Source organism: Acidovorax radicis N35 (assembly GCF_000204195.1).
GTDB lineage: Bacteria > Pseudomonadota > Gammaproteobacteria > Burkholderiales > Burkholderiaceae_C > Acidovorax > Acidovorax radicis.
Map to the genome: position 1 here is coordinate 450,785 of NZ_AFBG01000021.1, position 224,407 is coordinate 675,191.

Sequence of the window (224,407 nt, forward strand, 5' to 3'; positions counted from 1 at the left end):
CCTGCGCTTGTACCGCCACCCCTCATCGTGTTCCATGGCGATGCAGACCCTACCGTGCATGCACACAACGGGGAACAGCTGATCGAGGCTACGCTCTCGGCCCTCGCCACGGCCCCGGGCGGCGGGCAAACCACGGTGGAGACGGTGCACAAGGGCCGGTCCACCAGCGGGCAGGGCTACACACGCAAGGTGTATGCGCTGGCGGGCGGCCCCCCCGGAGCCAAAGCACTGCCCAGCCCGGTCGTGGCAGAACACTGGGTACTGCACGGCGCAGGGCACGCCTGGGCCGGTGGGCACGCGGGCGGCAGCCACACCGACCCCCGCGGCGTGGGCGCCACGCAGGAGATGCTGCGGTTTTTTCTGGAGCATCCCAGGGGCTGACACCACCGCGTCGGGACGACCCGAGCCCGGCACATCCACGCCCCACCATAATTCGCCCGGGAGCTGCGCCACCCCACACAGACCAACACCCAGGCGCAGCAGAAACAGCAGCTGCAATGCGGGAGGGAATTCACGTGGAGAACGTTTACATCACCGTCGCGGGCCTGGTGGCCATCGGGTTGATCTTCTACGCCGTGCGGCGTGCCAAGCGCCAGGACAATACGCAGACCAACCTGCGGATCACGGCAATCACCATTTCGCCGCCGCCGGGCAGCGTTCTGCAGGCCAACGCCCCCATCACCGTGACCATGGACTACCACTACAGCGCCCCCCGGGAGCCGCTGTACGCCTGGGTAAAGATCCTGGACACCACCTACGACTCCATCTACGAGGGCTCGCGCGACTGCCTGAGCCCCGGCACCGGGCGCGTCAGCCGCTCCGTGCACCTCACGCAGGCCGGAAACGTGCGCGAGCTGTTCATCGTGGTCAAGAACCAGGACTTCGTGGAGGTGTTCAACCAGGCCATTGCCGTGGACTTCACTTACGAAGAGGCCGTGTTGGACGAGGCGCAGAAGAATGACGGCACAGGGTCTGAGATCACCGGCATCCGGCTATCCATTCCATCCCCCGCCACAGTCAAGGCAGGCACCCGCATCGATGTCGACGTCGAGTACGACATCAACGCAGTGGAAGGCCTGGACATCTGGGTCATCCCTGAAACGCAGGCCAACATGACCTACGAAGGCACCACGGGTCGGCAGGTCGAAACGGGGGTCGTGCACAAGCACTTCACCATCATCGACCCCTGCACCGTCAACAACCTCAGGCTGTTGATGAAAAATGCCTCCAGCCAGACGGTGTACGAGCACCGCATGCCGGTGGACTACACCTTCACGGCGTAGGCTCTCCGAGAAGGCCGCGTGGCCTGAACACCCCCCCGGAATGAACGGGGACGCCGCTACGCCACCCACCCTTTCGCAGGGACCAGACCCTCCGCCCACCAAGTCCAGCCGCTTCATCGCTGGCAGGAGGACCGGCGGTCTCGCGAAAGACTTTTTCAGTAGGTGACGGTGATGCCGGCATCGCGGGCGCCGACCCTGACATGCTCGGATTCAAGATCCGTCTTGGGAACGGCCTTGGTCCCACCTGCGGAGACGGTGAACGGATTGCCATAGCCGGCCGACCCTTTGATCGCGCTGCTGTAGTTTCCGGAGCCCGCCGGCTTCTGATAGTCGACATGCACGCTGGCCTTGGCACCCGGAGCGGCAATGCTCATGCCGGTGGAATTGCCGAGGTCGATTTCGCGGGTGGCGTCTTGGGCGATGGTGACGGTGGTAGCCATGTGGATCTCCTCAAAGATGAAGCTCGACGATGTGCCGGGCCGGGAGAGTCAATGTAGGTAGGAGAAGGCTGGCTGACGATTACAGGCCATTACAGGGCGCCGGAAAAAGACTCTTCGCACAAGAGGGTTTCGCCACGATATGCGATGGCCTCGGCCCACCCCGCGACTCGCTCAGTCTTTAGCGCGTCAGGGCTGCTGCGCGAGATCGCGCACAACACCTTCCAGCCCCTGAACCACGCGGGCCAGCCGGTCGAAATCCACCTTGTCCGGGGTGTCCTGGCGGGTGTGATAGTGCGGATAGCGATAGGGGGCGGTGTCGGTCACCATCAACGCGGGATAGCCTTCGTCGAGGTAGGCAGCGTGGTCTGAATAATCCACCCCCGGGATGCGCCTGGGCGCCGCAATGCCCTCGGACGGAAACACAGCGTGGGACCGAAAGGACCGGACCACTTTGCGGACCAGCCCCAGGTCGCCAGGGGTGGCTACAAAGGCAATGAAGTCGCCCTGCGTGGGGTAGAACTGGTTCAGGGGCCAAGGGTACTTTTGGGACCCGGCAACGTCCGAAAAATAGCCCATGGTCTCCAACGAAAGCATCGCCGTCACGGGCACGCCCCGGGCCTTCAGCGCCTTGGCATGCACATGGCTGCCCATCAGCGAGGTTTTGAAATAGGGCGGCTCCTCGTTGGTGTAGAGCACCAACATCACATCCGACTGCGCCGTGGCACCCAGGGGCTTGATGCTTTTGGCCAGCGCCAGCACCGCTGCGGCGCCCGTGGCATTGTCGTTGGCGCCTGGCGTCTCGTGCCCCGAGTCGTAGTGGGCGCCCACCACAATCACGCGCTGGCCAGGCGTGCTTTGGCTAGGGACGGTCACCTCCAGATTGCGCACCTTCACGCCCAACGCCTGGAACTCCTGGCGCCGGACCTGGTAGCCGTAAGACGCCAGTTCCGACTCCAGATAGTTTGCAGCGGCTTCGAGGGCTGCCGGATGCCGGACGTTGTGCTCCTGCGCTGCAATGGTGTTGACATGCCGGCGCAACTCCTGCGCCAGCGTCTGCTGGTCCGCGCTGGCAGCCGGAAGCGCGCCACGGTATGAGCTGCCAGGCATGGTGGTGTGCACCAGGATGGCGGCCAAAAGCAGGCCGAACACGGCGGCGAGGGCCCCGGTGATGCGCAGGAGGCTCCGACCCAAACGCACGGCGAGCTGTGGAGTTTTCATGGCTGCTGTATTCGCCGGCACTGCGCGCCCATTGCGCATGCGCGGGGGCGCATCGCTCATTGCGGCGAGGCACTGCGCCCCGGGCGCGTCTTGCTCTTGCGATAGCGCTGGGTGGCCTCTGCCAGCATCGCGTCCTTGGGCAGAAGCTTGGAGCCGCCCACCCACAGTTCGGTCGGCACGCCGTGGGCATCGCGCACGCGGCGCACCGCCTGGCCCGGGCTGGCGTAGGCCGAGGCTTTCTGGACCACCCCGGTGTCGCGCCCGGTGATGGCCAGCTCGGTGGTTGCTGCGTTGAAGGGCACGAACATGGCAGGCACCACTTGGCACACCACCTTGCCCATGGGCACCAGATCAGTGGCGCCCCACAGGCTCCACCAGCGCCCCGCCCAGGCAGCCTCTTTTTTGGCAGGCGCGCCGTGCTGCTGGAACGCAAACAGGATGCTGGAAATGCCGTCCACCCACTCGGTGGACAAGCCATCCTGCGCGTTGGTCAGCACGGTCACCGTCAGGTCCAGCGCGGGGTAGCGCGCCGTGCGCGACAGAAACCCCTGCAGCCCGCCGGTGTGGCCCATCCATTCACGCGGGCCCGGCGCGCTGAGCATGGTGCCCAGCCCGTAGTGGGACTCGAACACGTTGCAGGGGTCGCGCCAGCGGCGCTGCGCCATCTCGCGGCGGCTGGCGGGCGAAAGGATGCTGTGCTTGCTGTCTGGCGCCAGCTGCGAAAAGAAGCGGGCCACATCCGACGCGGTGGACACAAACCCGGCCGCCGGGGCCATGGCGTCGCACACGTTGTCGCCAGGCACGATCAGGCGCTGGCCGAACGGAAACTCACTGCTGTGGCCCACCGCCATCGGGGCGCCCCGCGCAAGGCGCGGCATGTCGGGCACCGTTTCCTGCAAGCCTGCAGCATCAATCACATGGCGCACCATCCAGCTCGCGTACTCCGTGCCCGTGACCTGCTCCATCATCAGCCCGAGCAGGCCATAGCCGTGGTTGGAATATTTGAGCTGCACCCCCGCCTCCAGCGGTGGCTTGTCGCGCAGGTCCGCCAGCAGTTCTGCACGGGAGAGAAAGGCCCGCCGGTCCAGGAACTGGCCCGCATCGGGGCCGTCGCGCGTGACGCCCGCGGCGTGCGACAGCAGCTCGCCAATGCGCGCCCGGGCCAGGTCCTTGTGCAGGCCATCGACATAGCGGCCAATGGGGTCGTCCAGGCCGATTTTTCCTTGCTCGCGCAGCAGCATGACCCCAGTGGCCGTGAAGCTTTTGGAGTGCGACGCGATGCGCAGGCGGTGCCGGGGCGTGAGGGGTTTGCCAGTTCGCATATCGGCCACGCCCAGCGCCAGCTCTGCCAGGGTCTCGCCGCCGCGTGCGATGGCCACGGAACACCCGGGCTGGCGGAAGCGCTCCAGCTGGAGGCCCAGCCATTGCGGCACATAGTCCAGTGCCGCCTTGAGCCAGGCTGAATCGGTACCGTTCTTCTTCATGCGTTGCTCCGCTCGATCCGTCGAGAAAAAGGGATGGGCAGTGTAGGGCACGCGTTCCCGCAGGGCTGCCGCACACGGGCCAGGCCCACCGGGCATCGGCCGACGCCGAGATGCCCAACGCCGCGCGACCACAGACCGCAGGGAATCATGCGGGCCATCCCCAGGTGTTTCACCACAGATCCCAGGACATCCAGAGGGCCATCCCCCACATCGCCAGGGCAATGCTGGCATCCAACGCTCGGCATGCGCTGGAGGCCCCCATGAATCGCTGCGCTTTGCGTGCGCCCAAAACCCATACCGAAAACCACACCAGCGAGGCACTCACCGCGCCCGTGGCATAGCTCCAGTGGGTCTCTGCCGGCAGCGCTGCGCCCACTGCTCCGATGATCAGTACCGTGTCCAGCCAAGCCGCTGGATTGAGCAACGACACGAACAGAAGCTGGTGCAATCCGTGCGATCCGGAGGCCGCTGCGGCGACGTCATTCAATGACGCGGCAGGACAGGCACGCATGGCGTTGCGCACTGCCAACCCGCCGTGCAGGACCAAAAGCGCAATGCCAAGCACCTGCGCGGCCAACCGCAATGCAGGTTCCGCCTGGAGCGCAGCAGACAGCCCGAGAAGCCCCAGGGCAATCAGCACCGCATCGTTGCCGCAGCCCACAGCAATCAGCTGGGCCGGAGAGCGTCCACGCAGTGCTTCGCGAAGGATCAGGACATCCTTCGGGCCTGGGCAAATGAACACGCCCAAGCCAAGTACAAAGCCCTGCAACCAGGTAGAGAGGTCAATCATGTCGGCGCCTTACCGACAACCTCTCAAGCTGAACCGGACGATTTGAAGAGCGATGATCATAAGGCCCTCGCGGCAAGGGCCCCGAGCCTGTCCTGTATCTTGGAGCCCTGGTGCCGACGAGAGGCGGCCCGACCCACACCGCGGACAATATGTCCCCCAAAGCCACGCGCCCCACCCATGCCCCCCATCGCCGTCATCGACTTTGAAACCACCGGCATCTCGCCTGGCCAGGGCGCACGCGCGACCGAGGTGGCGATCGTGCTGCTGGAAGAAGGGCAGGTGGTGGACCGGTTTCAAAGCCTCCTGAAAACCGGGGTATGGATCCCGTCCTTCATCACCCAGCTCACCGGCATCACGAATGCCATGGTGAACGCGGCGCCCGATGCGGCAGGGGTGATGCAGGACGCAGCGCGTTTTGTGGGCGGTGCGCCCATGGTGGCGCACAACGCGTCGTTTGACAGCAAGTTCTGGCAGGCCGAACTGGCCCTGGCGGGGCTGCCCGCGCCGCAGCCGTTTGCGTGCACCGTGCTGCTGTCACGGCGCCTGTACCCGCAGGCGCCCAGCCACAAACTCGGCACGCTGGTGGACTACCACGGCCTGCCACGCACGGGGCAGGCCCACCGGGCGCTGGCCGATGCAGAGATGGCGGCGGCGCTGCTGGCACGCATGCAGCACGACCTGCGCACGCGCTGGCGGGTGGCGGAGCCCAGCTACGCGCTGCTGCAAACGCTGCAGCGATGCGCCAAGCCCAAGGTGGAGGCGCTGCTGGCGCAGCATGCGGTGGTGTGATGGAGGCCTGCCGTTGTCACGCAGGGCCAATCACTATCAAAATAATAGCTATCAGCGCTTGATGGACAAGCGCCACCGGCATTTTTTGCTATTATTTTTCCGAAAAATCCCTGCATACTGATGCACAGGCACTGCGACCACCTTGCCGGGCAGATGCCAACGCAATCCGAAATATTCGATCCTCGATGAAAGGCTTTGCCATGTGGTTTCTGGTGCTTGGGCTGGTGTTGTTTCTGGGCGTGCACTCGGTGCGCATCGTGGCCGACGGCTGGCGCACGCAAACGCTGGCGCGCCTGGGCGAGGGGCCGTGGAAAGGGCTGTATTCGCTGGCATCAGCCGTGGGCCTGGCGCTCATCGTCTGGGGCTATGGCCTGGCGCGGCAGCAGCCCGTGGTGCTGTGGGTGCCACCCCTGGGCATGCGGCACGCCGCAGCGTTGCTGACGCTGATGGCCTTCGTCTTGCTGGCCGCCACCTATGTGCCGCGCAATGCCTTCAAGGCCCGGCTGCACCACCCCATGGTGCTGGGCGTGAAGGTGTGGGCGCTGGCGCATCTGCTGTCCAACGGCAACCTGGCCGATGTGCTGTTGTTTGGCAGTTTTCTGCTGTGGGCCGTGCTGAGCTTTCGCGCCGCACGGCAGCGCGACCGGGCGCAGAACACCATCTACGCACCCGGCACTGCGGCGGGCACGGGCGTGGCTGTGGTGGTGGGGGCTTTGGCCTGGGCTGGCTTTGCGTTCTGGGCACATGCCTGGCTGATCGGCGTGGCCCCAATGGGGCGGTAGGCACCTGTTCAAGGGGCATTGCGAGCCGCTGCGGCCCCAAATCCCGGAGAATCCGCGCTTTCCGTTTTTTGTTTCCTTTCCTCTTGCCTTTTCACACAGAGCCTTCTGCATGACCGACGCCACCACCTCCACCACGCCACCACCCCTGCCCGACCATCTGTCGGTGGACCCCCGCAGCCCGCACCATGTGGCCGAGGTGTTCAAGCACGACATCGGCATCCGCTTCAACGGCAAGGACCGCAGCGATGTCGAGGAATACTGCGTCAGCGAAGGCTGGGTCAAGGTGCCTGCGGGCAAGACGGTGGACCGCAAGGGCCAGCCGCTGATGATCAAGCTCAAGGGCAAAGTAGAAGCGTTCTACAAATAAGCCGTGGCCGCTGAACCCGCCCACTGGGTGGTCCATTGCGACGGCAGTGCCGTGCCCAACCCGGGGCGTATGGGGCTGGGGGCGTTGCTGGTGGGGCCTGATGGGACCCCGCAGCACTGCATTTCCGAAGCCACCTCGTTCACCGGCTGCAACAACGAGGCCGAACTGCGCGCACTGCTGCGGGCGCTGCAGTGGTTGGAGCAACAGGTGGTTGCGGCTTCGACCACAGTGCAGGTAATCAGCGACAGCAGCGTGCTGGTAGAACAACTGGGCGCCCCAGGACAGCGGCGCGCCCAGGCCGTGGCACCCATCGAGCGGCTGGCGCCGCTGTTTGACGAGGCACGCAGAACACTGGGGCAGTTTGCGCAGGTGGACCTGCAATGGGTGCCGCGCCACCACAATGGAGCGGCCGATGCGCTGGCGCGTGCTGCGCTGGGGCTGGCGCCCAAAGTGGCCACCCCATCCGGGCAGCTGGTCAAAAAGCGCAAGCGACGCTAGGCCAACGTTCACCGGGAACCCGGTACGGCCCGCTCAGGCGGGGTCAAGCCCCATCGCCGTGCGGTACGCCGCAATGCGCGGCAGCAAGGTCTGCCGGCGCGCCAGGCTGGCCGCTGGCCACAGGGCTTCACGATCGTAGTACTCCGCCACGGCCGGCGTGCCGGGCGGCAGCACCACCCACGGCTGTTTGGAGGCCGTGAAGATGTGCACATCGGGGGGCAGATGGTCGGGCGCATCGAGCGTGCCCACGCGCACAAAGGCCACCAGCGGCCCCGCACCCGCGTAGTGGCTCCACACCGCCACCTGGCAATGGGGGCAGCGCGCGACCTTCTGGCCAAAACCGCTTTCTGAAGGGGTGTCGATGAGTTCCACCGCACCCACCGTCGGCGTCACCCGGTCGGCTTCGATCATGGCGTTCAGCGCAAAGGAGGCCCCGCTTTCACGCTGGCACCAGCGGCAGTGGCAGCAGTGCACAAACAGCGGCGCGGTCTCCATGCGGTAGCGCACATGGCGGCAGGCGCAGCCTCCTTCCAGCGGGAACGCAAGGGTGGGGTGTGGCATGGTCGAAACGGCGTGTCAGTGAGGACGGGGTTTCATTCTGGCGAAACTGCAGCCGATCGGGCCAGCAGCAGGGCCTTTTCCTGGGCATTGCGCGTCAGGCCGGCGGCCCTTCCGAACTCCCCCCGGGCCTCAGCCTGGCGCCCGAGCTTGGCCAGCAGATCGCCACGCACGCTTGGCAGCCAGTGGTAATGGCGCAGGCTGGGTTCTGCGGCCAGTTCATCCACCAAGGCCAGCGCAGCTTCTGGCCCCAGGGCCATGCCCACCGCCACGGCACGGTTGAGCGCCACCACCGGGGACGGCGCCACCTGCAGCAGCGCGTCATACAGTGCCACGATGTGGTGCCAGTCGGTGTCTTGTGCGCGGCGCGCGCGCGCATGGCAGGCGGCAATGGCGCCCTGCAGGGCATACGGCCCCCAGGCGTGGCCAGCGCGCGCCAGCTGCTCCGCCTTGTCCAGCGCCGCCAAGCCCCGGCGCACCAGCAGCGGGTCCCAGCGCGCGCGGTCCTGGTCCATCAGCAGCACAGGCTGGCCTTGTGCGTTGGTGCGCGCAGGCAGGCGCGACGCCTGGATTTCCAGCAGCGCCACCAGCCCCTGCACTTCGGGCTCGTCGGGCACCAGGCTGGCCAGCACACGCACCAGGCGCTGCGCCTCGCCGCACAGCGCGGGCCGCATCCAGTCGTCGCCCGCCGTGGCTGCATAGCCTTCGTTGAAGATGAGGTAGATGACTTCGAGCACCGAGGCCAGGCGCGGCGTGCGCTCGGCCGCGCATGGCACCTCAAACGGGACTTGGGCGGCCGACAGGCTGCGCTTGGCGCGCACGATGCGCTGCGCGATGGTGGGCTCGGGCACGAGGAATGCCCGCGCGATCTCGACCGTGGTGAGGCCGCCCAGCAGCCGCAGCGTAAGCGCCACGCGCGCCTCGGTGGGCAGCACGGGGTGGCAGGCGGTGAAGATCAGCCGCAGCAGGTCGTCGCCAATGTCGTCCTGCTGTGCGTGCATGAGGGTGTCCACCACGTCGGGCGCGTACTGCGCTTCAAGCGCATCCAGGTCGTGGCCCAGCGCCTCGTTCTCGCGCGTGTGCAGGGCGTGCTGGCGCAGGTGGTCGATGGCACGGCGCTTGGCCGTGGTCATGAGCCATGCCGCCGGGTTGGCAGGCAGGCCGGTAGTGGGCCAGTGCTCCAGCGCGGCCACCAGTGCGTCCTGCGCCAGCTCTTCGGCCCGGCCCACGTCCCGCGTCATGCGGGCCACGCTGGCGATGATGCGCGCCGCCTCGATGCGCCACACCGAATCGATGGTGCGGTGCAGGGCATCGGCGCTGGCATCGGCATCGGGACTGCAGGGGTTTTGCATTGGTGGCCTCGATGAACGCTCAGCCCAGCGCCTTGCTGGCATCCACCATGTGCACGAACTCCCAGCTGTGGCCATCGAGGTCGTCAAAACTGCGCGAGTACATGAAGCCCAGGTCCTGCACCGGGCGCGGCGAGGTGCCGCCCGCCGCTACGGCCTTGGCAACGAGGGCGTCGACTTCTTCGCGGCTGTCGCACGAGAAGCACACCAGCACCTCGGACGTGGTGCGTGCGTCGGCGATCGTCTTGCTGGTGAAGGTCTGGTAGAAGTCCTTGACCAGCAGCATCACGTACAGGTTCTCGCCCACGACCAGGCAGGCGCCTTGTTCGTTGGTGAAATCGGGGTTGAACTCATAGCCCAGCGCGCGGAAGAACGCCTGCGCGCGGGCCATGTTTTCGATGGGCAGGTTCACGAAGATTTGCTTGTGCATGGGAGGCTCCTGAAGGGGTGAGAAGGTAAAGGGAAACAAGAGGTTTGGCAAAGGTGCGCTGTTCAGGCCGCCGGTTTTTGCGCCACGGCCTGCAGGTTGGTCAGGCCGTCCTCGAAGTCCTGCCCCACCATGCGGTCCATGTTGAAGAACAGGTGCGCGATCTTGGCGAGGTAGGGCACAGGGCCCTGCATGGCCCAGGTGACGCGTGTGCCGCCCGCCCCTTCGGGCTTCAGCGTGAACTCGACCTGGTTGTGGGCTTCGAACGGGGCCACAAAGTCGAGCTTCATCGCAACCCGCGCAGGAGCCGTGGCGTCGACGATCTCCATGCTGCCGGTGCCTACCTTGTCGCCCTGCCACGCATAACGCGCGCCGGGGCCTGTGGTGGTGGCGCTGTACTGGCCCTTGGCCGCAGGGTCCTTGCGTTCATACGGGTTCCAGGTGTTGAACTGGCGCAGGTCCTGGATAAGCCCGTACACACGTTCTGGCGGCGCGGGGATCACGCGGCTGCGCTCCACGCGGAAGGTGTCAGGGCGGGTGGCGGCGTAGGCCAGCAGCAGCGCAATGGCGGCGAGCAGCACGAGGGCGATGGTCTTGATCATGGTGTGGTCCTTGAAGAGGTTCTGAATAAAACGGGGTGCGACATCAGCCGCGCAGGGCTTCCAGGTCGCGGAACTGCTCCACGCCGTCGATGCCCGCAAAGTCCTCCATCTCGAACAGCTGGCGCACTTCGATCTCGGTATCCAGCCCTTCGCCGCGTGGGTTGGGAAAACGGCGCGTCCATTCCAGTGCCTCATCGCGGCTGCGCACCTGGATCAGCGTGTAGCCCGCAATGAGTTCCTTGGTTTCGGTGAACGGCCCGTCGGTCACGGTGCGACTGCTGCCGCTGTAGCGCACGCGCCAGCCCTGTGCGCTGGGCTTGAGGCCGCTGCCGTCCAGCAACACGCCGGCATGGGCCAGTGCTTCGTGGTAGCGGGCCATCTCGGTCATGAGGGCCGCAGTGGGCATGCAGCCTTGTTCAGATTCCGTGGTGGCTTTGACGATGATCATGAATCGCATGGTGGTTCTCCTCGGGTTACCAGTGGCGGGCCATGGCGAAATCCGTGGCCTTCACCACCACGACGAGCGAACCTGCGGCAGATCGACATCTTGGGGACCGAATGAGGGTTTTTACTTAGAAAAAAGATGTCTGGCAGGCTGGAGAGGGTCGTCAAGGCCTCCGGTGAAGACCGCTGTGGCGTATCCGCCAAGCCGTGCAAATGGTTACCGGCCATCGCGATATGCCTCGGTAGGATGCCCCGCGAGGGACCCCGACCACACAATGACCAGCCACAACGACACCGAACCGACACCCCCCTGGCTGGCCAGCATCCCGCTCACGCCCAGCCACCAGACCCTGGCGCTGGTCATCGTCCATCCGGGCCGGGCCGTGGTGCCCCCCGAAGGACTGGCCGAGGTGCTGCGCTTCTGGGCTGACGGGCGTGGCGGCTGGATCGGCGCCGCCCGGGCCGCCAGCGGGCTGTGGGGCTACATCGATGGCGAAGGCCGGTGGCGTGTGCCGCCCACGCTGCAGAACGCGCGCAGTTTTTCCGAGGATGGGCTGGCGCGTTTTTGCGACGGCGGACGCTGGGGCTTCGTGGACCTGGCGGGAACGGTGGTCATTCCCCCCGCGTTCGACAACGCCCAGCCGTTTCGCAACGGTTTGTGTGCGGTGCAGATTGGCCAGGATGCCTGGCGCATCATTGACCGCGCGGGGCACACCACCGGTGACGAGGTGTTCCACGAGCTGAGCCCGTTTGGCGCCAACGGCCTGGCGCGCGCCACGCTGTGGAAGAAGGCGGGCAACCAGCGCACCCAGGGCTTCGTGGACCGCACGGGGCGCTGGGTGATCGAGCCACGCTTTCGCGAAGCGCGGCCCTTTGGCGAATCCAGCGCCACAGCCGCCTCGCTGGACGGCGACACTTACGGCCTCATCGACGCACAGGGCCGCTGGGTGCTGGAGCCCCGCTACCCGCGCATCGACGCCTTCAACGCCGAGGGCCTGGCCTTCTTCGACGAACCCAACGCCTGGGACAACGGCCACGGCTACCTCAACGCGCGCGGCAAGGCGGTTGTGAAGGGCGGGCGCCACCTCTCGCGGCGCATGGCCTGCGGCGTGGCCGCCAACAGCTATGACGGCACGGGCTTTCTCATGGCGGACGGCAAGCCCCTTGCGACGCCGCCCCTGAGCTACGGAACGGACTTCTCCGCGGAAAGCGGCTACGCCGTGGTGCGCACCGCCGCCGCCGTGCGCAAGGGTGCGGCCGATGCCACGGCAGCCGCCCCGGCGCACTGGGGGCTGCTGCACCCGGACGGCCGCTTCGTGCCCGCCCCCGACCACTTGCTGGAGCCGCTGACCGATGGCGAGGGCTGGCTGGTGGGACACCCGCCAGACACGCCGCTGGTGCCCTTTCTGACCCGCGACGGGCAGCTGGCTTTTATCGACGGCGAGGGCGCCGTCGCCTGGCGTGCGCACTACGACGGACAGCAGGTGGCCTTGCTAGACGCCGAGGGCACGCCCCTGTGGCGCAGCGGCGTGCGCGAGAACTGCTGGCCCCCGGTCCCGTTCTTCAACGCGCCGCTCACCGAGCACCTGGAAAACCTGGAATCACTCGACGGCATCGTGCCGCTGGCCATGGACCTGCTGGCCGATGCCGAAGCCCGGCTGCACCGCTTGGCCGCAGGCGACGAACTCGCGCCCGACGAACCCGCCGACGGCGAGGAGGATGACGACGACGAGGAGAAAGACCCCGACCAGATGCAGGCCGACCGCACCGTGGTCGTGCGGCGGGTCATGCGCGCTTACCTGAGCGAGTCGCACAACGGGCCCTACGAGTTTTTGTGCACCGACCTGAACCGCGCGGTGGACGAAGCCCGCTTGGCCATGGTGCAGCAGCTGACCGTGCGCTTTGGCGCTGCCGACCCCAACCCGGAGCACGCCGCACCTTGGCACCGACGGGGCGACTACACCCAGGCCTGGCCTGTGGCGCTGGCCAAGCCCCTGCCAGGCGACGGCGGAGCCCTGCACGAGGCGCGCGAGCAGTGGCTGACGCTGTACAAGCATTCGGATTCGGGCGACGGCGATGTGTGGTGGGAGCTGTGGCTCATGGCCGCGCCCAGCATCGACGCACTGCAACTGGCGCAGCGCACCCGCACGGCGGCCCCCGCCACGGCACCGCCCAGCGACGACGACGAGCCTGAAGGTCCCGACAGCGATGGCCCGGCATTGCACAGCCAACCGCCCGATGACGCATCGGCCACGCACCCACCCCAGACCCGTGACGGGTGGCTGCAGGCTGTGCGCAGCGACCGCTACGCCATCGCCCATGTGCCTGCGCAGTGGCTGGACGATGCCATGGTGGACACCGCCCTGGCAGCGAAAGTGGCAGCGCTGGAATATGTGCCTCCGGCCTGGCAGACCCCCGCGCGGCTCGAAGCACTGGTGCGCCGGGGCCTGCGCGAGGCTGCCGACATCCCGCCCGAATGCATGACCGCCGGAGCCCTGGCCCTGGCACGCAGCCTGTATGCCGGCCAGCCCGAATGGGACTGGCGCGACGAGCGCAACAGCCGCATTCCCACCACCTGGGACCACAACAGCCTGTGCGACGTATGGGGCTGCCTGCTCACGCCAGAGCTGGCGCTCAAGGCCGTGCGGGCGCAGGCGCCGCTCAAGGACCTTGCGCACTGGCTGCGCACCGATGCGGTGGAGCAGGCGGCACTGCAAGCAGACATCTACAACATCAGCTACATCGACCCGCACAAGATCACACCCGCGCTGGCCGAGCGCGCGGTGCGGCACGACTATGGTTGCCTGATCGAGCACATCCCGGCCGGGATGCTCACCCCCGCGCTGTGCCTGGCCTCGGCGCGCGCCAACGGCCTATCGCTGGACAAGATTCCACTGGCGCTGCGCAGCGTGGATGTGTGCGTGGCCGCACTGCACGACCGCTGGGACATGTTTCCCTCCGTGCCCGCTGCGCTGCGCGAGGAAGTCACCACCCGCCTCGTCGAGGACGACCTGGCCCAGGCCCACCGGGACGGCGAGCCCCGCGAGGGCAGCCACTGGCATGTGCAACGCGCCTGGGTGCGGCTGTGGGCGGGTGACCTTGAAGGCGCCATGGCCGACGCGCGCCTCAGCCTCGACCGCGTACGCCACGAAGAGCATCCGCGCTACATCCTGGCCAGCGTTTACCGAGCGCTGGGCCGTACCGAGGAGGCCGCACTCGAAGCCTCTACGGTGTTGTCGCTGCAGTCCCCGTACACCGCGCAATGGGAGGATGCCGAGGACACCCGCTGGCTGCAAAGCCTGGCACAAACCCAGGCCCATGCAGCCGACGACGCCACGCTGATTGCACAGCTGCAGTCGCACCCGCGCACGCTGGCCGATGTGCCGCGTGAACGCATTACCCACGCCATGGTGGACGCCGCGCTGGCCGCCGATGAAGACACCGTGCGCTTTGTGCCCAAGCGGCTCATGACACCCGCACGCTACGCCACCGCACTGCGGCAGGGTGTGAAAAGCTTTGCGCAAATACCGGCCCGGATGCTCAGCGAGGACGCCTGCATCGCCCACGTGCAGGACGGTGGCTGGCACCTGGAGCAGGTGCCCGAGACCTTGCGCACCGTCGCTGTCTGTGCGCACGCGCTGCGCCGCAGCCCCAGCGCGCTGGAACACGTGCCCGAATCCCTGCGTGCACAGGCGCGCGAAGCGATGGCCCAGCTCCCCCCGGATGCGCAGGAAGAAGACCGGCCACGCGCGGGTGGCGACCTGGGCGACTGGTTGTCGCGGCGCGTGGTGGGCTCGGCCCTGCAAGGCCAGGACACCACGGCACGCAGGCTCCAGCACAAGGGATTTCTGGCAGCGTTTGTGATGCAGGCCGCACTGACCGCCAAGTCAGACACGCCCCCCACCCTCCGGGGGCTAGCGGGGTGGTTCGAGCAACGGCCGGTGCTGGCACTGGTGGCCCACCTGCTGCTGGGCCTCGCAGCCTTGGTGGGCCATGCGTTCGTCTCGGTCGCGGCCTGGCGGGCCGAAGGCCCGTGGATAGGGCTGGGCACCTTTGCACTGATGGGCTTTTCGGAGCTGTACTGGGCGTGGCGTTTTGTGGCTTCCAGCCCCTGGAGCCCTTGGCTCGCCATCACCGCGGCCCTGGTGGTGGTGTACGTGTTCGGCTGGCGCCGCCTGTACCGCCGCGTGGGGCAGGCATTTGCAGCCCGTGAGGGCTCTGCAGCCGCAGAGTAGGCGCAGGCCACTGAAAGGGGCACGGCACCGGGCAGGCAGCGCCCATCTTTTACATCTTCCCTAGGGTCATCACTGATCCCTAGAGGGCCTGTGGAAGCCCGGCGATTGATACACTTTGTAAACATTTCGCCCCACCGATTCACGAACCTCCAGAACGCCAGGGCCCGCATGCGCGGGCCCCCACCACAGCGGGTGCACAGCCCATGAAAAGAGGATCGGACCCACGAACGACGCAGCGGGCACAGCGGGTGGCGCTGGCGCTGCTGTGCGGCTGGACATGCCATTCAGCTGCGCAGGAGGACATCGCCCAGCTTCCGCTCGAGCAGCTCATGCAAATGGAGGTCCGGACGGCCAGCCGGTATGCGCAAACCGCCCTGGAAGCACCCGCCGTGGTGAGCGTGGTGACCGCAGACGACATCCGGCTTTTTGGCTACCGCACGCTGGCCGAAGTGCTGGGCAGCATGCGCGGGCTGTATGTCTCGTACGACCGCTCCTACCACTACCTCGGCACACGCGGATTTGCCACGCCGGGCGACTACAACACCCGGGTGCTGCTGCTGGTCAACGGGGTGCGCTTCAACGACAACCTCTACGACCAGGCCACCATCGGCACGGATTTTCCGCTCGATCTGGACCTGGTGGACCGCGTGGAATTCGTGCCCGGACCTGGCTCGGCGGTATATGGGGCCAATGCGTTCTTTGGCGTGGTCAACGTCATCACGCGCAACGGCCGCCAGCTGGCCGGGCCGCAGCTCAGCGTGGAGGCTGGCAGCCAAGGGAGCGCCAAGGCCCGCTTCTCGCTGGGAACGGTGGACACCCAAGGCGGCGACTGGCTCGTCGCGGTGACACGCTCGAGCAGCCGGGGCGCCGACCAGTATTTTTCGGCGTTCGATGCGCCCGAAAGCAACCACGGCATCGCACAGCGCCTAGATTTTGACCGCAGCACCCAGCTGTTTGCGCGGATGCAGCGGGAAGGGCTGACGCTCACCCTGGCCCATGGCGAACGCACCAAGGGCACGCCCACAGCCTCGTTCTCCCAGGCATTCAACGACCCGCGCTCACGTTACATCGACACCACCACCCGCCTGGCGGCCGAAATGACGAGCCAGCTGTCGCCCTCGCTGGCATTCACCGGCCGCGTGCATGCGGGGCGCTACCGCTTCGTGGGCGACTACGCGTACGACTATCCGCCCCTTACGCTCAACCGCGACATCGGCACCGGGCAATGGTGGGGCACCGACGGGCAATGGGTCAGCACGGCAATTGCCCGCCACAAGCTCGCGTGGGGCATTGACTACCGGCGCGACACGCGCGTCCAGCAACTCAACATCGACCTGGACCCACCCGCGCAGTACCTCGACGCCAGCCGCACAGGCGATGCACTGGGCATCTACGTGCAGGATGAATTTGCACTGGCCCCCACGCTCACGTTGCACACCGGGCTGCGCTGGGGCAAGCAGTCCGGCAGCGCGGGCAGCTTCCATCCACGGCTGGGTCTGGTGTATTGGTGGAGCCCCTCCACCGCCCTCAAGCTGCTGCATGGCACGGCCTACCGGCCGCCCAATGCCTACGAGCGCGACTACCGCGTGGACCTGCCCGGCGGCATCATGAGCACCACCAACCTGCGGTCAGAAAAGGTGCGCACCACGGAGCTGGCCCTCGAACACGCCCCCACCGGCGCCACCCGCATGCTGCTGACGGCGTTCCGATCGCAGGTGACCGATCTGATCTCGCTGGGCGATGCCAGCGTGCCGGACAGGCTCACGTTCAGCAACACCGGCCGCGTGCGGGTTCAGGGCCTGGAAGCCGAGGTGGAGCAGCGCTGGCAAGGCGGCTCCCGCCTGCGCGTGGCCTATGGCTGGCAAAAGGCGCGTGACACCAGCACCCCGGAGCCACTGACCAATTCTCCCCGGCACCTGCTCAAGGCACAGTGGTCGGACACCCTGGCGCTGGGCGCGCAAGGCCCGGGCAAACCGGGTCAGTATGCGGTGGAGGCCATTGCCGTAGGCGCGCGCAGAACCCTCACGGGTTCGCGCCTGCCGGGCTCCATCGTCACCAATATCGTCTACACCAAGCGCTTTGCGGATGTGGACGTATCGATGGGCGTGTACAACCTGTTCAACCACCGCGCTGCGGACCCCGCCTCGTACGAGATCCGCGAAGCGTCGATCCGGCAGGATGGACGGACCTACCGGCTCAAGCTCACCTACGCGTTCTGAGCCATGCACAACGCCATCCGACTGCGCAAGATGCTGTGGATCGGCCTGTGTCTGCTGGGCGGGGTGGGTGGCCTCGCGCACGCCACCGATCCCGTGGAGGAACTCGACCTCAAGGCAGCCTACATCTTCAACTTCATCCAGTTCGTCGAATGGCCCGACAACGATATGGCCACGGGCAACGAGCTGTCCATCTGCGTATCTCCCTTCAGTCCACTGAAACGCCCGCTGACCGCGCTGGAAGGCAAACAAACCGCCAAAGGCCGCACCGTGCGGGTCAAACTCCTGGAGTTGGCGGGCATCCGCCACTGCCGGATGCTCATCCTCCAGAACGCAGACGTGGAGCAGGCATTGCGAATGCTGCGGACACTGCCCCCGTCCCACGGGGTCTTGACGATTGCGGATGAACTCACCTTCGTCAACCCGGAGATCGTCATCGCCCTGGCCCAGCAGGAAGGGCGTATCGTGTTTGGCATCAGTCCCGACGCCGCCGCCAAGGCCGGCCTCACGATCAGCTCCAGACTGCTGCGGCTGGCCAAGGTGAACCGATGAAAACCCAGGCCCCCGAATCTCAGGCCCCGATACCGGCACCACCGCTGCCGCCCGTGCTGCTGTCGTCCAGGCTGGTGGTGACAGGCATTCTGGCGGCAGGCTTGGCGCTTTTGACCGTGGTGCTGGCCCTCACCGGGCTGGACTACTGGAGCACGCGCCAGTCCATGCTGCAGGACAGCCGCGTGGAGGCCGCCATCGTGGCAGACAACATCGCGGCCGCTGTCATGTTCCGTGATGCGCACACCGCCACCGAGATGCTGGGGGCGTTGAAATCATCGCCCATGGTGCTGGGTGCCAGCGTGTATGACGTGCGGGGCCTGCCGCTGGCGCGGTACACACGCAGCCCGGACGAGAACTTCCCCGCCACGCTGGCGGCCGCAGGCATGGGGGGGATGGCCGAGCGTGCGGGGCTGCGCGTTCTGGAGATTGCCCGTCCAGTCGAAACGGCGGGCGTGGCGTCGGGAACCCTGTACTTTCGCAAGTCGATGAGCGCGGTGTACTCGCGCCTGGCCATCCGTTTTGTCAGCGCGTTGCTGATTGCCGGGTGTGTGATGGCCCTGGCGGCCGCCATGGTGCTGCGCAGCCGGGCGGCCGTGCGCAATGCCGAAAACCGCCTGCATGCGCTCGCCCATACCGATGCGGTCACAGGCACCGGCAACCGGCATGCCTTCAACGAACGCCTGGGCGCAGAGATCGAAGCGGCCCGGGGCCTGGGCACCCGCGTGGCCCTGGTGTACATCGATCTGGACAATTTCAAGACCCTCAATGACACCTTCGGGCATGCGGCCGGAGACGGTTTGCTGCGCCAGGTGGCACGGCGCCTGCAGTCCGTGGTGCGCAGCACCGACGCGATCTCGCGCCTGGGGGGCGACGAGTTCGCCGTGATCCTGCCGCTGGACATGGACGACGCGGCGCTCAATACCTATGGCCAGCGGATCGTCGGCACCTTCCTCCATTCGTTCACCGAAGTCGGCCAGCAAGTGACCGTGACCTGCAGTGCAGGCATCGCCACCTTCCCGGGCGACGCGGCCGACATGGACGGCCTGGTCAGCAATGCCGATACCGCCATGTACCGCGCCAAAGAGATGGGCAAAAACCGCTGTGTGCGGTTTGACGCATCGATGAACCAGGCGGTGGTCCGGCGCCAGGCCATCGAGCACGCGCTGCGCGCTGCGCTGCAGCGGGGCGAGGGCCTCGCGCTGCACTACCAGCCGCTTTTTGCCGCCACCGACCGTGCCCTGGTGGGCGCCGAGGCACTGCTGCGCTGGTCGCATGCGGAGCTGGGCAACGTCTCGCCGCTGGAGGCGGTGATGGTGGCCGAGGACTGCGGCCTCATCGTGCCGCTGGGCTACTGGGTGATGCGCACGGCCTGCCGCGACGCCGCCCGGTGGCAGGCCGGCGGGCCGCTGCGGGTGTCCGTCAACATCTCGGCCCGGCAACTGGGCGACCCGCAGTTCCTGGAGCGCGTGATGGACATCCTGCGCGAAGAGGGCCTGCCCGCCCACCTGCTCGAAATCGAACTCACCGAAACCGTGCTGATGGACAACATGGAGGCTGGCGCGCACACCCTGCACCGCCTGAGCCAGCTGGGCATTCACCTGGCCATTGATGACTTTGGCACCGGCTACTCGTCCCTGGGCTACCTGCGTCAATTGCCGATGCGCCGCCTCAAGATCGACCGCAGCTTTGTCAAGGACCTGCCCGGCCAGGAACACAGCCGCACCATCGTGACCGCCATCGTGGCGCTGGCCCACGGCCTGGGGCTGCAGATCACGGCCGAAGGGGTGGAAACGCCGGAACAGGCCGACTATCTGGTGCACCAGGGCTGTGACGTGCTGCAAGGCTACCTGCTTGCGCGGCCCATGCCGGTGGAGCAGTTTCAGGCCCTGCTGCAGGAACGCACGGCGCGCCGGGGGGCGTGAAAAGCGTCAGCGCAGCACGTCACGTCACGTTGCCCCGTGGTAACACGGTGCCACCTCGCGCACCTCAATGGTGGCCCATTCGGCGGCCGGGCATTCCCGGGCAATGGCCACCGCCTCGTCACGCGTGGCGCAGTCGAGCAGGTAGAAGCCGCCCACCATTTCTTTCGTCTCGGCGAACGGGCCATCCACCAGTCGGGTCTGCCCCTCGCGCACTTGCAAACGCACGGCCTGTTCGGTGGATGCCAGGGATTCGGTGGCGCGCAGCAGGCCCCGGGCCTGCAGGCCCTCGCCAAACCGCAGCATGCGGGCATAGGCCTCTTGCCCGCCCGCCAGCCCGCGCTCGGCCCGCTGGCCGTGGGGTTCCATGATGATCAGCATGTAGGGCATGGGAGGGTCTCCTGACGAAGCGAAGGCGAAGGGGGCAAAGCGAAAGGCGCCATCCTACCAGCAGCATTCACTACCATTTTGATAGCTATTAGCGCTTATCCATCAAGCGCTAGCGGCGATTTTTTATCAAAACCTTGCGCGCCGCAGCAAGCCTGTGCTATCTTCGAGCCCCTATGCAACGCAGCATGCTCCTACCCACCCTATCGCTAAGCCTACTAGTGCTTGGCCGGGGTCTGCCTGCGTTCGCCACCGTTGCCTGACTCGCTCAGCGCAACACCTGATCTCCCCCTGACCCCGGCCCGCGAACCAGCCTTTGCACACGCAAAGGGCTGCAGGGGATGTCACACGTTTTGTTTTTTCATTTCGTCTGACCCGTGCACCGCGCATTTCTTCCAGCGCACCGCACACACCGTTCGTGGAGCCTCTCATGATTGCCAAGCCCGCCACCAAGTACCAGCCCATCGCCCCGGTCGCATTGACCGATCGCCAGTGGCCCACCCGCAGCATCACCCGCGCACCCGTGTGGCTCTCCACCGATTTGCGCGACGGCAACCAGGCGCTGTTCGAGCCAATGAACGGCGAGCGCAAGATGAAGCTCTTCCATGAGCTGGTGCGCATCGGCTTCAAGGAGATCGAAGTCGGCTTTCCGGCCGCGTCGCAGACCGACTTCGACTTCGTGCGCCGCCTCATCGACGAGGACCTGATCCCCGACGACGTGACCATCATGGTCATGACCCAGTCGCGCGAGGACCTGATCGCGCGCACGGTGGAGGCCGTGCAGGGCGCGCCCCGCGCCATCGTGCACCTGTACAACGCCACAGCCCCCGCCTGGCGGCGCATCGTGTTCGGCATGAACGTGACGCAGGTGATGCAGCTCATCGCGCACCACGTGGGCTACCTGAAGCAGCTCACCGACGCGCAGCCCGCCACAGAGTGGACGCTGCAGTACTCGCCCGAGACCTTCAGCGCCACCGAGCTTGATGTGTCGCTCAAGGCCTGCCAGACCGCCATCGCGGCCTGGAACGCCGGGCCCGGCCGCCCCATCATCATCAACCTGCCCACCACAGTGGAGAACGCCACGCCCAACGTGTTCGCCGACCAGATCGAGTGGATGGACCGGCGCCTCGCCCCCCGCGAGCACATCACGCTCTCGGTGCACCCGCACAACGACCGCGGCACCGGCGTGGCCGCAGCAGAGCTGGCGATGATGGCCGGCGCCGACCGCGTGGAAGGCTGCCTCTTCGGCAACGGCGAGCGCTGCGGCAACGTGGACATCGTGACGCTGGCGCTCAACATGTACACGCAGGGCGTGCACCCGAACCTCGATTTTTCGGACATCACCTCGGTGGCGCGCATTGCCGAGGAATGCACCTCGCTGCCGGTGCACCCGCGCCACCCCTACGCGGGCGACCTGGTGTTCACCGCGTTCTCGGGCTCGCACCAGGATGCGATCAAGAAGGGCTTTGCCGCACAGGACCCGAACGCGCTGTGGGAGGTGCCGTACTTGCCCATCGACCCCGCGGACCTGGGCCGCACGTACGATAGCGTGATCCGCGTGAACAGCCAGTCGGGCAAGGGCGGCATCGCGTTCTTGCTCGAGCGCGAACACGGCGTGGTGATGCCGCGCCGCATGCAGGTCGAATTCAGCGCCGTGGTGCAGCGCCAGACGGACGCGAGCGAGGGCGAGATGAGCGGCGAGGCGCTGTGGGACCTGTTCCAGGCCACCTACCTGCGCGCCCCGGCCCAGGCAGCCATCGTGTGCCACAGCCACAAGCTCGATGAAGACGGGCAGGGCATCGAGCTCGACGTGACCATCGACGGCACGCGCCAGCATTTGCGCGGCCAGGGCAACGGGCCGATTGCCGCCACGGTGGATGCCCTCGGCCTGCCGCTGCGCGTGGACCACTACGAAGAGCGCGCCACCGGCACCGGCGCCAACGCCCAGGCGCTGGCCATCGTGGAAGCCGCGATGGAGGGCGTGGCAGGCTCCACCTTCGGCGCGGGTGCCAGCCACAACATCGTGACGGCGTCGGTGCTGGCCATCGTGAGCGTAGCCAACCGGCTGGTGGCGCGGCGCCCGACGCAGCAGCAGGCCACGAGCACCATCGCCTGAACGCGCACCACAACATCCCCTGATACGCATGGCCATGAAAATTCGACCAGCAACCTCAGGGGATGCGCCAGGAATCAGTGCGCTCATCCTGTCCGTAGCGCACTTCTTCACCCTGGACCCGGAGGGCCGGGGGGCAGAGGATTTCCTGAAGTCCCTGCAACCCGAGGCAGTTGTCGCGCGTCTGGCTACGGCGGCGTTCACCACCTGGGTTGCGGTGGTAGGCAGAAACGATCTGGCGGGCGTGATCGTGGTGCGCGATGGCAGCCATCTTTTTCATCTGTTCGTCGCTGAGCCTTTCCAGAGGCGGGGCTGGGCGCGGCAATTGTGGCTGCATGCGTTGTCGCAAACACGCCACGGCGCGCGCATTACGGTCCACGCCACGCCCTTCGCACAGGGCTTCTACGAACGCATGGGGTTCATTGCCACCGGGCCTTCGGTGCAGACCCGGGGTATCGCCTTCGTGCCGATGGTGCGCGAAGGCGATGGTGAAAACCGCACACCACCGAACGCCCCCGCCCAGCACTGAGGCCGCAAACACCGCAAAAACCGCTCGGTGACACGGGGAACCTCCTCGGACGCGCCACAACTCCATTACCCTTGCGTCCATGCGCGTTTTTCACAGTCTGGCTTTAGCAGCCTGCACCGCCGCCCTGCTCGCCCTGACCGGCTGCGGCACCTCACGGCCCCCATCGCCTTCATTCCCGTCTTCGTCCGCGCCCAGCCGCACGACCCCGCCGCTGACGGCGGACCAGGCACACGACATTGCGATCCACGCGCTGGGGCTGGTGGGCACGCCCTACCGCTACGGCGGCAACACGCCCGACTCAGGCTTCGACTGCAGCGGGCTGATCGGCTATGTGTACCGCAACCAGGTGGGCACGCCACCGCCCCGCACGGTGGCCCAGCTCAACAGCTGGGGCTACCCCATCGACGGCGGCGAGCTGCGCGCCGGGGACCTGGTGGTGTTCGGCACCGGCCGCCAGCCCAACCATGCGGGCATCTATGTGGGGGAAGGGCGTTTTGTACACGCGCCCTCCACCGGCGGCACGGTGCGGCTCGACCAGCTGCAGTCGCGCCACTGGTCGCGGCAGAATGCGGCGTTCCGCAGGCCGTAGTGGCTCCCCCTGAGTCGCCTTCGGCGCCTTCCCCCTGAGGGGGACGACGCACTCGCTGCGGGGCGGCCCTTGCTATGCGTCCCTCGCCTGGGGCGCGCCAGTCTCTACCGATGTCGCCCATGGGCAGAAAGGTGTTCGCCCGCATCTGCCAGCGATGGCTGCCCCGCGCCGCGCGACAATCGGGGCCACCATGACCCACGCACACCGCTCCGCCACCCCCATTTCCACCCACGACACCACGCGCATTGATGACACGCGCATCAAGGCCGTGCGCCCGCTCATCACGCCGGCTCTGCTGCAAGAGTGGCTGCCCACGCCCGATGCGGCACAGACGCTGGTGGAAACCAGCCGCGCCGCCATTTCGCGGGTGCTGCAAGGGCAGGATGATCGGCTCATCGTGGTGGTGGGGCCCTGCTCCATCCACGACCACAGCCAGGCCATGGAATACGCCCACCAGTTGAAGGCACAGGCCGATGCACTGCAGGCCGACCTGCTCATCGTGATGCGCGTGTATTTCGAGAAGCCGCGCACCACCGTGGGCTGGAAGGGCTACATCAACGACCCGCACCTCGATGGCAGCTTTGCCATCAACGAAGGGCTGGAGCTGGCGCGGCAGCTGCTGCTGGACGTGCTGGCCGTGGGCCTGCCGGTGGGCACGGAGTTCCTGGATTTGTTGAGCCCGCAGTTCATCAGCGACCTCGTGAGCTGGGGCGCCATTGGTGCGCGCACCACCGAGAGCCAGAGCCACCGCCAACTGGCCAGCGGCCTGTCGTGCCCCGTGGGCTTCAAGAACGGCACCGATGGCGGTGTGAAGGTGGCCAGCGACGCCATCCAGGCGGCGCAGGCATCGCACGCCTTCATGGGCATGACCAAGATGGGGCAGGCCGCCATCTTCGAGACACGCGGCAACCAGGACTGCCACGTGATTTTGCGCGGCGGCAAGCAGCCCAACTACAGCGCAACCGATGTGGATGCGGCCTGCGCCATGCTCCAGGCGGCGGGCCTGCGCGAGCAGGTGATGATCGACGTGAGCCACGCCAACAGCAGCAAGCAACACCAGCGCCAGATCTCCGTGGCCGACGACGTGGCCCAGCAGATTGCTGCGGGCGATGCACGCATCACCGGGCTGATGATTGAAAGCCACCTGCAGGAAGGTCGTCAGGACATCGTTCCCGGCCAGCCGCTGCAACACGGCGTGTCGGTGACCGACGCCTGCATCAGCATGGCGCAGACCATTCCGGTGCTGGAGGGGCTGGCGGCCGCCGTGCGGGCGCGGCGCGCACGGGCGTGAGCACCATGCGGGCGCCGCCTGCAGAACAGTACGGCTGACGACCTACCTCGCAGCGGCGAGATCGATGTTGCGGGCCGTGGCCAGGAGGGTGGCGCACAGGGTCTCGGTGCCCCCTGCATCCACCGCGAACACGTCGGACGCACACACGGTAAGCAGCCGCGCTGCATCGACCACACGCCCGCGCGCCCGAAGGCAGGTGCCTTTTGCGGGCGCCACAAGTTTGATGGTCGCATCCACCGTGGCATTGGTCCAGCCTGGCGGCAGCACGCTGCCCGCCGCAGCCACCGCGGCAAAGTCCCCCAGGGCAAACACGGCCGCAGCCTGCAGTTGGCCGGGGCGAAAGCAGAGTGCTTCGCCGATTGGCATCTCCATTTCAACCCGGCCCGCTTCGGCATGGACGAAGCGCAGCCCCAGCGTGCGGGCCATGGGCATGGCCAGAACCAATGTCTGCAACTGAGCGACGTGGGAGGTGGACGGTGGGGACGAAGTCATGGCGTTTTCCTGTGAGGTGCGGGCTGGGATGAGGACTTGGTGGGTGTTTTGGGCCGCACACGCGGCCAGTTGCCGGGTGCAGGGGGGCTCTTGGCGTCCTGCACCGCCGGGGGCGGCATCTGCCGCTTGCGCTGTTGCGCTTCGAGCCAGGCTTGGTGTTCCAGCACCACCTGCTTTTGGGCTTGCAACTGGCTGATCTGCTGCTCCAGCGCGGCCGCGCGTTCCCGCAGGGCGTGGACCATGTCGTCAATGCCCAGCGTGCCGGCGCGGTAGTCATCGAGCCGCCGGGCAATCTGCGGCAGGGCGAAGCCCAGCTGGCGCGACATGGCAATGAAAACCACCTCGCGCTTGATGCTGGCGGGATAGTCCCGGTATCCATTGGCCCGACGGTGCGGACGAATCAGCCCCAGCCGTTCGTAGTGGCGCAAGGCGTGGACGGACACCGAGGCCTGGTGGGCAAGTTCGGAGATCTGCATGCCACGAAGGCTAGCAAGCCTGGTGTTGCGCGAAGGTTGCCTTGGCGACTGATTGCGCATCCCTCGCAGTCAAGTCGTCGTTTTTTCATTTGGGACAAACCCGCATGGTGCGGTGCGTCAACGCGGGCCTGTGCGGTGTAGCATTGATGTTTTACCAGTGGTGGCCTCGGCGTTTGCGGATTCCTGCAGCGGCTGGGCCGTCCGGCATGTGCCGCTTTACCGCCCCACTCCCTTGTTGTTGACGCAGCTCCGGCCCCCCTACAACCCTCCCCAGGCGGCAAAACGCCCAGAGGTCGGATGCGTACCCATGGGCCTTGCCCCCGCGTGACCATGCCGCCTGCGCACGCACCCCAAGAGGCCGCGCGGCTCCACGCATTGCAGTCCTACGCCATTCTGGATACGCCCTCGGAAGATGCGTTTGACCAACTGGCCACGCTGGCCGCGCGCATCTGCGATTGCCCGATGGCCGTGGTCAATTTTGTCGACAGCGAGCGCCAATGGTTCAAGGCGGCGGTGGGGGTGCCGTTCGCGCAGACCGACCGCGCCATCGCCTTTTGTGACCACGCACTGGACGGCAACCGCGATGCCGTGGTGGTGCCTGACGCCAGCAAGCATCCAGCATTTTCGGGCAATCCGCTGGTGGTGGGCGAACCCCGCGTCCGGTTCTATGCCTGCGTGCCGCTCGTCACGCCGGAAGGTTTTGCGCTGGGGACGCTGGCCGTGCTGGACACCGTGCCCCGCACACTGGGGGCCGAGCAGCTCGACGGCCTGAAGATCCTCGCAGGGCAGGCCATGGTGCAGCTGGAGCTGCGCCGCCAGAAGCGCCTGCTGGCCCAGCTGGTGCAGGAGCGCGACCAGATGCACGCCGAGATGCTGGCCCAGAGCGACGCGCTGCGTGTGGCGGGGCAGATTGCGCGCATCGGGGGATGGACAGTGGAACTGCCCAGCCTGCAGCTGACCTGGTCGCAGGAGATCGCTGCCGCCTATGGGCTCCCCCACCGCGTGGGGAGCCTGGCCCAGGTGCTGCAGCTGTACACGCCGCCATACCGGGTGCCGATGCAAAAGGCGTTTGACGAGTGCATGCTCCATGGCACACCGTTCGACATGGAGGCCGAGGTGGCCATGCCCGGTGGCGGGCGATTCTGGGTGCGCACGGCCGGTCAGGCTGCGCGCGATGCCGGTGGCCAGATCATCCGCATCCAGGGGGCCTTCCAGGACATCTCGGTCCAGCACCAGGCCCGGCAGGCACGCCGCGAAAGTGAAGAGCGTTTTCACCTGGTGTCGCGTGCCACGGCCGATGCCGTGTGGGACTGGAACCTAAACACCGATGCCATGTGGTGGAACGAAGGCATGCAGAACCTGTTTGGCGTGCCGCTCGACCAGCTGCCGCCCGACAGCACCTCCTGGACACTGCGGCTGCACCCTGAGGACAGCCAGGAAATCCTCCACGGCATCCACGCAGCCATTGACGGCACGGACAACCACTGGTCGGCCGAATACCGCTTTCTGCGGCAAGATGGAACGTATGCCTGGGTGCTGGACCGTGGATTCCTGATTCGCGACTCGGCCGGCAAGGCCGTGCGCATGGTGGGCGGCATGACCGACATCAGCGCACAAAAGCTGACCGAACTCGACGCACAGCGCGATGCCCAGAACCATGCCGAGCTGCTGCACGTGCAGCAGCGCATCTCGTCGCTGGACCTGCCCCTTCCCGAAGTGCTGCAGCTGGTGGCCGACACGGTGCTGCGCCAGACCCTGGCCCGCGGTGCATTGGTGGAGCTGTTGCAGGGCCACCAGCTGGTGGCGCAGGCCTCGGCAGGCGACCACGTGCGGCCTGTGGGGCATCTGCTGGCCGTGGACCAGAGCCTGCTGTGGCCCGCACTGCGCGAAGGGCGCACGGTGGTGTGCAACGACACCGAGGCCGAGGGCTGGGACATGGCTTCGCTGCCCCACCGCCATGGCGTGCGCTCGGTCATGGCGGTGCCGCTGCGCACGGCGCAGGGGGTGGTGGGTTCACTCAAGGTGACGTCGGACAAGCCCAACGCGTTCTCGCGGCGCGATGTGGCGCACCTGGAGATCCTCACCGAATCCCTGGGGGCCATGGTGCAGCTGCGGCATGTGGCCGGGCAGCTCCGGGCGTCGGAGCAGCAGTACCGCATGCTGTTCAACGAACATCCCCATCCCATGTGGGTGTACGACAAGGAAACGCTGCGCCTGCAGGCTGTGAACCAGTCGATGGAAACGCACTACGGCTACACCGAGGCCGAGTTGCTGGCGATGGAAATGACGGACCTGTGGCCGGCCGAACGGCACGCCACCATTCGGGAAGCCCTTCAGGCGATTGCGATCGACCAGCGCAACAAACCAGTGATCAGCCGCCACGTCAAGAAGGACGGCACGTTCATGGATGTGGAGATCACGGCTGGCAGCATCAGCTTCAATGGCCGCCCGGCGCGGCAGGTGCTGGCCACCGATGTGACCGAGCGCCTGCGCACCGAACGCGAGCTGGCCCGCATGGGCCGTGCCCAGCGCCTGCTGAGCGCATGCAACGAGACCCTGGTGCGCGCCACGTCAGAAACCACGCTGCTGCAGGCCATCTGCCAGATTGCCGTGGACATCGGCGGCTACCGCATGGGCTGGGTGGGGTTTGCACTGGACGACGAACGCAAGTCCATCGAGCCAGTTGCCCATGCGGGGTACAACCAGAACTATCTCGAAAACCTGCAGCTTTCCTGGTCGGCCGACGACCCCTACGGCCGGGGACCGGCGGGCACGGCCGTGCGCTCGGGCAAACCCGTGATCGTGCAGGACATCCGCACCGAGGGTGACTTTGCCGACTGGACCGAGCGCATGCTGGACCACGGCTTTCATGGCGTGATCTGTCTGCCTTTGCAGGACCGTGATCGCAACCGCGACCGCACCTTTGGCCTGCTGTACCTTTACGCGCCCGACATCCTGCAGATCAGCCCCGAAGAAGCGGCCCTGCTGCAGGAGCTCTCCAACGACCTGGCCTTTGGCATCACCAGCCTGCGCGCGCACAAGGCGCAGCAGCGGCTGCAGGCCTCGGTGCTCAAGGTGGCGGCGGCAGTGTCGGCCAGCACAGGCACCGAGTTTTTTGTGCAGCTGGTGCGCAACATGGCCGACGCCCTGGGGGCCCAAGGCGGCTGCGTGGTGCGGCTGTTGCCCGACGTGCAGGGGCGACCGCCCCGGGTGGCCACGCTGGCTGCGGTGCTCGATGGCCAGATGTTGCCCAACGACGAATACAGCCTGGAGGGCACACCCAGCCTCATGCTGCTGTCGCAGCGCGCGCACGTGGTGACCGACAAGGTGCAGCAACTGCACCCCGATGCCCCGATGCTGCGCTATGTGGGCGCGCAGGGTTACGCAGGGCAGCAGCTGTGCAACGCCGATGGCGAAGTGGTGGGCATCGTGTTTGTGCTGTTCCGCCAGCCCATTGCAGAAACGGACTTCATCACATCCACGCTGCAGATCTTCGCCGCGCGCGCGTCGTCCGAGATCGACCGGCAGCAGGCCGATGCCCGCATCCGCCACCAGGCCTCGCTGCTGGACAAGGCCCAGGACGCCATCCTGGTGCGCGACCTGGAACACCGCATCATCTTCTGGAACAAAAGCGCCGAACGCCTGTACGGCTGGTCGCAGTTGCAGGCGCTGGGCCAGTCCATCGAGACGCTGCTCTACGACGACCCCGCCCATTTCCGCCATGCGACGCAGACGGTGCTGGAGCAGGGCGAGTGGACGGGCGAGATCGTGCACCGCCACCGTGACGGCAGCACCATCGAGGTCGAGGGCCGCTGGACCCTGGTGCGTGGCGACGACGGCCAGCCGCAATCCATTCTGGCCATCAACACCGACATCCGCCAGCGCAAGGCCAATGAGCGTGAAATACAGCGCCTGGCTTTCTACGACGCGCTCACGGGCCTGCCCAACCGCATGCTGCTGATGGACCGCATGGGCCATGCGCTGGCCAATGCCCAGCGCCGCCAGCAGGGCGGGGCGCTGCTGTTCATCGACCTCGACAACTTCAAGACCCTGAACGACACCCTGGGCCACGACCAGGGCGACCTGCTGCTGCAGCAGGTGGCGCAGCGCCTGAACACCTGCGTGCGCAGCGTGGACACGGTAGCCCGGCTGGGGGGCGACGAGTTTGTGGTGATGCTCGAAGAACTGAGCCCCAAGCCCCACGAGCTGGCTCTGCACGCGCGCGGGGTGGGCGAGAAGATTTTGGCCATGCTGGCCGTGCCCTATGCACTGGCGGGCTACCAGTACCGCAGCACTCCCAGCATCGGCGTCGCGCCGTTCACCGGCGAGCAGACCAGCGTGGGTGAGCTGCTCAAACAGGCAGACCTGGCCATGTACCAGGCCAAGACCGCAGGGCGCAACACACTGCGCTTTTTCGACCCCGACATGCAGGCCGTGGTGACGGCCCGCGCCGGGCTGGAGACCGACCTGCGCGCGGCACTGGCACAAGAGGAATTCTTACTGCACTTCCAGCCGCAGATGCACCAGTCTGGCCGCTGCGTGGGGGTGGAGGCGCTGGTGCGCTGGGCCAGCCCGCAGCGCGGCATGGTGCCCCCTTCCGTATTCATCCCGCTGGCCGAAGAAACCGGGCTCATCCTGCCGCTGGGCCGCTGGGTGCTGCACACGGCATGCAAGCTGCTGGCCACCTGGCAGGCCGACCCGCAGCTGGCGCACCTGACCATGGCGGTCAACGTGAGTTCGCGCCAGTTCCGCCATGCCAGTTTTGTGGACGATGTGGCCCGCGTGCTGGCCATCACCGGGGCGCCAGCCCATCTGCTCAAGCTGGAGCTGACCGAAAGCCTGCTGGTGGAAGACATGGAGACCACCATCGCCACCATGGCGGCGCTGCGCTCCCACGGCGTGGGGTTCTCGCTGGACGACTTCGGCACCGGCTATTCGTCCCTGAGCTACTTGAAGCGCATGCCACTCGATCAGCTCAAGATCGACCAGAGTTTTGTGCGCGACCTACTGACCGACCCGAACGACGCCGCCATTGTGGACACCATCATTGGCCTGTCGCGCAGCCTGGGCCTGGAAGTCATCGCCGAAGGCGTGGAGACTCCCGAGCAACGCGAGCTGCTGGCCCGCGCCGGTTGCCAGCTCTACCAGGGCTATCTCTTCAGCCGCCCCCTGTCTGCGGACCTCCTGGGGGCCTTCCTGCGCCCCTCCGCTGCATAGACGGCCCACGCGGCCCCGCTTTTTTCCCATTGTCCTGACGGCCCGCGCGCCGCCGTCGGCTGCGTTTTTTCGCTGCAACGCTGTCCCTTGCCTCCATTCGGCCACCTCAGACGCCCTCAAACCCCTTCTGAAGATGGGCACCACGACGCTCCGCTGCACCCCGAGTTGTCCCTCTGTCTTCTTCTTATGTTGTCTATAAATACATAGTCGTAGTAGTAGAAGGCGCCCCGAATTGTGGACAACCGCTTTTTCTTGAGGTGTGGCGGGCACTTGCACGCGCGCCAACCCTGTGCACCGAACCCTCTTGCCGTTGTCGTGGGAACGGGGACAAAACACGGTGCCCGCCTTTTTCTGTGGATAACCAGGTGGTTGTGCCAGAACTATCCCCAGTCTTACGCACTGGAATGGATTTGCACCGATTTTTTGCAAAAAATGGCACGCAGCGCTTATTGAATAAGCGGTTTTAGCTATCTTATTGATAGTAATTTGGATGATTGGGGCCCATCACACCCGGGATGCGATGGGCGCCAGAGCCTGGCCAGACAGGTCGCCAGGCCTTGGGGGGTCCCTAAGCGCCAGGTCTGCCGTCCCCGTTGCAGGCCATTGGCCTGGATTTGGTGGTGCGACGAGGCCTGTCTGAAGGGGTTCTGGTTATTCTTTTATGGTTCTATATATAAATAGCAGTAGTAGTAGAGCGACCCACTTTCTGTGGACAAGCCCATTTTTACCAATGCTGGCGCGGGCTTGCGTCGCTGCAAAGTCTGTGTGGCGGCCTGCACAAAAGCCGGGGCTCGCAGACAACAACTTCCAGCTATCCCCATTTGGTGTGGATAACCTGCAGGTTGTGCCAGAACTGTTCCCAGCGTTATCCACAATGGGTTTGGATGGACGCCTGCAGCGGCCCTAAAAAGTACAAAGCCCGGGGTCCGTCGAGGACTCCGGGCTTTGCAAAGGAAAGAAGGAAGGGGGCAACCGCCTAAGCGGTAGAACCCGAGACCTGGGCCAAAGGTTTACTTTGCGGGTGCGGCAGGCGGCTTGGGATGGTGGCCTTCGCCACCGCGCATGCCGTGGTGCCCGTGCCGGCCTTCTCCCTCGCCCTTCATGCCGCCCATGCGGTGGCCCCGGTGGGCCTGGGCGTCAAACGTCTTCTGTTGCTCGGGCGTCAGGGCCGCGTAGAAGGTCTTGGTGGCCTCGCCACGGCGGTCGGCCTCGGCAGCGTGCTGGGCGCGCAGGGCCCGCATGCGGTCGATGCGTTCAGGGGTGGTCAGCTTGTCCATGTCCTTGTGGTCCAGGCGGGCCGTGCGTTCGCCGGGTTGCATTGCGGCGGTGAACGCCGTCCAGGCGGGTTCTTGTGCGGCAGTCAACTTGAGCTGTCCCTTGAGGGCTGCCATGCGCTGGGCCATGTGGGCCTGGTGGCGTTCATGGCGGTCACCCGCCTTGTGGCGGCCTTCAGGGGCCGTGGCGCCTGCTGCAGGCGGGGCAGCGGGCGGTTGTTGCGCCAGCACCGGCAGGGCCAGGGCAGCAAGAACAGCGGTGGCGGCCAGGTGGTGTTGGAATTTGAAAACCATGGTGTGAGTCCTTTCACAGGGGTTGGGGGCTCGCCAGGACGACCGTTCCGGCGATTGAGGGCCAGTGTCCGCCCCGCATGTATCGCCGCCATACCCGTTGGGTGAGGCTGTGTAAAGTTGTGACAAGAAGCTGCTCGCCTTCCATCGAATAGATGTCAGGTGAAAATGGTATCTACCGCTTTATCTATAAGCTTTTTAAGCTATAAAAAAAGTAGCGTATACATGTGAGCTTTTCGTACCGAAGGCGGGGCTTGCAGGGGAGCTGGCAGCGACCGTCGACAATGGCGTGTTCGGCGTTTGCCGGTGGTTTGTTTAACGATTTCCCAACAAAAGGTTTTCCGTGTTCAAGAACATGATCGTGTACCGCATTGCGCCGCAATGGCAGGTCGAATTGACGCAAGTGGAAGAAGCCCTGGCGAAGGTGCCCTTCCTGGAATGTGGTGCCACGCAGGAAAAATCCCTGGGCTGGGTGCCGCCGCGCGGTGATGTGCACGGCCCGCTCGCCGAATCGGTCGGGGGCCAGTGGATCCTGCGCTTCATGGTCGAGTCCAAGGTATTGCCTGGTAGCGTGCTGGCCCGCCGCGTGAAGGAAAAGGCCGAGCGCATCGAGCAGGAAACCGGCCGCAAGCCTGGCAAGAAGGAAAGCAAGGAGCTGAAGGACGAGGCCAAACTCGACCTGCTGCCCATGGCCTTCACCAAGCAGGGATCGATGTGGGTATGGATTGACACCACATCGCGCCTGCTGGTGCTGGACACGTCCAGCCAGGGCCGGGCGGATGAAGTGGTCACCCTGCTGATCGAAGCGCTGCCCGGGTTGTCGGTGTTGCTCATCAACACCCAGACCAGCCCGCAGGCCGCCATGTCCCACTGGCTTAAGGAGCAGGAGCCGCCCGTGGGCTTCACGGTGGACCGCGAATGTGAACTCAAAAGCGCCACCGAAGAAAAAGCCGTGGTGCGCTATGCCCGCCACCCGCTCGACATCGAAGAGGTGCAAGCCCACATCGACGCCGGCAAACTGCCCACCAAGCTCGCGTTGACCTGGGACGACCGGGTCTCCTTCATGCTCACCGAAGGCCTGCAGATCAAGAAGGTGTCGTTTCTGGACACCGTGTTCGAAGGCACCAAGGCCGACGACGGCGGTTTTGACACCGACGTAGCGATTGCCACGGGAGAGCTGGTCAAGCTGATTCCGGATCTGATCGAGGCGCTGGGGGGGGAGGCGGAGAGTGGAGTGGCGAGTGCGGCGGCTGCAGTGGCTTCGGAGAGTGGCTCGATGCCGACTCCAACGCTCGCCGGCTCCTCGGTAGCCCCAGCCGCAGTGCCTGCACGAAAAAGTGGCACTGGCGGGGTCGTGACGGGGCCTGCGCACGAGCCGGTAGATACGGACCCGGAGTCAGCTCCGTTTTGATAGCCGCGTAGGGAAGTGCACCTTGGTGGGATGTTGGCGTGACGGGCGCAACAAGATAGCGCTCTTTTGCGGAAACTGCCAGAAGCTTCGTTTAGTGAGGGATTTTCGTGAGCTTGAATAATAATTTCAAATATAGACCTGACATTGATGGAATTCGAGCTATTGCTGTACTAATGGTGCTTGCGGTTCATGCATCTCCAGCTAGTTTACCCAACGGATTTGTCGGTGTTGACCTATTTTTCGTTATTTCGGGTTATCTAATAACCTCCATTTTGTGTCGTGAACTTTCGGAGGAACGATTTTCTATTCGAGATTTTTATGTGCGACGGATAAATCGAATTTTTCCTGCGTTGCTAGTGGTGCTGGCGTTTTGCCTGATCATAGGCCCCTGGGTGATGTATCCCTCCGAATATGCGCCCTTGAGTAAGTCAGCTTTTTTCAGTGCCATATTTGTCGCCAACGTGCATTTCTACTTGGAGTCTGGCTATTGGGATGTGGCGAGCAAACTCAAGCCGTTGCTGCACCTGTGGTCATTGGGGGTAGAAGAACAGTTTTATCTGTTGTGGCCGTTAATTTTGCTCGCGACCATCCGCACCAAGCGCTCTTTGGTGGCCGCGTGCCTTGCAGTAATTGTTCTGTCTCTCGCCGTCAATCTGGTACTGACTAGCAGGAACCAGCCTGCCGCGTTTTATCTGCCGTTCGGGCGATTCTGGGAGCTTTCGGCTGGCGGACTGCTGGCTTGTATCCAGTGGACTCGGAACTCTGTGTTCGGGGCCAGTCGCCCTGCGGTTGAAGTGGGCTGGCATCTGCGAAACAGTGCCGGATGGCTCGGTCTCGGCTTGCTGCTGGCGACGCAGTGCTTTCCCATCAATCCCGGAAAATTTCCAGGCTTCTATGCCATAGTGGTGGTATTGGGCGCAGTTCTGATTCTTCTGGCGGGGCCAGATGCCTGGATAAACCGCAAAGTCCTTTCAAACCCTGCAATGGTCTATGTGGGAAAGCTCAGTTATCCGCTGTACCTCTGGCACTGGCCTTTGCTGGTTTTCGGAAGGTTGCTGGGTGATGGGCATCTGTCTTCATCCCACCGGAACATTGCGGTGCTGGCCTCGGTGGTTCTAGCTGCGCTTACCTATCACGGTGTGGAGCGGCAGCTAATAAGCCATATATCGCGTAAGAGAGTGCTTGCTACCGTCTTGGGGGTGCTGATGACACTCACTGGCCTGTTGGCATATCTAGGTCAGAATGGTATATTGACGCCTTCAGCCGCTTCCCATATTAATTCACCGTTGGAAAATTACGAGAAGCCACAAATAATAAGTCGAGGTAAGATTCATTTATTGGGCGACAGCAACGCAGGGCATTTCCACTATGGCCTGTCTCTCTTGTATGGAGACCGAGTGGAGGTGACGGCTGTACCCGGATGGCCCTACCTTGAAGGAGTGAAGTACCGGGATGATTTCATACCTCATTACGAACACAAAGGTAGTCCTGATTTGACGGAAAGAGCGTTGCAGTACATTGAATCTGATGCCGAAACTCGTTTGGTCATTTTGTCGACCGCTTATCTAATGTACTTCCCTTCGGACAACCTGCGCAGTGTTGAAAGTGCTGTACCCGGGGAAACATCCGCGCAAGCCTATGAGAAGGGTTTGCGGAGAACCATAAAGAGATTATTGGCGAAGGATAAGAGGGTGCTATTGGTTAAATCAATTCCCACCTATCCAATGTTATCTACCGTCATGGCTTGCAGCAGTGAGGTTCGACCACCTTGGCGCTTACGGCCCGCAAACTGTGAGCGTTCCAGAGAACTAGTTGAATCGGAAAGACGCGAATACGATACTATGGTGGCCCGTGTAATCCATGGGTTGGAAGGTGTCACTGTGTTTGACACCTTGAATGATCTTTGCGATAGCCAAAGTTGTTATGTCAATCGCAATGGCGTACAGATGTATATTGACTCGGGCCATTTCACCACGGCAGGTAGTCAGATCATGGGGGCTGCCCTGGGTCGACTTGCGGAAGAAATTTTGACAAAATGAAAATTTGAGGACTAAATTATATTTCAGATTATTTTTGGATTTTTATTACAGGGGTAAATTTTTGTGTAAATATTAAATTTTATTCGCAAAATAACTGATGATAATGATATTCTAAGTAAAATTCCACAAATCGAGACTGATTTACACAAGGTTGACCAAGCGCCACGTCCAACCCATCCAACCCAAAATATTTTTCGAGGTGTTTGTATTGTTAATCATTGGATTTGAATTCGGTAAGGATGGTGCATTGGATGTGCTCACTCAATTTGAAGATTTTTTGATCGATAATATAGTGTGTACGTACGAAGGCGGACCATGCTTTGCACCTAGACGGCTGGATGCTGAAAGTTATACCAGACTTTTATCGATAAAATAATGGGTCGCATCATGCGGCCCATTAAGCCTCTAATGCCGAATGTCTTGCGATTTTATGGTGTGTAAGTGATGGTTAAAAATTGATGGGATATAAATCCTAAGCCTTCATCAACACCAACTAAAAGAGGCTTGTTCCCAATCGTTTCGTAATTGTCTCCCGAACTGATATTTGGATCAATGTTGAAAAAGCTCACATATTTATTTGCTGGCATACTGTAGCCATTTTGATTGATGAACTCAGGATATCTTGGCTGCCCGGCCGCAGTTTTGTCAAGGAAGGAGGGATTGGATAAATTATCAATCCAGGTAAATGTAGCGCGCTTGGGGTTGTTCGCGCAGGAGGCGGAGCCTAGTATGATCCATTTCCCGCTAGGGGAATGTTTGCGGACGTTGTGTGCAAACAATATGGTGCATGCGTTGGCGGTCTCTTTCCAGAAGATGTAGGGTTGCTGAGTGCTGCTCCCTCCTTGGTATGTACCGTGATTTACTGTAGTCCAGCTTGATCCATTCCAAAACTGCCACCCGGTCGCAGAAGCAAGATTCGATGTACGAATGATGCTAACGCCGCGCTCTTGGACGCCTCCTGGCTTGTAAGATATAGAAGTCACAAAGGAATAATAATAAATACCTTCCTTTACGATATTTGAAGGGTGCGCGAAACCATATTGTTGGGTGTAGGTGCTGTTGTATGGTTCGGGAACAATCACCAGCCTATCTGCATTGCTTGGCGCACTGTAATTAATGGGCTTCATCGCCCAACTCACCCCTCCATTGGTTGAGCTAATCCAGCCTATTCCCCATACCGGAACGCTATCGGCAACTATTTTGCCGCCAAACGGCGCTACTTCTGGGTACCATTCGTGGTGGGTCAGTCCATAAATAGTTGATCCCACTACATACGGCGCATATATCCAATGGGCCATGTTGTAGTGAGATTGATCTGTGTCTGTTACGGGGGGGCTGAGTGGAGCACCTTCCGGATATCCCGCAGTAAAACTGGCAGGCTCAAGAATCCAGGTTAGACGATTTCCCCAATTGTGGCTTGGCAATTTAAATCTAAAATTCTGAGAGTGGGGTACCTGAAAATATGTATTTCCATTATATTTATATGGATTGATTGGCCCGTCAAACCATGCACCATACGAGACGTTGCCAGTGCAGCCCGCATGATTTTCATTTTGGAGCTTATACCCGCATGTGGTTAGCTTTCCGTGGAATGAGCTATTCTGAATACCGTACAAGGGATCCATCGGACCATCTAGCTGGATAGTAAAAGACTCGGCGTGGCTTAAGGTGGCTATGCCCAAAGCAGAGACACCTACGACTATCGCTCTTGCAATTAAATGATTCATATTCATAAAATATTGGATTCAATATCCCACCATCACATAAACTGAAATGGCATGTGGGTACATTTGCATTGCAATATCTATTGCCTTGCGATATTTATCATACGGTACGCAATTTTAACTATAGTAAATAGTTGAAACGATGTGGCAAAAAATCCACAAGGTTAGCAGGCTGCTGAAATACTCCCCTGCCACCCGAGTTCGACGCCAAATGCTGTAAGCCGTTGATCTGCATAGAACGAGCCTTTCGGCCTGCCACTGCAGAAGGGTCATTTGAGCGTCGTAGACTGGCTTTTTATCTTGAGTGCGGCCAGCACTTCGGTCCGGCCGGAGGTGATGGTGGAAAGTACCCGCATCGGTTCGGCGTCATCAATTCGGACGGTGTGAACTTGCTTTGATTATCTGTATTCGGATGGCACGTTTTTGACTGCTGTGGCGGGATAATGCCCAAGTTCATCGAAGACTTCACATGTGCCAGATCAGTGAGTCTTTCGATGGCAGAAAAACTTATTCACGCCCCATCCGGAGGCGTCAAGTCAGCGGATGCTGCCGCAAAGCGGGTGTAGTGATGAATGAAGCTGCTGGATCAGCCCTTCATCACGCGTGCTGCAGCCGACACGTCGCAGTAGGTCAAGACTGCTGGTGTGGCCAGGGTGATGGGGGTGTAGGTCTGTGTGGGGTGCAGCGTCCATTCAAACGTGTAGTAGTTGCTGCCCATGTACTTTGCTTGGGTGGCGCGTGGCGGCGCTGTGGAGGTGGCGTGGGACAGTGTCCAGCTGTCCGGCAGGCGCAAGATGGTCTCGTCGGTACAGCGCAGCGACACGCGCAGCACCGTGGGGCCTTCCGTGCTCAACTCGATCATGATGCCTCGGTCGTGGCGGGCAGACCAAAATGTCATGTAGTCAATCTTCTCATCGGAAAAGACATTGCCACCTTCACGGCCGTTGATGCGCATTGGCAGTGGCGTCAATGCGTATACCGCAGCGGCGGGCAGCGTGGCCACGGGGACGAGGCCCTGCGTTAGTTCCCAGGGCCCTGTGGGGTGGGTGGGCTCGATCAGGTATTGCGTGGCGGGCGGGTGGACGGGGGCTTCGCGGCAGCGGGCGTCAAACTGGCGGTTGGTCATATCGCGTGCCAGCATCCAGTGCAGGCCGCGCAGCTGGTTTTGGCAGATGCCCTCGGCTTGCAAATAGGTTTGCATGGCGTGCAGGTACCGGTAGCTGAAGGAGGGGATGTGGCGCTCCACATCTTGTATGCGCGGAAAGAACGATGTGTTGGCCGCCACATCGAGCTTGCCGTGGGCCTCAAAATGCCGATACAGCTCTACCTGCCCGCCCAGGGCCAGGACCCCGGCAGCTGCGGTGCCCCACAGCCACGGCGCGTGGGGACAGCCCCATTGCTCACTGGCGCGTGTCCAGCCATAGGCCGCCATCACGGCCAGCCAGGGCTGGATCACATCCAGGTGCCAGAAGCCCCCGTACGACAGGAACGTCATTGCCAGCACCCACCACAGCACAAGCGCCAGCGCCACCCAGCGCATGGTCCGCGTGCGGGCGGCATACACCAGACCCAGCACCACACCCACGAGCATGAACCCCAGCAGCACTGCTGCGGCGGCGGTGACCACCGGGATTGCGGGGCTGATGCCCTCGATCATCCGGTAAGGCATGGCCAATGCGTCCCACCACTTGCCTACGTCCAGCAGTCTGGCGGGCAGGGCCGACCAGCCACCCGGGGCAGGCGGAGGCGGGGCGGACACGATGTGCGGGGCTTTCCAGGGTTGGGCCAGCGCTGCCCATAAGGCGGTGAGGGTCAACACGATGACAGTGGAGGCCAAGGTGGAGCGGTGCCTGAGCACAGCCGGATGAGCTAGTGCATAGAGGCCCAGTGCGACTCCGAGTGGTGCGGCAGAAGGGTGAACCTGTACCAGCACAAACATTACCAACACCAGCGCAAACCACCCTCGGCGGGGCTGGTGCAGGCTCTGAATCCACAATGCCAATACCAAGTTGGACAGGCCTATCACCAGCGCAGGGTTCCAGGCGCTGTGGGTATAGACGCTGCTAAAAATCGGCATGGCCAGCGCCAAGTAGGCGAGCGCCGTGCGTTCTCCCAGGTGCAGGCGCAGCGTGCGCCATGCGTAGGCGATACAAGCCACATAGAACAGGCCGAACGCGATGAAGATGCTAATTTCGCTGTCGACCACGAGTAGCGGCAGTGCCAGCAGATAGTAAAACCCCGGTGGAAGGTACAGGCGCCCATTAAACGGGGTGCTGTTGTGGGGCCATTGGCCCTGGTGCAGCCACAGGCGCACCGTGTCCATGTCCCGAATCTGATCCGGGCCATGAAAGGTCAAGTCACAGTAATACAGCTGAATGAAACCAAGCGCCAGCAGCACCAGTGCCGCCACCCAGGTGCTGGTGGAATGCGACGGGTGGGGCGAGGGGGAGGCATTCATAAATGGCGGTATTGGTAGAAGTGGATTCGAATGTGCCAAAGCTTCAGGCGGGAACTTTCCAGCTCGAACACCAGCACCTCGGTGTCTGCGTCGTTGCGAAGCTGCCCCGTTGCCCGTGTCAGGCCAGCAGCAGCGCGGCAATGAACAATGCGCCGCCGATCAGCACCAGCGTCCAGGAATATTGTTGCTTCACGAACACAAAACTGCTCGGGTCGCTGGGCATATAGGCGATCTCGACCGGGCGGTTGGCTTTGAATTCGGCCAGCACTTCTTCCGGGAAGCTGTGTTTGACAACTATCTGCTGGCCGTTGTCTGTCTTGAAGCGGAACTCGGCGGTGTACGTAGTGGAGCCGCTTTTCTTGAATTCCGTGTACTGCGTGATGGGCTCGACCACGGCGTGTTTGCCGATTTTGAGGGTCCTGGAAAGCTCGGACCGTTCCTGCATTCCAAAGACGATGAACACGATCCCGGCAAGGGCGCCGAGGATTTTGAACAGCAGTTTGCCTTGTTGAAGCGTTTTCTTCATACCCCACCTCCATCCTTTTTGGTGAAAGTGTAAGGGCTTTGGAGCGCCAGGGTAGGGCTGCTGGCGGCTACACAGCTACCCTTTTATCGGCCCACAAACTGCGGGCTTTGGCGTTGGTGAAAGGCCTCTACCCCCGCGCGGAAGTCCTCGGTGCCCGCGCAGTGCACAAAGGCGTCCTTTTCTGCAGCCAACTGCTCGGACAGGGGGCGGTCCATCGATTCGCGCATGAGGCGCTTCATGGCGCCGTAGGCCACGGTGGGCCCGGCGGCCAGGTGCTGGGCCAGGGTGGTGGTGGCCGTCTCCAGTTCGACGGCAGGCACGATGCGGTTGATGAGGCCCATGCGCAGTGCGTCGCCGGCCGTGAAGGCTTCACCCATCAGCGCGATTTCCAGCGCCTTGCGCACGCCCACCAGGCGCGGCAGCGCCCACGATGCGCCCACGTCGCAGCTGGCGCCCAGGTTGATGTAGGCAAGGTTCAGGCGTGTGCCTTCGGCGGCGATCACGTAGTCGGCCATGAGCAGCAGGCTCAGGCCCGCGCCGGCGGCCACACCGTGCACTTGCGCAATGACGGGCGCGTTCATCTGCGCCAGCAGGAGCAGTGCTGCGTTGAGCGGCGTGAGAATGTCGATGGCACCCTGCACCGGGTCGGCGCGCAGCGTGGCCAGGTCGCCACCGGCCATGAAACCCCGGCCGTTGCCACACAGCACCACGGCGCGCACGCCAGGGTCGGCGGCAACGGTCTGCACGGCGGCGAGGACGGCGTTGGCCATGGGCACGTCGATGGCGTTGAGCGCATCGGGCCGGTTGAAACGCAGCGTGGCGATGGCGCCGTTTCGTTCCAGCAGCAGGGGGGCGGTAGGGGCGGCGGCGGTGTTTTTCATGTCAAATTGGCTTCTGGCGCGTTATGGGTATGCGCTGATAGCTCCTGTTTTGATAGTAATCTGCACGGCGCGGGGTGAGCCCCGGGCTAGTGGTACAGCGCCTCGATCTCGGCCGCATAGGTCTTGTAGATGCTGGAGCGGCGCACCTTCATGGTGGCGGTCACCTCGCCGTCATCGTGGTCCAGCTCTTTGGTGAGCAGGTGGAACTTGCGGATCTGTGAGACCTGCGCCAGGCGCTGATTGCCCTGGTTGATTTCGGCGTCGATGAGGCTGCGCACCTCGGGGTGTTCCACCAGCGAGCGAAAGTGTGTGAACGGGATGCGCCGCGCCTCGGCCCATTTGCCCACAGTTTCGTAGTCGATCATCACCAGCGCACCCACAAACTTGCGCGCCTCGGCCACGATGATGCATTCCTTGATGAAGGGGCTGCCCTTCATGGTGTTCTCGATCTCGGAGGGCGTGAGGTTCTTGCCGCCCGCCGTGATCATGATGTCTTTCAGGCGGTCCACGATCTGGATCTGGCCGCGCTCCTCGCGCACCACGTCGCCCGTGTGCAGCCATCCGCCTACGATGCTGCTGGCCGTGGCCTCGGGGTTCTTGTAGTAGCCCGCAAACACCATCTCGCCTTTGATCTGAAGCTCTCCGTTGTCCGCAATGCGGTGCTCCACGCCCAGCGTGGGCACGCCCACGGTGCTTACCACCACATGGTCCAGCCGGTGGCCCGTGACCATGCCGGTGGATTCGGTCAGGCCATACACCTCGATGAGCGGCACGCCCAGCACGCGGAAGAAGCGCACCACATCGGGCGGAATGGGCGCGGCGCCGGTGAGCGCCACATGGGCATTGCGCAGCCCGATGAAGTTCTGCAGCGCGCGGAACACCAGCCAGTAGCTGGCGGCATAAGTGAGCTTGTCGCCAGCGCTCCAGGCACTGCGCGGCTTTTCGGCGAGCGGCTTGCACGCGCTGTAGGCCTTGTGGAACAGCGCGCGGCGCAGGCCGCCCGTTTCCTGCACCTTGATGCTGATAGCGGCGTGCAGCTTTTCCCAGATGCGCGGTACGCCGAGGAACATGGTGGGCGCGACTTCGCGCAGGTCTTCCTGCACGGTGCGGATGGATTCGCCGAAGTTCACCTGCGAGCCGATGTACACCGGCACAAAGCTGGTCAGCATCTGCTCGGCCACATGGCACAGGGGCAGGTACGACAGGTGGGTGGTCTCGCGCGACAGCTCCAGCCGGTCCATGATGCCCGGCACCACGCCCCGGATGTTGCGGTACGAAATCATCGCGCCCTTGGGCTTGCCGGTGGAGCCCGACGTGTAGATCATCAGGCCCACATCGTCGAGCCGCTGGCGTGCGAGGGCGTCGTCGATGATGGTTTGTTGGCCCGACGCTGCGCCCAACTGCTCGACCTCGTCAAAGGTGGTGATGAACTGCCGCACCTCGGGCGCAAAGCTGCGCAGGCCCTTGGTCTCCATGACCACGATCTTTTTCAGGCGCGGCAGCTCGGGCAGTGCGGCCAGCAGCTTGTCGGTCTGCTCCTGGTCTTCGCAGACCATGATCTCGATGTCGGCATGGCCCACCACATAGGCCACTTCGTTGGTGGGGCTGGTGGGGTACACGCCCACCGTCACGGCGCCCACCAGGCCTGCGCCCATCTGTGCCAGCACCCATTCGATGCGGTTCTCGGAGATCACGCCCACATGCCCGCCCGCAGGCAGGCCCAGTGCCCGCAGGCCCAGGCCGAAGTGGCTGGCGCGCTGGTGGTACTGCGCCCAGGTGAAGGGCTTCCAGATGCCGAAGTCCTTTTGCCGGATGGCGATGCGGTCCGCGTCGGTGCGTGCGCGCTCGCGCAGCATCTGGGGCAGGGTGAGGTCGGGAAGGGTCATGACAACCAGCGCTTTCTGCGCTTGTAGTGTTTGATGTCCTTGAAGCTCTTGGCCTCGCCACCACCGCCCATGCCCAGATAGAACTCGCGCACATCGGGGTCGTTGGCCAGGCGTTCGGCCGTGCCGTCGATCACGATCTTGCCGTTCTCCATGATGTAGCCCCGGTGCGCCACGGCCAGGGCCACGGTGGCGTTCTGCTCCACCAGCAGCATGCTGGTGCCCCGCTCGGCATTGATGCGCGCGATGATGGTGAAGATGTCTTCGACCAGCTTCGGCGACAGGCCCAACGAGGGCTCGTCGAGCAGGATGAGCTGGGGCTGTGCGATGAGCGCGCGGCCAATGGCCAGCATCTGCTGCTCGCCACCCGACAGATAACCGGCCAGGCCCTTGCGCCGCTCATGCAGACGTGGAAAGTAGCTGTAGACCAGGTCGAAATCCGGCGTCGCATCCTTGCGCCCCGTGAGCGCATAGGTGGCCGCCACCAGGTTCTCTTCGACCGTGAGGTCTTCAAAAACGCGGCGGCCTTCCATCACGTGGCTCAGGCCGTTGCGCACCAGTTGCTGCGGCGCCAAGGCCGCTGTGGGCAGGCCATTGAAGTGGATGCTGCCGCTCTCCACCGTGCCGTCTTCGAGCGCCAGCAGCCCCGACACCGCTTTGAGGGTGGTGCTTTTGCCTGCCCCGTTGCTGCCCAGCAGCGCCACGATCTGCCCACGTGGCACGGCCAGCGACAGGCCGCGCAGGGCCTGCACCACCTTGTTGTAGATGACCTCGATGTTGTTGACTTCGAGGACGTTGGCCGGGGTTGGCTGGGTCATGGCAAGGGCGAGGTCAGAGCTTGATCCAGTCAGATGCGGCCACCATTTTTTGCGCCTTCATGTCGGCGCGGTACACGCGTCCCACGGGGATGGAGTTGCCGCTGATGGTGATCGGCACGCCGATCAGCCCGCCGGTGTCGAAGTCCTTGATGCTGTTGAGCGCGGCCTTGAGGTTTTTGCCATCGAGTGGCTTGCCGGCATCCAGCGTGCGCTTGGCCGATTCGGTGAACAGCATGGCGGCCAGGAAGCCCTGGATGTAGGCCGTGCTCTGGTACTCGGGCCGCAGCGCGCGGATCTTCTCCAGCATCGGCGCCTTCTCGGTGTCGTAGTAGTAGCGGTAGGGCATCACGCCCATGAAGCCGTCGGCGGCCTCGCCCATCTTCATCACGGTGGAGCTGTCCATGGTCCAGAAGGTGCCCATCCATTTGCTGGTCATGCCCTGTTGTTTGCCCTGGGTGATGAACTCGGGGATGGGGGCCAGGATGTAGCCGTGGAAGATGGTGTAGTCGGGCGCTGCGCGGCGCAGCTTGATGACTTCGGTGGACACGTCCACGCTGCCTGCGGGCGTCATGATCTTGACGGGCACCGACAGGCCGAGCGCCTTGGCGGCAGCCTCGCTTTTCTCGATGGGGTCGCGGCCGAACTCGGAGTCGGAGTACACAAAGGCCACCTTGGCGCCGGGCTTCTCTTTGGCGATGTGCTTGAGCAGGATGCCGAACATCTCCGTGTAGTCAGGGCCCACGAGGAACTGGTTCGGGTACTTGGCAGGGTCGTTCAGCTCGGATGCGAACGAGGCCCCGGCCATCAGCGTGGTGCCTGCACGGTCCAGCTCGGGGTTGATGGTCTTGGAAAAGCCGGTGGAGTCGCCGTAGTACAGGTTCACCTTGTTCTGGCTGGTGATCTTCTTGTACGCGGCCACGGACACATCGACCTTGTAGCCCGTGTCCTCGGGCACGTACTTGAGCTTGCGGCCCTTGATGCCGCCTGCGTCGTTGACCATCTTCACGTAGTCGCCAATGCCTGCGTTGATGCCCACACCCGCAAACGCGAACACACCCGTGAGCGGGATAGAGCCGCCAATCACGATGTCTTCACCCGACTGCGCCAGCACCGACAGCGGGCTGGTGAGCGCGGCGGCGCCAGCGGCACCGAGCAGCAGGTGGCGGCGCTGGAAGGAAGTGTGTGGTGTGTCCATGTTGTCTCCTGAATGGTTTAGTTGCGGAAAGGCCAGAGATGGAAAAAACGGCGGATGCGCCGCCACACTTCGGCCAGGCCATGGGGCTCGAAGACGAGGAAACCGATGATGAGCAGGCCAAAAATGACGGTGCGTACAGGCGAGAGGAACACGGTGAGTTCCGCACCCCCGGGCAGCAGGCCCACCAGGAGCTTGAGCAGCTCAGGCACCATGGTCATGAACACCGCGCCCAGGATGCCGCCCAGGATGGAACCCATGCCGCCGACGATGATGGCCGCGAGGAAGAAGATGGACATGAGCAGCGGAAAACTCTCGGGCGTGACCACGCGAAAGAAGTAGGCCCACAGCCCCCCCGCCACGCCCGCGTAGAACGACGACAGGCCAAACGACAGCAGCTTGTAGCGCAGCAGCGGAATGCCCAGCACCTCGGCCGAGATGTCGCGGTCGCGAATCGCGATGAAGGCACGGCCCACGCGCGTGCGGAACAGGTTGGCCGCGCCCAGCAGCATGAGGAGGGTGACCGGCACGATGAGCCAGTACAGCCGGAACGAGGTGTCGAGCGCCATGCCAAACAGCTTGGCGGGCGGCACGCTCAGGCCACCGGTGCCGCCGGTGAACTTCCAGTTGGCAAAGATGAAGTGCGCAATGAACGATGCGGCAATGGTGGCAATCGCCAGGTACAGCCCCTTCACGCGCAGCGAAGGGATGCCCACCACGATGCCACCCAGCATCGCGACAAAGCCACCGGCCAGCAGGTTGAGCACAAAGGGCGTGCCCACCTTGGTTTCCAGCACGGCCACGGTGTAGGCGCCCAGGCCCATGAAGGCGGCCTGCCCCAGGCTGACCAGGCCTGTGTAGCCCGTGAGGATGTTGAGCCCCGTGGCGCTGGCCACGTTGATGCTGACCAGGCAGGCCAGGTACAGCCAGTAGTCGCTGGCCATGAACGGGAACAGCACCAGCAGCGCGGCGCCCACGGCCAGCCACACTTTTTGCGTGCGCGAGTCGAACAGCGCCGCGTCGGCGATGTAGGTTTCCTTGAGGGTTCCGATGCGCATCAGAGTCTCTCTATCTCGTGGGTGCCGAACAGGCCGTAGGGCCGCACCAGCAACACGGCGACCAGCACGATGAAGGTGGCCAGCAGCTTGTATTCACCGCCCAGGTAGGCCCCGGCCAGCGCTTCGATCAAACCGATGAGCACCCCCCCGATGAGTGCGCCCAGCACGCTGTCGAGCCCGCCCACGATGACCACCACCAGCACCGACAGACCGAACACGCCCATGCTGGACGAGATGCCGCCAATCGAGCCAACGATGATCCCGGAGACCGCCGCGATCATGGCCGACACCACCCAGGCCAGCGAGAACACACGCGGCACGTTGATGCCTACCGAATACGCGGCCGCTTGGTCGCTGGCCGTGGCGCGCAGGGCCACGCCACCGCGCCAGAAGCGGAACACCACCAGCACCGCCGCGATGAACACGATGGCAATCACCGCACCCCAAAACACCTTGGGCGCGAGGAACGCGTCGCCCACCATGATGGGCTGGCTGGGCATGAAGTCGGGCAGGCGGCGCTGGTCGGCGGTCCAGATCATCTCGACCAGGCCCACGAGCACCGAGGCCAGGCCCACTGTGACCATGAAAACGGAGATGGGTGGCTCGCCCAGCAGCGGGCGGATCATGGTGCGCTCGATCACGGCACCCAGCAGGCCTGTGCCCAGCACGGCCGCCGGAATGGCCAGCCACAGCGGCAGCGCAAACGTGGCGGCAAAGGTGAAGAACAGATAGGCACCGACCATGAGCAGCTCGCCAATGGCGATGTTCACGACGCGCGTGGCCTTGTAAACCATCACGAAGGCCAGCGCAGCGAGGGCGTACAGCCCGCCGCCCGTGACGCCGGTGAGGCTGATTTCAAACAGGTAGGCCCAGTCCATCATGCGGCTCCCTGCGGGGTGGTGGATTGGCTGCTGGCCCGCAGCTTGGCGCGCAGGTCGCCCACATCACCGGCACCCAGGTAAGCGCGGACGACTTCGGGATCAGCCTGCACGGCAGCGGGGGCGCCCTGGGCGATGACCTGGCCGAAGTTGAGCACCACCACGTGGTCCGACAGGTCCATCACCATGCCCATGTCGTGCTCCACCATGAGCACTGTCACGCCCCACTCTTCGCGCACGTCGAGGATGAAGCGCGCCATGTCTTCGGTCTCTTCGCGGTTCATGCCGGCCACGGGCTCGTCCAGCATCAGGATCTGCGGCTGCATCGCCAGCGCACGGGCCATCTCCACGCGTTTTTGCAAGCCGTAGGGTAGGGCCGACACGGGCGCATGGCGGATGTGGTCGATTTCGAGGAAGTCGATGATGCGCTCCTCGATGTCGCGGCGCAGCTCGGCCTCTTCGCGGCGCGCGCGGCCCAGGTAGAACAGCGCTTGGAGCACGTTGGTTTTGAGGTGCGCGTGGCGGCCCAGCTTGATGTTGTCGAGCACGGTCATGCCACGGAACAGCGCAATGTTCTGAAAGCTGCGGCCCAGGCCCAGCTTGGCGCGCTGCGGCGCCGGGATGCGCGTGATGTCCTGCCCCTGAAACCGGATGGAGCCCTGGCTGGGCCGGTAAAAGCCCGAGATGGTGTTGAACAGCGAGGTCTTGCCCGCGCCGTTGGGGCCGATGACGGCGGTGATGGAGCCCGGCTGCACATCAAACCCCACACCGGTCAGCGCCTTCACGCCGCCAAACGCCAGGGTCACGCCATCTACCTGGAGCAGGGGGGCGGCGGCAGGGGGGCCGAAAGGGGTTGTCTCCATTGGCTTTCTAATACGGGTTGACTGCAGCTTTTGACAGAAATTTCTCCCGGACCCAGCAGAAATTTCCTACTTGTGCGTAAACTGTTTACTCGTGAGTAGATTCTGGAAGCCGCCACCCCATTCAGCATCCGTACTTTCCCGAGGAATCGCCACCCATGCCCTCTGCCAAAGCGGCATCGTCCCCCCGCAGCGCCCCGCGAGCGGCGCCACGACCTTCGTCAGCAGCGCCGGAGTCTGACCCGGCCAGTGCTTCGCCCTGGGCCCCGGTGTCGCACCGTGAGCGCCAGCGCGAGGCCAAGCGCAACGCTGTGCTACAGGCTGCGGCGCAGCTGTTCAACGAGCGCGGCTTTCACGCCACTTCGCTCGACGACATTGCCGCGCGCCTGAACGTGACCAAGCCCACGCTGTACTACTACGTGAAGAACAAGGACGAGATCCTGTTGCAGTGCGTGAGCAAGGGGCTCACGATGATGCTCGAAGGCATCGACGCCTCGCGCGCGGCCGGCGGCAAGGCCATCGACCAGCTCATGACCTGCATGCAGGTGTATGCGCGCATCGTCACGCAGGACTTCGGCATGTGCCTGATCCGCGTGGGCGACGAGCAGCTGCCGCCCGAGAGCCGCAAGGAGCTGCGCCGCCTCAAGTCCGCCATCGACCAGGAGTTCCGCCGCCTGGTGGCCGAGGGTGTGGCAGAAGGCTCGCTGCAGCCCTGCGACCCGAAGATGACGGCGTTTGTGATTGCGGGGGCGTTGAGCTGGATCGGCCGCTGGTACCAGCCGGGTGGCGAATACACGCCCGAGCAGGTAGCGCAGCAGTGCATTGCGACGCTGTGTGACGGGGTGCTGCGGCGCTCCGCGGACGAAACTGCACTGGACGCCGCTGCTGTGCCTGTCCCCAAACGCAGTGCGGCGAGCGGCAAAGCCAAGACCCCTGTCCGGTCCAGCGGAGACTGATGCGCCGCGTTGGGCCGGAATTCAAGAAAAATTGACCTCTAGCGCTTGATGTACAAGCGCTAAATGCTATTTATTTGATAGCTTTAACGAGCGGCGCTGAGTCCTCAAGCGCTGGGCTTAGGCCGCTGCCTGTTGCAGCTCCAACCCCTGCAAGGCCCGAAACAGCTGTTCGACCTTGTTGCCGTCAAACACGCCGTCGGGCCCTTGGGCATGGATGTCGGTAAACGGTGACTCGTACAACCGTGCGGCAGGCATGGCGCCGTGCTCGGTCAGGTGCTGCACGATTTCTTCGATGAACTGCAGCTGGCTCGCGCTGGCGGAGCCTGCGGCAATCAGGGTGGTGAATGCTGCCATGGCCGCCTCGCGGTCTAGGCCGACCAGGGAACGCACAAACACTGGCAGGCTGGTGTGTAGTGTGCGGGCGCGCTGTATGTCGCTGTCTGTGCCGCCCGCCTCGTGCAGCAGGGCTTCCAGCTCTTGCAGGTCGGCCGCCGTGAGTGGTTGGTTGCGTCGCAGCTTGTGCAGTGCCAGTCGGTCTTCATGGGCGCGCAAGAACACCTTGGCCTTAGCGCGAAAACGCTCAAAGTCCACCGCACTGGCTACCAATGGCAAATCCACTTCGGCGGTTTCGTCGATGGCATCTTCAAAGTCGGTATAGACCACCTTGCGGCCGCTTTTCTCGATGAGCTTGATGAGGCTGCGCAGCTTGCGCCGCGCCTGCTCCAGCATCGTCAGGGTCAGGTCTTGCCACCACTCATCGCCCGCCACGGCCTCGATCAGCAGCAGGTGCTCGCGCACGCTGGGCACGTTGGCCAGCTCCAGCAGGCTGTTCGCCAGTTGCTGCACCTTGGTTTGCAGGCGGGCCAGCGCGGGTTCGGTGCGCAGCAGGGCCAGCTGGGTGTTCAGCAGCAGGGCGTCAAAGCGCTTGGCGTCCTCGTCATCATCGCGCACCGCCGTCGGCAGCCCTGATAAGTGAACGGCCACCTCGGCCAGTTGTTCCGATGTGGGGCACTTCCAGGCATCGGGCTGCGCCCAGGTCTCTACCCAGCGGCGCTGCGGGCGCACCACAAAGTTGTCGAGTGACATGCCCGCCACCACGCTGTGCAGAAGCGAGGCCGTGTCACGGCGAATAGCGGCCTCGGTCAGCACGGGCGATTGCAGCGCTTCTTCGGCGACGCCGTTCGCTTGTTGGCGCTGGTCCAGCAGACCAATCAACTCCAGCCGGGCATTGAACAACCGCTGCGACAGTGGCTGCGCCAGCGCGCCTTCGCTGCCTTCCAGCTCCTGGCTGAAAAACTCCAGGTTCTGGCAGAAGTCGAAGATGAAGAAGTCTTTCTTGTCCTGCCCCGGACCGTACAGGTCTTTGCACAGCCGCGTGCCGCGCCCCACCATCTGCCAGAACTTGGCTTTGGAGCGCACGATCTTGAAGAACACCAGATTCACCACCTCGGGCACGTCGATGCCGGTGTCCAGCATGTCCACCGAAATCGCAATGTGTGGCGCGCGGTCCTTCTGCCCAAAGGCATCGATGAGCGACTGCGCGTATTCGGTCTTGAAGGTGATGGTGCGCGCGAATTCGCCCCGGTATCCGGGGTAGTTGGCGTCAAAGCGCGCCTGGATGAACTCGGCGTGCCGCTGGTTCTTGGCAAAGATGATGGTCTTGCCCAGCCGGTCGCCGCCCGCCACCTTGTGGCCGCGCTCCATCAGCAGGGCCAGCATCTTGTCTACCGTGTCGGTGTTGAACAGCCACTGGTTTACCGCTTCGGCGCTTACCTCGTCGGGGGCTTCACCACCTTCCTCATCCCACTCCAGCGCGTCCCACTGGTCTTTTTCGTCCTCGCTCAGCTCGTTGTAGCGAATGCCTTCGCGCTGGAACTTCAGCGGCACCGAAATCGCCCGGGGTGGCGCCAGGTAGCCTTCGGCAATGGCATCGTCCAGCCCGTAGGCATCGGTGGGCACGCCGCTTTCCAGTCCAAACAGCCCGTAGGTGTTGCGGTCGACTTCGTCCTTAGGCGTGGCCGTCAGGCCCACCAGCAGGGCGTCGAAGTAGCTGAAGATGGTGCGGTACTTTTGGTAGATGGAGCGGTGCGCCTCGTCTACCACGATCAGGTCGAAGTGGCCCACGCCAAAGCGGCGCTGGCCACCACCGGCGCCCTCGTTGATGAGCCCCATCATCGTGGGGTAGGTGGACACGTACACCCGCCCCTCGGTAGCGCGGTCGGTCACCAGGTTCACCGGGGCAGCGTCGGGCAGATGGGCCTTGAAGGCGTTCACCGCCTGGTTTACCAGCGCCACGCGGTCGGCCAAGAACAGCACGCGCTTGGCCCAGCCCGCGCGCATGAGCAAATCCACCAGCGCAATCACCGTGCGCGTCTTGCCCGCGCCGGTGGCCATCACCACCAGCGCCTTGCGGTGCTGGTCACGTTCAAAGGTCTCGGCAATGCGGCGAATGGCGCGCTGCTGGTAGTGGCGCTCCACAATGCCCGCCGCAATCGGCAGGCTGGCCAGCGGCTTGCGCGAGGTACGGCGCTGGGCCATCAGTTCTAATTCATCCTTGGTGTGAAAGCCTTGCACCGGGCGCGGCGGGCTGGTGGTGTCGTCCCACATCCAGTGCTCGTAGCCGTTGGTGCCATAGATCACGGGGCGGTGGCCGGTGCTTTTTGCCAGGCAGTCGGCATACAGGCGGGCTTGCTGCTGGCCTTCTTGGGCGCTGCGGCGGGTGCGCTTGGCTTCCACAATGGCCAGGGGGATTTCGCCACTCCACAGCACATAGTCCACAAAGCCCTTGCCTTCGCCTACTGCATTGTTGGGCATGCCCTGCACTTCAAACTCGCGGTCGCGCGGCTGGTCCAGTGCCCAGCCCGCTTCTTTGAGCAGCAGGTCGATGAACAGGTCGCGCGTGGCGGCCTCGTTGTAGTCGTGGGCTGTGGCGGGCTGCGTCGCGTTGGCGGCCTTGGCGGCGGCAATCTCGGCGCGGTAGCGAGCCAGTTCTGCGTCCAGCTCGGCATTGCGGGCGGCTGTCTCGCGCAGGGCAGCGTCGCGCTCTGCAAGGGCTTGGGCTTGCTTGGCCAGTGCCTCTTGCGCGGCGGCCTGGGCTGCGCGGCTGGCTGCCTGTTCTTGCGCCACTGCTGTGCTTGCAGGGGGTGGCAACAGGTCTACGCGAAACTGCAGCCCCGCCGCAGGCCGGTCGCCCACGCGGCGCGCATAGTGCTGTGCCAGCCAGAAGGCCACATGAAACAGTTCACGCAAAGCGTTGAGCGCGTCTTGCGGCGGCACTGGGCGGGTGTGGTGCACGGCCTGGTTGCCCAGTCGGCGAATCACATCCATCTTGGCGTGCACCGCCGTGCCCACCAGTTGCTGAAAGCTGGGCTCAAACAAAAACGCCGACAGATCGGCCTTGTACGGCATGCGCAGGCAGCCACCCCGGCCCCCTTCAGCCTGGTACAGCCACGCCACGGCCAGCTCCAGCGTGCGGCGTGCATAAAAGCATGCAGTGCGCGGGTCGGCATGGGCAGCCGCCTCGGCACGGCGGGCTTCGGCCAGCAGGGCAGGCCAGTCGGACTGGAGGAAAGCAAAGTTTGACGGGCTGCTCAAGAGATATCCCTCCAGATCCTCAGAAATGTCGACCTATCACTTCATCTAAAGCTTTGGTATGTATCTATGCTTTAGATAAAACTTTATAACTTGTTGTTTTTCAATGAAAAATTGTCTAACGGACCAATCTCTAAAGTGTTTCTATTCATGTTCAATCTTTAGACGACCCACGTTGAGCCAGATGCCAGCGTGCCCAGCGGCGCTCGCCAACTAGCGCAAGTTGGCCCTCAGTACGCATTTCGCGCAGCAGATCCCGCACAGCACTTTCGGGTAAGGAGGGCAACACTTGCCGCAGTTCTGCCAGCGGGGCTCCTTGTCCCTCCTGTTTGCTTAAATGCTTGATCAGAAGCGCCTTGTTCGTCTCGCGGTCCAGGCCTCGCTGGCGTGTGTGCGTGCCCCTGGCTCCCAGGGTTGCGTACAACGCCTCAGAGAGGATATAGCGCGTGTTCTTGCCACGCCCTATCGATTCGACAGCGCCTGCCGCCACAAGTCCAGGCAGGCGCTCTTTGAGTGAGGGGGCTAGTTCTTTTTCTTGGTGTAACCGCTCCAGCGCCAGATAGTCCAGCGTCGAAAAGCTGCGCAGCGTCTCCTCCCCCAGCCTCTCCATGAACCGCACAAACGCAGGGTTGCGCACTCCACCCTCCAGCGTCAGCCGTACTTCATGCGCAGCCGTACCTGCAAAGCTGGGCAGCGGCTTGCCCTGGCGCACGGCGCTTTCCATCATCAGGTTCAGGCCCTGGCCGGATCGCTCGATCAGCCCGCAGCGCCCCAATGCCTCGGCCAAGCGGCGGTTGCGGGGGTATTGCTGGTCAATGATGTTCTCGGGCGTGATGCCGGGCGGCAGGCCGCCGGGGCTCACCACCTCCAGCCGCTTGGCAAATTGGCGCACAAAGATGGAGCCGCCCAGGCGGTAGTCGCGGTGGGCTACCGCGTTCAGTAAGGCCTCGCGTACGGGCACCTCGTCAAACGTGGGCAGGTCCATGCGAAAGAAATCGTCCTGGTAGCTCTGCCGGTCGTTGCGCAGGTTGATCTTTTTCCACAGTGCGTCCTGCCAGGCAAAGAAGCCTGCGCGGTATTCCTCGCGGTCTGCCGCCGGGCCTGCGGCTTCGGACGAGCGGTACTCAAACACCAGCTCGGCCTGCGCCAGCCACCGCGTGAGGCCTGCGCGCGTGCCAAACAGAATGAGCGCCGCATAGCTCACCTGATCGCCCTCTACCAGCAGCTCGGCATCGCGTAGCGTTTGCAGGTCGCTCAGCTCGTACCTGCGCGCGTCGCCGCTCTTTTTGGCCCAGCGTTCGCGGAACAGGGCGATGGACTCGGGCTCCAGGTCGGCCAGCGTGGCACCGGGGCAGGGCTGGGCCGAAAAATCGGGGCCACCTTCGGCAAAAATGGCGCGCAGTTCGTGGTCGGCCAGCGGGGCCAAGTCGTCGCCTGCGCGCTTGAAGTAGCTGCCATCCACATTCCACGCTGTACCCGGCAGGCGCGATGGCACGTGCACCACCAGAACGCGCCCCTCGGGCAAGCGCATCTCTTCCACCGGAATGCGGTGCCCCAGCCGCTGGTGCAGACCCGCCTCGGTGCGGCCCGGCTCTTCGAAAGCCTGGGTGCCCACAACACGCCGGGGCCGTTTGTCCGTCACGCCCAACACCATGGTGCCGCCGCCCTCGTTGGCCAGGGCCACGCAGTACTTGACCAGGGTTTCAAAGTGGTAGTTCTGCTTGGCCTCTTTGAATTCCAGGCGCTGGCCTTCGGGTTCAAGCAGCCATTGTTGAAGCTGGGTGAGGGAAGTGGGCATGGTGTGAGCGGGACTGTGGAGCTTAGAGATTCCAGTGGCGCTGACGGGCTTCAGGCGGCAACGTATCGATGATGTATTGCAGCGGGATCGCCTCGTTCTTGGGTGTGCGCTCGTAGGCGCTGTCGTGGGATGCCGTCTTGGTCTGCCCGAACTTCATGTCGCGGCAGTAGCGGATGCCCCATTCCAGACTTTCAATCACTGCCCGGCTGAGCTTGCTGAAATCCGCATCGCGCAGCGCGGTGAGCGTATCGCCTTTGCGGCGCAGTGCAGCGCGCACAGCGTCGTCATCAAAGCTGCTGAACATCAGCTTCCCGATGAGCACGTTCGTAGCGTCATACGCGGCCTGCGGCACCGGGCCATGGGTTAAGGCGCTGTAGGTCTCGTTGTAAATCTGGCGCCCGTGGTGCTCCAGATGGTGCCTGTCCGCAAAGTAGATCGCCTTGAGGGAGTTGTAGAGATCGCCATCGGGCATGCGCTTGGTAATAAAGATCAATGCCTCCTGGCCGATGGACGCTTCCAGTTGCTGCAATTGCGCAAGGCTTTGGGCTGAAGCGCGTCTAGCAGCCGGAGTCAACTCACCACTGAAGGCCCGCTGCTGTAGCGAGGCAAACAGCGCATCCAGCGCGGCCAGGGCGCGGCGGTGGGTGGCTTTGAGGGCTTCGATGGAGGCGATGCGGGTGGCGAAGGTTTGTTGGAGGGGGAGGGGAGGCAACGGGATGCTCAGTCCGCGCAATATCGCGAGATTGATGTTCTTCTGTGCTGACTCAGGTGCGGATTCTTCGAGGGCCTTCTGTAGAAAAGAAAGCCACACTCGGACGTATTCGACCGTAGCAGGGTCATCTGCTTGAAAGCCCACCACGCTGTCAGGGAAGCAGGCGTCAAAAGTCAAGATTCCTGTTTTTGCGATGTTGGCCGCAATCGTGATGCAAAGCGTTCCTGCTAGCCACATCTTGCTTTGACGTAGCCCTAAGTCTGAATAGGTACTCGTGTAACTGCGTATGTAGCCATCACAGTTAGCAACTTCCCCGGTCTGTACCAGTGGGTGTTTGCCACCGAGAAGCTCAGGAGCGTTGCGTGGGCGATGCTTTGAGATGCCGCGATCAAGCGTGCCAACTTCTCCAAACTTCGGCGTGGGCCACGCCTTCGGATTCGCCACCGGGTCCCCAAACATATCGAGAAAGAGGGACTGGGTGAGGCTGTCGAGCAGGGCCAGGGCGGTGCGGCGTTGGGTTCGGAGGGTTTCGGCTTGGTCGAGGATGGCGGCGATGCGGCGTTGTTCTTCCAGCGGGGGCGGCGGGAAAAGTGACTCAAAAATGATGCGATCAGAAACAGCGGGATAGCTTGCCCCAGTGGCTTTGCTCACCATATCGCCGACAAACGCAGCGGACTTGACCCAATGGAACAAGTAGCTGCCGCTGAGCTTTTCGGGATCAGGGCGCAGAACACAGAACCCGGTGGACGCGGTCGCACCGTTCAAATCATCGGGAACACGCGCCACACCATTCAGATTCGGCCTGACCGTTGAAACCAGAACATCACCAGCTCGCACCAGTTGGCGCGCTCTGCTGGGCGCTTCAGCACAAGCAATCTCGCGTGCTTCTGTAATGGACTTGGTGTCTTGGTCAACTGCACTGAGGTCGATGTAACGGAACTCATCATCTGGTTCTGCGCGCAGTGGGTTCCATGTTTCAACGCGAAGGACGCACGACCCAAGGGGTGTCGATGGATAGGCACTCACTTCAACATCCCCTCCAACACCCCTATCCCCCGCGCAATCTCGTCTTCCAACGCCCGCAGCTCTGCCAAGATCTCCCCCGGCGCCCGGTGCTGCACCTGTGCATGTACCACTTCCTTGTACCGGTTGATGCTCAGGTCATACCCATTGGCCTCAATGTCCGCCTTGGGCACGCAAAAGCTCTGGGCGGTGCGGGGGCGGTCGCGTTCGGTGCCGTTCCGCTGGCCCCAGCGCTCAAGCACGTCGGGCAAGTTGTTTTTGGCGCGCTCTGCTTCTAATAGCTGGTTGCGCCCGTCCACAAAGCCCTGCAGGCCTAAAAGGCTTGCATCCAGCAGGGGCTGGCGCTTGTCGTCCAGGCTCCAGCCGTCGGCTTGCATGTCGTAGAACCACACGCTGTCCGTGCCGCCGCTCATGGTTTTGGTGAAGAGCAGGATAGCGGTGCTGACGCCCGCGTAGGGCTTGAACACGCCGCTGGGCAGGCTGATAACGGCGTCGAGCTTTTGCTCTTCCACCAGCTTGCGGCGCAGTTCCTTGTGGGCTTTGCTGCTGCCAAACAGCACGCCGTCGGGCACGATCACCGCCGCCCGCCCGCCTGTCTTGAGCAGGCGCAGGAACAGTGCCATGAAGAGCAGTTCGGTCTTCTTGGTCTTGACGGTTTGCAGCAGGTCTTTGGCGGTGTTTTCGTAGTCCAGGCTGCCGGCAAAGGGCGGGTTGGCCAAGATGAGGCTGTAGGCCTCGGCGTCGCCCGCAGCGCCTTCGGCCAGCGAGTCGCGGTATGCGATGGCAGGGTGTTCCACGCCGTGCAGCACCATGTTCATGCTGCCAATGCGCAGCATGGTGTTGTCAAAGTCGTACCCGTGGAACATGCCGTGGTGGAAGTGCGCGTTTTGCGCGGGCACGCGCAGCATGTCGGGGTAGGTGCGGCGCAGGTATTCGCCTGCGGCCACTAAAAAGCCGCAGGTGCCTGAAGCGGGGTCGCAAATGGTGTCTTGCGGCGTGGGGGCCGTGAGCGCCACCATCAAGTCGATGAGGTGGCGCGGGGTGCGGAACTGGCCGTTTTGCCCGGCAGAGGCGATCTTGCCGAGCATGTATTCGTACAGGTCGCCCTTGGTGTCGCGCTCGTCCAGCGGAATGGTGTCGAGCAGGTCCACCACCTTGGCGAGCAGGCCGGGCGTGGGGATGGTGAAGCGGGCGCCCTGCATGTGGCGGGCAAAGGAGCTTTCAGCCGCCGGGCCGCCTGAGGTTTGCAGGCCGCGCAGGAAGGGGAAGACCTGGTTGCTGAGCACGTCAAACATCTCGGCCGGGGCCATATTTTTGAAGCGGGACCAGCGCATGTTGTCGTGCGGACGTTCTTGCACATCCACGCCTGCGGGGATAAGGCGCACGGGCTGAGTTTTGAGGCGCAGGGCTTTGTTGTCTTCGCGGGTCTGGTCGCTGTCGAGCGCGCGCAGAAAGAGCAGGTAGGTGATCTGCTCAATGACTTCAATGGGGTTGGCGATGCCGCCGGACCAGAAGGCATTCCAGACTTGATCGACTTTGTTGCGCAGGTCACCGGTGAGCATGGGGGCAGTCTGTGGGGGGCTGTGAGAGAGCCTGAGAGTCTGCCATGCGGAGCTGCGGGGGAGCTGTTGGGGGCCTGGTTTGTGGAATTTTCAAGGATTTTTGGCCCCTGGCGCTTGATAGATAAGCGCTGATAGCTATTTTTTTAATAGCGTTTTGTGGGGTGCCCTTGCGCCGCTGTGTTCCACCTGCCCCGCCGCCAGGTCATCCAATATCGGGCAGTCCGGCCGGTCGTTGCCCTTGCAGCACGACACCAGCGTTTGCAGGCTGCGCTGCATGGCCTGCATCGACGCAATGCGTTCGCTCAGGTCTTCGATGTGGGCCTGGGCGATGCGCTTGACTTGGCTGCTGGCGCGGCTGCGGTCGTGCCACAGGCCCAGCAGTTCGGCGATTTCTTCCATCGAGAAACCCAGGTCGCGGCTGCGGCGGATGAAGTGCAGGGCGTGTACGTCGGCCTCGGTGTACTGGCGGTAGCCGCTGTCGGTGCGTGCCACGCCGCTGATGAGGCCCAGCGATTCGTAGTGTCGCACCATGCGCGCCGAGATGCCCGCGCGCTGGGCAGCGACGCCGATGGGCACGGGCCAGGAGGTGGCGCGGGGCTTCGTAGTGGCCTTGGTGTCGGTGATGCCAGTGCTACCTTTGCTGCCGTTACTTCCGTTGGCGGCTTGGCCCGCCGTGGTCCGCGTGGAGTGGGGCGTGGTCATGGTGTGGCCCTCGCTGGGTGCATGGTGGCGTGGCACTCAGGCCGCGACGGTGTAGCCTTCTTCGGCAATGGCGGCGGCCAGGGCTTCGCGCGGGGCGGTGCTGTCCACGTCCACCTTGCCGCTGGCGCGGTCGATGCGGACCTGGGCGTCGGGGTCGATCTGCTGCACGGCCTGGGTGACGGCGCGTTCGCAGTGGCCGCAGGTCATGCCTTGAACTTGGAAAGTAGTGGTGGTTGTCATGGGGTGTCCTCGGGTTGGTTTTCAAGAGGGCCGTTGAAGCGACCGAAGCGACCGAAGCGAATGTTGAAGCTTGACATCGTGGCAGAGTCAAACCACGTTCAAGACACTCATGATGTGAGGGTTGATCAATATCAATGCTTGACCTTGCCATCACGTCAAGGATCACCATCCTCGCCATGAACACTCCAACTCTCGATTCCTCTGAGGCCGTCCATTCGCTGGACCTCGGCATCTCCGGCATGACCTGCGCAAGCTGTGTGGGCCGCGTGGAGCGTGCGCTGCGCAAGGTGCCGGGCGTGCAGGAGGCTTCGGTCAACCTGGCCACTGAGTCCGCGCGGATTGCCTTCGCCACCAGCGTGGGTGCCGATGCGGCTGCGGTGGAGGCGCTGCTGCGCCGCGCGGTGCGCAACGCGGGCTACGAGCCGCGTGCCGCAGGGCAAGACGATGTGCCCGAAGACCTGTCACCCTGGGCTGGTTTTATGCCCGTGGGCATCGGCCTGCTGCTGTCGGCGCCGTTGGTGCTACCGATGGTCGGTGACCTGTTCGGCCAGCACTGGATGCTGCCCGCCTGGGTGCAGTTCATGCTGGCCACGCCGGTGCAGTTCATCCTGGGTGCGCGCTTTTACAAGGCGGGCTGGCATGCGGCCAAGGCGCTGTCGGGCAACATGGATTTGCTGGTGGCGCTGGGCACGAGTGCGGGCTGGGGCTTGTCGATGTGGCTGTGGCTCACGGCCCATGCAGGACATGCACCGCATTTGTACTTTGAAGCGTCTGCCGTGGTGGTCACGCTGGTGCTGCTGGGCAAGTGGCTGGAGGCGCGCGCCAAGCGCCAGACCACGGCCGCCATCCGCGCGCTGCATGCGTTGCGGCCGGATGTGGTGCATTTGCTGTCCAAGCAGGGCGAGGTGGATGTGCCGGTGGCCGAGGTGCTGGTGGGCGACCGGCTGGTGGTGCGGCCGGGTGAACGCATCCCGGTGGATGGCACGGTGCATGAGGGCCACACGCAGGTGGACGAGTCCATGCTCACGGGCGAGCCCTTGCCGGTGGCCCGCGATGTGGGTGCAGCGCTCACGGGCGGTTCGATCAACGGCGACGGGCGCATCGTGATGGCCGTGACGGCCGTGGGGGCCGAGACGGTGCTGGCCCAGATCATCCGGCTGGTGGAAGACGCGCAGGTGGCCAAGGCGCCCATCCAGCGGCTGGTGGACCAGGTGTCTGCCGTGTTTGTGCCCGTGGTGCTGGTGGTGGCCTTGGCCACGCTGCTGGGGTGGCTGTGGATGGGTGTGGGCATGGAGGCCGCGTTGATCCACGCCGTGGCGGTGATGGTGATTGCCTGCCCGTGTGCGCTGGGCCTAGCCACGCCAGCGGCCATCATGGCGGGCACGGGGGTGGCGGCCAAGAACGGCATTTTGATCAAGGACGCGCAGGCGCTGGAGCTGGCGCACAAGGTGGATGTGGTGGCCTTTGACAAGACGGGCACGCTGACCGTGGGCCAGCCCCGGCTGACGGCGTTTGAGGTGGTGCCCGGCCTGGACGAGGCTGCCGTGATGGCGGCGGTGGCGGCCGTGCAAAGCGGCAGCGAACACCCGCTGGCGCGTGCCGTGGTGGCTGCTTCGGGCGAGCGGCAGATCCGCGTGGCGACAGCACAGGATGTGCGCGCCGTGCCTGGGCGCGGCACTGAGGGTGAGGTGGACGGCCAGAGCTATTTGGTGGGCAGCCTGCGCTGGATGCACGAGCTGGGTGTGGACATGGGGCCATTGGCTGCCAGGGCCGAGACGCTGCAACAGGAAGGCGCCACCGTGTCGGCCGTGGCGCAACGTGTCACGGAAGGGTTGAGCGGCGCCCGGCCGCCCGAAGCCGCGGACGCCCCCTTGGGGGGCAGCGAGGACACGAGAGCGCCGAGCTTGGGGGTGCACTATGTCTTGCGCGCCCTGATGGCCTTTGGCGACGAGCCCAAGCCCGGCGCGCGCGAGGCGCTGGCGGCGCTGAAGGTGCGTGGCATCCGCACCGTGATGATCTCGGGCGACAACCGGGGTGCGGCCGAGGCCATGGCCCGGCGCCTAGGGTTGGACCCCGGCGCGGGCGAGGTGATGGCCGAGGTGTTGCCGGGGGACAAGGCGGCCAAGGTGGCGGCGCTGCAACAGGGCAGCGACGGCAAGCGCCATCATGTCGCGATGGTGGGCGACGGCGTTAACGATGCCCCTGCGCTGGCCGCAGCGGATGTGGGCATGGCGATGGGTAACGGGACGGATGTGGCCATGCATGCGGCGGGCATCACGCTGATGCGCGGCGACCCGATGCTGGTGGCAGCCGCGCTGGACATCTCGCACCGTACGGTGATGAAAATCCGCCAGAACCTGTTCTGGGCGTTTGCGTACAACGTGGCCGGCATCCCGCTGGCGGCGCTGGGCTACCTGAGCCCGGTGGTGGCGGGGGCAGCGATGGCGCTGAGTTCGGTCAGCGTGATGGCGAATGCCCTCTTACTCAAGCGGTGGCGCATGTGATAAATAGGTACGGCGCGGTCATCGATGTCTGGCAAACTGCAACGATTTGTTGCGAATCTGTGGCCCCGGGGGATGGGCGGCGGACGCATTGGCATACCCATATCAAGGACGACAGATCATGAATCTCTTCTCGCTCATGCGGCAGTTCACCATACGTTTGCGCATGCTGGGGGCCATTGGCGTGGTGCTGGGCCTGCTGGGATTGCTGGGGGGTGCGGGCATGCTGGGCATGTTCCGCATCCACGCGATGAGCGAGGACTTCACCAACAACTCCTTCGCCAAGGTGGGCTACATGGCGGAGTTGCGCGGCGAGATGGGGGCCATCCGCCAGTTCGAGAAGGACATGATCATCGGCTACGAAAAGCCGGAGGCCGTGAAGGCCTCGCACGCCAAATGGCTGGAAAGCCAGGACAAGGCCAAGAAGATTGCGGCCAAGTTTCTGGAGGGCGATGAGGATGCCGACAACGTCGTGGTGCGCAACATTGTGAAGCGCCTGGACAGCTACCGCGAACTGTTCGCCCATGTGGCCCGCCAGCTGGAGGCCAGTGGCTACGACACGGCCACCATCGCCAACCGCATGAGCGGCAAGGCCGTGGCCGAATTCGACCAGGCCGACAAGCTGGTGGGAGAACTCGATGCCGTGCTGCGCGCCGATGTCGCCAAGGCCGTGGAGCAGCAGGGCCAGGTGTCCAACGAGACGAAATGGCTGTTTGTGCTGGCCGTGCTGATCACCGTGCTGGTGGTGGTGCCCACCACGCTGATGAACATGAACTCGATCTGCCGCCCCCTGGAAGACGCACGCAAGATGGCGCAGGCCATTGCGGGGGGTGACCTCTCGCAGCACATTGCTGCCGAGGGCAAGGACGAAGTGGCCGACCTGCAGCGTGCGCTGCGCGACATGCAGCAGGGCCTGGGAGCATTGGTGGCGCAAGTGCGCGATGCCAGCGGCAACATCGCCACGGCCAGCCAGGAGATCGCTACCGGCAACCAGGACCTGTCGCAGCGTACCGAGCAGACGGCCAGCAACGCCCAGGAGGCCGTGTCTTCGCTGTCGCAGCTCACCGCCACGGTGCAGCAGACGGCGTCGTCGTCGCAGATGGCCAACCAGCTGGCGGCGTCGGCCTCCAGCACCGCCACGCGCGGTGGTTCGGTGGTGGAGCAGGCTGTGGCCAGCATGCACGAGATCTCTGCGTCGAGCCGCAAGATCGGCGACATCATCGGCCTGATCGACTCCATCGCCTTCCAGACCAACATCCTGGCGCTGAACGCTGCCGTGGAAGCCGCGCGGGCAGGTGAGCAGGGCCGGGGCTTTGCCGTGGTGGCCAGCGAAGTGCGCAGCCTGGCCCAGCGCTCGGCGGCTGCGGCCAGTGACATCAAGGGCCTGATCCAGAGCAGCGTGACGGCGGTGGACGGCGGTGTGCGCCATGTGGAAGACGCGGGCACGGCGATGAAGGACATCGTGAGCAGCGTGCAGCGCGTGGGCGACATCATTGGCGAGATCACGGCGGCTGCGTCCGAGCAGTCGGCCGGCATTGGCCAGGTGAACCAGTCGGTGGGCGAAATCGACCGCATGACCCAGCAGAATGCGGCGCTGGTGGAAGAGTCCGCCGCTGCAGCCGAGTCGCTGCGGGAGCAGGCGGCGCGGCTGTCGCAGGTGGTGCAGCAGTTCCGTCTGGCGGAGGCCATGGGGCATGGCCATCCTGCCCACCGCAGCAGCAGCGTGGCGGCGCCTTATGCAGAGTCTCAGGCGCTGGCTTCCCCCGCGCAGGCGCGGCTGGCACGCTGATCCGGCAACGTTGAGCGCCCCTTTGCTCGCCTTTGCGCGGGCCGGTATCGAAGGCCCTGCAGTGTCGGCTTGCAGGGCCTTTTGCGTTCAGAACGCAGACCAGCTCTTCGCGAGCGGGTGTGCTCGCAGGGCCCTGGGCACTGCAGGGCGCCGCGTGCAGGTCGCTGTCCATTTATTGACCTGCGTCATGGGTGTGCATGGCGCCGCGTGGCACCCTCGGGTTGTGTCTAACCTGGGGAGTGCGCCATGCCATCGATCAGCCTGCGGACCATTCGCGAAGAGCATGCATCGCTTGCGGCCGTGCTCCATTCCTTGCGCCTGATGCTCGACCAGGGCCCGGGCGATGAGCCTGCCGCGTTCTTTGACGTGATGCGGGCCATGCTGTTCTATATCGACGAGTTTCCCGAGCGGCAGCACCACCCCAAGGAATCGCAATGGCTGTTCCCCAAGGTGGCCGAGCGTGCACCCCAGGCCGCCGAGGCCATTGCGCAGCTGGAGCGTGACCACGAAGGCGGCGAGGCGGCAGTGCGCGAGCTGCAGCACCTTTTGCTGGGCTGGGAGCTGATGGGCGATGCACGCCGCGAGGTTTTTGCCGAGGCGCTGCAGCGCTATGTGCGCTTTTACCTGGACCATATGCGCGTGGAAGAAACCGTGGTGCTGCCTGCGGCACAGGAGTGTCTGCAGCCCGGCGACTGGGCGGCCATCGATGCGGCCTTTGCCAGCAACACCAACCCCCTGGCGCCCGGCAAGCCACGTGATGCGGCGTATGACCGCCTGTTCACCCGGATCGTGATGCGGGCGCCCAGCCCTATTGGACTTGGAAGCCCCTCCTGAGTCGTCTGCGGCGCCCTCCCTCTCAAGGGGGACTGCGCGCCAACACACGCCAGCGAAGCGCCGCCCGTGCGGCTCGGCGGCCCCTTGCGCGGCGGCCGCTGGCAGAGCGCTACGCCAGTTGCCGGGGGCGGGGATGACCGCGTCGCAATGCGCGAATCATTTCATGCAATCAGTGCGGGATAGTCCGTATACCCCTCGGCACCACCACCGTAGAGCGTGGCGCGGTTCACTTCGTTGAGCGGTGCGTTGGCTTGCAGGCGCGTCACCAGGTCGGGGTTGGCGATGAAGGGGCGGCCAAAGGCTACGATGTCGGCGCCGTGGGCCAGGGCTGTGTCAGCCAGCTCGCGGGTGTAGGCGTTGTTGACCATCCATGCACCCTGGCCACCGGCTGCACGGTATGCCGTCTTGAGTGCGACGTAGTCAAATGGACGGCCTTCCACCTCGCGCGGGCCGCCGGTGGCGCCTTCGATGATGTGCACATAAGCCAGACCCAACGGGCCCAGCTGGCGCACCACGTAGTCAAACAGCGGCTGGGGGTCCGCGTCCACGATGTCGTTGGCGGGCGTGACGGGGGACAAGCGGATGCCCGTGCGGCCACCGCCGATTTCCTCGACGATGGCGCGTGTCACTTCCAACAGCAGGCGGGCGCGGTTTTCGATGCTGCCGCCGTAGTCGTCGGTGCGCTGGTTGGCACCGGTCTTGAGGAATTGGTCGATCAGGTAACCGTTGGCCGCGTGGATCTCGACGCCATCAAAGCCTGACGCAATCGCATTGCGGGCTGCATGGCGGTAGTCCTGCACGATGCCGGGGATTTCCTCGGCCTTGAGCGCGCGGGGCTCGGAGGTTTCTGTGAAGGTGGGCACGCCTTCTTTGATCAGCACCGTCTTGGTGTGCGCGCGGATGGCCGAAGGTGCCACCGGGTGGGCATTGCCCGGCTGCAGGTCGGTGTGCGACACACGGCCCACATGCCATAGCTGCACCACGATCTTGCCGCCCGCCGCATGCACGGCGTGGGTCACTTTTTTCCAGCCGTCGAGCTGCTCGGTGCCGTACAGGCCGGGCACGTCGGCATAGCCTTGGGCCTGGGGGCTGATGGCCGTGGCCTCGGAGATGATCAGCCCGGCGCTGGCGCGCTGCGCATAGTAGGTGGCGACCAGGTCGGTGGGGATCGCCTCGGGCGAGCGGTTGCGCGTCAGCGGCGCCATGGCAACGCGGTTGGCCAGTTGGAGGTCGCCCGCGCGGATGGGGTCAAACAAAGAGGTCATGGGGCAGGTCCTGAAAAGGTTCGTGCGGAAAAGCAGCCTTGCAGCTTAATGCTGCAGCGCAAAACGTGCAGCACACTGGCGTCGACAAGGGTTCCGGTTTTGTGTTAGCCCATGGCCTAGTGTGGTGTTGAGCGCCTTGCGTGAAAATGGGCCGCTATGTCTGCGCCACTGCCTTTGGCCTTCTCCTTTGCATCTCCGTGGCGCAGCCTGTGGCTGGCGGTGGCTTTGTCGATGGGTGCCGCCCTGTCGCTGGGCATCACGCGGTTTGCCTATGCCTTGCTGCTGCCGCCCATGCGCGAAGACCTGGGCTGGTCCTACACGCTGGCGGGGGCCATGAACACGGTGAATGCCCTGGGCTATCTGCTGGGCGCGTTGGCTACTCCCTGGCTCTTGCGGCGCCTGGCCCCGGGTGCCGTGCTGATGGTGGGTGCGGTGATGGCCACGGTGTTCATGGGCTTGAGCGGATTCTTCACGCAGGCGGCGCCGCTGCTGGTGCAACGCTTGCTGGCGGGTGGGGCCAGTGCCCTGGTGTTCATTGCGGGGGGCCTGCTGGCGGCGCGGCTGGGGGCCCAGGTGCCGGGACGCAGCGGCTTGTTGCTGGGCCTGTACTACGGCGGCACGGGTTGGGGCATCAGCCTGTCGGCCCTGCTGGTGCCAGCGGTGTTGGCAGTGGCCCCTGCGCCGCACAGTTGGACCTGGGCGTGGTGGGCGTTGGCGCTGGCCTGCGTGGGGGCCACGGCGGCATTGCTGTGGCCCGCACGGGTGTTGAGCGGTTTGGCAGCGCCCGTGGCCGGCGGAGCCGGGGCAACATCCGCAGCCGCATTGCCCGAGCGGGTGCGCTGGCGGGCACTGGCCCCCGCGTTGCTGGGCTATGGCCTGTTTGGCGTGGGCTACATCGGCTACATGACCTTTGTGGTGGCCCTGTTGCGTGATCAGGGCCGGGGTGCGGGCGAGGTGACACTGTTTTATGCCTTGCTCGGGCTGGCCGTGGTGGTGTCATCGCGCGTCTGGGCCGGGCTGCTGGACCGCAGCCATGGTGGCGAAGCACTGGCGCGGCTGAATGCGCTGCTGGGTGTGGCCACCATCCTGCCTGCGCTGACGGGGGCCTGGCCGGTGGTGCTGGCCTCGGGCCTGTTGTTTGGTGGGGTGTTTTTGTCGGTGGTGGCGTCTACCACGGCCCTGGTGCGGCACAACCTGCCGCAGGCGCTGTGGGCCAGCGGTATCAGCGCCTTCACCATCGTCTTCGCGGCCGGCCAGATCGTCGGGCCCACGGTGGTCGGCTGGATCGCCGACGGCCCCGGCGGCCTGGCGCGCGGGCTGGTGTTCTCGGCCTGCGCGCTGTGGGTGGGGGCGCTGGTGGCTTCGCGCCAGCGCCCGCTCTAGCGTTACTTCAGCAAACCTTCGGCTTTCATCGCCGCTTGCACGGCAGGACGTGCGCCCACGCGATCCCGGTAAGCCGCCAGATTTGCCAGGCCGGAGATGTCCAGGTTGGTCGGTTTCGTCCAGCTGGTCACAGTGAACAAATAGCCATCGGCCACGGTGAATTGATCACCCATCAGGTACTGCTTGCCCGCTAGCTGGCTGTCCACCCACTGCAGCCGATCCAGCAGCTTTTCGCGGGCCATGGCTTTGTACTCCTCGGGTGTGGCCGGGTTGAACAGCGGGCTGAAGCCGCGGTGCAGCTCCATGCCGGTGAAGGTCAGCCACTCTTGCAGGCGGTAGCGCTGCAGCGTGCCGTTTTGCGGCGCGAGCATTTTCTGAGGCACCTGGTCGGCGATGTACTGCACGATGGCCGGGCCCTCGCGCAGGCGGGTGCCGTCGTCCAGTTCCAGCATGGGCACGTAGCCCAGTGGGTTGATGCCGTAGTAGTCGGTGCCGTCTTGCAGCTTGTGGCTCTTGGTGCTGGCCAGCACCGGCGTGAAGGCGAGGCCTGCTTCGTGCAGGGCGATGTGCGGGGACAGGGAACAGGCGCCGGGCGAGTAGTACAGCTTCATGGAGGATCCTTCGGGAGTAGTCAGGAGGCACCGATCCTATGCCTTGGGCGCGTTCGCTGCTGGCAGATTCTTTTTCCCCCGTGGGAGGGCCTTAGCTGTCGTACCCCGGCGCCTCGCGCTGCACCTTGCGCAGCAGCGCTGGCCAGGCAAACGCACCGCCCAACCCACCGGTCTGCACGCGCATGGCCTGCGCCACGCCGCTCACGATCTGTGGGTTCACGGAGGTCAGTTCACCACCGGTCTGGGCGTCGATCTGGATGCGGCAGGTGTTCTCGAAGGTATACATCGACAGGAACGCATCGGCAATGGTCTTGCCCACGGTGAGCAGGCCGTGGTTGCGCAGCATGAGGAAGTTGGCCTCGCCCAGGTCGGCCTGCAGGCGCGGCTTTTCCTCGTCGCGAAAGGCTACGCCCTCGTATTCGTGGTACGCCAGCGAGCCCAGCACGAAGGTGCTCTGCTGGCTGATGGGCAGTACGCCGCCCTTCTGCGCGCTAACGGCCACACCGGCGCGGGTGTGGGTGTGCAACACGCAGCCCGCATCGGGCCGCGCCTCGTGCACGGCGCTGTGGATGACGAAGCCCGCCGGGTTCACGGGAAAGGGCGATTCGTGCAGCTTGTTGCACAACATGTCCACCTTGATCAGGCTCGACGCCGTGATCTCTTCGAACATCAGGCCGTAGGGGTTGATGAGGAACTGGTGCTCCGGGCCCGAGACTGACTCGGGCAGCTTGGCGCTGATGTGGGTGAAGACCAGGTCGCTCCAGCCATAGAGCGCAACGAGCCGGTAGCAGGCGGCCAGGTCGCAGCGCAGCTGCCATTCTTCGGGGCTGACGCTTTCTTGCAGGGAGGGAATGTTGAGCATGGTGGTGTCTCCGGTTTTTGTAGGGGTGGGAGACGCCACTGTAGGGCGGTGTTGCGCCAGGGTCTGTCAGGCAGGCTACACCTGACGCACTTCGGGGCCGCTTGGCGGCCCTGTGGCCCAGGAGCAGCCAAGCACGGGTCTGGCCGTGACGTGGAACGGCGGTGCCGGGTCCCTGCTGGCGCAGGGACCGGCAACCCGGCCTTGTCGGGCAGCAGGCGTAGGCGTGTCTGGGCCGCCTATGCGCCCGGTGCCGGTGCGTCAGTACCGCTGCCGCTGCCGAAGTTGCTGCCGTCCCAGCCAGGCCAATCCCAGCGCAGCGAGGGCCAGCATCCAGGGGTCGTTGACCGGAATCGTGGCAGTGGCCGCGACGCTGATGTTCAGCGTGATGACTGAGGACAGGCCGTTGGCATCCGTGACCCGGATGACCAGGATGTAGTTGCCCAGGGTGGTGGGTGTGCCAGTCAGCATGCCGCTGGCGCTGAGTGACATGCCCGGTGGCAAGGCGCCCGAGTTGATGACAAAGGTGTAGGGGCCTGTTCCTCCCGTCACCTGGATCTGTCCGCTGTACGGCGTGTTGACGACGAGTCCGGGTGGCGGGGTGATGACCAGCGCACTGGTCACGGCGCCCGTGCCTGTCAGGTCCAACTCGCGGCCCAGGAAGTCGGACACCGTGATGGTGAAGCTGTAGGCCGCCGCTGTGGTGGGGGTGCCCGTGAGGGCGCCGCCAGCCGACAGGCTCAGGCCGGCAGGTAGCATGCCGGTGCTGACCAGGAACTGGTACGGCGCCACGCCATTGCTGCCCACGAAGGTCACGCTGTACGGCACGCCCTGTACCGGGACGGGAATGGTGGAGGGCGTGACGTTGATGCTCTGGGCTGCGGCTGCAGCACTCCACAACAGCAGGCCGACGGCCCCTGCTCCCGCAAGGAGGTGCCGGCACCAGGTGGCTGCAGCCCGCGCTGCGCGGGCCATCATCGCGCGCCTCCGCGATTGCGTTCAAGCTGCCGTTCCAGGGCCGAGAGGCGTTCCGCCAGGGCCAGGAGTTCCTCATCCTTGGCGGCCAGCTTCTGGTGCAAGGCCTGGACCGTGGCGGCCGCAAGGCCTGCGACATCGCTGGGCGCCAGCGTCTGCGGGCTTGCTCCCACCTTGAAGCGGTGGTGCACATCCTCGGCCATGGGCCCCAGGTGCAGGCTGGCGTTGAGGTCGCTCAGATAGCGCCAGGCATACAGCGGCAGGTTCAACACTTCGCCGAGGACGGTGTGGACCGGGGCGGGGCTGATGTCGTGTTTGAGCGTACGGCTGGAGCCCTGGCTGAGCGTGCCGGCCACCACCAGGCCGCCGCCTGCCTGCATCGACAGCGCATTGCTGCCGCTGCCACTGGGGGCAAGGCTCCAGGCGGTGGCGCTGGCGTGCTGGGTCCAGTAGGCGGTGCCCGTGCCATGCGCAAGGCGCGCTGCGATGGCGCCGTTGTTCTGCAGCTCCATCTGCACGCGCGCGGCAGAGGCAGCGGTCGTCGTGTTGTCGACCAGCAAGGTGCCGGAGCCGTCGGCGCGCCGGAGGTTCAGCGATGCCTGGGGGCGCGGAGTCCCCATGCCGACGTTGCCATTGCCGGCAATGTCGAGGCTGGAATGTGGGGCCCCGGGGCGGATGCGCAGGGGCAGGCGCGAGCCGCCCGTGACGTCGCGCACGAAGAAATTGGCCTCGTTGCCGGCAATGTCCCAGGTCTGGGCCGTGAAGCCGCTGACGTTGCTCTGCTCTTGCCGCAACCCCGGCGTGTCGTTGGACACCACATGCAGGTCCAGCACGGGCACGGCCGTGCGGATGCCCACGCGCCCCTGCGGGTCTACGTAGAGGCTGTTGGCCGGTGCGCCGGCCTGCCAGCGCGCGGGGAACTTGGCGCCCGTGACATCTTCGATGCCCATGAAGCTGGCCCCGCCGCTAGCGCTGTCATTGGCGACCAGGGTCCACCGGTTGTTGGGAAACGGTGCAATCCGGGTGTCCCAGAAACCGATGCGGGTGTTGTTCTCCTTCAGCCGCAGGGTGTCGTCGCCAAAACCCTCGCCGTTGACGCAGTCGAATCCCGTGCAGACGCTGCCCTGGACGATGTGGTCGTCGGCGACCACCTGGTCCTTGGTGGCCAGGCGCGTGCGGGCGCTGGCCTGTGCTGCGGACCGGGTGGTGGGCACACCGGTGGTGGTGCTGTCGTCCGCCGCACCGACCTCGCCCCGGGGCGGCACATCCGGTGGCAGCACAAAGGCACCGCCCGCCACGGACACGTTGCCGCTGAACATGGCGCCACCGGGGCCCACGGGTGCGGCCGGAACCAGGGCCGCAGTGGCATCGTCGGTCCGCACGGCGCTGGTGGTGGGGGCGAGCGTCAGCTCGTAGGTGTAGCGCCCGTCAGGCAGGGGGGTGTCCTGCAGCGAGAACACCAGCGGGCTGCGCAGCACGATGTCTTGCCGTGGCGCCTCGCCGTCGCGCGCGATGCGCAGCACAGCGCGACCATGGGGCGCGGCGGGGGTCCACTCCAGCCGTTGGGCCAGGAGGCGGGCGGTGATTGCGGCAGCAGCGGGCCCGTCGCCCGGTTGTTGTGCCTGCACGCTCTGGCACAGCAGCGACGCTGCGAGCGCGGTAGCCATCAGCAGGGCCGCGGCGCGGGGCTGCTGCCGGCACTGCAGGGGGGTGTGGTGGTAGGGCATGGCTGGCAACCCCCTTAGCGCGCAGGCTTGGCGGGGGTCGCCATCTGCGCTTCGAGCAGGGAGATGCGGGCCCTGATTGCTGTGATGTCTGCTTCGCGCTCGGTCACCTTGCGGGCGAGTTCCTGCACGGCCCCCAGGGTCACGCCAGCGAGGTCGCCGGGAGCGAGGCTCTTGTCGTCCTGGCCGAGCTGGAAGATCTTGCGAAAGTCCTCGGCCATGGGGCCAACGTGGCGTTCCTGCGTGGGGCTGGACTTGTAGCGCCAGTGGTAGAGCGGCAGGCTCAGCACTTTTTCCAGCAAGGTGGTGCCATTGACGGGCTCGATGCCCGTCTTGAGTGTGCGGCTGGAGCCGGTGCTCAGCGTGCCGGTGATTGCCAGGTTGCCGTTCGCCGCCAGCGTGAACTGCGGTGTGCCTGCGCCCTGCGTGGCCAGGGTGAGGGCCGTGCCGGCGGTCATGTCCCAGCCGGTGGCCGAGGCCGTGGTGAAGCGCAGCGTGGCGGGGCCGTTGTTGGCCAGGTTCAGCAGGGTGCGCTGGGCGGCTGTGCCGTTGGTCTCTTGCACCAGGACCTGGGCGGTGCCGTCGTTGCGCATGACGTGCAGTGCGGCGGTCGGCGATGCGATGCCCAGGCCGACATTGCCCGACGCGGCAATGTCCAGGCTGCTGGTGGGTGCTCCAGGGCGGATGCGCAGCGGCAGACGCGATCCGCCGGTGAGGTCGCGCACAAAGAAGTTGGCCTCGTTGGAGGCGATGTCCCAGGTCTGCGCCGCGAAGCCGCCCGCCGAGGATTGCTCCAGGCGGACCCCTGGCGTGTCGCCCGTCAGGGCGTGCACGTCCAGCACGGGCGTGGCGGTGCGCAGGCCCAGGTCGCCGCCGGAGCTGACGTAGAGGCTGTTGGTGGGGGCCCCAGCACTGACGGTGAAGACCTGGTTGCCGGAGGTCGCGTCCTCGATAGCGAGGTAGGAGGCGCCGCCCGAGGCGGTGTCGTTGGCCTTGATCCGCCAGTCGTTGCTGGGAAAGGCACCGACGCTCGTGTCCTGGAAGTGGATGATGGGATTGGCTCCCTTCAGCCGCACCGTGTCAAAACCGAAGGACTCGTTGTTGACGCAGTCGAGGCCCGCGCACAGGCTGCCCTGCACGATCAGGTCGTCGGCGACGACCTGATCCTTGGTGGAGAACGTGGTGGCCGCCGACTTGGTGCGCGGTGCGGGCGCGCTGGACTCGGAGCCGCCCACCACGAGCTGGCCCTGGGCCACGACAAAGGAGCCGGACACGATGCGCTGGTGCATGGTGGCCTGGGCCTGTGCGGGATCCATGACGAGCGGAGGATCCAGGCTCAGCTCATAGAAATAGCGCCCGTCGGCCAGGCCCGCCCGCTGGGGCTCCAGCACGATCGGGGCGCGTGGGAACGCCAGGTCGGTGGTGGTGCCGTCAGGGCTTGCCAGTCGCAATTTGCCCGTCCCGTGGGGGGTGTTGGCGGTCCAGATGATGCGCTCGGGCTGGCGCGTCGTGGTGATGGACGCAACGGGAGCTTGGGCGGCGCACGTGGCGCCGACGAGGCTCACCATCAGGGCCATCGCGGTTCGGTGCAGGAAGTTCATGGCGGTGGTCTCACAAGCGGTGGAAGCGCACGGGAACGTTGGCAAGGCATCTTTGCGACGCCAGTTACCCATGGAAACACTTGAGTTTGAGTGACCTGGACTGTCGAGTCAATCCGGAATTGCGCAAGGGAGAGGGGTTGGGGCCCTACCGCTCCCGAGCGCCAAGGGGCGGTAGGCCGCACGCCGGCCCCTGTGCCGCGTCGGGAGTGTCAGCCCGCTTCTGGAATCGGCGCGCGCATCCCGGCGTTCACCAGGTTCCACGCGTTGATCACGGCGACGGCAAAGCTCAGCTCGGAGATTTCCGTCTCGTTGAACACCGCTTGCAGCTTTGCGAATTCCTCATCGCTCGCATCGCTGTGGGGTGTGGCGGTGATGATTTCGGCCCAGCGGAAGGCGGCGCGTTCACGCTCGCCGAAGAAAGGCGCCTCACGCCAGCCGGCCACGGCGTTCAGGTGGCGCGGGTCCATGCCGTCCTTGACCAGGTAGGTCCAGTGCATGTCCATGCAGTACGCGCAGCCGTTGATCTGCGAAACGCGCAGAAACACCAGCTCGGCCAGGCGGGCGCCCAGCGGGCCTTTCTTGATGGTTTCCGACAGGCTCACCAGGCCCATGAAGGCCTTGGAAGACAGCTTGTGATAGGGCAGGCGGGCGGTGTGTTGGGTGGTCGATGGCATGGCAGATCCTTGGGTGTAAGTGGCAATGGCCTGGGGTTGAAAACGTTGGGCATGAAGGCTGCGGTGGTGTTGCTGCCTTTCATACCGGTTAGACGTTGCCGGGTCTGCTGCTGTGACACGGGGCCCCAAAAATCCTCAAAATGATTTCACTCCAGCGTGGCCGGGATGCCCACCAGCTTGTCAGGGTTGCGCACCGCATAGATGGCCACGATGCGCTCGCCATCCGTCACAAATGCCTGGGCCGATTCGAGTTGGCCATCCACATAGCGCAGCAGGCCGGGCTCGCCATTGATGAGCGCCATGCGGTAGACCACCAGCGCCCCCAGGCGGCGGAACTGCGCCCAGTACAGGTTGGCGATGCGGAACGGCCCCACCAGCGGCTTGGGGAACGATGGCACCTTGCCGCCGCCGTCGCCAATCAGCTGCGCGTCTTCGCTGAGCAGCGCCTCGATGGCGTTGCGGTCGCCGCTTTGGGCGGCCAGCATGAAGCGCTGCAGCAGCTGGTGGTGCACGGCCTGCGGCACCTCGAAGCGCGTGCGCGCCTGCTGCACGCGCTCGCTGGCGCGGTGCACCATCTGGCGGCAGCTGGCCTCGCTCTTGCCCAGCTGCGCGGCGATCTCGGGGTAGTCGTAGTCGAACACCTGGCGCAGCAAAAACGCCGCGCGCTCTTCCGGCCCCAGACGCTCCAGCACATACATAAATGCCACCGACAGCTCCCCCGCCAGTTCGGCGGCCGATTCGGGGGTGTTGTGGTGCAGCGCATCGCCGGTGGTGTTGTCATGCAGCTCCACCAGTGGTTCGGGCAGCCACCAGCCCACATAGGCCTCGCGCTCGGCCTTCAGGGCCCGCAGCCGGTCAATGGCCAGCCGCGTGACCACCGTCACCAGCCAGGCCTCGGCCGACTGCAGCACGGTGGGGTCCTGGCGGCTCCAGCGCAGCCAGGCGTCCTGCAGCACATCCTCGGCATCGGCGCGCACGCCGAGCATGCGGTAGGCAATGCCGAAGAGGCGGGGGCGCAGGGTGGTGAAGGGGTCGGTGGCGGTAGGTGCGGGGTTCGTGGTCATGGCGGTGGCGTGCGGCAGGCAGGAGTGTGGGAAGACGGTTCCGTGGTCCTGCACAGACGTTGGAGGCAGCGGTTGTGTGACAGAGCAGCCTTGATTGCTTCTGTTTTGATAGCTTTTGGCGTTTGTCAGTAAAGCGCAGGAGGCATTTTTGAGTAGAGCCGAAGACGGGGAGGGATGATCATGTTGTACGCAACCGGGCGTGCGCAGGCAACCCCCGCGCGGGGTTCATGACAGGGAAGGGACGGCCCGCGGAAAGGCCCGCGGCGCCCTGGCCGGGCCGTCATTGCGCCGGGCTGCGCAATGGTTCACAGTGCGGGTTTTCATCCCGCAAGCCAAGGAGCGCAGCATGGCCCATGCATTGAACTGGTTCGAGATCCCCGTGACCGACTTCACCCGCGCCAAGACCTTCTACGAGACGGTGTTGGGCATCACCGTCGCACCCATGGCCATGGGGCCGACCACGATGGGGATGTTGTCCTCCGACCCCGCCGCCGTGGGCGGTGCCCTCGTGCAGGCCGAGGGCAGCCTACCCTCGCAGAACGGGACGATGGTGTATCTCAATGGCGGAGACGACCTGGCCCCGATGCTGGCGCGCGTAGCGCAGGCGGGTGGGGCGGTGGTGGTGCCGAAGACGGAAATTGGCAACGACTTCGGCTTCTTTGCCCATTTTGTGGACACCGAGGGCAACAAGGTCGGGCTTCACTCGATGAAGTAGCGGGCACCCGGCCAGACGGAAAGGGGACCGGCTACGCCACCGGTTCGCCAACACTCTCCGGCTGGGTCAGCCGCTCCAGCCGCGTCAGATACGCCAGTGCCTGATCGTTGCTCGCACCGCACATCTCCACCGACGGCATCAGCCCCCCGCACACCGCCGGTCGCTCGGGCTGCCCAAAAATGCGGCAGCGCGCATCGTCCCCCAGTTGAATACACCGCACCCCCGCAGGCTTGCCCTGTGGCATGCCCGGTATGGGTGAGCTGATGGAGGGGGCGGTGCAGCAGGCGCCGCAGCCGGGGCGGCAGTTCATGGATGATTGCTATTGTTTGTATAGCTGCTAGTGCTTATCCGTAAAGCGCTAGAGGCTATTTTGACTCAAATTTTTGCGCTCACTGGCCTGCGGCAGCATCGCCGTGCAGCCGGCTGGATGCCCACAGCACCTGGTCCACCACAGCGCGCACGCGGTCGCGGTGGGCGGGCTGGATGAGGGCGCCGCTGTCGTCAAACGCGCTGCCGGCCGAGCCCAGCGCAAACGCCTTGGGTGCGAGCCAGCATTCGGCGTTGATGAGCAGCGGGGCCAGGTGGCTTTGTGAGCGCAGGCCGCCCAGGGCGCCGGGCGAGGCGCTGAGCATGCCCACCACCTTGCCGCGAAAGCTCTTGCCGCCGTCTTGCCAGTCAGGGTTGCCTTTGACGGGGCTGGAGGCCCAGTCGATGGTGTTCTTGAGCAAGGCGGTGTAGCTGCCGTTGTATTCGGGCGAGCAGATCACCCAGGCGGGGTGTTGCCACAAAATCTCTTTGAGCCGGATCACGTCGGCCGGTGTGCCCTGGGCTTCGAGATCTGCGTTGTACAGCGGGATGTCGAAGTCCGACAGCTCCAGCAGCGTGACGGTGGCACCCGCATCGCGTGCGATGGCGGCGGTGGCGTGGGCCAGTTTGCGGTTGAAGGATTGCTGGCGCGTGCTGCCGGCAAAGATGAGGAGGGAGGAGGGGGAGGTGGTCTGGGGCATGGTGCCTGCGATTGAATCACAGGCGGGCGGCAGGAATCCTGCAAGCGGGGCGTGCTGAACGGGGTTTTGTGTCGCGGCTCCACGGTGGTGAGGGCAGGCTGTGCGGCGATCTACGTGCGACGACCGGCCAGCCGCCCCACCAGCGTTCCCAGCGCTGCCGCAAAACACCCCACGCTGAGCAGCGCACGCCACAGATTGGCGGCATTCCACTGGTCGCGCACCTGGAGCCAGTCGTTGGGCAGGGCCTGGGGGTTCCAGGCTTCGGTGGTGTGGTTGAGCGGCAGGTTGACCTGCTGGGTGAAGAACACGATGCCCAGCAGGTAGGCCGCGCCGACCAGGGCCAGCAGGCGCCACCACAGCGCGCGGTGTTCACGCCAGGCCGTGGCTATCGCCAGCGCGCACCACAAGGGTGGGCCAAAGAACAGCACAAAGAACAGGGCGTGCCGCACGTTGCGGTTGAAGGCGGACTGCACCGTGGCGTAGGTCGCGCCGTCCATCTGCAACATGGCCAGGTTGACGTTGGCGCTGTAGGTGCCGAAGAACCCGGCCATGAGGCCCAGCCACAACACGGCGAAGGCATGGGGTATGAGGGAGAGCCGGGCAGGCGTGTTGTGGGGGTGTGGGGCGGTGGTCATGGGGGCGGGCCTTTGGGGAGATGCCCGCACTCTGCCGATGGCCCGTGCCCTGCGCCTTATCCTTTGATAAGAGCGGCTCACAAAACTCCCCTGGGGTCGTTGTTCCGTCTTGTCGTACTGCTTGTGCTGCCTGCGACGGAACGCCTAGCCAGGGCCGCTGCGCTGAGTTTTGTTAGCCGCTCTAAGCCCCATCTCGCTGCGCAGGCGCGACAGCGAGACGTCGGTCACGCCCAGGTACGACGCCAGGTGCTTGAGGGCGATGCGCTCGGCCCATTGCGGGTGTTGCTCCAGCAAGCGGGTGTAGCGCTGGCGGGCGCTGAGTTGCAGAAATTCCTGCTCGCGCTGCATCTTGCCGTCGAGCAGGGCGCAGAGTACCCGGTGCTCCAGGGCGGTCCACGGTGCCCAGCCCGCGCTGGGCAGCGGTTCACCTGGATCGACGGGGAAGGGCAGGGCCCACACCACGCTGTCTTCCAATGGTTCCACGTGAAACATCACCGGCTGCTGGCGCAGCGTGGGGGTGATGGGCCAGCACAGGGCGCCGTCCAGAAAGAAGTTCTTGTTGGACTCGGCCCCGTCGCGGTCCAGGTAGTACAGCCGCAGCGCACCGCGCTCCACCCACCACAGGTGCCGCCAGTGTTCGCCGGCTCGCAGCAGGGGCTGGCCGCGCTCCAGCACGCGCCGTTCGGCACGAGCCCACCAGGCCTCTATGGCCAGAGGCGGGGCGCCAAGCAACTCGGTCAGGAAGAGGGTGAGGGGGCTGGAAACAGACACGGCCTGCGCAAAGTGGGAAAATCGCGGGTTGCCTGCTGGGGCGCCGAGTGCGCCCGCCACCAGCAGGGCCGGTGTGCGGCGCCTTTGACAGGGTGCCCGGGCGCACCGGGTGTTTTGATTATCGGGCCCGCCAGGCCCCGGAGTGTCCCCATGTTGTATCCCCAGAAATTTGATGTGATCGTTGTCGGCGGTGGCCATGCGGGCACCGAGGCCGCACTGGCCGCTGCGCGGATGGGCAGCAAGACCTTGCTGCTGACCCACAACATCGAGACGCTGGGGCAGATGAGCTGCAACCCCAGCATCGGCGGAATCGGCAAGGGTCACCTGGTGAAAGAGGTGGATGCGCTGGGTGGCGCCATGGCGCTGGCCACGGACGAGGGCGGCATCCAGTTCCGCATTCTCAATAGCAGCAAGGGCCCCGCCGTGCGTGCCACGCGCGCCCAGGCGGACCGCATTCTGTACAAGGCCGCGATCCGCCGCATGCTGGAGAACCAGCCGAATCTGTGGTTGTTCCAGCAGGCGGTGGACGACCTGATGGTGGAGGGCGACCGCGTGGTGGGTGCCGTCACGCAGGTGGGTATCCGGTTCCGCAGCCGCACCGTGGTGCTGACGGCGGGCACCTTTCTGGACGGCAAGATCCATGTGGGCCTGAACAACTACGCAGCGGGCCGGGCGGGGGACCCGCCTGCGGTGTCGTTGTCGGCACGCCTCAAGGAGTTGAAGCTGCCCCAGGGTCGCCTGAAGACCGGCACGCCGCCTCGGCTGGACGGGCGCAGCATCGATTTCTCGAAGTGCGCGGAGCAGCCCGGTGATGGGATGCCCGGAGGCGTGAACGAGGGAACGGTGCCTGTGTTCAGCTTCATGGGCAATGCACAGATGCACCCGCGCCAAATGCCTTGCTGGATCACCCACACCAACGAACGCACGCACGACATCATCCGCAGCGGCTTCGACCGCAGCCCCATGTTCACCGGCAAGATCGAGGGCGTCGGCCCGCGCTACTGCCCCAGTGTGGAAGACAAGATCAACCGCTTTGCCGACAAGGACAGCCACCAGATCTTCTTGGAGCCCGAAGGCCTGACCACGCACGAGTTCTACCCCAACGGCATCAGCACCAGCCTGCCGTTCGACATCCAGTACGAGCTGGTGCGCAGCATGCCGGGCCTGGAGAACGCGCACATCCTGCGCCCCGGCTATGCCATCGAGTACGACTACTTTGACCCACGCTCGCTCAAGAGCAGCTTCGAGACGCGACAGATCCAGGGCCTGTTCTTTGCAGGGCAGATCAACGGCACCACCGGTTATGAAGAGGCGGCGGCCCAGGGCCTGTTCGCAGGCATCAACGCCGCCCTGCAGTGCCGGGGCGACGCGCCTTGGCTGCCTGGCCGCGACGAGGCCTACCTGGGCGTGCTGGTGGACGACCTGATCACTAAGGGCGTGACCGAGCCCTACCGCATGTTCACCAGCCGGGCCGAGTTCCGCCTGCAGCTGCGCGAGGACAACGCGGACATGCGCCTGACGGAAGCAGGGCGCCGCATGGGCCTGGTGGATGACGCACGTTGGGATGCATTCAGCCGCAAGCGGGACGCTGTTTCACGTGAAACAGAACGCCTGAAAGCCACCTGGGTGAATCCGCGCAGCCTGCCTGCGGCAGAGTCTGAACGGGTGCTGGGCAAGAGCATTGAGCATGAATACAACCTGTTCGAGCTGCTGCGCCGCCCCGATGTGAACTACGCCAATCTGGTGTCCATGGACGGTGGTAAATACGCGACCAACGATGTTTCACGTGAAACGCTGGGGCCCCTGAGTGAGCCCGTGGTGGAGCAGGTGGAGATTGCCGCCAAGTATTCGGGCTACATCGACCGCCAGAAGGACGAAGTGGAGCGTGCTGCACATTTTGAAAAGCTGCGTTTGCCGGCCGAACTGGATTACATGCAAGTCACGGCCCTGAGCATCGAGGCACGCCAGGTGCTCAGTCGCCACCGGCCCGAAACCCTGGGCCACGCCTCGCGCATCACGGGCATCACCCCGGCGGCGATCTCGCTGCTGATGGTGCATCTCAAGAAGGGCGGGTTCAAGGAGTTTGCGGCGGCTGCGGCTGCCAAGGCAGAGGGGGAAGTGGCGGCATGACGACGGCAGTGACAAACGACAGCTTGCGCCAACAGCTGCAGGCAGGGGCCGATGCCTTGGCCCTGGGTCTGACCGACGCCCAGATCACCCTGTTGATGGATTTTCTTGCCCTGCTGCAGAAGTGGAACAAGGTCTACAACCTGACCTCCGTGCGCGATCCGCAGGAGATGATGACGCACCATCTGCTGGACAGCCTGGCCGCTGTGCCACCACTGCGCCGCCATGTTGCAGTGCTGGCAGGGGATGGCCACCACGCTGTGCGCTTGCTCGACGTTGGCTCGGGCGGAGGCCTGCCCGGAGTGGTGTTTGCCATCTGCTGCCCGGAGGTGGATGTGAGCTGCGTAGACACCGTGGGCAAGAAGGCGGCGTTCATCCAGCAGGCGGCGGTGACTCTCAAGCTGCGCAACCTGCATGGCGTGCACGCGCGGGTCGAGACGCTGACAACACCCTTTGACATCATCAGCTGTCGCGCCTTTGCTTCGCTGCCCGACTTCGTGACCTGGTCGCGGGCTGCGCTGGTGGCGCCCCACGGCGTCTGGTTGGCCATGAAGGGGAAACACCCCGAGGATGAAATTGCGGCGCTCCCCGCCGATGTGTCGGTGTTTCACGTGGAACAGCTCACCGTCCCCGGTCTTGACGCCGAGCGCTGCATCATCTGGATGAAGCCAGCCTGAACCCGGACGTTGACTTTTCAGCGGCAGGGGCTGGGTGGTCGCGTAAACTCGGCTCCTCATTGCGGGTGCATCCTCTGAGCACCCATCCAGCACACCGGGAGAGATCATGTTTGGCATCGCAGACTACGGCGCCTTTGTCGCCGCCATTGTGTTGTTCCTGCTCATTCCAGGCCCCGGCAATTTGGCGCTCATCACCTCCACCAGCAAGGGCGGCGTGCGCGGTGGCCTGGCGGCCACGATGGGCGTGATCGCGGGTGACCAGGTGCTGATGTGGGCGGCGGTGGCCGGTGTGGCGGCCTTGCTGGCCACGTACCCCACGGCGTTCAATGCAGTGCAGTGGCTGGGCGCAGCCTACCTGGCCTGGCTGGGCTTCAAGATGCTCACGGCCAAGCCGGGGGCGCAACCCATCCTCAACATCCAGCCGCGCCACTACTTCAAGCAGGCCGGGCTGATCACCTTGCTTAACCCCAAGGCCATCGTGTTCTACATGGCGTTCTTCCCGCTGTTCGTGGACCCGGCCCGCCACCAGGGTTTGCTGACCTTTGGCGTGATGGCGGCCACGGTGGCGGTGCTGACGTTTATCTATGGGCTGGTCGCCGTGCTGCTCACGCACCACCTCGCCGCGCGCATGCGCGCCAACCCGCGCATCGGCCGCGTGCTGGAAAAAGTGGCGGGCGTCTTTCTGATCGGCTTTGGCATCAAGCTGGCCATCTCCAAATAAAACAACGACAACAACACGGACTGCAACACCCACATGGCCAAAATTTTCTGCGTTGCCAATCAGAAGGGTGGCGTTGGCAAGACCACCACCACCGTCAACCTCGCTGCGGGCCTGGCCAAGATCGGCCAGCGCGTGCTGATGGTGGACCTGGACCCGCAGGGCAATGCCACCATGGGTTCGGGCGTGGACAAGCGCAGCCTCGACCTCACGGTGTACGACGTGCTGCTCGAATCCGCCTCGGTCAAAGAGGCGGCCGTGCTGTCGGAAAAATGTGGCTACTGGGTGCTGGGTGCCAACCGCGAGCTGGCGGGCGCCGAGGTGGAACTGGTGGCGCTGGACCACCGCGAAAAGCGCCTGAAGGCCGCGCTGGCCGAGGCCGATGGCGACTATGACTTTGTGCTCATCGACTGCCCGCCGTCGCTGTCGATGCTCACGCTCAACGGCCTGTGCAGCGCACACGGCGTGATCGTGCCCATGCAGTGCGAATACTTCGCGCTCGAAGGCCTGACCGACCTGGTCAACACCATCAAGCAGGTGCATGCCAACCTCAATGCCGACCTGCAGATCATTGGCCTGCTGCGGGTGATGTTCGACCCGCGCATCACCTTGCAGCAGCAGGTGAGCGACCAGCTCAAGGGGCACTTTGGCGAGAAGGTGTTCAACAGCGTGATCCCGCGCAACGTGCGCCTGGCCGAGGCGCCCAGCTACGGGCTGCCCGGTGTGGTGTTCGACCCGGCCGCAAAAGGCAGCCAGGCTTTTGTCGAATTTGCGCAAGAGATGGTCGAGCGGGTGCAAACCATGCCTGCCGCAGCGTCTTCCATGGCAAAAATGGCATCTAGCGCTTGATAGATAAGCGTTAATAGCTATTAAATTGATAGTAATGAAGGCTTCCAACGTCTTGCTGCTGCCCGGCTGGCAGAACTCGGGCCCTGATCATTGGCAAACCCTGTGGGAGGCCCGCTATGGCTACCACCGCGTGGAGCAGCACGACTGGATGCGCCCGCTGCGCGGCGACTGGTCGGCGCGGCTGGAAGAAACCGTGGTCGATGCCGATAGCCCCGTGGTGCTGGTGGCGCACAGCCTGGGCTGTATCCTCACCGCCTGGTGGGCTGCGCATTCGGCCAACGCGCACCGCGTGGTGGGCGCGCTGCTGGTGGCGCCGGGCGATGTGGAGCGGCCCGACCTGGCCGCGCAGATCCACGGCTGGGCACCCATTGCGCGCAAACCCCTGCCGTTCCCGGCCCTGCTGGTGGGCAGCCGCAACGATCCGTATTGCAGCCTGGAGCGCGCTGAGGGTTTGGCGCAGGCTTGGGGCGCTCGCTTCATCGACTACGGCGAGCGCGGCCACATCAATGCCGAATCGGGCCTGGGCGATTGGGACGAAGGCCACGCCTGGCTGCACGAACTGGCGGGTGATGTCGCATGAAGCTGCGGACCTTCTGGAACAAGCCAGCATCGGTTGAACCGCCCGCAGTGCCGTCGCCACAAAAGCTCGATCCCGCGTGGCTCGAGGCGCCGCTCACCATGCTCTCCTGGTTTTTACCGGGCGGCGCCGTGGTGGTGGGCGCGCTGGGGCAGTTCATGCTGGCCCTGGTGTTGCTGGCCATCGCATTCGGTGTGTGGCTTCGTTTGTGGCGCAGCCGCAAGAAGCGCCGTGCGGTGGGCCGCCCCACGTTCTGAAATATGTGTGCTTCCGACCCATGACCAAAATCAACCTGTCCGCCATCGCCGACCAACTGCCCCGCGCCTGGAACTCCACGGTTGTGGGCCAGGCGGCAGGCGCCAATCTCAAGGTGCTGCGCATGGACGATGCCGCTTACCCCGACGAGTCGCACGACTTTGACGAAGCGCTGCTGGTGCTCGACGGCTGCATGCGCCTGGACCTGCAGGGGCAGGTCACCGAGGTGAACGCGGGCGAGGTGTTCATCGTGCCCGCTGGCGTGCCCCACGCGGTGGCACCGGGCAGCCATGGCACGCTGGTCATCATCGACCGCTGAAGACTCTTTCCCCCATTCCTTTTCGCGAGAAGCATTTCATGGTCACCAAAAAACCCAAGGGCCTGGGACGCGGCCTCGAAGCCCTGCTGGGCCCCAAGGTCGAAGAAAAAGTGGAACAGGCCCAGGCGGCTGAAGCCGGGCTGCCCAGCAGCCTGCCGCTGTCTGAACTGGTGCCCGGCGTGTACCAGCCCCGCACGCGCATGGACGAGGGTGCGCTGTACGAGCTGGCCGAATCCATCAAGGCCCAGGGCATCATGCAGCCCATCCTGGTGCGGCGCCTGACGGGTGGGGACAACGCCGGCAAGTACGAAATCATCGCGGGCGAGCGGCGGTTCCGCGCCTCGCGCCTGGCGGGCCTGGCCGAGGTGCCGGTGCTGGTGCGCGATGTGCCCGACGAGTCGGCGGCGGCCATGGCGCTCATCGAGAACATCCAGCGCGAAGACCTCAACCCGCTGGAAGAAGCCCACGGGCTGCAGCGCCTGGTCAAGGAGTTTGGCCTCACGCATGAGCTGGCCGCGCAGGCCGTGGGCCGCTCGCGCAGCGCCGCCAGCAACCTGCTGCGCCTGTTGAACTTGGCCGAGCCGGTGCAGACCATGCTGATGGCCGGCGACATCGACATGGGCCATGCGCGCGCGCTGCTGTCGCTGGACCGCGCGGCCCAGATCACCGCGGGCAACCAGATCGCGGCCAAGAAGCTGTCCGTGCGCGAGGCCGAAGCGCTGGTCAAGAAGATCGGCGCCGAGTTCAGCCTGGTGCCGCAAAAGCCCCAGAAGGAAAAGTCGCGCGACTTGAAGCGCGTGGAAGAAGAACTCTCGGACCTGCTCATGGCCGAGGTCGAGGTGCGCGTGAAAAAGCGCGTGAAGCGCCATGGCCGGGTAGAGGACATGGGCGAACTGGCAATCCAGTTCGGCTCGCTGGAGGCCTTGAACGGGCTGATCGACCGCCTGCGGGGCTGATCTCCCTGCGCACCAGGGGCGCCGTTCTACTTCGGCGCAACCATGCGTGAAATAGCGCACAGAAACGGTTTCCAGCCGTAACTTGCGCAGGCAAAATGCGTGTGTGCGGGGCCTACACTGCGCTGCGTTCAACACACCCGGGTTGACCGCAAGGCCTCTTCACAGGGCGGCGAAAGCGCCGTTCTGCGGCCCACGATGGTTTGCCGGGTGATCCATGTATCTCCTGGAGCAGACCCCCATGACCCCTTTGCGCTTCGTCCTCACCCCCGCCTGCCTAGCCGTCGGCCTGAGCATCGCCAGCCTGGGCGCCCAGGCCCAAACCACCAAACCCCCCAAGGTCCAGCTGTGGATGGATGTGTCCACCGGCACCATGGCGGGCATGCCCGAGATGGACAGCCTGCCCGGTGGCGGCGGTTTGCTCGGCGGTCTCATGGGCGGCGGCGCGCAGGGCAGGGCGGGCGGTGGCAACACGTCCTATGGCAACGCCCGCGCCATGTCCATCATGCCGCCGCGTGTCATCGACATCGCCTTGCACAACACCCTGCGCCCCGGCGTCGAAGCCAGCCATGCCATTCCCGCAGGCGTGCGCATGGGCGAATCCCTGCCGCTGATCCCCCCGCGCGCGCAGCCCACCCAGACCGAGCCGGGCGAGGTGCCCCAGGAGTACCAGCAGCACCAGCCCAAGGGCCGCATCCTGCTCTACTGGGGCTGTGGCGCCACGGTGCGCGCGGGCCAGCCGCGCGTGATCGACCTGGCGCGCGCCAAGCCCACGGACTATGCCCAGGCCTTTGCAGGCCGCGCCGTGCCCGACCGGGGGCCGCGCGTGGGCCCGGCCTATGCGCTGTACCCCAACGAACGCAACCAGGTGAGCCTGTCGCGTGACGCCTCGCTGGTGGGCGAGCACCAGGTGCGCGGCGAGGGTGTGCCCGCGTCGATGAAATTCACGCTGGGCGCGGCGCAAGACCTGATGCCCGCCATCGACCTGCGCACCACCGGCAAGCCACAGGACAGCATGGGCACCAGCTGGCAGCCTGTGCGCAATGCGCGCGCCTACTACCTGCATGCCATGTCGCAGAACGGGGACGACCTCGTGATGTGGTCCAGCGCCGAGACGCCCGACACGGGCATGGGCCTGTTCGACTACCTGTCGCCCGCCACCATCGACCGCTGGCTCAAGGAGCGTGTGCTGCTGCAGCCCGAAACCACGCAGTGCGCCATCCCCCAGGGCATCTTTGCGGGCGGCGGGCGCGATGCCACGCCCATGCTGCGCATGATGGCCTACGGCGGCGAAAGCCACATCGTGCACCCGCCGCGCCCGGCCGACCCCAAGGCCGCGTGGGAGCCCGAGTGGGCCGTGCGCGTGCGCGTCAAGTCGCACACCATGGCGATGCTGGGCGAAGAGATGCAGGGGCGGCGCGGCGGCATGGGGGCTGCTCCAGCGGCTGCCTCAGGCGGTGCCTATTCGAGTGGCATGGGTGGCGCGCCGGCAGGCCAACAGCCGGCGGGCGAGGGTGGCACGGATGCGGGCAACGTGGTGAACCCCGTCAACCTGCTGCGCGGCATTTTTGGCCGCTGAGAACGAACCCATGTTGGCTCTGCGCATGCCCTGGCCCCTGCCCGCGTTGGTGGCGTGGGCGTGCGCGTGGCTGATTTTTGTGGCCCTGCAGCGCGCGGTCCCGCCCGTGGCGGCCTTGCTGGCCGCCTGCCTGCTCGGGACGGCGGCCAGTGTGCTGGGCGACAGCTGGTGGCGGCGCGGGCTGATTGCGGCGGGCTTTCCGCTGTCGCTGGCGCTGCTGGGCGCGGCCAGCCTGCCGACCTGGGCGTGGCTGGTGCCGCTGGCGCTGCTGCTGCTGGTGTACCCCCTGAACGCCTGGCGCGATGCGCCGCTGTTTCCCACGCCCCACCATGCGCTGCAGTCCCTGGCCTCGCAGGCCCCGCTGCCGCTGGGGGCCCGGGTGCTGGATGCAGGCAGCGGCGTGGGCGATGGCCTGAAGGCGCTACGCCATGCCTACCCGGCCGCGCAACTGGAGGGCATCGAATGGAGCTGGCCCCTGCGCCTGCTGTGCGCCCTGCGGTGCCCCTGGGCCCGGGTGCGGCGCGCCGACATGTGGGCTGAGGACTGGAGCCCCTACCGCATGGTGTACCTGTTCCAGCGGCCCGAGAGCATGGCCCGCGCCGCCGCCAAGGCCCAGGCCGAGCTGGCACCCGGCGCATGGCTGGTGAGCCTGGAGTTCGCAGTGCCCGGCGTATTGCCCTGCGCGCAGCTGCGTGCGCCCGGTGGCCGCGTGGTGTGGCTGTACCGCCTTCCCCTGAACCGCCTGGAGGCATGAGATGCCCATGTTCGATTGCGATTTGAGCTGTTCGGCGCGGTTACAGAAAAGATACAAGCTTTTGCTACATTGCGTCCCTGGCTACAACCCCATACAAAACTACCAAGAAACTCACAGCCAGAGGGGGCTGCCAGCAGCACGTGAACGCGCCGGGAGGGGGCGCACCGGCCGCCAGCACCTTCCTTGTCCGGACTTCCCATCCTGCAGGCCACACCGGCTTCTGCGGCGCACCACCCTGACCGGTGTGCCCGCAGCGCGGTGCCGTCTTGCGCGTGGACATGGCCGGGGTTTTCTGGTGCACAACCGACCGATCTGCAAGGAGCATTCATGACCGCCCACCCATCCCGTTTCCGCCCACGCCTTCTGTGGGTGCTGGCCCTGAGCGCCGCCCTGACCGGCTGCGCCACCATGCAGAGCCATGACAAGCTGGCGACCGACATGCAAAACGCTGGCCGCAGCGGCGGCATTCCCGCCGCCATTGCCCAGCTCGAAAGCACGGCCAAGAGCGAGGAAGAAAAAACCGCGCTGCTCTACAACATGGAACGCGGCGAATTGCTGCGCATGGACCGGCGCTACCCCGACAGCACCAACGCTTTCTTGCTGGCCGACATCAAGGTCAAGGAATGGGAAGAGACTGCCAAGACCAACCCCAGCAAGCTCATGGGCACCGTGGGCGCTGCACTGATCAGCGAACGCCTGAAGGTCTACGAAGGCCAGGACTATGAAAAAGTGTGGGTGACCACGCGCCTGGCCCTGAACCGCATGGCCGTGGGAGATTTCGAAAACGCCCGCGTGGACATCAAGCGCACCCACGAGCGTGAAGCCATCATTGCCGAATTCCGCTCGAAAGAAACCCTGGCTGCGGAAGAAGAAGCCAAGTCCAAGGGCGCCACCTCGGGGGGCAAGGAACTCAATGGCTACCCCGTCGAGACGCTCAACGACCCCGAAGTGCTTGCCCTCAAGAACGGCTACCAGAACGCCCTCTCCCACTATCTGGCCGGTTTCCTGTACGAAATGCTCAACGAGCCTGGCCTGGCTGCGCCCGGCTACCGCAAGGCCATCGAACTCAAGCCCGAAACCGGTGTGCTCGAAGAAGGCCTGCGCGGCCTGGACAACCGCACCGGCTTTACCTGGAAGCGCCGCCAGCGCATGACCGATGTGCTCTTCATCGTCGAAGCCGGTGATGCCCCAGCGCGCAAACCCAAGGCCTTCACCATCCCCGTGCCTACGGGCCGGGGCCTGGTCACGGCCAGCATCTCCTATCCGGTGATCGAGCCTTCCAAGGACGCCCTCCTGACCACCATCTCCGCCGCCGGTACCGACCTCAAGCTTGAAAAGGTGGTGGACGTGAACGTGATGGCGCGCCGTGCGCTCAAGGACGAAATGCCCGGCATGGTGCTGCGTGGCTTCACCCGTGCCGTGGCCAAGGGCGTGCTGCAGAACGAACTGCAAAAGCGTGGCGGCCTGATTGGCGGCATCATCGGTGCGGCGGCCTCGGTGGCCACCGAGCAGGCGGACGATCGCATGTGGCGCATGCTGCCCGGCCGTGTGTACGTGGCCCGTGGCTACCTGCCACCGGGCGAGCACGTGGTGAGCGTCAATGGCCGCCAACTGCCCCAGCCGATCAAGATCGACGGCCAGTACGCCCTGGTGCCCCTGCGCATGTATGACAACAGTGTGCTGACCGGCGACGTGGCCATGCTGGGCCAGCTGCCCACCGTGGCTGCCGCACAAGCGGCCCCGGCGGCAGCAACACCCGCCGCCCCGACGCGCACCTCCAACAACAACCGCACCCGCGCGGTGCCCCAGTCGGCGGTCAAGTCTACGGCGACCACCCCTGCGGCGCCTGCCAAGAACTGAACCCGCATATGTCCCATTTTCAAGGAGCCTCTGGCATGAGAACCCGTTTTGCCCTTGCTGCTGCACCCGCCCTTGTGTGCGCGGCCCTCACGATGACCCTGGCCACCAGTGCCAGTGCCCAGCTGCACGACCCAGCCACCCCGCTGGCCGTGGCCTCCAAGGTTGCATTGCGCGGCGAAGCCAACAGCATCGCTGTGCGCGAGATGCGTATCGTGCGCAAGAACGACATCCTTGTGGTGCAGGCCGACATGGCCAACATGGGCCGCACCGACCGCACCGTGTTCTACCGCTTCAAGTGGCTGGACAACGTGGGCAACCAGGTGGGCGACGGCGAATCCTGGAAGCAGATGAGCGTGCTGGGCCTGGGCCAGCAGACCGTCAAGAGCGTGGCGCCCACTGCCGCGGCGGTCGACCTGCGCCTTGAAATGAATGTGGAGCCGCGCTGAACCCGCGCTGCCCCATCGAAATATTGTTGAGTGAGGAGTTGAAAACCATGACAAAGAACACCATTCAGCGCAGCGCGCTGATCCTGGCCTTCGCGGCCGGCACGCTGGCCCTGTCGGCCTGCCAGAACCTGTCTTCGCCCACCGTGCGTTTTGACCGCCAGGTCAACTACGGCGACGCCAAGGCCGTCGAGCTCGTGACCAACGAGTTCGGCTCCACCGACCTGCAGATGATTGCCGAGAAGATGACCGGCGGCCTGCTGGAAACCGGCATCTTCCAGGGCCGCCCCACGGTGACGATCTCCACCGTGAAGAACAAGACCAGCGAGTACATCGATACCACCAACGTGATGAGCTCGATCCAGACCGCACTGGTCAAGTCGGGCAAGGTGCGTTTTGTGCGCTCCATCAACGAAATGCAGCAGGGCGTGGACGAGCTGCAGCGCCAGAACCAGAGCGGCCTGTACAAGCAGGGCACCACCGCCAAGGTCGGCCAGATGACGGCAGCCAAATACACCATGGAAGGCGAGCTTACCAGCATCGTCAAGCAGAACAACAACACCAAGGACGTGTACTACAAGTTCACGCTCAAGCTGTTTGATGTGCAGGAAGGCACGATCGAATGGCAGGACGAGAAGGAAATCCGCAAGACAAGTAAGAGGTAACCCCCTGAGCGGCTGCACCGCTTCCCCCTTTCTCTCGCGCTGCGCGCGGGAAGGGGGACGACGCCCTCGCTGCGGGGCGGCCCTTGCTTGGCGTCCCGCGCCTGGGTCGCGCCAGTATCGGACGATGTTGGCGATGGCCCGTATCGTTTGATGAACACATGACATTCCGTTAGCTCACCAGGAGCATCACATGCAACGTAGAACCACTCTCCACACGGCCCTGGCCGTGATCGCCGCCACCACCATGGCCTGGGGCGGCACCGCCCTGGCGCAGCAGCCCGGCGCGGCGCCCAAGATCGCAGTGACCGACCTGGCCTACGCCCAGCGCGTGTCCGAGTACTTCCTGGCCGGCACCTACCAGCGCAGCAGCCAGATGAGCGCGGGCGGCAGCCACAGTGGCGGCTACAGCCACGGCCCCTACGGCGGCTCGGGCTCGCACTCGGGCAGCCAGCACATGCAGGCGTCCGAGCAGGCCAGCGGCACCTACGTGGCTGGTCGCTACAGCTACATCGAGCAGCGCGAGCTCGGCGGCTACACCAACGACATCAAGGGCGCCATCCTGCAGGGCACCTACTTCCGCCTGATCCAGGGCAAGGGTTTTGACGCCGGCAAGCCGCAAAACAGCAAGGCCGAGCAGATACTCAATCAGGTGCAGACCGGCAAGATGGCCACGCCCCAGGTGCAGCCCCAGGTCAACGACGTGATCAGCCGCATCAAGAAGGGCGAGTTCAACGGCGCCGACTACGTGCTGTTCGGCGTGGTCTCCAGCATCGACTTCACCGACGCGCTCTCGCCGCTGCAGGGCACCACCAGCGCCACACGCCAGTACGGCCTGCAGCTCCTGGCCGATTTCTCGCTGATCAACACCAAGACCTACGAGATCAAGGCCGCGTTCTCCGCCCAGGGCGAAGGCAACGACACCAAGATCCTGTCGATCCGTGGCGACATCGCCCCGCCCAATCGCGCCAAGGTGATCCGCGAGACCTCGCTGTCGCTGGCGCAGGACGTGTACCAGCAGATGGCCATGCAGCTGGGCTACACCGACGCGAACCTGGCGCGCGGCGTGCGCCCTGCACCGGTGTACCAGCAGGGCGGCCAGCCCATGCCCATGCCGCAGCCCCAGCAGCCTGAGCAAGTCCTCATCTTGAAGTAGCAGGGGACAACCCCCTGATGCGCTGCCGCTCGGTGCTGACCGCCGGAGGCGGCAGCCTCTTGCTCGGCATCTCGCGCTGGGCGGCGCACCAGTAGCAGGTGCAGTTCCCTGGGTGGTCGCAGTCATGCCAGACTGTGGCCTGTGCTCAACGTAAAACACCTTTCTGCTTCTGCCGCACCTTTGCGGCCCCTGGCCAGCCCCGTGCTGGCCTTTTTCGTGGCCACGGCCGTTGCCTGTGTGCTTGGTGGCTGCGCCGCATCGCCCCCTCCGTTCTATGCGGCGGCCGTGTCCGAATCGCTGGTGAATGTGTACGGGCCCGAAGCTTCCGCAGAGACACCGCAGGCGCCCGCGCAGGCCCCGGTGGCACCGACCCAGGCCCCACCCCCGTCGGAGACCTTCGCACTGCGGCCGCTGCCAGGCGCCGATGGCGCCACGCTCCAGGCCCTCGCGCGCAGCGAACGCACCGCACCGCTGCGCTACCGTGTGATCGTCATCCCCGGCTCCGGCTGCGCGGGCATGGGGCCGATTGCGGACCGCTACTTTGCCGGCCTGCTGCACGCCCAGGTGCTGGTGCTGCACAAGCCCGGTGTGGACCCCCAGGCGCGCACGGCGCCCGCAGACTGCGCACGCGACTTTGTGCAGCAGGACCGTCTCTCCACCTGGCTGGCCCACGCCCGCGCGGCTCTGGTCGCGGATGCGCAGCAGCGCGAACGTGAAGGCGCGCCCGCGCTGCCGCAGCTGCTGGTGGGTATTTCCGAAGGGGCCGAGCTGTTGCCCGCCCTGGCGCCCGAGGTGCCCCAACTCGCCGGCCTGGTGATGCTGGCCTCCAGCGGGCTGGACCCGCAGGAGGCCGGTGCCCTGCAGGCACAGCGCCTGGAGGCGCAAGCAGACTGGGAGGAGCTGGGCCGCGTGGTGGCTGGACGCCGTCCCGACAGCGCCGTGGCGCAGGGCCGCAGCCTGGGCTACTGGCGCGACCTGTGGAACTGGCCGTTGACCCTGCCGCTGGTGCAAAGCCCCTGGCCGTTGGTGCAGGTGTGGGGGAGCGACGACGCGCTGGTGCCCGCCCCCGCCTACGAGCGTTTTGCGGAAATGGCCGCTGTGCGCACCGTGCCCTATTGCGCGCGGCGCATCGACGGCGCAGACCACGGCCTGCAGCGCCGCAGGGCCGGTGGCGAGGGCGCGGACGGCGTGCAGCAGGTGTGGGCCTGGACCGAACAGTGGGCGCGCGAACCGGCCGCTGGCTTGTGCGCACCGCTGTTGCGGTAGCTTTGCGCCATGAACTTCCAATTCAGGCGAGCGGCAGAGAAGGACGCGATGGCCGTGAGATCGCTGACTCGCGCCGCTTATGCGAAGTGGATTCCGGTGATCGGGCGCGAGCCGCTTCCCATGAAGGCCAACTACGAATCGGCCATCAGAGAGCACTTGGTCGATCTGCTGGAGGTGGACGGCAGCTTTGCCGCGCTGATTGAGATGATCCCGGAGCCAGAGTGGTTGCTCGTTGAAAACGTTGCGGTCGCACCGTCTTTTCAGGGTCGTGGCTGTGCCCGCATCCTGATGGATCACGCGCAGAACACGGCGTTGGGGCTGCGACTCAAAGGTCTTCGGCTTTTCACAAACAAGCTGTTCGAGTCGAATGTTGATCTGTACCTTCGACAGGGGTTTGTGGTGGATCGCGAGGAGTCTTTCATGGGTGGCGTCACCGTCTACATGAGCAAGTCGCTGATGTCGTAACCTCTGATCGTCATCGTGCTAGGCAGTGCTGCGACGGGCTCAGCGGTGCCGGGTTTTTAAGGCAACGGGGCATCAATCCAGCTGTTGCGGACCAGGCGGTGCCGGCGTTGCCGCAGCCTGCGCCTGCAGCCAGGCGCAGAACACATCCAGCCGGGGCAGGGGGCCGCTGGCGCGGCGGCGCACCACGTAGTCATATCCCGAGGCCACGAAACCCAGCGGTGCCACCAGCCGGCCCGCCAACACGTCGTCCATCACCAGGTGCCACGGAGCCACGGCAATGCCCAGCCCGCGCACGGCGGCCTCCAGCGTGAAGTAGTAGTGCTCAAACTCCGGCCCCGACGGCGAAGGTGTGGGCACGGGCACGGGCTCGGGCGCGGCAGCGCCCGCCGCTGCCCCCCACATGGCCCAGGCATTGCGCCGCGTGCGGGTGTGCAGGCGCAGGGGGGACACGGCCGGGTCCGCCAGGTCGGCGGGTTGCTGCAGTGCCACCCGCTGTGCCAGTTCGGGGCTCAGCACCGGGCCGAGGTGTTCGGCAAACAGTCGCTGCTCCCTGCTGGCGTCCCGCGCTCCGCTGGCCTCCTCGGCGGTGATGACCAGATCGCCGTGTTGGCGCTTGGCATCGGTGCCTGCGTCGGTGGTGCGCAGGCGCACCTCGATGCCCGGGTGCTGGGCCTGGAAGTCGAACAGCCGGGGGATCAGCCACTTCACGGTGAAGGTGCTGAAGCACGCCACGTCCAGCGGCCCCCGGCGGGGGTCGCTGACCTCGCGCACGGCATCGGCGATGTGGGCAAAAGCATGGGTCAGCACCGGCTGCAGCACATGCGCCGCCGGGGTGAGGGTGGGTCGGGCCTTGCTGCCATCAAACAGGGCCACGCCCAGATGCTGCTCCAGCTGCCGCACCTGGCGGCTGATGGCGCCGGGCGTGACCGACAGCTCGTCCGCCGCCGCCGTCATGCGGCCGAGCCGGGCTGCGGCTTCGAACGCGCGCAGGGCGCTTAACGGGGGCAGGCGGTGGCTCATATATGTGATTCTAGAGCACATAAAACCAGCCAAATCATCGCTTTTCAATCGTGAAATTGATAGCAACAATCGTTTGAATGTTGAGCGGTAGCGGCTTGAAATGCTTGTAGTTGCGCCACCGCTGGCCTGGATGCCTTATTTGATCTGAATGAACATAGGAGAAAACCGTGCCCTTTATCCGCACCAACATCCCGCACGACACCCCCGCCGCCACGCGGGATGCCATCGTGCAAGGCATTCACCAGGCATTGGTGGATGGCATCGGCATGCCGCCGGACGAGTTGTTCAACCTGGTGGCGGGCTACGCCCCCGGTGAATTTGCCTGCAGCCCCACCTTCAACGGTGTGGCCCGGTCCGACCGCGTGGTGGTGGTCGAGATCACGCTGCGGCGTGGGCGCAGCGATGCGATGAAGCGGGCCCTCTACGCCGCCATCGCGCGCAACCTGTTGGCCATGGCGGGCGTGGCGCCGACCGATGTATTCATCTTCATGCACGAGAACGACTATTCCGACTGGTCCGTGGGCCATGGCCGGTTTGCGATGGACCTGGTCCAGAACAACGCGGCAGCCTGAGCGCTGTGGTCCCTAGCGCGGCCGGACCATCTTGAACAGCTGCTCCGGCCCCACGGTGAAGTAATCGGCTGGGCCGCCACCGCGCAGGATGTGGCCCGCGTTCGCCGTGTCGTACACGCCGTCCTTGAGCAGTGCCCGGTCGATGTGCACGGCCACCACTTCGCCCAGCACCAGCCAGGTGTCCACCTTCTCCCCGTCCACGCCTTGCAGCCGCAGGATCTGCGTGCTGCGGCATTCAAAGGTGACGGGGCTTTCGGCCACGCGCGGCGGGCGCACGCGGGTGGAGGGCCGGGTGCTGAGGCCCGTCAGCTCGAACTCGCTCACCTCGGGCGGCACGGCGGCGCAGCTCTGGTTCATCACCTCGGCCAGGTCGCGCGTGGCCAGGTTCCACACAAATTCGCCCGTGGCCTCCACGTTGCGCACCGTGTCCTTGTAGCCAATGCTGGCAAAGCCCACGATGGGCGGCACGTAGTTGAAGGCGTTGAAAAAGCTGTAGGGTGCCAGGTTGGTGGCGCCCGCCGCGCTCTGCGTGGAGATCCAACCGATGGGGCGCGGCCCCACGATGGCGTTGAACGGGTCGTGCGGCAGGCCGTGGCCCAGGCGGGGCTCGTAGCTGTGGATGTCGTCGCGGCGGGGTGGGGTGGTGTTCATGGGGCGCAGGAAGGTTGGATGAGGTGCACGCTGCAGCGGGTGTTCCTTTCACCGCGCAGACTCCGTTTCACACATTACCTCCGGCTTGTGCTGGGGACAGTCACCAGGATTTCAAAAACGCTACAAAAATAATAGCTTAAGGCGCTTGATGGACAAGCGTGGAAAGCCATTTCTATCAAAAAAATGGACCACAAGGGTCCATTTTTGGGTGGCGATTTCCTGTCGCCGCTGGGGTGCCGGCGGTATCTTATTTCTGGAACAGCACCAGCTGGGTCTCTGTCGCCACCATGCCGCCCCTTTCGGCGGTCATCGTCACTTCGTAGCGGGTGCCGGGCAGCGGTACCTGGGAGGTGAAGCTGAACGAGAAGTCACCATTGCCATCGGCCTGTACACGCTGCGACAGCAATTCCTGGTTCAGGCCAAACACGCCGACGAGGGTGCCTACCGCATTCACCTTCACATCCACCACCGCGCCAGGCACGGTGCGGCCGCGTATGACAACGGCGCCCCTGTCGACCGTGGCATTGTTGGCATGGCTGCTCACCTGCAGCTGCACGGTGGTCGGCGCGGCGTTCGCTTGCGAAGCGACGTTGAAGGTCCAGTTCTGGCGCATGCCGTTGCCCACCAGGTCCCGGGCGGTCACTTCCACCGGATACCGGCCGGTGGGCAGGTCCGCGCGGTAGGTGAAAAACTGCGGTGTGATCTGCGAGGTGGACGTGACATCGCGTCCCGCGATCACGATGCGAACGCTCTTGGGGTCCACACCCACACCACCGACGTCATCAAACGTCCCGGACACCGAGGTGGCCGCACTGCGCGGGACGGTCTCCCCGTCGCGCGGCGACACATGGCGAATCACCGGCGGTTTGGCATCGGCGATCAGGGGCTGGGTCAGGGTCGAGGAGACCGTGCGGTCACCGACACGCAAGGTGGCCACCGTGGGGCGCGACGGCGCCAGGTTGTCCATGCGGCGGATGGTGTACGCACCCTCATACACGCCCGGCGATACCTCGCGCATCGGCACGTTGTCGATGACACCGGGAATGTCGAAATCAGCCCTGCCTCCTGGGGCGCCGTTCAGCGTAAAGCGCAATTCGGCGCCGGGCTCCATCTTGTCGATGGGGGCAACCGAGAAACGGTCGATCTTCAGGCCAGGTGGCGGTGCCGCCACCACGTTCCGGCCACCAACGTCGGCCGGAAGCGAGTAGTTGCTGGTGATGGTGCGGTTGCGCACCTTCAGCGTGGCGCGCACGGCGCTGCCTTCATGGAGCCGGTCCTGGCGACGGACGGTGTAGCTGCCCGTGTACACGCCCCGTTCGGTTTCCTGCAGCACGATGGCCCGAGGCACACCGGCAACATGGAGTTGGACCCGGCCCCGCGGTGTGCCTTCTACCGTGAACTGCAGATCTGCGCCGGCCCGCAGACCGTCGTCTGTGACCACCTGCAGTGATCGCAATTCAGGGGCGGCGGGCTGCGCCATGACCGTACCCGGAACGACCATCAGGGCGGTGGCGGCGGGGAGCAGCAGGAAAAAGGCTGCCACCTGGTTGCGAATGTGTTTTGTCATGGTGTTCAAACCTTTGTAGGGAGATTGCCCACTGTGACGGCCACGGAAGATTTCGAACGTAGGCGGGCAGGACTAACGACCCAGGACAGGGCGCTGATCGACTGTCAGGCGCACGCCCGGTCTGGCCATTTCACGCGGCGGCCCCGCACCGCTGCGCGGCGTGCGCCGGCGGGGCGCAAGTGGGGCGCAGATGTGACGGGAAAGCGCTGGGGCCTGCTGTCCACGTCCACCGTGCGTCGGCATCCCTGTGGTTGCGCTCGCCCTAGTGCGCAGGCACTGGCTGCTGCTGCCCCAGAAACCGTCCCGGCGGCTGCCCCACTGACTTGCGCACCATGGCGCTGAAGGCGCTGGGGCTGTAGCCCAGTTCGGCGGCGATCTGGCCCATGGGCATGCGCCCGGCGGCCAGCGACACGGCCTTGGCCAGGATCACCTGCTGGCGCCACTGGGTGAAGGTGCTGCCCAGTTCCGAGCGGAACAGCCGCGCCACGGTGCGGGGGCTGGCGCCGGTGTCCCGCGCCCAGTCGGCCAGGGTTTCATGGCGCGTGGGGTCGGCCAGCACGGCTTCGCACAGATGGCGAAGGCGCTTGTCCTGGGGCAGGTCCACGCCCAGCTTCACGGCGGCGGCGCGGGCCAGTTCGTCGCGCACCAGGGCGCTCAGGTGCTGCTCGCGCAGCAGCTCGGCGGCTGTGGGGGCCGGGTCGCCGTCAGGAGTGGTGGGCATCTCGCGCACCAGCGAGCGCAGCAGGTCGGACACCTCCAGCACGCGGCACTGGCGCCAGGCGGCGGTTTCGTCATCGCTGCGCTGGCGGGGGTTGCCACTGCCCAGGGCGCCTGGCCCGCACTGGCCGCGTGGCTGGTGAAAGTACAGCGTGCGCAGGTCGGCATCCTCCACCATGGTCACGGCATGTTCCACGCCGGGCGGAATCCACAGCGCACGCGAGGGCGGCACGATGTAGGTGCCGTGGCTCACGGTGAGCCGGATCACGCCCGTGGTCGAGATCGCCACCTGCGCCCATGGGTGGCTGTGGGGCATCACCTGGGTGTCGGCGGCCAGCCAGCGCAGCTTGGCGCGCACCGGGCGGGCGGCGGTGGGCACAAACAGCTCGGGTGTGAGCGAACCGACGTACGACAGCCCGCGCCGGGCACGTGGCACGACCTGGGCGGCAAAGTGCTCCACCCCCGGTTCGGGGGGCGCGAAGGGCGCGGGAGGCGTGGCAGGCAGGTTTGGCATGTTTGCGATAGAACTTGGCCGACTATCGTAAACCTGCCGAAGCCTCCCTGCCTAAGATCAGGCCCATGACCCCTTCCTCCTCCGGCACCGCCACCAACCCTGTCCCGCTGCGGCAGGATGCCCGCACCATCGGCCTCATTGGCCTGGCCCATGGCAGCTCGCACTTTTTCCACATGCTGCTGCCGCCGCTGTTCCCGTGGCTGATCGGCGAGTTTGGCTTCAGCTACTCCGAGCTGGGCCTGCTGGTATCGGTGTTTTTTGTGATCTCGGGCGTGGGCCAGGCGCTGTCGGGCTTTTTGGTGGACCGCGTGGGTGCGCGGCCGGTGATGTTTTTTGCGCTGTCGAGTTTTGCGGCGGCAGGCCTGGCTGCGGGCACCGCGCAGGGCTACCCGGGGCTCTTGCTGGCAGCGGCCCTGGCGGGCTTGGGCAATGCGCCCTTCCACCCGGTGGACTTCACGATTTTGAACAAACGCGTATCGCCGCAGCGCCTGGGGCATGGCTTTTCGGTGCACGGCATCAGCGGCAATCTGGGCTGGGCCACGGCACCGGTGTTCATGGCGGGCATCGCCACGGCCACGGGGTCGTGGCGCACGGCCTGCCTGTGCGGCGCCCTGTTCGCCCTTGCGGTGCTGGCCATCATGGTCTGGAACCGCGATGCGCTGGATGACCGCCAGGGCGCCTGGGCGCACCAGGCCAAGGGCGGGGCCGGGGCGGCCAAGCCCGAGCACCCCATGGCCTTCCTCAAGCTGCCCTCGGTGTGGCTGTGTTTCTCGTTCTTCTTCTGGAGCACCTGCGCACTGAGCGCCATCCAGAGTTTTGCCAGCCCGGCGCTGCAGTCCATGTACGGGCTGCCGCTCAGCGTTACCGCCATGGTCGTCACCGGCTACATGCTGTGCGGCGCGGCGGGCATGCTGATCGGTGGCTTTCTGGTGGGGCGTGTGCAGCGGCTGGAGAAGATCATCTCGGTGTGCCTGCTGGGTTCGGCCGCGCTGCTGGTGGTGGTGGGTCTGGGCTTTTTGCCCGGCATGGCGGCGGTGGCCGTGGCGTCGGTGGCGGGTCTGGGCACGGGCCTGGCCGGCCCCTCGCGCGACATGCTGATCAAGCGCGCGGCGCCCCCTGGCGCCACGGGCCGGGTGTATGGCACCGTGTATTCGGGCCTGGACCTGGGCTTTTGCCTGGCCGCCCCGGCCTTTGGCGCCATGCTGGACCAGGGCATGACCTCGGGCATCTTCTACGGCTCGGCCTTCACGCTGGCGCTGAGTGTGGTGTCGGCGGCGCTGGTGGGGGTGGGCGTGGCAGCACGGGCCGCTCGGCCCCTGGCAACCGCTGCCTGAGCGGGAGAGGCGAAGCGGTCCCTCGTTGGTGGATCGTCGGTGGGGCATCGATCAATGGGCCCGGTGCGCCAGGGGTTCTGGGCGCGGGTCAGCGCATGGATGGGGCTTGTGTTGCAATCGCTGTCGACTGCGCTGGGGCCTTTGAATGGCCTGCAGTGTGCAGCCCCCCAACACCACTCTAAGGATCCCCCATGACCCACCCCATCTACAACGCCAGCATCCCTGTCTTCCGCCAGATGCTGGGTTCCCTGAAAGACGTGCTGGCCAAGACCGAGGCCCACGCCACGGCGCGCAAGATCGAGCCGGACGCTTTGCTGCAGGCGCGGCTGTTCCCCGACATGTTTCCGCTGGCCCGCCAGGTGCTGATTGCCTGCGACTTCGCCAAGGGCGTGGCCGCACGCCTGGCCGGGGTGGAGGTGCCGTCCTTCCCCGACGCCGAGCGCCCCGGTTTTGCCGACCTGAATGAACGCCTCGACGCCGTGCTGGCGTTTGTCGAAGGCCTGCCAGAGGCGGCGTTTGCCGATGCCGCCACGCGCCAGATCACCATCCAGCCCGGCACGCCGCGCGAGAAGCAATTTGTGGGCGAACACTACCTGCTGCACTACGGCCTGCCGCAGTTTTTCTTCCACGTGAACGCGACCTACGCCATTGCGCGCCACAACGGCGTGGAACTGGGCAAGCGCGACTACATGGGCAAATACTGATCCGTACGCCTGAAAGGCAGCCCGGGGTGACCTGGGCCTGCCTTGTCCCCGGGCCAACCGGCACCCACGCCACAGGCCAGGGCGCAGACGGTTCCTCAAGGGCCGCTACTGCGCGTAGTTCAGTGGCAGCGCGGTGGTGAACTTGATTTCTTCCATCGCAAAACTCGAACTCACGTCCGACAGCGCCACGGCCTGCGTGAGCCGCTTGTAGACCGCATCGTAGGCACGGATGTCGGGCACCACCACGCGCAGCAGGTAGTCCACGTCCCCGCTCATGCGGTAGAACTCGACGATCTCGGGAATCCCCATCACGGTATCCCGCAGGGTCTCGAACCATTGCTGGTGGTGCTGGCTGGTCTTGACCGCCACGAACACCGTCACACCCACATTCACCTTGCGCGGGTCCACCAGGGCGACGTGGCGGGTGATGTAGCCCTTCTCGCGCAGCCACTGAATGCGCCGCCAGCAGGGTGTGTTGGACAGGTGCACGGCCTCGGCCAGCTCGGCCAGCGGTGTCTCGGCATTTTGCTGCAGCATCGCCAGCAGTTGGCGGTCAATGGAATCCAGATTCTGTTTCACGGCAAATATGAAAAATCGTTTCTCATATTTGGCGCTAATCGGGGCATAAAAGCAAAATGATTCCGGGACCCGTGCCACATACTGAACAGGTGTTTCTGGCACGGAATCTGCGGTTCTATTGCCGCAGATCCTGGGTCCTGCATCCATCGTGGTGCAGGCAAGTCCGCCCACCGTGGCCCGCTGCCAGGGCCCGTTTTGTTCCTCCCGTTCTTCCAAGGATTTCATTCATGGCGCCTTCTGTCTTTCGACGCAACCCTTTTGCCACGGGCCTGAGCATTGCCGCACTGGCCGTGCTGGCCGCCTGTGGTGGCAATGACGGCCCCACGACCCCGGTGGCCACACCCGAACCCACCGAGCAGTACGTTCCGCCCGAGCCGCCCTCAGGCTACACCCCTAAAGCCATCAGCTACGCCAACAAAGACATGGTGGCTGCGGCCAACCCATTGGCGGTGAAGGCGGGCGTGGACATCCTGGCCAAGGGCGGCACCGCCACGGATGCCGCCATTGCGGTGCAGATGGTGCTGAACCTGGTGGAGCCGCAGTCGTCGGGCATAGGGGGCGGAGCCTTCATGCTGCATTACGACAAGGGCGCGAACAAGCTGCTGGCCTACGATGGCCGCGAGACCGCACCCAAGGCAGCTACGCCCAACCTGTTCATCGGTGCCGATGGCAAGCCGCTGGCGTTCCTGGCGGCGGTGGATGGTGGCCTGTCGGTCGGTACGCCGGGTGTGTTGCGCATGCTCGAAGCCGCCCACAAGGCGCACGGCAAGCTGCCATGGAAGGACCTGTTCGAGCCCGCGATCAAGCTCAGTGAAGAAGGTTTTGCGATTTCGCCGCGCATGAGTGTGTCGATCGCAGGCTCGGCCGCACGCATCAAGGCGCAAGGCGAGCCCGGCGCCAGCTACTTTCTTAACGCCGACGGCACGGCCAAGGCAGCAGGCACGCTGCTCAAGAACCCGGAGCTGGCAGCCACGCTCAAGGCCATTGCGGCTGGCGGCGCCAACGCGTTCTACCAGGGCGACATTGCCAAGGACATCGTGGCCAAGGTGGCCAGCCACCCCACCAACCCCGGCAAGCTGGCGCTCGATGACCTGAGCGGCTACACCCACAAGGTGCGCGAGCCCGTGTGTGGCGTGTACCGCGTGTTGTACCGCGTGTGTGGCATGCCCGCGCCCAGCTCGGGTGGCATTGCCGTGCTGCAGACACTGGGGTTGCTGCAGGGCTTTGACCTGGCGGCCATGAAGCCCAACACGCTCGATTCGGTGCACGTGGTGTCCGAGGCCTACCGCCTGGCCTATGCGGACCGCGCCCTGTACGTGGCCGACCCCGACTTTGTGAGCGTGCCCCAAGCGGGCCTGATCAACGCCGACTACATCAAGGAGCGTGCCAAGCTCATCAGCCTGCAAAAGAGCATCGGCGTGCCCGTGGCCGGCACGCCACCGGGGGTGAGCGGCGCCAAGGGGCAGGACAACTCGCTGGCCCTGCCATCGACCACGCACCTGTCCATCATCGACAGTGCAGGCAACGCGGTGTCCATGACGACCACCATCGAGAACGGCTTTGGCAGCCTGCAGATGGTGCGCGGCTTTTTGCTGAACAACCAGCTCACCGACTTCTCGTTCACGGCCACCGACGCGGCAGGCAACCCCATTGCCAACAGCGTGCAGCCCGGCAAGCGCCCCCGCAGTTCGATGGCGCCCACCATCGTCTTCAACGCCACCACGGGTGACCTCGAAGGCGTGGTCGGCTCGCCCGGCGGCAGCGCCATCATCCAGTACACCGCCAAGACCATCCTGGGCATGACGGACTGGGGCCTGAACGTGCAGCAGGCCATCAACCTGCCCAACTTCGGTGCGCAGACCAACGCCACCACGTCCATCGAAAAGGGCTCGGTCATCGACACTGCTGCCATCCGCGACGGACTGAAGGCCCGCGGCCACACCGTTGCGCAGACCGACACCTTCACCAGCGGCCTGCATGGTGCGGTGTTCAATGGCCTGCGGTCCAACGGCAATGCGGGCTTGCTGGCGCGCAACCCGGGTGCGGGCACCTACGCCGGGGGCGCCGACCCCCGCCGTGAGGGGATTGCGCAGGGCAATAACTGAAGTGTGCTGAGGTTGATCGGTTGCGGTCCGAGAGGGCCCGCACCGGTACAGGAAGAGGCTGCCGGGTGGACTACCGGGCAGCCTTTTTTTGTGGGGGCTCCGTGGCCACCGCCGGGTGTGCTTCGTCTGCCAGCGTGCGCAGCAGGGTGGTGAACGTGGCCGTGGGTCCCACGTTGTCGTCCGCACGGTAGACCAGGGTGAGCGGCACATCCAGCCGCCCGCCATCCACCAGCGGCCGGTAGGCAATGGCGTGGCGGTGCACGCCCAGCATGGACGACGGCACCACGGAAATGCCGGTGCCCGCAGCCACGAGGTTGAGGTTGGTCAGCATGCGCGCCACCTCTGCCACCACGCGGGGGCGCACGCCCTGCTCGGCACACAGCGCCAGCAGGTTGGCATACAGGCCCGGTGCGCCCGGGCGGCGCACCAGGATCAGGGGCTCGCCCTCCAGGTCGGCGATCTGAATGGGCAGCGGCTTGCCGCGCCGCTGGCGTTGTGCCAGCGGGTGGTCGATGGGCAGCGCCACCATGGCGGGCTCGTGCTGCAGCGTGTCGAACGCCAGGCCCGCAGGCCGCGCCACGGGCACGCGCAGCAGGCCACAGTGCAGGCGTCCATCGGCGACGGCCTCGGTGATCTCGGCCGCGTTGTTCTCGCCAATCTCCAGCACCAGGCCCGGGTGGCGCGCGCGGCACTCACGCAGCGCAAACGGCGTGAACTCATGGGCCGCGGCGGAACTGGTGAACGCAATCGCCAGCCGCCCGGTTTTGCCCTCGGCCAGCAACTGCATGCGGCTTTGCAGCGCATCGAAGTCGTGCACCAGGCGCGTGGCGTCAGCTTGTAGTGCGCGGCCCGCTTCGGTCAGTGTCACGCCCTTGGCATGGCGCTTGAACAAAGCCATGCCCACCGTGTTTTCAAGCAGCTTGATCTGCTGGCTCAGCGGTGGCTGGGCCATGCCCAGTTGCTCGGCGGCGCGCGTCATGTGCCCGGCGTCTGCAACAGCGAGAAAGTAGCGGAGCTGGCGGATGTCCATGTCAGCGGTGCGATGGTGTAGGTAGTGATCTCATACGTAAATCGTATCGAAGATGGTGAATGGACCTATTTGACGTATCGGAACTCCGTTTCTACGATGCGCTGCAGCTACCCACCAGAACCATCATTCAACGGAGACTTTCCCCATGGCTGCTTTTCCGCCGCTTCGCGCCTGGCCCCGCTGGACCGGGGCCGCGCCGGCCGCCCTGGCGGCTGCTGTTTTGGCTGCCTGCGCGCCGGTTGCCACCCAACCCCAGACGGTGGCAGAGGCCGCACCCGCCGCCACGCCCTGCCCCAAGGACTTGACGCCCATCGCCCGCTGCCTGTCGGGCAAGGATTCCGCAGGGGCGTATTACCTGATTGCCATGCCGCAGCAGTGGAACGGCCACCTGGTGCTGCACGCCCACGGCGGCCCGGCGCTGGGCGCGCCCAGGATGGAGCGCGCGGTGGAGGACCTGGAGCGCTGGTCCATCATGGTCCGCGCGGGCTATGCCTGGGCGGGCAGCACCTTCCGCCAGGGCGGCGTGGAGGTGCGCGCGGCGGCCGAAGACACCGAGCGATTGCGGCAGATTTTTGTGCAGCAGGTGGCCCAGCCGCAGCGCACCATCCTGCATGGCCAGTCCTGGGGCGCCAGCGTGGCGGCCAAGGGGGCCGAGATGTTCCAGGTCACGGCGACTAGTGGCAAACGCCCTTACGACGCTGTGCTGCTCACCAGCGGCGTGGTGGCAGGCGGCACGCGTTCGTACGATTTCCGCACCGATCTGCGCGTGGTCTACCAATACCTGTGCAACAACCACCCCCGGCCCACCGAGGCGGCGTACCCGCTCAACATCGGCCTGCCGCGCGATGCGGCCATGACGCAGGCGGATCTGGCGGCGCGCGTGAACGAATGCCTGGCGCTGAACAAATCCGCTGCAGAGCGCACGCCCGAGCAGCAGCGCAAACTCAAGACCCTTGTCGACGTGATCCGCATCCCCGCCAGCTCCATCCAGGGCCACATGAACTGGGCCACGTTCCACTACCGCGATGTGGTGCAGCACCGCGCCGGGGGTGCGAGCCCGTTTGGCAACCAGGGCGTGCAGTACAAGGGCTCACCCGACGATGCGGCCTTGAATGCCGCCGTGCTGCGCTACCGCGCGGACCCCGCCGCCGTGGCGCGGTTTGCGCAGGACACGGACCTCAGTGGTCGCATCCCCGTGCCGGTGCTCACCGTGAAAGGTGTAGACGACCCCACGGCCTTTGTCGAGCTGGACACGGCTTTCAAGGCCACCATGGAGCAAGGCGGCAGTGCGGCGCGCCTGGTGCAGACCTTCACCCAGCACCATACCCACAGCTACCTGAGCGACCCCACCTACCCGACGCTGATGACCGCCTTGCTGCGCTGGGTGGACGGAGGTGTGAAGCCCACGCCCGAGGGCATCGCAGCGCAGTGCCCGGCCTTCGAGGCGCATTTCGGCAAGGGGTGTGCGTTCCTTCCCCGCTATGTGCCTGCGGCGCTGAGCACCCGCGTGGCCGACCGCGAACGGCCCTGATGTTCGGGCAGGGGTAGCGCCGCTCTTCCCCATCATTTGTGACCTGAAATGTGGCTCCCTCCAGGGGCTGCTTTTTTCCATACTGGTGCGGTCCGGCAATAAAAAAGGCCCCGACATGCGGGGCCTTTTTTGGGGAGCGGGCTGTTTGTCGTTTAAGCAGCCACGGTCTTCAACGCTGCATTCAGCGTCTTGCTGGGGCGCATCACGGCGTCCAGCTTGGCGGTGTCGGGCAGGTAGTAGCCACCGATGTCGGCGGGTGCGCCCTGCACCGCAGCCAGCTCGGCCACGATGGTCTGTTCGTCAGCGGCCAGTTGTTTGGCCAGCGGCGCGAACAGCTTGGCCAGGTCGGCATCGTCGGTCTGCGCGGCCAGTTCCTGCGCCCAGTACAGGGCCAGGTAGAACTGGCTGCCGCGGTTGTCCAGCTGGCCGGTCTTGGGCGAAGGATTCTTGTTGTTGTCCAGGAGCTTGCCCGTGGCGGCGTCCAGCGTCTTGGCCAGCACCTTGGCCTTGGCGTTGCCGGTCTTCAGGCCCAGGTCTTCCAGCGACACGGCCAGCGCCAGGAACTCGCCCAGCGAATCCCAGCGCAGGTGGTTTTCTTCCACCAGCTGCTGCACATGCTTGGGGGCCGAGCCACCCGCGCCGGTTTCGTACATGCCGCCACCGGCCATCAGGGGCACGATGGACAGCATCTTGGCCGAGGTGCCCAGTTCCATGATGGGGAACAGGTCGGTCAGGTAGTCGCGCAGGATGTTGCCGGTGGCGCTGATGGTGTCCTGGCCACGGATCACGCGCTCCAGCGTGTAGCGCATCGCACGCACCTGGCTCATGATCTGGATGTCCAGGCCCGCCGTGTTGTGCTCGTGCAGGTACATCTTGACCTTGGTGATCAGCTGCGCTTCGTGCGGGCGGTACGAGTCGAGCCAGAACACCACGGGCATGCCGGAGTTGCGCGCGCGGTTCACAGCCAGCTTGACCCAGTCGCGGATCGCGGCGTCCTTGACCTGGCACATGCGCCAGATGTCGCCGGCTTCCACGTTCTGGGAGAGCAGCACTTCGCCAGTGGCCAGATCGGTGATGTTGGCCACGCCGTCTTCGGTGATCTCAAACGTCTTGTCGTGCGAGCCGTACTCTTCGGCCTGCTGGGCCATCAGGCCCACGTTGGGCACTGTGCCCATGGTCTTGGGGTCGAACGCGCCGTGCCATTTGCAGAAGTTGATGATCTCCTGGTAGATGCGGGCAAAGGTCGATTCGGGCATCACGGCCTTCACGTCCTTCAGGCGGCCGTCGGCGCCCCACATCTTGCCGCCGTTGCGGATCATCGCGGGCATGGAGGCGTCCACGATGATGTCGTTGGGCGAGTGGAAATTGGTAATGCCCTTGGCCGAATCGACCATGGCCAGCTCGGGGCGGCCTTCGTGGCAGGCGTGCAGGTCCTTCAGGACTTCTTCGCGCTGGGCCGTGGGCAGCGTGGCGACCTTTTCGTACAGGTTGGCCATGCCGTTGTTCACGTTCACGCCCAGCTCTTCGAACAGCTTGCCGTGCTTGGCGAACGCGTCCTTGTAGAAGATCTTCACGCAGTGGCCGAACACGATGGGGTGGGACACCTTCATCATCGTGGCCTTCACGTGCAGCGAGAACATCACGCCGGTCTTGCGCGCGTCTTCGATTTCCTTCTCGTAGAACTCGACGAGCGCCTTCTTGCTCATGAACATGCTGTCGATGATTTCGCGGTCCAGCAGCGACACCTTTTGCTTGAGCACCACGGTCTTGCCGCTCTTGGTGATCAGCTCCATCTTCACGTCGCGGGCGCGGTCCAGCGTCATGGACTTTTCGCCATGGTAGAAGTCGCCAGCGTGCATGTGTGACACGTGCGAGCGCGATGCCTGGCTCCAGTCGGCCATGCTGTGTGGGTTCTTGCGCGCGTATTCCTTCACGGCCTTGGGGGCGCGGCGGTCGGAGTTGCCTTCGCGCAGCACGGGGTTCACGGCCGAGCCGATGCAGCGGGCATAACGCGCGCGGATTGCTTTTTCTTCTTCGGTCTTGGGATCTTCAGGGTAGTCAGGGATCGCATAGCCCTTGCCCTGCAGTTCCTTGATGCAGGCCTGCAATTGGCCGACCGAGGCGCTGATGTTAGGCAGCTTGATGATGTTGGCATCGGCCTGCAAGGTCTTCTTGCCCAGCTCTGCCAGGGTGTTGGGCACCTTCTGTTCGGCGGTCAGCGATTCGGGGAACTCGCCCAGCACGCGTGCGGCCACGGAGATGTCGCTCTCGGTCACGTTGATGCCCGCGGGCGCCGCAAAGGTGCGGATGATGGGCAGGAAGGAAGCCGTGGCCAGACGGGGGGCTTCGTCGGTCAGGGTGTAGATGATGGTCGGTTGCTGGGTCGTCATGGCTTGTCTCACGAAACAGAGTGTGTAAATGCCCTCGGCTGCGTTGCAGCGGGGCCAAACGCGGATGCTCTCTGATTCTCCTTGCTCGGGGCTGTCTGTGCCCGCTGTTTTTGCAATCGAATCTCACAATGCAAAATTATCATAAGCCTGTGGCACTTTTTTTCACCAAAAAGGTGGTAATCACCCTTCTGCCACGAGCGGTTTGGGTGGGTGGGCACAGCCGTATAGTCACTCCGCGCGGGCTATGAAAAGCCTGCTGGGACCGCCACCACGCGGCCCGGCGTGACTGCAAACCGGACCCAGCTGCCAGGAAGTGCAGTGGGTGATGTGCCGGTAAACGCCCCAAAGGCGGGCAGGATCAGCTGCCCCTCTCCCCAGCCAAAACAAGGCGCCCGCAGGGAATCGCGCCCGGGGCCGTTCAGTCGCAGAGTGGGGTGCAGATGGCCTGCCAGCACGGTGTGGCCGACGACAGCGTGCGGGTGGTGGCAGGCCAGCAAAGGTGTGTCGGCATGGGGCAACCAGGGCTCGTTCACGATGGCCAGGGCCAACGGTGTAGGTGGGTCGCCCGCGTGCAGGTCGTGGTTGCCGCGCACCAGGGTCATTTGCAACTGCGCATGGCGCTCGCGCCACGGCAGCAACTGCTGCCACAGGGCATCGGCCGCACCGCTGCGGGCATGCAAAAAGTCGCCCAGAAAGACCAGGTGCTCCGCGCCCGTCACGGCCAGCACCGCGTCGAGCCTTGCCAGGTTGTCGGCCGTGGTGCCGTGTGGCACCGGCTGGCCCGCGCGGCGGAAGGTGGCCGCCTTGCCGAAGTGCACGTCGGCCACGAAGGCCATGCGCGCAGCGGGCCACCAGACGGCGCGCTGTGGCAGCAGCCACAGGACGGTGCCACAGGGCGGGGTGATGGCATGGGCGCCGGCAGGTGGGGATGCAAGCGAAGGGGTGGTGGTGTCGGTGTCTGCGGTCACGGGCAAGGTCGGTCATCGTCTTCGTCGTCGTGCTCAGAATCCGTGGCGTCCCCGGGGCCGGCGCGGCGCGGCACCGGCATCGCCGCGGCGTGCGCGCCGGGGGGATGCGGTGGCGCCGTCGGGGACGTCCCAGGCCATGTCGGCCGGGGCCACGGGATTATCGGCGTGGTGGGTGCCGGTGGTGTCGTCGGCCGCCTTCTCCAGCGCCTGCACCATGCGCGCCAGGCGGTCGGCCAGGGTCTCGGTGCTCAGGCGTTCGCGAAAGCGCTCCACCATCAGCGGCAGGGCGAACGGGGTGGGGCGTTCCAGCGCATGGATGGACAGGGCCTGTGCCTGCATGCCGCGCAGCGTGCGGGCCAGTCGCTCCATGTCGAGCTCGTTGGCCAGCAGCTCGGCGCGGGCCTGGGCCAGCAGCAGGTTGTCGGGGTCGTACTGCGCGAACACGTCGTAGTACAGCGACGACGAGGCCTGCAGCTGGCGGCTGCTGCGCTGCTCGCCCGGGTGGCTCTGGAAGATGAGGCCCGCGATGCGCGCGATCTCGCGAAAGCGCCGGCGCGCCATCTCGGTCGCGTTCAGGCTGGCGAGCACTTCGTCTTCGAGCCCGCTGCCGATGGTGGTGTGCGTGCCTTCGCCGATCAGGCGCGGCAGCAGCGCGGCCCAGTCCACGGGCTTGGCGGACAGCAGCTCCAGCCCATAGTCGTTGACGGCGATGGAGAAGGTGTTGGGCACCTGCTCCGATGCGCGCCACGCCAGCAGCCCCGCCAGGCCCAGGTGCACCAGGCGGCCCGCCAGCGGGTACAGGTACAGGTGCCAGCCTTCGCGCGTGTGCAGCGTCTCGGCCACCAGGCGGCTGGGCGTGGGCAGGGCCGACCAGGCGTGCTGCAGCGCGAGCAGCGGCTGGGCGCACTGCATCTCGGGCGATGCATAGACGCCGCGCTCGGCCTGCTCCAGCATCTCCAGCATGGCGTCGGCCAGTGTGTTCGACAGCGGCATGCGACCGCCGTTCCAGCGCGGCAGCGCGGCGCTGCCTTTGGGGGCAATGCGCACGTAGGCCGTCATCTGCTGGGTGCGCACCAGCTCCAGCAGACGGCCCGCGAACATGAACACGTCGCCCTTGCGCAGCCGGGCGATGAAGCTCTCTTCCACCGAACCCAGGCGCCCGCCACTCACGAACTGAACCTGCATGCTGGCGTCGCTCACGATGGTGCCGATGTTGCTGCGGTGCCGGCGCGCCAGCCGCGCATCGGGCACGCGCCACACGCCCTCCTCGTCGGGCGCGGCGCGCTGGAAGTCGGGGTAGATGGCCAGCGAGGCCCCGCCCTGGCGCACGAACTGCAGTGCCCACTGCCAGTCGTTGTCGGCCAGCTGCGCGTAGGCCGGGGCGCGACGCACCTCGGCCAGCAGCGCATCGGGCTCGAAGCCGCCGCCCAGGGCGATGGTGACCAGGTGCTGCACCAGCACATCGAGCGGCGCGCGCGGCGTGTGCCGGTCTTCGATGCGGCCTTGGGCCAGCGCGTGGCGTGCGGCGGCGGCCTCCACCAGCTCCAGGCTGTGTGTGGGCACCAGCGTGATGCTCGACGTGCGCCCGGGCGCGTGGCCCGAGCGGCCCGCACGCTGCACCAGCCGCCCCACGCCCTTGGCCGAGCCGATCTGCAGCACCTGCTCCACCGGCAAAAAATCCACGCCCAGGTCCAGGCTCGACGTGCAGACCACCGCCTTGAGCAGACCGGCTTTCAGCCCGTTCTCCACCCAGGCCCGCACGTCCTGGCTCAGCGACCCGTGGTGCAGCGCAAGGGTGCCGGCCCAGTCAGGCCGCGCCTCCAGCAGGGCCTGGTACCAGCGCTCGGCCTGCGAACGGGTGTTGGTGAACAAAAGTGTCGCCCCACCCCTCGTATGCCGGCTGCCGCTTGCCATCGACCCACCTCGCGGCGTTGCAGTCCTTGCCAATACTTCCGGTATTGGCAGCGGACTGCGCCTTGCGCCGTGGGCCGATGGCGGCGCGCCATCTTCGGCATCCGAAGGGTGGTGCAACACTTGTGACGACGCACACGACTCGATGGACTCCACCACCTGCGGCAGCAGCGCCAGGCCCATGTGGCCGGCCCAGGCAAAGCGGTCCACCTTGGCCGGCAGCATCACCTGCACTTGGAGCGCCTTGTCAACGCGGCCCTGCACCAGCACGGCCGGTGGTGCCGCGGGGGCGCCCGGGGCAGCGCGGGGCAGCAGCGTGTCCAGCGCCTCCTGCAGGTTGCCCAGCGTGGCCGACATGCCCCACACCTGCAGCGCCGGGTTCCAGCCCGACAGGCGCGCCAGCGCCAGCTGTGCCTGCACGCCGCGCTTGTTGCCCACCAGCTCGTGCCACTCGTCCACCACCACCAGGCGCACGTGGCGCAGGCGCTCGTGCGCATCGGCCCGCGCCAGCAGCAGCGACACGCTTTCGGGCGTGGTCACCAGCAGAGTGGGCAGGCGGCGGTCCTGCGCGGCGCGCTCACCGCTGGCGGTGTCGCCGGTGCGCAGGCCGCTGGTCCAGTCCGGCGCCAGGTCGGGCAGGGGCGCCACCAACGCGCGCAGCGTGTCGGCGGCCAGGGCGCGCATGGGGGTGATCCACAGCACGGTGAGCGGCGGTGCTGCAGCACGGCGTGTGCGCAGGGCCGTGCGCGCACTGGCCTGTGCAGCCGGTGCCACGGGCTCGCCTGCCAGCGCCAGGTGCTGCAGCGCGCCCAGCCACACGGCATAGGTCTTGCCCGCGCCGGTAGTGGCATGCAACAGGCCCGAGCGCCCCTCGCCCATCGCGCGCCACACCTCCTGCTGAAAGCCGAAGGGCTGCCAGCCGCGCGCGGCCATCCAGCCGGCAGCCGCGCTGGCGGCCACCGTGGGCAGCGGCTTGCGCGGGCGGCGCGCCGTGGTCATACTGCGGCGTCCTGCCCCGGCAGAAGCGCCACCAGGGTCTGCAGGGTATCGGCCTCGGCCACGGTCTTGTCCTGGCGCCAGCGCAGCATGCGCGGAAAGCGCACGGCGATGCCGCTCTTGTGCCGCGGGCTCCTGCCGATGCCCTCGAAGCCGAGCTCGAAGACCATGGTCGCATCCACGCTGCGCACGGGCCCGAAGCTCTCGCGCGTGGTCTTGCGGATGATGGCGTCCACCTGGCCGATCTCCACGTCCGTTAGGCCCGAATAGGCCTTGGCGAACGGCACGAGCTGCCGGTCGGGGTCATCGGGCGGCCCGTTCCACACGGCAAAGGTGTAGTCGCTGTACAGGCTGGCGCGGCGGCCATGGCCGCGCTGGGCGTAGATCAGCACGGCGTCTACGCTCATCGGGTCGATCTTCCACTTCCACCACACGCCCACGTCCTTGGTGCGGCCCACGCCGTAGTGCGCCTGGCGGTGCTTGAGCATGAAGCCCTCGGTGCCCATGCCGCGCGCGGCTTCGCGCTGGCGTGCCAGGTCCGGCCAGTCGGCGCCGTGCAGCAGCGTGCTCAGGCGCAGGCCCGGTTGCGCAGCGGGAGCGATCGCAGCCGGGTCGGGCAGCAGCGTGGCCTCCAGCAGAGCGCGGCGTGCCTCTTGGGGCTGCTGGCGCAGGTCCTGCCCCGCATGTTCGAGCAGGTCGTAGGCCACCAGCACCACGGGCAGTTCGCGCAGCAACTTGGGGCCCAGGGTCTTGCGGCCCAGGCGCTTTTGCAGGTCGGCGAAGGGGCGGGGCTGGGGCTCATCGGGCAGCCACACCAGGATCTCGCCATCGACCACCGAGCCATCGGGCAGCTGCGCCATCGCAGCCTCGGCCAGCTCGGGGAAGCGGTCGGTCACCAGTTCTTCGCCACGCGACCACACCCACACCGCGCCGCCGCGCCGCACGATCTGCGCGCGGATGCCGTCCCACTTCCACTCCACCAGCCAGTCGCCGGGCGCGCCGAGCAGCGCGGGCATCTCGGGCACGGGCTGGCTGAACGGGTGGGCCAGGAAGAAGGGGTAGGGCTGGCCTGCCATGCCGCTGTCGCCCGTGCCGGGCGTGCTGCCATCGGCGGCCTCGTCCACCGGCGCCACCAGGGCGGCGTAGTCGTCCGCAGCGGGCTGTCGGCCGATCTGTGTGTAGCCCATCAGCCGGTGGGCGATGCGCTTGGGGTCCAGGGCGCTCACCGTGGCCAACGCCTGCGTGACCTGCAGGCGCGACACCCCCACGCGGAAGTTGCCGGTGATGAGCTTGAAGTACACGAACCGCTGCTCGGGCGCCAGCAGGTCCCACTGCGCGCGCAGGCGGGCGTCGGCCTCGTCGGGGGGCAGGGTGCGCAGGGGCAGCAGTTGGGCCATCCACTCGGCCAGTGGCACGTCCACCGGCTGGGCGGGCGGGGGCAGCAGCAGGGCCAGCGTTTCGGCCAGGTCGCCCACGGCCTGGTAGCTTTCTTCGAACAACCATTCGGGCAGTCCGGCAGCCTCCTGCGCCAGGGCCTTCAGTCGCTTGGTGGGCACCATCTGGCGCGGTTTGCCCCCGGCCAGGAAATAGGTGGCCCAGGCCGCATCGGCCGGCGGCGCCACGCGCAGGTAGGCCACCAGTGCCGCCAGCTTGGCCGACTGCCCGGTGGTGGCGTCGAGTGCCTGGAACAGCGCCGCAAAGGCCTTCATGCAGCGGCCTCGGGCGCTGGTGCATCGGCCTGCGCAGGCGGCGCAGCACCCGCATCGTCCTCGTTGTCGTCGGCGCCATACTCGGTCACGAACACCTGGGCATCCAGCCCCTGCTCGCACAGCCAGCGCACCATCACCTCGGTGCTGCCGTGGGTCACGATGACGCGCTCGGCCCCGGTGGCGCCGATGGCCTTCTGCAGGCTGGGCCAGTCCGCGTGGTCGCTCATCACGAAGCCCCGGTCCACGCCGCGGCGCCGGCGCGCGCCGCGCACCAGCATCCAGCCGCTGGCAAAGGCGTCGGAATGCTCGCCAAAGCGCTTGAGCCAGGGCGTGCCCGCGGCCGAAGGCGGTGCCAGCACCAGCGCGCGGCGCAATTCGGCCCTGGTGACGCCCGGGTCCGTCACGCGCAGGGTGGGCGGCAGCGCCACGCCCGCCGCGCGGTACACGGCGTTGAGCGGGTCCACCGCGCCATGCACGACGATGGGACCGATGTCCGGGTCCACCCCGTGCAGCAGCCGCTGCGCCTTGCCGAAGGCGTACGCGTAGAGGATGCTGGCCTTGCCCGCCGCCGCATTGGCCGCCCACCAGGCATTGATGTCGGCGAATAGCGCGGGCTGCGACGGCCAGCGGTAGATGGGCAGGCCGAAGGTCGACTCTGTGATGAAGGTGTGGCAGCGCACCGGCTCGAAGGGCGGGCAGGTGCCATCGTCTTCGAGCTTGTAGTCGCCCGAGGCCACCCACACCTGGCCGCGATGCTCGATGCGCACCTGCGCCGAGCCCAGCACGTGCCCCGCGGGGTGCAGCGACACGCGCACGCCCTGCTGGTCGATGACATCGCCATAGCCCAGCGTCTGCAGGTCGATGTCCGCACCCAGTCGGTTGCGCAGCGTGCCCTCGCTGTCCGTGTGCGCCAGATAGTGGGCCGAGCCCATGCGCGCATGGTCCGAATGTGCATGTGTGATCACGGCCCGACTGACCGGCCGCCAGGGGTCGATGTAGAAGTCGCCGGGTGGGCAGTACAGGCCTTCAGGGCGGTGGACGATGAGGTCGCTGCGGGGCATGGTCAGGGCATCGTAGGCGGCAGTTCAAAGCCGGGGAGTGGACTGGGGATTGCGGGAGGGAGTTTTGTCACTAAAATTTGAATAAAAACTGCCGCTAGCGCTTATCTATAAAGCGCTAGCAGCTATGAATATGTGAGTAACCGCTGATCGCCGACACTACAGAGCGGCGGCACCTCGTTTCAACCCCATCATCCTGCGCGCGCCCTTCCTGTCTGCAGGCCAACACCGCTTTTGTATGCGCACCGAACTCGCCCGCCCGCCAGACGCCGCCGCCATTGCTGCGGTGCTGCGCGAGGCCGCGCAGTGGCTGGTAGACCGCCATATGCCGCTGTGGGCTGTGGCCGATTTCAGTGATGAAAGCGTGCAGCGGGACGTGGATGGCGGGCTGTATGTCGTGGCCAAAGTGGACGACGCGGTGGTGGGTGTGGTGCGTTTTCAGCGGGAAGACCTGACCTTCTGGCCGGATGCGGAGCCGGGCACCTCCGCGTTTTTGCACAAGCTGGCCGTGCGTCGGGCATGGGCGGGGCAGGGGGTGTCTGCGGCACTGCTGGCGTTTGGGCGTGAACACGCGCGCAGTCTGGGCCTGCGCACCCTTCGGCTGGACTGCGTCGCCGACCGGCAACCGCTGCGCACGCTGTATGAGGACTTTGGTTTTACCCTGCACGACCGTGTGTGGAAAGGCCGCAGGGAATTTGCGCGGTACCAGATCGTGTTGTAGGCAGCGTCTGCCGACCATCCACCAAGGAGCAATGCATGCGCCGAGTTTGTGTGTCCTTCCGGTTTTTCATGGGGTGTTCGGTGGTGGCCGCCATGGTCCCGTCCCTGGCGCTTGCCCAGGGCGCTGGCAGCCCAGCCCCCCGCACCAACGCCTTCAACGACCCCTTCGTCCAGGTCACGAGCGCCATCCCGCAATGCCCCGTGCCCGAGGGCCCGCTCTACACCGAGGCCGAGGTGCGCGAGCTGGCGCACACGCGCTCGCAGCATGGCGGGAGCTGCCACCGCGTGGGGCGCTGCCGGCTGCCCAACTCCTACCTGTACGACGCGGAGCTCATTCCGCGCGTGCAGCGCTATATCCGCGAGGAGGGGCGTTTTGACGACACCAGCGTGTGGGTGCTGGGCGAGCGGCGGCTGGTCACGCTGATGGGCTGCGTGCAGTCCGAGGCGCAGTCGCTGGCGCTCGAGAAAGCCGTGGGGCTGGTGGACGACGTGATGGGTGTCATCAACCTGCTGCAGGTGGGCACGGCGCGCGAGGGCGCGCGCTACCCGCTTGCGCCCTCGCGCCCCTGACGGGGCTCCATTCACAGGGGTGGGACCCGGTGCGACCAGGGTTCGGCCTGTTCCAGTTCATAGGCCAGTGCGAACAGGGTCTGCTCGTCGCCGACCCGCGCCGCGAAATGGCTGCCGATGGGCAGGCCGCGCGCGCTCAGTCCCAGCGGGACCGACATCGCTGGCGTGCCCGCCACGTTGTGCAGCGGTGTGTACGACGCATAGCGCATCAGCCGGGCCCACAGCGTGGCGCCGGGCACGGTGGGGGCGAGCCACCCCAGCGGTGGCGGCTCGCTAGCGGCCACCGGGCTGAGCACGACATCCACGGCGTCGAACCAGGCATTCACCTGCGCGCCCACGGCGGCAAAGTGCGCGCCGGCGCGTGCCGCCGCGCCGGCGGGGAGCGCGCGCGCGTGCCGTGCCAGGTGCAGGGTCCAGGGCTCCAGCAGCGTGTCGGGCGGGCGGCCCGTGCCCTCGGCCTGCTGCAGCGCCCGTTCGGCGCCGCCGCTCCAGGCGACCATGAAAGCATCGAAGAACCGCTCGCCGTCGATGCCATGCGCAAAGGGCTGCACCTGGTGCCCAAGCCGTTCGCACAGCCGCGCGACCCGGGTGACTTCCTGCAGCACCGCGGGGTCCGGCATCTCGCCAAAGAGGTTCTGCGGCGCGAAGCCAATGCGCAGGCGCCGGGCCGAGGGCCCGTGCACCGCGGGCATGGGCGGCAGCGGCGCGGCGCCATCGCCGCGCTGGTTCCACCAGAACAGCGTGGCGCTGTCGCGCACCGTGCGGCTCACCGCGTGGTCGACACCGGCATCGCGCGGGCCGGAGCCCTGCATGCGCGAGCGGCTGGGCTTGAGCCCGAACAGCCCGCAGCACGAGGCGGGGATGCGGATCGAGCCGCCGCCATCCGTCGCGTGCGCCATGGGCAGCATGCCCGCGGCCACGGCCGCCGCGGCGCCGCCCGAGGAACCACCCGGGGAGTGCAGCGGGTTCCAGGGATTGCGGACCGGGCCGCCAAGCAGGGGCTCGGTGGTGGCGCTGAGCTGGAACTCGGGCGTTGCCGTCTTGCCGATGGCGATCAGCCCGCTGGCTTCGCAGCGTGCCACCAGCGGTGACGAGGCGCTGGAAAGCGCCGCGTCCGCCTGCAGGCGCGAGCCGCTGCGCCGGTGCGTGCCTTGCAGGTCAACCGCGTCCTTGTAGGCAAACGGCACGCCCCAGAAGGGCCCGGCGGAGGGCGGCCCCTGCCATTGGCCGCGGGCCCGGTCGGGGCAGAGTTCCACCAGCGCCTGCAGCCTGGGGTTGATGTCCGCCACGCGCGCCAGGCTGGCCTGCACCAGCTGCGCGGGTTGCAGATGGCCCGCCCGCACCAGCGCTGCCTGGGACGTGGCATCAAGCGCCAGCAGGCCGGGGGGGGCGCCGTGGGCGAAAGCGGGGCGCAGGGGTGCGCCCAGTGCGGTCAGGCCCATCAGGCCCAGAAGATCTCGTCGTTGCATGGTGTGTGCACAGTGAATGGAGGAGAGGGCCATCGTCTCTGGGCCGGGCCGCGCGAGCTTGTATAAACGCGCCATGGCCGCGCTTTTTTGCTACCACCTGCTGCCCGCCTGCCTGGGCGATATCGACGAACGCCCCGACGCGCTGCTCGCGCGGGCCGTGCGCACGCAGGTGCAGGGCTTCGTCACCCACCAGGCGTATGTGGCGCAGGTGCTGCGCGGCGGCCCGGAGGCGCGCGGGCAAGAGGCTCGGCGGGAGGCACGCCTTGCACTGCTGTGTGCGCTGGACCTGAACCCGGTGCAGGCGCTCCTGGCGCCCCCGGCCGCCGTGGGCCGTGGGCCATCTGCGTTCGTGGACCGCTGGAACGCCTACAACCGCATGGCGCCCCTGGGCGTCAACACGCAGCTCGATGGCCAGGGAGCGCTGCGGCGGGAATCCCCCGCGCTGCCAGACCGTGCGCTGCGTGCCGCGGCGCAGCGCAGTGCCGACATCCGCGCGGGCATTGCCGCGTCGTGCGTGAGCGTGCTTGCGCGCGGCAGCACCCGCAGCAGCCCGGCGGATGCGCCGCGCACGCTGCAGTCCCTGGCGCGGCGGCTGGGGTGCGCGAACGAGGTGCTGGACCTGCTGGCCTGGTGGCGCGAGGAGCCCGCCCTGGTCCTGTCCGACGCCGCCTGCCGCCTGGGTCGCAGCGCGCGCCAGCTGCAACGCGATCTGGCCCGGCACGGCCTGGGCTTTGCCACGCTGCGCCAGGCCGCCCGCATCGAACAGGCGCAGCAGGCCCTGCTTGGCGGCGCGGCCAGCCTGACGGGCATCGCGCATGCCGCAGGGTTCTTCGACTCCGCGCACTTCGTGCACGGCTGGCAGCGTGCCTGTGGCATCAGCCCCAGCCAGTACCGGCAGCTGGCCGGTCGCCAGGACACCCAGGGCGCTCTCTGCGCCCCGGGGGCCGTGCGCAGAGGGGTGGATTTCGTGGAAAACGCGCAGTAGGTTTGGCGGCCCGCTGCGGCATATTGCGGCTTCCATCCTTGCAAAGGAAAACATATGTCCCGTAGGTTCCAGAGCTTTCTTCCTCCCCTGTCTCAGCGCACCGTTTTGTCCCGCGTTGCGGTAGTGGCGCGGCACCCTGCCTACCCGCAGCCCGCCACGCCCCGTGGGGCCAGCACCGCGCGGCCAGGCCGCCGCTGGCTCGTGCCCGCGCTGGCCATGGCGGCGTGGGTGGCCGCGATGCCGGGCGCGCACGCCAAGACGTTCCGCTGGGCCGGGTCCAGCGATATCCAGACCATGGACATCCACTCGCAGAACAGCGCCTTGGGCAACGGCATCCATGCGGCGGTGTATGAGTCGCTGGTGATGTTCAACAGCCGCACCCTCAAGGTCGATCCGCTGTTGGCCACCTCGTGGCAGCAGGTCAGCCCCACGCAGATGCGCTTCAAGTTGCGCCAGGGCGTGAAGTTCAGCGACGGCTCGGCCATGACGGCCGATGACGTGGTGTATTCGCTGCAGCGCGCGATGAGCAAGACGTCCACCTACGCCATCTACACCCAGGGCATGGACCGCGTCGCCAAGGTGGACGGCGAGACCCTCGACATCTTCCTGAAGAACCCCAACCCTGTGCTGCTCAACCAGCTGACCGAGCTGCGCGTGATGAGCAAGGCCTGGGCCGAGAAGAACAACTCGGTGGAGCCCAAGGACATCAAGGCCAAGGACGAAACCTATTCGCACCGCAATGCCATGGGCACCGGGCCGTTCGTGCTCAAGGAATGGGTGCCCGACCAGAAGATCGTGTTTGCCGCCAACCCCCACTGGTGGAATGCCGGCAAGGCGGAAGGCAACGTGACCGAGATCACCTATACCCCCATCAAGTCCGAAGCCACACGCATTGCCGCGCTGCTCTCGGGTGAGGTGGACATGGTGCGCGACACCAGCATTCAGGACTTGGCCCGCCTGCGTGCCCACCCGAGCCTCAAGGTCATGGAGATGGTGGAGAACCGCACCGTGTACCTGGCCCTGGACCAGTTCCGCGATGAGCTGCCCGGCAGCAACATCAAGGGCAAGAACCCACTCAAAGACCTTCGCGTGCGCAAGGCGCTGTACCAGTCCATCGACAGCGCCACGCTGGAGCGCGTGACCATGCGCGGCATGTCCAAACCCACCGGCGCCATGGTGTCGCCCCTGGTCAACGGCTGGACAGAAACCGTGGACAAGCGCCTGCCCTTTGACGCCAATGCCGCGAAGGCCTCGCTGGCCGAGGCAGGCTACAAAGACGGCTTCGAGGTGGACTTTGCCTGCAGCAACAACGCCATCGTGCAGGACGAGGAACTGTGTCAGTCCATCACCTCCATGTGGTCGCGCATCGGCGTGAAGGCCAAGCTGCGCACGCTGCCAGCGGTCACCTATTACCCCATGGCACAGCGGCACGAGGCCAGCATTGCGCTGCTCAGCTGGGGCGTGCCCACCTTCGATGCGCTGTACACCCTGCAATCACTCGTCCGCACCAAGACCACGGGCGGCGACGGCAACTACAACCTGGGCCGCTACACCAATGAACGCATGGACTACATCGTGGACCGTGTGAAGACCGAAACCGACCTGCCCGTGCGAAACCGCCTGCTCACCGAAGGCCTGCAGCTGCAGAACGACACCGTGGCACACATCCCCCTGCACAACCAGATGCTGGCCTGGGCCATGAAGAAAAACGTGGAGCTGGTACAGCGGCCGGACAACCGGATTGACTGGCGCTTGATCAAGGTGAACTGACGGACGGCCTTTCGCGGCGCGCTCACGCTGGCAGATTCAGCCGCAGCACGCTGTTTTCGCTGCCCACGTACAGGCTGTTGGCATCCGGGCCTGGGCTGATGAACTTCACCAGGTTCAGGCTGGCGGGCAAGGAGCCCAGGCGCACGCCGTCGGGCGTCGGATCGGCCTGCCCGGCCACCAGCTCCAAGCCCTTGGCAACGGTCCAGCGGTACACGCCGCAGGGGCCGGACAGGAACACCTGGCCCGGCCGACTGGGCAGTACGCACAGCTGCTGATAGGGCATCAACTCGCGCCGGTGGATGTCCAACCCGGGCAGCGCAAACGCTTGGCGCGTGGCGCCTTCCAGCCGCACCAGTTCGGGCGCATAACGCTCGAACTCGCCCTGGGAGGTCAGCACCGTGCGGTTGCATAGCACCCATGACACCGGGGACGCCGTGCCCTCGAAGGCGATATCGGTGATGTCCAGGTACCAGGGGCGCTGGGCCAGCGGCGGATAGTTGGCCGCGGAGTAGACCTGCTGCGGGTCACCCAACAGCACCTGCACCTGACCGGTGGCGCTGATGGTCCCGATCAGGGACGTGCCTTCGCCGGTCGGGTTGCTGCCGCCGCCACCGCCCGCGGGCAGCGTGCGGGTGGCAAACCACAGCAAGCCCGTGGTGTCCGGTCGAAGCACCTGCAGCCCCCCATACCCCGCAAACACGGGGCTTTGCACCCACGGTTCCCATGCCGTGCCGCTACCGTTCTTTGGCGTGCGAAGCACCGTGTTGGTGACGCGGTCGTAAGTCAGAAGATAGCCGTAGGCGATGGCCAGCAGGCCAGTGCGCCGATATGGCAGCGCCGTCGATGCGACCTGGCCGGATGGTGCCACGCTGCGTACGGGCGGCGCTGCGGCCCCGTAGGTTGTGCCCGCGCCCACTGCCAGGAACAACGACCCGGACCCTTCGGAGATCGCGTAGGCGCCGTAGGTAAAGTCAAAGCGGGCAGCGTCTCCCGCTCCGTCCGCATAGCCCAGCTGGTCAGGCTGGCCAACCCATGCTGACAGCGGCGCGGTGGGCGCTTGGGATGGATCCAGCAGGTACAGCTCTGCGGGGTAATGCCACGACTCCGGCGCGCCAAGATCGCGGTGAATGCGCACCGCGAGGTGGCCGGTGGCCGGGTTGGAGGCCGCCACCTCCAGTTGGCCTGGAAGCTCACGCGCGTTCTGCCGCGTACCGTCGAGAGCGTAGTGCGCCACGGTCCTGGTGCCAGCGTCGTAACCCCAGTACCTGTCGGAACTGCCTTTGACTGGCGCCAGGGGCACAGCGCTGCCGCTGGGCCAGTTGCTGGGCAGGACGGTCCATGCATAAACGCCTGGCGCGGGTTTGGCCAGCTCGGCCCATTCCACGCGGCTGTCGGCGTCAGTGAACCTGCGCACGGCCCCGGTTGGCGAGACGAGCAGGCGGCTGCCATTCGGTGCGGGCAGGAGAGAGGTCACCGTCCCGTCTGGCGCCAGCGTGCGCAGGGTCCACTGCGCTGAGGCAAGCGGTCGGTCGAGGAAGTACACCAGCCCATCTCCGCCCAGCACGGCGCTCTCGAACCGGCAGATCTGGGCTGCTGGGCCTTTTCCATCCTGCATCACGTCCGGCTGGGTGGGCGTTGTCACACGGCCGGCCACGATCTGCAGCGAATCACCTTCCACCGCATAGATGACGTAAATAGGGCCCAAGCCCGCAGAAGGGATCGCGACCAGATAGCGATCTTGCTCGTCCACCACGCCCCCCCCAGCGAAAAGCAACCCTGATTGCGCGGCGTGGTAGGTGAGCGTTCCCTCGGGGGAAACCTTGCCGATCCGCTGCACATCAAGGTGCTCGCCGGTGAACCACAGGTGGCCTTGGCTGGTGAAGGCCGGGCCGATCAACTTCCAGGGCAGGCGGGCCTGCGTGCCAGTGCCTGCAAGGAACCCGCTTCCCCCCAGTCCGCCCGCCAGCAGGCTGACTGAAGAGGGGCCGGGCGCCGAGGGCGCAGGCGCCGGTGCGGGGGCTTCCCCACTTCCACCCCCGCCGCAGGCGGTCAGGCCGGAAGCCGTCATCCAAAGCGCAAAGTGGCGCCTGGTGAGGGCGGAGGCAACGGTCTCGCTGGGTTGTTTCATGAACAGTTTCCGAAGTTTGAACAAGGGGCGCCTTCATCCAGAGGCGGATGCGCGCGCATGCCGTCTCAACCGGGAAGACCCAATCGCAGTACGCTGTTTTCGCTGCCTACGTACAGGCTGTTGGCATCGGGGCCGGGGCTGATGAACTTCACCCCGTTCAGGCTGGCGGGCAACGCACCCAGTCGCACGCCGCCCGGCGTGGTCTGGGCCTGTCCGGCCAGCAATTCCAGGCCCTTCGCCACTGTCCACCGGTACACGGCGCAGGCGTTGGAGATGATGAACACCTCGCCGGGCCGACCAGGCAGGGTGCAGAGCTGGTAGTAGTGCACCGAATACGCATCGGTTCCACTTACCGGGGGCAGGGCAAAGGACTGGCGCGTAGCGCCTTCCAGGCGTACCAGTTCGGGCACGTGGTACTGCACGCCCTTGCGGTCTGCGGTCAGCACGGGGCGGTTGCACAGCACCCACGACACGGGCGAGTTGCCACCCTCGAAGGCGAGGTCCGTCACATCCATGTGCCAGGGGCGTTGCTCCAGCAGGGGGTAGTTGTCGGGTGAGTGGATGAGTTGCGGGTCGCCCACCACCACCTGCACCTGCCCCGCAGCGCTGATGGTGCCGATCAGCGAGACGCCGGAGTTTTTGAAGGGCATCCAACTCAGCGGAATTGGGCGGACCCGCGTGGCAAACCAAAGCAGGCCGGTTGTGTCGGCCCGCAGCGTGGACAAGCTCAGGTCGGGGCTCATGCTGTCCAGGAGACTGCTCTTGGCCCAAGGCTCCCAGGCCGTGCCGGCCCCGCCCTTGGGTGTGCGCAGCAGTGTCTTGGTGTCCTGGTCGTAGGTCACGAGGTAGCCATATGCGCTGGACAACAGCCGAAAGCTGGAAGGGTAGGTGACAGGCATCGAAGACACTTGGCCCGCCGGTGTGACCGTGCGCAGCGGCGTAGGGACCGACTGCGGCGGCGTACCGGGCAATAGGATCTGAGCCCCTACTGCCACATACAGCGAGCCCGATGCTTCCGAGGTGGCGCGGGCACCGCGTTCAAAATCAAACCGTGCTGCATCGCCCTGGCCGTCCGTGTGCCCGCGCTGATCGGCGAGTCCGACCCAGGGCTGCGGCACAGCGGTCGGTGTTTTCACCCTGTCCAGCACGAAGAGTACGCCGGGGCTCTCGAGGGACGATTGGTCCAGAGGGCCCCTCCACGCATGCGCTACCAAATGTCCGGTGAGGGGGTTGGACACCGCCGCATCCACCTGCCCTGGCAGTTGCCAGACGTCCGTGCGCGTGCCATCCAGCGCGTAGTGGGCCATCGTGTTGAACGCGGCGTCAAAGCCCCAGTACATGTCGTTGCTGCCTTTGACAGGCGCGAAGGGTTCGGCGTGGGCCACACTTCGCCAGTTGTTCGGCAGGACTTCCCAGAAGTATTGCCCTGACGAGGTCCTCGCCAGTTCCGCCCATTGCACGCGGTTGTTCTGAAAATCATCGGTAAACCTGCGCACTGCCCCAGTGGGGGATGCGATCAAGCGGCTGTTAATGGGCACCGGCAGCAAGGAAACCACGGTTCCATCGGGGGCCAAAGTTCGCAGCGTGTAGTTGGCGGCGCCAGTATCGCGGTCCAGAAAGTACACCAGCCCATCGCCCGCAAGTAGCGGGTTCCCGAACCAGAGGATCTGCGCCGCAGGGCCTTTGCCATCCTGCATGGTGGTGGCGTTGGGTTGGCCTGCCAGCGTCACCAGCGTTTCATTGTCGAAGAACGAAACCACAGTGCCGGAATCGTCCAACGCAGCATGGGCGATCACGTACCGGTCTCGCGCATCAACGACCCCGACAGTGACGGGCATCTGTTGGTTGAACGCAAAGTACGACAGCGTACCTTCTGCGGTGATCCTTCCTGTTTTTTGTTCACGGCCGTACCTGCCAACGAACCAAAGATCGCCCTTGCTGTTGAAGGCATGCCCGGCCATCACTGGGGGCAAACGTGCATCGGTCAACACGCCTGGCAAAAATCCTGAGCCGCCCAATGCGCCCGCCATCAAACTGAGAGAGGCTGGCCCCGGTGCGGGACCGGGCGGTGGGGCTGGCGCGGGGGCGCCCTCTCCCCCGCCACCGCCGCAGGCTGACAAACCAGAGGCCGTCATCCACAGGGCAAAGTGGCGGCGAGTGAGGGCAGAGGAAACCTTCTCGGTCGAAGTGCGCATGGACAGTCTTGTGAAAGTTGAGAAATCACTGCTTATAAAACACCGGTGTAGCAAATGTGGAGGTTGTTACCAGGAGTTGCAGTGACGCGCGTGCCAGCTGTGAGCACAGAGCACTGCGGGCACGCAGAGTGCGCGGGCGTTAGCGCGCAGGCTGCAGCATGATGATCGCCATGCCCGCCAGCGCCACCAGTACGCCCGCCGCATCCCAGGCGGTGGGCCGAATGCCATCGACCACCCACAACCAGGCCAGCGCCGCGCCGATATAGACCCCGCCATAGGCCGCATACACGCGCCCCGCGCCTGCGGTGTCATGCAGCGTGAGCAGCCACGCGAACAGGGCAAGGCTCAGCGCTGCAGGGAGCAGCAGCCACATCGGCTTGCCCTGTTTGAGCCACAGCCAGGGCAGGTAGCAACCCACGATTTCAGCCAGGGCGGTGGCGATGAAGAGCAGCAAGGTCTTCATCATTGTTCGGGGCCGCGAATGGCGGTGGATGGTGGTGTCTCTGGGCTGGTTGCCAGCCACTGGCGCAACGCCAGTTCGCCCTTGGCGGTGAAGTGCACGACGCGCGAGCCCTGTGCCCGGTGTGCCCATCCGCCGTCGAACAGGCGTTGCAGCAACGCAGTGCCCAGCGCGCCGCCCAGATGGTGGCGGCGCTCGCTCCAGTCCAGGCAAGGGCGGCACAGCATGCGCCGCTGTTGCGCCAGTGCCGTGGTGTCAATGTCCACCTGGGCAAACCAGTGCGCGCCTGCGGGCGTCACCGCTGCACCCTGGGGCGTGGCGTGCAGCAGCCCCTGGCGCACCAGGGCTTCGTAGAACTGCACGCCCACTTCGCCAGCCAGGTGGTCGTAGCACATGCGCGCGCGGCGCAACGCGGGCTCGCGCGGGCTGGAGCGCAGGCGCACGGCACCGGCGCGGAAGGCCACGTTCATGAGCGATTCCAGCAGGTGCGCCACATCGCGATCAGCCAGCCGGAAGTAGCGGTGGCGGCCCTGGTGCTCGACGGTCAGCAGGCCCGCATCGAGCAGCTTGGCCAGGTGGGCACTGATGGTCTGCTTGGTCACGCCTGCCACCGCCGCCAGTTCGGTGGCCGTGAGTGCGCGGTCGGCCATCAGGGCCGTGAGGACTTCAGCGCGCGCGCTGTCGCCAATGAGCGCGGCAATGCGCGCGATGTGGGGGCCATCTTTCATGGTTCGATCTTGGGCGAACCATCGAAGGACGTCAACCGCCTATCGTGAAGCCCTGTCCACCAACGACGTCTGAACACCATGATCACCTGCTTTATCCGCTACGACATCGACCCCTTCCAGCGCGAGCTGTTTGCCGAATACGCGCGCCGCTGGGGCCAGATCATCCCGCGCTGCGGGGGCCACCTGATCGGCTATTTTCTGCCGCACGAGGGCAGCAACTACGAGGCCTGGGGGCTCATCGGCTTTGAGTCGCTGGCTGCCTACGAGGCCTACCGCGCCCGCCTGCGCTCCGACCCCGAAGGCCGTGCCAACTTCGCCATGGCGCAGGAAAAGCGCTTCATCCTGCGCGAGGAGCGCACGTTCACGCAGGGCGTGGAAGGCACGCTGGACCTGCCCGCACACCCGCTGGAGATCAGCGCATGATGGCCGTCATCTTCGAGGTACTGCCCGCGCCGGGCCAGCAGGATGCCTATCTGGGCGCCGCCGCCGCTCTGCGGCCTTTGCTGGAGCAGATCGACGGGTTCATCTCCATCGAACGGTTCGAGAGCCTCAGTGAGCCGGGCAAGCTGCTGTCGCTTTCGTTCTGGAGCGATGAAGAGGCGGTGGCGCACTGGCGCCAGATAGAAACCCACCGCGCCACCCAGCAGGCAGGCCGTGCCGGCATCTTCGACAACTATCGCCTGCGCGTTGCCGCGGTGGTGCGCGACTACGGCATGCATGACCGTGATCAGGCACCCGCTGATTCGCGGGCAGTGCACGGCTGATGGGCGCGCGGGCTAAGCGGCGTAGCCAGTGAGCAGCGCGTGCTCCCAGTCCGGGCGGCCGCGTCGCCGGGCCAGCGCCGCCATGGCCGCGTAGTCATAGGGCACGCAAATGTGTTCGCAATGCCAGCCGTCTGCGCGCTGTTCGATGAAGGCATAGCGTGCGTCGGGTGTCCCGGTCTGCACCGCATGGGGCACGGGGTGGTCATCGCTGTAGGCCTGCAGTCCCACGCTGCCGGGGTTGACCAGCAAGCTTGCACTCTGCCGCACTGCGCGGGGCACGTGGGTGTGGCCGCATGCGATGACGGGTGAATGCTCGCCGCCCAGCCGGTCAGATATCTCTGCAGCGGTGGCCAGGCGCAGTGTGCTGCCGTCCAGCGTTTCCAGCAGGTATTCGTGGTCACTGCGCGGCGAGCCGTGGCACAGGTAGATGTCGTTGCTGAAGCGATGCCAGGCTTTGAGCGTGCGCAGCCAGGTGAACTCCGCCTCGGCGAGTTGTGCGTGCGCGTACTGGTCCGAAGGGCCGCCACGCCCGGGGCGCAGTTCCAGCACCTGGCGCTCGTGGTTGCCCGCCAGCGACAGCCAGCCCGACGCCATCAGCCACTGCGCTGTCTCGCGCGGCAGCAGCGGGCCCGAGAGGTTGTCGCCCAGGTTCACCACCTGGTCAGCGCCCCGGCGGCGGATGTCGGCGGCCACTGCTTCCAGCGCGGCGAGGTTGCCATGAATGTCGGAGACGAGGGCTATGCGCATGGGGTGGTGGCTTTCAGCAGGGGGACACAGCGCCGCTCAGGCTGCCCTGGCACAGGTGCAGGCTGACGCGCGCCCGGTTGAACAAGAGATCGCACAGCCACGCATACACCAGCGCGATGTAAGCCAGCTGGGCCCAGCCTACATAGCTGCCGAACACGATGGTCTGCAGCCAGTTCTGGCCCCAGAGGTAGACAGCGCTGCTCGCCAGCGTTGCCACGAGGAGTGTGGCGGTGGCCGGCACCAGCGATGCCCCAGCTGCGCCGTGGGGTCGCCGCCATGCAGCCAGGCCCAGCAGGGCGAATGCCAGGGCGTTGGCGCCGCTGAAGATGCGCAATTCGCGCAGTAGCTTCTCGGCCGTGTCCATGTAGGCGCTGCGGATCAGTGCATCGAGCTGTGACTGCATTTGCTGCGCGGTGCCGATCTGCAACTCGAGCCGCTGCTGGTGACGTTTGCGGCATTCGCAGGCCGGAATCCCCATTTCGGCCGCAATGGTGGCGACCCGGGCGGGCAATCCCGCAGACAGCGCTTTGCGCGCGGCGTCGATCTCCTGTTCCTTGCCGCGCAAGAAGACCCGTGCCTGCGCGCTCAGGAAGCGTTCGTCCAGGGCTCTGAGCTTCTCGCCGGTCTTGTGCTCGATGTGCTGGCGGATCAGCTCGCGCGCACCGCGTTCAATCCAGGTGGGTTGCAGCAGCGATACCAGCAGCAACCCGCCGAAGGCGGCGCTGCCCAGCAGGGAGAGCAAGAGGACAAAAGATCGAAACAAGTTGCAGGTCTCCGGTTTTCAGTTCGATGCGGGTTGTACACCGGCACATCCGCTGTCCTGGGCCAGCCGGCCGAGTGCGGGCTCCGTCAGCCGGTAGCTGAGCCGTTCGGCCACCTGCTCGGCACCCAGGCTTTCGTAGAACAGGATTCCCCTGGCGTTTGAAGCTTTCACAGGCCAGTCGATTCGGAGGCAGCCGTGGTCAAAGGCATATCGGGCGAGCCCGGACATGAGCGCCCGGCCAGCCCCTTGGCTTCTCTCGGCCGAACTCACATACAGCTCTTTGAGCTGGCAATGCCGGCGCTGGTCCTCCGCAAATTCGACCAACGAATACACCAGCGAGAACGCCGCCAGGCCCACCACAACGCCGTCGCCGCGCGAAGCCACCAGCAAACGCTGGGCGGAGCCGGGCGCCAGGAGGTTCTGGCGGAGATGCTCCATCACCACCTGCCGAGCGGGCGTGGCGCCTTCGTTGTAGAAGGCGTGCAGTTCGCACAGCAGGTCCACCAGCGATGCATGCTGGTGTTCGGCGACGAGGGCGACCTGAAGTGGGTGTTCCGTGGGGCTGACGTTCTGCATGGGCTTTTGAAGCTTGGAGGTTTCAGCGAGACAACATGCGATTTCTGACAGGGTGCAGTGTGGAGAGCCCCATACCACTGCCAGAAAGTTGTCCAACGTGGTGACCCTGAGGAGGCCTCTGGGCGCTGCCCACCACCCGCCAAGGTGGTGCAGGCCAAGGCCCTGGGAGAGGCACGTTACCGCACCGCAGGCCTTGATCTTTAGCCAGGACTTCCGTGGATCATGGCAACTGTTGTGGTGCGTCGTGTGCCCCGTCTGCCTGGACTTTCACGGCAATCACTTCCATGCACACGCGGTAGCGTTGGCTGATGCCATAGCGCACGGGCCTGAAGCCACATTCGGCCAGCAATGCGTACAGGCGATCACGGTCAAAGTTGTGATAGTGCTCAATCTCACCCCAGTACGGGTTCGCATTGTTGGCATCCAGTGCTTTCCAGACAAAGGAGCCCAGGTTGGGCATGGAGATCAGCAGCACGCCGCCCGGTTGCAACAGCCGGTGGGCGGCATGCAGGCCCACCTTGGGAAACGGCATGTGCTCCAGCACATCCGCCATGCTGATCACACTGGCGGGGCGCGGCAGCTCGAACCCCGTGACATCCTGGCAATGGGCTGTCACACCCCATCTGCGCAAATCTTCCACCGATTGCGGACGCAGGTCCAGGCCCACGGGATCGAAGCCGTACTCCTGCGCGGTGAACAGAAGTGATGCATTCCCAAACCCCACGTCCAGCCACGTGCCTCCGGTCTGGTAGGACAGCACCTTCTCGACCATCTGCGCAGACACATAGCGCTGCCGTTCCAGGTCATAGCCCACCACCTGGGATTCATTGGTGCCACGGAAAACGATATTCAGTGCTGCTTCGGTGTAGTAGCCGCTCCGAAAAACATGCTGGCACGCCGTGCATTGGCTCCAATGCATGGTGCGAGAGAGTTCTTGGCTGTAGCGAGGGTGGTGGGAACAGTCCGCACTGCGCAGTGGCCGAAAGGCTTTGCTCTCACACAACGGGCATGCCTGGTACTCGATCAACTCACCGGCCAGGACTGCGGGGGTGTTTGCGGGGGGCCGATAAGTCACCGGCGCAGCGGGGAAAGAGTATTTGATCATTGCTTCATTCTAGGAGGCGCGGGACGCCGAGACTTGCGCGCCGCAAGAATGTGATCAGCGCCACAGGGCCGCCTGCTCCACTCAGTGCGGACCACAAGAAGCATGGCCGGACTAGCGATTGTTTTAGGGATGAGTTTGCTGCGCACGAGCCCCGTGACACTTCAGGCATTCCAGATGCCTGCTAGGAACGAAGCGCCGGAAATCCCCGAGCCGCCCTGCGCGCGAAGGCCGAGCGTCAGACACATCACTCCCGCAGGGAAGACACGAAGAATCAATGGCTCTAGCGCTTGAGCTGGAGGGTGGCTGGAAGACGCCCCTCGATCAACATCCTCGGCCTCAGGTCTTGCGCGTCGCCTTGAGGGACGCCGTTTTGCGCCATGTATTGCCCTGATCAACGGTCATGGAGCTCTCCCAGGCAAAGGAGTCAGGCGCAATCTCGAAGAAGCGAATTTTCGTGTGTACACGGTGGCCGTTCGGCAGGGTGGCGATGGCGTCGAGGAGCATTTCACCGTCCTTGGAGGTCCCATGCCACTCGGTCGGCACGGCCGGTTGAAGCGCTTGAAGGCCAACGATCTCCCAACGCCTGGTGATCTCAGAATACGTGCGCAGAGTGACGAATGAGGACACAGGCACACCCGTCGGACCCAGCGCCTGGAAGTCGTCCATGATCATCCGACCCTCATTCAGTGGCTTTGCACTCCACAAAGCCCGGTAGTTGAACGCAGGAGTGCCATCCTCCTTGTATCGGGACGCCTCGACGTTCCAGTCGCCTATGAGGAAGTCGAACTGCTTTGCTTCGGACGCCGGGCCTTGGAGATAGCGGGCTATTTCGGGAGGTATTTGTTCAGCTGGGGCTTGGTGGGTCATGTGAGAAGGCGGGCGGTACGATGAAAGCGCAACGCCAACAATTGCTATAAAAATAAGAGCTTATGGCGCATAGTAGACAAGCGCCAGAGGCCAAAAAAGCTTCAAATCCACGCTGTATCAATGGGCTGTGACTGCGAAGAAGCTTGCAGGCACATGAGCAAACAGCGCGCCGCAGCACCTCGCTCACAGCGCAAAAATTTTCCCCGGATTCAGGATGTTCTTCGGGTCCAGCGCCCGCTTGATGGCGCGCATCATGTCCACCGCGCCAGCCCCGGTTTCATCGAGCAGGAAGCCCATCTTGTGCAAGCCCACGCCGTGCTCGCCCGTGCAGGTGCCGCCCATGCTCAGCGCGCGGGCCACCAGCTTGTGGTTCAGGTCTTCCGCGGTCACGCGTTCTTCCGGGATGTTGGGGTCGAGCAGGTAGCCAAAGTGGAAGTTGCCGTCGCCCACATGGCCCACCAGGAAGTAAGGGATGCCGCTGTCCTCGGCTTCTTGTACCGAGTCGAGCAGGCAGTCGGCCAGGCGGCTGATGGGCACGCAGGTGTCGGTGCTGATGGCGCGGCAGCCGGGGCGGCTTTGCACGGCGGCAAAGTAGGCGTTGTGCCGCGCGGTCCACAGACGGGTGCGCTCTTCGGGCGTGCTGGCCCATTCGAAGGCATTGCCGCCAAACTCGGTGGCGATGTCTTGCACGGTCTCTGCCTGTTCCTTCACGCTCGATGGCGAGCCGTGGAATTCCATGAGCAGCATGGGTTCCTCGCGCAGGGTGAGCTTGCTGTGCGCGTTGACCATGCGCACCGTGTGGTGGTCGATGAGCTCCACGCGGGCGATGGGTACACCCAGCTGGATGGTCTGGATCACGGTGTGCACCGCGGCCTCGATGCTCGGGAACGAGCAGATCGCGGCGCTCACGGCCTCGGGCAGGGGGTACAGGCGCACGGTGATCTCGGTCATGATGCCCAGCGTGCCTTCGCTGCCCACCATCAGGCGGGTGAGGTCGTAGCCCGCGCTGCTCTTTTTGGCGCGGGTGCCGGTGTGGATGACTTCGCCGCTGGCGGTGACCACTTGCAGCGCCAGCACGTTCTCGCGCATGGTGCCGTAGCGCACGGCGTTGGTGCCGCTGGCGCGCGTGGCGCTCATGCCGCCAATGCTGGCGTCGGCGCCGGGGTCGATGGGAAAGAACAGGCCGGTGTCCTTGATGGCATCGTTCAATGCCTTGCGCGTGATGCCGGGCTGCACGGTCACGGTGAGGTCTTCGGCATTGATGCTCAACACCTGGTTCATGCGGCTCACGTCAATGCTGATGCCGCCCTGCACGGCCAGCAGGTGGCCCTCGAGCGACGAACCCGCGCCGTAGGGAATCACAGGCACCTCGTACTGGCTGGCCAGCTTCACGGCGTCGGCCACGTCCTGGGTGCTCTCGGCAAACACCACTGCCGAGGGAGGTGGCGCTTGGAAAGAGCCCTCGTCCCGGCCATGCTGCTCGCGCACGGCCTGGGCCAGCGAACACCGCGCACCAAAGCGGGTCTGCAGCGCTTCGATGAGGGCCTGGGGCACTTCGCGCAGGTTGATTTCAGGCAGGAGGTGGGCTGTGGTGGTGGGGGCGTTCATGGGTTGTCTCCAGGGTGGTCAAAAAGAATACCACCGGCCTTTGCGTGGCGCCATGGGCGTGGTCAGGCAGGTGCAAGCTAGGCCGTACCCCGCGGGTGCGCAAGGCGTGCTGGCATTGGGCGCCGTGGTTCGGGTATTCACGGGCTTGTTCGCGGATGTTTGCTTAAATACATTACGTTTGAAATGTATATTGTGACGATGCCATGAACCACCGTGTTTCCCCCAAGGCCGGGGTGCGCCGCACGCATGCCGAGCGCAGCGCTGCCACCCGCCAGCACCTGATCGCCACGGCCATCGATGTGATCCAGAACCGCAGCCTGGAGGAGATGTCCATCCATGAGCTGGCCAAGTCCGCAGGCATGACGTCAGGAGCGGTGCAGCACCACTTCACGTCCAAGGCGGTGCTGATGATGAATGTGCTCAGCGAGCTGATCGAGTCCAGCGTGTTGTCGGGCGCGCTCTGGCCCGACAGCGCACTCGCGTCCCGCGAGAGGGCCACCCGTTTCGTGCAGGCCGTCTGGGGCCTGGTCTATGCGCAGCCGCGCTTCATCGTGGCGTGGAACATCTATCTGGGCTGCCGCAACCAGCCGGAGGTGCTGGGCCACATTGCCGAGTTGCGCCAGAGCGTGCAGGCGCGCATGCGCGACGGGTTCTTCACGGCCTTTCCCGAACTGGCCACCGATGCCAATCGCGATGGCCTGCTGGGCCTGGTGCTGTCGTCGCTGCGCGGGCTGGGGATGTTGCAGCTTTTTGCACCTGCGCAGCAGAGCACGCCGGACGCTGCACAACAGGCCCAGCTGGCCTGCCTGGCCGACCTGATCGCCACCCGCTGCGAAGCTGCAGCCTCCAGCGCCGCATCCGCCAAGGCGCAAGCGCGCCGCCGCTAGGCCCTGGCTCCCGCCGCATCGGCGCGCCCCTGCGCAACGCCGTCCCATTGCCACCAAAAAACCCCAGGAGACAAAACACCATGGCCTTTTCCTTCCCCCGCGCACCGCACATCCCGCTGCTGGCCGCCCTCGTGCTGTTGGCAGGCGCCGCACTGGCCCAGCCGGGCGCCTACCCTGCCAAGCCGATCCAGCTCATCGCGCAGCAGCCGCCTGGCAGTGGCTCGGACGCCATGACCCGCGTGTGGGCCGACTGCGCCGCACGTGAATTGGGCCAGGCGGTGGTGGTGCAAAACAAGCCGGGGGCCAACGGCGTCCTGGCCATCAACTATCTCAAGGGCCAGCCCGCCGATGGCTACAACCTGCTGAGCATCGGCATGTCGCAGATGACGATCACGCCGTATGTGTACAAGCAGCCGCCGTACGACCCGCTGCGCGACTTCGATGGGGTGGCCGTGCTGGGCACGTCGCCGTTGGTGCTGGCCGTGCCTGCGGGGCAGGGCATCGCCAGCCTGGCCGATCTGCAAAAACTCGCGCGCGCCACGCCGGGTGGCGTCAACTTTGGGTCGCCGGGCAAGGGCAGCCCTGCGCACCTGCTGACTTCAGCGCTCATCGAGCGCCTGGGCGTGGCTGGCACCCATGTGCCCTTTGTGGGCGAAGGCGCGGGCCTCACGGCGCTGATGGGGCAGCAGATCCATGCGATGACCCTGGTCATTGGCACGGCCGCAGCCCAGGTCAAGGCGGGCAAGCTGGTGCCGCTGGCGCTGTTTGGCGCGCAGCGCTCGCCGCTGCTGCCGGATGTGCCCACCATTGCCGAGGCGTTGCCCTCTGCTGCCGACCTGGCGCGGCCCGCGTGGATTGCGGTGGTGGCCAAGGCCGGCACGCCACCCGAGCTGCTGACCAGGCTCAACGCCGTCACGGAGAAGTGCCGGGGCGATGCGCAGTACAAATCGCGGCTGGAGGCCATGAACGTCACGCTTACCGCCTCTGCGCCGGGCGACGTGCGCACCTGGGCCTCGCGCGATGCGGCGGTGTGGCGCCCCCTGATCGACAAGCTGGGCCTGGCCACGGAATGAACGGGTCCGCAGAGGCCCCGCTCGCCACGCTGCCCCACGGCGGGCGCCTGCGTGGTGTGTGGGATGCGGGTGCGCGTGTGTTTCGGGGTGTGCCCTATGCGCTGGCCCCGGCCGGGCCCCTGCGTTTTGCGGCGCCGGTGCCCGTGCTGCCGTGGTCTGGGGTGCGCGATGCTTGCACGTTTGCCCCGGTGGCCCCCCAACTGGCCCGCACCGCAAGGGCCGATGCGCCCATGTTGGGTGGCGAGGACTGTCTGGCCGTCAACGTGTGGGCGCCGCCTTCGAAGTCGGGTGCGGGCCTGCCGGTGTTGGTGTGGGTGCACGGCGGCGGCTTCTTTCGCGGGTCGGCGAGCGAGCCGCTGTACGATGGCGCTTCGTTCGCCCGGCAAGGGTTGGTTTTTGTGTCGCTGCAGTACCGGCTGGGCATGGATGGGTTCATGCACTTCGAGGGCGAGGACGACGGTGCCCCCGCCAACCGGGGTTTGCTGGACCAGATCGCTGCGCTGCAATGGGTGCAGGACCATATCCACGCTTGGGGTGGCGACCCGGCGCAGGTCACGGTATTCGGCCAGTCGGCGGGCGCGGGTGCGCTGGCGTGCCTGCTGGGCATGCCAGCTTCGCGCGGCTTGTTCCAGAGGGTCATCCTGCAAAGCCCGAGCGTGGCCTGCCAAACGCTGGACGAAGCCGCCACCATACGCCGCGCAGTGGCTTCATTGGTGGGCGTGGCGTCGAGCCGCACCGCAATGGCCTCGGCCCCCATCGGCTCGGTGCTTCATGCCGTCCACAGGCTGGCAGCCGATCCTTCGCTGCGGGTTCGGCATGGCATCGGGGGCCGCAACTTCTTTCCGCTCCGCCCTGTGGTGGATGGGCAAGTGCTGGCTGCGCCGCCGCTGCAGGCGATACGCCAGCAATGGATGGCCCAACCACCGGACCTGCAGGTGCTGGTGGGCAGCAATGTGGACGAGATGCGCCTGTACCACGTGCCCGGCGGTGCCATCGACCGCGTGACCGAGGCCCAGGCGCTGGCTTTTGCGCAGGATGCTGGCTTGTCCACGGAGGCGGTTCGCGCCTGTCGGGCGCTGCTGCCGCCGGCCCAGCAGACACCGGGCGAGCTGCTGTCGGCCTTGCAGTCTGATTTCTACTACCGCGTGCCCGCACAGCGCATCGCGGCGCTGGCCAGCGAATGGGCCCAAAGCGCCCACCGCTATGAGTTTGGCTGGGCGTCTCCCCAGTGGCAGGGGCGATTGGGCGCGGCGCATGCGGTCGAGTTGCCGTTTGTGTTTGGCAACCTCCACACCACGCAGGGGCAAGAGTTCACAGGGGTCGCACCGCCTGCCAATTTGGCGCAGGCCATGCACCAAAGCTGGGCGAGTTTTGCACGCCAGGGCGACCCCGGTTGGGCGCGGTATGGCGGCGACACACCCTGGGTGCAACATTTCAACACCGCATCGCGCTGCGAAATCCATAGCGAACCTGTGAGATTCAAGCTGTGGCAGGGCATCCTTTGACCAGGGAGACTGAAGTCCGCTGATCCTGACGGAGGCCGCTACAGGGTGGTGCGCCACACTGGTGCATCCATCTTGTATACCAGTTGGCACGGAACCTGCAATCGATGGACGGCAATGACCACCGCCACCGAGATCAGCAACCGCATCATCGAAGCCGTGATGGCGCAAAAGCTCGCGCCCGGCTCCCGCCTGGGCGAGCAGCAACTGGCGATGCTGTTCGACTGCAGCCGCACCATCGTGCGCGAGGCGCTCACGCGGCTGTCCACGCGTGGCATCGTCACCGTGAGCGCGCGTCGTGGCTGGTATGTGATCGAGCCTTCTGAAGACGAGGCCCGTGAGGCCTTCGAGGCCCGCCGCGTGATCGAGCTCGGGCTGCTGCACCAGCTCAAGACGGTGGACAAAGGCGCCGTGCGCCAGCTCAAAGCCCACCTGCAGCGCGAGAAGGCGGCGCTCGCAGGCAGCGACGTGGGCGTGCGCAGCTTCCTGCTCGGCGACTTCCATGTGTGCCTGGCCGAATGCTTGGGCAATTCGCTGCTGGCGGACACGCTGCGCGACTTCACGGCGCGCACCACGCTGATCGCCATGCTCTATCAGTCGTCGCACGACGCAGCGCAGTCTTGCGCCGACCACGTGCGCATCGTCGAGGCGCTGGAGGCGGGCGACATCGCCCATGCCGAGGCGCTCATGTCCGAGCACATCGGCTCGGTGCAATCCGCGCTGCGCCTGCAGGCCAGCACCGACCCGCTGGCCGGGCTGCGCGATGCGCTGGCCCCGGTGCGCAAGAGCACCGCCGCAGCGGACACCACCGCGCAGCCCCGGCAACGCAAGCCCCGCGCTGCGTCCAAGAGTTCTACCCCGAAAGCGTCCGACCAGGACGCAGCACCCGCCGACGCATCCACCTACCTAGGAGCCCTGCTATGACCGCCCCCCGTGCCTTTGTTTCCTCGACCCGCCGCCTGACACTGGGCGTGCTCGCCGCCACGGGCCTGTCGGCCGCGCTGATGGCCCCTGCCGCCCACGCGCAGAACGCGCTGGACAACATCCTCAAGGCCAAGGAAATCAAGATCGCCATCCCCACCGACTATCCGCCCTACGGCTTTGTCGGCACCGACCTCAAGCCCCAGGGCCTGGATGTCGAGATGGCCAACTACATCGCCACCAAGCTGGGCGTGAAAGTCGAGCTGATCCCCGTGACCAGCGCCAACCGCATCCCCTACCTGCAGACGCAGAAGGCCGACCTCGTGATCTCCACGCTGGGCAAGAACCCCGAGCGCGAGAAGGTCATCGACTTCACTGCGGCCTACGCGCCGTTCTTCCAGGCCGTGTTTGCCAGCAAGAGCCTGAACATCAAGAGTTTTGCCGACCTCACGGGCAAGTCGGTGGCCGTGACACGCGGCGCCATGGAGGACCAGGAACTGGCCAAGGTCGCGCCCGCGGGCGTGGACGTGAAGCGTTTTGAAGACCACGCGGCCAGCATCTCGGCCTTCGTGTCGGGCCAGACGCAGGCCATTGCCACCAGTGCCTCCACGGCCGGCACCATCATGGTCAAGAACCCCAACCTGCAGACTGAATACAAGCTGCTGCTCAAGGACAGCCCCAACTTCATTGGCGTGGCCAAGGGCGAGGACAAGCTGCGCCTCAAGGTGAACGAAATCATTGCCGAAGCCCGCAAGGCCGGCGACATCGACAAGATGTCCAGCAAGTGGCTCGGCCGCCCGGCAGGCGATCTGCCCCTGTGATCGCCTTCTTCGCCCTTCGCTGAACGAACCGAACAGGCCCGTGGCGCGACAAGCGCCACGGGGCATCCGCACCATGCTGATTGCGCTTGATTTTTCTGCCGTGCTGTCCTCCTGGCCGTTGCTGGTGCGCGGCGTGGTCTGGACCATTGGGCTCACCATCGTGGGCACCGTGCTCGGACTGCTGCTGGGCACAGCCTGTGCCTGGGCGCGCGCCCGCAACCTGGGGCCGCGTGCGCTGCCGCTGCGCTGGGCCGTGGCCGCGTATGTGGAGCTGGTGCGCAACACACCCTTCATCGTGCAGCTGTTCTTCCTGTTCTTCGGCCTGCCGGCGCTGGGGCTCAAGCTTTCGCCCGAGGTGGCCTCCGTGCTGGCCATGGTGATCAACCTGGGCGCGTATTCAGCCGAGATCATCCGCGCCGGCATCGAGGCTACGCCCCGTGGCCAGATCGAGGCCGCGCAGAGCCTGGCACTCACGCCGGGCCAGACCTTCCGGCGCGTGGTGCTGCCACCCGCGCTGCTCAAGGTGTGGCCTGCGATGGTGAGCCAGATCATCATCGTGATGCTGGGCTCGGCCGTGTGTGGCCAGATCTCCACGCCCGAGCTGAGCTACGCCGCCAACCTGATCTCCAGCAACACCTTCCGTGCGTTCGAGGCTTTCATCCTGGCCACGCTGGTGTACCTGGCGCTGTCGATGCTGACCCGCCGCCTGCTGATGTGGGTGGGGGCGCGTTTTCTGGTGGGGAGGTAAATCGCCATGGTTGACTTTTCTCTGTGGGACATCCTCCGCAACCTGCTGATGGCGGCGCGCTGGACGGTCAGTCTCTCGCTCATTGCTTTCATCGGCGGCGGTCTGGTGGGCTTGCTGCTGCTGGTGCTGCGCCTGTCCAAGGTGCGCGGCACCGAGCGGCTCATCGGTGCCTATGTGCAGGTGTTCCAGGGCACGCCGCTGCTCATGCAGCTGTTCCTCGCGTACTTCGGCATTGCGCTCTTTGGCATCAAGACATCGCCGTGGACGGCTGCGGCGTTTGCGCTCACGCTCTACACCAGCGCCTACCTCACCGAGATCTGGCGCGGCTGCGTAGCGTCCATTCCCAAGGGCCAGTGGGAGGCCGCGCAGAGTCTGGCGCTCAACTTCGGCGAGCAACTGCGCCACGTGGTGCTGCCCCAGGCGCTGCGCATTGCGGTGCCGCCCACGGTGGGCTTTCTGGTGCAGGTGATCAAGGGCACGGCGCTGGCGTCGGTGATCGGTTTTGTCGAGCTGACCAAGGCCGGCAGCATGATCTCCAACGCCACCTACCAGCCCTTTCTGGTCTACGCCTGCGTGGCCCTGCTGTACTTTGTTTTGTGCTTCCCGGTGAGTCTGGTGGCGCAGTCCCTTGAAAGGAAACTCCATGGCAACCGCAGTTGATACAACCCCGGCTCCTGCCCACGACGGCATCGTGGTGGGCGCACCGCCCATCGTAGACATCACGGCCCTGCGCAAGTCCTATGGCACGAACGAGGTGCTCAAGGGCATCGACCTCAAGGTGCAAAAGGGCGAGGTGATCGCCATCATCGGCAAAAGCGGCTCGGGCAAGAGCACGCTGCTGCGCTGCGTGAACGGGCTGGAGGTTTTTCAGGAGGGCGCCCTCAGCGTCAACGGCAAAAAGCTCATGCACGACAGCCCCACGGCCATGCGTGAGCTGCGCCAGCAGGTGGGCATGATTTTTCAGAGCTTCAACCTGTTTCCGCACCTTTCGGTGGGCCGCAACATCATGCTGGCCCCCACGCTGGTGAAGTCCCGCGATGCCGCCACGGCCGCAGCGCAGGCGCGCAAGCTGCTCGACCGCGTGGGCCTGGCAGAAAAGTTTGACGCCATGCCCGACCAGCTTTCAGGTGGGCAACAGCAGCGCGTGGCCATAGCGCGCGCCCTGGCCATGGAGCCCCAGGTGCTGCTGTGCGATGAGATTACCTCGGCGCTGGACCCTGAGCTGGTGGGTGAGGTGCTGCGCGTGGTGGAGTCCCTGGCCCTCGAAGGCATGACGCTGATGATGGTCACACACGAAATGGCCTTCGCCCGGAAGGTGAGCGACCGCGTGATCTTCATGCACCAGGGCCGCGTGCATGAAACCGGTACGCCGGCCGAACTGTTTGGCAATCCCCAAACGGCGGAGCTGCAGCAGTTTCTGTCGTCGCTGCACGACTGAAAACGGAGCCCTGCGCGTTCAACGTTCAAAAGCCCGCCTGCGGACTGGAAAGCTCCAGGGCAGGCGGGCTCGCAGGCCCCAATGGCCCGCTACACCACAGAGGTCACCCAAAGGCTGGCACCAATGCCAGGCCAGGGGTCCCCACTCAAAATGCTCAGGACAGCAGACCCTTCTCGAATTCTGCGGGCGACAGCGATCCGCTCTGGTCGACATCCAGTTCCTTGAAACGCTGGCTGATGGCGGGCAGCTGGGCTGCTTCCTTCTCGGTCAGCTTGCCATCCTTGTCGGCGTCGGCGCGGTTGAATGCCGTGGTGGCCGCCATGGAAGGGTTGCCGGTGCCAGGGCCATACGAATATTTGGAGTCCGCCTGGGGCGCTGTCCTGCTGGCGGGGGCGGGCTGGGGCGAAGCCGAAGTGGTCTGTGCTTGCAATGCGCCCGCACCGCCCAGGGAGATGGCGGCGAAAAGCATCACGCTGCGCGTGTCGAACGAATAGGTGCGTCGTTGCAGTGCTTTCATGGAAGCTAAGCTCCTTCGAAGTTGAACAGGGTTTCATTGCACCGCAGCACGCCTGCTAAGGCCAGCACTCTTGCCTGCTGTTGCCCGGGCCAACATTTGCCAGCGTGGTGTAACCACCCGCAGCCCTTTTGTGTCGCAACCTTGCGCCGATGTACCAAAAAGTTGTGGCCGCTGATGGGGCTTGCTGGATGACTGGCATGCCGGGGCATGTCCTACACGGCCCGGGTTGCTTCCCTCAAAACAATGGCCTTCTGCATCCTCCGCTGGATGGATGTTGTTCATTGTTTATCCCAAGGAGCCTTCCATGAAAAAGCAAACCGTTGTTGCCGCCCTCGTTGCCCTGGCCTGCACTGCCGCCCTCGCCCAGGCGCCGGCTGGCAACACAGCGCGCCCGCCCTCTGAAGTGAGCCCTTCAGCTTCTGGTGGCGCTGCTGCGAGCAATGCCCAAAACAAGGTCGACCAGCGTGCCAGCCAGAGCACGGCCGCGCCCGCCGACCCCGCCAAGGGCGATGGCCGTGGTGCCCCGGTGGCCGAAATCAACCCCAGTGCTTCCGGTGGCAAGGCTGCAGCCAAGGCAGACACACGCACCAATGCACGCCTGATGGATTCCAACGGCGATGGCACCGTGTCGCGCCAGGAATGGGACACCTACCACGCCAATGCGTGGAACAACATGAAGCCTTCCAACGCAGGTGTCTCCACTGCAGACGTCGACAAGCTCAACCGCACGACGGCCACTCACTGACGCAGCGCCAGGCAACTGAGGGACCCTTCCACTGCGCCATGGCGCAGCAGCGCCCCTTGCATCGCGGGTGCAAGGGGTTTTTTCATGGGCAAGCGAGGGTCCGTGCGCCGACGGTGGGACGGCCGCCGCGTGGTAGCGGAAAATCAGGGAAGCTGCCCTTGTTCGCAGCGCTCCCTCCCCGCACTCTCCACCGACCAAGGCACCCATGGGCAACCGACTCACACAGATCGCCACGCGCACCGGCGACGCCGGCACCACCGGCCTGGGCAACAACGAACGGGTCTCCAAAGACAACCTGCGCATCCACGCCCTCGGGGATGTGGATGAACTCAATTCCCACATCGGCCTGCTGCTGTGCGAGCGCTTGCCGGACGATGTGCGCAACCTGCTCGTCGAGGTGCAGCACCAGCTGTTCAACCTGGGGGGCGAGCTGTCGATCCCCGGATTTGAACTGCTCAAGCCGGAAGCGGTGCTGGCACTGGACGAAGCCCTGGCCCACCACAACGCCGCGTTGCCGCGCCTGCAGGAATTCATCCTGCCCGCGGGCACCCGCGCCGCGGCGCAGGCCCATGTCTGCCGCACCGTGGCGCGCCGCGCAGAGCGTGTGGTGGTGGCGCTGGGCAATGCGGAACCCATCCATGACGCGCCCCGGCAATACCTCAATCGCCTGTCCGACCTGATGTTCGTGCTGGCCCGCGTGCTCAACCGCATGGATGGCGGCGATGACGTGTACTGGAAAAGCGAGCGCCTGGCGCAGCAAAATGCTACTGAATAGATAGCTGATTGCGCTTGTCCAGTAAGCGCTAGAGGGTGATTTTGCTAGTAATCTGACCCTTGCCTTTGCAACTGGCGCTGCCCAAGCCAGGGCAACCGAGCAAGGGCCGCCCCGCAGAGAGGGCTGCGTCCCCCTTCCCGAATCGCGCAGCGATTCAAGAGAAGGGGGAAGGCGCGCAGCGCCTCAGGGGGATGCACCCTACCTCGGTGCGAGGATCGCCATGGTCAGCCGCGACACGCAGGTCAACTCGCCTGCCTCGTTGACCATGTCGATGTGCCACACATGCGTGGTGCGCCCGATGTGGATGGGCCGCGCAGTGGCCGTTACCCAGCCGCTGGTGGCAGAGCGCAGGTGGTTGGCGTTGATGTCCAGGCCCACGGCGTTGTGCCCCTCGGGGCTGGCGTAGTAGGCGCCCACCGAGCCCAGCGACTCGGCCAGCACCACGCTCACGCCGCCATGCAGCAGCCCGAACGGTTGTTTGGTGCGCTGGTCCACCGGCACGCGGCCGCGCAGAAAGTCGTCACCCAGCTCGATGATCTCGATGCCCAGGTGAGAGGCAGCGGTGTTGTGGTGGTCGGCGTTGAGTCGAGCCAGGTCGACAGGCTTTTTCCAGATGGGCATGGTGGCTTCGGTCAGCAGTGGGAAGAAACCACCCATTGTGCCCATAGCGTCTGCGCCGCTGTTATCGACGCCGTCCGGCCCAGCGCCACCGTGGAACTGGCTTCGCCAGGTCGCCTGAGGCCTCCCCCTTGGGGGCGCCTCAGGAGGTTACCCGACGAGTTTGCCGTTGGCACCCATCACGCCCAGGTCCAGGAAGCGCGAGCCCACATAGGGTGCGCCGCCGGCATAGTCGATGGACAGGCCACCCAGGTCGTTGCTGCGGATGCCGGCCAGCGCGGTGCGCAGCTTGGCGCGTGTCAGGTCTCGGCCCGCGCGGTCCAGGCCCTCGGTCAGCACGCGGGCATTCACATAGCCTTCAAAGCTGCGGGCCGAGAATTCCTGGAACCCCAGCGCCCGCATGGCTTTCTGGTAGTCGCGCACCACGGCCACGCTGGTGCGGCCTGCGTCGGGCAGCACCATCGACAGCGCAATGCCCGATGCCTTGCCACCCAGTTGGCGCAGGTTGTCGCCCGACAGGGCCACGCTGGTAGCGGCCAGCGGCGTGCTGGGCGAGACTTTCTTGAACTCATTGACCAGCGTGGCGGTGATGTCGCCTGCCGTGCCCAGCAGCACGGCATTGGGCTTGGCGGCCACGGCCTTGCCCACCACGTCGGCCACCTGCGCGCCCTGGGCGTCAAGCTTGAAAGCCTTGGGCGTGGGCTGCTTGGCCGCTGCCATGGCTTTGTTCACGTCGGCCAGAAACTCGCGGCCAAACGCTGTGTCCTGGTACACGATGGCCAGGTCGGTGATGCCCATGGACACCAGCTTTTGCGCCAGGCGCTGGGCTTCGTCGGTGTAGCTGGCGCGCACGTGGAACACCGAGCGGTACTCGGCCTTGCGCAGCGAGGTGGCACCGCTTTGTGGTGCCACGTAAGGGATCTGCGCTTCGTCCACCAGCGGCAGGATGCGCTGGTTGTTGGCCGTGCCCATGCACGAGATCAGCGAGACCACGTTGGCGTCGGCAATCAGCTTGCGCGCGTTGTCTTCGGAGCGGGCGGCGTCGTAGCCGTCGTCCAGCGCCAGCAGCTTGATCTCGCGGCCATGGATGTTGCGTGCATTGGCGTGGGCGATGCCCGCATCCAGCCCCTGCTTGAGCTCCTTGCCCAGGCTGGCGAGCGCGCCGGTCAGTCCGATGGAGCAGCCGATGGTCACGCTCTTGGCGTCCATGGGGTCTTGCACGCCCACGGCGCGCGACGACGTGGCAAGCAGCAGGCCGGTGCTGGCGGCGACAAGGGATTGGGTGAACTGACGGCGTTGCATGGTGAGGAAAACTCGCAGACAAAAAAACACAACCAGCCCCGGCGGGGCTGGTGTTGCAGGGAAAACTGGGGGGTGAAGGGGTCGAGCGACCTAGGGTTAACCCTTATTTTAGCCGGAGATCTGTGGCAACCCGCTGTAGTCCCTGTCCCGGGCCAGGGAATCGGCGCGCCCTCGGTGCGGGTGCCCGGTGTTCAGGTGGAAGGGGCTTGCCGCATGTTGCCGGTCTCCACATACCGCTGGTGCCACGACAGCGCCTCGTCCAGCAGGTGGGGTGTGTGCTGGCCCAGGGCGCCCCGCTTGGCGCGGGCCACGTAGTCGTGCAGGGCAGGGCGGAAGTCCGGGTGGGCGCAGCGGTCGATGATGAGCTCGGCCCGCTGCGTGGGCGAGTGGCCGCGCAGGTCGGCCAGGCCCTGTTCGGTGACGAGGATCTGCACGTCGTGCTCGGTGTGGTCCACGTGCGAGGCCATGGGCACGATGCACGAGATGCTGCCGTTCTTGGCCAGCGACGGTGTCATGAAGATCGACAGGTAGGCGTTGCGCGCAAAGTCGCCCGAGCCGCCGATGCCGTTCATGATGGCCGAGCCCATGATGTGGGTGGAGTTCACGTTGCCGTAGATGTCGGCCTCGATCATGCCGTTCATCGCGATCAGGCCCATGCGGCGGATCAACTCGGGGTGGTTGCTGATCTCCTGCGGGCGCAGCACGATGCGCTGCTTGTAGAAGTCGATGCGCTCGTTGAAATCCTGCATCGCCGCCGGGCTCAACGACAGGGCGGTGGCCGAGGCGCTGGCCAGTGTGCCCGAGCGCAGCATGTCCAGCATGCCGTCCTGCAGCACCTCGGTGTAGGCCGTGAGGTTCTCGAACGGCCCGTGGTTCAACCCCGCCAGCACCGCGTTGGCGATGTTGCCCACGCCCGACTGCAGTGGCAGCAGGTCCTTGGGCAGGCGGCCCTTCTTCACCTCGTGCTGCAGGAACTCGATGATGTGGCCCGCGATGCGGTTCGAGGTGTCGTCGGGTGCGGCGTAGACCGAGTTGCGGTCGGGCTGGTTGGTTACCACCACGGCGATCACCTTGGACGGGTCGCAGCGCAGGTAGGGCTCGCCAATGCGCTCGTCGGGCCGCGTCATGGGGATGGGCTTGCGGTGTGGCGGCACGTCGGTGCCGTAGTAGATGTCGTGCATGCCTTCGAGCTGCGGGTGGTGCCAGGCATTCACTTCCAGGATCACCTTGTCGGCCTGGTCCAGCCAGGTCTTGTTGTTGCCCACCGACGACGAGGGGATCAGCCGCCCGTCGGGCAACACGCCCGCCACCTCGACCACCGCCACGTCGAGCTTGCCCAGGAAGCCAAACCACACGAACTGCGCCACGTGCGACAGGTGGATGTCCACATACTGCATCTGCCCCGCATTGATCTGGCGGCGCACCGTGGGGTCGGACTGGTAGGGCAGGCGCATCTCGATGCCGTCCACCTGGGCCAGCGCGCCGTCCAGCTCGGGGGCGGTGGACGCCCCGGTCCACAGGCCGATCTTGAAGCCATGGCCCTGCGCGTTCAGGCTCTCGATGCGGCGGGCCAGCGCGCCCGGCACCGCCTTGGGGTAGCCCGCGCCGGTAAAGCCGCTCATGCCCACATGGGCACCGGCGGGGATCAGGGCGGCCGCTTCATCGGCGGACATGGTGCGGGATAGAAAGTCCGGGTACAACACCCGATCGGCCAAAGTCATGAACGTGCTCCGTGGGGGGATCGGCAAACAGGTGCGGAGAAACGGCTGCGCCCGGTGCGCGGGGTGCCTCATTGCACTGCCCACTGTCTGCAAAGACGCTGATCGTAGCAAGCGAGCATGCCGAAATGCGGGTTTACCCTGATTTTGATGCCGACCGGTCCCTGGCCACCGTGCCCGCGCTGGCTGCCGATGGCCGGGCAGGGCGGTTAGCATCTGCGGCACCGGCCACCGCTGAGCCGCCGGCCTTTTTTATCGACCACCCATGACATCCGCACCGTCCTGCCCGTCTTGCCGCCAGCCGATGGAAGTACACCAGTTCGCCAGCAACCTGGGAGGGGCGCTGGAGCTGGACATCTGTTTTGCCTGCCAAGGCCTGTGGTTTGACCGGCACGAAAACCTCAAGCTCACCCCCGCGTCGGTGGTCGAATTGTTCCGCCTGCTGCACGAGCACCGCATTGACCATCACCAGCCCCTGAGCGACTCCATGGCCTGCCCACGCTGCGTGAAGCCGCTGGAAAAAGGGTTTGATGTGGTGCGCAGCGGCCGCTACGTGATCTACCGTTGCGGGCGCCAGCACGGCCGCTTCAGCACCTTCTCCTCCTTCATGGTCGAAAAAGGCTTTGTGCGCCACATGACGCGCCCCGAGATCGACGACTTGGCCAAGCGCGTGGGCGCCATCTATTGCACCAGCTGCGGTGCCCCGGTGGACATCCGCAAGGACCACGCCTGCCCCTACTGCCGGGCCGCGTTCTCGCTGATCGACCCCGAGGCCGTGGTGCGCGCCATGGAGGGCTATGCCAAAGCCAGCAGTCCGCGCGCCATGCCCTCCAGCCCGGTGGACATCGGCGACGCGCTGGTGGCCCTGGAGCGCGACCGCACGCGCGCCGAGCGTGAGCGGCAAAAGCGGGCGTTTACCGGCACCAGCGATGCCGATGACAGTTCATTCACGGGCGACCTGCTGTCGGCCGGGGTGGCCTTGGTGTGGGCGGTGATCAACACCAGGAGCCATCACTGAGGGTTTCCAAGGTGGAGCATCACAACGCCTCCCACCACGCAAACCAGGCCCAGTGCCTTGATGGTGTCCACTGGCTCGCCAAACAGTGCAATCCCCACGATGGCCGTGGCCGCCGTGCCGCTTGCGGCCCAGACCGCATAGGTGATGCCCATGTCCAGTTGGCGCATGGCCACCGCCATGAGCCAGATGGCGAGCGCGTAGCACGCAGCGGCCATGCCGGATGGGAGGGGTCTGGAAAAGCCATCGGAGCACTTGAGCGCGACCGTTCCGACAACTTCTGCAATGACGCTGGCTGCGACAAGCAGCCAGGCCGATAGGTTTGGATTCATGGGGCACCTCTGCCGAACATGCCCGTTTGTCACTTGTACCGAGTGACACGGGCAGTACGGTGAAGCGGTACCCAGGTGGTGAAGGGCCGCAGTGTAGTCATGCCCTTGCGTTCCATCAAGAACATCACATCCAGGCCCTGGCGGCCCCTTGCATTTGCGCGGATCATGGAGCGTTGACACAGCGGCAGCGCTGGATGGCGTGAAGGTGTCCCTTCACGCACCCAGCCCATCCTCCGCACCACCCCCCCAACCCGTTCACAATGGCGCAGGCCTGTGTTCTGGTGGGCCCCGTCGCACAACAACCAGCCGTGGCACCCGGTGGCCACAGGAGGAGAGGACCTTGCAGCCGCATCCGCCCCCAACCCGACGCCGTGCCCGTACACCCGCCGCACCGGCGCGGCGCAAACCTGTGGATGTGGGGGATGGCGCCGCCGCCTCCGACTCCGCTACCCCCTGCCTGCTGCAGCGCGCCCACCTGCAGGCGGTGCCCAGCACCCTGATGATCCCGTTGGCGGCGCGCGCGCGGGGGAGCCGCTACTTTCCCTGGCTGGCCTGTGACGACGCGGTGGCCACCAGCCTGGTGGACCGCCTGGGTGCCGACGTGGAATCGTGCCTGGACGACCTGCCCACGGTGCTGAACGTGCTGTGGCGCACGCGCGCCATCAAGGACGCGGGTCGCAGCTTTTTCCTCGCGCACCCGCAGGCCCGTGGTGTGAACCTGGGCTGTGGCCTGTCGCACCACTTCCAGTGGCTCGATACGGGCGCCAACCAGTGGCTGGATGCCGATTTGCCCGAGGTCATGGACCTGCGCGGGCAGCTGCTGCCGGTGCGCTGCCCGCGCACGCGCCAGGCCACGGTAGACCTCACCCAGCCCGGCTGGTGGCAGCGGCTGGGGCTCCCGCAGGGCGATGGCGCGGGTGTGCAGCCAGTGTTCATCGTCTGCGAAGGGGTGCTCATGTACTTTCAGCCCGCGCAAGTGCAGGCTGTGCTGCGCGAGTTTGCGCAATGTGCGCCGGCAGGCTCGCGCCTGGTGCTCGATGTGATGACATACCGGGCCGTGGGCCATGCCGCGCAGCACGCGAGCGTGGGCCCCACGGGGGCAGAGTTCCACTGGGGCGTGGGCAACATGGACGAGCTGACCGCCGCGCACCCGCGCCTGGCGCTGTTGCGCCAGCAGAGCGTGTCGGAATGTTATGGCTGGCCGGGTGTGGTGCTGGAAGCGCTGTGGTGGCCGTGGCTGGGCGCGCCGCTGTACGGCTTGGTCACCTTGGGCGTGGGAGATGGCTCCCCCTGAGAGGCTGAGAGTCTTTTATCCATGCCCGCCTTGCACGCCAAAAAGTCCCGGCTCGTCGTTGCAAATGCTCGCCATAGCCCGAGCTATGGCTGTGCTTTGCGCCTAGATCCGAGGCGTTTTCGCGCGCCTTTCGGGCGCGGCTAAAAAACTCTCAGCCTCTGAGCCGCGACCCGCTCGGTGTCACCGCCGGAGGCGGCAACTCTTCGATGCCGTCCAAGCCTGCGCAGGCAGGCTTGGAGCCGTGGCATCTCAGCCCCTGAGGGGGACGCCACCGGTGGGCGGGCAAAGCCAGTTCCACAGTGGCGCTGGCGCTGGGCGCGCCGTTTGCAAAGCTTGTGCTACTGCCTGGGCACCAGCGCTCGCATCCATCGTGGCGCCTGGCCCGTGAGCTGCCCCACGATGGCGGCCTGCAGCGGCGGCAGCCGCCGCGCGCCTTGCAGCACCAGCTGCCGCAGCAGGCGCGGCACGGGGCGCGTGTCGGTGTACAGCCGCACGATGGCGTTGGTGCCTTCATACATCGGCCAGGCGTGGCGGTGGTGCGCCCGCGCATAGGTGGCCAGGGTTTCAGTATTGCCGATGTCGTGGCCCTGGCTGCGGGCTGCCACCACGGCGGCTGTCAGGCGCTCCACACCGGCCAGACCCAGGTTGTAGCCATGCGCCGTCACAGGGTGCATGCCCACGGCGGCATCGCCCAGCAACGCGCAGCGGTGGTCTGCAAAGCGCTGCGCATACACGGCCACCAGCGGGTACGCGTGGCGCTCGCCTTCCAGCTGCAAAGGCCCCAGGCGGTCGCCCAGCTGGGCCTGCACCGTGGCGGCGAAGGCCTGCGGGCTCTGGGCCATCAGCGCTGCTGCATCGGCGGTGCCTGCCGTGACCACCACCGAGCACAGCGCATGCCCCTCTTGGGGGTCATCCGGCAAGGGCAGCACCGCCAGCGTGCGTTCGTAGCCAAAACACTCGTGCGCCACGTCACCGTGCGGCTGGGCATGGCGCATGCGGCAGACGATCACGGTGCGGCCAAAGTCCGTCATGCGTGCGCCAATGCCCAACTGCCGCCGCGTGGCCGAGAAGCGGCTGTCCGCCGCCACCAGCAGTGGGGCCTGCAGACGCTGCGGCGGTGCCGCAGGGCCACCGGCGGGCGCATGTGGCAGGTACTCCAGCTCGGCGTGGGTGGACTGCGTGGCCACGCGCACCACCTGGGCGCCGGTCACGATGCGCACACCCGGGGTGCGTGCCGCCACGGCATAGGCCGTGCGGCGCAGTGCGTGGTTGGGCACGATGAAGCCCAGGGCCGGGAGCCCCGTGCCTTGCGTGCCCAACTGCAGGGCGCTGCGCTGGCCCAGCGGGCCGTCGTGCACCTGCGCTTCGCGGATGGTGCCCACCTCGTGCGTTGCCAGGCCCGCCCAGGTGCCCAGCCGCTGCAGCGTGGCCACGCTGGGGTGGGTGAGGGCGATCTCCCGGCCATCGGGCGCGGGGTGGGCCAGCGCGGCCTCGGGCTGCTGTTCGACAACGGTGGCGGTGAACCCGGCCTGCGCCAGGCAAATGGCCAGCGACAGGCCCGCAGGGCCCGCGCCGACGATGAGGACGTCGCTGTGTGAGGAGGAGGTCATGGCAGGAAGACCGGGCGAAACCGCCCGGCACCCACCCTGCAACGGTGGGGTGGGGCCTGCCATTGTGGGCGGGCACCCGGCGCGGCGATTTGCCCTGTATCAAGGCACCATGCCTGAATGCTATTAATTGAATAGCAAAAAATGATGTGGGATAAGCGCCAGGGCCTAAAAAAACCGAAAAGTATGGCGCTCTACGAGCGTGCTGGCTTGCGCGCGCCCTTGGCGGGCTTCTTCCTGGCGCCACCCGCCGGTTTGCCGCGCAGGTGCAGCCCCCAGGTGACCAGCACCCACAGGTACGCCGCCAGCACGCTGTAGGCCGCCACCGCGGCCAGCGACAGCGGAGGTGCGGCGATGGAGCGCGGGTTGGCCATGGTCTCCAGCAGCTGGCGTGTGCCCGTGCCCAGCACCGGCATGGCCGCCGCGCTGCCCGAGCGCGCCATGCGCGCCGCCATGAAGATGAAGAACTCCATCAGCAACGCGCCGATGACCAGGCAGGCCAGCAGGGCCAGCAGTTGCGCAAACGCCCTGCGGTCGCCCTTGGCCAGGAAGTAGATGGCCGACACCAGCACCAGGGCGGGCAGCAGCAGGGCCAGGGCAGGCCAGGCGGACATGAGGAGATGCATCGGAAGAATCTGGGGGTCGAGAGGGGGCTGGCAGCGTCGGGGCTGCGGACTGCGAATGATAGAGGAGGCCCCGGCTCCCGGCCGCCCCCATGGCGGGGCCCGCCCGTGCCATGGCTACGGGTGCGCGTCTGCCACAGCCGTGTTGTCGTGCTGCCCCTGGCGGAAGGTGTTCGGTGTGCAGCCCAGTAGCGCGCGGAACGAGGCGATGTACGCGGCAGGGCTCTCGAACTGCAGGGCGTGCGCGATGGCCTTGACCGGCCGGCCCGAGGCCAGCAGGTCGAGCGAGGCAATGATGCGCGCACGCTGGCGCCAGGCGCGAAAGCTCAGACCCGCCTCCGCCGTGAAGCGCCGGGTGAACGTGCGGTCGGACATGGCGGCCTCGGCCGCGAGTTCGTGCAGCGGGAGCTGCCACTGGTGGGCCTGCAGCAACAGCGCGAGCGCGCGCCGCAACCCTTCGCTGGCAGGCATCGGCAGGTGGGTGGGCAGGCAGGGCGTGTGCTGCAGCGTGTGCAGCAGCAGGGACACCATCAGCTGCCGCGTGGGGTGGTCGAACCCGCCGTTGAAGAGCCCCAACACCAGCTGCTGGATCAGCGGCGACGCGACCACGGCGTGCACCTCGTCCCGGCGCGCAAACGATGCGCACTGCGCCACCAGCGCCGGCTGGCAGTACACCGTGCGCAGGTCGGTGGCAGAGAGCACTTCGATCGCATGGGGGTGGTGCGGGGGTACCCACAGCGCGCGCTGCGGCGGCACGGTCCAGCGCGCGTGGGGTGTCTCCACCAGCATCACGCCCCGCGTGGCAAACACCAGCTGGCCGCTGCGGTGCTGGTGCACGGGCAACCGTGTGCCCGCCGCGTGCGTTTTGGCCAGCGTGGCCCACAGGCCGGCGTCTTGGCGTTCTGGCGATGTTTGTTGGCGTTCTGGTGCTGACATGCCGTCCTATTATGAAACCACCTTCTCGCCACACCTCCCCAAAAAGCGCCCCCAGCCCATGCACACCACCACCTTCCTTGTCCATGCCGGCCGCGAGACGGCCCACGCCGTCCAGGCCATCAACCCGCCGCTGGTGCGGGCCTCGACCGTCGTGTTCGACACCCTGGCCGCCTACAAACACGCGCACCACCAGACCGTGTTCGACTCGCCGCGCTACGGCCGCTCGGGCACCTCCACCACGTTTGAGCTGCAGCGCTGCATGGCCGCGTTGTCGGGCGCAGAAACCTGCCTGGCCACGGCCAGCGGGCTGGCGGCCATCGTGGCCGTGCTGAGCGCCCATGCCGGGCCGGGCCGCCACCTGCTGCTGAACCAGGGCGTCTACGGGCCCACGCGCATCTTCTGCGACCAGGAGCTGGTGCCGCAGGGCACCACCGTCGAGTACTTTCCGGAAGGCGCCGACATCACGCCCTACCTGCGGGACAACACCAGCCTGGTCTACATCGAGACCCCCGCGTCGCTGACCATGGAGATGCTGGACGCGCGCGCCGTGTGCGCGGCGGCGCGCCAGCGCCACATCCCGGTGGCGGTGGACGCCACCTGGGGCACGCCGGTGTTCCTGGATGCCCACGCCCTGGGCGTGCACATTGCCATCCATTCGGCCACCAAATACATCAACGGGCATTCCGACCTCATGCTGGGGCTTATCACGGGGTCGCACGCAGACCTGGCCAGCACCCGGCGCTTTTGTGACCGCAGCGGTGCCCACGCGGCGCCCGATGTGTGCTGGCTGGCGCTGCGCGGCCTGCGCACCCTGGCAGTGCGGCTCGAACGGCACCAGCAGACCGCCTTGGCGACGGCCCAATGGCTGCAACAGCAGCCGCAGGTCCGGCGCGTGCTGTTCCCGGCACTCCCCTCCGACCCGGGCCACGCGCTCTGGCGCGCTCAGTTTTCGGGCGCTGCGGGGCCGTTCACCTTCGAGCTGGCGCCGTGCAGCGAAGCCGCATTTGCGGCGTTCATCGACGCGCTTGCGCTCTTCAGCCTGGGCACGAGCTGGGGCGGGTACGAAAGCCTGGTGTTGCCCGCCGTGCCCTACGACCTGCGCCACCTGGCCACGCTGCCCGACGCGGGCCGCCTGGTCCGCCTGCATGTGGGGCTGGAAGACGCCGCTGACCTGCGCGCGGATCTGGCACAAGCGCTCAGCGGTCTGGGCTGACAGCCCCCTGGCTCGCTACGAAGTCCACCACCGACTGCAGCACATCGGGCTGCTGCAGGATCTTGCGGTGCCCCAGCCCCTCGGTGGCGAGCAGCGTGGCGCCCGGGATGTGGTCGCGGTAGGCCTCGCCGTCGGCAAAGCGGTTGATGCGGTCGCCCCGGTCGTGCACGACCAGGGTGGGCAGGGTGATGCGTGGGCCCACGGCCGGGGGCTCGAACTGGCGCATCAGGATGCCTTCGCGGGCCTCGATGCGCCGCTGCATGGCGGCACGCGTGCGCTCGGACAGGCCGAACACCTGCGCAAACAGGCGTGTGTATTCGTGGGGCGATGCGGGCGGCGCCAGCAGCACCAGCCGCCCGGTGGCCAAGCCCCGGCTGGCTGCGTGGGCGGCCGCATTGGCGGCCAGCGAATGGGCCACCACGGCGCGGGGCGCCGAGTCCTGCGCATGCAGGCGCGCGGTGGTGTATTCAATGGCGCGCGCAAACTGCGGCAGGTTGCTCACACGGCCCCGGCTGCCGCCGTGCGCGGGCAGGTCCACGAGCACGGGGCGCAAGCCCCGCGCGGCCAGTGCGTCGGCCAGCGGCAGCATCTGGCGCGCATGCCCGCCCCAGCCGTGCAGCAGCAACACCGCCGGACCATGGGGCTGGGCGCTGGGGGTGTACAGCGTGATCTCTGCGTCTTCGAACGGCCAACGTTCGGTGCGCCAGCCGCTGGCCGGTGCCGCCTGGTGGCCGGGTTTGCGCAAGGGCAGCGGCGTACCAAACAGGCGGTAGGCCGCGCGCACGGCCAGCGCGGGCCACAGGCGCTCGGTGGCACCCAGCGCCAGGCGCAGCAGCCGCAGGGCCGGATGCCCGCCGTAGAAGTTGGACGTGGCTTGCAGGGCAGTCGAGGGGTTCATGGTGGGACTCCTGAAGGGTTGGGGTTGGCACCTGTCTGGCGGTGGGTCGGCGCGTGGTGAAAGGTCAGTAGAAGATCCAGTCCCGGTTGCTGCGTGGGAGGCTGGCGAGTGTCTGGCGCACCGCATGGACGGCGCCCGCTGCGGCCACGATGGCCGCCATGCCCAGGAAGATGAAGAAGCTCAGCATGGTGTTTCCTTTCTTCGCACGGTTGTGCGAAATTGGGGCAAAGAAGAACAAGAGGTATCCATCGCGCAATAACACGGAGAGCGGGAGGATCAGGCGGTCTGATAACTCTTGACGAGGCGCGCCCAGGACGCCTCGGTGCGTGGCACTGCCTGCGGATCGCGCAGGAAGCGGACGTCGTGCAGCAAGCCCATGATCATGGAATAGATCTCGCCCACCAGCTGTTCCTGCGGGGTGTCGGCGGGCAGGTGCCCGGCCTCGATGGCCTGCAGCACAGTGCGGCGCAGTGCCGCGCGCCAGCGGGTGATCTCGGAGTGCAGCAGGTCGCGCAGCTCGCCTTCGCGGTCGTCCAGCTCGAAAGCGCCCGCGGTGTAGATGCAGCCGGTGAACGCCTCCACATCGCGCGTGCGTGCAATCCAGCGGCGCACGATCTCGTTGAGGCGTGGCAGGCCCTTGGGGTGCTGCATGGCAGGCACAAACACATCCGCCAGAAAGCGGCGCCCGAACTCCTCGATCACGGCCTTCTGCAGCGCCTCGCGCGAGCCGGCGCGTGAGAACACGCCGCTCTTGGACAGCCCCACGCGGTCGGCCACGGCCTGCAGCGTGATCGACTCCAGCCCTTCGGCCGCAGCCAGGTCCAGCGCCGCGCCCACAATGGCGGCGCGGGTGAGTTCTGATTTCTGGGTCTTGGCATCCATGGTGCGAAATTTAGCACAACTGTGCGAAATATGAAAATCACCATCGCCAGACGGGTTATGGATGGTGTCGATGCCGCAGAACGCCCCTGAGCGGTAGCGGGGGGCGGTTGCAGGAGGGCTCCAGACTGCAAAGGCCACCGTGCGGGGGCAGCAGGGAGTGCCGGCCCTGGCGCTAGCGAGCTTGCTGGGTTACGGGTACTGGTGCCCCCGGCGCGTGCGCCGCGCGTCGCCCGTGGGCAAGCCGGTGGTGGGCCCGCTGCCGGTGAGCTCGCTCGTGGCCCCGCGGGTGCTTCCTGAGGCAGCCGTATCGAAGCCATATGTGGCTTGCCATACATTCCAGCCCATGTCGTTGCCGGTGCACTCACTGTCCTTGAAAGCCAGCGCGCTCGTACTCTCGATGAGGTTGGCCGCCACGGAGAGCTGGCTGGCCAGACCCGCTGGACGGCCCTGACAAGAGAGGCCGCCGTAGGGGCTCAAGCTGCCGTTGCTGATGATGTTGTGGCTGATGCGTGTGCCAGAGCTTGAGGGGTTGAACGGCCCCCAGTTCATGCCGATGCGCTGCTTGAAAATGGTGTTGTGGTGCACATCGTGATCGCGCATGGTGCAGGTCGCTTGAAAGCACTGCACCCCCAGGTGGATGCCGGCGTTGATGATCAGGTTGTGGTGGATGTGTACGTTGGCTGAGTTGTCCTGTGCTGAAATCTGTATGCCCATCGCAGTGCGGTTGGCGTCCGAAAACACGATGTAGTTATCGCGGTAGGTGTTGTGCTGCGAGTTGTCCTTGTCGTGAAAGCCGCCGTTCACCTTGCCCAGATTCAGCTGGTTGTTTTCAATGAGCGATTGGCCCGCGTCGAACAGGGTGGTGGCGTAGCCATTGCCCAAGTAGGTGCCGAAGTCGTTGTCCTGGATCAGGAACTTGTGCCGCCATGCTGGGCCAGAGTCGCCCCAGCCGTGGATGAACGCTGGGTTCTCGCCGTTGTCGGTAGCCTGGCCATCCAGAAAGCGCACGTGGCGGATCACCAGCCCGGCCTTGCTGGGGTCGCTCACGATGCCCCACTGTCTCACGCCCGTGATGTCGAAGCCTTCGATGCGAGCGGCGGGAGCCAGGTCGCTGTTGACGCTGATGTTGCTTTGGGTACCAAAAGCCAGGGTCACCACCTCGTCTGGGTAGGCGAGGAATTGCTTGGACTTGTTATCGCGGATCCTGATCACGCCGGGGACGTACGAGCCCTTGCGCAAGACGATGGCTTGGCTGACGAGCGAATTGGCGAGCGCGTACGCCAGCGTCTTGTAGGGCGCAGCCAGAGTGCCGCGCCCCGAAGCATCCACGCCAGTGGGGGCCACGAAAAGAAAGCGCGAAGCAGCGGACTGGATCGTGAAACTGTGCTCCAGTGTTTTCTGGGCCGCGCCACTGTCCTTGATCTCCAGGGTGAGCACATAGGTGCCTTCGCTCGCAGGGGTGAAGCGCACTGTGCCCCGGCGCCAATCCAGCGAGACCCCTGTGGTGCTTTGCGGCACACCCCCCAGGGTAAAGCTCTTGATGCGGTACTCGTACGGAAAGATGCCGCCCACGACACCCGGGCGGCTTTCGTACGCAATGCCCGGATAGGCGATGTCACGCATGCCAAACGAGACGGCCAGCGCTGCGTTGGGCAGCGTCTCGGGCAGGGTCAGGTGCGCTGCGCTGGTGTACAGGCAACGCACAAACACCGGCGCGCCGTCGGCCGGTACGGTGGCGGGCGCCGTGCTGGACACTGCACACGCCTGGCCCGCAGGTTGTGCCAGCACACGCAAGTCCAGCGGCGCACCGGCAGCCACCTGGGGCGTGAAGGTGTAAGGCTGGTTCAGCGTTGCATCCAGCGTGGCTGAACCGTGCCCCAGCTTGAGCGTTGCCCCTAGCCCCAGGCCCTGGATGCGGACATTCAGGGGGACGGCAGAAGCTGCGGGCGGTGGTGCAGGCGGCGGTGGTGCAGGTGGCGGTGGTGCAGGTGGCGGCGGTGCAGGTGGCGGCGGTGCAGGCGGCGGCGGTGCAGGTGGCGGCGGTGCAGGCGGCGGCGGTGATGCCGGTGGAGGCGAGACAGGTGGGGCAGTTGGTGGTTCAGGTGTCGGAGGTGTCGTGGGTGCTGGCGAAGGCGAAGGCGCCGGTGGCGGCGTTGTGGGTTGCGCGGGAGAGGGTGCGGGCGCTGGGTTCGCAGTGGTCACGGTGTCCTCCGAGCCACCGCCGCAAGCGGCCAGCCCCGCGCCGACAGCGCACAACATCAGAGAAATCGCGGCCAGGCGTTGGGCCTGGCGAGATGGTTTGTAAGGGCTTGGAGACATCGGCGATACCTGGAGGGGCAAAGGGGCGTGCAGGGGTTGTTGCATGGCGCGGTGCGGGTGGAGGGGTTGTTCGAGGGCGCTGATTTCGCTGGCGGTGCGGGTCACGGCGACACCCCCATGAGGTCTGCGGGTTGTTGGCCAAAGACCTGGATCTTCGAGATGTGGAACGTGGTTGCCGCATCGAAGCCCGAGTTGGCCCAGCCCATCAGGTAGCCTGCGCGCCACTGCCGCAGGTTTGCCGCCACGTCGCTGCGCTTGTCCATGTCGGCGTTTGTTATGTTGTGGCGCATGGTGTAGGCCGCCTCACCCTGCTTGCGTGCGAACGTTCGGATCACGCCGTTTTTGGCCCCCGGTGTGGTGGAGAACTTGCCGTGAAAGATGATGTCCATGTACTTTCCGTAGTCGGCCGGCGTGATCAGCGCCCCCCCGTTGGCGACGCTGCCGGTCACCGTGTTCCCGCCTCGGGTATAGCCAACCGTAACAATGCTGTGGGTGCCGCCCGAAAAGTACCAGTCGCTGTCGGTCTGCCAGACGATCGTGGAACCAAGACCTGTGGACGAGTAGCCGTCGGTCCAGATGGCCAGCAATTTGTTGTTGGCGGCCCATTGCGAGCGCCCCGTGCTGGTCAGCGCGCTGTTGCGCGTGGTGTTGGTGAGCGTGCCGGCCCAGACGGCGTTGTATGCGGATTTGGCGGCGAAGCGCAGAAACACGTTGCTGGCACCTATCTGCGAGATCACCCCTTCGGAGACACCATCGGTGCCGCGCACCTTGTCTCCCACCCGCCAGCCTGCGGTGGTTGCATTGGCGATTTGGAGCTCGGTGTCGTGCCGGTGCCCGTAGTTGGCTGGTATGTGCCAGCGCACGCGCAGCCAGAACTCGTCCTGGGGCGGCATCGTGAATCGCATTTCGCTCATGCCGTAGTTGCCGGGCACCACGCCTGCGTAGGTAAACGGCAGCGCCAGGCCTGAGCCGTCGGCAGTGGGCGTCAGGCTCCAGCTGGTGCTGGCAAAAGCCCACCCGTTCTTGGCGGCGAGGGTATCGCCCCTTGGAAAGTCATAGTCCACGATGGCCTGGGTGCCCGGCGTGGTGGTGGTGGCCGAGGCACTGGAGCCTGACTGGTTTCCCGCCGCATCGACGGCAGCCACATGGAAGGTGTAACTGGTGGCGGGCGAAAGGCCCGTGACGGTGAACGGGTTGGTGGTGGCGGTGGCCACCTGAGAGCCATTGCGATAGACACGGTATCCGGTCACGGCGACGTTGTCCGTGCTGGCGGCCCACTGCAGCTGCACGCTGGTGGAGCTTGCCACGGTGGCGGTGAGGGCGCTGGGCGTGGAGGGGGGCGTGATGTCGGCCACCGGAGCTGGAGCTGGAGCTGGAGCTGGAGCTGGAGCTGGAGCTGGAGCTGGAGCTGGGCCTTGTCCTGGTGCGGGGGGTGGGGCCGAAGCGGGCCCTGGAGCCGCAGGTATCGCCGCATCCGTGGATGTTGCGGGGTCTTGCGAGCCCCCGCAGGCGGCAAGTCCGGCTGCCAGCGTCCATGCCATGAGGGCTTTCGCCACGCGTTGTTGGGCGCCAGGCGCGTGCGTGGGCGCAGGTGTGGTGGGTGTGTTGGGCAGCATCGAGCGCAGATCCTTCGGGTCTGTGGGGTGTGGTGCCCGGGCTCTATTCCAGGCGTTGTTATCGGCTGCCGCGGGTATGCGAAGCCCCCTCTGGACGCGGATTTTGTGGTGGTATGACGTCGTACGTGATCAGGGTCGCCCCTAAATTTGTTAATCCTTGTAATTTTTCGGGTGCATGCAGCGGTGCGGCAAAGGCCTTGAGCTGTCAAGCACATGACTGACACCGATGGCTTTTTGCGCAGGGCGCTGCCAAGTTGCCATGCAGGGAGGCACCCCCTCCCTGCATGGCCGCATTGCTTCGGCCGCAGGCCTGCGCCCGCCCTTCGTTCCCCAGATCTGTCTGTACGAGAACGGGCTGCGCGATGGGCGCGGACTGCAGTTCGGCAGCCGCGACAGGCTGTGTCGCCGGCCCACCGCTGTGCTGGCCCGGACACCTGCCGGGCGCGCAGTGGTTTCCTGGCGCCCTACTGGGCCAGGGCCGCGATCTGCACGGAAGTCAGCGCCCCGCTGTAGAGGCGGAAATCCTGCATGCGGCCCGCAAAGTACGGGTCGGACCCGTACTGCGCGCGGCCCAGCCAGTTCTGCGTGGTGGCGCCCAGCTGGTGGGGTGCAAAGGGCGCATCCGCCAGGGTGCCGGTGGCCTGCCCGTCCACAAAGAGGGTCACGGTGTTGCCCCGGCGGGTCACCGCCAGGTGCACCCACCGGCCCGTGCCCAGCGCCACCGAGGACGTGACGTTTTCCTCGCCGAAATAGGTGGTGCCAGTGGAGGCAAAGCGCAGCGTGCTGGTGTTGGCGAGCAGGGCCAGGTAGGCGATGTCGCTGGAGCCGATGTCAAACACGCGGGCGTTCCCGGCGCTCGCGCTTTGCCGGTAGACCCAGACTGCGACCGTGAAGTCGGCCATGTCTTTCATGATGCCCGTGGGCAGGACCACGTGGCCGCTGGTGCCGTCGAGGGCCACGGCGCTGCTGCCCGCCGTGCGTCCCGTGCCCCACGACGTGCCGCCCACCAGGCGGCCATGCAGCGCGTTGCCGCTCTGGTCGGTGGCCGATGTGCCGTTGCCTTCGTTCAAGGGCAGGTGCAGCCTCAGCTGCGGCGTGGTGGCGACGCTGCGCACTTCGGCACCCGTGAGCCGCCCCGTTGGGGTGACTGCCACGATGCGGTAGTGCCAGGTGCCGGCGCCGGGTGTGTCGGTATGGGTGCGTTCCTCGCCCACGGTGGTGAGTGTGGTGAACGGGCCCGGCGCTGCGGGTGCGCGCTGCACCTCATAGGCCGTGGCGTAGGCGCTGCCCCACCACGACAGCAGTACCTGGCCGTTGACGAGGTAGGCCGTGAGCCCGCTGGGCGCGGCGCCCTGGGCGATGGGCGGGAGCGAGAAGGTCAGGGTGCCCATGCCGGGGTCATCCCCTGTGCCGCGCGGCTCCGGCCGCAGCTTGGCCGCAAGTGCGGTCACGTAGGGCGCGGAGAGTCCTTTGCGGTTGACGTAATGGTTGTACAGCACTTCCCAGCAGGGGCGATGGTTCGGACGGCTGGCCGCTGACACGGCGGTGAAGACGCCCTGCCGGTTGGCATACCGGAAAAACGGCAACGTCGGGTACACGCCACCCGCATCGGCCAGGTTGCTGGCCGCCACGTATTCGGCGGCCGAGAGCAGCCGGTTGTTCCAGTAGCCGTACAGATCGTCGCCCTGCGACCAGGCCATCTCGCACAGCGCCCCGCACAGCGACATTCCGAGCGTGGCATGCCCCTGGTCGCGCCCACTCTCCTGCCATTGCCCCAGGTGCCCGGGGTGGATGGCGTAGACGTTGTGCGCGGCCGCGCCATTGCCCCGGCCGCTCTTGTAGTAGTCGATGGCCTCGTTGTACAGGTCGCGCCGGTCACAGCAGATGCCGATGGCCATGATGGCGTTGATGTTGCACAGATCCCAGTTGGCCCAGTAGTTGGTGATGTTGGCGCCGTTGTGTTCCACCAGGAAACGGCGGCTCAGCGGGTAAAACACTTCCAGCAGCAGTTTCTGGAACCGGGCCAGGCCTTCGGGCGACCAGCCGGAGTAGCTGCGCAGGAGTTCCACCGTGTTGGCCCACTGGTAGCCGTAGATGCCAGCGGCGAGGTAGCGGTCCGCATTGCCGGTGAGCGTGGTCATGGTGCTCGACCACGCATCCAGGAAAGCCACGGCACGGTCGGCATAGGCATTGTCCTGGGACACCTTCCAGCGCAGCGCCAGCTGGTAGGCCCGCTGCATGTCCTTGATCATGGTGCCGAAGTTCTGCCCATCGCCGCCACGGATCACCACGGCCAGCGGGTGGGGCCACATATCGCCGTTCAGCGAGGAATGCCCCGAAAACTGAAGCGCGTTCCAGCCACTCACCCAAGGCGCAGCGTTCTCGGCAATCTTGGCGCGCATGCGCGCAAAGTCGGCATCCGTATGCAGCCCGCCCGGGTGCACAAAGGCACTGGGGGCTGGTGGCGGTGGCGGTGGCGGTGGCGCCGCAGGAGGCGGCGGTGCGGCGGGTGGGGGTGGCGCAGCAGGTGGAGGAGGGGGCGCAGGTGGAGGGGGCGAAGCAGGTGGAGGGGGCGAAGCAGGTGGAGGGGGCGCGGTGGGTGGTGTAGAGGGTGGTGCGGTGGTAGGGGGGGCCGTTGGGGCTGGCGGCGCTGCGGGAGAGGGCGGCGTGGTGCCGGGCGTCGGCGCGGGTGGAGGTGCATCCCCCCCAATCGGCGCCGAACTGGTGGGTGGCCCGTTGGTGGCGTCGGCCGGGTTGCCGCCACAGGCCACCAGCGTGCCTGCCAGGGGCATGGCGGCCATGCCCTTGAGAACGCGGCGCCGCACCGCGAAGTTCTTGTTGTTGTGATTCATGTGTCTGGATAGGTATCCGCCGGTAGGGGCGGGCAATGGCACACAGCCATGCGGCCAAAAGGGGATGCAATGCAAATCTTGTGCCGGTGCGATGTTTCTGCTAGCTAGTCGCCCACACGGAGGGCGGCTGGGCGCTGACGGCGGCGATGGGGGCAAAGCGTGTTTCCATTTTTGTCAGACCGAGGACCGGGGTGGCGAAGACCGCACCACGGCGCCCCGTGTCAAGCGGGCGACGGGCCCGTCTGGCCGGGCGGCGGTGGCACTGGTACGCTGCGTCGCCATGGAGACAACACCAACCACCCCGCCTTTCATTCCCCAGATCCGGCTGTACCAGAACTGGCTTCGCGACGAGCGCGGGCTCGCGTTCGACAGCTACGACGCCCTGTGGCGCTGGTCCACCACCGAGCTGGACGCCTTCTGGCAAAGCGTGTGGGACTACTTCGAGATCGAATCTCCCACGCCCCACACCGCCGTGCTGGGCAAGAACACCATGCCCGGCGCCCAGTGGTTTCCGGGTGCCCAGGTCAACTACGCGCGGCAGGCGCTGCGCCATGTGGACGCCGCCCACGCCGCCGGCCTGCCCGCCATCATCAGCCGCAACGAAAAAGGCCATCACCGCGAGTTGAGCTGGCCCGAGCTGCGCCGCCAGGTCGCGTCGCTGGCCCTGCACCTCAAGGCCCAGGGCGTGTCGCCCGGCGACCGCGTGGCTGCCTACCTGCCCAATGTGCCCGAGGCGATGATCGCCTTCCTGGCCACGGTGAGCATTGGCGGCGTGTGGAGCATCTGCGCCCCTGACATGGGGACGCATGCGGTGCTTGACCGGTTCCGGCAGATCGAGCCCAAGGTGCTCATCAGCGTGGATGGCGTGACCTACGGCGGGCGTGACCACGACCGCACGGGCGTGCTGGCCGAACTGCGCGCCGACCTGCCCAGCGTGCAGCACGTGGTGGTGCTGGGCAATCTTGATGCTTCTGTTTTGATAGCTGATTGCGCAGGCTGGAAAAGCGCTACAGCTCAAAATGACACTGAAACTGCGGCCTTCGAACCGATGTGGCTACCGTTCGACCACCCGCTGTGGATCGTCTATTCCAGCGGCACCACGGGGCTGCCCAAGCCCATCGTGCACGGCCATGGCGGCACGGTGCTGGTGGCACTGCAGCTCAAGGTGCTGCACAACGACATCGGCTGCAGCTACGCGCCCAACAGCTTCGGCGAGCGCTACCACTGGTACAGCTCCACGGGCTGGGTGATGTGGAACGCGCAACTCTCGGGCCTGCTGTCGGGCACCACCTGCGTGATCTACGACGGCAACCCGGGCGGCAGCAAGGAGAACCCCGACTGGGGCGTGCTGTGGCGCTTTGCGGTCGACACCGGCGTGACCTTTTTCGGTGCGGGTGCCGCATTCTTTGCCAACTGCATGAAGGCGGGCATCACGCTCGCGGACTATGGCGACTTGACGCGCATCCGCGCTTTAGGCACGACCGGCTCGCCGCTGTCGCCCGAGGTGCAGGAGTGGGGGACTGCCCAGTTCGAGGCGCTGGGCACATCCGACATCTGGTGGAACAACATCTCGGGCGGCACCGATTTTTGCGGCGCCTTCATAGGCGGCAACCGCGAGATGCCACAAGTCGCTGGCGAGATGCAATGCCGCATGCTGGGCGCTGCCGTGGAGTCGTGGGACGCCGAGGGCCGCCCCGTGCAGGACGCCGTGGGTGAGCTGGTCTGTGCGCAGCCCATCCCGTCGATGCCGCTGTACCTGTGGGGTGACAAGGACGGCAGCCGCTACTTGTCGAGCTATTTCGACATGTACCCCGCAGGCCACGGCCGCTTGCCCGGCGGTGGCGACGGCCCCGCCAGCATGGGCGCCGTCTGGCGCCATGGGGACTGGCTCAAGATCGGTGCCAACGGCGGCTGCGTCATCTACGGTCGCAGCGATGCCACGATCAACCGCCACGGCCTGCGCATGGGCACGAGCGAGATCTACAGCGCGGTTGAATCCCTGCCCGAGGTGCTCGACAGCCTGGTGGTGGATCTGGAGTACCTGGGCCGCGAGAGCTACATGCCACTGTTTGTGGTGCTGCGCCCCGGCAGCGTGCTCGACGAGGCCCTGCGCGGCCGTATCAACGGTGTGGTGCGCACGGCGCTGAGCCCCCGTTTTGTGCCCGACGACATCTTTGTGGTGGCCGAGGTGCCGCGCACGTTGAGCGGCAAGAAGCAGGAGCTGCCGATCAAGAAACTGCTGCTGGGCCAGCCCATCGAGAAGGTGGTCAACAAGGACGCGATGGCCAACCCGGGGTGTCTGGATTGGTATGTGGCGTTTGCGGCGGAGCGGGCTCAGAAACTGCAAAATTCATAGCTGCTCGCGCTTGTTGGATGGGCGGTTGCGGCAATTTTGGCTTGGATTTGTGTGTTGTCATACCACCCATGTGGCCCTAGCCAACCAAGCACCAGCGGCGCCTCGGTGTGACTCCCTCTCCCGCGAGGGGAGAGGGAGTGTTCAGGGGCGCCATGACCGATGGGGGCGATAGAAGGCTGCCCCGCCCCTCAATCCGTCAATCCAGCTTCGCGCCGGACGCCTTGATCAATCGCTCCCACACCGGTCGCTCCTTGGCAATCGCGGCGGAAAACAGCGCGGGTGAGCTGTTCTGCACATCAAACCCCATGGCCGCGATGCGCTGGGCCACGTCGGGCAACTGCGTGGCCTTGCGCACTTCGGCGGCAATGCGTTCCAGGATGGGCGCGGGCGTGCCGGCCGGTGCGCCGAACGCCAGCCAGCCCGCCACGCGGTAGGCCTCGTCGTTCAGGCCCTGCTCGGCCAGCGTGGGCACGTTGGGCAGGGTGCCCATGCGGTGTTCGCCGCTCACGCCGATGGCCTTGAGCTTGCCCGCGTCGATGTGCGCCTTGACCTGCAGCGCGCTCGCAAACGCGATCTGGATCTGGCCGCCCAGCAGGTCCTGCACCATGGGCGCCTCGCCCCGGTAGGCCACGTGGCTCATGTCGGCGTTCTGCGTGAGGCTCATGTAGGCCCCGGCCAGGTGCGGATACGCGCCCGTGCCATACGAGCCATAGGACACCTTGCCCTTGTTCGCCACCACGTACTTGAGCAGCTCGGGCCCCGTGGCTGCGGGTACGCTGGGGTGGGCCACCAGCACCAGCGGCGCAATGGCGATCTGGTAGATGGGCGCGATGTCGCGCTCGGGGCTGTAGGGCAGCTTGGTGTAGAGGAACTGGTTGGTGAGCATCGAATTGCTCAGGCCCAGCAACAGCGTGTAGCCGTCGGGCGCAGCCTTGGCCACCGCGTCGGTGCCGATGATGCCGGCCGCACCGGGCTTGTTGTCGATGACCATGGGCTGGCCCAGTCCCACCGACATCTTCTCGGCCAGCACGCGCGCCAGCACATCGGTGGCGCCGCCTGCGGCAAAGGGCACGATCACCTTGATGGGCTTGTTGGGGTAGGCGGGTGCCTGCGCAAAGACGGCCGTGCTTGTGCCGGTGCCGACACAGGCCGCAGCGGCGGCCAGCGCGGCATTGCCCAGCCAGTGGCGGCGGTTCATCAACGGATGGTGGAAGGGCATGCGCTGTCTCCTGTCGTGGTTGTTGTAAGAAGCAAAGAAACCGAACGGGCTCCGCCGTGCATGGTGGCGCGCCGGCAGGGGTCTGTCACGCGGGCTTATGCGGGTGGGTGATCGATTTCGGGCGCCGGGCCGCTGGCCACCGTGACGGTGAGAGGCAGGGGCGCGAGCACTTCGCGCAGGCGGGCGAGCAGCGCGTCCGTGTCGGCGGGGGCCGCGCTGGCAGACGTGACGGTCACGCGCACGGCGCTGTCGCCCTCGGGCTGCACCTGGGGGCGGGGCTGGCCCAGGGCTTCGGCGCACACGCTATCGACCAGCGCCTGCACCGTGTGGCAGGCCGCGCGCTGGCGCAGATCGGGCTTGTAGATCTTGCCGACATTGGTCACCGGCATGGTGCCCAGCACCTGCACCCAGCGCGGGCGGGCGACGGCCTCGTCCACGCGCTCGGCGGTGAAGGCCAGCAGCTCGGCCTCGGTCGCCTCAGCGCCCGGCACCAGCGTCGCATAGGCCACAGGCAGCTCGCCCGCATAGGCATCGGGCGCACCCACCGCGGCGGCAAGCTGCACGGCGGGGTGGGCACCCAGTGCGTCCTCGATCACCTTGGGGTCGATGTTGTGGCCGCTGCGGATGATGAGGTCCTTGGAGCGGCCGCTCAGGTGCAGGCGGCCCTGCTCGTCCACAAAGCCCAGGTCGCCCGTCGCTAGCCAGCCATCGGGCGTGAAGGCCTTGGCCGTGTCGGCTGCATCCAGAAAGCCCGAGAACAGGTTGGGCGACTGGAACAGCACCATGCCGGGCTCACCGGGCGGCATGTCCTGATCAGACGCATTGCCGTGCGCATCCAGCGCCACGATGCGCAACTGCGTGTACGGCAGCGGCCAGCCCACGCAGCCCGCGGGCGCGTGCACGCCGGGCGGGGTGATGGTGGAGATGCCGGCCATTTCGGTCATGCCCAGGCTTTCGTGGATGTGCAGGCCAAACAGCCGCTCAAACCGTGCCGCCAGCTCGGGCGCGAGGATGGCCGCGCCCGTGCGGCAGTAGCGCAGCGTGGAGATGTCCGCCCCCTCCAGCGGCACATTGGCCAGCGCCGCCAGCACCGTGGGCACTGCAGAAAGGTAGGTGCAGTGGTAGTGCTCCACCAGCCGCCAGTAGTTGGCGATGACCTGCCGGTTGCGGAACAGTCCGGTGGTCGGGATGATGGTTTCCACCCCGGCCGACAGCGCCGCCAGCGAGCCCGGCAACACCCCCGCCACATGGAACAGCGGGTAGCCGTTGATGCCCACGTCCCCGGGCGTGATGCCCTGCATCTGCACGCAGCCCCACGCCGTGAATACCTGTGCACCGTGGCTGTGGCGCGCGAGCTTCGGCGCACCCGTGGTGCCCCCGGTGTGGAAGTAGGCGGCGATATCGCTGGCCACGATGTGGCGGCCGCTCACCAGATGGTCGCCGGGGTGCTGCAAACGCTCGGCCAGGTCCACCACTCCCTCGGGCAGCGGGCCCGCAGCACCGGGGGCTTCGTCGTGGGGCGCCACGCGCAGCAGTGTCGTCAGGGTGGGCACCATGCCCATCAGGCGCTGGGCCTTGCTCCAGTAACCCACATCGCCTTCGGCGCCATAGGCGATCAGCACCTTGGCGTGTGCCAGGGTCATCATGGCTGCGATCTTCTCGTCGGTGAGCATGGGGTTGAGCGGCTGCACAATGCCCGCCGCCTCGCCCCCCCACAGCGCCAGGTGGTATTCCAGGCAGCCGGGCAGCAGCACGGCCACGGCGTCCTGTGGACCCACGCCCAGCATGTGCAGCAGGTTGGCCGTCTGGTGGATGCCGCAGAGCAGTTGTGCGTACGACCAGCGGATGGGTTCGTCCGCCGGGTCGGCCGTGGGCAGAAAGGTCAGCGCCGTCTTGTCGCCAAACGCATGGGCGGCGTTGCAGAAGATTTCGTAGGTGCTTTGTACCGGCAGCGCCGTACCCAGCGGCCGGGCTTCGAGCCGCTGCACGTCCTGCAGGCTGCGCACCGGGGCGGTGGGGGCAAACGGAGGGTTGCGGGGCGGCGCTGACGTGGTTCGGGGGGCTGCGGGGGTGGTGGTCATGGGGTCGGCAGTGAACGGATCAGGCATTGTTGGGCTACCCGGCCTTCCTGACAATCGCCGGGCGTCCCCGCCGGGACGCGCTGCGGGGCGGTACCCCTGCCCGGTATCGCCGCTCCGCCGAGCGGGCGGTGTGCCTACAGAAAACGCCGTGCACAGCCGCTCATAATGCGGCGTCCTGAGAACGTAACCACGTTCTCGCCTGCATGGCGCGACCGGAGCCCTCGACATGAACACACCCCAACATCCCAAGCGTTTCTCCATGATCCGCGAATTCCACCTGGCCGACTGGTTCACGCTGGGCAACGCGGTCTGCGGCGTGGGGGCGCTGTTCTCGTCGATGACCTACCTGGAAACCGGCGACGTGGTGCACGTGTATTTCGCCTGCGCCCTGGTGCTCGCCGCGCTGATCTTTGATGTGCTGGACGGCCGCATCGCCCGCTGGCGCCAGAAGAGTTCGGCCATGGGCCGCGAGCTGGATTCGCTGGCCGACGTGATCTCGTTTGGCGTGGCCCCGGCCATCATTGCCTATGGCTGCGGCATGCAAGGCCTGTACGACCGCATCGTGCTCGCCTACTTCGTGGCCTGCGGCGTGTCGCGTCTGGCGCGCTACAACGTCACGGCCGAAACCCTGTCGGGTGACGACGGCAAGGTCAAATATTTTGAAGGCACGCCCATCCCCACCTCCATCGTGCTGGTGGGCCTGCTGGCACTGGCCGCCTGGCTGGGCGCCGTGCGCGAGAGCCTGTGGTTTGGCAAGGTGCTGATCGGCGGCTTCACGCTGCACCCGCTGGTGCTGCTGTTTGCGGTATCCGGGTCGTTGATGATCAGCCGGATTCGGATTCCCAAGCTCTGAGCCACTGCCTGGCTCGTCCTGTCGTTCTGGATGTTGAATACCATGGCACTTCAAAAAATCGCAGCGTTTTCCGACGGCACACAGGGCGGCAACCCCGCCGGTGTGTGGATCGGTGACGAGCTGCCCGCCCCTGCCGACATGCAGCGCATTGCCGCCGAGGTCGGCTTCTCTGAAACCGCGTTTGCCGCCCCGCTGGGCGAAGGCCGCTGGCGTGTGCGCTATTTTTCGCCCGAGAGTGAGGTGCCTTTTTGTGGCCATGCCACCATTGCCCTGGGAGCCGCGCTGGCGCAGCGCGAGGGCGACGGTGTGTTTGTGCTGTCACTGAGCCAGGCCGAGATCACGGTCGAAGGCCGCCGACAGGGCGAGCTGGTGCAGGCGGCGCTGCAGTCACCGCCCACGCACAGCGGGCCCGTGCCAGCGGCGCTGCTGGCCGATTCCCTGTCCCTGTTCGGCCTCAGCGCGGCCGATCTGGACCCGCGCATCCCGCCTGCACTCATCCATGGCGGCGCCAACCACCTGGTGCTGGCCTTGCGCAGCCGTGCGACGTTGGCGGCCATGCACTACGCGCTGGACGCCGGCCGCACGCTGATGGTGAATGCCGGGTTGGTCACCATCGTGCTGGTGTGTGTGGAGTCCAACCGCCTGCTGCACACCCGCAACGCCTTTGCCTCGGGCGGCGTGCTCGAAGACCCGGCCACGGGCGCTGCCACCGCCGCGCTGGCGGGCTACCTGCGCGACCTGGGCTGGCCCCACGGCGGCGCCATCGATGTGGTGCAGGGCGAGGACATGGGCATGCGCTCGCGCCTGCGCGCCGAGGTGGGGCCGGTGGCGGGCAGCTCCATCCGCGTGTCGGGCACGGCACGGTGGATGGGCGACGGGGAATGATTTGGCATTTGCTATATATTTTATAGCTATTGACGCTTGATGATAAAGCGCTAGACCTCGTTTTTAATCAGAAATCGGCTGTACGGGGACTGCTTCGGAAGGCGCTGATGCTTCCATCTCTTCCCTGAGCCACTGCACAAAACGCAGCGTCTCCAGCGACGGGTCCGGGGCCGTGCCGAAGTAGTGCCGGGTCAGCGGCAACCGCAAGGTGGGCAAAGGCGACACCAAGCGCCCCGACGCCAGGTCGTGCGTGATCAACGACACCGGCGCCATCGCAAAGCCCAGCCCGTCCACGGCGGCCTGCAGCACAAAGTGCAGGTGATCAAACTGCAGGCAGCCGGCAGGCTGGAGCGCTGGCGCGTTCACCTGCTTCTTCCAGCTTTCCCAGTCCTTGCTGCGCGACTTGGACAGCAGCAGCACGTGGGACGACAACGCCTCGGGCCGCGTCACCGGGCGCTGGGCGAACAGGGCAGGCGACCCCACCACCAGTGCCTCGTCCTCCAGGAACGGATGGACCTGCAAACCCGGCGGCCACCCGCGCGGGCCGCGCCGCAGGGCCAGGTCGAAAGCCTCGGCCGCATGGTCGGGTGCCAGCGTGCTGGTGATGACCTGGGGCTCGATGTCCGGATGTTGGGCCACAAAACCCGGCAGCCTGGGGATCAGCCAACGCACCGCAAAGCTGGGCCGCACGTTGATCTTGACGCTGCGCAGGCCGGCGTCGCCCCGCAGCGACTGGGCGGCGGCGCCGATCTGCGCGAGTGCAGGCCCGACCTGCGCGTGAAACTGATGCCCCGCCGCCGTGAGCAGCACCTGCCGCGTCTTGCGCTCGAACAGGTCCACGCCCAGGTGCTCCTCCAGCGCCTTGATCTGGCGGCTGATGGCGCTGTGAGTGACATGCAGCTCCAGCGCAGCGCGTGTAAAGCTCTGGTGGCGCGCCGCCGCCGCAAAGGCGCGGACGGCGTTGAGCGGGGGCAGGCGGGGTGACATGCGTGCAATTTTGTCACGCATGGGGCGCAGCAATATCGTTTGTCGCGCCGGGCACCGCCGCGCACCATGCGGGCCATGCCACAGCCTCCAGCCAACCCCTCTGCCTCAGACCTCCACTCGCGCCGCGCCGCCTTGGCGCTGGGCCTGTCACTCCCCGGGGACACGGTGCTCTACCTGCTGCTGCCGATGTTTGCCCCGGCGTTTGGCGTCACCCTGTTCGAGGCGGGCATTCTGCTGGCCGCAAACCGCCTCGTGCGCATTGCGGGCTACGGGGCGGTGGCGCGGTTCTATGCCCGCCATGGCGAGCGCCTCACCTGCTCGCTGGCCGTGCTGGCCGCCGCCGCGTGTGCGTTGGGGTACGCCACCCTCAGCGGCTTCATCGCCTTGTTGGGCCTGCGGCTGCTGTGGGGCCTGGCGTTTGCGGCGCTGAACCTCGCCACGCAGGCGCTGGCCACGGCCGAGCCTGTGGGCGCAGCGCGCCGCGCCGGGCAGTCGCGCGCCTTTGCAGCGCTGGGGCCCATGCTGGCCCTGCCCGCTGGCGGTGTCTGCGCGCTCTGGTGGGAGCCCCGGGCCATCTTCTTTGTGTTTGCGGCTGTTGCGTTGTGCGCCTTGCTGGCCACGCGGCACTTGCCCGCCCAGCCGCATGCCCTGCCGCCCCCGGAGAAGCGCTGGGGCAGGCTCCCCGGTAGCCTGGACCGTTTTTCATTCGTCGAGGGGCTGGTGCTGGACGGCCTGTTCATCATCGGCTTGTCGTACCTGGGCCGCGATGTGCTGCCGGGCCATCCGGTGATCGTGGCGGGGCTGTTGCTGTCGGTCCGCTATCTGGCCGAGATCGTGCTGAGCGCGTTGGGCGGCGACCTGGCCGAGCGCTACGGCGCCGAAGTGCTGCTGGTGGGCTTTGCGGTGCTGACGTCGGTGGCCCTGGTGGGTTTTGGCCTGGGGTGGCTGTGGACCAGCGCACTGGCCATCGTGATTTTGCGGGCCCTGCTGCTGCCGCTGTTGCCACCGCTGGTGGCGCGCCGCACGCCGGGGCCGGGGCGCATCCAGGCGCTGGCGACACGGTCGGTGTGGCGGGACCTGGGCGCCGGTGCGGGCCCGGTGCTGGCGGGTGTGCTGCTGCCCATTGCACCCTCTGCCTGGGTGTATGGCGTTGCAGCCTTGCTGCTGTCGGCCACGGCCATCGCCTGCTGGGTGCCGCGCAGCGACGAATGAGGCGCCGATCGTCCATCGCCCCCTTTTTACAACCTTCCGTTTTGGAGAAGTCCCCGTGAACATCCACACCACCTTGATCCGCTGCGCCGGTGGCACCGTTGACCTGCCCGCGCGGCCCATGAACCACCGCAGCGATGGCGGGCATGTGCTGGTCCACCCGCCGCGCCCCGTCTGGGAACGCAGCGAGCTGACACCCGAAGAGCTGGCGCATTGGTCGTGCCTGGTGGCCGCAACGGGCCGGGCCATGCTCGACACCTTGCCGCAGCTCGCTGGTGGCTGCCTCAATTACTGGGATGCAGGCAACAACGCGCTGAACCCGCTGGCCCACCCCTAGAGCCTGTTCAAAGTCTTTTTGGAGGTCGCATTGGAGTGCAATCGGGATGAGTGGATGCTTCGGATGCGCCGCATGGGCTCGTGCCCATGCAAGCAGCCGGGGCGTTCAATCACCCGATTTCACTCCAACCCTTCGGGCAAGTGCCTTGCCGGGCGGTCTGCGGCGTTGCGGCGCTTGTTGATAGCCAAGCTATCAACTGCGCACCGCGCCTTGCATCCCATCCCGGCAAGGTACTTGTGCGACTCCAAAAAGACTTTGAACAGGCTCTGAGGCCCAAAACCCCCGCGCTGCACCGCAAGATGCACCTGCACGTGTTTGGAAGAAGCCCCCGGGCCACCCACCCGGACTGGCTGTGGGGCGAACCGCCCCGGTTTCCGAATTTTGCGCAGTCTGAGGCTTGGACCCAGCAGTTCACACGACTGGAGGACGATGAGGGCGCCGCGCTGGGTGCGCGCATTCAAGTGTTGCTGGATACGCGGTACGCACTGAGTCGGGTTGGCTGACAACACCCGCCTGCAAAAGAATTGCTATCAAAATAGCAGCGTTGAGCGCTTTTTGGTAAAGCGCTAGGCCGTGTTTTTATGCAAACTCTTTTGTCCCGGGTACTACGCGACCGCAGGCCGCCGGTTCACCAGCACGATGCCTGCCGCCACCAGCACCAGCGCCGCCACAAGCCCGGGGGTGATGGGCTCGCCCAGCCACCAGGCGCCAAACAGCAGCGCAAACACGGGCGTGAGGAACACAAACACCGAGATCTTGGTGGCCGGGTAGTGCGCCAGCATCCACATCCAGGCCAGGTAGCTCACAAACGCACCCACCAGCGCCTGCACCAGCAGCGAACCCCAGGCAAAGCCGCTGAACTGCCAGACCCACGCCTCGCCCAGGCCCAGCGACAGTACGGGCAGTACCGCCGTGCTCACGCCCACCTGGTACAGCAACTGCTTGGCCGGGGCCACGCGCGCCAGCGGCGTGGTGCGGATGACCACCGTGGTCAGCGCCCACATCAGCCCGGCCGCCAGCCCGAGCAGATCGCCCAGCCATGCCTGGGGCAGGGCGGCATTGGCGGGGCCCAGCAGCCCGTCGCCCAGCGCCAGCCCCACGCCCACAAACGCGGCAGCCAGGCCCAGCCACTGCCAGCCTTGCAGGCGCTCACCAGGAATGAAGCGCGGCAGCAGCAGGGCTACCCAGAACGGCGAGGCGTACAGAAACACCGTGAGCCGCGAGGCGGTGGTGTACTGCAGGCCCAGGTAAATACACGCAAACTCGCCCGCAAACAGCGCCCCGGCCAGCAGCCCGGCGCGGGCTGCCCCGGCAGGCTCGGCCGCCGCCGACAGCCGCACGCCACGCCACAGGCACCAGGCCGCCACCGCCACCGTGGCCAGCGCAAAGCGCACAAACGCCTGGAACACCGGCGCCACCTCGGCCACCGTGGCTTTGACCAGCACCTGCTGGAAGCCCCAGAACATGCAGCAAGTCAGCAACAGAGAGATGGCGAGGGCGTCGAGGTGGGGCTTGCGGGTGTGGGGCATGGCGCGGTGGTTCGCAGATCAGGCGATCAAGGGCAAGCCCAGGTGCCACTGCTGCGCGTGAACAGCGAACCTCCGTAGAACAGGGCATTGCCGTCGTTTGCCAAGGCCCATTGGACGCCGGAGCGCGCCATGACGGCCTGCCTGCGCCAGTTTGCGCTGCCATCGCGTGCAAACACAGCGATGTGCCACGCGGCGTTGCTGTAGGACCCTGCTGGCACGGGCGCTGTGTTCCAGGGTTCCGTGCTGCCGCAGGTGAGATCCCCGGTGCCGATGTTGAACTCTGCGGGCTGGTTGCCCGGCAAGTGATTGGCTTCGACAGCCAGGGTGTTGCCATCGCTGGACAGCTTCACCGTGCTGAACCGTGATGCGGCAATGTCCAGAAAATTCATGATCCCGGCGGGCAGGCGCGCTTGTTCGCTCCATGCGCCTTCAGGGCTTTGCACATAGACGTACAGGTACGGGGGTGTGGTGAACTGGGTTCTGGTGAATGCGCCACCATTCACGGCCAGTGTGCGGCCGTCGCCCGACAGGGCCATCGCCGACCCTACGGAGGTGGCAGCTGGCGCCAGATAGCTTTGGGGGGCCCACGCAGTGCCGGTGCGCAGGTACGTGAAAACGGCGTTGGTGTCGGAGCCTGCGGAACCCGAACGGCCCGTGACGGCGAGCACGTTGCCGTCGGCCGACAGCGCCGTGTTGTCCGCAATCACTTTGCAGGGCTGCGTGCATGCCGGGGGCGTCTGCGTCGCGTCCACCGTGGTTTGGAGGCTCCAGGTGGCGTTGCTGCGCTGGTATACCTGCACGGGCGGCGCGTCGGCATTGAAAAAACCGCTCACGGCCAGGGTGTTGCCGTCTGCGGACAGCACCAGCCGGGTCGCGCGAGACGAAAACATGGCCTGCTGCTGCCACGGATGGGCAGTCGAGCTGCGCGCGAAAATGTACAAATTGTCCAAGGCGACGGCCAACGTCAGTCCGTCCCGGGACAGGGATTCGAGGGAGGTATTGCCCACGGACGTCTTGAGGGGCGAGCGTCCTGTGGGGAATTCGTAGCTGATGCTCTTGGCAATATCGAACACCTGGGCCGCCGTGAACGCGCCACATCCCGTGGTGTTGCATGCACGCAAGCGGTAGGTCGCGTTGATGAAATCGGCATAGCGGTAACGGCCAGTGGTGAGACTGCCATTGAATTGCTGATTGAAGGAAGAGTAGGTGAAACCCTCCGCGTCGCCCATCCGGGCTTCAGGCTGGGGGCCTGGGCCATCAGGGTCGGTGAAGAGCTCGTAGCGGGTTGCCTCTGGCGTTGCCTTCCAGGAAAAAAAGGCAAACGAACCGACTGTGAAGTTCTCTGGAGCGGCCAATTGGGTGGGCGTCTCGACAGGGCTGGAATCAGATCCACCCCCACAGCCTGCCAAGGCCAGCGCGGCACAGCTGAGTGCCAGCGCGGTGCGCAGGGCGCTCATGGCCTGAGGGGTTTCTCGGTGGGCTCTTTTCTGAGCAAGGGTCAAGTTGGCGTCATGCATACATGCTCTTTCTCTGAAGGGTGAAGTCGTATCCGCATACCTGTGGCGGGCCGTGGCGGGGGATTCCACCCTTCCCAAGGTGTTTCCCAGCAGGCTTGATCCAAATATATCTGCATTCCAGACTATCAAAATGATAGCTGTCGACGCCGAATTAATAAGCGCAACAGCACAGTTTGATACAAATAACACCCCGCCCTCCGGCGGACCAGCACGATCCCGCTGCCTTCAGCGACTGCACCGGCAGCGAGCCCCGGGCAAAGCCGCTGAACTGCCAGGCCCGAGCCTCGCCCAGGTCCAGCGACAGCGCTGACGGGCTCCTAGACTGCTGCCAGAGCACGCTAAACAGGCGCTTACACAGGCCCACGGTACACTTTGCGCCTTCTGAAACGGTTCCCGCGCTCCTTTCCACACCCCATTCATGGCCCTTACGACGGCGGCGCAGTCCCGCACCAGCTTTGACCTCAAGAGCGCCTCGCTGCCCGTGGTGGCCGTGGTGCTCAAGACCACCGACGCCGCGCAGTTTGCCGCCGACCTGGCCGAGCGCGTGGCCGACGCCCCGGGCTTTTTTGACAACGACCCCGTGCTGATCGACCTGGCCGCCGTGCGCGAGGCCGAGGCTCCCATCGACTTTGCCGCCATCGTGGCCGAACTGCGCAGCCGCAGCACCCTGCCCGTGGCCGTGCGCGGCGGCAGCCCCGCCCAGATGGACGCCGCGCGCGCCGCAGGGCTGGCCGCAGCGCCTGACGCGCCGCCCGCCCGCGCGGAAGCCCCTGCTGCCCCCGTGCAGGAAGTGGTGCGCGAGGTGATCCGCGAGGTCGAGGTCGAAGTGGTGCGTGAGGTGCCCATGCCCGGCCCCGGCACCGTGGTGGTGGACAAACCCCTGCGCTCGGGCCAGCAGGTGTATGCACGCGGTGCCGACCTGGTGGTGATGGCCGTGGTGAGCTTTGGCGCCGAGGTGATTGCCGACGGCAACATCCACGTCTATGCCCCGCTGCGCGGCCGTGCGATTGCCGGGGCACGTGGCAACACCGAAGCCCGCATTTTCTCGACCTGCCTGGAGCCCCAGCTGGTCTCCATCGCGGGCATCTACCGCACCACCGAGACCGAGTTGCCTGCCGATGTGCGCGGCAAGCCGGCCCAGGTGCGGCTCGACGGCGAGAAGCTCATCATCGAGCCGCTTGCCTGAGTTCTTATTTCATTCGTACCAACCCCACAGAGAATCAGCAACACATGGCCAAAATCGTCGTCGTGACCTCCGGCAAGGGTGGCGTGGGCAAGACCACCACCAGTGCCAGCTTTGCCACCGGCCTCGCCCTGCGCGGCCACAAGACTGCCGTGATCGACTTTGACGTCGGCCTGCGCAACCTGGACCTCATCATGGGCTGCGAACGCCGCGTGGTGTATGACCTGATCAACGTGATCCAGGGCGAGGCCAACCTGAACCAGGCCCTCATCAAGGACAAGCAGTGCGACAACCTGTTCGTGCTGGCCGCCAGCCAGACGCGCGACAAGGACGCCCTGACCCAGGACGGCGTGGAGAAGATCCTGAAGGACCTGGCCGAGATGGGCTTTGAGTACATCGTCTGCGATTCGCCCGCTGGCATCGAAAGCGGGGCGCTGATGGCCATGCACTTTGCCGACGAGGCGCTGCTGGTGACGAACCCCGAGGTGTCGTCCGTGCGTGACTCCGACCGCATTCTGGGCATGCTGGGCAGCAAGACCAAGCGCGCTATTGAAGGCGGCGAGCCCATCAAGGAGCACCTGCTCATCACACGCTACAACCCCAGCCGCGTGCAGGACGGCCAGATGCTGAGCCTGGAAGACATCCAGGACATCCTGCGCATCAAGCTGATCGGCGTGATCCCCGAGTCGGAAGTGGTGCTGCAGTCGTCCAACCAGGGCACACCCGCGATCCATGCCAAGGACTCGGATGTGTCCGAGGCCTACAAGGATGTGATCGAACGCTTCCTGGGCGCCACCGACAAGCCGCTGCGTTTCATCGACGCGGAAAAGCCAGGCTTCTTCAAACGCCTGTTCGGGAGCAAATAAGCCATGGCTTCTTTCCTGTCCTTCCTGCTCGGCGAGAAGAAGAAAACCGCCAGCGTCGCCAAGGAGCGGCTGCAGATCATCCTGGCGCACGAGCGCAACGGCCGCAACGCCGCCGAGCCCGACTACCTGCCCGCGCTGCAGCGCGAGCTGGTGGCCGTGATCTCCAAGTACGTCAAGATCAACCCCGAAGACCTCAAGGTGCACCTGGAGCGCCAGGACAACCTGGAAGTGCTGGAAGTCAAGATCGAGCTGCCCGACACGGTGCGTTGAAGGCCCGGTTTCGAGCCAAATTGGGCTCTGGCGCTTATCTGGTAAGCGCCAGTAGCTATCAAAATTGATGAATCCAGTGGGGCCTGGTTAACGCGAGTGCTTTGCCCACTTGCCTGCCAGCGCCTGCGCAATGCTCAGCCCGCGCTGCCCGGGCACCAGCGTGGCGGTCTCTCCGGCAGCGATGGTGCCGGGCTGGTCCACCGCCAGGTAGTAGCCGCAGCATCCGGCCAGGGCCATGGTGCGGCCCGCCTGCGCAAAACCCATGACGGCATTGAACTTGTAGCATGGCTCGCGCGGTGCACTCACCCGCAGCACGCAGTGGGGGAAGTGCCATTCATCGCCCACAAACACATCCGCCTCCAGCGGCCCGTCGATGGTGAGGTTCTCCCCCATGAAACCCGGCGGCAAGGTTTCATCGAACAGGCTCACGCCGCGTTCGCGGCGCTGTGCCTGCCAGAACGCGTAATGGGCGGCAGGGTAGGCGTATATGGCCTTGCCCAGGCCACCGTGCACGCTGGGGTCTGCCTGCTCGTCCCCCGCCAGGCCCAGCGGGCCCACGGCCACCGGGCCGGTGATGGGCGCCTTGCCGATGGCGGTGAGCACCGAGCGTTCGCCCACCTTCAGGCGCCGGGCCAGGCCGATGTTCACGTGGCGCACGGCCACGGTGGGGGTCGTCACAGAGGGTGCTCGGTGTAGAACTTGCCCCCGTGGTACAGCAGGGGCGAGATGCCTTCGCGGTGCTCGCAGCGCTCGACCTCGCCCACAAAGATGGTGTGGTCGCCCTCCTTGTACTGGCTGCGGTTGAAGCATTCGAACGTGGCAGCAGCCCCGGCCAGTAACGGGGCACCGCTGATGCCGGGCCGGTGTTCCAGGCCTGCCCAGCGGTCGATGCCGCGCGTGGCAAAACGCTCGGCCAGCGCCTTCTGGTCTGCGGCCAGCACGTGGATGGCGTAGTGCGAGCCATCGGCAAAGGTGGGCAGGGTGCTGGCGCCGTGCGACAGGCTCCACAGCACCAGCGGGGGTGCCAGCGACACCGAATTGAACGAACTGGCCGTGAGGCCCACCAGGTCACCCGCTGCCGTGCGGGCCGTGACGATGGTCACGCCCGTGGCAAACATGCCCAGTGCATCGCGAAACTCGCGTGTGGAGAAGCTCGGTGGCAGGGCGAGGGCAGGGCGGGGGGGCGAAGGGTTCACAAAAGCGGTGCCAGCGGTGGCAGCAGGGGGGAGCAACTATTATCAGGCGCCACCCACCACCGCGCTGTTGCGGGGTTTACTTCCGTAAGACTTGCGCAAATCGGGATGCAGCAACCACCTGGCGTGGGGGCGAGCTGCCTGCCTGAAACCCGTTGTGCGTAGTCATTCTTGTTCCGCTTTCCACCGCATGGCCGTTCTTCCTACCTTCACCGCCCTGGGCTCCGGCCCCACCGTGCTCATGCTGCACGACGCCGATGGCGACCACCTCACCTTTGCCCCCCAGGTGGAAACACTGGCCACGGTCGGCTACCGTGCCGTGGCCTGGAACATGCCGGGCTATGGCCGCAGTGCGCCCGTGGAACCCTACACCTTCAAGGCGCTGGCGCAGAGCTGCCTAGCCTTGATCGACGCCCTGCAGGGGGGCCCGGTCACGCTGGTGGGGCACGGCATGGGCGCCATGGTGGCGCTGGAGGCCGCCGTGCGCAGCCCATCGCAGGTGCAGCGCCTGGTGCTGTGTGCGGGCGGGCCGGCGCTGGACGCGCAGGCGGTGGAAGACTGGGTGGCGCCCCGGCTGCGCGCCCTGACCGCACTGGATGGCGGTGGCAGCATGGAGGCGCTGGCGCTGACGCTGGTACCCCAGTTCATCGGCACCGGTGCTCTGCCCGAAGGGGTGCGGCTGGCCAGCCATGCACTGGCCCAGGTGTACCCGGGGGCCTACCGGCGCGCGCTGGAGGCCTTGCCCACGTTTGATCGCGGGGCTGCCGCGCTGGCCCACCTGGCCATGCCCACGCTGCTGGTGGGGGGCGAGCTGGACCGCTGCACACCCCCCGTGGCCCTGGAGGCGCTGGCCCAGGTGCTGCCCGATGCGCAGACCCTGGTGCTGCCCCATGTCGGGCACTGGCCCCAGCTGGAGGACCCCGAGGGTTTCGATGCCGCGCTGCTGGACTTTCTGGCCCAGCGGCGGATGCTGCACTGAGCTTGCCCCACCCAGCGCGGCCGTTTTATGCGGCCTTCCAAACGGTCCGTTTTTTTCCTGCCATGCCAAGGCGCCACCGGGCGGGTGCGTGCAGGTCTGATTGCTCCTTCTCCTTCTGTTGCCATGTGGTTTGCCCTGAAGAAAATACTGTCTGCGCTGCTGTTGCCCCCGGTGTCCAGCATCCTGCTGGCGCTGTTGGGGCTGTGGATCGCGCGGTACCACCGCCGCACGGGCATCACGGTGGTGGTGCTGTCGCTGCTGTCGGTGCTGGTGCTGTCCTGGCCGCCGGTGTCGGATGTGCTGGTGCGCAGCCTCGAGCGCTATCCGGCGGTCGTCCCCCAGCAGTTGCTTCAGTCGAAGGTCCAGGTCATCGTGGTGCTGGGCGGTGGTGCCGACACCGTGGCCCCCGAGTACGGCGTGGATGTGCTCAGCCGGGGCGCCCGCGAGCGGGTGCGCTACGCCGTGTACCTGCAGCAGCAGGCGGGCTTGCCCATCCTGGCGACGGGCGGCTCCACCGGCGGCACGCGGGCCGAGGCGCTGGTCATGAAGGACGTGGTGGAGCGCGAGTTCAAAGGGCGGGTGCGCTGGACCGAGGTGGAGTCACTCGACACCCGCAGCAATGCCGAGAAATCCGCCGCGCTGCTCAAGGCAGCGGGCATCGAGCGCATAGCCCTGGTCACCCATGGCTGGCACATGGTGCGCGCGGCCGAGGCCTTCGAGCGCGCCGGGCTGCAGGTGCTGCCCGCGCCCATGGGCTTCAAGGGCGGGCAGGCCCGCAAGCTGTACCGGGTGTTGCCGCGCGCCTCCGCGCTGGCCGACAGCAGCCTGGCGCTGCACGAATGGCTGGGCATCCTGGCCCAGCACGGGTCGCTGGATCGCTAAGCCGTCAACCTGCGGCCGGTGTCGGCAGAAAACGGCTGGCTGCCTCCATCGCCTGCGCATCGGCTTGCACCGCGCCCGGTGGCCCGCCCTTGCCCCACAGGGCGCCGCCCCAGGTCATCGACAAAAACTGCGCGCACAGCGCCACCGAGTCGATCATGGGCTGGGCCTTGGTGCGGTCGCCGCTGGTGGTGATGAGCGCCAGCGTCTTGGCGGCCATCGGCTCCTTGAAGGCCAGGCCGGGCACGCGCATCCAGGCGCTCCAGTGGTCGAGGTAGGTCTTGAGCGGCGAGGGAATGCTGTACCAGTAGACCGGCGCTACAAAGACGATGTGCGTGGCTGCCAGCGTGGCGTCGAGCAGGGTCTTCATGTCGCCTTCGGGCGGTGCATAGGTGCCCGTGGTGTGGCGCTGGTCCACGAAGGGCGGCAGGTGCAAGTGCGCCAGGTGGTGCCAGGTTTGTGGGGTGCCGGCAGGCAGTGCGGCGGCGGCCTGGCGGGCCAGCCATTCGGTATTGCCGGTGTGGCCCGGTTCGCGGGTGGAGGTGGTGAGAAAGAGGTAGTGCGGTGCGGTGGGCGTGGTCATGGCGCCATCGTAGCGCCGCCCCGCAGACCCGTGCCCGGTGCCAGGGTTGCGATGCACAGCTCCACCAGCGCCTGCTCGAATTCGGGGCTGTCCAGCAAGGGCGACTGTTCCAGCGATGCCGCCCGCACCGCACCCATGAAGGCGCGGGTGAGCACAAACAGCTGGGCCGCCGAGGGTGCGGGCATCTGCTGCTCTTGCGCCACGCGCTGCAGGTGCAGGGCCAGCCGCTCGCTGGCGCCGCGCACCGAGATCAGCACGGACGCGCGGTAGTCGAGCTTCCACGACAGGCGGGCGAGTGCGCGCCCTTCCCGGGCGCCGCCGCCAAAGGCCTGCAGGTAGTGGCGCACGTACCCGCGCACCTGCTGCTCGGGCGTCCAGCCTTCGGTGCGGGCCTGGGCGAGCAGGGCGTCCAGCTCCAGCATCACCTGGTCGCAGTGCTGGTCCAGCATGGCCAGGAGGATGGCTTCCTTGCTTGGAAAGTACTGGTAGAGCGAGCCCACGGACACACCAGCAAGCTCGGCGATGCGGTTGGTGGTGAGCGCGTCCTCGCCCTGTGTGGCCACGATGCGTGCGACGGCTTCGAAGATGGCATCGACCGTGAACTGCGAGCGTTCCTGGCGTGGCGAACGGCGGGGGGCGGAGGAGGCAGGGGACATGGGGAAACCTGAGCGCAATGCGAGTAGGCGGACACGGCGCCGCTGCTTATTCTGCCGCCAGTCCCACGCAACCTCCGGAGAAAACTTCATGCACGCAACCAGCCAACTCGCCCTGGGAGCCGCCGCCGTCGGCCTGGCAGGCACCTGGGCATGGCGCCAGCGCCTTGCGCTGCGGGCCGTGCACCGCGCCAGTGCCATCGCGCTGGCATCGTTCCTGGCGGCCCATCTGCTGGGCCACCTGGCGGGGCTGGCGGGAGCGGCAGCGCACCAGTCGGTGCTGGAAGCCCTGCGCCTGGTCTACCGCCAGCCGTGGGTCGAAGGCGTGCTGCTTGGCTGTCTGCTGTTCCAGATGGGCAGCGGCCTCACCTTGCTGTGGCGCGGGCGGGGCCGGCGCCGTGGGGGCGTGGCGTGGATGCAGGCCCTCTCGGGGGGCTACCTGGCGCTGTTCCTGGTGGTCCATGTGACGGCCGTCTTGGCGGGCCGGTTTCAGGGCGTGGACACGAACCTGCAGTTTGCAGCGGCGGGCATGCACACACCGCCCTGGCAGTGGTTCTTTGGCCCGTACTACTTTTGCGCCGTGTTCGCGCTGGGCACGCATGTGGGCTGCGCCTTGTACTGGAACCTGCCGGAGCCCCTGCGGGCGCGGGCGTTGGTGGGATCGATGCTGACGGGCTGGCTGCTGGCCGTTTGCCTGGTGGTGCTGCTGGCGGGCGGATTCCATGCGCTGGAGATTCCGGTCCGCTACCTCGCCCCCCTGGACGGGCTCGCAGGTCGGGGTTGAAGGGGGCCAGAGCATCCGCGTTGCCTGCGGCTTTTGCCGCGGATGCGGTTTTATGCGCTGGCCTGGCTTCGCAGCCACGCCCTCACGCCCGCGACGACCTCGGGTGCGCGTTGCTTGCGCGGAGCCACGAGGTAATAGCCAGCACCCGTGCGCGCTTCTTCGTCAAACACCTTGGCCAGCCGACCGGCGGACAGGTCCTGCGCCACAAACTCTTTCTGCACCAGCGCGAGCCCCTGGCCGGTCAGGGCCGCGTCGATCGCGAGCGTCGTCTGGTTGAACCAGATGGTCTGTGGTGTGGGATCTGAAGCCACAGGAGCGGGCGGCGTGTGCTGCGCAAGGTAGTCGGCCCATGGAGACTGGGAGTCGTGCAGCAGCACGTAGCGGCTGATGTCCCCCGCCGTGTCGGGTGGCCCGGAGCGGTGCAGCAACAGCGGGCTGCCCACCGCCACCAGGCACTCTTCGAACAGGAGATCGGCCGTGAGCCCCGGGCCGAATGGAGGGCGGCCGTACCGCACCGCCAGGTCCACCGCCTCGGTCTGAAAGTGCGACAGGCGCTCGGTCGCCAGGATCCGCAGATCCACACCGGGGTGCAGGCGCGTGTAGTCCGCCAGCCTCGGAATGAGCCACTTGGTGGCGAAGGTCGGAGTGACGCTGACCGTCACATGCAGGGGCTCGGGCCGCAGGCCCTGTGTGGCATCGGCGAGCATCTCGAACGCGCGCCGCACGTTGGTGGCATAGCGCTGGCCGTTGTGGGTCAACACCAGGGTGCGCGGGTGCCGCTCGAACAGCTTGAGGCCCAGCTCTGCTTCGAGCGCACGAATCTGCTGCGCCACGGCGCCCTGGGTCACGCCCAGCTCCAGTCCGGCCAGGCGAAAGTTGAGATGGCGGCTGGCGGCCTCGAACGCTCGCAGCGCATTGAGAGAGGGCGTGGGGCCCAACGGGGAGGTCATGGGTGTAGATTTTCTACTGAATCGAAGCACGGTGGCTGCTCCGTCCGATCGTCCAAAACGTAAAGGGTACGGAACAATTGCCAGATGCCGGTGTGCGGCATCCAAGGACGATCATGGCAGTAGAAAAAGTAGCGCTTATCACCGCGGGCGGCACCGGCATTGCCGCTGCCACCGCCCGCCGGTTGGCGGAGGATGGTTTTCAGGTCGGCATTCTTTCGTCGTCGGGCAAAGGCGAGGCCTTGGCCCAGGAACTCGGAGGCGTTGGCGTCACGGGGTCCAGCCGGTGCCTGGCGGATCTGGGCCGCCTGGTGGATCTGGCGCAAGCCCGCTGGGGCCGGGTCGATGTGCTCATCAACAGCACTGGCCACGAACCGCGCGCGCCGTTGTTGTCCCTGGCGGATGAGCGGTGGCTGGAGGGGACGGACACCTATCTGCAGAGCGTGATCCGGCCCACGCGGCTGGTGACCCCGTTGATGCAAGCGCAGCGTGGTGGCGTGATCGTCAATCTGTCGGCGGCCTGGGCGGTGGACCCGAGCGCGCTGTTTCCGACATCGGCGCTGGTTCGCGCCGGGCTGGCTTCATTCACGCGGATCTTTATCGACAGCCATTCGCGGCACAACATCCGCATGAACAACGTGTTGCCGGGCTGGATTGACACCTTGCCCGTGTGGGAAGAGCGCCGCACCACCGTGCCCCTGCAGCGGTATGGGCAGGCCGCCGAAGTGGCTGCGACCATCGCGTTCCTGGCTTCGGAAGGCGCGGGCTACATCAACGGGCAGAACCTGCGGGTGGACGGTGGCCTCGCGCTGGCCACCTGAGTGCGCGCGCGCAGGGCGCGGTTTGGTGCGATCGGTCTGCCCCAACCCGGGCAGGTTGTGTGGGTGTTCTCAGGCGGCCAGCGCCGTGGTCGATGTGTGCCGTGCAGAGCCGCTGTGGCCCAGGAAGCCGAAGTTCATCGCAGGCTGTTCGCCGCTGATCAGCTCGGCCAGCGCCTTGCCCGAGCCCGCACCGTGCGTCCAGCCCAGCGTGCCGTGGCCCGCATTCACCCAGAGCTTGCCCACGCGGGTCTGCCCGATGAACGGGATGTTGGTGGGGGTGGCCGGGCGCAGGCCGGTCCAGTACTGCGGGTCGCCGCCCTGTTCGGGGGTGCGGGTGTCGCATACGCCGGGCAGGATGGCTTCGATGCGGCGCGACAGCATGTGGCAGCGTGCGCGGGCCAGTGTGCTGTCGAGCGTCAGGTCCCAGCCGTTGAGTTCGATGGTGCCCGCCACGCGCAGGTGGTTGCCCAGGCGGCTCATGGCGATCTTCTTGCCGTCGTCGATGGTGGAGACCATGGGCGCGCCCTCGGGCTTGAGCAGCGGGAACGTGGCGCTGTAGCCCTTGCCAGGGTAGATCGGCAGGTCCACGCCCACGCTGCGCAGCAGCGGTGCGCTGTAGGAACCGCAGGCGACGACGACGGCGTCGGCCTTCAATATGAAGTCTTTTTTGCCGCCAGCGCTTGCCTGTTTTGGCATGACAGCTACTGAATCAATAGCATTGCCGATTTTATTCAGGCGCAGCACATCGTGGCCGTAGAGGAACTGCGCGCCGCGCGCCATGCAGCGGCGGGCCAGCTCCTGCGTGAACACGCGGGCGTCGCCGCTTTCGTCGGTGCTGGTGTAGGTGCCGCCGGTGATCTTGTCGCCGTAGGCCTTGAACGCGGGCTCGATCTGCAGCAGCTCGTCGCGGCTTACCAGGCGGCGCTGCACGCCGTGCTTGCGCATGAGTTCCACCGCGTGGCCGGCGGCGTCAAAGGATTTCTGGTCGGTGTAGAAGTGGGCAATGCCGCGTTCGAGCCGGTTGTATTCGATGCCCGTGGTGCTGACCAGGTCCTTGAGCGCGGCATGGCTGTAGGCGCCCAGCGCCACGATCTGCTGCACATTGCGCTCGAACGCGGCGTCGTTGCACTGCGCCAGGAACTGCAGGCCCCAGCGCCACTGCTGCCAGTCCATCTGCGGGCGAAACAGCAGCGGGGCTTCCTTGTCGAACATCCACTTGAGCGCCTTGAGCGGCGCCTCGCGGTTGGCCCAGGGCTCGCAGTAGCTCACCGAGATCTGTGCTGCATTGGCAAAACTGGTTTCGAGCGCAGCATCGGGCTGGCGGTCGATCACGATGACTTCGTGACCGCGTTCCAGCAGATGCCAGGCCGTGCTGATGCCGATGATGCCGGCGCCGAGAACAATGGTTTTCATAAGCGGAATGCGTTGTGAACCTGTACGTGCCACCCGCCCCAGTGCGGGACACGATGGGGCGCAGTGTGCGCGACATTGCATTCAACTAAAAGCAAAATTAAACTTACTCCAAAAACATCAGCGCACCTAATAAACGGTGCGGTAGAGACAACCCTCTTTTGTTCGAGCCCGAGACCATGAGCACCTACGATCCCGCCGCCCTGGAATGCCTTGCCGCCATTGTTGAAGAGGGCGGCTTCGAGCGCGCTGCGCAGCGCCTGAACGTCACGCAGTCGGCCGTCTCACAGCGCCTGCGCGCCCTGGAGGCGCAGGTGGGCTCGGTGCTCATCGTGCGCAGCCGTCCGCTGCGGCCCACGTCGGCCGGGCAGCTGCTGCTCAAGCACACCAAGCAGATGCGCCTGCTGCGCGCCGACCTGGAGCGCGACCTGCAGGAGCTGGCGCCCAGCGCGCCGGGCGGATCGCGCGAGGACGAGCGCATCTCGATTGCCATCAACGCCGACAGCATCGCCACCTGGGCCATGGGCGCCCTGCACGAGCTGGTGCGCCAGCGCCTGCCGCTGGAAATCATCGTGGACGACCAGGATTTCACGCAGGAATGGCTGCGCTCCGGCCAGGTGCTGGGCTGTGTGACCACGCTCAAGCAGGCCCTGCGCGGCTGCAAGATGGTGCCGCTGGGCGCCATGCACTACGTCGCCGTGGCTTCGGCCAGCTATGCGGAGCAGTACCTGCCCCAGGGGCTCACGCCGCACAACTTCCGCGAGGTGTCGTTCCTGTCGTTCAACCGCAAGGACGACATGGCTGCCGAGTTTGTGGCGCGTGCATTCGGGCTCAAGCGCGTGGCGCTCAGCCACCTGTTCGTGCCGGGCTCCGAGGCGCAGATGCGTGCCGTGGCCGCAGGCTGGGCCGTGGGGGTGATGCCCGAGCTGATGGCGCGCGAGGCGCTGGCGAACGGCAGCATGGTGAATCTGGCACCGGGCCGCTCTTTGCCCATCCAGCTGTACTGGCACTGCTGGAACCTGGAGTCGGCGGTGCTGGATGCGCTCACGGCCGCCCTCACCGCTACCGCAGCGCGGACGCTGGAGGCCCCTGCGGCATAGGCGGGGTGGTGTGTGCTCCCTTTGGAAGGGGGCCTCTCAGTGCAGGCGCCCCACCCGGAGGTAGCACACGGCCATCGGCGCCAGCATCTGCCCGACGGTGCACCGGTCATCGGTGTCGAAGAGGCGATGCACCGGGGTCACGCTGACTGCCGTGATCTGCTGGGGCCGGTCCGTGGTGTTGCGCACTTCGTACACGTGCAGGTAGTCCCTGAACGCAATTTCCAGGTCCGGGTGGTCGGGGATGTCGGCGACACCCCCGGCCGGGTTGTCCAGCACGACCTCGCTCGACGGCAGTGCGATGGCCTGCCCGCCCCAGGGCATGCACAGCAGCGCCGCACAGGCCAGCAGCCCGGGCACCAGGGCGCGCACCACGCCGTTCGCCCCATGGCGCAGCAGGTGGCGGGCCAGCGCGGCCAGAACCAGCGCCAGCGCCGCCAGGGCCCACTGCGACAGCGTGGGCACGGCCTGCACGCTGGCCAGTGGTGCATAGGCCACCGTGCCCACGGGTGCACCTTGGGCCCAGGCGGTGGGGGCGATGGCAGCGGCGGCCCACAGCAGGGCGCTGCGCGGGGCGGTTCCGAGGCGGAGGGAGGGATTGTTTTTTTGCATTGAATTGCCTTCTGGCGCTTGTTTTAAAAGGGTGAATAGCTATTGTTTTGAGAGTGACTGGCGAGTCCCGCGAAGATGACCCAGTGCCGGAAAGCACAAGGCCAGCAGTGCGATCGCCCAGGGGCTGAGCGCAGGGACGGGCACGGCGGAAGCCGGGCCACCGCCATTGCCGCCACCTGCCGGCGCCGCCAGCAGCACGGGCAGGCCGGGGTCGGTGATCTGGCCGGACACGTCGTCGCTATCGCCCAGGCCACCGTCGGTCAATGTCAAGGTCACGCTGCGCCGGTCGGCCGCGAACAGGGCCGCGCTGGGGGCGAGCGTGTACCAATGGGGCTGGGCGCAGGTGGTGCCCGAGCACTGCAAACCTTCTGGGCTGGGGCCGTGCTTGAGATAGACCGCGCCCAGCGGCACGGGGGTGCTGTAGTGCACCGTCAGGCGGGCGCTGGAGCCTGCCGCGCCGCCGGTCAGCCGGAGGTGCAGGGGCCAGTGGCTTGTGCTGGCACCCGGGGGCAGCGGCGCGGGAAGGGTGTGCTGGAAACTGGCGGTCTCGAGTGTCCAGCCGTTGTTGACGGCAGCTTCCGGCAGGTCGAGCGTTGCGCGGCCCCCCGTGCCCCCGGCCGCGGCCCAGGGGGCCGTGCAGCGCGGCGCGTCGGCTCCACCGTTCAGTCCTGCGCAGGTCCAGGAAAACTCACCCTGGACAGAGGCCACGCTGCTGGCCTGGCCTGCGCTGCACAGGCTGGCACCGGCGGGTGGGGTCGGGCGCGCTTGCCCCGTCGCCGTGCCGCAGGCGCCGCGCACGGCCAGATCCGCAAACACCACGCCCGAGGCCAGTGTGGCCGTACCGCCCGGCGCACTCACCTCCACCGCGGCAGGCCCGGTCGCGTGTGGTGGGGTGATGGCCGTGATGCGGGAGTCGCTCTCCACGGTGAATGCCCGGGCGGCCACACCGCCCAGCACCACCGCCGTGGCATCGGCGAATCCCGATCCGGAGAGGACGAGTGTGGTGCCACCCGCTGCATTCGCCGTGGCCGGTGTCACGCCGGTGAGCGTGGGCGCAGCGACGAATTCGAAGCCGAAAGGGCTGTCGGCCCCGCCATAGGGAGTGGTGACGTCGATGGTCACGAATCCCGGGGACGCCACGGCGGGGGTGGTGGCGGTGATCCGGGTGGGGCTGTCCACCGTGAAGCTGGCCGCTGGAAAGCCACCAAAGCGCAGGGACGACGCACCGGCCAGGTTGGTGCCCGTGAGGACCACCTGCGTGCCCACCGCAGCGGACACCCGCGCGGGTGAAGCGCTGGTGAGGGTGGGGCGCAGCTCGGGCGGCACCACATACGTGAAGTACCCGATAGGGTGCACCATGCCGCCGCCGTCGGGTGTGAAGACTTCGAACATCACCAACGTTCCCAGAGGCTGCGGGGGCGCAATGGCCGTGATCTGCGTGTCGCTGTCCACGGTGAAGCTGGCAGCCGCAACGTTCCCGAAATGCACGCTGGTAGCCCCGGTGAACCCGCCGCCAGCCAGGGTGACCGCCGTGCCGCCGAACATGCTCCCCTCGTTGGGGCTCACGCCGGTGATGGTGGGCTGAGGGATGAACTCGAAGAAGGTGCCGAAGCTGCCGTCCGCAATGCCATAGGCGGTGGTGAGCTCCGTCGAAACCATCCCCGCCGGAGAGGCCGGCGTGGTGGCGGTGACCTGCGTATCGCTGACCACGGTGAACCCTGCCGCCACATTGCCAAAGCGCACCTGGTGGGTGTTGGCCAGGTTGGTGCCCGTGAACGTGACCGTGGTGCCACCGCTGGCTGGGCCCCGCGCTGGCGAGATGTGGGTTACGGTGGGGCGCAGTTCGGGCGGCACCACGTAGGTGAAGTAGCCGATCGGGTGCACCATGCCGCCCGTGGGTGTGACGATATCGAACATCACCGAGGTCCCGGGTGGCTGGGCGGGTGCGATGGCCGTGATCTGCGCGTCGCTGTCCACGGTGAAGCGGGTGGCTCGGATGTTTCCGAAATACACGCCCATAGCCCCTGGGAAGCCGCTGCCGGCCAGCGTGACGGCCGTCCCGCCGTACATGGTGCCCTCGGTAGGGCTCAGGCCGGTGATGGTGGGCGGGCTACCGGCGGATGCAAGGCAGCACAGCATGGCCGCCAGCAGGGCGGCGGCGAGGCGGCGGGCAAAGGACATGGTGTGGCGCGCAAGGGGGCAGAGAACAGACTGCGGCGCATCCTAGGCGGGGCCAGCGCGCTGGCTTGACTGTGTGTTTCGACGTTTTTGACTGGCCGTCCTGAAGAACGACCAGGGGGCTTAAGCGTTGCGAGTGGGGCGGCTACACCTGCAGCGCGCGTACCCAGTCGGCATATTCGGCGGTCGGGCGCATGGCATCGCCCGCCGCGAATGCCCCCGCGCGGTTGGCTGTGCCCCGGGCGGTGGCGCGCACATCGCTGGGCGTGAGGCCAAAGGCCGCGCGAAAGGCGCGGCTGAAATGCGCCTCGCTGGTGAAGCCGGAGCGCGTGGCGATCTCGCCCACCCGCAGCCGGCGGTTGGCCGGGTTGGCCAGGGCGTGGAACGCCCGGACCAGGCGCTGCTGTTGCACGTAGTGCGCCACGCCGCCCAGCGGCTCGAACAGGCGGTACAGCATGCTGCGTGAAATGCCAAACGTGCGGCACAGCAGCTCGGGGCTGAGCGGTGTGCCCAGGCTCTGCGCGATGTATTGCTGGATGCGTTCGAGCGTGACACCCTGGATTTGCGGCTGCGCCTGGGCCAGCGTGTCCCGGCTTGGCCGCAGGCAGGCGGCCAGCATCTGCGTGGTGGCCTGCACCACGGCCGGTGCTTCCGGGAGCGTGACAGCAGGCAAGCGCCGGTGCAGCGACTGCAGGTAGTCGCTGAGCAGCCCGCCCAGCGCCGTGTGGCCGCGCAAGACGGTACCGTGCAGATCGGCCGATGGGCTGCAGAAGGCCTCGTCGGCGATCTCGCGGGGCACGACGATGGACAGCACATGCGAGGGGTTGGCATAGGTGCGCTGCGTGCGGCCGAGATCAAAGACGGTGATGTCCCCCGCCCGCACCTGCATGTCCACGCCGTTGTCGTGCTGGCCCACGAAACCCCCGCTGCGGTACCACTGCACCAGGTAGTGGTTGACGCCGTCGCGCGCCACGCGTGGCGCACCGCGTGAGAATTGCTGCCGGCCGAAGTGCAGATCGCCCACCAGCAGCGCGCCCAGATGGCACGCGGTCACGGATGCGCTGAAGCTTTCCAGCGGATCGCGGTCCAAAGGGGCGACGTCGAAGACCACCGAAATGCTGCTGCGCCAGGCCTCGAAGCGCTCTTCCCCGGAGCCTTGGTCAGTGGTGAAAACAGTCGACGGCAGAGCGAGGGGCACGGGCATGGCGGCGCGATTATGGCGGCCGATGGGGGTGGGCACCAGGACAAGAGTGCCATCGTGCCCCCGAAAAGACCATGAACAGGTTCTTCGCCTGCAAAGCGGCGGCACGATTCATGCTGGGGAAAACGTGAACGACGTAGTTGCATTGCAACTTACTCATTTATTTTTTTACTGCAATGTATAAAATGGAAGACATGCAAACGCCGCAACCCAAAGTTTCGTTCAAAGAGCAGATGCACCAGGCGCGCGAGGATGCCATCCTCCAGTCCACCTGCCAGCTCCTGGGCGAAAAGGCTTTCGATGCCATGACCATGGACGACGTGGCCAACGCCGTGGGCATTGCCAAGGCCAGCCTGTACAAGCACTTTTGCAGCAAGGAAGAGCTGTGCAGCGCCGCCATGGTGCAGATTCTGGGTCGCGTGCAGGCCTACCTCGCGGATCTGCCCGCTGAAATGCCCCCGCTCGAAAAGCTCCATGCGCTGGTGCGCTGGTCGCTGGAGCGCCTGCTGAGCAACGAGATGCCGCTGCTGCCCAGCCGCAACTCGACTTTGCGCGCGGTGCTAATGGCCAACAAGGACTATCTCAACGGCCTGGTGACGGTGAGCGACCAGATCGGTGAGTGGATCACCCAGGCCCAGGCCCAGGGCGTGATCAGCCCGACTCTGCCGCCGCTGGTGGTGCTCTATACGCTGTATGCGCGCGCCTGTGACCCGGTCGTGAGCTTTCTCAAGGAAGGTGGCCAGTATTCTGACGCGGAGATCGTGGATCTGGTGGTGCGCACCTGTTTTGACGGGTTGGCGGCGCGGTAGTCGCACCTCCCTCCTTGCGTTTCGCACGCATCTAAAAAAAGAAAGCCCGGCATGCCGGGCTTTCTTGCGTGCGGTTCACCCCACCGGGCTTATTTGGGCAGGATCACCTTGTCCACGGCGTGAACCACACCGTTGCTGGTGAACACATCGGCCATGGTGATGTTGCTGGTGCGCATGTTCTGGTCGGTGATCACGAGGCTCGCGTTCACCGTGAAGGTCTGCCCCTGAACCGTGGCGATGGCGGTGTTGACGGGCACCTCGGCCTTGAGCACGCGCGCGGGCACCACGTGGTAGGTGAGCACCTTGGTCAGCAGGGCGGTATCAGCCAGCAGCGCTGCCTTGGTCACCCCCAACTCGGCCAGCAGCGCTGCAAACGCGGCGTTGGTGGGCGCAAACACCGTGAACGGGCCAGCGCCCTGCAAGGTGCCTGCCAAGCCCGCAGCCACCACCGCTTCCACCAGGATGCTGAAGTCCGGCAGCGCTGATGCAGTGGCGACGATGTCCTTGTTGGCTGGCAGCAGCACCCGGTCCACCAGATGCACCACGCCGTTGCTGGCCTGGATGTCGGTGGCCGTGATGGTGGTGACGCGGTTGCGACCATCGGTGATCTTGAGCCCATTGGCCGATTCGATCTTGAAGAAACCACCTGCGACGGGCGTGATCGCCTTGCCCAGGGGGACGTCCGCACGCGCGACCTTGCTGCCGAGCACGTGGTAGGTCAGCACCGCCGTCAGCAGGGGCTTGTCGGCCAGCAGGGCCTCCTTGGTCACGCCCAGCTCGCTGAGCAACGCTGCAAAGGCTGCATTGGTCGGGGCGAAAACCGTAAGCATGCCTGTGCTCAAGGTGGGCGCCAGACCTGCAGCCACCACAGCTTCCACGAGGATGCTGAGGTCGGGGTTGTTCTGGGCGACTTCGACGATATTGCGCTGGGGCTCGTCGTCGCCGCCGCCACAGGCCTGCAGCAGGGTGGTGCCGGCGCCCAGGGCTGCGGCCAACAAAACGGTACGGCGGTTGAATGCGGTGTGCATGGCGGCTTCTCCTCGCTATGGGATGGTGGGTGGGTGAAAAGAGCGTTGTTCCGCTGGATTACTTGGGCATCAGTACGGTGTCGATGGCGTGGATCACGCCATTGCTCGCAGCCACGTCGGTCGCGATGACCTTGGACTGGTCCACCATCACACCCATGCCGGTGGTGACGGTGATCTCCTGGCCCTGCACGGTCTTGACCTTTCCGGCCTTGACGTCCTTGGCCATCACCTTGCCGGGCACCACGTGGTAGGTCAGGACCTTGGTCAGTGCGGCCTTGTCGGCCAGCAGGCCGTCCAGGGTGGCCTTGGGAATCTTGGCGAACGCCTCGTCAGTGGGCGCGAACACCGTGAACGGGCCGGGGCCCTTGAGGGTGTCCACCAGGCCTGCCGCTTGCACGGCCGCCACCAGGGTCTTGAAGTTGCCCGCCTTCACGGCGGTATCCACGATGTCCTGGGCCATTACGTTGAAAGCGGCTCCTGCAGTCAGGGCCAATGCAATTAGGGTTTTTTTCATGGGTCGGTTCCTCGGTTTCGATGGAAATGACACGCCAGGATGGGCGCAGCGGGAATGTATAACCAATTGGTTCCAAAGTAAACCAATTGGTTATTATGAAAACCAATTGGTATTGTTTGGGCGAAAAAAAGCCCTGCCTGAGCAGGGCTGGGGCCTTCGGGCCGGGGTGTCCGGGTTAGCGAACGATCAGCAGGGGGACCTTGCAGTGGGCAAGCACCTGGGTGGTGACAGAGCCCATGACCAGGGTTGCCAGGGCGCCATGGCCATGGGAGCCCATCACCAGCAGGTCGAACTTGCCGCTGTCTGCCACCTTGGCGATGTTTTCGCCCACGCTGCCGATCTTGACGCTGCGCTTGGCTTCCACGCCATGGCGCGCGAGGAATTTGCACACGGGGGCGAGGATTTTCTCCGCCTCTTCAGCGTGGTAGCTGTCCACCACTTCCTTGCCCAGAGCGGCGCGTGCGCGTGTTGGCAGGGGAGCCTGCACGGTGAGCGCGGTGTACTGGTGATTGCCACCGAGCAACTCTTCGTGGGTGGCCAGATAGGCCAGCATTTTTTTGGTGTAAGCGCTGCCATCGACAGCAAGCAGGATGTTCATGAGGTTCTCCGAGAAGGTATGGGCCAGACTACCGTGCGCGGACTTCTGTTGTCTTGACCTGGGTCATGCTTTTTTCTTCTGCGCTGCGGGGCGGCAGAGCCCCGTGTCCTGATCATACGGTGATGCAGCATTGCGCCTGGAAAGCCGCCTGCTCTCCCTTGCGCGCATACCCCAGGGGATTGGCCACCACACGGCACTGCCAAGGGCTGCCATCGGCACGCAAGCCCTGCGCCCTGTAGTCGCTCGGTGCGTGAAGGTGGCCGTGCAGCCACAGCTGCGCGTGGGGCAGTAAACCATCCAGGGCATTGCAGAACCCCGCCGTACCGGGCACCAGCCCGTAGCGGGGATCGGCGCTGCGCAGGCTGGGCGCAAAGTGGGTGACAGCCACTGTGGGCCCGTCAAAAGGCGTTGCAAGTGCTTCAGCCAGCCATTGCTGGCAGACCAGTGCGTGGTCGCGCATGGCTTCGGCCAGAAAAGGCGCTGCATGGCGGGTGCCGCCCGTCTTGCGCAGGTAGAAATTGGCCGCGCGAAAGGCTTTGTCGCGCAGTTTCAGCCGCCTTCCAAGGTCGGTGCATCCCTCGTGGTCCGCGAGGGCGTCGAAATCGCTCCAGAGCGTGGTTCCGATGAAGCGAACCCCCTGAAGCTCGACGGTTTCGCGCTCCAGCCAGGTGATTCCCAGGCGATCGCAGGTGCTGCGAAGTCGATGGTGGGCCGCATCGAAATCCTGCGCATCGTATTCGTGGTTGCCAGGGACAAAAAGCACGGGGGTGGGCCAGCCAGCTCCCTGGGGCAACGGCGAAAACCGGGCCAGGCCAAAGTCCTCGTCGCCCAGTTGCGAGCCTTCCTGGTAGGAGCCCACATCGCCGGCAAGCACCAGCACATCGGCGCCGGGCGCCGGTTCGGGGATGAAGTGGGGGTGCGCCTCAAGGTGCAGGTCGGACAAAAGCTGGATGTTCATGCTGGGCGCAGTCTACGGGTTCAGCCTCTCCGCCTCACTGTTCGGGGAAAGTCCGGCGCGCCGAGCGTGCCAGGGCTTGCAGCAGCCAGGTCATCGCGGCCTGCTGCGGGCCACGGCGGCGCCAGAGTGCGTCCACGTGGACCGCCGGCACGTCCAGCGGCAGGGCCCGCTGCACCAGGGCATCGGCGATCCCGGTGACGGGCACAAAGTGGCGCGGTAGCACCGTCAACAGGTCCGAGCCCGACACCACGCGCCCGGCGGTGAAGAACTGGTTGACCGTGATCACCACCTTGCGCTCGCGGCCCAGGGACGCCAGGGCCTCGTCGATGAAACCAAAGGGGCGCCCCGAGAAGCTCACGAGCATGTGGCGCGCGGCGCAATAGGTGTCCAGGGTCAGGGGCGCATCGGCCAGGGGATGGCCTTGCCGCATCACGCACACGTACTCGCCGTCGTACAGGCGGCGGCTTTCAAAGGCCACGGCCCCCCCCGATTGCGCGCGGGCGGTCAGGTCGGCCAGCACGGCGGGGAAGTAGCCCACCGCCATGTCCGCCGCCTCCTCGTCCAGCAGGCGGCGGGGGTCGCGCGTGGTCAGGGGCAATACGCGGATAGACACGCCGGGCGCCTCGCGCTCGATGATTTCGACCAGGGCCGGAACCAGGGTGGCTGCCGTGGCATCGGCCATGGCCAGCACAAAGGTGGATTCGGCCGTACCAGGTTCAAAGTGTCCGGGCGCCAGGGATTCCTGCAGGTGGGCCAGCGCCTCGCGCACAGGGGGCCACAGGGCCAGCGCGCGCGGAGTGGGCTCCACGCCCTGGCCGCTGCGCACCACCAGCTCATCTCCCAGCACATCGCGCAGGCGCCGCATCGCGTTGCTCACGGCGGGCTGGGTGATGGACAGCTTGTGCGCTGCGCGTGTGAGGCTGCGCTCGGCCATGACCTCGTCGAAAACACGCAGCAGGTTCAAGTCCAAAGAGCGGAAGTTCAAGGGAGTCATGGTCAATTCATCACCGATATGAATATCAATGATTCAAAATATAAACTTGAACATGCAAAGGGTAAACCCTAATATCACCCCATCGCCCGGCAATCTCGCCACAAGCGTTAGAAAAGGGAAACCGAAATGACCAGCTTTGCACACGTTGAGTACCCCACCGAACACCCCGGCGTTGTCCGCGCCGAAAACGCCGCCGCCGCCCTCAAGCGCGTAGCCGCCAATTTTGACGGTGCCCGTGGCGCCGCCACCCTTCTGCTGGCGGCCGTCGTTTCGGCATTGCTGGTGGTGGCCAACCAGGTCATCGACACCTGGAGCGAAGGCCATCTGCTGGCGGCCTGGATGGTGCTGTGGCTGGTAGCCTTTGCGGCCCTGGCTCTGCTGACCGCCCCCGCCCGCCGCGCCGGTGCCGTACTGCGTGTGGGTGCCCACACCTGGGCTGAAAGCCGCCGCCGCGCTGCGGAAGACGAACGCACCTGGCAAGTGGCCGTGAAGGATCCCCGCATCATGGCCGAACTGAACCACGCCATGGGCATTGCCACCGTGCAAGACATCCGCAAGTACTACTGAGATGGCGCCGCACGGCCTGCCGTGCAATGACCCTGATTCTTGAAGCCGTGGCGAGTGTTCGCCACGGCTTTTTTCATTGCCAGGCCGTCATGGGACGGAAAACGAGGCCTCCAGGGGCATGTGCCATGCGGCACAGGGGCGTAAGGGCTGTTCTTCATGGCCACGCGGGGCGGACCACCCTGATCCAGTATTCGTCTCCATCAGCGCAAAAAAACGCCCCTCTTTCAGAAGGGGCGGTTGTCAGGACTGAGAAGAACCGGGGGTCAGCTTGCCAGGCGCTTTTCCAGCGCAGCCTTGGTGTTGAGCAAAGCCGGCGGCAGGTGGTAGGCCAGCTGTTCGAAGTGGGCATCGTGCAGCTTGAACTCCTCCGTCCAGGCCGCCTTGTCGATGCTGGTGACGGCGTCGAACTTCTGGGCGCTGAAATCCAGGCCTGCCCAGTTGATCTCGGCGTACTGGGGTGCCACGCCGAACATCGTCTCCGTGCCCTGGGCCTGGCCTTCGATGCGGTCGATCATCCACTTGAGCACGCGCATGTTGTCGCCGTAGCCAGGCCAGACGAACTTGCCGGCTTCGTCCTTGCGGAACCAGTTCACGCAGAACACCTTGGGCAGCGGCTTGCCGGTGGCGGCGATCTTGCCTTCCATGTTGAGCCAGTGCTGGAAGTAGTCGCTCATGTTGTAGCCGCAGAACGGTAGCATGGCGAAGGGGTCGCGGCGCACCACGCCCTGGGCACCGAAGGCGGCGGCGGTGGTCTCCGAGCCCATGGTCGCGGCCATGTACACGCCTTCCGTCCAGGTGCGGGCTTCCGTCACCAGCGGCACGGTGGTGGAGCGGCGGCCGCCGAAGATGAACGCATCGATGGCCACGCCATTGGCGTCGTCCCACTGGGCATCGAGTGCCGGGTTGTTGGCGGCGGCCACCGTGAAGCGCGAGTTGGGGTGGGCTGCCTTGGCGCCGGTTTCCTTGGCGATCTGGGGCGTCCAGTCTTTGCCTTGCCAGTCGATCAGGTGGTCCGGCAGCTTGCCGGTGTCCTTTTCCATGCCTTCCCACCACACGTCGCCGTCATCCGTCAGGGCCACGTTGGTGAAGATCACGTCCTTGCCCAGCGAGAGCATGCAGTTGGGGTTGGTGTGCATGTTGGTGCCGGGGGCCACGCCGAAGTAGCCAGCCTCGGGGTTGATGGCGACCATCTTGCCATCGGCGTTGGGCTTGATCCATGCGATATCGTCACCGATGGTGGTGACCTTCCAGCCCGCAAAACCAGCCTCGGGCGGCACCAGCATGGAGAAGTTGGTCTTGCCGCAGGCGCTGGGGAAGGCCGCTGCCACGTGGTACTTCTTGCCTTGGGGGTTGGTCACGCCCAGGATGAGCATGTGCTCGGCCAGCCAGCCCTGGTCGCGGCCCATGGTGGAGGCGATGCGCAGGGCCAGGCACTTCTTGCCCAGCAGCGCGTTGCCGCCGTAGCCGGAGCCGTAGGACCAGATTTCGCGGGTTTCGGGGTAATGGACGATGTACTTGACCTTGGGGTTGCAGGGCCAGCTGGTGGTGTCCTTCTCGCCGTCTGCCAGGGGGGCGCCCACGGTGTGCATGCAGGGCACGAACTCGCCTTCCACGCCCAGCACGTCGTACACGGCCTTGCCCATGCGGGTCATCAGGCGCTGGTTCACGGCCACGTAAGCGCTGTCGGTCAGCTCCACGCCGATGTGGGCGATGTGGCTGCCCAGCGGGCCCATGCTGAAGGGCACCACATACATCGTGCGGCCCTTCATGCAGCCGTCGAACAGGGGCTGCAGCGTGGCCCGCATCTGTGCGGGCGCCATCCAGTTGTTGGTGGGGCCGGCGTCTTCCTTGGTGGCCGAGCAGATGTAGGTGCGGTCTTCCACACGGGCCACGTCCGATGGGTCGGACCAGGCCAGGAAGCTGCCGGGGCGCTTGGCGGGGTTCAGTTTCTTGAAAGTGCCGGCGTCCACCAGCTGCTGGCACAGACGGTCGTACTCTTCCTTCGTGCCATCGCACCAATAGATGGTGTCAGGTTTGCACAGGGCGGCCATGTCGGCCACCCAGGCAAGCAGCCGGGCATTTTTGACGTACGACGGGGCGTTGAGATTCAGGCCCTGCATGGTGGGTGCGTTCATCGGGGAGCTTCCTAAGTTGAAAAAACGTTTTTTCAAAGGAAGCGGACCCCATGGATCGCGGCAAGGCCTGGCGCAAGTGCGGATGCTGAGCGCTGCCTTTGAAAAAACGGCTTTCGTGCTCAGTCGGCGGGCGGGAGCGTGAATCAACCCCACGGGTGGAGGCTAGTTCCACGGATTCCGCGGGTCGGCTGGGATGTCAATTTTATGAATCTGCCGCCCGCTTGTCTGTCAGACACAGGCTAAAATTATGCAAAAAAAACATGGGGTTATGCATGATGGTGCTTTGCCCCGTGCAACGGCGTCAAGTGGCGGCCGAAGCGCCCTTCCAGCGTTCGTAGCCTGCCTTGCGCAGCTCGCAGGCCGGGCAGGTGCCGCAGCCATACCCCCAGGCGTGTGGGGTGTCGCGCACGCCGTGGTAACAGGTGTGGGAGTCGTTCACGATCAGATCGACCAGCACTGGCCCACCGAGTGACCGGGCCAGTTCCCAGGTTTCGGCCTTGTCCAGCCACATGAGCGGTGTGTCGAACGTGAAACGCTGCCCCATGCCCAGCGACACGGCCACCTGCAAGGCCTTGAGGGTGTCGTCGCGGCAGTCGGGATAGCCCGAAAAATCGGTTTCGCACATGCCGCCCACCAGCGTGTGCAGGCCACGCCGGTAGCCCACGGCAGCCGCCAACTGGAAGAACAGCAGGTTGCGCCCGGGCACAAAGGTGTTGGGCAGGCCGGCGGCGGTCATCTGAATTTCGGTATCGCTGGTCAACGCCGTGTCGCTGATGTGGCCCAGCACGGCCAGATCGATCATGTGGTCCTCGCCCAGCTTTGCTGCCCAGTGCGGGAACTGCGTGCGCAGCGCCGACAGCACCGTCTGGCGCGCCTCCAGCTCCACATGGTGGCGCTGGCCGTAGTCAAAACCGATGGTTTCCACGTGGGCAAAGTTTTCCAGCGCCCAGGCCAGGCAGGTCGTGGAATCCTGGCCACCGGAAAAAAGAACGAGTGCGTGTCCGGGTCTCATGGGAATTCTCCAGGTCAAACGGTGGTGCGGGACGAAAAAAAGCCCCGCGCTGCGGGGCTGGTGGTGGCGCGGTCCGGTGTGATCAGGCCATCGTCACGGCAATGAAGGCCAGCAGGAACATCATGATGCCACCCACCACGGGCAGCACCACGGGTACCAGATGAACGACATTTTCCACGGCGTCGTTCGATGGCGTTGCAGGGGTGTGCGAGGTGTTGTGGTCGGACATGGTGGGCTCCAGATGCTTAAAACTTGCGCAATTCTAGCCGCGCCAGCCTGAGTCGGGCGCAAAACCTGGTGATAGGTCAGATCAGAACGGCCTCCATGCCCGCCGAGCGCAGCTGGCCCAGCACTTCATCCACATGCGCCTTGCCCCGGGTTTGCAGCACCAGTTCGATCTCCACGTTCTGCGCGGCCAGCATCGTGAAAGCGCGCTGGTGGTGCACCTCCTCGATGTTGGCGCCCGCATCGGCCACGGTGGCGGTGATGCGCGCCAGCACGCCCGGCACGTCGCGCGCGCTCACGGTGATGCGTGCCAGCCGACCTGAGCGCACCATGCCGCGCTCGATGATCGCCGCCAGCAGCAGCGGGTCGATGTTGCCGCCGCACAGCACCAGCCCCACGCGCTTGCCCTTGAAGCGTTCGGGGTAGCGCACCAGGGCGGCCAGCCCGGCGGCGCCTGCGCCTTCGACCAGGGTTTTTTCAATCTCCAGCAGCATCAGCACCGCTTGCTCAATGTCGCCTTCATCCACCAGTACCAGGTCGTCCACCAGGCGCTTGACGATCTCCTGCGTGATCTTGCCCGGCGTGCCCACGGCAATGCCCTCCGCGATGGTGGATGTGCCCTGCGGGTGGCTCGTTCCTTTGACGGCATTCACCATGGCGGGGAACCGCGTGGTCTGCACGCCCACGATCTCGATACCGGGCTTGAGGGCCTTGGCCGCCGTGGCCACGCCCGAGATCAGCCCGCCGCCGCCCACGGCGATCACCAGGGTGTCCAGGTCGGGCACGGCCTGCAGCATCTCCAGGCCCAGCGTGCCCTGGCCGGCGGCCACGCCCTCGTCGTCGTAGGGGTGCACAAAGGTCAGCCCCTGCGCATCGGCCAGCGCGTAGGCATGGGCGCGGGCTTCTTCCAGCGTGTCGCCATGCAGCACGACCTCGGCGCCAAAGCCGCGCGTGCGTTCCACCTTCACGCCGGGCGTGAACCGCGGCATCACGATCACGGCACGCAGGCCCAGTCGCTGCGCGTGGTACGCCACGCCCTGCGCATGGTTGCCGGCGCTCATGGCCACCACGCCGCGTGCGCGCTCTGCGTCGGTCAGCAGCGTGAGCCGGTTGCAGGCACCACGTTCCTTGAACGACGCGGTGAACTGCAGGTTCTCGAACTTGAGGAACACCTGCGCGCCCACGATTTGCGAAAGCGTTTTGGATTCAACGCACGGAGTGTCCAGCACGTGGCCTTGTAGGCGGGTGGCGGCGTCGCGGATGTCTTGGAGGGTCAGCATGGGCCGATTGTGGCGCAGCAGCGTTCGCAGTGGCCCGTTGATGTGTGATTTGGCATCAAATCAGCCCCTGGCGCTTTTCTGGAAAGCGCTAGCAGCTATTGTTTTTGAAGCTGCTTACTTGATCCCCAGCCTGCGCGCCAGCTTGTGCAGGTTGCTGGCGTCCACCTCCAGCGCACGCGCGGCCTGGGCCCAGTTGCCCTGGTGGCGGGCCAGGGCCTGCGTGATGGCGAGCCGCTGGCAGGCATCCACCGCGTCGCGCAGCGGGCCCTCGGCGATGGTGGGGGTGGGCGGGGTGGTGGCCACGGCGGGGGCGCCAGCGTCCAGGGGGGCGTGGGCCACGCTGGCAGCGTCGGCGTCCAGGTCGAGCAGTGCAGGCTCCAGCGTCACGATGTCGGCGCGGTTCACGCCCCGGCTCAGGGCCTTGAGGGCGGCGCGGCTGACCACATGCTCCAGCTCGCGGATGTTGCCGGGCCAGGGGTAGCGGCGCAGCGCGTCCTGTGCGCTGGCCGACAAGCGCAGGCTGCGCAGGCCCAGGCGCGCACGGTTCAGCTCCAGAAAGCGGCCCGCGAGCAGCAGCACATCGTTGCCCCGTTCGCGCAGCGGCGGGATGGGCACGGGGTACACCGACAGCCGGTGGTACAGGTCGGCGCGGAACGCGCCATCGCGCACCTGCTCGCGCAGGTTGCGGTTGGTGGCGGCGATCACGCGCACGTCCACGCGGCGCGGGCGGTCGGCACCCAGGCGTTGGATCTCGCCGTTCTGCAGCGTGCGCAGCAGCTTGGCCTGCACGGCCAGCGGCAGCTCGCCCACCTCGTCGAGGAACAGCGTGCCGCCCTCGGCCGCCTCGAAGCGCCCGGGCCGGTCGGCCACCGCGCCGGAGAACGCGCCGCGCACGTGGCCGAAGAGCTCGCTCTCGGCCAGCGATTCGGGCAGCGCCGCGCAGTTCACGTGCACCAGGGGCTTGGTGCGGCGCGTGGACTGGCGGTGCAGCAGGCGCGCGAACAGCTCCTTGCCCACGCCGGTCTCACCCAGCAGCAACACGGGCAGGTCCGAGCCCGCCACCACCTCCAGCTCGTGCAGCAGGCGCAGCAGGGGCTCGCTCTGGCCGACGATCTCCATGTCGCCATCGCCCGCGCGGGTGGTGCGCTCGTCGTCGGCGCTGCGGGTGTGGGGGGCGCTGCGCAGCGCCTGCACCTCGCGCTCCAGCCGCGAGATGCGCACGGCCGCCTCCACCAGCACCTTGCAGTCGGCCAGCGCAGCGCGTGCGGCCTCGCCAAAGGTGCCGGTCTGCAGTGCGTCGAGCGTCAGCACCCCCCAGGGCTGGCCGTCCACCCACAGGCTCACGCCCATGCAGTCGTGCACGGGCAGGGGCTCGCCCACCAGGGTGTCGAGCAGGCCGTCGTAGGGGTCGGGCAGGGTGCTGTCGTGGTCAAAGCAGGTCACCTCGCGCCGCGCCAGGATGGCCGCGAGCCGGGGGTGCTGGCTGACCACAAAGCGCCGGCCCAGCGCCTCCCGCACCAGGCCTTCCACGGCCACGGGGCGCAGGTGGTCTTCCTCCAGCTGCAGCAGCGCCACGGCGCCGGAATGAAAGCGCGTGCGCAGGTGGTCCACCAGCCGCTGCAGGCGCACGGCCTGGGGCAGATCGGTGGCCAGATCGGCCAGCAGGGGGCGGTGGTCCATGGTGATATTTACCTTTAATGGGTGAATTAGACCCTATATGTGGATGGTAAAAAAGACCATGACTGGTGTAAGTGGTTGATTTGATGGGCCAGAAGCTCTGGCCCAGCGCTTGCAATGTGGGCAGTGACACCGATTCACTCGTTCCGAAAAGCCATGACCACAAGACCCCGACCCCATGCCGCCAGCGCACGCTGGCGCCGCCCCTTCGTTGTTGTTCTGTTGAAGCAGGAGGCCCGCCATGGGTAACTACCGCAAGCTCTGGTTCACGCTGATCGGCGTGCTCATCGTCACCTTCAGCCTGCTGGGCTACTACGGTGCCGAGGTCTACCGCACCGCGCCGCCCATCCCCGCGAAGATCGCCACGGCAGGGGGTGAAGTGCTTTTCACCCACGACAGCATCCTCGACGGACAGACCGCGTGGCAATCGGTGGGCGGCATGCAGCTGGGTTCCATCTGGGGCCACGGCGCCTACCAGGCGCCCGACTGGACAGCCGACTGGCTGCACCGCGAGCTGCTCAACTGGCTTGACGTCGCCGCCGAGCGTGCGCACGGCAAGCCCTTTGCCGAGCTCGACGCCCCAGCCCAGGCCGTGCTGCGCGACCGCATGAAGACCGAGTACCGCACCAACACCTACAGCCCCGAGACGGGTGTGGCCACGGTGTCCTCGGTGCGGGCCGATGCGATCGCGATGACCGCGCTGTACTACGACCAGCTTTTCAGCGACGTGCCCGCGGTGCACAAGACCCGCGAGCATTTCGCCATGAAGGAGAACACCCTGCCCAGCGCCGAGCGGCGCGCGCAGATGACAGGTTTCTTCTTCTGGACGGCCTGGGCCGCCGCCACCGAGCGCCCCGGCACCACGGCCACCTACACCAACAACTGGCCGCACGAGCCACTCATAGGCAACAAGCCCACGGCCGAGAACATGGTCTGGTCGGTGATGAGCGTGGTCGTGATGATGGCGGGCGTGGGCTTCCTCGTGTGGGGCTGGTCCTTCCTGCGCAAGCACGACGAGGTGGAACCCACGCCACCCCAGCACGACCCACTCTCGCGCGTGCCGCTCACGCCGTCGCAGCGCGGGCTGGGCAAGTATTTGTTCCTCATCGTGGCGCTGTTCAGCTTCCAGGTGCTGCTGGGCGGCTTCACGGCCCACTACACGGTGGAAGGCCAGCAGTTCTACGGCATCAACGTGTCGCAGTGGTTCCCGTATTCGCTGGTGCGCACCTGGCACATCCAGAGCGCGCTGTTCTGGATCGCTACGGGCTTCCTGGCTGCCGGCCTGTTCCTCGCGCCGCTCATCAACGGCGGCAAGGATCCGGCTTACCAGAAGCTGGGCGTGGACATCCTGTTCTGGGCGCTGGTCGTGGTGGTCGTGGGCTCGTTCACGGGCAACTACCTGGCCATCGCGCAGATCATGCCGCCCGAGTGGAACTTCTGGCTGGGCCACCAGGGCTATGAATACGTGGACCTGGGCCGCCTGTGGCAGATCGGCAAGTTCACCGGCATCGCCTTCTGGCTGGTGCTCATGCTGCGCGGCATCGTGCCGGCGCTGCGCACTCCCGGCGGCGACAAGAACCTGCTGGCGCTGCTGACGGCGTCGGTGGTGGCCATCGGCCTGTTCTACGGCGCGGGCTTCTTCTACGGCGAACGCACCCACCTGTCGGTGATGGAGTACTGGCGCTGGTGGGTGGTGCACCTGTGGGTGGAGGGCTTCTTCGAAGTCTTCGCCACCACGGCGCTGGCCTTCATCTTCTCGACGCTGGGGCTCGTGTCGGTGCGCATGGCCACTACGGCCAGCCTGGCCTCGGCCTCGCTGTTCATGCTGGGTGGTGTGCCCGGCACCTTCCACCACCTGTACTTTGCAGGCACCACCACCCCGGTGATGGCGGTGGGCGCAGCCTTCAGCGCGCTCGAAGTGGTGCCGCTGGTCGTGCTGGGCCACGAGGCCTGGGAACACTGGCGCCTGCAGCACCGCACGCCCTGGATGGCCCGCCTGCGCTGGCCGCTGATGTGCTTCGTGGCCGTGGCCTTCTGGAACATGCTGGGCGCGGGTGTCTTCGGCTTCATGATCAACCCGCCCATCTCGCTGTACTACGTGCAGGGCCTGAACACCACGCCAGTGCATGCCCACGCCGCGCTGTTCGGGGTGTATGGCTTCCTGGCGCTGGGCTTCACGCTGCTGGTGCTGCGCTACATCCGGCCGCAGCTGGTGTTCAGCGAGCGGCTCATGAAGACGGGCTTCTGGTGGCTCAACGCCGGCCTGGTGCTGATGATCGCCACCAGCCTGTTCCCCATTGCCCTGTTCCAGTTCCATGCCAGCGTGAGCGAAGGCCTGTGGTACGCCCGGGGCGAAGAGTTCATGCAACAGCCCTTCATCCAGACGCTGCGCTGGGTGCGCACCTTCGGCGACGTGGTCTTCATCGTCGGCGCGCTGGCCATGGCCTGGCAGGTGGTGAGCGGTGTGTTCGGTTCGCGCGCCCCGGCCGCCACCGCAGGGGTTTACCTGGCGGAGTCCCGCCGCTGATCCGCGCCGCGCGCTGCCGCCACCACCCCCGGCGGCAGCGCGGGCCCTTCATTCATCCCACAAGGAGTGAGCATGAACCTCGACAAATTCAAGCACCAGCACACCGACATCCTGCGCAGCATCGCCACCTTGCGCGCCCTGGCCCAGGCGGGCGTGGAAGGCAATGCCCGCGCCATCGCGCAGGGCATCGTGGCCATGAGCGGCACCATCAAGCTGCACCTGGCCGTGGAAGACCAGGTGCTCTACCCTGCACTGCAGCGCGGTGGCAACCCCGAACTGGCGCGCCTGGGCCGCCAGTACCAGAGCGAGATGGCCTCGATTGCCAGCGCCTACGACGCCTTTGCGCGCCGCTGGAACACGGCCGAGAACGTGCGCCGCGATGCGCAGGGCTTTCGGGACGAGGCCAATGTGGTGCTGCGCCGGGTGTTCGAGCGCATGCAGCGCGAAGACCATGACTTCTATCCCCGCATCGAGGAGGAAGAAACCGCCGCCTGCCATTGAGCGCCAACGAGAGCACAGCCCGGCCGCAGCGGTGTGGCCCCCACGGCCCACAACCCCCAAAGAAAAACAACTCACCCTTTTCTTGCGCACCCCTGGTGCGCCAGCGTGCCATCACACGCACCCCCATCCATCGGTAGGGCCTGACGGCACCTCCCTTTCGCCGGCCTTTGTGCCGGCATTTTTTTTACCCCTGCTTACCGCCTCGATTGTGTTGGATCAAACTACCTATAGTGTTCGATGGGTATCGTGGACACCATAGGTAGTGTTTTTAATCCGTTCCATAGATTGGTCGAACCCATGGCGCCCACCCTTGTCACCTTGCCCCGCGATGTTGTGTTGCGCAGTGGCCAGCGTGTTCCTTTTGACGCCGAACGCATCCGCGCAGCGCTGGCCAGTGCGGGCCAGGCCTCGGGCGAATATGGCGCCGAAGAAGCGGCGCTGCTCACCGCGCAGGTCACCAAGGTGCTGATCCACCGCTTCCAGGGCGAAGCCCCCACGGTGGAGCAAATCCAGGACGTGGCCGAGCAGACGCTGATCGCCGCCAACCACCTGGCCACGGCGCGCGCCTACATCGTCTACCGCGAGCAGCACGCCACGCTGCGCGCGGACAGGCAGACGCTGGTCGATGTGGAAAGCTCCATCAACGAATACCTCACGCGTGCCGACTGGCGCGTGAACGCCAACGCCAACCAGGGCTATTCGCTGGGCGGGCTGATCCTGAACGTGGCAGGGAAGGTCACGGCCAACTACTGGCTGTCGCACGTCTACACGCCCGAGATCGGCGAGGCGCACCGCAATGGCGATATCCACATCCACGACCTCGACATGCTCAGCGGCTACTGCGCAGGCTGGTCGCTGCGCACACTGCTGCACGAGGGGCTCAACGGCGTGCCGGGCAAGGTGGAGGCGGGGCCGCCCAAACACATGAGTTCCGCCGTGGGACAGATCGTGAACTTCCTGGGCACGCTGCAAAACGAGTGGGCGGGCGCGCAGGCGTTCTCGTCGTTCGACACCTACATGGCGCCGTTTGTGCGCATCGATGCCATGGACTACGCCGCCGTGCGCCAGTGCATCCAGGAGCTGGTCTACAACCTCAACGTGCCCTCGCGCTGGGGCACGCAGACGCCGTTCACCAACCTCACCTTCGACTGGACCTGCCCCGAAGACCTGTGCGAGCAGGTGCCTGTGATCGCAGGCCAGGAGATGCCGTTTTGCTATGGCGACCTGCAGGTGGAGATGGACCTCATCAACCGCGCCTACATCGACGTGATGACCACGGGCGACGCCAAGGGCCGGGTGTTCACCTTCCCCATCCCCACCTACAACATCACAAAGGACTTCCCCTGGGAGAGCGAGAACGCGCAGCTGCTGTTCGACATGACAGCCAAGTACGGTCTGCCGTACTTCCAGAACTTCATCAACTCCGAGCTGGAGCCGAACATGGTGCGCTCCATGTGCTGCCGCCTGCAGCTCGATTTGCGTGAATTGCTCAAGCGCGGCAACGGCCTGTTCGGCAGCGCCGAGCAGACGGGCAGCCTGGGCGTGGTCACCATCAACTGCGCGCGGCTGGGCTACCAGCATGCCGGCGATGAAGCGGGCTTGCTCGCCGCGCTCGACCGCCTGCTGGAACTGGGCCAACAAAGCCTGGAGACCAAGCGCAAGCTCATCCAGCGCCTGATGGACCAGGGCCTGTTCCCCTACACCAAGCGGTATCTCGGCACGCTGCGCAACCACTTCAGCACGCTGGGCGTGAACGGCATCAACGAGATGGTGCGCAACTTCACAGCGGACCAGCACGACATCACCAGCGAATGGGGCCATGCGTTTGCCGTGCGCCTGCTCGACCACGTGCGCGAGCGCATGACCGCCTTCCAGGAAGAAACCGGTCACCTCTACAACCTGGAGGCCACACCCGCCGAGGGCACCACCTACCGCTTCGCGAAGGAAGACAAAAAGCGCTGGCCCGCCATCCTGCAGGCCGGCACGGAGCAGCAGCCCTACTACACCAACTCCTCGCAGCTGCCCGTGGGCTTCACCGACGACCCGTTCGAGGCCCTGATGCGGCAGGAGGCGCTGCAATCCAAATACACCGGCGGCACCGTGCTGCATCTGTACATGGGCGAGCGTTTGTCCAGCGGTGCGGCCTGCCGCGATCTGGTGCGGCGCGCGCTGACGCGCTTTCGCCTGCCCTACATCACCGTCACGCCCACGTTCTCGATCTGCCCCACCCACGGCTACCTGGCGGGCGAGCACCCGTTCTGCCCGCGCTGCGACGAAGAGCGGCTGGACGCCAAGCGGCGGCGTCTGGCCGCCTAGATTTTGAGCAAAAAGTGGCCCTGGCGCTTGATAGTCAAGCGCAAGCAGCTATCAAAAAAGAAGCGAACCATTTCCTCCACCCCCGAAAGGACCCCGGCATGAGCCATTTCTCCGCCACCGAACACATCGCCATCTCCAGCGCCGCCGCCGTGCAGCTCACCGACGACGAGCGCCAGCCCTGCGAGGTCTGGACCCGCGTCATGGGCTACCACCGCCCCGTGGCCAGCTTCAATACCGGCAAACAGGGCGAGCATGCCGAACGCCGCTTCTTCGCCGAAACGCACCGTGGCTCCAGCTGCAACGGCTGCTGAGCCCGGTGCCGCCGCCCTGCGCCTGGGCGGCCTCACGCCGCTGACCACCATCGATTTCCCCGGCCGCCTCGCGGCCGTTTTCTATTGCCAGGGTTGCCCCTGGCGCTGCGGGTATTGCCACAACCCCGGGCTGCTCGACGCCGCCGCGCCCCCGGCGTTGCCGTGGGACCAGGCGCTGCAGTTTTTGCACAGCCGCCGGGGCCTGCTCGACGGCGTGGTGTTTTCGGGCGGCGAGCCGACGCTGCAGGCCGCGCTGCCCGCTGCGGTGGATGCCGTGCGCGCACTGGGCTTGCAGACCGCGCTGCACACCGGCGGCATGTACCCCGGGCGGCTGGCGGCACTGCTGCCGCGCCTTGACTGGGTGGGGCTGGACATCAAGGCCCTGCCGCAGCGCTACGACGCCATCACCGCCACCCCCGGCAGCGGCGCGCGCGCCTGGGCCGCGCTGGACGCCATGCTGGCCCATGGCATCGACCACGAATGCCGCACTACCTGGCACGCGGGCCTGTTTGGTGTGGACGAATTGCTGGAACTGGCCCAGGCCCTGGCCGCGCGCGGGGTGCGGCATTGGGCGCTGCAGGAATGCCGCGTGCTCGGCGCCCCGGCCTGGGCGCTGGCGCCCACACACCAGCAGCAACTGGCCGCGCTGTTTTCCGGATTCACCTTGCGCCGGGTGTGAGCGTCGAGCGCAGATTTCCTGCGTTGCAAGGGCCTGCATGAAAGGAACCTGCAAATACTTCCGCTGTTGCACACGCTTTGATGCGCGTCAGAAGTGCTTTGCGCGGCCCGCGCGGATCATTCGCGCCACCACCGCACACCGGCACCACCTTGTCAGGAAATCCTCCATGAACCCCCTCGGCCTCCAGCTGCTGCACGCGCTCAAAACCCACGGCGCGCGCGAGATCTTCGGCATCCCCGGTGATTTCATCCTGCCCTTCTTCGCGCAGATCGAGGAAAGCGGCATCCTGCCGCTGGTCACGCTCAGCCACGAACCCTCGCTGGGTTTTGCCGCCGATGCCGCCGCGCGCATGCACTGCGGGCTGGGCGTGGTGGCTGTCACCTACGGCGCGGGCGCGCTCAACGTGGTCAATGCGGTGGCGGGGGCCTATGCCGAGCGCTCGCCGCTGGTGGTGCTGGCCGGCTGCCCCGGCGAGGTCGAGGCTCATTCCGGCCTGGTGCTGCACCACCAGGTGCGCCATGTCGATTCGCAGTGGCGCATCTTCCGCGAGATCACCTGCGACCAGGTGCGCCTGTCCGACCCCGCCACCGCGCCAGCCGACCTTGCCCGCGTGCTGCGCAGCTGCCGCGAATACTCGCAGCCCGTGCTCATCGAGGTGCCGCGCGACATGACGCTGCACCCCATGGCCGAGGTGCCGGTGCTGCCCCCCAGCCCGTTCAACGCGGCCGCCGTGGCCGAATGCGCCGACGAATGGATGGCCCGCATCCAGGCGGCCCGGCGCCCCGTGCTGGTGGTGGACGTGGAGGTGCGCCGCTTTGGCCTGGAAGCCCGCGTGGCCGAACTCGCGCGCCGCCTGCAGCTGCCCGTGCTCACCACCTTCATGGGCCGGGGCCTGCTGGCCGAGGACGCGGGGCATGCCGGCGTGCCCTTCCACGGCACCTACCTGGGCGTGGCGGGCGCACCGGAGACCAGCGCGCTGCTGGACGACTCCGACCTGCCCGTGATGCTGGGCGCCATCCTGTCGGACAGCAACTTCGGCGTGAGCGCCCAGCGCATGGACTTCCGCCGCGCGCTGATCGCCGCGCACCGCGAGGCGCGCGTGGGCCACCACCTGTACCCGGACATCCCCCTGGCCGCGCTGGTGGAGGCGTTGCTGGCCCGTGCCCTGGAAGCAGGCGTTGCGATGGCACGCGCGCTGCCACCCCCGCCCCTCTGCCCCGAAGGCCTGGTGGCCGACGATGCGCCCGTGTGTGCGGCCGACCTCTCCCGCGCGCTCAACGACCGCATCCGCACGCACGGCCCCATGAACATCGTCTCGGACATCGGCGACTGCCTGTTCGCCGCCATGGAGCTGCTGCCCACGCCGCTGGTGGCGCCGGGCTACTACGCGTCCATGGGGTTCGGGGTGCCGGCCGGCATTGGCGCCCAGGTGGCCACGGGCCAGCGCAGCCTGATCCTGGTGGGCGACGGCGCCTTCCAGATGACGGGTTGGGAGCTGGGCAATTGCCCGCGCCTGGGGCTGGACCCCATCGCCATCGTGCTCAACAACCAGACCTGGGAGATGATCCGCGCGTTCCAGACCACGTCGCGCTGCGCCGCGCTCGGCGACTGGCACCTGGCCGATGCCGCCGACGCGCTGGGCGGGCGCGGCCACCGGGTGCACACGCGCGCCCAGTTCAAGGCGGCGCTCGATGCCGCGTTTTCCGAACGCGGGCGCTTCCAGCTCATTGAACTGATGGTGCCGCCGGGTGACAGCACGCCCACGCTGCGGCGGTTTTCTGACGGCATCCGGGCCCTGCGGACACGGGCATCCTAGTCATTGCGAGAAGCAAAAATATCTATTCATAAATGTGCTTTTTTATAGGGGTTTGTGTGATTTTTATCTATTCATATAATCATGCATGAATCGCCCGACGCCCCACGCTGAAAACCTTTTGGCCGTCTTGCGCCGCCATGGCGGCGTGGCAACGAGTGCTGCCCTGGTGGCCGACCTGGGCGTCAGCCAGCCCACGGTGTCGCGGGCCCTCATGCCGCTGGTACGCACGGGCCAGGTCCGCAAGGTGGGCGCGGCGCGATCGCAGCGCTATCTGCTGCCGCGCTCGGTGGCGGGCGTGGGCGACGACATCCCCATCATGCGGGTGAATACCGCCGGGGTCCCCGCCCCCTTTGGCCGCATGGTGCCCCTGCCGGGTGGTGCGTTCTGGGTGGACGAAGAAGACGGTGTGAGCGAGCGCCACGACAGCCTGCCCTGGTTTCTGGCCGACATGCGGCCCCAGGGCTTCATGGGCCGCAACTTTGCGCAGCTGCACCCGGATCTGCAGTTGCCTGTGGATCCGCGCCACTGGTCCGACGACGATGTGCTGCGCGCCCTGGCGCTGCGCGGCGAGGACCTGCCAGGCAACCTGCTCGTGGGCAATGCGTCGCTGGAGCGATTTCACACCCTGGGCCAACGCCTGGTGCGCGCCACCTCGGCGGACGACTATCCCCAGCTCGCCCGCAGCGCGCTGCAAGGGCAGCTACCGGGCTCTTCGGCCGGCGGTGAGCAGCCCAAGTTCTGCTGCGTCACGCAGGGGCGCAGCGTGATCGTGAAATTCTCCAGCAGCGGGGACAGCCCGGCCGACCAGCGCACGCGCGACCTGCTGCTGTGCGAACACCTGGCCCTCAAGGTGCTGGGCCAGGCCGGCCTGCCCGCCGCAAACACGGCGGTCTTTGTGCGCGAGGGCCGGGTCTTTCTTGAATCCGAACGTTTTGACCGGTGCTCACCGTGGGTGGGCAGGCTGCATGGCCCGCCGCCCGGACGCATCGGCATGGTGTCGCTGATGGTCTACGACGCACAGTACGTGGGCGAGATGGACCACTGGGCCGCCACTGCACTGCGCATGCAGGCACGCGGCCTGCTGACCCCTGAGGATGCGCGTGCCTTGCGCCTGCTCGAGGCCTACGGCGTGCTGATTGGCAATACCGACCGGCACTACGGCAACATCTCCCTGGTGCTGGTCGAGGACGACTGGCGCCTGTCACCCGCCTACGACGTGCTGCCCATGTTGTACATGCCCATCGCGGGCGAGCTGGTGCCACAGGACCTGGCCCTGGAGAAAAAAGTGCCCACGGCGGCCACGCTCGATGTGTGGCCCGAGGCCCAGGCGCTGGCACTGGCGTTCTGGCGTGAAGCGTCCCTGGACGGGCGGATTTCGGAAGGCTTCAGGAACATCGCGCGCGCGCACGCCCACACCCTGCAGGCCCCGCGCGGGTAAGGCTGGCCGTGCTCAGCCTGCGCCCACCACCCGCAGCACCTCCGTGCCATAGGCCTCGAGCTTTTTCGCCCCCATCCCGCTGATGCCCTGCAGGTCGTCCAGCGTGGTCGGGTTGCGCTCGGCAATCGCTGCCAGCGTGGCGTCGTGAAAGATCACGTAGGCGGGCAGGTTGTGCTCGCGCGCCACTTCGGCGCGCCAGGACTTGAGGTTGATGAAGCGCACCTGCGCATCTGGGCCCAGGTTGGCCGCGGCGGCCGGGGGGGCGCTGCCCTTGCGCGTGCGCTTGGCCGGTGCGGACGACACCGATTCGCGCAGCTGCACCGGCACCTCGCCCTTGAGCACGGCGCGCGAGCCCTCGGTGAGGCACAGGGTGTCAAAGCTGTGGCCGCTGTCCAGCATCACCTTCTGCAGGCCCAGCGCGCCCGTGGCGATCAGCTGGCGCAGCACGCCGCGCAGCTGGGGCTCGGTCAGGTCGGCGCCAATGCCGAAGGTGGAGATTTTTTCGTGCCCGAACTGCGCGACCTTCTCGGTCTTCTTGCCGCGCAGGATGTCCATGATGTGCCCGGTGCCAAAGCTGATGCCGCTGGCCTGGTTCACGCGGTAGATGGTGGACAGCAGTTTGCGCGCCGCGTCGGTGGCGTCCCAGATCGCGGGCGGTGTCAGGCAGTTGTCGCAGTTGCCGCAGGGCGTGGACTGCTCGCCGAAGTAGGCCAGCAGCCGCACGCGGCGGCAGTCGGTGGCCTCGGCCAGCGCCAGCAGCGCGTCGAGCTTGCCGCGCAGCGCCTGCTTGAACTCCTCGCCTGCCGGGCTCTCGTCGATCATGCGGCGCTGGTTGACCACGTCGTTCAGGCCGTAGGCCATCCATGCATCGGCGTTCAGCCCGTCGCGGCCTGCGCGCCCGGTCTCCTGGTAGTAGCCCTCGATATTCTTGGGCATGTCCACGTGCGCCACAAAACGCACGTCGGGCTTGTCGATGCCCATGCCGAACGCGATGGTGGCGACCATCACGATGCCCTCTTCGCGCAGGAAGCGGTCCTGGTTCTTCTGGCGCACTTTGGTGTCCAGCCCCGCGTGGTAGGGCAGGGCGGTCAGGCCCGCGTCGCACAGCGTGGCGGCCAGCTCTTCCACGCGCTTGCGCGACTGGCAATACACCACGCCCGCCTCGCCCACGTGCTCGCGCTCGATGAAGCGCAGCAGCTGTGTGGTGACGTCCTTCTTTTCCTCGATGCGGTAGCGGATGTTGGGCCGGTCGAAGCTGCTGATGAACAGCCGCGCGTCTTCGAGTTGCAACCGCTCGATGATGTCGGCGCGTGTAAGGTCGTCGGCCGTGGCCGTGAGCGCGATGCGCGGCACGCCCGAATAGCGCTCGTGCAGCACCGTGAGCGCGCGGTACTCGGGGCGAAAGTCGTGGCCCCACTGGCTCACGCAGTGCGCTTCGTCGATGGCAAACAGCGAGAGGTGTCCGCCCTGGTACAGGCTGTCGAGCAGGCCCAGGAAACGTGGCGTGTTCAGCCGCTCGGGCGCCGCATACAGCAACGTGATGTCGCCGGTCTGCAGGCGCAGCTCCACATCCTGCGCCTCGTCAAAACTCAGCGTGGAGTTCAAAAAGGCGGCATCCACCCCTGCCTCGTGCAGCGCGCCCACCTGGTCGTGCATCAGCGCGATCAGCGGCGAGATCACGATGGTCACCCCGCGCCCCTGCTGTTGGCGCACGATGGCCGGCACCTGGTAGCACAGCGACTTGCCGCCACCCGTGGGCATCAACACCAGCGCGTCGCTGCCGCCGATCACATGCTCGACGATGTCCTGCTGGGGGCCGCGAAACTGCTCGTAGCCAAAAACGTCGTGCAGGACGGTGTGGGCGGGGGAGTGGGCGAGAGGCAGCGCGGGAGAAGGAAGAGAAGACAAGCGGATACTCTGAATTTAATAGCTGCTTGCGCTTGCCTATCAAGCGCTGGGGGCCAATTTGACCAATATTTTTGCAGCGGATGTGCCCGCTGGCGAAGGGGCCTATTGTGCGTCGGGCGCTGTGGCGCACGCAGCTTTCCGCACCTTACGCTCGCTTGCTCCACGCATACAGGTGACTTTGGCCGCTACCGTGGGGGGTGTGTATGGCGATACTTCCCATTTTTTTGTAACTTGATTTGTTAAAAAAAGGGAAGTATCATTTCGCATGACTGAGGGAACAGTCATGACCCATCATGCAACTACTTGGTCTCATCAAGCTCGACGAATTCAAACTCAAACACGCTGACGCACGTGGGCCGCTTGACGCTTGGCGCATTGAAGCTGAACGCAGTCAATGGACAGGTCCGCAGGACATTAAGAATCGATATCCCAGTGCCAGCTTTCTGGCAGACAACAAGGTGATTTTCAACATCAAAGGGAATGCTTACCGACTAGTCATAAAGGCAAAGTACCAAAACGGCTTGGTCTTGATTGAGTGGGTTGGCACACATGCCGAGTACGACAAGGTGGAGTTTTGAGTTGGACTCGGTAAATGAAAGGAACGGATATGAAGCAACAGGTGAAAGTGATCAAGACGCAGCGTGATTACGATGCGGCTGTCGTTCGTCTGTCGGCTTTGATGGACGAAGAATTGGCGCCGGGCTCCAGCAAGGAAGCGGAATTGGAGTTGCTGGCCTTGGTCATTGAGTCTTACGAGCGCAGCAAAGTCGAGCCCGTGGCTCCTGATCCGATTGAGGCCATTTGGTTTCGAATGGATCAGTTAGGGCTCAAGAAGGTCGATCTGGTGCCCTACATGGGCTCGCTGCCCAAGGTGTCTGAGGTGTTGGCACGAAAGCGCCCACTCAACCTGGCCATGATCCGCAAGCTGCATCAAGGCTTGGGAATTCCCGCGGATGTGCTGCTTGCTGAGTCCGGAGATACGTTTGATCTGACCGATCCGCTCCCGTACGACACAACCAAGTTCCCCATCAAGGACATGCTCAATCGCGGCTACTTCGAAGGCTTCCGGGGTACGCTTCGAGAAGCCAAGGACAACGCCGAGGAATTGATTCGTTCCTTCATGCGCGGCATCCAGCTACACCCCACCCAGCAAGCAAGGCTGCGTGCACCAATGCACCAAAGCGGCAGCCGTCTGATGGATGACTATGGGCTGCTGGCCTGGCATGTGGCTGTGCTCAAAAAAGCTCGCCAAATCAAGTTCAAGTCAGTGTATGTGAAGGGTAGCTTGACCGACGAACGCCTGAAAGAGTTGGCACGTCTTTCCCGCTTTGAGCAAGGGCCCCGTCTGGCTCAAGAGTTCTTGGCTGACATGGGCATTGCTCTGGTGTTCGAGAACCACTTCAACAGGACTTATCTTGATGGTGCGGCCATGCTGGATGGGGATCGTCCCGTCGTGGCATTGACGCTGAGACATAACCGGCTCGATAACTTCTGGTTCGCCTTGTTGCACGAGCTGATACACGTGAAAGAGCATTTGGACGCGGATCGTTCTTTCATCGCGGACAACCTTGAAGACAAGATCCATCAGCAGACCAAAGAGGAATGCGAAGCCGACGAAGGCGCCCGAGAAATCCTGATTCCTCGCGCCGAATTATTGGCGTCAGATTTGATCAGTTCGCCCACGATGGATGCCGCCATTGCTTTGGCAGACAAGTTGCGCATCCATCCCACCATCGTGGCCGGGCGCGTGCGTTTTGAATCTGGTAACTGGCGCTTGCTCAGCAGCATCAAGGCTGAAGTCCGCTGCCAGTTTCCTGATCAACTGCAGGAGCACGCTCAACCCAGTTGATAAACAAAGAAAAAGGCCCCGGAGTGCGCTAACACTCAAGGGCCTTTGGTGAGGTGAACAGGGGCTACCAAACCACCCATGCACAACACGTCTTGGAGAAGACGGCGGATATTACCAGTTCGCAGTGCACGGGCATACGTGAAAACCCCTCCATTCTTCGCAAAGGAGTTGGCATGGCCTACGCCCATTGGAAGAGCGTTTTTGTGCGGGCGTACGTCCGTTTCCGGTTTGGTCGCCGGGAACACGTTTGTCAACACCGGCGCTCACACCCCGGCCAGATGGAACTGTTCGTCTGACCCTCGGTGGCAAGCGCTGTGTTTCCAAGGCGCTTGTCACCTTCTTGCACTTGAACTCTAAAAGGTACCTATCTTGACAACCAAAAAAAGTCCCAATGAGCAGACATCTGCTCGCGTCGCCTCAACAGCATCCAAACTGTTGAGCAACCCAAAGACCCCGGCTGCAGTGAAGTCGGTGGCCGCCTCTGCTCTGACCCAACGGCCTAGCAGCAAGCCAAAGGGCAAGTGATTTCACAGTTGCCCGGTTGATCCTGAGCCCGCTCCGCGCGGGCTCATTTATTTGCGTGAGGTTTTCTGACTTCCGTAACGATCCGCCGTGCGGTCTCTATTCGTAGCAGGCCGTGCTGAAGTCGCGGATTTCATCGATGCAGAACAGCAGACATCTGCCTAGTCCAGCTTCCTACAATAGGGGGCTATGCAAGCCCTTCACTACACCCGCGCCGCGCAGCTGCCCGACATCCTCGCCCAACGCATCGTCATCCTCGACGGCGCCATGGGCACCATGATCCAGCGCTTCAAGCTGGGCGAGGCGCAGTACCGGGGCGAGGGCTACACCGGCCCGGGCAGTGTGGGTGACCGCTTCAAGGACTTCCCGCGCGACGTGAAGGGCAACAACGAGTTGCTCAGCCTCACCCGGCCCGACGTGATCACCGACATCCACGAGCGCTACCTGGCCGCTGGCGCGGACCTCATCGAGACCAACACCTTCGGCGCGACGACCATCGCGCAGGAGGACTACAAGATGGCCGAGCTGGCGCGCGAGATGAATCTCAAGTCCGCCCAACTGGCCCGCGCCGCCTGCGACAAATATTCCACGCCCGACAAGCCCCGCTTCGTCGCCGGCGCCCTGGGCCCCACGCCCAAGACGGCCAGCATCAGCCCCGACGTGAACGACCCCGGCGCGCGCAATGTCGATTTCGAGCAATTGCGCGCCGCGTACTACGAGCAGACCGAAGCGCTGGTCGAGGGCGGCTCCGACGTGCTGCTGGTCGAGACGATTTTTGACACGCTCAACGCCAAGGCCGCGCTGTTCGCCATCGACGAATTTTTTGAGAACAGCGGCCAGCGCCTGCCCCTGATCATCAGCGGCACGGTCACCGACGCTTCGGGCCGCATCCTCAGCGGACAGACGGTGACTGCCTTCTGGAACAGCGTGCGCCACTCCCGCCCGCTGGCCATCGGCCTCAATTGCGCCCTGGGCGCCACGCTGATGCGCCCTTACATCCAGGAGCTGAACCGCGTGGCCGAGGACACCTTCATCAGCTGCTACCCCAACGCCGGCCTGCCCAACCCCATGAGCGACACCGGCTTCGACGAAACGCCCGAGATCACCAGCCGCCTGGTGCACGAGTTCGCGGCCGAGGGGCTGGTCAACATCCTGGGCGGCTGCTGCGGCACCACGCCCGACCACATTGGCGCCATCGCCAAGGCGGTTGCAAACGTGCCCACGCGCAAGATGTTCTACCCTGCTGAAGCCTGAAGTTGGAGAAAATTGGCCTCTAGCGCTTATCCAGAAAGCGCTTTTGGCTATAAAAAACATAGCAGTTAAATAGTCACTGCTCTGCGGTGGCGCATTGCCGGGCGCATGACTCTGCGGCACCCTTACGCCTTCGGTTGAATTTTCGCCCGCACTCTTTGCCAGAACCCCGGCCCGCTCCCCATGTCCGTTACCGCCACCCTGCCCAACACCCCTGTTGCTGAGGCCGCCGACAAAGCCGCTGCCCACGCCGCGCTCAAGCTCGAAAAGCGCCTGGTGCGCCAGGTCAGCCTGGCCATCACCGACTTCGGCCTCATCGAAGACGGCGACAAGGTCATGGTGTGCGTGTCCGGCGGCAAGGACAGCTACGCCATGCTCGACGTGCTGCGTTTGCTGCAGCAGCGCAACGGCAACAAGTTTGAGCTGATCGCCGTCAACCTCGACCAGAAGCAGCCGGGTTTTCCGGCCCATGTGTTGCCCGAGTATTTGACGAAGGTGGGTGTGCCCTTCCATATCGAAACGCAGGACACGTACAGCGTCGTCAAGGAGCACATCCCCGAAGGCAAGACCATGTGCAGCCTGTGCAGCCGCCTGCGCCGGGGCATTTTGTACCGCGTGGCCGACGAGCTGGGCGCCACCAAGATCGCGTTGGGCCACCACCGCGACGACATGCTGCAGACGTTCTTCCTCAACATGTTCTTCGGCGGCAAGCTCAAGGGCATGCCGCCCAAGGTGCAAAGCGACCGGGGCGACCACCTCATCATCCGCCCCCTGGCCTATGTGGCCGAGGATGACTTGACGCGCTGGGCCGAGCACCGCCAATTCCCCATCATCCCCTGCACCCTGTGCGGCAGCCAGGAGAACCTGCAGCGCAAGCAGATCGGCCAGATGCTGCGCGACTGGCAGCAGCTCTACCCCGGCCGCATCGAAAACATGGCCGTGGCCCTGCGCAACTTGGTGCCCTCGCACTTCATGGACCCGCGCCAGTTCGACTTCAAGGGTTTGGTGCCCAATGGCGTGCAGGACGCCGATGGCGACAAGGCGTTTGATGCCGAAGAGTTTCCTGCGCAGGCCGTAGGCATGCTCGCGGGCTTGCCGCTGATGCCTGCCACGCCCCGCTGAACCTGACCCCGACGATTTTAGATTGGGCCACCCCATGACCACCCTCAAAGCCCCCGAACTGCTGCTGCCTGCTGGCTCGCTCGACAAGATGCGCGCCGCCTACGACTTTGGCGCCGACGCGGTGTACGCAGGCCAGCCGCGCTACTCCTTGCGCGCGCGCAACAACGAGTTCCGGCTGGAGCAGATCAAGCAAGGCATTGACGAGGCGCACGCACGCGGCAAGAAGTTCTTTGTGACCAGCAACCTGATTGCGCACAACGACAAGATCCGCACCTACCTGCGCGACATCGAGCCCGTGATCGACTGCCAACCCGACGCCCTCATCATGGCCGACGCGGGCCTGATCATGATGGTCAAGGAAAAGTGGCCCGAGCAGGTGGTGCACCTCTCGGTGCAGGCCAACACCACCAACTGGGCGGCCGTGAAGTTCTGGCAGAAGATGGGCGTGGAGCGCGTCATCCTCTCGCGCGAACTGAGCCTGGACGAGATCGAAAAAATCCGCCAAGAATGCCCCGACATGGAGCTGGAAGTGTTTGTGCACGGCGCGCTGTGCATCGCGTACTCGGGCCGGTGTTTGCTCAGCGGCTACTTCAACCACCGCGACCCCAACCAGGGCACCTGCACCAACGCCTGCCGCTGGAACTACGCCACGCACGACGCCGACATCGACCCCACCACGGGCGAAGCCATTGCGCAGAAGATGGAAGGCGACTTCAACTTCGAGGCCGCGCAGCAGAAGGCCGAACAGTCCTTTGCATCGACCACCGGCAACGGCGAGCGCCACCCCAAGGCCGACAAGGTCTACCTCATCGAAGAGGCCGGCCGCCCCGGGCAGATGATGCCCATCATGGAAGACGAGCACGGCACCTACATCATGAACAGCAAGGACCTGCGCGCGGTGGAGCACGTGGCGCGCCTGGCGCAGATCGGCGTGGACTCGCTCAAGATCGAAGGCCGCACCAAGAGCCTGTACTACGTGGCCCGCACTGCCCAGGTCTACCGCCGCGCCATCGACGACGCCGTGGCCGGGCGGCCCTTCAACCCCGAGCTGCTCATCGAGCTGGAAGGCCTGTCCAACCGCGGCTACACCGGCGGCCTGCTGGAGCGCCGCCCCAGCAACGACTACCAGAACTACATCAACGGCCACTCGGCCACGCAGCGCAGCCAGTTTGCGGGCGAGGTGCTGGGCGCCGAGGGGCAGGCCGAAGTGGGGCTGCAAGGCGACTGGGTGTTGGTCGAAACCAAGAACCACTTTGCGGTGGACGACCTGATCGAAGTGGTGCACCCCAGCGGCAACATCACCGTGCGGCTGGACCAGATGCGCAATGCGGAAGGCCAACCGGTGGCGGTGGCGCAAGGCAACCCGGTGCGCGTGTGGATTCCGCTGCCTGCGCGCTATACCGGCGCGCTGCTGGCCCGCGTGGTGGAGGCACCGGCTGCGCCCGCAGCGGCCGAACCTGCCGCCGTGGCCTGAGCGGGGCGCACCACCATGTGGACACACCATCGCAGCCGAGCGCCTGCTTGGGCACTGTCGGTTGTGGCCGCGCTTGCCAGCGCCAGCGCCCTGGCGCAGGGCTCCACTGCAGGCGCGCCGCAGTTGGCGCCCGCCAAGGTGCGCTATGTACAGGGCTCCTGGGTCAACCTGCGCGAGTCGGCCCAGGCCCAAGCCAGCGTGCTGGCCCAGGTGCCGGCCAACACTGCGCTGGAGCAGCTCACTGAGCGCGACGGCTGGTGCGCCGTGCTCTACCGGGGCGATGTGCGCCTCGGCCCCGCATTGGCGGCACCGTTGCAAGCCCATGTGTCCTGCAATCTGCTGTCTGACCAGCCCCTGACCCTGGCCCAGGCGGGCAAGGACGCAGCCCGCGCCTTCTGGGTGGCACCATCGCCCAACCGGCTGCGTGCCTATGGCAACGCCTTGCCCCGGCCGACATCGCTGCAGATCAGCGCCCTGACCAAGACCCACCCGCCCGAGGCGCCCGTGGTGTACCCGGTACGCCCCGAGTTCGAAGCCGCCAAGAAGCTGCTGCGCGCGGGGGTGCAGCTGCGGCCGGACCAGGAGATCAACCGGGGCGAGCCCGTGGACCCGCTCGTCGACCTGAAGCTGGCCACCCGCGCGGTGGACCACATCCCCGCCGTGGCTCCCCTCGCCACGCGGCCCGTTCTGCCCGCGATTGCCCCGTCGTACTTCCGCACCCACGCCAGCGTGGCCCTGCTGCACGAAACGGATGCCGATGGCCTGGCGGCGGTGGCGGGAACCCGCATCAGCGTGGTCCCCACCGGCGCGCCGCATGGCAGCTTCAACCGCCACATGGGGCCCGAGATCGAGTTTGTGACCGGCTTCTGGGACGTGGGGTCTGCCGACCTGGCCTTTGCCCCCGCGCTCACCCTGCATGCCATCACCCACCAGGGGCTGGTCGGCGCACGGGCCCTGGGCCAGCGTTATTGGGACATCAGCAATGCCGACCACTACTGCGGCGGCCACTACCCCGGCAAGGGCTTCGACGACCCGCACGAGGACGATACGGTCCCTGTGCGTGGCTACGCCAAACTGTCCGACACCGCCGAGGTGCTGGTCCGCCTGGTCGTGCCCGGCAAGCTGCCGCCCGATGCCGTGAGGGTAAAGACCCGGCGCTATGCCACCAGCTGGATGCAACCCGCCGACCCGCCCATCCGCGACAAGCCCCAGCGCAAGAACACGGCGGTGATGGTGCACGAGATCGATGTGGACCGCGACGGCGTGGCCGACATCCTGCGCATCGACACCCCTGCGCCGGGTGGCATGAGCTTTGAGCCGGTTTTTGACTGGCGGTGGTACCTGAACATCAACGGCCAGTGGTTCCGGGCGGGGTATTGGGTGGATCAGGAGTGCACCTGAGCGGGCCCTGCGGGGCGGCCCGCTGTGGCCCGAAACCTGCCGATGGCCTGTGCAAGTCCCCTGTCCCCGGCTGTTTTGGGTAGCATCGTTCAGAGATCGCCCATGGGGTCTGCCGCCAGCGCCTGGCATGCAGCCCCGACCCCACGAAAGGCCCTTCCATGTCCGCTGAGTCCCATCCCGCCTGCGTGCGAGAGTTGCGCCAGGTCCTGTTGTGGCCCCTGCGCCTGATGCCGGTGCGGGGCTCCGAGGGGCGGCACGCCAAGCCCTGGCAGGTGCTGGCGGACATGGGCGAGGCCTCGCCCTGGCGCGAGGTGGTGGATGAATTCACCGGCGACAGCGGCCGTTTTCACGAACGCCACTACAACGAATTCGTGACCTTCCTGCCCTATGTGCAGCGCTTCCTGTATGGCGAAGGCCGCAGCCAGAAAGGCAGCAGCGCCACGGGCTCGCCGATGCGGGTGTTCCGGCGCAGCGACGTCAGCGCCGTGCGGGCAGTGCTGCATCCCGGCACGCCGCCGATCACGCTCGACATCGTCCATGTGGACCTGTACTTTTTTCTCGACCTGGATCTGGTGCTGCTCAATGTCGAGGTCAGCGCCCGCGACCTGGCGCTGCCCCAGGCGCAGGAGCTGCTGTACCGCTTCGGCCGTGGCTACCCCGCCAGCTGGGATGCGGACGGCCATGCCCAGCATTGCCTGTACAGCGCCGAATGGCTGGACGCCGCCGGGCAGGTGCTGGCCCAGTCTGACGCCAACCAGCGCGACCTTTTCATGGCCCATGTCAGCAGCTATCGTGCCCCGCGCATCGCGGCCCATTGGGCCTGGCTGCTGGAGCCCCTGGTGAGTGACCATTCCGAGCGCAGCGGCCCCTTGCGCTATCGCCAGATCGAGTACTACCGCATGCCGCAGCTGGCCTTTCTGGCGCTGGATGACCCCCGCGCCTTGAGCCGCAGCGACTTTGTCCGACTCGGACTGGTGACCGGGGCGGCCAGGCCGGGCGACGACGCCAGCCTGCCGTATGCCGAAGAGCACCTGGCCGACTTTGAAAAGCGGTTCTGCTACGACCGGTTCTGGAGCGGCAGCGGCGCTGCCCCCCACACACGCTATCTGTGCAGCGGCCATTCGCTGCTGGTGCTGGGCGATGCCAACAGCCCGTTTTTTGTCTGCCGCGACCGGGGGGTGCTGGCGCAGTTCCGGCACCAGCATTTTTTGCTGTTCCTGATTGCGCATTTCCAGAAAGCGGCGCTGCTGATGTTCTCGGACCGGCTGGCCGAGGCGCTGAAAAATCTGGACATTGCCGACGCCGCCAGCGTGCGCCGCTTCAAGCGCACCATCCGCGACAGTTTTGCCAGTTTTCTGCGCTTCACGCACCGCTACTGGTTTCACGAGGTGTCCGAGCAGGCCCAGGTGCGCGCGCTGTTTCACATGTGCGCCCACCATCTCGGGCTGGACCCGCTGTACACGGAGGTCAAGGAGCGCATTGGCGAGATGAACCAGTACCTGGACGCCGACAGCCTGCGCCGCCAGGCCAACACCGTCGTGCGGCTGACGGTCGTGACCATCTTTGGCCTGATCGGCACCGTGACCACGGGTTTCCTGGGCATGAACCTGCTGGCCGAGGCCGATGCCCCGGTAGGTCGCAAGCTGGGGATTTTTGCCCTCGTGTTTGTGTTGACCACCTCGCTGACGGTGTACACCATGGCCAAGTCCAAGCGCTTGTCAGACTTTTTGGACGTGCTCTCGGACGAACGCGCCAGTGCCTGGCAAAAAGTCAGGGCGCTGGGGCTGGTGTGGCGGCGCACGGGGGACTGAGGCGCGCACCCAGCCCTTTACTGCGGCTTGCCGCCCACCTGGGGCTGCCGCAACAACGCCCCCAGCACCAGCGCCTCCGCCATCACCTCCAAAGCCTCTTCCAGCGTGGCCAGCAACTCCGGCAGCTCGGGCAACCAGGGCCAATGCGACTGCGCCTCGGGCCACTGGTCCACCGCGACCGCCGCCAGCCCCACGGCAAACCCTGCCCATAGCATGTAGCGGCTGCTGCGGTGCGATAGTGCCCGGTGCAGCTGGGCCAGCGTGACCAAGCCCACCCCGGCCACCGCGAGCATCGGTGCCTCGCGCACGGCGCTCCAGCGGCAGGCATCGGTCCATTCGTGGCAGCGGAACTTCCACAACTCATGCAGCATGAACTGCTCGTCCAGCGCCAGCGCGCCGAAGGCCAGCACCAGCCACACGCCCAGCCGCCAGGGCAGGCAGCGCTCGGCCGTCAGGCGCAGCGCGGTGATGCACAGCGTGAGCAGCAGCGCACTCGACAGCCACGATGCGGGCGAGTTGTCGGAGCGGAATGCGCGCTCCCAGCCCGGTGCAAAGATCCACGCGCTGAACAGCAGAAATCCCGCCACTGCGCCCAGCAGGGCGGGTGCGACCCAGCGGTGAGGCGCTGGTCTGGGGCCTGGCGTGTTGTTGGATAACGGGAGGGTGGGGTGCTGGGGCATGGCGGGGTTTGAAACCACGGGGTGCTGGCGTTGGGCGGACCAGCGGGGTGATCAAATTTTGAATCAAATAGGCCGATGGCGCTTTACTGTATTGTATTTTAAGCTATATATTTAATAGCAAATTAATGAACTGCCGCGCTGTGGGCGGCGCGCCCTGTTCACGCCGGTCGAATCGCTACAGAATCGGGCATCCCTCTGCACGTACGGTATGCCCCTCCCCATCGACCCCTCCCGCAGCGCGCTGCCGCCCGTGGCCCAGTTTCTGGCCGAGGCGGCGCTGCAGCGGCAGTCGGCGTTGCTGGGGCTGGACAAGCCCACCCCAGCGCCCGCACCGCTGCCCACGGCCGACCCGAGCGCGCCCCCCCCCCACACCCACCTCGCCCAGCCCCCCCGCTGGGCCTTTGCCTGCCCCGGCCGACAAGGCCAGCATCTCGGCCCAGGCGCGCGAGCAGCTCGGTGCAGGTTTTGACCCACGGCGCGAAGGGGCAGACCGTGCCGCCGCAGCTGCGGCCTCGGGTGCCCGGCCCGGTGGTGCACTGCGGGGGCCTTTGTCACCACCGCCGCTGCCCGTGGGGGCGCCAGCGCCAGCACCCGCCGTGTCCGCCCCTTCTGCCACATCGGTGTCGGGCGCCGACTGGCCTGCCACAGGGCTGGGCACGCCGCTGATGCGCATGGTGGGTGCGCTGGTAGCGCAGCTCACGGCGGGCAGCGGGGCACCCCAGCGGGTCACGGCCGCCCAGCCCTGGCCCATCGGGCTGGCGCAGGCGCTGGAAAGCGGTGCGGTGGACGCTGATGCTCCCCCGCTGCAGACCTGGCTGGTGCGCCAGGGCAGCGTGCAGACGCCCGAAGGCCCGCGCGGCTTTGCGCTGACCTTGCGCGTGCCGGTGCTGTGGCTGGCGTCGCAGGCGCCCTCGGGTGCGGCGGCGTCGGCATCTGCTGCGTCCACGGCGGCCGCTGCGGTGCCCCCTGCGGTGGCGCTGCTGCAGGTGCCGTTCACGGGGAACGCGCAGTCGCTGCAATCCGGGGTGTTTGCGCTGGTGTTGCAGGGTCTTGAGGTATCGGCCCCCCGCACCAGTGCCTTGCTGGTGATGGATTTCCAGCCGCAATTGCCCGCCACCGTGTATGGCCGCGACATGCTGACGCAACTGCGCATGGACCCCTGGACGCAGATGGCCGTGCTGCAAGCCAGCGGGCAGGTGCCGCGCGAGGAAGACCGGGCGCGCAACGGGGCGTCAGGCCTGTGCGAGACGGTGGGCTGCCCCTACGCCGCGCGGGCCGAATGCGCGCAGCCGTTTTGCCTGGCGATGCGTGGCGTGCTGCCGCCCGAGCCGGTGGGGCCAACGCCCAGTGCCTGAGAACGTGTTGACGATCCCCTGCAAGACCGTGAAGACGTTCTCAGGGCTTCAAATCGCTGCTTGTGTTGAAACAGTGGTCGTCGAATCGGGGTGCGGCCCCAAGGTCTGAAATCGCACGCGGACATTTGCAGGCAGAGGCCTGCATGAGGTCAAATTCCACCCCACGCCATCATTTTTGAATCGAATGGAAAATCCGAGCCATGCGCGCGCTTCGTTCCTCCCAGGCCAATTCTTCGTTTCCTGCTGATTTCATCCCGCTCGGCGGCACTTCGCAAGACTGCGAGGACTGCGGAAAGGCCGTGGGGCTGGGGTTTCAGTTTGACTATGCCTATCAGCCCATCGTGGACGTGGAGCGCCGCGCAGTCTTTGCACACGAAGCGTTGGTGAGAGGGCCTGGTGGCGAGGGCGCGATGACTGTGCTGTCGTAGGTCAACGACCACAACCGCTATCGCTTTGACCAGGCCTGCCGGGTGAAGGCCATCAAGGGCGCGGCCGAGCTGGGACTGGCGCAGCCGGTGTCGATCAATTTCCTGCCCAACGCGATCTACAAGCCCGAGGTGTGCATCCGCACGACCCTGGAGGCGGCCAGAGCGCATGGCTTTCCGCTGGAGCAGATCATCTTCGAGGTGACCGAGGGCGAGCGCATCGAGGACGGCCCCTGGTTTGCACAGATCCTGCGCGAGTACAAGCGCTGTGGTTTCCAGACTGCCATTGACGATTTCGGAGCGGGCTACGCAGGCATGAAGCTATTGTCGGATTTTCAGCCCGACATCATCAAGATCGACATGGACCTCATCCGCAACGTGGACACCAACCGCGCCCGCCAGGCCATCGTGCGCAGCCTGGTGCGCCTGTGCGAGGAGATGAACATCAAGGTCGTCGCCGAAGGTATCGAAACACCCGCAGAACGCGACTTCCTGTGGGATGTGGGGATCAGCCTGATGCAAGGCTATCTGTTTGCCAGGCCCGCATTTCGTTCGGTGGCCACGGTGGACGCCTCGGCCTTCGATGTCCCGCCCCGCTGAGCGCACATTCTCGGCATAGCACCGCTTTCAAGGATTGAAGCAAGAAGGAAGGCCCCTGTGAAAACCTGGTGTGCCAGCCTATGCTGCCACTACGCGATTTCTTCCGGATCTTTTCGCTGCGTACAGCGCTGCATCAGCCCGCGCGAAGAGGCTGCGGGCACTCTCTGCGTCTCGCAGGCTGGCCGCACCGATGCTGATGGTGGTGGGCTGGCACAGCCAGCTCGCCTGGGCCACCGCAACGCGCATTCTCTGGGCGACTTCGTGTGCGCCGGTCGCGTCGGTGTGGGGAAGGATCACCGCGAATTCTTCTCCCCCCACACGGGCCACGATGTCGATGATCCTACCGCAACCGCTCAACACTTGCGCGATCGACCGTAGCACCTTGTCTCCCGCGGTGTGGCCGAAGTTGTCATTGATCTGCTTGAAATGGTCCACGTCCAGCATGAGCAGGCTCAGGGGCGAGCGCGTGCGCTCCACCACGGCCAGCTCCAGTTCCAGGCTGTCATCGAACGCGCGCCGATTGCGCAGGCCCGTCAGCGG

198 protein-coding genes and 1 pseudogene (2 of these 199 cut by a window edge) are annotated in these 224,407 nt (G+C 65.9%); 95 read left to right on the forward strand and 104 right to left on the reverse strand.

Annotation, left to right across the window (positions count from 1 at the left end; all coding sequences use genetic code 11):
* Both ARADN35_RS0119060 and ARADN35_RS0119065 read left to right on the forward strand, forming a co-directional pair.
* A protein-coding gene (locus ARADN35_RS0119060) for an extracellular catalytic domain type 1 short-chain-length polyhydroxyalkanoate depolymerase (protein WP_010464978.1) crosses the window boundary here: on the forward strand, positions 1 to 381 show its 3' end. 891 nt of this gene lie to the left of the window's left edge; the window shows 381 of its 1,272 coding nt (coding positions 892–1,272); its start codon lies beyond the left edge, outside the window; it ends in the stop codon at positions 379 to 381.
* A 134-nt stretch (positions 382 to 515) separates the two neighbouring features.
* Positions 516 to 1,283: a hypothetical protein gene (locus tag ARADN35_RS0119065; RefSeq protein ID WP_100199450.1), complete on the forward strand. Its 768-nt coding sequence runs from the start codon at positions 516 to 518 to the stop codon at positions 1,281 to 1,283.
* Between the two features lie 155 nt (positions 1,284 to 1,438).
* Here the strand turns inward: ARADN35_RS0119065 and ARADN35_RS0119070 are convergent, their stop codons facing one another.
* From ARADN35_RS0119070 to ARADN35_RS0119085, 4 genes are all read right to left on the reverse strand, one after another.
* Positions 1,439 to 1,723: a hypothetical protein gene (locus ARADN35_RS0119070; RefSeq protein WP_010464982.1), complete on the reverse strand. Its 285-nt coding sequence runs from the start codon at positions 1,721 to 1,723 to the stop codon at positions 1,439 to 1,441.
* A gap of 186 nt (positions 1,724 to 1,909) precedes the next feature.
* Entirely contained in the window at positions 1,910 to 2,941 is a 1,032-nt protein-coding gene (locus tag ARADN35_RS0119075; protein WP_035197625.1) for a M28 family peptidase, read from the reverse strand.
* Positions 2,942 to 2,997: 56 nt separating this feature from the next.
* Complete coding sequence (locus ARADN35_RS0119080; RefSeq protein ID WP_010464987.1) at positions 2,998 to 4,425, reverse strand: serine hydrolase domain-containing protein; 1,428 nt, start codon at positions 4,423 to 4,425, stop codon at positions 2,998 to 3,000.
* 169 nt (positions 4,426 to 4,594) lie between these two features.
* Positions 4,595 to 5,167 (reverse strand): LysE/ArgO family amino acid transporter, encoded by a 573-nt coding sequence (locus tag ARADN35_RS0119085; protein ID WP_244265931.1) that lies wholly within the window; start codon positions 5,165 to 5,167, stop codon positions 4,595 to 4,597.
* Positions 5,168 to 5,392: 225 nt separating this feature from the next.
* Here ARADN35_RS0119085 and ARADN35_RS0119090 point away from each other — a divergent pair, with 225 nt between their 5' ends.
* The 4 genes from ARADN35_RS0119090 to ARADN35_RS0119105 all read left to right on the forward strand — a co-directional run bounded on the left by ARADN35_RS0119090 (position 5,393) and on the right by ARADN35_RS0119105 (position 7,651).
* Entirely contained in the window at positions 5,393 to 6,004 is a 612-nt protein-coding gene (locus ARADN35_RS0119090) for a 3'-5' exonuclease (RefSeq protein WP_010464991.1), read from the forward strand.
* Between the two features lie 200 nt (positions 6,005 to 6,204).
* Entirely contained in the window at positions 6,205 to 6,786 is a 582-nt protein-coding gene (locus ARADN35_RS0119095) for an NnrU family protein (RefSeq protein WP_029414192.1), read from the forward strand.
* Between the two features lie 109 nt (positions 6,787 to 6,895).
* Entirely contained in the window at positions 6,896 to 7,153 is a 258-nt protein-coding gene (locus ARADN35_RS0119100; RefSeq protein ID WP_010464995.1) for a DUF3297 family protein, read from the forward strand.
* 3 nt (positions 7,154 to 7,156) lie between these two features.
* On the forward strand, positions 7,157 to 7,651 hold the full coding sequence (locus ARADN35_RS0119105) for a ribonuclease HI family protein (protein WP_029414193.1): 495 nt from the start codon (positions 7,157 to 7,159) through the stop codon (positions 7,649 to 7,651).
* 33 nt (positions 7,652 to 7,684) lie between these two features.
* Here ARADN35_RS0119105 and ARADN35_RS0119110 read toward each other — a convergent pair whose 3' ends face one another.
* From ARADN35_RS0119110 to ARADN35_RS0119130, 5 genes are all read right to left on the reverse strand, one after another.
* Complete coding sequence (locus ARADN35_RS0119110; protein WP_010464997.1) at positions 7,685 to 8,212, reverse strand: GFA family protein; 528 nt, start codon at positions 8,210 to 8,212, stop codon at positions 7,685 to 7,687.
* 32 nt (positions 8,213 to 8,244) lie between these two features.
* On the reverse strand, positions 8,245 to 9,561 hold the full coding sequence (locus ARADN35_RS0119115; protein WP_010464998.1) for an RNA polymerase sigma factor: 1,317 nt from the start codon (positions 9,559 to 9,561) through the stop codon (positions 8,245 to 8,247).
* A gap of 19 nt (positions 9,562 to 9,580) precedes the next feature.
* Positions 9,581 to 9,988, reverse strand: coding sequence for a VOC family protein (locus tag ARADN35_RS0119120; RefSeq protein WP_010464999.1), 408 nt, complete (start codon positions 9,986 to 9,988; stop codon positions 9,581 to 9,583).
* Between the two features lie 62 nt (positions 9,989 to 10,050).
* A complete protein-coding gene (locus tag ARADN35_RS0119125) occupies positions 10,051 to 10,587 on the reverse strand; it encodes an SRPBCC family protein (RefSeq protein WP_010465000.1) in 537 nt (178 codons plus the stop codon).
* A 43-nt stretch (positions 10,588 to 10,630) separates the two neighbouring features.
* A complete protein-coding gene (locus ARADN35_RS0119130; RefSeq protein WP_010465001.1) occupies positions 10,631 to 11,044 on the reverse strand; it encodes a YciI family protein in 414 nt (137 codons plus the stop codon).
* 262 nt (positions 11,045 to 11,306) lie between these two features.
* Here ARADN35_RS0119130 and ARADN35_RS0119135 point away from each other — a divergent pair, with 262 nt between their 5' ends.
* The 4 genes from ARADN35_RS0119135 to ARADN35_RS0119150 all read left to right on the forward strand — a co-directional run bounded on the left by ARADN35_RS0119135 (position 11,307) and on the right by ARADN35_RS0119150 (position 19,956).
* The gene (locus ARADN35_RS0119135; protein ID WP_010465003.1) at positions 11,307 to 15,266 is read left to right on the forward strand and encodes a WG repeat-containing protein; all 3,960 of its coding nucleotides are present in this window, start codon (positions 11,307 to 11,309) and stop codon (positions 15,264 to 15,266) included.
* Between the two features lie 203 nt (positions 15,267 to 15,469).
* Complete coding sequence (locus ARADN35_RS0119140) at positions 15,470 to 17,485, forward strand: TonB-dependent receptor plug domain-containing protein (protein ID WP_241777034.1); 2,016 nt, start codon at positions 15,470 to 15,472, stop codon at positions 17,483 to 17,485.
* 3 nt (positions 17,486 to 17,488) lie between these two features.
* Complete coding sequence (locus tag ARADN35_RS0119145; RefSeq protein ID WP_010465007.1) at positions 17,489 to 18,034, forward strand: YfiR family protein; 546 nt, start codon at positions 17,489 to 17,491, stop codon at positions 18,032 to 18,034.
* The gene (locus ARADN35_RS0119150) at positions 18,031 to 19,956 is read left to right on the forward strand and encodes a putative bifunctional diguanylate cyclase/phosphodiesterase (RefSeq protein WP_010465009.1); all 1,926 of its coding nucleotides are present in this window, start codon (positions 18,031 to 18,033) and stop codon (positions 19,954 to 19,956) included. The genes ARADN35_RS0119145 and ARADN35_RS0119150 overlap by 4 nt, the downstream gene beginning before the upstream one ends.
* Before the next feature lie 24 nt (positions 19,957 to 19,980).
* Here ARADN35_RS0119150 and ARADN35_RS0119155 read toward each other — a convergent pair whose 3' ends face one another.
* The gene (locus ARADN35_RS0119155; RefSeq protein WP_010465011.1) at positions 19,981 to 20,343 is read right to left on the reverse strand and encodes a YciI family protein; all 363 of its coding nucleotides are present in this window, start codon (positions 20,341 to 20,343) and stop codon (positions 19,981 to 19,983) included.
* A 427-nt stretch (positions 20,344 to 20,770) separates the two neighbouring features.
* On the opposite strand from ARADN35_RS0119155, the gene leuA reads away from it, so the two are divergent.
* The 4 genes from leuA (at position 20,771) to ARADN35_RS0119175 (ending at position 24,862) form a co-directional block, all read left to right on the forward strand.
* On the forward strand, positions 20,771 to 22,456 hold the full coding sequence (gene leuA / locus ARADN35_RS0119160; RefSeq protein ID WP_010465013.1) for a 2-isopropylmalate synthase: 1,686 nt from the start codon (positions 20,771 to 20,773) through the stop codon (positions 22,454 to 22,456).
* 34 nt (positions 22,457 to 22,490) lie between these two features.
* Positions 22,491 to 22,982, forward strand: coding sequence for a GNAT family N-acetyltransferase (locus tag ARADN35_RS27025; RefSeq protein WP_159103201.1), 492 nt, complete (start codon positions 22,491 to 22,493; stop codon positions 22,980 to 22,982).
* Positions 22,983 to 23,061: 79 nt separating this feature from the next.
* Positions 23,062 to 23,571, forward strand: a complete 510-nt coding sequence (locus tag ARADN35_RS0119170; RefSeq protein WP_010465016.1) for a C40 family peptidase — start codon at positions 23,062 to 23,064, stop codon at positions 23,569 to 23,571.
* A 190-nt stretch (positions 23,572 to 23,761) separates the two neighbouring features.
* Complete coding sequence (locus ARADN35_RS0119175; RefSeq protein WP_029414197.1) at positions 23,762 to 24,862, forward strand: 3-deoxy-7-phosphoheptulonate synthase; 1,101 nt, start codon at positions 23,762 to 23,764, stop codon at positions 24,860 to 24,862.
* Positions 24,863 to 24,904: 42 nt separating this feature from the next.
* On the opposite strand, the gene ARADN35_RS0119180 is transcribed toward ARADN35_RS0119175, so the two are convergent.
* Positions 24,905 to 25,354, reverse strand: a complete 450-nt coding sequence (locus ARADN35_RS0119180; protein ID WP_029414198.1) for a PaaI family thioesterase — start codon at positions 25,352 to 25,354, stop codon at positions 24,905 to 24,907.
* Positions 25,351 to 25,830, reverse strand: a complete 480-nt coding sequence (locus tag ARADN35_RS0119185; RefSeq protein ID WP_010465022.1) for a MerR family DNA-binding transcriptional regulator — start codon at positions 25,828 to 25,830, stop codon at positions 25,351 to 25,353. The genes ARADN35_RS0119180 and ARADN35_RS0119185 overlap by 4 nt, the downstream gene beginning before the upstream one ends.
* A 330-nt stretch (positions 25,831 to 26,160) precedes the next feature.
* Between ARADN35_RS0119185 and ARADN35_RS26570 the strand changes: the two genes are divergently transcribed.
* Entirely contained in the window at positions 26,161 to 31,047 is a 4,887-nt protein-coding gene (locus tag ARADN35_RS26570; protein WP_029414199.1) for an EAL domain-containing protein, read from the forward strand.
* 1,010 nt (positions 31,048 to 32,057) lie between these two features.
* On the opposite strand, the gene ARADN35_RS0119195 is transcribed toward ARADN35_RS26570, so the two are convergent.
* Positions 32,058 to 32,615: a Spy/CpxP family protein refolding chaperone gene (locus ARADN35_RS0119195; protein ID WP_010465025.1), complete on the reverse strand. Its 558-nt coding sequence runs from the start codon at positions 32,613 to 32,615 to the stop codon at positions 32,058 to 32,060.
* 340 nt (positions 32,616 to 32,955) lie between these two features.
* Between ARADN35_RS0119195 and ARADN35_RS0119200 the strand changes: the two genes are divergently transcribed.
* Positions 32,956 to 34,023 (forward strand): recombination-associated protein RdgC, encoded by a 1,068-nt coding sequence (locus tag ARADN35_RS0119200; protein ID WP_010465026.1) that lies wholly within the window; start codon positions 32,956 to 32,958, stop codon positions 34,021 to 34,023.
* A 107-nt stretch (positions 34,024 to 34,130) separates the two neighbouring features.
* Positions 34,131 to 36,062, forward strand: coding sequence for an acyltransferase family protein (locus tag ARADN35_RS27485; RefSeq protein ID WP_139019211.1), 1,932 nt, complete (start codon positions 34,131 to 34,133; stop codon positions 36,060 to 36,062).
* A 428-nt stretch (positions 36,063 to 36,490) separates the two neighbouring features.
* Here ARADN35_RS27485 and ARADN35_RS28040 read toward each other — a convergent pair whose 3' ends face one another.
* From ARADN35_RS28040 to ARADN35_RS0119245, 10 genes are all read right to left on the reverse strand, one after another.
* The gene (locus tag ARADN35_RS28040; RefSeq protein ID WP_139019212.1) at positions 36,491 to 37,795 is read right to left on the reverse strand and encodes a hypothetical protein; all 1,305 of its coding nucleotides are present in this window, start codon (positions 37,793 to 37,795) and stop codon (positions 36,491 to 36,493) included.
* A 577-nt stretch (positions 37,796 to 38,372) separates the two neighbouring features.
* Complete coding sequence (locus ARADN35_RS0119205) at positions 38,373 to 40,244, reverse strand: glycosyltransferase family protein (RefSeq protein WP_010465031.1); 1,872 nt, start codon at positions 40,242 to 40,244, stop codon at positions 38,373 to 38,375.
* Positions 40,245 to 40,362: 118 nt separating this feature from the next.
* The gene (locus ARADN35_RS0119210) at positions 40,363 to 40,770 is read right to left on the reverse strand and encodes a DUF3592 domain-containing protein (protein ID WP_010465032.1); all 408 of its coding nucleotides are present in this window, start codon (positions 40,768 to 40,770) and stop codon (positions 40,363 to 40,365) included.
* Positions 40,771 to 40,853: 83 nt separating this feature from the next.
* Positions 40,854 to 41,651, reverse strand: a complete 798-nt coding sequence (locus tag ARADN35_RS0119215) for an enoyl-CoA hydratase/isomerase family protein (protein ID WP_010465034.1) — start codon at positions 41,649 to 41,651, stop codon at positions 40,854 to 40,856.
* A gap of 86 nt (positions 41,652 to 41,737) precedes the next feature.
* A complete protein-coding gene (locus ARADN35_RS0119220) occupies positions 41,738 to 43,537 on the reverse strand; it encodes an AMP-dependent synthetase/ligase (protein ID WP_010465036.1) in 1,800 nt (599 codons plus the stop codon).
* Complete coding sequence (locus ARADN35_RS0119225) at positions 43,534 to 44,352, reverse strand: ABC transporter ATP-binding protein (protein ID WP_010465039.1); 819 nt, start codon at positions 44,350 to 44,352, stop codon at positions 43,534 to 43,536. Before ARADN35_RS0119225 ends, ARADN35_RS0119220 begins: the two co-directional genes overlap by 4 nt.
* Positions 44,353 to 44,365: 13 nt before the next feature.
* On the reverse strand, positions 44,366 to 45,547 hold the full coding sequence (locus tag ARADN35_RS0119230) for an ABC transporter substrate-binding protein (protein WP_010465041.1): 1,182 nt from the start codon (positions 45,545 to 45,547) through the stop codon (positions 44,366 to 44,368).
* A gap of 17 nt (positions 45,548 to 45,564) precedes the next feature.
* Positions 45,565 to 46,602, reverse strand: coding sequence for a branched-chain amino acid ABC transporter permease (locus ARADN35_RS0119235; RefSeq protein WP_010465042.1), 1,038 nt, complete (start codon positions 46,600 to 46,602; stop codon positions 45,565 to 45,567).
* Positions 46,602 to 47,483, reverse strand: coding sequence for a branched-chain amino acid ABC transporter permease (locus tag ARADN35_RS0119240; protein WP_040420267.1), 882 nt, complete (start codon positions 47,481 to 47,483; stop codon positions 46,602 to 46,604). Before ARADN35_RS0119240 ends, ARADN35_RS0119235 begins: the two co-directional genes overlap by 1 nt.
* Positions 47,480 to 48,343 (reverse strand): ABC transporter ATP-binding protein, encoded by an 864-nt coding sequence (locus ARADN35_RS0119245; protein WP_010465046.1) that lies wholly within the window; start codon positions 48,341 to 48,343, stop codon positions 47,480 to 47,482. The genes ARADN35_RS0119240 and ARADN35_RS0119245 overlap by 4 nt, the downstream gene beginning before the upstream one ends.
* A 155-nt stretch (positions 48,344 to 48,498) precedes the next feature.
* Here ARADN35_RS0119245 and ARADN35_RS0119250 point away from each other — a divergent pair, with 155 nt between their 5' ends.
* Positions 48,499 to 49,296, forward strand: coding sequence for a TetR/AcrR family transcriptional regulator (locus ARADN35_RS0119250; protein WP_029414200.1), 798 nt, complete (start codon positions 48,499 to 48,501; stop codon positions 49,294 to 49,296).
* Positions 49,297 to 49,413: 117 nt separating this feature from the next.
* On the opposite strand, the gene ARADN35_RS0119255 is transcribed toward ARADN35_RS0119250, so the two are convergent.
* The 6 genes from ARADN35_RS0119255 to ARADN35_RS0119280 form a co-directional block, all read right to left on the reverse strand.
* Entirely contained in the window at positions 49,414 to 52,890 is a 3,477-nt protein-coding gene (locus ARADN35_RS0119255) for a DEAD/DEAH box helicase family protein (RefSeq protein WP_010465050.1), read from the reverse strand.
* 151 nt (positions 52,891 to 53,041) lie between these two features.
* A complete protein-coding gene (locus ARADN35_RS0119260; protein ID WP_010465052.1) occupies positions 53,042 to 54,685 on the reverse strand; it encodes an ATP-binding protein in 1,644 nt (547 codons plus the stop codon).
* 22 nt (positions 54,686 to 54,707) lie between these two features.
* Positions 54,708 to 56,423, reverse strand: coding sequence for a restriction endonuclease subunit S (locus tag ARADN35_RS27030; protein ID WP_139019213.1), 1,716 nt, complete (start codon positions 56,421 to 56,423; stop codon positions 54,708 to 54,710).
* On the reverse strand, positions 56,420 to 57,982 hold the full coding sequence (locus ARADN35_RS0119270) for a type I restriction-modification system subunit M (RefSeq protein ID WP_010465056.1): 1,563 nt from the start codon (positions 57,980 to 57,982) through the stop codon (positions 56,420 to 56,422). Before ARADN35_RS0119270 ends, ARADN35_RS27030 begins: the two co-directional genes overlap by 4 nt.
* Positions 57,983 to 58,117: 135 nt before the next feature.
* The gene (cueR, locus tag ARADN35_RS0119275) at positions 58,118 to 58,684 is read right to left on the reverse strand and encodes a Cu(I)-responsive transcriptional regulator (RefSeq protein WP_081474682.1); all 567 of its coding nucleotides are present in this window, start codon (positions 58,682 to 58,684) and stop codon (positions 58,118 to 58,120) included.
* Positions 58,685 to 58,720: 36 nt separating this feature from the next.
* Entirely contained in the window at positions 58,721 to 58,924 is a 204-nt protein-coding gene (locus ARADN35_RS0119280) for a heavy-metal-associated domain-containing protein (RefSeq protein ID WP_029414201.1), read from the reverse strand.
* Positions 58,925 to 59,100: 176 nt separating this feature from the next.
* Here ARADN35_RS0119280 and ARADN35_RS0119285 point away from each other — a divergent pair, with 176 nt between their 5' ends.
* The 3 genes from ARADN35_RS0119285 (at position 59,101) to ARADN35_RS0119295 (ending at position 64,048) form a co-directional block, all read left to right on the forward strand.
* Complete coding sequence (locus tag ARADN35_RS0119285) at positions 59,101 to 61,428, forward strand: heavy metal translocating P-type ATPase (RefSeq protein ID WP_029414202.1); 2,328 nt, start codon at positions 59,101 to 59,103, stop codon at positions 61,426 to 61,428.
* Positions 61,429 to 61,546: 118 nt separating this feature from the next.
* The gene (locus ARADN35_RS0119290; protein ID WP_010465065.1) at positions 61,547 to 63,214 is read left to right on the forward strand and encodes a methyl-accepting chemotaxis protein; all 1,668 of its coding nucleotides are present in this window, start codon (positions 61,547 to 61,549) and stop codon (positions 63,212 to 63,214) included.
* A 246-nt stretch (positions 63,215 to 63,460) separates the two neighbouring features.
* Positions 63,461 to 64,048 (forward strand): hemerythrin domain-containing protein, encoded by a 588-nt coding sequence (locus tag ARADN35_RS0119295; RefSeq protein WP_010465066.1) that lies wholly within the window; start codon positions 63,461 to 63,463, stop codon positions 64,046 to 64,048.
* Positions 64,049 to 64,209: 161 nt separating this feature from the next.
* Here the strand turns inward: ARADN35_RS0119295 and ARADN35_RS0119300 are convergent, their stop codons facing one another.
* The gene (locus tag ARADN35_RS0119300; RefSeq protein WP_010465068.1) at positions 64,210 to 65,313 is read right to left on the reverse strand and encodes an alkene reductase; all 1,104 of its coding nucleotides are present in this window, start codon (positions 65,311 to 65,313) and stop codon (positions 64,210 to 64,212) included.
* 156 nt (positions 65,314 to 65,469) lie between these two features.
* Here ARADN35_RS0119300 and ARADN35_RS0119305 point away from each other — a divergent pair, with 156 nt between their 5' ends.
* Positions 65,470 to 66,696, forward strand: coding sequence for a YbfB/YjiJ family MFS transporter (locus tag ARADN35_RS0119305; protein ID WP_010465070.1), 1,227 nt, complete (start codon positions 65,470 to 65,472; stop codon positions 66,694 to 66,696).
* Between the two features lie 2 nt (positions 66,697 to 66,698).
* Here ARADN35_RS0119305 and gstA read toward each other — a convergent pair whose 3' ends face one another.
* From gstA to ARADN35_RS0119350, 7 genes are all read right to left on the reverse strand, one after another.
* Positions 66,699 to 67,307, reverse strand: a complete 609-nt coding sequence (gstA, locus tag ARADN35_RS0119310; RefSeq protein WP_010465072.1) for a glutathione transferase GstA — start codon at positions 67,305 to 67,307, stop codon at positions 66,699 to 66,701.
* A gap of 91 nt (positions 67,308 to 67,398) precedes the next feature.
* Entirely contained in the window at positions 67,399 to 68,169 is a 771-nt protein-coding gene (locus tag ARADN35_RS0119315; protein ID WP_010465074.1) for a class II aldolase/adducin family protein, read from the reverse strand.
* A gap of 258 nt (positions 68,170 to 68,427) precedes the next feature.
* Positions 68,428 to 69,144, reverse strand: a complete 717-nt coding sequence (locus ARADN35_RS0119320; RefSeq protein WP_010465076.1) for an Ig domain-containing protein — start codon at positions 69,142 to 69,144, stop codon at positions 68,428 to 68,430.
* Positions 69,141 to 70,868, reverse strand: a complete 1,728-nt coding sequence (locus tag ARADN35_RS27035; RefSeq protein WP_010465078.1) for a tail fiber domain-containing protein — start codon at positions 70,866 to 70,868, stop codon at positions 69,141 to 69,143. The genes ARADN35_RS0119320 and ARADN35_RS27035 overlap by 4 nt, the downstream gene beginning before the upstream one ends.
* 14 nt (positions 70,869 to 70,882) lie before the next feature.
* The gene (locus ARADN35_RS27040; protein WP_050812554.1) at positions 70,883 to 72,466 is read right to left on the reverse strand and encodes a tail fiber domain-containing protein; all 1,584 of its coding nucleotides are present in this window, start codon (positions 72,464 to 72,466) and stop codon (positions 70,883 to 70,885) included.
* A 209-nt stretch (positions 72,467 to 72,675) separates the two neighbouring features.
* Positions 72,676 to 73,140: a carboxymuconolactone decarboxylase family protein gene (locus ARADN35_RS0119345; RefSeq protein WP_010465082.1), complete on the reverse strand. Its 465-nt coding sequence runs from the start codon at positions 73,138 to 73,140 to the stop codon at positions 72,676 to 72,678.
* 146 nt (positions 73,141 to 73,286) lie between these two features.
* Positions 73,287 to 74,204 carry an RNA polymerase sigma-70 factor gene (locus ARADN35_RS0119350; protein WP_010465084.1) on the reverse strand — a complete coding sequence of 306 codons (918 nt, stop codon included), beginning with the start codon at positions 74,202 to 74,204 and terminating at the stop codon, positions 73,287 to 73,289.
* Positions 74,205 to 74,550: 346 nt separating this feature from the next.
* On the opposite strand from ARADN35_RS0119350, the gene ARADN35_RS0119355 reads away from it, so the two are divergent.
* A complete protein-coding gene (locus tag ARADN35_RS0119355; protein WP_010465086.1) occupies positions 74,551 to 74,919 on the forward strand; it encodes a VOC family protein in 369 nt (122 codons plus the stop codon).
* Between the two features lie 31 nt (positions 74,920 to 74,950).
* Here the strand turns inward: ARADN35_RS0119355 and ARADN35_RS26600 are convergent, their stop codons facing one another.
* From ARADN35_RS26600 to ARADN35_RS0119380, 4 genes are all read right to left on the reverse strand, one after another.
* Positions 74,951 to 75,229, reverse strand: coding sequence for a YkgJ family cysteine cluster protein (locus ARADN35_RS26600; protein WP_035197512.1), 279 nt, complete (start codon positions 75,227 to 75,229; stop codon positions 74,951 to 74,953).
* Between the two features lie 79 nt (positions 75,230 to 75,308).
* Positions 75,309 to 75,926, reverse strand: coding sequence for an NADPH-dependent FMN reductase (locus ARADN35_RS0119370; protein WP_010465089.1), 618 nt, complete (start codon positions 75,924 to 75,926; stop codon positions 75,309 to 75,311).
* Between the two features lie 110 nt (positions 75,927 to 76,036).
* The gene (locus tag ARADN35_RS0119375) at positions 76,037 to 76,561 is read right to left on the reverse strand and encodes an anthrone oxygenase family protein (protein WP_010465091.1); all 525 of its coding nucleotides are present in this window, start codon (positions 76,559 to 76,561) and stop codon (positions 76,037 to 76,039) included.
* 144 nt (positions 76,562 to 76,705) lie between these two features.
* The gene (locus ARADN35_RS0119380; RefSeq protein ID WP_100199457.1) at positions 76,706 to 77,332 is read right to left on the reverse strand and encodes a Crp/Fnr family transcriptional regulator; all 627 of its coding nucleotides are present in this window, start codon (positions 77,330 to 77,332) and stop codon (positions 76,706 to 76,708) included.
* Positions 77,333 to 77,482: 150 nt separating this feature from the next.
* On the opposite strand from ARADN35_RS0119380, the gene mnmG reads away from it, so the two are divergent.
* From mnmG to ARADN35_RS0119460, 16 genes are all read left to right on the forward strand, one after another.
* Complete coding sequence (gene mnmG, locus ARADN35_RS0119385; RefSeq protein WP_010465095.1) at positions 77,483 to 79,462, forward strand: tRNA uridine-5-carboxymethylaminomethyl(34) synthesis enzyme MnmG; 1,980 nt, start codon at positions 77,483 to 77,485, stop codon at positions 79,460 to 79,462.
* Positions 79,459 to 80,136, forward strand: a complete 678-nt coding sequence (gene rsmG, locus ARADN35_RS0119390) for a 16S rRNA (guanine(527)-N(7))-methyltransferase RsmG (protein WP_010465098.1) — start codon at positions 79,459 to 79,461, stop codon at positions 80,134 to 80,136. Before mnmG ends, rsmG begins: the two co-directional genes overlap by 4 nt.
* 106 nt (positions 80,137 to 80,242) lie before the next feature.
* On the forward strand, positions 80,243 to 80,857 hold the full coding sequence (locus ARADN35_RS0119395) for a LysE family transporter (protein ID WP_010465100.1): 615 nt from the start codon (positions 80,243 to 80,245) through the stop codon (positions 80,855 to 80,857).
* A gap of 33 nt (positions 80,858 to 80,890) precedes the next feature.
* Positions 80,891 to 81,703, forward strand: a complete 813-nt coding sequence (locus tag ARADN35_RS0119400) for a ParA family protein (RefSeq protein WP_010465102.1) — start codon at positions 80,891 to 80,893, stop codon at positions 81,701 to 81,703.
* Between the two features lie 34 nt (positions 81,704 to 81,737).
* Positions 81,738 to 82,283, forward strand: a complete 546-nt coding sequence (locus ARADN35_RS0119405) for an RBBP9/YdeN family alpha/beta hydrolase (protein ID WP_010465104.1) — start codon at positions 81,738 to 81,740, stop codon at positions 82,281 to 82,283.
* Positions 82,280 to 82,537 (forward strand): hypothetical protein, encoded by a 258-nt coding sequence (locus ARADN35_RS0119410; protein WP_010465106.1) that lies wholly within the window; start codon positions 82,280 to 82,282, stop codon positions 82,535 to 82,537. Before ARADN35_RS0119405 ends, ARADN35_RS0119410 begins: the two co-directional genes overlap by 4 nt.
* A 20-nt stretch (positions 82,538 to 82,557) precedes the next feature.
* Positions 82,558 to 82,854 carry a cupin domain-containing protein gene (locus tag ARADN35_RS0119415; RefSeq protein WP_010465108.1) on the forward strand — a complete coding sequence of 99 codons (297 nt, stop codon included), beginning with the start codon at positions 82,558 to 82,560 and terminating at the stop codon, positions 82,852 to 82,854.
* A 38-nt stretch (positions 82,855 to 82,892) separates the two neighbouring features.
* Positions 82,893 to 83,810 carry a ParB/RepB/Spo0J family partition protein gene (locus tag ARADN35_RS0119420; RefSeq protein ID WP_010465109.1) on the forward strand — a complete coding sequence of 306 codons (918 nt, stop codon included), beginning with the start codon at positions 82,893 to 82,895 and terminating at the stop codon, positions 83,808 to 83,810.
* Positions 83,811 to 84,048: 238 nt separating this feature from the next.
* On the forward strand, positions 84,049 to 85,386 hold the full coding sequence (locus tag ARADN35_RS0119425; protein WP_010465111.1) for a hypothetical protein: 1,338 nt from the start codon (positions 84,049 to 84,051) through the stop codon (positions 85,384 to 85,386).
* Between the two features lie 10 nt (positions 85,387 to 85,396).
* Positions 85,397 to 86,140 carry a class I SAM-dependent methyltransferase gene (locus ARADN35_RS0119430; protein WP_010465112.1) on the forward strand — a complete coding sequence of 248 codons (744 nt, stop codon included), beginning with the start codon at positions 85,397 to 85,399 and terminating at the stop codon, positions 86,138 to 86,140.
* A gap of 327 nt (positions 86,141 to 86,467) precedes the next feature.
* Positions 86,468 to 88,000, forward strand: coding sequence for a COG3014 family protein (locus tag ARADN35_RS0119435; protein ID WP_010465115.1), 1,533 nt, complete (start codon positions 86,468 to 86,470; stop codon positions 87,998 to 88,000).
* Between the two features lie 35 nt (positions 88,001 to 88,035).
* Positions 88,036 to 88,446 carry a YcfL family putative periplasmic lipoprotein gene (locus ARADN35_RS0119440; RefSeq protein WP_010465116.1) on the forward strand — a complete coding sequence of 137 codons (411 nt, stop codon included), beginning with the start codon at positions 88,036 to 88,038 and terminating at the stop codon, positions 88,444 to 88,446.
* Positions 88,447 to 88,493: 47 nt separating this feature from the next.
* The gene (gene lpoB, locus ARADN35_RS0119445; RefSeq protein WP_010465118.1) at positions 88,494 to 89,108 is read left to right on the forward strand and encodes a penicillin-binding protein activator LpoB; all 615 of its coding nucleotides are present in this window, start codon (positions 88,494 to 88,496) and stop codon (positions 89,106 to 89,108) included.
* A gap of 190 nt (positions 89,109 to 89,298) precedes the next feature.
* A complete protein-coding gene (locus ARADN35_RS0119450; RefSeq protein ID WP_010465120.1) occupies positions 89,299 to 90,261 on the forward strand; it encodes a hypothetical protein in 963 nt (320 codons plus the stop codon).
* 201 nt (positions 90,262 to 90,462) lie between these two features.
* Positions 90,463 to 91,527: an alpha/beta fold hydrolase gene (locus ARADN35_RS0119455; RefSeq protein WP_244265926.1), complete on the forward strand. Its 1,065-nt coding sequence runs from the start codon at positions 90,463 to 90,465 to the stop codon at positions 91,525 to 91,527.
* Positions 91,528 to 91,536: 9 nt separating this feature from the next.
* Positions 91,537 to 91,992: a GNAT family N-acetyltransferase gene (locus ARADN35_RS0119460; protein ID WP_029414205.1), complete on the forward strand. Its 456-nt coding sequence runs from the start codon at positions 91,537 to 91,539 to the stop codon at positions 91,990 to 91,992.
* Positions 91,993 to 92,064: 72 nt separating this feature from the next.
* On the opposite strand, the gene ARADN35_RS0119465 is transcribed toward ARADN35_RS0119460, so the two are convergent.
* On the reverse strand, positions 92,065 to 93,012 hold the full coding sequence (locus ARADN35_RS0119465) for a LysR substrate-binding domain-containing protein (RefSeq protein WP_010465127.1): 948 nt from the start codon (positions 93,010 to 93,012) through the stop codon (positions 92,065 to 92,067).
* A 167-nt stretch (positions 93,013 to 93,179) separates the two neighbouring features.
* Here ARADN35_RS0119465 and ARADN35_RS0119470 point away from each other — a divergent pair, with 167 nt between their 5' ends.
* Positions 93,180 to 93,584: a tautomerase family protein gene (locus tag ARADN35_RS0119470; protein WP_010465129.1), complete on the forward strand. Its 405-nt coding sequence runs from the start codon at positions 93,180 to 93,182 to the stop codon at positions 93,582 to 93,584.
* 12 nt (positions 93,585 to 93,596) lie between these two features.
* Here the strand turns inward: ARADN35_RS0119470 and ARADN35_RS0119475 are convergent, their stop codons facing one another.
* The 3 genes from ARADN35_RS0119475 to ARADN35_RS0119485 form a co-directional block, all read right to left on the reverse strand.
* Entirely contained in the window at positions 93,597 to 94,235 is a 639-nt protein-coding gene (locus ARADN35_RS0119475; RefSeq protein ID WP_010465131.1) for a flavin reductase family protein, read from the reverse strand.
* A 247-nt stretch (positions 94,236 to 94,482) separates the two neighbouring features.
* Entirely contained in the window at positions 94,483 to 95,802 is a 1,320-nt protein-coding gene (locus tag ARADN35_RS0119480; RefSeq protein ID WP_010465132.1) for a hypothetical protein, read from the reverse strand.
* Positions 95,803 to 96,064: 262 nt separating this feature from the next.
* Positions 96,065 to 97,033, reverse strand: coding sequence for an AraC family transcriptional regulator (locus tag ARADN35_RS0119485; protein WP_010465134.1), 969 nt, complete (start codon positions 97,031 to 97,033; stop codon positions 96,065 to 96,067).
* Between the two features lie 65 nt (positions 97,034 to 97,098).
* Here ARADN35_RS0119485 and ARADN35_RS0119490 point away from each other — a divergent pair, with 65 nt between their 5' ends.
* Positions 97,099 to 98,367 carry an MFS transporter gene (locus ARADN35_RS0119490; RefSeq protein ID WP_010465136.1) on the forward strand — a complete coding sequence of 423 codons (1,269 nt, stop codon included), beginning with the start codon at positions 97,099 to 97,101 and terminating at the stop codon, positions 98,365 to 98,367.
* A gap of 191 nt (positions 98,368 to 98,558) precedes the next feature.
* On the forward strand, positions 98,559 to 99,071 hold the full coding sequence (locus tag ARADN35_RS0119495; RefSeq protein WP_010465138.1) for a DUF1993 domain-containing protein: 513 nt from the start codon (positions 98,559 to 98,561) through the stop codon (positions 99,069 to 99,071).
* 105 nt (positions 99,072 to 99,176) lie between these two features.
* On the opposite strand, the gene ARADN35_RS0119500 is transcribed toward ARADN35_RS0119495, so the two are convergent.
* Positions 99,177 to 99,638: an Lrp/AsnC family transcriptional regulator gene (locus ARADN35_RS0119500; protein ID WP_029414206.1), complete on the reverse strand. Its 462-nt coding sequence runs from the start codon at positions 99,636 to 99,638 to the stop codon at positions 99,177 to 99,179.
* Between the two features lie 239 nt (positions 99,639 to 99,877).
* On the opposite strand from ARADN35_RS0119500, the gene ggt reads away from it, so the two are divergent.
* Entirely contained in the window at positions 99,878 to 101,755 is a 1,878-nt protein-coding gene (gene ggt / locus ARADN35_RS0119505) for a gamma-glutamyltransferase (protein WP_010465142.1), read from the forward strand.
* Between the two features lie 70 nt (positions 101,756 to 101,825).
* Here the strand turns inward: ggt and ARADN35_RS0119510 are convergent, their stop codons facing one another.
* Positions 101,826 to 102,785 (reverse strand): LysR family transcriptional regulator, encoded by a 960-nt coding sequence (locus tag ARADN35_RS0119510; protein ID WP_010465144.1) that lies wholly within the window; start codon positions 102,783 to 102,785, stop codon positions 101,826 to 101,828.
* Positions 102,786 to 102,930: 145 nt separating this feature from the next.
* On the opposite strand from ARADN35_RS0119510, the gene ARADN35_RS0119515 reads away from it, so the two are divergent.
* Complete coding sequence (locus tag ARADN35_RS0119515; RefSeq protein WP_010465146.1) at positions 102,931 to 104,316, forward strand: hypothetical protein; 1,386 nt, start codon at positions 102,931 to 102,933, stop codon at positions 104,314 to 104,316.
* 152 nt (positions 104,317 to 104,468) lie between these two features.
* Here ARADN35_RS0119515 and ARADN35_RS0119520 read toward each other — a convergent pair whose 3' ends face one another.
* The 5 genes from ARADN35_RS0119520 to ARADN35_RS0119540 form a co-directional block, all read right to left on the reverse strand.
* A complete protein-coding gene (locus tag ARADN35_RS0119520; RefSeq protein ID WP_010465148.1) occupies positions 104,469 to 106,706 on the reverse strand; it encodes an NADP-dependent isocitrate dehydrogenase in 2,238 nt (745 codons plus the stop codon).
* Between the two features lie 242 nt (positions 106,707 to 106,948).
* Complete coding sequence (pdeM, locus tag ARADN35_RS0119525) at positions 106,949 to 107,680, reverse strand: ligase-associated DNA damage response endonuclease PdeM (RefSeq protein WP_010465149.1); 732 nt, start codon at positions 107,678 to 107,680, stop codon at positions 106,949 to 106,951.
* 27 nt (positions 107,681 to 107,707) lie between these two features.
* On the reverse strand, positions 107,708 to 110,584 hold the full coding sequence (locus tag ARADN35_RS28575) for a DEAD/DEAH box helicase (protein ID WP_010465152.1): 2,877 nt from the start codon (positions 110,582 to 110,584) through the stop codon (positions 107,708 to 107,710).
* Positions 110,581 to 112,290 (reverse strand): ATP-dependent DNA ligase, encoded by a 1,710-nt coding sequence (locus ARADN35_RS0119535; protein WP_010465154.1) that lies wholly within the window; start codon positions 112,288 to 112,290, stop codon positions 110,581 to 110,583. The genes ARADN35_RS28575 and ARADN35_RS0119535 overlap by 4 nt, the downstream gene beginning before the upstream one ends.
* Complete coding sequence (locus ARADN35_RS0119540) at positions 112,287 to 113,351, reverse strand: ligase-associated DNA damage response exonuclease (protein ID WP_010465156.1); 1,065 nt, start codon at positions 113,349 to 113,351, stop codon at positions 112,287 to 112,289. The genes ARADN35_RS0119535 and ARADN35_RS0119540 overlap by 4 nt, the downstream gene beginning before the upstream one ends.
* A gap of 235 nt (positions 113,352 to 113,586) precedes the next feature.
* On the opposite strand from ARADN35_RS0119540, the gene ARADN35_RS0119545 reads away from it, so the two are divergent.
* A complete protein-coding gene (locus tag ARADN35_RS0119545; protein WP_010465158.1) occupies positions 113,587 to 114,069 on the forward strand; it encodes a GNAT family N-acetyltransferase in 483 nt (160 codons plus the stop codon).
* 92 nt (positions 114,070 to 114,161) lie between these two features.
* Positions 114,162 to 114,638: a BON domain-containing protein gene (locus ARADN35_RS0119550; RefSeq protein ID WP_373404735.1), complete on the forward strand. Its 477-nt coding sequence runs from the start codon at positions 114,162 to 114,164 to the stop codon at positions 114,636 to 114,638.
* 11 nt (positions 114,639 to 114,649) lie between these two features.
* Here the strand turns inward: ARADN35_RS0119550 and ARADN35_RS0119555 are convergent, their stop codons facing one another.
* Complete coding sequence (locus ARADN35_RS0119555) at positions 114,650 to 116,107, reverse strand: amidase family protein (RefSeq protein ID WP_208856827.1); 1,458 nt, start codon at positions 116,105 to 116,107, stop codon at positions 114,650 to 114,652.
* Between the two features lie 73 nt (positions 116,108 to 116,180).
* Here ARADN35_RS0119555 and ARADN35_RS0119560 point away from each other — a divergent pair, with 73 nt between their 5' ends.
* Both ARADN35_RS0119560 and ARADN35_RS0119565 read left to right on the forward strand, forming a co-directional pair.
* Positions 116,181 to 117,092: a helix-turn-helix transcriptional regulator gene (locus ARADN35_RS0119560; RefSeq protein ID WP_010465164.1), complete on the forward strand. Its 912-nt coding sequence runs from the start codon at positions 116,181 to 116,183 to the stop codon at positions 117,090 to 117,092.
* 216 nt (positions 117,093 to 117,308) lie between these two features.
* Positions 117,309 to 118,862 (forward strand): ABC transporter substrate-binding protein, encoded by a 1,554-nt coding sequence (locus ARADN35_RS0119565; protein ID WP_035197595.1) that lies wholly within the window; start codon positions 117,309 to 117,311, stop codon positions 118,860 to 118,862.
* 22 nt (positions 118,863 to 118,884) lie between these two features.
* Here ARADN35_RS0119565 and ARADN35_RS28705 read toward each other — a convergent pair whose 3' ends face one another.
* From ARADN35_RS28705 to ARADN35_RS0119585, 4 genes are all read right to left on the reverse strand, one after another.
* Complete coding sequence (locus ARADN35_RS28705) at positions 118,885 to 120,990, reverse strand: hypothetical protein (RefSeq protein WP_029414211.1); 2,106 nt, start codon at positions 120,988 to 120,990, stop codon at positions 118,885 to 118,887.
* A 65-nt stretch (positions 120,991 to 121,055) separates the two neighbouring features.
* A complete protein-coding gene (locus ARADN35_RS0119575) occupies positions 121,056 to 123,185 on the reverse strand; it encodes a hypothetical protein (protein WP_244265932.1) in 2,130 nt (709 codons plus the stop codon).
* Positions 123,186 to 123,324: 139 nt separating this feature from the next.
* Positions 123,325 to 123,648, reverse strand: coding sequence for a YnfA family protein (locus ARADN35_RS0119580; protein WP_010465170.1), 324 nt, complete (start codon positions 123,646 to 123,648; stop codon positions 123,325 to 123,327).
* Positions 123,648 to 124,373 carry an ArsR/SmtB family transcription factor gene (locus tag ARADN35_RS0119585; protein WP_010465172.1) on the reverse strand — a complete coding sequence of 242 codons (726 nt, stop codon included), beginning with the start codon at positions 124,371 to 124,373 and terminating at the stop codon, positions 123,648 to 123,650. Before ARADN35_RS0119585 ends, ARADN35_RS0119580 begins: the two co-directional genes overlap by 1 nt.
* A 78-nt stretch (positions 124,374 to 124,451) precedes the next feature.
* Between ARADN35_RS0119585 and ARADN35_RS0119590 the strand changes: the two genes are divergently transcribed.
* Entirely contained in the window at positions 124,452 to 124,796 is a 345-nt protein-coding gene (locus ARADN35_RS0119590; RefSeq protein WP_010465174.1) for an NIPSNAP family protein, read from the forward strand.
* The gene (locus tag ARADN35_RS0119595) at positions 124,793 to 125,137 is read left to right on the forward strand and encodes an antibiotic biosynthesis monooxygenase family protein (protein WP_010465175.1); all 345 of its coding nucleotides are present in this window, start codon (positions 124,793 to 124,795) and stop codon (positions 125,135 to 125,137) included. Before ARADN35_RS0119590 ends, ARADN35_RS0119595 begins: the two co-directional genes overlap by 4 nt.
* 12 nt (positions 125,138 to 125,149) lie before the next feature.
* Here ARADN35_RS0119595 and ARADN35_RS0119600 read toward each other — a convergent pair whose 3' ends face one another.
* The 6 genes from ARADN35_RS0119600 to ARADN35_RS0119625 all read right to left on the reverse strand — a co-directional run bounded on the left by ARADN35_RS0119600 (position 125,150) and on the right by ARADN35_RS0119625 (position 130,803).
* Positions 125,150 to 125,884, reverse strand: a complete 735-nt coding sequence (locus ARADN35_RS0119600) for a metallophosphoesterase family protein (protein WP_010465177.1) — start codon at positions 125,882 to 125,884, stop codon at positions 125,150 to 125,152.
* A gap of 13 nt (positions 125,885 to 125,897) precedes the next feature.
* Positions 125,898 to 126,647 carry a hypothetical protein gene (locus ARADN35_RS0119605; RefSeq protein WP_010465179.1) on the reverse strand — a complete coding sequence of 250 codons (750 nt, stop codon included), beginning with the start codon at positions 126,645 to 126,647 and terminating at the stop codon, positions 125,898 to 125,900.
* 18 nt (positions 126,648 to 126,665) lie between these two features.
* On the reverse strand, positions 126,666 to 127,223 hold the full coding sequence (locus tag ARADN35_RS0119610; RefSeq protein ID WP_010465181.1) for a GNAT family N-acetyltransferase: 558 nt from the start codon (positions 127,221 to 127,223) through the stop codon (positions 126,666 to 126,668).
* Between the two features lie 220 nt (positions 127,224 to 127,443).
* Positions 127,444 to 128,142 (reverse strand): class I SAM-dependent methyltransferase, encoded by a 699-nt coding sequence (locus tag ARADN35_RS0119615; protein ID WP_010465184.1) that lies wholly within the window; start codon positions 128,140 to 128,142, stop codon positions 127,444 to 127,446.
* A gap of 522 nt (positions 128,143 to 128,664) precedes the next feature.
* A complete protein-coding gene (locus ARADN35_RS0119620; RefSeq protein WP_029414212.1) occupies positions 128,665 to 129,195 on the reverse strand; it encodes a hypothetical protein in 531 nt (176 codons plus the stop codon).
* 183 nt (positions 129,196 to 129,378) lie between these two features.
* Entirely contained in the window at positions 129,379 to 130,803 is a 1,425-nt protein-coding gene (locus tag ARADN35_RS0119625; protein ID WP_010465188.1) for an FAD-binding oxidoreductase, read from the reverse strand.
* Positions 130,804 to 131,006: 203 nt separating this feature from the next.
* On the opposite strand from ARADN35_RS0119625, the gene ARADN35_RS0119630 reads away from it, so the two are divergent.
* From ARADN35_RS0119630 to ARADN35_RS0119665, 8 genes are all read left to right on the forward strand, one after another.
* Positions 131,007 to 131,690: a TetR/AcrR family transcriptional regulator gene (locus tag ARADN35_RS0119630; protein WP_010465189.1), complete on the forward strand. Its 684-nt coding sequence runs from the start codon at positions 131,007 to 131,009 to the stop codon at positions 131,688 to 131,690.
* 80 nt (positions 131,691 to 131,770) lie between these two features.
* A complete protein-coding gene (locus ARADN35_RS0119635) occupies positions 131,771 to 132,763 on the forward strand; it encodes a Bug family tripartite tricarboxylate transporter substrate binding protein (protein WP_010465190.1) in 993 nt (330 codons plus the stop codon).
* A complete protein-coding gene (locus tag ARADN35_RS0119640; RefSeq protein WP_010465191.1) occupies positions 132,760 to 134,268 on the forward strand; it encodes a carboxylesterase/lipase family protein in 1,509 nt (502 codons plus the stop codon). The genes ARADN35_RS0119635 and ARADN35_RS0119640 overlap by 4 nt, the downstream gene beginning before the upstream one ends.
* Before the next feature lie 114 nt (positions 134,269 to 134,382).
* A complete protein-coding gene (locus tag ARADN35_RS0119645; protein ID WP_010465192.1) occupies positions 134,383 to 135,189 on the forward strand; it encodes a GntR family transcriptional regulator in 807 nt (268 codons plus the stop codon).
* Complete coding sequence (locus tag ARADN35_RS0119650) at positions 135,186 to 136,007, forward strand: transporter substrate-binding domain-containing protein (protein WP_010465194.1); 822 nt, start codon at positions 135,186 to 135,188, stop codon at positions 136,005 to 136,007. Before ARADN35_RS0119645 ends, ARADN35_RS0119650 begins: the two co-directional genes overlap by 4 nt.
* 73 nt (positions 136,008 to 136,080) lie before the next feature.
* Positions 136,081 to 136,755 carry an amino acid ABC transporter permease gene (locus tag ARADN35_RS0119655; protein WP_010465195.1) on the forward strand — a complete coding sequence of 225 codons (675 nt, stop codon included), beginning with the start codon at positions 136,081 to 136,083 and terminating at the stop codon, positions 136,753 to 136,755.
* Positions 136,756 to 136,761: 6 nt separating this feature from the next.
* The gene (locus ARADN35_RS0119660) at positions 136,762 to 137,415 is read left to right on the forward strand and encodes an amino acid ABC transporter permease (protein WP_010465197.1); all 654 of its coding nucleotides are present in this window, start codon (positions 136,762 to 136,764) and stop codon (positions 137,413 to 137,415) included.
* Positions 137,399 to 138,193 (forward strand): amino acid ABC transporter ATP-binding protein, encoded by a 795-nt coding sequence (locus ARADN35_RS0119665; protein WP_010465199.1) that lies wholly within the window; start codon positions 137,399 to 137,401, stop codon positions 138,191 to 138,193. Before ARADN35_RS0119660 ends, ARADN35_RS0119665 begins: the two co-directional genes overlap by 17 nt.
* Before the next feature lie 154 nt (positions 138,194 to 138,347).
* Here ARADN35_RS0119665 and ARADN35_RS0119670 read toward each other — a convergent pair whose 3' ends face one another.
* Complete coding sequence (locus ARADN35_RS0119670) at positions 138,348 to 138,710, reverse strand: PLC family EF-hand domain-containing protein (protein ID WP_010465201.1); 363 nt, start codon at positions 138,708 to 138,710, stop codon at positions 138,348 to 138,350.
* A gap of 304 nt (positions 138,711 to 139,014) precedes the next feature.
* Here ARADN35_RS0119670 and ARADN35_RS0119675 point away from each other — a divergent pair, with 304 nt between their 5' ends.
* Entirely contained in the window at positions 139,015 to 139,455 is a 441-nt protein-coding gene (locus tag ARADN35_RS0119675; RefSeq protein WP_010465203.1) for a hypothetical protein, read from the forward strand.
* A 205-nt stretch (positions 139,456 to 139,660) separates the two neighbouring features.
* A complete protein-coding gene (locus ARADN35_RS0119680) occupies positions 139,661 to 140,230 on the forward strand; it encodes a cob(I)yrinic acid a,c-diamide adenosyltransferase (RefSeq protein ID WP_010465205.1) in 570 nt (189 codons plus the stop codon).
* 198 nt (positions 140,231 to 140,428) lie between these two features.
* Here the strand turns inward: ARADN35_RS0119680 and ARADN35_RS0119685 are convergent, their stop codons facing one another.
* From ARADN35_RS0119685 to ARADN35_RS0119695, 3 genes are all read right to left on the reverse strand, one after another.
* On the reverse strand, positions 140,429 to 140,851 hold the full coding sequence (locus ARADN35_RS0119685; RefSeq protein WP_010465207.1) for a hotdog fold thioesterase: 423 nt from the start codon (positions 140,849 to 140,851) through the stop codon (positions 140,429 to 140,431).
* Positions 140,852 to 140,998: 147 nt separating this feature from the next.
* The gene (locus tag ARADN35_RS0119690; protein ID WP_010465208.1) at positions 140,999 to 142,150 is read right to left on the reverse strand and encodes an ABC transporter substrate-binding protein; all 1,152 of its coding nucleotides are present in this window, start codon (positions 142,148 to 142,150) and stop codon (positions 140,999 to 141,001) included.
* A 191-nt stretch (positions 142,151 to 142,341) separates the two neighbouring features.
* A complete protein-coding gene (locus tag ARADN35_RS0119695; RefSeq protein ID WP_010465210.1) occupies positions 142,342 to 143,871 on the reverse strand; it encodes an acetyl-CoA hydrolase/transferase family protein in 1,530 nt (509 codons plus the stop codon).
* A 262-nt stretch (positions 143,872 to 144,133) separates the two neighbouring features.
* Between ARADN35_RS0119695 and ARADN35_RS0119700 the strand changes: the two genes are divergently transcribed.
* Positions 144,134 to 144,886, forward strand: a complete 753-nt coding sequence (locus ARADN35_RS0119700; protein ID WP_029414213.1) for a zf-TFIIB domain-containing protein — start codon at positions 144,134 to 144,136, stop codon at positions 144,884 to 144,886.
* Here ARADN35_RS0119700 and ARADN35_RS0119705 read toward each other — a convergent pair.
* The gene (locus ARADN35_RS0119705; RefSeq protein WP_029414214.1) at positions 144,880 to 145,215 is read right to left on the reverse strand and encodes a DMT family transporter; all 336 of its coding nucleotides are present in this window, start codon (positions 145,213 to 145,215) and stop codon (positions 144,880 to 144,882) included. The two genes, ARADN35_RS0119700 and ARADN35_RS0119705, sit on opposite strands and share 7 nt — an antisense overlap.
* Before the next feature lie 340 nt (positions 145,216 to 145,555).
* Between ARADN35_RS0119705 and ARADN35_RS26610 the strand changes: the two genes are divergently transcribed.
* On the forward strand, positions 145,556 to 146,509 hold the full coding sequence (locus tag ARADN35_RS26610; RefSeq protein ID WP_244265927.1) for a class I SAM-dependent methyltransferase: 954 nt from the start codon (positions 145,556 to 145,558) through the stop codon (positions 146,507 to 146,509).
* Between the two features lie 338 nt (positions 146,510 to 146,847).
* Here the strand turns inward: ARADN35_RS26610 and ubiM are convergent, their stop codons facing one another.
* The 3 genes from ubiM to ARADN35_RS0119725 all read right to left on the reverse strand — a co-directional run bounded on the left by ubiM (position 146,848) and on the right by ARADN35_RS0119725 (position 149,675).
* A complete protein-coding gene (gene ubiM / locus ARADN35_RS0119715) occupies positions 146,848 to 148,119 on the reverse strand; it encodes a 5-demethoxyubiquinol-8 5-hydroxylase UbiM (RefSeq protein WP_010465217.1) in 1,272 nt (423 codons plus the stop codon).
* Between the two features lie 191 nt (positions 148,120 to 148,310).
* Positions 148,311 to 148,730, reverse strand: coding sequence for a hypothetical protein (locus ARADN35_RS0119720; RefSeq protein WP_010465219.1), 420 nt, complete (start codon positions 148,728 to 148,730; stop codon positions 148,311 to 148,313).
* Between the two features lie 126 nt (positions 148,731 to 148,856).
* Positions 148,857 to 149,675, reverse strand: coding sequence for an AraC family transcriptional regulator (locus ARADN35_RS0119725; RefSeq protein WP_010465220.1), 819 nt, complete (start codon positions 149,673 to 149,675; stop codon positions 148,857 to 148,859).
* Positions 149,676 to 149,733: 58 nt separating this feature from the next.
* Here ARADN35_RS0119725 and ARADN35_RS0119730 point away from each other — a divergent pair, with 58 nt between their 5' ends.
* Positions 149,734 to 150,888 (forward strand): trans-sulfuration enzyme family protein, encoded by a 1,155-nt coding sequence (locus tag ARADN35_RS0119730; protein ID WP_029414217.1) that lies wholly within the window; start codon positions 149,734 to 149,736, stop codon positions 150,886 to 150,888.
* Here the strand turns inward: ARADN35_RS0119730 and ARADN35_RS0119735 are convergent.
* The 6 genes from ARADN35_RS0119735 to ARADN35_RS26615 all read right to left on the reverse strand — a co-directional run bounded on the left by ARADN35_RS0119735 (position 150,872) and on the right by ARADN35_RS26615 (position 159,455).
* A complete protein-coding gene (locus tag ARADN35_RS0119735; protein WP_010465222.1) occupies positions 150,872 to 151,786 on the reverse strand; it encodes an alpha/beta fold hydrolase in 915 nt (304 codons plus the stop codon). The two genes, ARADN35_RS0119730 and ARADN35_RS0119735, sit on opposite strands and share 17 nt — an antisense overlap.
* Positions 151,787 to 151,850: 64 nt before the next feature.
* A complete protein-coding gene (locus ARADN35_RS28710) occupies positions 151,851 to 151,973 on the reverse strand; it encodes a hypothetical protein (RefSeq protein WP_258070063.1) in 123 nt (40 codons plus the stop codon).
* Between the two features lie 89 nt (positions 151,974 to 152,062).
* Positions 152,063 to 152,668, reverse strand: coding sequence for a TetR/AcrR family transcriptional regulator (locus ARADN35_RS0119745; protein ID WP_010465224.1), 606 nt, complete (start codon positions 152,666 to 152,668; stop codon positions 152,063 to 152,065).
* Between the two features lie 189 nt (positions 152,669 to 152,857).
* Positions 152,858 to 154,870 (reverse strand): right-handed parallel beta-helix repeat-containing protein, encoded by a 2,013-nt coding sequence (locus ARADN35_RS28400; RefSeq protein WP_159103202.1) that lies wholly within the window; start codon positions 154,868 to 154,870, stop codon positions 152,858 to 152,860.
* A 218-nt stretch (positions 154,871 to 155,088) separates the two neighbouring features.
* On the reverse strand, positions 155,089 to 156,342 hold the full coding sequence (locus ARADN35_RS0119760) for a fibronectin type III domain-containing protein (protein WP_010465229.1): 1,254 nt from the start codon (positions 156,340 to 156,342) through the stop codon (positions 155,089 to 155,091).
* A 725-nt stretch (positions 156,343 to 157,067) separates the two neighbouring features.
* Positions 157,068 to 159,455 carry a LamG-like jellyroll fold domain-containing protein gene (locus tag ARADN35_RS26615; protein WP_208856828.1) on the reverse strand — a complete coding sequence of 796 codons (2,388 nt, stop codon included), beginning with the start codon at positions 159,453 to 159,455 and terminating at the stop codon, positions 157,068 to 157,070.
* Positions 159,456 to 159,735: 280 nt separating this feature from the next.
* Between ARADN35_RS26615 and ARADN35_RS0119770 the strand changes: the two genes are divergently transcribed.
* Positions 159,736 to 161,811, forward strand: a complete 2,076-nt coding sequence (locus tag ARADN35_RS0119770) for an acetoacetate--CoA ligase (RefSeq protein ID WP_029414218.1) — start codon at positions 159,736 to 159,738, stop codon at positions 161,809 to 161,811.
* 196 nt (positions 161,812 to 162,007) lie between these two features.
* On the opposite strand, the gene ARADN35_RS0119775 is transcribed toward ARADN35_RS0119770, so the two are convergent.
* Together ARADN35_RS0119775 and ARADN35_RS0119780 are read right to left on the reverse strand one after the other, a co-directional pair.
* Positions 162,008 to 163,030, reverse strand: a complete 1,023-nt coding sequence (locus ARADN35_RS0119775; RefSeq protein ID WP_010465237.1) for a Bug family tripartite tricarboxylate transporter substrate binding protein — start codon at positions 163,028 to 163,030, stop codon at positions 162,008 to 162,010.
* A gap of 95 nt (positions 163,031 to 163,125) precedes the next feature.
* Complete coding sequence (locus tag ARADN35_RS0119780) at positions 163,126 to 165,111, reverse strand: acyl-CoA synthetase (RefSeq protein ID WP_035197578.1); 1,986 nt, start codon at positions 165,109 to 165,111, stop codon at positions 163,126 to 163,128.
* A 226-nt stretch (positions 165,112 to 165,337) separates the two neighbouring features.
* Between ARADN35_RS0119780 and pssA the strand changes: the two genes are divergently transcribed.
* Together pssA and ARADN35_RS0119790 are read left to right on the forward strand one after the other, a co-directional pair.
* The gene (gene pssA, locus ARADN35_RS0119785; RefSeq protein WP_010465242.1) at positions 165,338 to 165,964 is read left to right on the forward strand and encodes a CDP-diacylglycerol--serine O-phosphatidyltransferase; all 627 of its coding nucleotides are present in this window, start codon (positions 165,338 to 165,340) and stop codon (positions 165,962 to 165,964) included.
* Positions 165,965 to 166,006: 42 nt separating this feature from the next.
* Positions 166,007 to 166,849 carry a PhzF family phenazine biosynthesis protein gene (locus ARADN35_RS0119790; RefSeq protein WP_010465244.1) on the forward strand — a complete coding sequence of 281 codons (843 nt, stop codon included), beginning with the start codon at positions 166,007 to 166,009 and terminating at the stop codon, positions 166,847 to 166,849.
* A gap of 63 nt (positions 166,850 to 166,912) precedes the next feature.
* Here ARADN35_RS0119790 and ARADN35_RS0119795 read toward each other — a convergent pair whose 3' ends face one another.
* A complete protein-coding gene (locus tag ARADN35_RS0119795; RefSeq protein ID WP_035197576.1) occupies positions 166,913 to 167,836 on the reverse strand; it encodes a LysR substrate-binding domain-containing protein in 924 nt (307 codons plus the stop codon).
* Between the two features lie 66 nt (positions 167,837 to 167,902).
* Between ARADN35_RS0119795 and ARADN35_RS0119800 the strand changes: the two genes are divergently transcribed.
* Together ARADN35_RS0119800 and ARADN35_RS0119805 are read left to right on the forward strand one after the other, a co-directional pair.
* On the forward strand, positions 167,903 to 169,048 hold the full coding sequence (locus tag ARADN35_RS0119800; RefSeq protein WP_035197502.1) for an MFS transporter: 1,146 nt from the start codon (positions 167,903 to 167,905) through the stop codon (positions 169,046 to 169,048).
* A gap of 55 nt (positions 169,049 to 169,103) precedes the next feature.
* Positions 169,104 to 169,382, forward strand: coding sequence for a hypothetical protein (locus ARADN35_RS0119805; protein WP_010465250.1), 279 nt, complete (start codon positions 169,104 to 169,106; stop codon positions 169,380 to 169,382).
* A 605-nt stretch (positions 169,383 to 169,987) separates the two neighbouring features.
* Here ARADN35_RS0119805 and ARADN35_RS0119815 read toward each other — a convergent pair.
* Together ARADN35_RS0119815 and ARADN35_RS0119820 are read right to left on the reverse strand one after the other, a co-directional pair.
* Positions 169,988 to 170,911, reverse strand: a complete 924-nt coding sequence (locus ARADN35_RS0119815) for a DMT family transporter (RefSeq protein WP_010465255.1) — start codon at positions 170,909 to 170,911, stop codon at positions 169,988 to 169,990.
* Positions 170,912 to 170,937: 26 nt separating this feature from the next.
* Entirely contained in the window at positions 170,938 to 172,368 is a 1,431-nt protein-coding gene (locus ARADN35_RS0119820) for a hypothetical protein (RefSeq protein WP_010465257.1), read from the reverse strand.
* Positions 172,369 to 172,846: 478 nt separating this feature from the next.
* Between ARADN35_RS0119820 and minC the strand changes: the two genes are divergently transcribed.
* From minC to minE, 3 genes are read left to right on the forward strand one after another with little or no spacing between them, the layout of a single operon-like run.
* On the forward strand, positions 172,847 to 173,614 hold the full coding sequence (gene minC, locus ARADN35_RS0119825) for a septum site-determining protein MinC (RefSeq protein ID WP_010465259.1): 768 nt from the start codon (positions 172,847 to 172,849) through the stop codon (positions 173,612 to 173,614).
* 44 nt (positions 173,615 to 173,658) lie between these two features.
* Positions 173,659 to 174,477 carry a septum site-determining protein MinD gene (minD, locus tag ARADN35_RS0119830; protein ID WP_010465261.1) on the forward strand — a complete coding sequence of 273 codons (819 nt, stop codon included), beginning with the start codon at positions 173,659 to 173,661 and terminating at the stop codon, positions 174,475 to 174,477.
* Positions 174,478 to 174,480: 3 nt separating this feature from the next.
* Positions 174,481 to 174,747 (forward strand): cell division topological specificity factor MinE, encoded by a 267-nt coding sequence (gene minE, locus ARADN35_RS0119835; RefSeq protein WP_010465263.1) that lies wholly within the window; start codon positions 174,481 to 174,483, stop codon positions 174,745 to 174,747.
* 87 nt (positions 174,748 to 174,834) lie between these two features.
* On the opposite strand, the gene ARADN35_RS0119840 is transcribed toward minE, so the two are convergent.
* The gene (locus tag ARADN35_RS0119840) at positions 174,835 to 175,425 is read right to left on the reverse strand and encodes an MOSC domain-containing protein (RefSeq protein WP_010465265.1); all 591 of its coding nucleotides are present in this window, start codon (positions 175,423 to 175,425) and stop codon (positions 174,835 to 174,837) included.
* Positions 175,422 to 175,943 carry a flavin reductase family protein gene (locus tag ARADN35_RS0119845; RefSeq protein WP_029414219.1) on the reverse strand — a complete coding sequence of 174 codons (522 nt, stop codon included), beginning with the start codon at positions 175,941 to 175,943 and terminating at the stop codon, positions 175,422 to 175,424. The genes ARADN35_RS0119840 and ARADN35_RS0119845 overlap by 4 nt, the downstream gene beginning before the upstream one ends.
* Before the next feature lie 187 nt (positions 175,944 to 176,130).
* Here ARADN35_RS0119845 and ARADN35_RS0119850 point away from each other — a divergent pair, with 187 nt between their 5' ends.
* On the forward strand, positions 176,131 to 176,919 hold the full coding sequence (locus ARADN35_RS0119850) for an alpha/beta fold hydrolase (RefSeq protein WP_010465269.1): 789 nt from the start codon (positions 176,131 to 176,133) through the stop codon (positions 176,917 to 176,919).
* A 123-nt stretch (positions 176,920 to 177,042) separates the two neighbouring features.
* The gene (locus ARADN35_RS0119855; protein WP_010465270.1) at positions 177,043 to 177,801 is read left to right on the forward strand and encodes a YdcF family protein; all 759 of its coding nucleotides are present in this window, start codon (positions 177,043 to 177,045) and stop codon (positions 177,799 to 177,801) included.
* Positions 177,802 to 177,805: 4 nt separating this feature from the next.
* Here ARADN35_RS0119855 and ARADN35_RS0119860 read toward each other — a convergent pair whose 3' ends face one another.
* Both ARADN35_RS0119860 and ARADN35_RS0119865 read right to left on the reverse strand, forming a co-directional pair.
* On the reverse strand, positions 177,806 to 178,381 hold the full coding sequence (locus ARADN35_RS0119860; RefSeq protein ID WP_010465272.1) for a flavodoxin family protein: 576 nt from the start codon (positions 178,379 to 178,381) through the stop codon (positions 177,806 to 177,808).
* Positions 178,378 to 179,037, reverse strand: a complete 660-nt coding sequence (locus ARADN35_RS0119865; RefSeq protein WP_010465274.1) for a TetR/AcrR family transcriptional regulator — start codon at positions 179,035 to 179,037, stop codon at positions 178,378 to 178,380. The genes ARADN35_RS0119860 and ARADN35_RS0119865 overlap by 4 nt, the downstream gene beginning before the upstream one ends.
* 88 nt (positions 179,038 to 179,125) lie before the next feature.
* Between ARADN35_RS0119865 and ARADN35_RS0119870 the strand changes: the two genes are divergently transcribed.
* The gene (locus ARADN35_RS0119870) at positions 179,126 to 179,818 is read left to right on the forward strand and encodes a hypothetical protein (RefSeq protein ID WP_010465277.1); all 693 of its coding nucleotides are present in this window, start codon (positions 179,126 to 179,128) and stop codon (positions 179,816 to 179,818) included.
* 50 nt (positions 179,819 to 179,868) lie between these two features.
* On the opposite strand, the gene ARADN35_RS0119875 is transcribed toward ARADN35_RS0119870, so the two are convergent.
* Positions 179,869 to 180,768 (reverse strand): LysR substrate-binding domain-containing protein, encoded by a 900-nt coding sequence (locus ARADN35_RS0119875; RefSeq protein ID WP_010465278.1) that lies wholly within the window; start codon positions 180,766 to 180,768, stop codon positions 179,869 to 179,871.
* 113 nt (positions 180,769 to 180,881) lie between these two features.
* On the opposite strand from ARADN35_RS0119875, the gene ARADN35_RS0119880 reads away from it, so the two are divergent.
* Entirely contained in the window at positions 180,882 to 181,586 is a 705-nt protein-coding gene (locus ARADN35_RS0119880) for an SDR family oxidoreductase (protein WP_010465280.1), read from the forward strand.
* 69 nt (positions 181,587 to 181,655) lie between these two features.
* Here ARADN35_RS0119880 and ARADN35_RS0119885 read toward each other — a convergent pair whose 3' ends face one another.
* Positions 181,656 to 182,999, reverse strand: coding sequence for a D-amino acid dehydrogenase (locus tag ARADN35_RS0119885; RefSeq protein WP_010465282.1), 1,344 nt, complete (start codon positions 182,997 to 182,999; stop codon positions 181,656 to 181,658).
* A 176-nt stretch (positions 183,000 to 183,175) separates the two neighbouring features.
* Between ARADN35_RS0119885 and ARADN35_RS0119890 the strand changes: the two genes are divergently transcribed.
* Complete coding sequence (locus ARADN35_RS0119890; RefSeq protein WP_029414220.1) at positions 183,176 to 184,096, forward strand: LysR family transcriptional regulator ArgP; 921 nt, start codon at positions 183,176 to 183,178, stop codon at positions 184,094 to 184,096.
* Positions 184,097 to 184,132: 36 nt separating this feature from the next.
* Here the strand turns inward: ARADN35_RS0119890 and ARADN35_RS0119895 are convergent, their stop codons facing one another.
* The 3 genes from ARADN35_RS0119895 to ARADN35_RS0119905 form a co-directional block, all read right to left on the reverse strand.
* Positions 184,133 to 184,705 (reverse strand): midcut-by-XrtH protein, encoded by a 573-nt coding sequence (locus ARADN35_RS0119895; RefSeq protein ID WP_010465286.1) that lies wholly within the window; start codon positions 184,703 to 184,705, stop codon positions 184,133 to 184,135.
* A gap of 39 nt (positions 184,706 to 184,744) precedes the next feature.
* Positions 184,745 to 186,886 (reverse strand): IPTL-CTERM sorting domain-containing protein, encoded by a 2,142-nt coding sequence (locus tag ARADN35_RS27050; RefSeq protein WP_010465288.1) that lies wholly within the window; start codon positions 186,884 to 186,886, stop codon positions 184,745 to 184,747.
* Positions 186,887 to 187,028: 142 nt separating this feature from the next.
* The gene (locus ARADN35_RS0119905; protein WP_010465289.1) at positions 187,029 to 188,087 is read right to left on the reverse strand and encodes a helix-turn-helix domain-containing protein; all 1,059 of its coding nucleotides are present in this window, start codon (positions 188,085 to 188,087) and stop codon (positions 187,029 to 187,031) included.
* A gap of 182 nt (positions 188,088 to 188,269) precedes the next feature.
* Here ARADN35_RS0119905 and ARADN35_RS0119910 point away from each other — a divergent pair, with 182 nt between their 5' ends.
* Positions 188,270 to 188,893 (forward strand): TetR/AcrR family transcriptional regulator, encoded by a 624-nt coding sequence (locus ARADN35_RS0119910; protein WP_010465291.1) that lies wholly within the window; start codon positions 188,270 to 188,272, stop codon positions 188,891 to 188,893.
* Positions 188,894 to 188,982: 89 nt separating this feature from the next.
* On the opposite strand, the gene ARADN35_RS0119915 is transcribed toward ARADN35_RS0119910, so the two are convergent.
* The 5 genes from ARADN35_RS0119915 to ARADN35_RS0119935 all read right to left on the reverse strand — a co-directional run bounded on the left by ARADN35_RS0119915 (position 188,983) and on the right by ARADN35_RS0119935 (position 192,985).
* The gene (locus tag ARADN35_RS0119915; RefSeq protein WP_010465293.1) at positions 188,983 to 189,921 is read right to left on the reverse strand and encodes a fasciclin domain-containing protein; all 939 of its coding nucleotides are present in this window, start codon (positions 189,919 to 189,921) and stop codon (positions 188,983 to 188,985) included.
* A gap of 58 nt (positions 189,922 to 189,979) precedes the next feature.
* The gene (locus tag ARADN35_RS0119920; RefSeq protein WP_029414222.1) at positions 189,980 to 190,435 is read right to left on the reverse strand and encodes a fasciclin domain-containing protein; all 456 of its coding nucleotides are present in this window, start codon (positions 190,433 to 190,435) and stop codon (positions 189,980 to 189,982) included.
* Positions 190,436 to 190,610: 175 nt separating this feature from the next.
* Positions 190,611 to 191,033 carry a universal stress protein gene (locus ARADN35_RS0119925; RefSeq protein WP_010465296.1) on the reverse strand — a complete coding sequence of 141 codons (423 nt, stop codon included), beginning with the start codon at positions 191,031 to 191,033 and terminating at the stop codon, positions 190,611 to 190,613.
* A 112-nt stretch (positions 191,034 to 191,145) separates the two neighbouring features.
* On the reverse strand, positions 191,146 to 191,991 hold the full coding sequence (locus tag ARADN35_RS0119930) for a metallophosphoesterase (RefSeq protein WP_010465299.1): 846 nt from the start codon (positions 191,989 to 191,991) through the stop codon (positions 191,146 to 191,148).
* Positions 191,992 to 192,025: 34 nt separating this feature from the next.
* A complete protein-coding gene (locus tag ARADN35_RS0119935; protein WP_029414223.1) occupies positions 192,026 to 192,985 on the reverse strand; it encodes a LysR family transcriptional regulator in 960 nt (319 codons plus the stop codon).
* Positions 192,986 to 193,111: 126 nt separating this feature from the next.
* Between ARADN35_RS0119935 and ARADN35_RS0119940 the strand changes: the two genes are divergently transcribed.
* On the forward strand, positions 193,112 to 193,552 hold the full coding sequence (locus ARADN35_RS0119940; RefSeq protein ID WP_010465302.1) for a hypothetical protein: 441 nt from the start codon (positions 193,112 to 193,114) through the stop codon (positions 193,550 to 193,552).
* 263 nt (positions 193,553 to 193,815) lie between these two features.
* On the opposite strand, the gene ARADN35_RS0119945 is transcribed toward ARADN35_RS0119940, so the two are convergent.
* The 5 genes from ARADN35_RS0119945 to norR form a co-directional block, all read right to left on the reverse strand.
* Positions 193,816 to 195,687, reverse strand: a complete 1,872-nt coding sequence (locus tag ARADN35_RS0119945; protein WP_010465304.1) for a phosphoenolpyruvate carboxykinase (GTP) — start codon at positions 195,685 to 195,687, stop codon at positions 193,816 to 193,818.
* 301 nt (positions 195,688 to 195,988) lie between these two features.
* Positions 195,989 to 196,699, reverse strand: a complete 711-nt coding sequence (gene queC / locus ARADN35_RS0119950; protein WP_010465306.1) for a 7-cyano-7-deazaguanine synthase QueC — start codon at positions 196,697 to 196,699, stop codon at positions 195,989 to 195,991.
* Positions 196,700 to 196,781: 82 nt separating this feature from the next.
* The gene (locus ARADN35_RS28305; RefSeq protein ID WP_010465307.1) at positions 196,782 to 196,928 is read right to left on the reverse strand and encodes a hypothetical protein; all 147 of its coding nucleotides are present in this window, start codon (positions 196,926 to 196,928) and stop codon (positions 196,782 to 196,784) included.
* Between the two features lie 76 nt (positions 196,929 to 197,004).
* Positions 197,005 to 198,204 (reverse strand): threonine ammonia-lyase, encoded by a 1,200-nt coding sequence (locus ARADN35_RS0119960; RefSeq protein WP_010465309.1) that lies wholly within the window; start codon positions 198,202 to 198,204, stop codon positions 197,005 to 197,007.
* Positions 198,205 to 198,318: 114 nt separating this feature from the next.
* A complete protein-coding gene (gene norR / locus ARADN35_RS0119965) occupies positions 198,319 to 199,884 on the reverse strand; it encodes a nitric oxide reductase transcriptional regulator NorR (protein ID WP_010465312.1) in 1,566 nt (521 codons plus the stop codon).
* 238 nt (positions 199,885 to 200,122) lie between these two features.
* Between norR and ARADN35_RS0119970 the strand changes: the two genes are divergently transcribed.
* From ARADN35_RS0119970 to yjjJ, 7 genes are all read left to right on the forward strand, one after another.
* A complete protein-coding gene (locus tag ARADN35_RS0119970; RefSeq protein ID WP_010465314.1) occupies positions 200,123 to 202,408 on the forward strand; it encodes a nitric-oxide reductase large subunit in 2,286 nt (761 codons plus the stop codon).
* 72 nt (positions 202,409 to 202,480) lie between these two features.
* Positions 202,481 to 202,909 carry a hemerythrin domain-containing protein gene (locus tag ARADN35_RS0119975; RefSeq protein WP_010465317.1) on the forward strand — a complete coding sequence of 143 codons (429 nt, stop codon included), beginning with the start codon at positions 202,481 to 202,483 and terminating at the stop codon, positions 202,907 to 202,909.
* A 297-nt stretch (positions 202,910 to 203,206) separates the two neighbouring features.
* On the forward strand, positions 203,207 to 205,225 hold the full coding sequence (locus ARADN35_RS0119980) for a ribonucleoside triphosphate reductase (RefSeq protein WP_010465319.1): 2,019 nt from the start codon (positions 203,207 to 203,209) through the stop codon (positions 205,223 to 205,225).
* A 98-nt stretch (positions 205,226 to 205,323) separates the two neighbouring features.
* Positions 205,324 to 205,536 (forward strand): anaerobic ribonucleoside-triphosphate reductase, encoded by a 213-nt coding sequence (gene nrdD / locus ARADN35_RS0119990; protein WP_010465322.1) that lies wholly within the window; start codon positions 205,324 to 205,326, stop codon positions 205,534 to 205,536.
* Entirely contained in the window at positions 205,478 to 206,215 is a 738-nt protein-coding gene (locus tag ARADN35_RS0119995) for an anaerobic ribonucleoside-triphosphate reductase activating protein (protein WP_050812555.1), read from the forward strand. Before nrdD ends, ARADN35_RS0119995 begins: the two co-directional genes overlap by 59 nt.
* Positions 206,216 to 206,381: 166 nt before the next feature.
* Positions 206,382 to 208,031: an indolepyruvate/phenylpyruvate decarboxylase gene (gene ipdC / locus ARADN35_RS0120000; RefSeq protein WP_010465325.1), complete on the forward strand. Its 1,650-nt coding sequence runs from the start codon at positions 206,382 to 206,384 to the stop codon at positions 208,029 to 208,031.
* Positions 208,032 to 208,116: 85 nt separating this feature from the next.
* On the forward strand, positions 208,117 to 209,469 hold the full coding sequence (gene yjjJ, locus ARADN35_RS0120005) for a type II toxin-antitoxin system HipA family toxin YjjJ (protein WP_029414225.1): 1,353 nt from the start codon (positions 208,117 to 208,119) through the stop codon (positions 209,467 to 209,469).
* Between the two features lie 12 nt (positions 209,470 to 209,481).
* On the opposite strand, the gene recQ is transcribed toward yjjJ, so the two are convergent.
* Positions 209,482 to 211,377: a DNA helicase RecQ gene (gene recQ, locus ARADN35_RS0120010; RefSeq protein WP_010465327.1), complete on the reverse strand. Its 1,896-nt coding sequence runs from the start codon at positions 211,375 to 211,377 to the stop codon at positions 209,482 to 209,484.
* A gap of 293 nt (positions 211,378 to 211,670) precedes the next feature.
* On the opposite strand from recQ, the gene ARADN35_RS0120015 reads away from it, so the two are divergent.
* From ARADN35_RS0120015 to ARADN35_RS0120050, 7 genes are all read left to right on the forward strand, one after another.
* Positions 211,671 to 211,955, forward strand: a complete 285-nt coding sequence (locus ARADN35_RS0120015; protein ID WP_010465329.1) for a type II toxin-antitoxin system HigB family toxin — start codon at positions 211,671 to 211,673, stop codon at positions 211,953 to 211,955.
* 29 nt (positions 211,956 to 211,984) lie between these two features.
* Positions 211,985 to 213,226: an ImmA/IrrE family metallo-endopeptidase gene (locus tag ARADN35_RS0120020; protein ID WP_010465331.1), complete on the forward strand. Its 1,242-nt coding sequence runs from the start codon at positions 211,985 to 211,987 to the stop codon at positions 213,224 to 213,226.
* A 711-nt stretch (positions 213,227 to 213,937) separates the two neighbouring features.
* Entirely contained in the window at positions 213,938 to 215,002 is a 1,065-nt protein-coding gene (locus ARADN35_RS0120030; protein ID WP_010465332.1) for a homocysteine S-methyltransferase family protein, read from the forward strand.
* 180 nt (positions 215,003 to 215,182) lie between these two features.
* On the forward strand, positions 215,183 to 216,121 hold the full coding sequence (gene ttcA, locus ARADN35_RS0120035) for a tRNA 2-thiocytidine(32) synthetase TtcA (RefSeq protein WP_010465334.1): 939 nt from the start codon (positions 215,183 to 215,185) through the stop codon (positions 216,119 to 216,121).
* A 34-nt stretch (positions 216,122 to 216,155) separates the two neighbouring features.
* Positions 216,156 to 217,595, forward strand: coding sequence for a prephenate-dependent tRNA uridine(34) hydroxylase TrhP (gene trhP, locus ARADN35_RS0120040; RefSeq protein ID WP_010465335.1), 1,440 nt, complete (start codon positions 216,156 to 216,158; stop codon positions 217,593 to 217,595).
* 15 nt (positions 217,596 to 217,610) lie between these two features.
* A complete protein-coding gene (locus tag ARADN35_RS0120045; protein ID WP_050812556.1) occupies positions 217,611 to 218,996 on the forward strand; it encodes an SH3 domain-containing protein in 1,386 nt (461 codons plus the stop codon).
* A 158-nt stretch (positions 218,997 to 219,154) separates the two neighbouring features.
* On the forward strand, positions 219,155 to 220,807 hold the full coding sequence (locus ARADN35_RS0120050; RefSeq protein ID WP_010465338.1) for a hypothetical protein: 1,653 nt from the start codon (positions 219,155 to 219,157) through the stop codon (positions 220,805 to 220,807).
* Between the two features lie 17 nt (positions 220,808 to 220,824).
* Here ARADN35_RS0120050 and ARADN35_RS0120055 read toward each other — a convergent pair whose 3' ends face one another.
* On the reverse strand, positions 220,825 to 221,487 hold the full coding sequence (locus tag ARADN35_RS0120055; protein ID WP_010465340.1) for a hypothetical protein: 663 nt from the start codon (positions 221,485 to 221,487) through the stop codon (positions 220,825 to 220,827).
* A gap of 208 nt (positions 221,488 to 221,695) precedes the next feature.
* Here ARADN35_RS0120055 and ARADN35_RS28585 point away from each other — a divergent pair, with 208 nt between their 5' ends.
* From ARADN35_RS28585 to ARADN35_RS26625, 3 genes and pseudogenes are all read left to right on the forward strand, one after another.
* Positions 221,696 to 221,956 carry a hypothetical protein gene (locus ARADN35_RS28585; RefSeq protein ID WP_010465342.1) on the forward strand — a complete coding sequence of 87 codons (261 nt, stop codon included), beginning with the start codon at positions 221,696 to 221,698 and terminating at the stop codon, positions 221,954 to 221,956.
* On the forward strand, positions 221,889 to 222,842 hold the full coding sequence (locus ARADN35_RS0120060) for a hypothetical protein (protein ID WP_010465344.1): 954 nt from the start codon (positions 221,889 to 221,891) through the stop codon (positions 222,840 to 222,842). The genes ARADN35_RS28585 and ARADN35_RS0120060 overlap by 68 nt, the downstream gene beginning before the upstream one ends.
* Before the next feature lie 200 nt (positions 222,843 to 223,042).
* Positions 223,043 to 223,867 (forward strand): annotated as a pseudogene (locus tag ARADN35_RS26625) (EAL domain-containing protein).
* A 78-nt stretch (positions 223,868 to 223,945) separates the two neighbouring features.
* Here the strand turns inward: ARADN35_RS26625 and ARADN35_RS0120070 are convergent.
* Positions 223,946 to 224,407, reverse strand: partial view of a sensor domain-containing diguanylate cyclase gene (locus ARADN35_RS0120070; RefSeq protein ID WP_244265928.1) — the 3' portion only. Its footprint extends 636 nt past the window's final position; 462 of the gene's 1,098 nt are visible here — the last part of the coding sequence; its start codon lies off the right edge, out of view; the stop codon is at positions 223,946 to 223,948.

Excerpts from the sequence above, each read along its gene's own strand:
- ARADN35_RS0119070 (WP_010464982.1), bottom strand. The coding sequence starts at position 1,723 with ATGGCTACCACCGTCACCATCGCCCAAGACGCCACCCGCGAAATCGAC.
- ARADN35_RS0119075 (WP_035197625.1), bottom strand. The coding sequence starts at position 2,941 with ATGAAAACTCCACAGCTCGCCGTGCGTTTGGGTCGGAGCCTCCTGCGC.
- ARADN35_RS0119080 (WP_010464987.1), bottom strand. The coding sequence starts at position 4,425 with ATGAAGAAGAACGGTACCGATTCAGCCTGGCTCAAGGCGGCACTGGAC.
- ARADN35_RS0119090 (WP_010464991.1), top strand. The coding sequence starts at position 5,393 with ATGCCCCCCATCGCCGTCATCGACTTTGAAACCACCGGCATCTCGCCT.
- ARADN35_RS0119095 (WP_029414192.1), top strand. The coding sequence starts at position 6,205 with ATGTGGTTTCTGGTGCTTGGGCTGGTGTTGTTTCTGGGCGTGCACTCG.
- ARADN35_RS0119100 (WP_010464995.1), top strand. The coding sequence starts at position 6,896 with ATGACCGACGCCACCACCTCCACCACGCCACCACCCCTGCCCGACCAT.
- ARADN35_RS0119110 (WP_010464997.1), bottom strand. The coding sequence starts at position 8,212 with ATGCCACACCCCACCCTTGCGTTCCCGCTGGAAGGAGGCTGCGCCTGC.
- ARADN35_RS0119115 (WP_010464998.1), bottom strand. The coding sequence starts at position 9,561 with ATGCAAAACCCCTGCAGTCCCGATGCCGATGCCAGCGCCGATGCCCTG.
- ARADN35_RS0119120 (WP_010464999.1), bottom strand. The coding sequence starts at position 9,988 with ATGCACAAGCAAATCTTCGTGAACCTGCCCATCGAAAACATGGCCCGC.
- ARADN35_RS0119125 (WP_010465000.1), bottom strand. The coding sequence starts at position 10,587 with ATGATCAAGACCATCGCCCTCGTGCTGCTCGCCGCCATTGCGCTGCTG.
- ARADN35_RS0119130 (WP_010465001.1), bottom strand. The coding sequence starts at position 11,044 with ATGCGATTCATGATCATCGTCAAAGCCACCACGGAATCTGAACAAGGC.
- ARADN35_RS0119135 (WP_010465003.1), top strand. The coding sequence starts at position 11,307 with ATGACCAGCCACAACGACACCGAACCGACACCCCCCTGGCTGGCCAGC.
- ARADN35_RS0119140 (WP_241777034.1), top strand. The coding sequence starts at position 15,470 with ATGAAAAGAGGATCGGACCCACGAACGACGCAGCGGGCACAGCGGGTG.
- ARADN35_RS0119145 (WP_010465007.1), top strand. The coding sequence starts at position 17,489 with ATGCACAACGCCATCCGACTGCGCAAGATGCTGTGGATCGGCCTGTGT.
- ARADN35_RS0119150 (WP_010465009.1), top strand. The coding sequence starts at position 18,031 with ATGAAAACCCAGGCCCCCGAATCTCAGGCCCCGATACCGGCACCACCG.
- ARADN35_RS0119155 (WP_010465011.1), bottom strand. The coding sequence starts at position 20,343 with ATGCCCTACATGCTGATCATCATGGAACCCCACGGCCAGCGGGCCGAG.
- leuA (WP_010465013.1), top strand. The coding sequence starts at position 20,771 with ATGATTGCCAAGCCCGCCACCAAGTACCAGCCCATCGCCCCGGTCGCA.
- ARADN35_RS27025 (WP_159103201.1), top strand. The coding sequence starts at position 22,491 with ATGAAAATTCGACCAGCAACCTCAGGGGATGCGCCAGGAATCAGTGCG.
- ARADN35_RS0119170 (WP_010465016.1), top strand. The coding sequence starts at position 23,062 with ATGCGCGTTTTTCACAGTCTGGCTTTAGCAGCCTGCACCGCCGCCCTG.
- ARADN35_RS0119175 (WP_029414197.1), top strand. The coding sequence starts at position 23,762 with ATGACCCACGCACACCGCTCCGCCACCCCCATTTCCACCCACGACACC.
- ARADN35_RS0119180 (WP_029414198.1), bottom strand. The coding sequence starts at position 25,354 with ATGACTTCGTCCCCACCGTCCACCTCCCACGTCGCTCAGTTGCAGACA.
- ARADN35_RS0119185 (WP_010465022.1), bottom strand. The coding sequence starts at position 25,830 with ATGCAGATCTCCGAACTTGCCCACCAGGCCTCGGTGTCCGTCCACGCC.
- ARADN35_RS26570 (WP_029414199.1), top strand. The coding sequence starts at position 26,161 with ATGCCGCCTGCGCACGCACCCCAAGAGGCCGCGCGGCTCCACGCATTG.
- ARADN35_RS0119195 (WP_010465025.1), bottom strand. The coding sequence starts at position 32,615 with ATGGTTTTCAAATTCCAACACCACCTGGCCGCCACCGCTGTTCTTGCT.
- ARADN35_RS28040 (WP_139019212.1), bottom strand. The coding sequence starts at position 37,795 with ATGAATATGAATCATTTAATTGCAAGAGCGATAGTCGTAGGTGTCTCT.
- ARADN35_RS0119205 (WP_010465031.1), bottom strand. The coding sequence starts at position 40,244 with ATGAATGCCTCCCCCTCGCCCCACCCGTCGCATTCCACCAGCACCTGG.
- ARADN35_RS0119210 (WP_010465032.1), bottom strand. The coding sequence starts at position 40,770 with ATGAAGAAAACGCTTCAACAAGGCAAACTGCTGTTCAAAATCCTCGGC.
- ARADN35_RS0119215 (WP_010465034.1), bottom strand. The coding sequence starts at position 41,651 with ATGAAAAACACCGCCGCCGCCCCTACCGCCCCCCTGCTGCTGGAACGA.
- ARADN35_RS0119220 (WP_010465036.1), bottom strand. The coding sequence starts at position 43,537 with ATGACCCTTCCCGACCTCACCCTGCCCCAGATGCTGCGCGAGCGCGCA.
- ARADN35_RS0119225 (WP_010465039.1), bottom strand. The coding sequence starts at position 44,352 with ATGACCCAGCCAACCCCGGCCAACGTCCTCGAAGTCAACAACATCGAG.
- ARADN35_RS0119230 (WP_010465041.1), bottom strand. The coding sequence starts at position 45,547 with ATGGACACACCACACACTTCCTTCCAGCGCCGCCACCTGCTGCTCGGT.
- ARADN35_RS0119235 (WP_010465042.1), bottom strand. The coding sequence starts at position 46,602 with ATGCGCATCGGAACCCTCAAGGAAACCTACATCGCCGACGCGGCGCTG.
- ARADN35_RS0119240 (WP_040420267.1), bottom strand. The coding sequence starts at position 47,483 with ATGATGGACTGGGCCTACCTGTTTGAAATCAGCCTCACCGGCGTCACG.
- ARADN35_RS0119245 (WP_010465046.1), bottom strand. The coding sequence starts at position 48,343 with ATGGAGACAACCCCTTTCGGCCCCCCTGCCGCCGCCCCCCTGCTCCAG.
- ARADN35_RS0119250 (WP_029414200.1), top strand. The coding sequence starts at position 48,499 with ATGCCCTCTGCCAAAGCGGCATCGTCCCCCCGCAGCGCCCCGCGAGCG.
- ARADN35_RS0119260 (WP_010465052.1), bottom strand. The coding sequence starts at position 54,685 with ATGCCCACTTCCCTCACCCAGCTTCAACAATGGCTGCTTGAACCCGAA.
- ARADN35_RS0119270 (WP_010465056.1), bottom strand. The coding sequence starts at position 57,982 with ATGCTCACCGGTGACCTGCGCAACAAAGTCGATCAAGTCTGGAATGCC.
- cueR (WP_081474682.1), bottom strand. The coding sequence starts at position 58,684 with ATGACCACGCCCCACTCCACGCGGACCACGGCGGGCCAAGCCGCCAAC.
- ARADN35_RS0119280 (WP_029414201.1), bottom strand. The coding sequence starts at position 58,924 with ATGACAACCACCACTACTTTCCAAGTTCAAGGCATGACCTGCGGCCAC.
- ARADN35_RS0119285 (WP_029414202.1), top strand. The coding sequence starts at position 59,101 with ATGAACACTCCAACTCTCGATTCCTCTGAGGCCGTCCATTCGCTGGAC.
- ARADN35_RS0119290 (WP_010465065.1), top strand. The coding sequence starts at position 61,547 with ATGAATCTCTTCTCGCTCATGCGGCAGTTCACCATACGTTTGCGCATG.
- ARADN35_RS0119295 (WP_010465066.1), top strand. The coding sequence starts at position 63,461 with ATGCCATCGATCAGCCTGCGGACCATTCGCGAAGAGCATGCATCGCTT.
- ARADN35_RS0119300 (WP_010465068.1), bottom strand. The coding sequence starts at position 65,313 with ATGACCTCTTTGTTTGACCCCATCCGCGCGGGCGACCTCCAACTGGCC.
- ARADN35_RS0119305 (WP_010465070.1), top strand. The coding sequence starts at position 65,470 with ATGTCTGCGCCACTGCCTTTGGCCTTCTCCTTTGCATCTCCGTGGCGC.
- gstA (WP_010465072.1), bottom strand. The coding sequence starts at position 67,307 with ATGAAGCTGTACTACTCGCCCGGCGCCTGTTCCCTGTCCCCGCACATC.
- ARADN35_RS0119315 (WP_010465074.1), bottom strand. The coding sequence starts at position 68,169 with ATGCTCAACATTCCCTCCCTGCAAGAAAGCGTCAGCCCCGAAGAATGG.
- ARADN35_RS0119320 (WP_010465076.1), bottom strand. The coding sequence starts at position 69,144 with ATGATGGCCCGCGCAGCGCGGGCTGCAGCCACCTGGTGCCGGCACCTC.
- ARADN35_RS27035 (WP_010465078.1), bottom strand. The coding sequence starts at position 70,868 with ATGCCCTACCACCACACCCCCCTGCAGTGCCGGCAGCAGCCCCGCGCC.
- ARADN35_RS27040 (WP_050812554.1), bottom strand. The coding sequence starts at position 72,466 with ATGAACTTCCTGCACCGAACCGCGATGGCCCTGATGGTGAGCCTCGTC.
- ARADN35_RS0119345 (WP_010465082.1), bottom strand. The coding sequence starts at position 73,140 with ATGCCATCGACCACCCAACACACCGCCCGCCTGCCCTATCACAAGCTG.
- ARADN35_RS0119350 (WP_010465084.1), bottom strand. The coding sequence starts at position 74,204 with ATGACCACGAACCCCGCACCTACCGCCACCGACCCCTTCACCACCCTG.
- ARADN35_RS0119355 (WP_010465086.1), top strand. The coding sequence starts at position 74,551 with ATGGCCCATGCATTGAACTGGTTCGAGATCCCCGTGACCGACTTCACC.
- ARADN35_RS26600 (WP_035197512.1), bottom strand. The coding sequence starts at position 75,229 with ATGAACTGCCGCCCCGGCTGCGGCGCCTGCTGCACCGCCCCCTCCATC.
- ARADN35_RS0119370 (WP_010465089.1), bottom strand. The coding sequence starts at position 75,926 with ATGCCCCAGACCACCTCCCCCTCCTCCCTCCTCATCTTTGCCGGCAGC.
- ARADN35_RS0119375 (WP_010465091.1), bottom strand. The coding sequence starts at position 76,561 with ATGACCACCGCCCCACACCCCCACAACACGCCTGCCCGGCTCTCCCTC.
- mnmG (WP_010465095.1), top strand. The coding sequence starts at position 77,483 with ATGTTGTATCCCCAGAAATTTGATGTGATCGTTGTCGGCGGTGGCCAT.
- rsmG (WP_010465098.1), top strand. The coding sequence starts at position 79,459 with ATGACGACGGCAGTGACAAACGACAGCTTGCGCCAACAGCTGCAGGCA.
- ARADN35_RS0119395 (WP_010465100.1), top strand. The coding sequence starts at position 80,243 with ATGTTTGGCATCGCAGACTACGGCGCCTTTGTCGCCGCCATTGTGTTG.
- ARADN35_RS0119400 (WP_010465102.1), top strand. The coding sequence starts at position 80,891 with ATGGCCAAAATTTTCTGCGTTGCCAATCAGAAGGGTGGCGTTGGCAAG.
- ARADN35_RS0119405 (WP_010465104.1), top strand. The coding sequence starts at position 81,738 with ATGAAGGCTTCCAACGTCTTGCTGCTGCCCGGCTGGCAGAACTCGGGC.
- ARADN35_RS0119410 (WP_010465106.1), top strand. The coding sequence starts at position 82,280 with ATGAAGCTGCGGACCTTCTGGAACAAGCCAGCATCGGTTGAACCGCCC.
- ARADN35_RS0119415 (WP_010465108.1), top strand. The coding sequence starts at position 82,558 with ATGACCAAAATCAACCTGTCCGCCATCGCCGACCAACTGCCCCGCGCC.
- ARADN35_RS0119420 (WP_010465109.1), top strand. The coding sequence starts at position 82,893 with ATGGTCACCAAAAAACCCAAGGGCCTGGGACGCGGCCTCGAAGCCCTG.
- ARADN35_RS0119425 (WP_010465111.1), top strand. The coding sequence starts at position 84,049 with ATGACCCCTTTGCGCTTCGTCCTCACCCCCGCCTGCCTAGCCGTCGGC.
- ARADN35_RS0119430 (WP_010465112.1), top strand. The coding sequence starts at position 85,397 with ATGTTGGCTCTGCGCATGCCCTGGCCCCTGCCCGCGTTGGTGGCGTGG.
- ARADN35_RS0119435 (WP_010465115.1), top strand. The coding sequence starts at position 86,468 with ATGACCGCCCACCCATCCCGTTTCCGCCCACGCCTTCTGTGGGTGCTG.
- ARADN35_RS0119440 (WP_010465116.1), top strand. The coding sequence starts at position 88,036 with ATGAGAACCCGTTTTGCCCTTGCTGCTGCACCCGCCCTTGTGTGCGCG.
- lpoB (WP_010465118.1), top strand. The coding sequence starts at position 88,494 with ATGACAAAGAACACCATTCAGCGCAGCGCGCTGATCCTGGCCTTCGCG.
- ARADN35_RS0119450 (WP_010465120.1), top strand. The coding sequence starts at position 89,299 with ATGCAACGTAGAACCACTCTCCACACGGCCCTGGCCGTGATCGCCGCC.
- ARADN35_RS0119460 (WP_029414205.1), top strand. The coding sequence starts at position 91,537 with ATGAACTTCCAATTCAGGCGAGCGGCAGAGAAGGACGCGATGGCCGTG.
- ARADN35_RS0119465 (WP_010465127.1), bottom strand. The coding sequence starts at position 93,012 with ATGAGCCACCGCCTGCCCCCGTTAAGCGCCCTGCGCGCGTTCGAAGCC.
- ARADN35_RS0119475 (WP_010465131.1), bottom strand. The coding sequence starts at position 94,235 with ATGAACACCACCCCACCCCGCCGCGACGACATCCACAGCTACGAGCCC.
- ARADN35_RS0119480 (WP_010465132.1), bottom strand. The coding sequence starts at position 95,802 with ATGACAAAACACATTCGCAACCAGGTGGCAGCCTTTTTCCTGCTGCTC.
- ARADN35_RS0119485 (WP_010465134.1), bottom strand. The coding sequence starts at position 97,033 with ATGCCAAACCTGCCTGCCACGCCTCCCGCGCCCTTCGCGCCCCCCGAA.
- ARADN35_RS0119490 (WP_010465136.1), top strand. The coding sequence starts at position 97,099 with ATGACCCCTTCCTCCTCCGGCACCGCCACCAACCCTGTCCCGCTGCGG.
- ARADN35_RS0119495 (WP_010465138.1), top strand. The coding sequence starts at position 98,559 with ATGACCCACCCCATCTACAACGCCAGCATCCCTGTCTTCCGCCAGATG.
- ggt (WP_010465142.1), top strand. The coding sequence starts at position 99,878 with ATGGCGCCTTCTGTCTTTCGACGCAACCCTTTTGCCACGGGCCTGAGC.
- ARADN35_RS0119510 (WP_010465144.1), bottom strand. The coding sequence starts at position 102,785 with ATGGACATCCGCCAGCTCCGCTACTTTCTCGCTGTTGCAGACGCCGGG.
- ARADN35_RS0119515 (WP_010465146.1), top strand. The coding sequence starts at position 102,931 with ATGGCTGCTTTTCCGCCGCTTCGCGCCTGGCCCCGCTGGACCGGGGCC.
- ARADN35_RS0119520 (WP_010465148.1), bottom strand. The coding sequence starts at position 106,706 with ATGACGACCCAGCAACCGACCATCATCTACACCCTGACCGACGAAGCC.
- ARADN35_RS28575 (WP_010465152.1), bottom strand. The coding sequence starts at position 110,584 with ATGACCACGGCGCGCCGCCCGCGCAAGCCGCTGCCCACGGTGGCCGCC.
- ARADN35_RS0119535 (WP_010465154.1), bottom strand. The coding sequence starts at position 112,290 with ATGAAGGCCTTTGCGGCGCTGTTCCAGGCACTCGACGCCACCACCGGG.
- ARADN35_RS0119540 (WP_010465156.1), bottom strand. The coding sequence starts at position 113,351 with ATGCCCCGCAGCGACCTCATCGTCCACCGCCCTGAAGGCCTGTACTGC.
- ARADN35_RS0119545 (WP_010465158.1), top strand. The coding sequence starts at position 113,587 with ATGCGCACCGAACTCGCCCGCCCGCCAGACGCCGCCGCCATTGCTGCG.
- ARADN35_RS0119550 (WP_373404735.1), top strand. The coding sequence starts at position 114,162 with ATGGTCCCGTCCCTGGCGCTTGCCCAGGGCGCTGGCAGCCCAGCCCCC.
- ARADN35_RS0119555 (WP_208856827.1), bottom strand. The coding sequence starts at position 116,107 with ATGCAACGACGAGATCTTCTGGGCCTGATGGGCCTGACCGCACTGGGC.
- ARADN35_RS0119560 (WP_010465164.1), top strand. The coding sequence starts at position 116,181 with ATGGCCGCGCTTTTTTGCTACCACCTGCTGCCCGCCTGCCTGGGCGAT.
- ARADN35_RS0119565 (WP_035197595.1), top strand. The coding sequence starts at position 117,309 with ATGGCGGCGTGGGTGGCCGCGATGCCGGGCGCGCACGCCAAGACGTTC.
- ARADN35_RS28705 (WP_029414211.1), bottom strand. The coding sequence starts at position 120,990 with ATGAAACAACCCAGCGAGACCGTTGCCTCCGCCCTCACCAGGCGCCAC.
- ARADN35_RS0119575 (WP_244265932.1), bottom strand. The coding sequence starts at position 123,185 with ATGCGCACTTCGACCGAGAAGGTTTCCTCTGCCCTCACTCGCCGCCAC.
- ARADN35_RS0119580 (WP_010465170.1), bottom strand. The coding sequence starts at position 123,648 with ATGAAGACCTTGCTGCTCTTCATCGCCACCGCCCTGGCTGAAATCGTG.
- ARADN35_RS0119585 (WP_010465172.1), bottom strand. The coding sequence starts at position 124,373 with ATGAAAGATGGCCCCCACATCGCGCGCATTGCCGCGCTCATTGGCGAC.
- ARADN35_RS0119590 (WP_010465174.1), top strand. The coding sequence starts at position 124,452 with ATGATCACCTGCTTTATCCGCTACGACATCGACCCCTTCCAGCGCGAG.
- ARADN35_RS0119595 (WP_010465175.1), top strand. The coding sequence starts at position 124,793 with ATGATGGCCGTCATCTTCGAGGTACTGCCCGCGCCGGGCCAGCAGGAT.
- ARADN35_RS0119600 (WP_010465177.1), bottom strand. The coding sequence starts at position 125,884 with ATGCGCATAGCCCTCGTCTCCGACATTCATGGCAACCTCGCCGCGCTG.
- ARADN35_RS0119610 (WP_010465181.1), bottom strand. The coding sequence starts at position 127,223 with ATGCAGAACGTCAGCCCCACGGAACACCCACTTCAGGTCGCCCTCGTC.
- ARADN35_RS0119615 (WP_010465184.1), bottom strand. The coding sequence starts at position 128,142 with ATGCATTGGAGCCAATGCACGGCGTGCCAGCATGTTTTTCGGAGCGGC.
- ARADN35_RS0119620 (WP_029414212.1), bottom strand. The coding sequence starts at position 129,195 with ATGACCCACCAAGCCCCAGCTGAACAAATACCTCCCGAAATAGCCCGC.
- ARADN35_RS0119625 (WP_010465188.1), bottom strand. The coding sequence starts at position 130,803 with ATGAACGCCCCCACCACCACAGCCCACCTCCTGCCTGAAATCAACCTG.
- ARADN35_RS0119630 (WP_010465189.1), top strand. The coding sequence starts at position 131,007 with ATGAACCACCGTGTTTCCCCCAAGGCCGGGGTGCGCCGCACGCATGCC.
- ARADN35_RS0119635 (WP_010465190.1), top strand. The coding sequence starts at position 131,771 with ATGGCCTTTTCCTTCCCCCGCGCACCGCACATCCCGCTGCTGGCCGCC.
- ARADN35_RS0119640 (WP_010465191.1), top strand. The coding sequence starts at position 132,760 with ATGAACGGGTCCGCAGAGGCCCCGCTCGCCACGCTGCCCCACGGCGGG.
- ARADN35_RS0119645 (WP_010465192.1), top strand. The coding sequence starts at position 134,383 with ATGACCACCGCCACCGAGATCAGCAACCGCATCATCGAAGCCGTGATG.
- ARADN35_RS0119650 (WP_010465194.1), top strand. The coding sequence starts at position 135,186 with ATGACCGCCCCCCGTGCCTTTGTTTCCTCGACCCGCCGCCTGACACTG.
- ARADN35_RS0119655 (WP_010465195.1), top strand. The coding sequence starts at position 136,081 with ATGCTGATTGCGCTTGATTTTTCTGCCGTGCTGTCCTCCTGGCCGTTG.
- ARADN35_RS0119660 (WP_010465197.1), top strand. The coding sequence starts at position 136,762 with ATGGTTGACTTTTCTCTGTGGGACATCCTCCGCAACCTGCTGATGGCG.
- ARADN35_RS0119665 (WP_010465199.1), top strand. The coding sequence starts at position 137,399 with ATGGCAACCGCAGTTGATACAACCCCGGCTCCTGCCCACGACGGCATC.
- ARADN35_RS0119670 (WP_010465201.1), bottom strand. The coding sequence starts at position 138,710 with ATGAAAGCACTGCAACGACGCACCTATTCGTTCGACACGCGCAGCGTG.
- ARADN35_RS0119675 (WP_010465203.1), top strand. The coding sequence starts at position 139,015 with ATGAAAAAGCAAACCGTTGTTGCCGCCCTCGTTGCCCTGGCCTGCACT.
- ARADN35_RS0119680 (WP_010465205.1), top strand. The coding sequence starts at position 139,661 with ATGGGCAACCGACTCACACAGATCGCCACGCGCACCGGCGACGCCGGC.
- ARADN35_RS0119685 (WP_010465207.1), bottom strand. The coding sequence starts at position 140,851 with ATGCCCATCTGGAAAAAGCCTGTCGACCTGGCTCGACTCAACGCCGAC.
- ARADN35_RS0119690 (WP_010465208.1), bottom strand. The coding sequence starts at position 142,150 with ATGCAACGCCGTCAGTTCACCCAATCCCTTGTCGCCGCCAGCACCGGC.
- ARADN35_RS0119695 (WP_010465210.1), bottom strand. The coding sequence starts at position 143,871 with ATGACTTTGGCCGATCGGGTGTTGTACCCGGACTTTCTATCCCGCACC.
- ARADN35_RS0119700 (WP_029414213.1), top strand. The coding sequence starts at position 144,134 with ATGACATCCGCACCGTCCTGCCCGTCTTGCCGCCAGCCGATGGAAGTA.
- ARADN35_RS0119705 (WP_029414214.1), bottom strand. The coding sequence starts at position 145,215 with ATGAATCCAAACCTATCGGCCTGGCTGCTTGTCGCAGCCAGCGTCATT.
- ubiM (WP_010465217.1), bottom strand. The coding sequence starts at position 148,119 with ATGACCTCCTCCTCACACAGCGACGTCCTCATCGTCGGCGCGGGCCCT.
- ARADN35_RS0119720 (WP_010465219.1), bottom strand. The coding sequence starts at position 148,730 with ATGTCCGCCTGGCCTGCCCTGGCCCTGCTGCTGCCCGCCCTGGTGCTG.
- ARADN35_RS0119725 (WP_010465220.1), bottom strand. The coding sequence starts at position 149,675 with ATGTCAGCACCAGAACGCCAACAAACATCGCCAGAACGCCAAGACGCC.
- ARADN35_RS0119730 (WP_029414217.1), top strand. The coding sequence starts at position 149,734 with ATGCACACCACCACCTTCCTTGTCCATGCCGGCCGCGAGACGGCCCAC.
- ARADN35_RS0119735 (WP_010465222.1), bottom strand. The coding sequence starts at position 151,786 with ATGAACCCCTCGACTGCCCTGCAAGCCACGTCCAACTTCTACGGCGGG.
- ARADN35_RS28710 (WP_258070063.1), bottom strand. The coding sequence starts at position 151,973 with ATGCTGAGCTTCTTCATCTTCCTGGGCATGGCGGCCATCGTGGCCGCA.
- ARADN35_RS0119745 (WP_010465224.1), bottom strand. The coding sequence starts at position 152,668 with ATGGATGCCAAGACCCAGAAATCAGAACTCACCCGCGCCGCCATTGTG.
- ARADN35_RS26615 (WP_208856828.1), bottom strand. The coding sequence starts at position 159,455 with ATGAATCACAACAACAAGAACTTCGCGGTGCGGCGCCGCGTTCTCAAG.
- ARADN35_RS0119770 (WP_029414218.1), top strand. The coding sequence starts at position 159,736 with ATGGAGACAACACCAACCACCCCGCCTTTCATTCCCCAGATCCGGCTG.
- ARADN35_RS0119775 (WP_010465237.1), bottom strand. The coding sequence starts at position 163,030 with ATGCCCTTCCACCATCCGTTGATGAACCGCCGCCACTGGCTGGGCAAT.
- ARADN35_RS0119780 (WP_035197578.1), bottom strand. The coding sequence starts at position 165,111 with ATGACCACCACCCCCGCAGCCCCCCGAACCACGTCAGCGCCGCCCCGC.
- pssA (WP_010465242.1), top strand. The coding sequence starts at position 165,338 with ATGAACACACCCCAACATCCCAAGCGTTTCTCCATGATCCGCGAATTC.
- ARADN35_RS0119790 (WP_010465244.1), top strand. The coding sequence starts at position 166,007 with ATGGCACTTCAAAAAATCGCAGCGTTTTCCGACGGCACACAGGGCGGC.
- ARADN35_RS0119795 (WP_035197576.1), bottom strand. The coding sequence starts at position 167,836 with ATGTCACCCCGCCTGCCCCCGCTCAACGCCGTCCGCGCCTTTGCGGCG.
- ARADN35_RS0119800 (WP_035197502.1), top strand. The coding sequence starts at position 167,903 with ATGCGGGCCATGCCACAGCCTCCAGCCAACCCCTCTGCCTCAGACCTC.
- ARADN35_RS0119815 (WP_010465255.1), bottom strand. The coding sequence starts at position 170,911 with ATGCCCCACACCCGCAAGCCCCACCTCGACGCCCTCGCCATCTCTCTG.
- ARADN35_RS0119820 (WP_010465257.1), bottom strand. The coding sequence starts at position 172,368 with ATGAGCGCCCTGCGCACCGCGCTGGCACTCAGCTGTGCCGCGCTGGCC.
- minC (WP_010465259.1), top strand. The coding sequence starts at position 172,847 with ATGGCCCTTACGACGGCGGCGCAGTCCCGCACCAGCTTTGACCTCAAG.
- minD (WP_010465261.1), top strand. The coding sequence starts at position 173,659 with ATGGCCAAAATCGTCGTCGTGACCTCCGGCAAGGGTGGCGTGGGCAAG.
- minE (WP_010465263.1), top strand. The coding sequence starts at position 174,481 with ATGGCTTCTTTCCTGTCCTTCCTGCTCGGCGAGAAGAAGAAAACCGCC.
- ARADN35_RS0119850 (WP_010465269.1), top strand. The coding sequence starts at position 176,131 with ATGGCCGTTCTTCCTACCTTCACCGCCCTGGGCTCCGGCCCCACCGTG.
- ARADN35_RS0119855 (WP_010465270.1), top strand. The coding sequence starts at position 177,043 with ATGTGGTTTGCCCTGAAGAAAATACTGTCTGCGCTGCTGTTGCCCCCG.
- ARADN35_RS0119860 (WP_010465272.1), bottom strand. The coding sequence starts at position 178,381 with ATGACCACGCCCACCGCACCGCACTACCTCTTTCTCACCACCTCCACC.
- ARADN35_RS0119865 (WP_010465274.1), bottom strand. The coding sequence starts at position 179,037 with ATGTCCCCTGCCTCCTCCGCCCCCCGCCGTTCGCCACGCCAGGAACGC.
- ARADN35_RS0119870 (WP_010465277.1), top strand. The coding sequence starts at position 179,126 with ATGCACGCAACCAGCCAACTCGCCCTGGGAGCCGCCGCCGTCGGCCTG.
- ARADN35_RS0119875 (WP_010465278.1), bottom strand. The coding sequence starts at position 180,768 with ATGACCTCCCCGTTGGGCCCCACGCCCTCTCTCAATGCGCTGCGAGCG.
- ARADN35_RS0119880 (WP_010465280.1), top strand. The coding sequence starts at position 180,882 with ATGGCAGTAGAAAAAGTAGCGCTTATCACCGCGGGCGGCACCGGCATT.
- ARADN35_RS0119885 (WP_010465282.1), bottom strand. The coding sequence starts at position 182,999 with ATGAAAACCATTGTTCTCGGCGCCGGCATCATCGGCATCAGCACGGCC.
- ARADN35_RS0119890 (WP_029414220.1), top strand. The coding sequence starts at position 183,176 with ATGAGCACCTACGATCCCGCCGCCCTGGAATGCCTTGCCGCCATTGTT.
- ARADN35_RS0119895 (WP_010465286.1), bottom strand. The coding sequence starts at position 184,705 with ATGCAAAAAAACAATCCCTCCCTCCGCCTCGGAACCGCCCCGCGCAGC.
- ARADN35_RS27050 (WP_010465288.1), bottom strand. The coding sequence starts at position 186,886 with ATGTCCTTTGCCCGCCGCCTCGCCGCCGCCCTGCTGGCGGCCATGCTG.
- ARADN35_RS0119905 (WP_010465289.1), bottom strand. The coding sequence starts at position 188,087 with ATGCCCGTGCCCCTCGCTCTGCCGTCGACTGTTTTCACCACTGACCAA.
- ARADN35_RS0119910 (WP_010465291.1), top strand. The coding sequence starts at position 188,270 with ATGGAAGACATGCAAACGCCGCAACCCAAAGTTTCGTTCAAAGAGCAG.
- ARADN35_RS0119915 (WP_010465293.1), bottom strand. The coding sequence starts at position 189,921 with ATGCACACCGCATTCAACCGCCGTACCGTTTTGTTGGCCGCAGCCCTG.
- ARADN35_RS0119920 (WP_029414222.1), bottom strand. The coding sequence starts at position 190,435 with ATGAAAAAAACCCTAATTGCATTGGCCCTGACTGCAGGAGCCGCTTTC.
- ARADN35_RS0119925 (WP_010465296.1), bottom strand. The coding sequence starts at position 191,033 with ATGAACATCCTGCTTGCTGTCGATGGCAGCGCTTACACCAAAAAAATG.
- ARADN35_RS0119930 (WP_010465299.1), bottom strand. The coding sequence starts at position 191,991 with ATGAACATCCAGCTTTTGTCCGACCTGCACCTTGAGGCGCACCCCCAC.
- ARADN35_RS0119935 (WP_029414223.1), bottom strand. The coding sequence starts at position 192,985 with ATGACTCCCTTGAACTTCCGCTCTTTGGACTTGAACCTGCTGCGTGTT.
- ARADN35_RS0119940 (WP_010465302.1), top strand. The coding sequence starts at position 193,112 with ATGACCAGCTTTGCACACGTTGAGTACCCCACCGAACACCCCGGCGTT.
- ARADN35_RS0119945 (WP_010465304.1), bottom strand. The coding sequence starts at position 195,687 with ATGAACGCACCCACCATGCAGGGCCTGAATCTCAACGCCCCGTCGTAC.
- queC (WP_010465306.1), bottom strand. The coding sequence starts at position 196,699 with ATGAGACCCGGACACGCACTCGTTCTTTTTTCCGGTGGCCAGGATTCC.
- ARADN35_RS28305 (WP_010465307.1), bottom strand. The coding sequence starts at position 196,928 with ATGTCCGACCACAACACCTCGCACACCCCTGCAACGCCATCGAACGAC.
- ARADN35_RS0119960 (WP_010465309.1), bottom strand. The coding sequence starts at position 198,204 with ATGCTGACCCTCCAAGACATCCGCGACGCCGCCACCCGCCTACAAGGC.
- norR (WP_010465312.1), bottom strand. The coding sequence starts at position 199,884 with ATGGACCACCGCCCCCTGCTGGCCGATCTGGCCACCGATCTGCCCCAG.
- ARADN35_RS0119970 (WP_010465314.1), top strand. The coding sequence starts at position 200,123 with ATGGGTAACTACCGCAAGCTCTGGTTCACGCTGATCGGCGTGCTCATC.
- ARADN35_RS0119975 (WP_010465317.1), top strand. The coding sequence starts at position 202,481 with ATGAACCTCGACAAATTCAAGCACCAGCACACCGACATCCTGCGCAGC.
- ARADN35_RS0119980 (WP_010465319.1), top strand. The coding sequence starts at position 203,207 with ATGGCGCCCACCCTTGTCACCTTGCCCCGCGATGTTGTGTTGCGCAGT.
- nrdD (WP_010465322.1), top strand. The coding sequence starts at position 205,324 with ATGAGCCATTTCTCCGCCACCGAACACATCGCCATCTCCAGCGCCGCC.
- ARADN35_RS0119995 (WP_050812555.1), top strand. The coding sequence starts at position 205,478 with ATGCCGAACGCCGCTTCTTCGCCGAAACGCACCGTGGCTCCAGCTGCA.
- ipdC (WP_010465325.1), top strand. The coding sequence starts at position 206,382 with ATGAACCCCCTCGGCCTCCAGCTGCTGCACGCGCTCAAAACCCACGGC.
- yjjJ (WP_029414225.1), top strand. The coding sequence starts at position 208,117 with ATGAATCGCCCGACGCCCCACGCTGAAAACCTTTTGGCCGTCTTGCGC.
- ARADN35_RS0120015 (WP_010465329.1), top strand. The coding sequence starts at position 211,671 with ATGCAACTACTTGGTCTCATCAAGCTCGACGAATTCAAACTCAAACAC.
- ARADN35_RS0120020 (WP_010465331.1), top strand. The coding sequence starts at position 211,985 with ATGAAGCAACAGGTGAAAGTGATCAAGACGCAGCGTGATTACGATGCG.
- ARADN35_RS0120030 (WP_010465332.1), top strand. The coding sequence starts at position 213,938 with ATGCAAGCCCTTCACTACACCCGCGCCGCGCAGCTGCCCGACATCCTC.
- ttcA (WP_010465334.1), top strand. The coding sequence starts at position 215,183 with ATGTCCGTTACCGCCACCCTGCCCAACACCCCTGTTGCTGAGGCCGCC.
- trhP (WP_010465335.1), top strand. The coding sequence starts at position 216,156 with ATGACCACCCTCAAAGCCCCCGAACTGCTGCTGCCTGCTGGCTCGCTC.
- ARADN35_RS0120045 (WP_050812556.1), top strand. The coding sequence starts at position 217,611 with ATGTGGACACACCATCGCAGCCGAGCGCCTGCTTGGGCACTGTCGGTT.
- ARADN35_RS0120050 (WP_010465338.1), top strand. The coding sequence starts at position 219,155 with ATGTCCGCTGAGTCCCATCCCGCCTGCGTGCGAGAGTTGCGCCAGGTC.
- ARADN35_RS0120055 (WP_010465340.1), bottom strand. The coding sequence starts at position 221,487 with ATGCCCCAGCACCCCACCCTCCCGTTATCCAACAACACGCCAGGCCCC.
- ARADN35_RS28585 (WP_010465342.1), top strand. The coding sequence starts at position 221,696 with ATGCCCCTCCCCATCGACCCCTCCCGCAGCGCGCTGCCGCCCGTGGCC.